The sequence below is a fragment of the Rhodococcus sp. BP22 genome (assembly GCF_014281965.1).
Taxonomy (GTDB): domain Bacteria; phylum Actinomycetota; class Actinomycetes; order Mycobacteriales; family Mycobacteriaceae; genus Rhodococcoides.
The window spans coordinates 57,672-288,357 of record NZ_JACFTB010000007.1 but is presented as its reverse complement, the minus strand read 5'-3'; the positions used below and the strand labels follow the sequence as shown (position 1 = coordinate 288,357).

General features: G+C 61.0%; 189 protein-coding genes and 3 pseudogenes (2 of these 192 only partly in view). 93 read left to right on the top strand and 99 right to left on the bottom strand.

The annotated features are described in order from the left end of the window. Positions 1–987: the 3' portion of an MmgE/PrpD family protein gene (locus H2510_RS17150; RefSeq protein ID WP_186629495.1), read on the top strand. The gene continues 438 nt to the left of window position 1, outside the view; the window shows 987 of its 1,425 coding nt (coding positions 439–1,425); its start codon lies beyond the left edge, outside the window; the stop codon is at positions 985–987. Between the two features lie 3 nt (positions 988–990). Here the strand turns inward: H2510_RS17150 and H2510_RS17145 are convergent, their stop codons facing one another. Then, the gene (locus H2510_RS17145; protein WP_186629494.1) at positions 991–1,830 is read right to left on the bottom strand and encodes a CoA ester lyase; all 840 of its coding nucleotides are present in this window, start codon (positions 1,828–1,830) and stop codon (positions 991–993) included. After that, positions 1,827–2,627 (bottom strand): IclR family transcriptional regulator, encoded by an 801-nt coding sequence (locus H2510_RS17140; protein WP_186629493.1) that lies wholly within the window; start codon positions 2,625–2,627, stop codon positions 1,827–1,829. The genes H2510_RS17145 and H2510_RS17140 overlap by 4 nt, the downstream gene beginning before the upstream one ends. 241 nt (positions 2,628–2,868) lie before the next feature. On the opposite strand from H2510_RS17140, the gene H2510_RS17135 reads away from it, so the two are divergent. The 10 genes from H2510_RS17135 (at position 2,869) to H2510_RS17090 (ending at position 13,899) form a co-directional block, all read left to right on the top strand. Continuing rightward, entirely contained in the window at positions 2,869–4,089 is a 1,221-nt protein-coding gene (locus H2510_RS17135) for an ABC transporter substrate-binding protein (protein WP_186629492.1), read from the top strand. Continuing rightward, the gene (locus tag H2510_RS17130) at positions 4,086–5,075 is read left to right on the top strand and encodes a branched-chain amino acid ABC transporter permease (RefSeq protein WP_186629491.1); all 990 of its coding nucleotides are present in this window, start codon (positions 4,086–4,088) and stop codon (positions 5,073–5,075) included. Before H2510_RS17135 ends, H2510_RS17130 begins: the two co-directional genes overlap by 4 nt. Beyond that, positions 5,072–6,115: a branched-chain amino acid ABC transporter permease gene (locus H2510_RS17125; protein WP_186629490.1), complete on the top strand. Its 1,044-nt coding sequence runs from the start codon at positions 5,072–5,074 to the stop codon at positions 6,113–6,115. Before H2510_RS17130 ends, H2510_RS17125 begins: the two co-directional genes overlap by 4 nt. Then, on the top strand, positions 6,112–6,834 hold the full coding sequence (locus H2510_RS17120; RefSeq protein WP_186629489.1) for an ABC transporter ATP-binding protein: 723 nt from the start codon (positions 6,112–6,114) through the stop codon (positions 6,832–6,834). The genes H2510_RS17125 and H2510_RS17120 overlap by 4 nt, the downstream gene beginning before the upstream one ends. Then, positions 6,831–7,535, top strand: coding sequence for an ABC transporter ATP-binding protein (locus H2510_RS17115; protein ID WP_222438832.1), 705 nt, complete (start codon positions 6,831–6,833; stop codon positions 7,533–7,535). Before H2510_RS17120 ends, H2510_RS17115 begins: the two co-directional genes overlap by 4 nt. Before the next feature lie 13 nt (positions 7,536–7,548). After that, positions 7,549–8,181: a hydantoin racemase gene (locus H2510_RS17110; protein WP_186629488.1), complete on the top strand. Its 633-nt coding sequence runs from the start codon at positions 7,549–7,551 to the stop codon at positions 8,179–8,181. Then, a complete protein-coding gene (locus H2510_RS17105) occupies positions 8,178–9,533 on the top strand; it encodes an FAD-binding protein (protein WP_186629487.1) in 1,356 nt (451 codons plus the stop codon). The genes H2510_RS17110 and H2510_RS17105 overlap by 4 nt, the downstream gene beginning before the upstream one ends. A 30-nt stretch (positions 9,534–9,563) precedes the next feature. Continuing rightward, on the top strand, positions 9,564–11,027 hold the full coding sequence (locus H2510_RS17100; protein WP_186629486.1) for a dihydroorotase family protein: 1,464 nt from the start codon (positions 9,564–9,566) through the stop codon (positions 11,025–11,027). Next, positions 11,024–12,214: a CaiB/BaiF CoA-transferase family protein gene (locus H2510_RS17095; protein WP_186629485.1), complete on the top strand. Its 1,191-nt coding sequence runs from the start codon at positions 11,024–11,026 to the stop codon at positions 12,212–12,214. Before H2510_RS17100 ends, H2510_RS17095 begins: the two co-directional genes overlap by 4 nt. Positions 12,215–12,291: 77 nt before the next feature. Continuing rightward, positions 12,292–13,899 carry an MFS transporter gene (locus H2510_RS17090; protein ID WP_186629484.1) on the top strand — a complete coding sequence of 536 codons (1,608 nt, stop codon included), beginning with the start codon at positions 12,292–12,294 and terminating at the stop codon, positions 13,897–13,899. A gap of 24 nt (positions 13,900–13,923) precedes the next feature. On the opposite strand, the gene H2510_RS17085 is transcribed toward H2510_RS17090, so the two are convergent. The 3 genes from H2510_RS17085 to H2510_RS17075 form a co-directional block, all read right to left on the bottom strand. Continuing rightward, positions 13,924–14,874 carry an ABC transporter substrate-binding protein gene (locus H2510_RS17085; RefSeq protein WP_186629483.1) on the bottom strand — a complete coding sequence of 317 codons (951 nt, stop codon included), beginning with the start codon at positions 14,872–14,874 and terminating at the stop codon, positions 13,924–13,926. Between the two features lie 35 nt (positions 14,875–14,909). Beyond that, positions 14,910–17,144, bottom strand: a complete 2,235-nt coding sequence (locus H2510_RS17080) for an excinuclease ABC subunit UvrA (protein WP_315901404.1) — start codon at positions 17,142–17,144, stop codon at positions 14,910–14,912. A 151-nt stretch (positions 17,145–17,295) separates the two neighbouring features. Then, on the bottom strand, positions 17,296–17,673 hold the full coding sequence (locus H2510_RS17075; RefSeq protein WP_186629482.1) for a PLD nuclease N-terminal domain-containing protein: 378 nt from the start codon (positions 17,671–17,673) through the stop codon (positions 17,296–17,298). Positions 17,674–17,964: 291 nt separating this feature from the next. Between H2510_RS17075 and H2510_RS17070 the strand changes: the two genes are divergently transcribed. From H2510_RS17070 to H2510_RS17050, 5 genes are all read left to right on the top strand, one after another. Then, positions 17,965–19,185: an IS110 family transposase gene (locus H2510_RS17070; protein WP_186629481.1), complete on the top strand. Its 1,221-nt coding sequence runs from the start codon at positions 17,965–17,967 to the stop codon at positions 19,183–19,185. Positions 19,186–19,932: 747 nt separating this feature from the next. Then, positions 19,933–20,937, top strand: coding sequence for a hypothetical protein (locus tag H2510_RS17065; protein WP_186629480.1), 1,005 nt, complete (start codon positions 19,933–19,935; stop codon positions 20,935–20,937). Between the two features lie 27 nt (positions 20,938–20,964). Continuing rightward, entirely contained in the window at positions 20,965–21,345 is a 381-nt protein-coding gene (locus H2510_RS21255) for a transposase (RefSeq protein ID WP_186629534.1), read from the top strand. Between the two features lie 52 nt (positions 21,346–21,397). Continuing rightward, entirely contained in the window at positions 21,398–21,805 is a 408-nt protein-coding gene (locus H2510_RS17055; protein ID WP_186629479.1) for a hypothetical protein, read from the top strand. Positions 21,806–22,034: 229 nt separating this feature from the next. Beyond that, entirely contained in the window at positions 22,035–23,294 is a 1,260-nt protein-coding gene (locus tag H2510_RS17050; protein ID WP_186629478.1) for a DUF4185 domain-containing protein, read from the top strand. A 10-nt stretch (positions 23,295–23,304) separates the two neighbouring features. Here the strand turns inward: H2510_RS17050 and H2510_RS17045 are convergent, their stop codons facing one another. The 4 genes and pseudogenes from H2510_RS17045 to H2510_RS17035 form a co-directional block, all read right to left on the bottom strand. Beyond that, positions 23,305–23,556, bottom strand: a complete 252-nt coding sequence (locus H2510_RS17045) for a DUF3253 domain-containing protein (RefSeq protein WP_254900315.1) — start codon at positions 23,554–23,556, stop codon at positions 23,305–23,307. Positions 23,557–23,574: 18 nt separating this feature from the next. Next, a pseudogene (locus H2510_RS20895) lies at positions 23,575–23,649 on the bottom strand (DUF2256 domain-containing protein); the annotation flags it as partial. Positions 23,650–23,727: 78 nt separating this feature from the next. Continuing rightward, positions 23,728–25,263: a glycerol-3-phosphate dehydrogenase/oxidase gene (locus H2510_RS17040; RefSeq protein ID WP_186629532.1), complete on the bottom strand. Its 1,536-nt coding sequence runs from the start codon at positions 25,261–25,263 to the stop codon at positions 23,728–23,730. Beyond that, on the bottom strand, positions 25,263–25,844 hold the full coding sequence (locus tag H2510_RS17035; RefSeq protein ID WP_186629477.1) for a TetR/AcrR family transcriptional regulator: 582 nt from the start codon (positions 25,842–25,844) through the stop codon (positions 25,263–25,265). The genes H2510_RS17040 and H2510_RS17035 overlap by 1 nt, the downstream gene beginning before the upstream one ends. Before the next feature lie 62 nt (positions 25,845–25,906). Between H2510_RS17035 and H2510_RS17030 the strand changes: the two genes are divergently transcribed. Next, positions 25,907–27,487 carry an FAD-binding oxidoreductase gene (locus tag H2510_RS17030; RefSeq protein WP_186629531.1) on the top strand — a complete coding sequence of 527 codons (1,581 nt, stop codon included), beginning with the start codon at positions 25,907–25,909 and terminating at the stop codon, positions 27,485–27,487. After that, complete coding sequence (locus H2510_RS17025) at positions 27,484–28,416, top strand: diacylglycerol kinase (protein WP_315901403.1); 933 nt, start codon at positions 27,484–27,486, stop codon at positions 28,414–28,416. The genes H2510_RS17030 and H2510_RS17025 overlap by 4 nt, the downstream gene beginning before the upstream one ends. Positions 28,417–28,418: 2 nt before the next feature. Here the strand turns inward: H2510_RS17025 and H2510_RS17020 are convergent, their stop codons facing one another. Next, positions 28,419–29,369: a hypothetical protein gene (locus H2510_RS17020; RefSeq protein ID WP_222438830.1), complete on the bottom strand. Its 951-nt coding sequence runs from the start codon at positions 29,367–29,369 to the stop codon at positions 28,419–28,421. Between the two features lie 132 nt (positions 29,370–29,501). On the opposite strand from H2510_RS17020, the gene H2510_RS17015 reads away from it, so the two are divergent. The 3 genes from H2510_RS17015 (at position 29,502) to H2510_RS17005 (ending at position 32,257) form a co-directional block, all read left to right on the top strand. Beyond that, positions 29,502–31,013: a fatty acyl-CoA synthetase gene (locus H2510_RS17015; protein WP_186629476.1), complete on the top strand. Its 1,512-nt coding sequence runs from the start codon at positions 29,502–29,504 to the stop codon at positions 31,011–31,013. 73 nt (positions 31,014–31,086) lie between these two features. After that, positions 31,087–31,548 (top strand): hypothetical protein, encoded by a 462-nt coding sequence (locus H2510_RS17010; protein WP_186629475.1) that lies wholly within the window; start codon positions 31,087–31,089, stop codon positions 31,546–31,548. A gap of 244 nt (positions 31,549–31,792) precedes the next feature. After that, positions 31,793–32,257, top strand: coding sequence for a hypothetical protein (locus H2510_RS17005; RefSeq protein WP_186629474.1), 465 nt, complete (start codon positions 31,793–31,795; stop codon positions 32,255–32,257). Positions 32,258–32,289: 32 nt separating this feature from the next. On the opposite strand, the gene H2510_RS17000 is transcribed toward H2510_RS17005, so the two are convergent. The 7 genes from H2510_RS17000 to H2510_RS16970 all read right to left on the bottom strand — a co-directional run bounded on the left by H2510_RS17000 (position 32,290) and on the right by H2510_RS16970 (position 41,890). Beyond that, positions 32,290–32,976, bottom strand: a complete 687-nt coding sequence (locus H2510_RS17000) for a tellurium resistance protein (RefSeq protein ID WP_186629473.1) — start codon at positions 32,974–32,976, stop codon at positions 32,290–32,292. A 57-nt stretch (positions 32,977–33,033) separates the two neighbouring features. Beyond that, positions 33,034–34,278 carry a T3SS (YopN, CesT) and YbjN peptide-binding chaperone 1 gene (locus H2510_RS16995; protein ID WP_186629472.1) on the bottom strand — a complete coding sequence of 415 codons (1,245 nt, stop codon included), beginning with the start codon at positions 34,276–34,278 and terminating at the stop codon, positions 33,034–33,036. A gap of 337 nt (positions 34,279–34,615) precedes the next feature. Next, positions 34,616–35,992, bottom strand: coding sequence for an NAD-dependent succinate-semialdehyde dehydrogenase (locus H2510_RS16990; protein WP_186629471.1), 1,377 nt, complete (start codon positions 35,990–35,992; stop codon positions 34,616–34,618). Positions 35,993–36,087: 95 nt separating this feature from the next. Continuing rightward, complete coding sequence (locus H2510_RS16985; RefSeq protein ID WP_397517378.1) at positions 36,088–37,536, bottom strand: hypothetical protein; 1,449 nt, start codon at positions 37,534–37,536, stop codon at positions 36,088–36,090. Positions 37,537–37,562: 26 nt separating this feature from the next. Continuing rightward, positions 37,563–38,150 (bottom strand): TetR/AcrR family transcriptional regulator, encoded by a 588-nt coding sequence (locus H2510_RS16980; protein ID WP_186629469.1) that lies wholly within the window; start codon positions 38,148–38,150, stop codon positions 37,563–37,565. Continuing rightward, the gene (locus tag H2510_RS16975) at positions 38,150–39,382 is read right to left on the bottom strand and encodes a cytochrome P450 (RefSeq protein WP_186629468.1); all 1,233 of its coding nucleotides are present in this window, start codon (positions 39,380–39,382) and stop codon (positions 38,150–38,152) included. Before H2510_RS16975 ends, H2510_RS16980 begins: the two co-directional genes overlap by 1 nt. A 96-nt stretch (positions 39,383–39,478) precedes the next feature. Beyond that, positions 39,479–41,890, bottom strand: a complete 2,412-nt coding sequence (locus H2510_RS16970; RefSeq protein ID WP_186629467.1) for an ATP-dependent Clp protease ATP-binding subunit — start codon at positions 41,888–41,890, stop codon at positions 39,479–39,481. 121 nt (positions 41,891–42,011) lie between these two features. Here H2510_RS16970 and H2510_RS16965 point away from each other — a divergent pair, with 121 nt between their 5' ends. Further along, entirely contained in the window at positions 42,012–42,341 is a 330-nt protein-coding gene (locus tag H2510_RS16965) for a ribosomal protein L7/L12 (RefSeq protein WP_186629466.1), read from the top strand. Positions 42,342–42,354: 13 nt separating this feature from the next. Here H2510_RS16965 and H2510_RS16960 read toward each other — a convergent pair whose 3' ends face one another. From H2510_RS16960 to H2510_RS16920, 9 genes are all read right to left on the bottom strand, one after another. After that, a complete protein-coding gene (locus H2510_RS16960) occupies positions 42,355–43,242 on the bottom strand; it encodes an SCO6745 family protein (RefSeq protein ID WP_186629465.1) in 888 nt (295 codons plus the stop codon). 41 nt (positions 43,243–43,283) lie between these two features. After that, the gene (locus H2510_RS16955) at positions 43,284–44,756 is read right to left on the bottom strand and encodes a DUF1254 domain-containing protein (RefSeq protein ID WP_186629464.1); all 1,473 of its coding nucleotides are present in this window, start codon (positions 44,754–44,756) and stop codon (positions 43,284–43,286) included. A gap of 108 nt (positions 44,757–44,864) precedes the next feature. After that, the gene (gene ehuA, locus H2510_RS16950; RefSeq protein ID WP_186629528.1) at positions 44,865–45,626 is read right to left on the bottom strand and encodes an ectoine/hydroxyectoine ABC transporter ATP-binding protein EhuA; all 762 of its coding nucleotides are present in this window, start codon (positions 45,624–45,626) and stop codon (positions 44,865–44,867) included. A 13-nt stretch (positions 45,627–45,639) separates the two neighbouring features. Beyond that, entirely contained in the window at positions 45,640–46,284 is a 645-nt protein-coding gene (gene ehuD, locus H2510_RS16945; RefSeq protein ID WP_186629463.1) for an ectoine/hydroxyectoine ABC transporter permease subunit EhuD, read from the bottom strand. Continuing rightward, the gene (ehuC, locus tag H2510_RS16940) at positions 46,281–47,012 is read right to left on the bottom strand and encodes an ectoine/hydroxyectoine ABC transporter permease subunit EhuC (protein WP_186629462.1); all 732 of its coding nucleotides are present in this window, start codon (positions 47,010–47,012) and stop codon (positions 46,281–46,283) included. The genes ehuD and ehuC overlap by 4 nt, the downstream gene beginning before the upstream one ends. A gap of 22 nt (positions 47,013–47,034) precedes the next feature. Next, entirely contained in the window at positions 47,035–47,931 is an 897-nt protein-coding gene (locus tag H2510_RS16935; RefSeq protein WP_186629461.1) for an ectoine/hydroxyectoine ABC transporter substrate-binding protein EhuB, read from the bottom strand. 338 nt (positions 47,932–48,269) lie between these two features. Further along, complete coding sequence (locus H2510_RS16930) at positions 48,270–48,965, bottom strand: cation diffusion facilitator family transporter (RefSeq protein WP_186629460.1); 696 nt, start codon at positions 48,963–48,965, stop codon at positions 48,270–48,272. Then, on the bottom strand, positions 48,965–49,309 hold the full coding sequence (locus H2510_RS16925) for a helix-turn-helix transcriptional regulator (protein WP_186629459.1): 345 nt from the start codon (positions 49,307–49,309) through the stop codon (positions 48,965–48,967). Before H2510_RS16925 ends, H2510_RS16930 begins: the two co-directional genes overlap by 1 nt. A gap of 54 nt (positions 49,310–49,363) precedes the next feature. Next, positions 49,364–49,840: an ArsI/CadI family heavy metal resistance metalloenzyme gene (locus tag H2510_RS16920; RefSeq protein ID WP_186629458.1), complete on the bottom strand. Its 477-nt coding sequence runs from the start codon at positions 49,838–49,840 to the stop codon at positions 49,364–49,366. 98 nt (positions 49,841–49,938) lie between these two features. On the opposite strand from H2510_RS16920, the gene H2510_RS16915 reads away from it, so the two are divergent. Further along, positions 49,939–50,298: an Rv2640c family ArsR-like transcriptional regulator gene (locus H2510_RS16915; protein ID WP_186629457.1), complete on the top strand. Its 360-nt coding sequence runs from the start codon at positions 49,939–49,941 to the stop codon at positions 50,296–50,298. Positions 50,299–50,451: 153 nt separating this feature from the next. Further along, the gene (locus H2510_RS16910) at positions 50,452–52,686 is read left to right on the top strand and encodes an NADP-dependent isocitrate dehydrogenase (protein WP_186629456.1); all 2,235 of its coding nucleotides are present in this window, start codon (positions 50,452–50,454) and stop codon (positions 52,684–52,686) included. Positions 52,687–52,793: 107 nt separating this feature from the next. On the opposite strand, the gene H2510_RS16905 is transcribed toward H2510_RS16910, so the two are convergent. The 7 genes from H2510_RS16905 to H2510_RS16875 form a co-directional block, all read right to left on the bottom strand. Further along, positions 52,794–53,600, bottom strand: coding sequence for an urease accessory protein UreD (locus tag H2510_RS16905; protein WP_315901402.1), 807 nt, complete (start codon positions 53,598–53,600; stop codon positions 52,794–52,796). Beyond that, entirely contained in the window at positions 53,597–54,325 is a 729-nt protein-coding gene (gene ureG, locus H2510_RS16900; RefSeq protein WP_186629455.1) for an urease accessory protein UreG, read from the bottom strand. The genes H2510_RS16905 and ureG overlap by 4 nt, the downstream gene beginning before the upstream one ends. Further along, entirely contained in the window at positions 54,318–54,989 is a 672-nt protein-coding gene (locus H2510_RS16895) for an urease accessory protein UreF (protein WP_186629454.1), read from the bottom strand. Before H2510_RS16895 ends, ureG begins: the two co-directional genes overlap by 8 nt. An 8-nt stretch (positions 54,990–54,997) precedes the next feature. Continuing rightward, complete coding sequence (locus H2510_RS16890) at positions 54,998–56,707, bottom strand: urease subunit alpha (RefSeq protein ID WP_186629453.1); 1,710 nt, start codon at positions 56,705–56,707, stop codon at positions 54,998–55,000. Next, on the bottom strand, positions 56,704–57,030 hold the full coding sequence (locus tag H2510_RS16885) for an urease subunit beta (RefSeq protein ID WP_186629452.1): 327 nt from the start codon (positions 57,028–57,030) through the stop codon (positions 56,704–56,706). Before H2510_RS16885 ends, H2510_RS16890 begins: the two co-directional genes overlap by 4 nt. Continuing rightward, positions 57,027–57,329 carry an urease subunit gamma gene (locus H2510_RS16880; protein WP_088942134.1) on the bottom strand — a complete coding sequence of 101 codons (303 nt, stop codon included), beginning with the start codon at positions 57,327–57,329 and terminating at the stop codon, positions 57,027–57,029. The genes H2510_RS16885 and H2510_RS16880 overlap by 4 nt, the downstream gene beginning before the upstream one ends. A gap of 91 nt (positions 57,330–57,420) precedes the next feature. Continuing rightward, complete coding sequence (locus H2510_RS16875) at positions 57,421–57,564, bottom strand: hypothetical protein (RefSeq protein WP_186629451.1); 144 nt, start codon at positions 57,562–57,564, stop codon at positions 57,421–57,423. A 219-nt stretch (positions 57,565–57,783) separates the two neighbouring features. On the opposite strand from H2510_RS16875, the gene H2510_RS16870 reads away from it, so the two are divergent. Next, the gene (locus tag H2510_RS16870; protein WP_186629450.1) at positions 57,784–58,806 is read left to right on the top strand and encodes a hypothetical protein; all 1,023 of its coding nucleotides are present in this window, start codon (positions 57,784–57,786) and stop codon (positions 58,804–58,806) included. A 41-nt stretch (positions 58,807–58,847) separates the two neighbouring features. Here H2510_RS16870 and H2510_RS16865 read toward each other — a convergent pair whose 3' ends face one another. Next, entirely contained in the window at positions 58,848–59,693 is an 846-nt protein-coding gene (locus H2510_RS16865; RefSeq protein WP_186629449.1) for an adenylate/guanylate cyclase domain-containing protein, read from the bottom strand. Between the two features lie 146 nt (positions 59,694–59,839). On the opposite strand from H2510_RS16865, the gene H2510_RS16860 reads away from it, so the two are divergent. Further along, positions 59,840–60,496 carry a nitroreductase family protein gene (locus H2510_RS16860; RefSeq protein WP_186629448.1) on the top strand — a complete coding sequence of 219 codons (657 nt, stop codon included), beginning with the start codon at positions 59,840–59,842 and terminating at the stop codon, positions 60,494–60,496. Between the two features lie 42 nt (positions 60,497–60,538). Here H2510_RS16860 and H2510_RS16855 read toward each other — a convergent pair whose 3' ends face one another. The 10 genes from H2510_RS16855 to H2510_RS16810 all read right to left on the bottom strand — a co-directional run bounded on the left by H2510_RS16855 (position 60,539) and on the right by H2510_RS16810 (position 65,845). Then, positions 60,539–60,916, bottom strand: coding sequence for a hypothetical protein (locus H2510_RS16855; protein ID WP_186629447.1), 378 nt, complete (start codon positions 60,914–60,916; stop codon positions 60,539–60,541). 15 nt (positions 60,917–60,931) lie between these two features. After that, entirely contained in the window at positions 60,932–61,465 is a 534-nt protein-coding gene (locus tag H2510_RS16850; protein ID WP_186629446.1) for a DUF3558 domain-containing protein, read from the bottom strand. Positions 61,466–61,624: 159 nt separating this feature from the next. After that, entirely contained in the window at positions 61,625–62,002 is a 378-nt protein-coding gene (locus H2510_RS16845; RefSeq protein WP_186629445.1) for a hypothetical protein, read from the bottom strand. Between the two features lie 15 nt (positions 62,003–62,017). Next, positions 62,018–62,551, bottom strand: a complete 534-nt coding sequence (locus H2510_RS16840; RefSeq protein WP_186629444.1) for a DUF3558 domain-containing protein — start codon at positions 62,549–62,551, stop codon at positions 62,018–62,020. A gap of 111 nt (positions 62,552–62,662) precedes the next feature. Next, positions 62,663–63,040: a hypothetical protein gene (locus H2510_RS16835; protein ID WP_186629443.1), complete on the bottom strand. Its 378-nt coding sequence runs from the start codon at positions 63,038–63,040 to the stop codon at positions 62,663–62,665. A 15-nt stretch (positions 63,041–63,055) separates the two neighbouring features. After that, positions 63,056–63,589 carry a DUF3558 domain-containing protein gene (locus tag H2510_RS16830; protein ID WP_186629442.1) on the bottom strand — a complete coding sequence of 178 codons (534 nt, stop codon included), beginning with the start codon at positions 63,587–63,589 and terminating at the stop codon, positions 63,056–63,058. Between the two features lie 124 nt (positions 63,590–63,713). Next, positions 63,714–64,487, bottom strand: coding sequence for a hypothetical protein (locus tag H2510_RS16825; protein WP_186629441.1), 774 nt, complete (start codon positions 64,485–64,487; stop codon positions 63,714–63,716). A gap of 310 nt (positions 64,488–64,797) precedes the next feature. After that, a complete protein-coding gene (locus tag H2510_RS16820) occupies positions 64,798–64,953 on the bottom strand; it encodes a hypothetical protein (protein ID WP_186629440.1) in 156 nt (51 codons plus the stop codon). Beyond that, on the bottom strand, positions 64,919–65,296 hold the full coding sequence (locus H2510_RS16815) for a hypothetical protein (protein ID WP_186629439.1): 378 nt from the start codon (positions 65,294–65,296) through the stop codon (positions 64,919–64,921). The genes H2510_RS16820 and H2510_RS16815 overlap by 35 nt, the downstream gene beginning before the upstream one ends. 12 nt (positions 65,297–65,308) lie before the next feature. Then, entirely contained in the window at positions 65,309–65,845 is a 537-nt protein-coding gene (locus H2510_RS16810; RefSeq protein ID WP_186629438.1) for a DUF3558 domain-containing protein, read from the bottom strand. Between the two features lie 159 nt (positions 65,846–66,004). On the opposite strand from H2510_RS16810, the gene H2510_RS16805 reads away from it, so the two are divergent. The 4 genes from H2510_RS16805 (at position 66,005) to H2510_RS16790 (ending at position 71,006) form a co-directional block, all read left to right on the top strand. Further along, positions 66,005–67,435 carry a coniferyl aldehyde dehydrogenase gene (locus H2510_RS16805; RefSeq protein ID WP_186629437.1) on the top strand — a complete coding sequence of 477 codons (1,431 nt, stop codon included), beginning with the start codon at positions 66,005–66,007 and terminating at the stop codon, positions 67,433–67,435. A 43-nt stretch (positions 67,436–67,478) separates the two neighbouring features. Then, positions 67,479–68,597, top strand: a complete 1,119-nt coding sequence (locus H2510_RS16800; RefSeq protein WP_186629436.1) for an NDMA-dependent alcohol dehydrogenase — start codon at positions 67,479–67,481, stop codon at positions 68,595–68,597. Between the two features lie 494 nt (positions 68,598–69,091). Then, positions 69,092–70,093, top strand: coding sequence for a hypothetical protein (locus H2510_RS16795; RefSeq protein WP_186629435.1), 1,002 nt, complete (start codon positions 69,092–69,094; stop codon positions 70,091–70,093). Positions 70,094–70,505: 412 nt separating this feature from the next. Further along, positions 70,506–71,006 carry a hypothetical protein gene (locus tag H2510_RS16790; protein WP_125458690.1) on the top strand — a complete coding sequence of 167 codons (501 nt, stop codon included), beginning with the start codon at positions 70,506–70,508 and terminating at the stop codon, positions 71,004–71,006. A gap of 65 nt (positions 71,007–71,071) precedes the next feature. Here H2510_RS16790 and H2510_RS16785 read toward each other — a convergent pair whose 3' ends face one another. Then, a complete protein-coding gene (locus H2510_RS16785) occupies positions 71,072–72,181 on the bottom strand; it encodes an NAD(P)/FAD-dependent oxidoreductase (RefSeq protein WP_186629434.1) in 1,110 nt (369 codons plus the stop codon). A gap of 1,149 nt (positions 72,182–73,330) precedes the next feature. Between H2510_RS16785 and H2510_RS16780 the strand changes: the two genes are divergently transcribed. Then, positions 73,331–73,774, top strand: coding sequence for a hypothetical protein (locus H2510_RS16780; RefSeq protein WP_315901401.1), 444 nt, complete (start codon positions 73,331–73,333; stop codon positions 73,772–73,774). Positions 73,775–73,810: 36 nt separating this feature from the next. Here H2510_RS16780 and H2510_RS16775 read toward each other — a convergent pair whose 3' ends face one another. Further along, a complete protein-coding gene (locus H2510_RS16775) occupies positions 73,811–74,575 on the bottom strand; it encodes an HD domain-containing protein (RefSeq protein ID WP_186629433.1) in 765 nt (254 codons plus the stop codon). A gap of 375 nt (positions 74,576–74,950) precedes the next feature. Next, positions 74,951–75,313, bottom strand: coding sequence for a hypothetical protein (locus H2510_RS16770; RefSeq protein WP_261392991.1), 363 nt, complete (start codon positions 75,311–75,313; stop codon positions 74,951–74,953). Between the two features lie 218 nt (positions 75,314–75,531). Between H2510_RS16770 and H2510_RS16765 the strand changes: the two genes are divergently transcribed. The 13 genes from H2510_RS16765 to H2510_RS16705 all read left to right on the top strand — a co-directional run bounded on the left by H2510_RS16765 (position 75,532) and on the right by H2510_RS16705 (position 88,612). Next, entirely contained in the window at positions 75,532–75,996 is a 465-nt protein-coding gene (locus tag H2510_RS16765) for a 5' nucleotidase, NT5C type (protein ID WP_186629432.1), read from the top strand. 102 nt (positions 75,997–76,098) lie between these two features. Then, a complete protein-coding gene (locus H2510_RS16760; protein ID WP_315901400.1) occupies positions 76,099–76,743 on the top strand; it encodes a VWA domain-containing protein in 645 nt (214 codons plus the stop codon). A 266-nt stretch (positions 76,744–77,009) separates the two neighbouring features. Beyond that, positions 77,010–77,177, top strand: coding sequence for a hypothetical protein (locus tag H2510_RS16755; protein WP_186629431.1), 168 nt, complete (start codon positions 77,010–77,012; stop codon positions 77,175–77,177). 540 nt (positions 77,178–77,717) lie between these two features. Next, positions 77,718–80,162, top strand: a complete 2,445-nt coding sequence (locus H2510_RS16750; protein WP_186629430.1) for an AAA family ATPase — start codon at positions 77,718–77,720, stop codon at positions 80,160–80,162. After that, entirely contained in the window at positions 80,159–80,515 is a 357-nt protein-coding gene (locus H2510_RS16745) for a hypothetical protein (RefSeq protein ID WP_186629429.1), read from the top strand. The genes H2510_RS16750 and H2510_RS16745 overlap by 4 nt, the downstream gene beginning before the upstream one ends. 207 nt (positions 80,516–80,722) lie before the next feature. Then, on the top strand, positions 80,723–81,034 hold the full coding sequence (locus H2510_RS16740; RefSeq protein ID WP_186629428.1) for a hypothetical protein: 312 nt from the start codon (positions 80,723–80,725) through the stop codon (positions 81,032–81,034). Next, on the top strand, positions 81,031–83,586 hold the full coding sequence (locus H2510_RS16735; RefSeq protein WP_186629427.1) for a hypothetical protein: 2,556 nt from the start codon (positions 81,031–81,033) through the stop codon (positions 83,584–83,586). Before H2510_RS16740 ends, H2510_RS16735 begins: the two co-directional genes overlap by 4 nt. Next, entirely contained in the window at positions 83,583–84,401 is an 819-nt protein-coding gene (locus tag H2510_RS16730) for a hypothetical protein (protein WP_125458694.1), read from the top strand. The genes H2510_RS16735 and H2510_RS16730 overlap by 4 nt, the downstream gene beginning before the upstream one ends. Before the next feature lie 43 nt (positions 84,402–84,444). Beyond that, positions 84,445–84,933, top strand: coding sequence for a hypothetical protein (locus tag H2510_RS16725; protein WP_186629426.1), 489 nt, complete (start codon positions 84,445–84,447; stop codon positions 84,931–84,933). 23 nt (positions 84,934–84,956) lie between these two features. Beyond that, the gene (locus H2510_RS16720; protein ID WP_186629425.1) at positions 84,957–85,802 is read left to right on the top strand and encodes a hypothetical protein; all 846 of its coding nucleotides are present in this window, start codon (positions 84,957–84,959) and stop codon (positions 85,800–85,802) included. A gap of 379 nt (positions 85,803–86,181) precedes the next feature. Then, entirely contained in the window at positions 86,182–87,006 is an 825-nt protein-coding gene (locus H2510_RS16715) for a hypothetical protein (protein WP_186629424.1), read from the top strand. Positions 87,007–87,256: 250 nt separating this feature from the next. Further along, positions 87,257–88,081 carry a hypothetical protein gene (locus tag H2510_RS16710; protein ID WP_186629423.1) on the top strand — a complete coding sequence of 275 codons (825 nt, stop codon included), beginning with the start codon at positions 87,257–87,259 and terminating at the stop codon, positions 88,079–88,081. Between the two features lie 42 nt (positions 88,082–88,123). Then, on the top strand, positions 88,124–88,612 hold the full coding sequence (locus H2510_RS16705; protein ID WP_186629422.1) for a hypothetical protein: 489 nt from the start codon (positions 88,124–88,126) through the stop codon (positions 88,610–88,612). Positions 88,613–88,937: 325 nt separating this feature from the next. Here the strand turns inward: H2510_RS16705 and H2510_RS20890 are convergent, their stop codons facing one another. Continuing rightward, positions 88,938–89,060, bottom strand: a complete 123-nt coding sequence (locus H2510_RS20890; protein ID WP_261392990.1) for a hypothetical protein — start codon at positions 89,058–89,060, stop codon at positions 88,938–88,940. Between the two features lie 861 nt (positions 89,061–89,921). Between H2510_RS20890 and H2510_RS16700 the strand changes: the two genes are divergently transcribed. The 5 genes from H2510_RS16700 (at position 89,922) to H2510_RS16680 (ending at position 96,999) form a co-directional block, all read left to right on the top strand. Further along, a complete protein-coding gene (locus H2510_RS16700; protein ID WP_186629421.1) occupies positions 89,922–90,587 on the top strand; it encodes a hypothetical protein in 666 nt (221 codons plus the stop codon). A gap of 176 nt (positions 90,588–90,763) precedes the next feature. Next, complete coding sequence (locus H2510_RS20885; protein WP_261392989.1) at positions 90,764–91,045, top strand: hypothetical protein; 282 nt, start codon at positions 90,764–90,766, stop codon at positions 91,043–91,045. Positions 91,046–91,277: 232 nt separating this feature from the next. Further along, positions 91,278–91,448 carry a hypothetical protein gene (locus tag H2510_RS16690; RefSeq protein ID WP_186629419.1) on the top strand — a complete coding sequence of 57 codons (171 nt, stop codon included), beginning with the start codon at positions 91,278–91,280 and terminating at the stop codon, positions 91,446–91,448. 91 nt (positions 91,449–91,539) lie between these two features. Further along, positions 91,540–95,376, top strand: a complete 3,837-nt coding sequence (locus H2510_RS16685) for a GTPase (RefSeq protein WP_186629418.1) — start codon at positions 91,540–91,542, stop codon at positions 95,374–95,376. Next, positions 95,377–96,999, top strand: coding sequence for a GTPase domain-containing protein (locus H2510_RS16680; protein WP_186629417.1), 1,623 nt, complete (start codon positions 95,377–95,379; stop codon positions 96,997–96,999). A gap of 162 nt (positions 97,000–97,161) precedes the next feature. Here H2510_RS16680 and H2510_RS21250 read toward each other — a convergent pair. Both H2510_RS21250 and H2510_RS16670 read right to left on the bottom strand, forming a co-directional pair. Then, positions 97,162–97,527 (bottom strand): annotated as a pseudogene (locus H2510_RS21250) (transposase); the annotation flags it as partial. A gap of 369 nt (positions 97,528–97,896) precedes the next feature. Beyond that, entirely contained in the window at positions 97,897–100,038 is a 2,142-nt protein-coding gene (locus H2510_RS16670; RefSeq protein WP_186629416.1) for a DUF262 domain-containing protein, read from the bottom strand. A gap of 289 nt (positions 100,039–100,327) precedes the next feature. Between H2510_RS16670 and H2510_RS16665 the strand changes: the two genes are divergently transcribed. From H2510_RS16665 to H2510_RS16645, 6 genes are all read left to right on the top strand, one after another. After that, a complete protein-coding gene (locus H2510_RS16665) occupies positions 100,328–101,977 on the top strand; it encodes a GIY-YIG nuclease family protein (protein ID WP_186629415.1) in 1,650 nt (549 codons plus the stop codon). A gap of 129 nt (positions 101,978–102,106) precedes the next feature. Then, positions 102,107–103,105, top strand: coding sequence for a hypothetical protein (locus H2510_RS16660; protein WP_261392988.1), 999 nt, complete (start codon positions 102,107–102,109; stop codon positions 103,103–103,105). A 28-nt stretch (positions 103,106–103,133) separates the two neighbouring features. Beyond that, the gene (locus tag H2510_RS20880) at positions 103,134–103,424 is read left to right on the top strand and encodes a hypothetical protein (RefSeq protein ID WP_261392987.1); all 291 of its coding nucleotides are present in this window, start codon (positions 103,134–103,136) and stop codon (positions 103,422–103,424) included. Positions 103,425–103,488: 64 nt separating this feature from the next. Continuing rightward, the gene (locus H2510_RS16655; RefSeq protein ID WP_186629414.1) at positions 103,489–104,493 is read left to right on the top strand and encodes an HNH endonuclease; all 1,005 of its coding nucleotides are present in this window, start codon (positions 103,489–103,491) and stop codon (positions 104,491–104,493) included. Positions 104,494–104,744: 251 nt separating this feature from the next. Then, the gene (locus H2510_RS16650; RefSeq protein ID WP_186629413.1) at positions 104,745–109,673 is read left to right on the top strand and encodes an AAA domain-containing protein; all 4,929 of its coding nucleotides are present in this window, start codon (positions 104,745–104,747) and stop codon (positions 109,671–109,673) included. Continuing rightward, positions 109,670–111,361 (top strand): DEAD/DEAH box helicase, encoded by a 1,692-nt coding sequence (locus H2510_RS16645; RefSeq protein WP_186629412.1) that lies wholly within the window; start codon positions 109,670–109,672, stop codon positions 111,359–111,361. Before H2510_RS16650 ends, H2510_RS16645 begins: the two co-directional genes overlap by 4 nt. A gap of 55 nt (positions 111,362–111,416) precedes the next feature. Here H2510_RS16645 and H2510_RS16640 read toward each other — a convergent pair whose 3' ends face one another. Next, positions 111,417–111,725: a hypothetical protein gene (locus H2510_RS16640; protein WP_186629411.1), complete on the bottom strand. Its 309-nt coding sequence runs from the start codon at positions 111,723–111,725 to the stop codon at positions 111,417–111,419. 908 nt (positions 111,726–112,633) lie between these two features. On the opposite strand from H2510_RS16640, the gene H2510_RS16635 reads away from it, so the two are divergent. The 6 genes from H2510_RS16635 to H2510_RS20645 all read left to right on the top strand — a co-directional run bounded on the left by H2510_RS16635 (position 112,634) and on the right by H2510_RS20645 (position 128,829). Further along, positions 112,634–117,808: a DEAD/DEAH box helicase gene (locus tag H2510_RS16635; protein WP_186629410.1), complete on the top strand. Its 5,175-nt coding sequence runs from the start codon at positions 112,634–112,636 to the stop codon at positions 117,806–117,808. A 5-nt stretch (positions 117,809–117,813) separates the two neighbouring features. Then, the gene (locus tag H2510_RS16630; protein ID WP_186629409.1) at positions 117,814–120,630 is read left to right on the top strand and encodes a helicase-related protein; all 2,817 of its coding nucleotides are present in this window, start codon (positions 117,814–117,816) and stop codon (positions 120,628–120,630) included. Continuing rightward, positions 120,627–124,586, top strand: a complete 3,960-nt coding sequence (locus tag H2510_RS16625) for an Eco57I restriction-modification methylase domain-containing protein (protein ID WP_186629408.1) — start codon at positions 120,627–120,629, stop codon at positions 124,584–124,586. The genes H2510_RS16630 and H2510_RS16625 overlap by 4 nt, the downstream gene beginning before the upstream one ends. Before the next feature lie 69 nt (positions 124,587–124,655). After that, positions 124,656–126,908, top strand: a complete 2,253-nt coding sequence (locus H2510_RS16620) for an McrB family protein (RefSeq protein WP_186629407.1) — start codon at positions 124,656–124,658, stop codon at positions 126,906–126,908. Next, complete coding sequence (locus H2510_RS16615) at positions 126,883–128,088, top strand: McrC family protein (RefSeq protein WP_186629406.1); 1,206 nt, start codon at positions 126,883–126,885, stop codon at positions 128,086–128,088. The genes H2510_RS16620 and H2510_RS16615 overlap by 26 nt, the downstream gene beginning before the upstream one ends. Before the next feature lie 3 nt (positions 128,089–128,091). Further along, on the top strand, positions 128,092–128,829 hold the full coding sequence (locus tag H2510_RS20645) for a hypothetical protein (RefSeq protein WP_222438827.1): 738 nt from the start codon (positions 128,092–128,094) through the stop codon (positions 128,827–128,829). A 108-nt stretch (positions 128,830–128,937) separates the two neighbouring features. Here H2510_RS20645 and H2510_RS16605 read toward each other — a convergent pair whose 3' ends face one another. Then, positions 128,938–130,074, bottom strand: coding sequence for an HNH endonuclease (locus H2510_RS16605; protein WP_186629405.1), 1,137 nt, complete (start codon positions 130,072–130,074; stop codon positions 128,938–128,940). A gap of 385 nt (positions 130,075–130,459) precedes the next feature. Between H2510_RS16605 and H2510_RS21105 the strand changes: the two genes are divergently transcribed. Further along, on the top strand, positions 130,460–133,273 hold the full coding sequence (locus tag H2510_RS21105) for a PD-(D/E)XK nuclease family protein (RefSeq protein ID WP_186629404.1): 2,814 nt from the start codon (positions 130,460–130,462) through the stop codon (positions 133,271–133,273). 1 nt (position 133,274) lies between these two features. Continuing rightward, complete coding sequence (locus H2510_RS16595) at positions 133,275–136,532, top strand: exodeoxyribonuclease V subunit beta (protein WP_186629403.1); 3,258 nt, start codon at positions 133,275–133,277, stop codon at positions 136,530–136,532. Positions 136,533–136,611: 79 nt separating this feature from the next. Here the strand turns inward: H2510_RS16595 and H2510_RS16590 are convergent, their stop codons facing one another. The 7 genes from H2510_RS16590 to H2510_RS16560 form a co-directional block, all read right to left on the bottom strand. After that, entirely contained in the window at positions 136,612–137,376 is a 765-nt protein-coding gene (locus tag H2510_RS16590; protein ID WP_186629402.1) for a GIY-YIG nuclease family protein, read from the bottom strand. Positions 137,377–137,388: 12 nt separating this feature from the next. Then, positions 137,389–138,075, bottom strand: coding sequence for a hypothetical protein (locus H2510_RS16585; protein ID WP_186629401.1), 687 nt, complete (start codon positions 138,073–138,075; stop codon positions 137,389–137,391). A 702-nt stretch (positions 138,076–138,777) separates the two neighbouring features. Beyond that, entirely contained in the window at positions 138,778–140,937 is a 2,160-nt protein-coding gene (locus H2510_RS16580) for an RNA-binding domain-containing protein (RefSeq protein WP_186629400.1), read from the bottom strand. A gap of 192 nt (positions 140,938–141,129) precedes the next feature. Continuing rightward, positions 141,130–141,867: an HD domain-containing protein gene (locus H2510_RS16575; protein ID WP_186629399.1), complete on the bottom strand. Its 738-nt coding sequence runs from the start codon at positions 141,865–141,867 to the stop codon at positions 141,130–141,132. 48 nt (positions 141,868–141,915) lie between these two features. Then, entirely contained in the window at positions 141,916–143,286 is a 1,371-nt protein-coding gene (locus H2510_RS20870; protein WP_261392986.1) for a hypothetical protein, read from the bottom strand. Positions 143,287–145,401: 2,115 nt separating this feature from the next. Further along, the gene (locus H2510_RS16565) at positions 145,402–146,055 is read right to left on the bottom strand and encodes a response regulator transcription factor (RefSeq protein ID WP_088943640.1); all 654 of its coding nucleotides are present in this window, start codon (positions 146,053–146,055) and stop codon (positions 145,402–145,404) included. A 38-nt stretch (positions 146,056–146,093) separates the two neighbouring features. Next, the gene (locus H2510_RS16560) at positions 146,094–147,299 is read right to left on the bottom strand and encodes a histidine kinase (RefSeq protein ID WP_315901399.1); all 1,206 of its coding nucleotides are present in this window, start codon (positions 147,297–147,299) and stop codon (positions 146,094–146,096) included. 165 nt (positions 147,300–147,464) lie between these two features. Between H2510_RS16560 and H2510_RS16555 the strand changes: the two genes are divergently transcribed. Together H2510_RS16555 and H2510_RS16550 are read left to right on the top strand one after the other, a co-directional pair. After that, positions 147,465–148,088, top strand: coding sequence for a DUF4352 domain-containing protein (locus tag H2510_RS16555; protein WP_186629397.1), 624 nt, complete (start codon positions 147,465–147,467; stop codon positions 148,086–148,088). A 130-nt stretch (positions 148,089–148,218) separates the two neighbouring features. Next, entirely contained in the window at positions 148,219–148,824 is a 606-nt protein-coding gene (locus H2510_RS16550) for a VWA domain-containing protein (RefSeq protein WP_261392985.1), read from the top strand. A gap of 150 nt (positions 148,825–148,974) precedes the next feature. Here the strand turns inward: H2510_RS16550 and H2510_RS20865 are convergent. Together H2510_RS20865 and H2510_RS16545 are read right to left on the bottom strand one after the other, a co-directional pair. Beyond that, a pseudogene (locus H2510_RS20865) lies at positions 148,975–149,162 on the bottom strand (integrase core domain-containing protein); the annotation flags it as partial. Positions 149,163–149,185: 23 nt separating this feature from the next. Continuing rightward, positions 149,186–151,315, bottom strand: coding sequence for a hypothetical protein (locus tag H2510_RS16545; protein WP_186629396.1), 2,130 nt, complete (start codon positions 151,313–151,315; stop codon positions 149,186–149,188). A 947-nt stretch (positions 151,316–152,262) separates the two neighbouring features. On the opposite strand from H2510_RS16545, the gene H2510_RS16540 reads away from it, so the two are divergent. From H2510_RS16540 to H2510_RS16490, 11 genes are all read left to right on the top strand, one after another. Next, a complete protein-coding gene (locus tag H2510_RS16540; protein ID WP_186629395.1) occupies positions 152,263–153,084 on the top strand; it encodes a hypothetical protein in 822 nt (273 codons plus the stop codon). Positions 153,085–153,217: 133 nt separating this feature from the next. Then, on the top strand, positions 153,218–153,793 hold the full coding sequence (locus H2510_RS16535; RefSeq protein ID WP_136171558.1) for a TerD family protein: 576 nt from the start codon (positions 153,218–153,220) through the stop codon (positions 153,791–153,793). Between the two features lie 177 nt (positions 153,794–153,970). After that, positions 153,971–154,381 (top strand): hypothetical protein, encoded by a 411-nt coding sequence (locus tag H2510_RS16530; RefSeq protein ID WP_186629394.1) that lies wholly within the window; start codon positions 153,971–153,973, stop codon positions 154,379–154,381. Beyond that, a complete protein-coding gene (locus tag H2510_RS16525; RefSeq protein ID WP_186629393.1) occupies positions 154,378–157,164 on the top strand; it encodes a VWA domain-containing protein in 2,787 nt (928 codons plus the stop codon). The genes H2510_RS16530 and H2510_RS16525 overlap by 4 nt, the downstream gene beginning before the upstream one ends. Before the next feature lie 55 nt (positions 157,165–157,219). Then, complete coding sequence (locus tag H2510_RS16520; protein WP_186629392.1) at positions 157,220–160,825, top strand: tubulin-like doman-containing protein; 3,606 nt, start codon at positions 157,220–157,222, stop codon at positions 160,823–160,825. Further along, complete coding sequence (locus tag H2510_RS16515) at positions 160,825–163,533, top strand: hypothetical protein (protein WP_186629391.1); 2,709 nt, start codon at positions 160,825–160,827, stop codon at positions 163,531–163,533. Before H2510_RS16520 ends, H2510_RS16515 begins: the two co-directional genes overlap by 1 nt. A 1-nt stretch (position 163,534) precedes the next feature. After that, on the top strand, positions 163,535–165,946 hold the full coding sequence (locus H2510_RS16510; protein ID WP_186629390.1) for a hypothetical protein: 2,412 nt from the start codon (positions 163,535–163,537) through the stop codon (positions 165,944–165,946). Continuing rightward, positions 165,943–168,663 carry a hypothetical protein gene (locus H2510_RS16505; protein WP_186629389.1) on the top strand — a complete coding sequence of 907 codons (2,721 nt, stop codon included), beginning with the start codon at positions 165,943–165,945 and terminating at the stop codon, positions 168,661–168,663. Before H2510_RS16510 ends, H2510_RS16505 begins: the two co-directional genes overlap by 4 nt. 40 nt (positions 168,664–168,703) lie before the next feature. After that, positions 168,704–169,738, top strand: coding sequence for a hypothetical protein (locus tag H2510_RS16500; protein ID WP_186629388.1), 1,035 nt, complete (start codon positions 168,704–168,706; stop codon positions 169,736–169,738). Beyond that, positions 169,735–170,892: a TRAFAC clade GTPase domain-containing protein gene (locus tag H2510_RS16495; protein WP_186629387.1), complete on the top strand. Its 1,158-nt coding sequence runs from the start codon at positions 169,735–169,737 to the stop codon at positions 170,890–170,892. The genes H2510_RS16500 and H2510_RS16495 overlap by 4 nt, the downstream gene beginning before the upstream one ends. Before the next feature lie 15 nt (positions 170,893–170,907). Next, complete coding sequence (locus H2510_RS16490) at positions 170,908–171,501, top strand: hypothetical protein (RefSeq protein ID WP_186629386.1); 594 nt, start codon at positions 170,908–170,910, stop codon at positions 171,499–171,501. A 58-nt stretch (positions 171,502–171,559) separates the two neighbouring features. Here the strand turns inward: H2510_RS16490 and H2510_RS16485 are convergent, their stop codons facing one another. From H2510_RS16485 to H2510_RS16480, 3 genes are all read right to left on the bottom strand, one after another. Then, positions 171,560–172,186, bottom strand: a complete 627-nt coding sequence (locus tag H2510_RS16485; RefSeq protein ID WP_261392984.1) for an SMI1/KNR4 family protein — start codon at positions 172,184–172,186, stop codon at positions 171,560–171,562. Positions 172,187–172,344: 158 nt separating this feature from the next. After that, positions 172,345–172,554: a hypothetical protein gene (locus tag H2510_RS20860; RefSeq protein WP_261392983.1), complete on the bottom strand. Its 210-nt coding sequence runs from the start codon at positions 172,552–172,554 to the stop codon at positions 172,345–172,347. Between the two features lie 51 nt (positions 172,555–172,605). After that, positions 172,606–174,201 carry an SIR2 family protein gene (locus H2510_RS16480; protein WP_186629385.1) on the bottom strand — a complete coding sequence of 532 codons (1,596 nt, stop codon included), beginning with the start codon at positions 174,199–174,201 and terminating at the stop codon, positions 172,606–172,608. Positions 174,202–174,431: 230 nt separating this feature from the next. On the opposite strand from H2510_RS16480, the gene H2510_RS16475 reads away from it, so the two are divergent. Then, positions 174,432–179,279: an AAA domain-containing protein gene (locus tag H2510_RS16475; protein WP_186629384.1), complete on the top strand. Its 4,848-nt coding sequence runs from the start codon at positions 174,432–174,434 to the stop codon at positions 179,277–179,279. A 56-nt stretch (positions 179,280–179,335) separates the two neighbouring features. On the opposite strand, the gene H2510_RS16470 is transcribed toward H2510_RS16475, so the two are convergent. Beyond that, complete coding sequence (locus H2510_RS16470; RefSeq protein ID WP_186629383.1) at positions 179,336–179,626, bottom strand: hypothetical protein; 291 nt, start codon at positions 179,624–179,626, stop codon at positions 179,336–179,338. Positions 179,627–180,070: 444 nt separating this feature from the next. Between H2510_RS16470 and H2510_RS16465 the strand changes: the two genes are divergently transcribed. From H2510_RS16465 to H2510_RS16450, 4 genes are all read left to right on the top strand, one after another. Continuing rightward, a complete protein-coding gene (locus H2510_RS16465) occupies positions 180,071–180,379 on the top strand; it encodes a type VII secretion target (protein WP_186629382.1) in 309 nt (102 codons plus the stop codon). Beyond that, on the top strand, positions 180,376–181,107 hold the full coding sequence (locus H2510_RS16460; protein WP_186629381.1) for a hypothetical protein: 732 nt from the start codon (positions 180,376–180,378) through the stop codon (positions 181,105–181,107). The genes H2510_RS16465 and H2510_RS16460 overlap by 4 nt, the downstream gene beginning before the upstream one ends. A 3-nt stretch (positions 181,108–181,110) precedes the next feature. Beyond that, positions 181,111–181,509: a hypothetical protein gene (locus tag H2510_RS16455; protein WP_186629380.1), complete on the top strand. Its 399-nt coding sequence runs from the start codon at positions 181,111–181,113 to the stop codon at positions 181,507–181,509. A gap of 621 nt (positions 181,510–182,130) precedes the next feature. After that, complete coding sequence (locus H2510_RS16450) at positions 182,131–182,499, top strand: hypothetical protein (protein ID WP_186629379.1); 369 nt, start codon at positions 182,131–182,133, stop codon at positions 182,497–182,499. A gap of 28 nt (positions 182,500–182,527) precedes the next feature. Here H2510_RS16450 and H2510_RS16445 read toward each other — a convergent pair whose 3' ends face one another. The 5 genes from H2510_RS16445 to H2510_RS16430 form a co-directional block, all read right to left on the bottom strand. Beyond that, positions 182,528–183,103 (bottom strand): AAA family ATPase, encoded by a 576-nt coding sequence (locus tag H2510_RS16445; protein ID WP_186629378.1) that lies wholly within the window; start codon positions 183,101–183,103, stop codon positions 182,528–182,530. Then, on the bottom strand, positions 183,100–183,471 hold the full coding sequence (locus H2510_RS16440; RefSeq protein WP_186629377.1) for a TA system antitoxin ParD family protein: 372 nt from the start codon (positions 183,469–183,471) through the stop codon (positions 183,100–183,102). The genes H2510_RS16445 and H2510_RS16440 overlap by 4 nt, the downstream gene beginning before the upstream one ends. 345 nt (positions 183,472–183,816) lie before the next feature. Beyond that, the gene (locus H2510_RS21245) at positions 183,817–184,080 is read right to left on the bottom strand and encodes a hypothetical protein (protein ID WP_397517377.1); all 264 of its coding nucleotides are present in this window, start codon (positions 184,078–184,080) and stop codon (positions 183,817–183,819) included. Beyond that, positions 183,998–184,564: a HipA N-terminal domain-containing protein gene (locus H2510_RS21240; RefSeq protein WP_397517374.1), complete on the bottom strand. Its 567-nt coding sequence runs from the start codon at positions 184,562–184,564 to the stop codon at positions 183,998–184,000. Before H2510_RS21240 ends, H2510_RS21245 begins: the two co-directional genes overlap by 83 nt. Then, on the bottom strand, positions 184,504–184,764 hold the full coding sequence (locus tag H2510_RS16430; protein ID WP_186629376.1) for a helix-turn-helix domain-containing protein: 261 nt from the start codon (positions 184,762–184,764) through the stop codon (positions 184,504–184,506). The genes H2510_RS21240 and H2510_RS16430 overlap by 61 nt, the downstream gene beginning before the upstream one ends. 334 nt (positions 184,765–185,098) lie before the next feature. Here H2510_RS16430 and H2510_RS16425 point away from each other — a divergent pair, with 334 nt between their 5' ends. From H2510_RS16425 to H2510_RS16410, 4 genes are read left to right on the top strand one after another with little or no spacing between them, the layout of a single operon-like run. Next, positions 185,099–185,380 (top strand): SAV_915 family protein, encoded by a 282-nt coding sequence (locus H2510_RS16425; RefSeq protein ID WP_222438826.1) that lies wholly within the window; start codon positions 185,099–185,101, stop codon positions 185,378–185,380. Next, positions 185,377–185,661, top strand: coding sequence for a hypothetical protein (locus H2510_RS16420; protein ID WP_186629375.1), 285 nt, complete (start codon positions 185,377–185,379; stop codon positions 185,659–185,661). The genes H2510_RS16425 and H2510_RS16420 overlap by 4 nt, the downstream gene beginning before the upstream one ends. A 3-nt stretch (positions 185,662–185,664) precedes the next feature. Then, the gene (locus H2510_RS16415) at positions 185,665–186,738 is read left to right on the top strand and encodes a hypothetical protein (protein ID WP_186629374.1); all 1,074 of its coding nucleotides are present in this window, start codon (positions 185,665–185,667) and stop codon (positions 186,736–186,738) included. After that, a complete protein-coding gene (locus H2510_RS16410; protein ID WP_186629373.1) occupies positions 186,725–187,513 on the top strand; it encodes a hypothetical protein in 789 nt (262 codons plus the stop codon). The genes H2510_RS16415 and H2510_RS16410 overlap by 14 nt, the downstream gene beginning before the upstream one ends. Before the next feature lie 75 nt (positions 187,514–187,588). Here the strand turns inward: H2510_RS16410 and H2510_RS16405 are convergent, their stop codons facing one another. The 18 genes from H2510_RS16405 to H2510_RS16320 form a co-directional block, all read right to left on the bottom strand. Further along, entirely contained in the window at positions 187,589–187,969 is a 381-nt protein-coding gene (locus H2510_RS16405; RefSeq protein WP_222438825.1) for a hypothetical protein, read from the bottom strand. 10 nt (positions 187,970–187,979) lie between these two features. Further along, positions 187,980–188,396: a hypothetical protein gene (locus H2510_RS16400; RefSeq protein ID WP_186629372.1), complete on the bottom strand. Its 417-nt coding sequence runs from the start codon at positions 188,394–188,396 to the stop codon at positions 187,980–187,982. 87 nt (positions 188,397–188,483) lie between these two features. Next, complete coding sequence (locus tag H2510_RS16395) at positions 188,484–189,323, bottom strand: NmrA family NAD(P)-binding protein (RefSeq protein WP_186629371.1); 840 nt, start codon at positions 189,321–189,323, stop codon at positions 188,484–188,486. A 9-nt stretch (positions 189,324–189,332) separates the two neighbouring features. After that, positions 189,333–191,264 carry a hydantoinase B/oxoprolinase family protein gene (locus H2510_RS16390; protein WP_186629370.1) on the bottom strand — a complete coding sequence of 644 codons (1,932 nt, stop codon included), beginning with the start codon at positions 191,262–191,264 and terminating at the stop codon, positions 189,333–189,335. Then, positions 191,264–193,363, bottom strand: a complete 2,100-nt coding sequence (locus H2510_RS16385; protein WP_186629369.1) for a hydantoinase/oxoprolinase family protein — start codon at positions 193,361–193,363, stop codon at positions 191,264–191,266. Before H2510_RS16385 ends, H2510_RS16390 begins: the two co-directional genes overlap by 1 nt. Positions 193,364–193,635: 272 nt before the next feature. Beyond that, positions 193,636–194,295 (bottom strand): carbon monoxide dehydrogenase subunit G, encoded by a 660-nt coding sequence (locus tag H2510_RS16380; protein WP_186629368.1) that lies wholly within the window; start codon positions 194,293–194,295, stop codon positions 193,636–193,638. After that, entirely contained in the window at positions 194,292–196,796 is a 2,505-nt protein-coding gene (cutA, locus tag H2510_RS16375) for an aerobic carbon-monoxide dehydrogenase large subunit (RefSeq protein ID WP_186629367.1), read from the bottom strand. Before cutA ends, H2510_RS16380 begins: the two co-directional genes overlap by 4 nt. After that, positions 196,793–197,431, bottom strand: coding sequence for a (2Fe-2S)-binding protein (locus H2510_RS16370; protein ID WP_186629366.1), 639 nt, complete (start codon positions 197,429–197,431; stop codon positions 196,793–196,795). The genes cutA and H2510_RS16370 overlap by 4 nt, the downstream gene beginning before the upstream one ends. 2 nt (positions 197,432–197,433) lie before the next feature. Beyond that, complete coding sequence (locus H2510_RS16365; protein WP_186629365.1) at positions 197,434–198,351, bottom strand: xanthine dehydrogenase family protein subunit M; 918 nt, start codon at positions 198,349–198,351, stop codon at positions 197,434–197,436. Between the two features lie 80 nt (positions 198,352–198,431). Then, a complete protein-coding gene (locus H2510_RS16360; protein ID WP_261392982.1) occupies positions 198,432–199,907 on the bottom strand; it encodes a uracil-xanthine permease family protein in 1,476 nt (491 codons plus the stop codon). A gap of 142 nt (positions 199,908–200,049) precedes the next feature. Next, positions 200,050–201,702, bottom strand: a complete 1,653-nt coding sequence (locus tag H2510_RS16355; RefSeq protein WP_315901398.1) for a PucR family transcriptional regulator ligand-binding domain-containing protein — start codon at positions 201,700–201,702, stop codon at positions 200,050–200,052. Positions 201,703–201,728: 26 nt separating this feature from the next. After that, positions 201,729–202,901, bottom strand: a complete 1,173-nt coding sequence (locus H2510_RS16350; RefSeq protein WP_186629364.1) for an XdhC family protein — start codon at positions 202,899–202,901, stop codon at positions 201,729–201,731. A 149-nt stretch (positions 202,902–203,050) separates the two neighbouring features. Further along, the gene (locus tag H2510_RS16345) at positions 203,051–204,445 is read right to left on the bottom strand and encodes an amidase (protein WP_315901397.1); all 1,395 of its coding nucleotides are present in this window, start codon (positions 204,443–204,445) and stop codon (positions 203,051–203,053) included. Positions 204,446–204,492: 47 nt separating this feature from the next. Then, the gene (locus H2510_RS16340; protein WP_186629363.1) at positions 204,493–206,211 is read right to left on the bottom strand and encodes a PucR family transcriptional regulator; all 1,719 of its coding nucleotides are present in this window, start codon (positions 206,209–206,211) and stop codon (positions 204,493–204,495) included. A 41-nt stretch (positions 206,212–206,252) separates the two neighbouring features. Continuing rightward, positions 206,253–207,764, bottom strand: coding sequence for an amidase (locus H2510_RS16335; protein ID WP_186629362.1), 1,512 nt, complete (start codon positions 207,762–207,764; stop codon positions 206,253–206,255). Positions 207,765–207,865: 101 nt separating this feature from the next. Next, positions 207,866–208,975: a ring-opening amidohydrolase gene (locus H2510_RS16330; protein ID WP_186629361.1), complete on the bottom strand. Its 1,110-nt coding sequence runs from the start codon at positions 208,973–208,975 to the stop codon at positions 207,866–207,868. Positions 208,976–209,117: 142 nt separating this feature from the next. Next, positions 209,118–210,638, bottom strand: a complete 1,521-nt coding sequence (locus H2510_RS16325) for a carboxyl transferase domain-containing protein (protein ID WP_186629360.1) — start codon at positions 210,636–210,638, stop codon at positions 209,118–209,120. Further along, on the bottom strand, positions 210,635–211,837 hold the full coding sequence (locus tag H2510_RS16320; protein ID WP_186629359.1) for a CaiB/BaiF CoA-transferase family protein: 1,203 nt from the start codon (positions 211,835–211,837) through the stop codon (positions 210,635–210,637). The genes H2510_RS16325 and H2510_RS16320 overlap by 4 nt, the downstream gene beginning before the upstream one ends. 120 nt (positions 211,838–211,957) lie before the next feature. On the opposite strand from H2510_RS16320, the gene H2510_RS16315 reads away from it, so the two are divergent. Beyond that, positions 211,958–212,299 (top strand): uracil phosphoribosyltransferase, encoded by a 342-nt coding sequence (locus tag H2510_RS16315; protein ID WP_186629358.1) that lies wholly within the window; start codon positions 211,958–211,960, stop codon positions 212,297–212,299. A 73-nt stretch (positions 212,300–212,372) separates the two neighbouring features. Here the strand turns inward: H2510_RS16315 and H2510_RS16310 are convergent, their stop codons facing one another. Both H2510_RS16310 and H2510_RS16305 read right to left on the bottom strand, forming a co-directional pair. Further along, positions 212,373–213,599, bottom strand: coding sequence for a globin domain-containing protein (locus tag H2510_RS16310; RefSeq protein WP_186629357.1), 1,227 nt, complete (start codon positions 213,597–213,599; stop codon positions 212,373–212,375). A 2-nt stretch (positions 213,600–213,601) separates the two neighbouring features. Continuing rightward, positions 213,602–214,075: an Rrf2 family transcriptional regulator gene (locus H2510_RS16305; protein ID WP_186629356.1), complete on the bottom strand. Its 474-nt coding sequence runs from the start codon at positions 214,073–214,075 to the stop codon at positions 213,602–213,604. Positions 214,076–214,231: 156 nt separating this feature from the next. Here H2510_RS16305 and gdhA point away from each other — a divergent pair, with 156 nt between their 5' ends. Further along, positions 214,232–215,575, top strand: coding sequence for an NADP-specific glutamate dehydrogenase (gene gdhA, locus H2510_RS16300; RefSeq protein ID WP_186629355.1), 1,344 nt, complete (start codon positions 214,232–214,234; stop codon positions 215,573–215,575). A gap of 61 nt (positions 215,576–215,636) precedes the next feature. On the opposite strand, the gene H2510_RS16295 is transcribed toward gdhA, so the two are convergent. Together H2510_RS16295 and aztA are read right to left on the bottom strand one after the other, a co-directional pair. Then, positions 215,637–217,262, bottom strand: coding sequence for a long-chain fatty acid--CoA ligase (locus H2510_RS16295; RefSeq protein ID WP_186629517.1), 1,626 nt, complete (start codon positions 217,260–217,262; stop codon positions 215,637–215,639). A 92-nt stretch (positions 217,263–217,354) separates the two neighbouring features. Then, entirely contained in the window at positions 217,355–217,987 is a 633-nt protein-coding gene (aztA, locus tag H2510_RS16290) for a zinc ABC transporter ATP-binding protein AztA (RefSeq protein ID WP_261392980.1), read from the bottom strand. Positions 217,988–218,016: 29 nt separating this feature from the next. Between aztA and aztB the strand changes: the two genes are divergently transcribed. The 4 genes from aztB (at position 218,017) to aztD (ending at position 222,394) form a co-directional block, all read left to right on the top strand. Next, complete coding sequence (aztB, locus tag H2510_RS16285) at positions 218,017–218,919, top strand: zinc ABC transporter permease AztB (RefSeq protein WP_186629353.1); 903 nt, start codon at positions 218,017–218,019, stop codon at positions 218,917–218,919. Continuing rightward, positions 218,919–220,148, top strand: coding sequence for a hypothetical protein (locus H2510_RS16280; RefSeq protein WP_222438823.1), 1,230 nt, complete (start codon positions 218,919–218,921; stop codon positions 220,146–220,148). Before aztB ends, H2510_RS16280 begins: the two co-directional genes overlap by 1 nt. Next, positions 220,145–221,050 carry a zinc ABC transporter substrate-binding protein AztC gene (gene aztC, locus H2510_RS16275; protein WP_186629352.1) on the top strand — a complete coding sequence of 302 codons (906 nt, stop codon included), beginning with the start codon at positions 220,145–220,147 and terminating at the stop codon, positions 221,048–221,050. Before H2510_RS16280 ends, aztC begins: the two co-directional genes overlap by 4 nt. A 102-nt stretch (positions 221,051–221,152) precedes the next feature. Next, positions 221,153–222,394, top strand: coding sequence for a zinc metallochaperone AztD (gene aztD, locus H2510_RS16270; RefSeq protein WP_186629351.1), 1,242 nt, complete (start codon positions 221,153–221,155; stop codon positions 222,392–222,394). Positions 222,395–222,495: 101 nt separating this feature from the next. Here the strand turns inward: aztD and H2510_RS16265 are convergent, their stop codons facing one another. Continuing rightward, entirely contained in the window at positions 222,496–222,771 is a 276-nt protein-coding gene (locus H2510_RS16265) for a hypothetical protein (RefSeq protein WP_136171616.1), read from the bottom strand. Positions 222,772–222,951: 180 nt separating this feature from the next. On the opposite strand from H2510_RS16265, the gene H2510_RS16260 reads away from it, so the two are divergent. Continuing rightward, positions 222,952–223,587, top strand: coding sequence for a vancomycin high temperature exclusion protein (locus tag H2510_RS16260; protein WP_186629515.1), 636 nt, complete (start codon positions 222,952–222,954; stop codon positions 223,585–223,587). A gap of 16 nt (positions 223,588–223,603) precedes the next feature. Here the strand turns inward: H2510_RS16260 and H2510_RS16255 are convergent, their stop codons facing one another. The 6 genes from H2510_RS16255 to H2510_RS16230 all read right to left on the bottom strand — a co-directional run bounded on the left by H2510_RS16255 (position 223,604) and on the right by H2510_RS16230 (position 229,600). Continuing rightward, positions 223,604–224,422, bottom strand: a complete 819-nt coding sequence (locus H2510_RS16255; RefSeq protein WP_186629350.1) for a CoA ester lyase — start codon at positions 224,420–224,422, stop codon at positions 223,604–223,606. Further along, positions 224,419–225,582 carry an acyl-CoA dehydrogenase family protein gene (locus H2510_RS16250; protein ID WP_186629349.1) on the bottom strand — a complete coding sequence of 388 codons (1,164 nt, stop codon included), beginning with the start codon at positions 225,580–225,582 and terminating at the stop codon, positions 224,419–224,421. Before H2510_RS16250 ends, H2510_RS16255 begins: the two co-directional genes overlap by 4 nt. Before the next feature lie 19 nt (positions 225,583–225,601). Next, positions 225,602–226,969 (bottom strand): MmgE/PrpD family protein, encoded by a 1,368-nt coding sequence (locus H2510_RS16245; protein WP_186629348.1) that lies wholly within the window; start codon positions 226,967–226,969, stop codon positions 225,602–225,604. Next, positions 226,966–228,183 (bottom strand): CaiB/BaiF CoA-transferase family protein, encoded by a 1,218-nt coding sequence (locus H2510_RS16240; protein WP_186629347.1) that lies wholly within the window; start codon positions 228,181–228,183, stop codon positions 226,966–226,968. Before H2510_RS16240 ends, H2510_RS16245 begins: the two co-directional genes overlap by 4 nt. Continuing rightward, the gene (locus H2510_RS16235) at positions 228,180–228,728 is read right to left on the bottom strand and encodes a MaoC family dehydratase (RefSeq protein WP_136171621.1); all 549 of its coding nucleotides are present in this window, start codon (positions 228,726–228,728) and stop codon (positions 228,180–228,182) included. Before H2510_RS16235 ends, H2510_RS16240 begins: the two co-directional genes overlap by 4 nt. Before the next feature lie 137 nt (positions 228,729–228,865). Then, entirely contained in the window at positions 228,866–229,600 is a 735-nt protein-coding gene (locus tag H2510_RS16230) for a FadR/GntR family transcriptional regulator (RefSeq protein ID WP_186629346.1), read from the bottom strand. Between the two features lie 329 nt (positions 229,601–229,929). On the opposite strand from H2510_RS16230, the gene H2510_RS16225 reads away from it, so the two are divergent. Continuing rightward, positions 229,930–230,686, top strand: partial view of a hydantoinase/oxoprolinase family protein gene (locus H2510_RS16225; protein WP_186629345.1) — the 5' end (the start) only. Its footprint extends 1,325 nt past the window's final position; only the first 757 of its 2,082 coding nucleotides appear in the window; the start codon lies at positions 229,930–229,932; its stop codon lies beyond the right edge, outside the window.

Below are 230,686 nucleotides of genomic sequence, written 5' to 3'. Positions count from 1 at the left end.
CCCGAGACCCAGAACTCGGTGTTCTTCGAACACGGTCAACACGCGACGTCGATCTGCGGCGCCATGGGTGGAGCGGTAGCAGCTGCCGTCATCGGCGGCGCATCGGAAGCGAAGATCGTCGACACTCTCGGAATCGCTGCGTCGATGGCGTCGGGAATCATCGAGGCGAACCGCACCGGCGGCACCGTCAAGCGCATGCACTGCGGGTGGGCAGCACATTCGGCATTGGCTGCTGCGGGACTTGCGCGACACGGCATCACCGGCCCGCCGACCGTGCTCGAAGGCCGATTCGGCTTCTTCGAAGCGTGGTTGCATCAACCGGGCCGGGCGTCGGAGATCGTCGACGGCCTTGGAACGGAATGGGCTGTGCCCAACATCTTCTTCAAGCCTTACCCGGCGAATCACTTCACCCATGCTGCGGTCGACGCGGGTGCGGCGCTTCGCAATCGTGGTATTGCGCCGACCGATGTGGAGAAGTTGGTTCTCGGCGTGCCGGCGGCGAACCTGCGAACCATCGGTGAGCCGATCGAGGTCAAACGCACACCGACGACCGGTTACATGGCCCAGTTCAGCGGACCGTACGCACTTGCAGTGGGCATGTTCGGCGGCGGCGGACTCGGAGCAGCGTTGGAAGACTATTCGGACGAACTGGCCAATGCCGAGGATCGCCGAGCGCTGATGGCCAAGGTCGATGTGGTTCCGGATGCACGCTGCGACGCCATCTTTCCGCACCAGTTCCCGGCAGTGCTGACCGCAACGTTGACGGATGGAACCACGGTGGTGGAGGAAGTGCTCACCACCCGAGGTGGCCCCGAGCGACCGCTGTCCTTCGAGGAGGTCTCGGCGAAGTTCCGCGCGAACGCGGGGCCGTTCATGTCCGAATCGGATGTGGCCCAGCTGGCCGAGCGGTGCCATGGACTGCCCGATCTGACGGACATCGGCACCCTGCTCGCCCCGCTGAGGAGAATCGGTACTGCCACTCGGTAGTGATTACGCCCGAGCCAGGACTTCCCGCGCCCCGCGCATCACGGCTTCGTCGACGAAGCGGCCATGGTCGTCCACAGTCGGACCGCCGTCGGACAGTTCGTACAGTTCCACCAATCGGCGCGCCGAGGCGATTGTTTCGTCCGACGGCGTCAAAGCCGCGTTGATGATGGGAACCTGGCTCGGGTGCAGTGCTGTGCGGGCGCGGAAGCCCATGTCCACGAAGTGCTGGGTGGTGATCACGAAGCCGTCGAGGTCACGGAAGTTTGTCGACGTCGGGGCAATGGGAGCGGCCAGAGATGCTGCAGCGCAACCTATGACGACCTGCATGCGGATGGTGTCGATCACGGCTTCGGTATCCGGGGTGCGCGCGATGCGCAGGTCGGCGAGCAGGTCCACCTCGCCGATTCCGAAGGTGCGAACACGCGCGTATTTGGCCATCGCGGCAATGGAGCGTAAGGCGTCGGCAGTTTCGAGTAACCCGATCACGGCGAGGGTGTCCAGCTTGCGTGTCGACTCGAGTTCGGTGAGGAGCGCGTCCGCGCGGGCCAGCGTGGCGGTCGAGCATTTGGCGATCATTATGCCCGCGACACCGGACTGAGCGGCCGCGTCGAGGTCCTCTGCCAGAAATTCGGGAGTGACCCGGACCCATATCTCGGCGCCCGTAGGCTCGCGCGAATTCAACCATTCGCTGACGGCTTCTCGTGCACTTGCCTTCTGGGACAGGGGTACCGAATCTTCGAGGTCGATGATAACGGCGTCCGTGTCACCGCGGACAGCTTTGTCGAAGAGTGCGGGCTTGATTGCGGGGACATAGAGGAACGAGCGAGAATCTGTGCGAGTCATCGAGTAGCACGAGCTTCCAGAATCTGGGTGATCGACCGAGCTGCGGTGACCACCTGGCGGGCATGGATGGCATGTTGCTCGTCCGCGGTCGAGGCGTAGCGGAAAGCAGGGCCGGAGGAACTGACCGAGCCCAGAACATGATTGGACGCGTCGAAGAACGGTGCAGCGATGGAGGCCGCGCCCGTGTTTCTTTCGTTGATCGATGTCGCGTATCCGATGTCGCGGATCTCGGCGAGACGCTCACGAAAGGACACAGCGTCGACGTCGGGGGTGGTTCCCTGAAGTTCCTCGAGTGCTTCGACGGCGAAGTGGTCCGGAAGGAAGGCGAGGATTGCGCGGCTCGATGCCCCCGAGTGCAGCGGGAACTGGGGACCGATCTCGACGACCATCTTCACTTCCTGTGGACTTTCGTACTGATCCAGATAGACGCGCCGGTGGCCGACGAGAACGGACAGGGTCGCCGTTTCACGGGTTTCCGCGCGCAGTGTCCGAAGCACCGGGGCGGCGATCGATCGGACGTCGAGTTGGCTCCATGCCTTCATGCCGAGGCCTATTGCAGCTGGGCCGAGCGAGTACGTCGATTCGCCGGCCATCGGTTGCACGATCGAGCGTGAGGCCAGCGACTGCAGAATCCGATGCACGACGGCTTTGCTCAGGTGCAGGCGTCGGGCGATTTCGGATACTCCGAGCGCGCGGTCGGACTGTGCGAATGCGAGGAGCACATCTGCCACACGATCTGCTGACTCTGTGCCGGTGGATGTTTCGGCCAGTGATGTGGAGCTGGGCGGCGTGACCATTCGGCCATCCTTCCGGATTCAGGGGGAAATTGTGGTTCACCAAGCGGGTCGACTCTAGCGTTCCGCTGAGCGAACCGTACGCGTAACAAGAATTTCATCAAAGATGCTGTTCTATGGACGTGATGCGTGCCATACTCGGTTTCACGCGAATAGATCACCGATTCTCGGGTGCGCTGAGCGGAACGCTTGACGCAGTGAGAGACGGTTCGACTCGACGCCTCGTGGGCGCGAAAGGCAGACAATGAAGAAGCTTGTAGGCGTGCTGACAGCCGTCGCGGTAATGGGTGCAGCAGCGTGTGGATCCTCATCAGGGTCCGACGACTCGGGCTCCATCAAGATCGGCTCCGTTCATCCCACCACCGGTGCCCTCGCGGGGGTCGGTGGATTGATGAACGACGGGGCCGCATTGGCGGTTGCCGATATCAACGCCGCCGGCGGAATCTCCTCACTCGAAGGCCGTCAGTTGGAGCTCGTCTCCGGCGACAGTCAGGGCAAGGCCGAGGTCGGGCAGAGTGAGGCGCAGCGGTTGATCGACGACGGTGCCGTCGCACTCGTCGGCACCTATCAGAGTGACGTCACGCAGAATGTCGCCTCGGTAGCCGAACGGTCCCGCGTGCCTCTCGTCATCGATGTCGCCGTGGACGACAAGATTCTCGATCAGGGATACCAGTACTCGTTCCGTATGCAGCCCAACGCGTCCAGCATGGGAACCGACGGCGCCAAGGCATTGGCGGCTATCGAGCAGCAGACCGGACAGTCCATCGACAAGGTGTCCTACCTGCACATCGAAGGATCGTTCGGAGACAGCGTCTTCAACGCATTCGAAGCCGAGGCAGCCAACCAGGGCATCTCCTCGGTGCAGGAAATCACCTATCCAGCAACGAACTTCTCCGACGCAACCACTCAGGTTCGGGAAGCAGCCGTCAGTAACCCCGACGTCATCGTCGCGACCGGTTACTTCCCGGATGGTCTGCTCATCGCCAAGGCTGTGCAGCAGCTGAACTTGAAGGTCAAGGGCGTCTACGGAATTGCCAACGGCGCGTTCGACGACAGCTCTTTCCCCGCGGCGGCCGGAGCTGCCGGTGAGGGCGTGCTCAGCGCCAACTACCACTTCGACGCGACGAGCGAGCGCACCAACGAGATCCGAGGCCGCTTCCAGCAGCAGTTCGGACGCCCGATGGAGACCGCGGCGATGCTGTCCTACCAAGCCGTCGAGGTCATCGCGGCAGGTCTCGAGGATGGTAAGGACACCGATCCAGAAGCTTTGCGCGACGCCATTTCCGGTGTCTCCATCGAAGATCCACTGCTCGCGTTCAACGGACCCATCGAGTTCGACGAGACCGGTCAGAACAAGAACGCAACGGTCATCGTCATGCAGGTCCGCGATGGTGCAGTAGCGCAGGTCTTCCCAGAGGAATTCGCCACGGAAGCAATCGAGTTCCCGGTCGGGGCCGGACAGTGACCGACGCAGCGACTGCGACGGCACCGGTCAAGCGGCGCACGCTGACGGGGATGAACCCCGCAGTGGGCGTGGCAGCCGTCGTCGTGGTGATCATGGCGGTCATTTATCTCGTGGGTGGCAAGGATCAAGGGCTGGTGACCCAGTCACTGGTTTCAGGACTGCTTCTCGGTGGCGTGTACGCACTGATCTCGGTCGGTCTGACACTGATCTTCGGAGTACTGGGCATCGTGAACTTCGCCCAGGGCGCGATGCTGACGATGGCGATGTACATCGTGTACGCACTGTCCACCGCCGGGCTGCCGGTGTATCTCGCCACCGTCATCGCGGTGCCGCTGATGTTCGTGTTCGGCATGATCGTGCAGGCAACGCTGCTGACCAAGCTGACGATCAGCGGCAGCCACGACGGCCCACTACTGGTCACGCTCGGTCTGTCTCTGCTCATCATCAACGTCTTGCTGATGATTTTCGGAGGAAGGCCCAAATCGGTTCAAGCCCCGATCGACGGTTCGGTCTCGATTCTCGGAGCCGTGGCGTCGTGGCCGCGGGTTCTGGCCTTCGTCGGAGCGGCTCTCGTCGCCGTCGCATTGACTGCTGTGCTCAAGCGCACCCCGCTCGGGCTGTCCATCCGCGCAGTGGCGTCGAACTCCGAAGGAGCCAAACTCGTCGGAGTCGACATCGGCCGCGTCTACGCCCTGACCTTCGGCATCGGTGCGGCATGCGTCGCCGTAGCCGGGGGATTGATGACCCCGTTCACCAGTCTCACGCCGTCGGTGGGAGAGCAGTTCACCATCCTCGCGTTCGTCATCGTCGTGCTCGGCGGTCTCGGAAGCGTCGTCGGTGCCGTGATCGGTGGTTTGGTGATCGGCCTGGTGCAGACGGTCGGAGCTCTCTTCCTCCCCGGTACCGGATCACTCATCCTGGTGTTCGCGGTGTTCATCCTCGTCCTGTTTCTCAAGCCCGAAGGATTGTACGGAGCCCGCCGATGACCGCCACTGTGACAGCACCTACGTCGGTGCCAGAAGATTCTCGATTGAAAGACACCTGGCTGAAACGACAGCTCATCACGCTCGTCATCGGCTTCGTCGTCGTAGCGGCGCTGCCACTGATTCTCGGTGAACAAGCTCAGACCGTTGCCGTTCGGACGCTGATCTTCGCACTCATGGCAGTGGCGTGGAACATCATGAGCGGCTTCGGCGGGATGTTCAGCTTCGGCCACGCCGCGTTCTTCGGAATCGGTGCGTATACCGGGGCCTACCTGCTGGTGGATCACGGAATTTCGCCCTGGATCTCGATGGCGGTCGCCGCGGTGATCTCGGCCTCGGTCGGAACGCTGCTCGCCTATCTGTGTCTGCGCTATCGGCTCGCCGGTTCGTATTTTGCGTTGGCTACCTTCGCCTTTGCGCAGATGTTCCTGTTGCTGGTGCAGAACCTGGAGGTCTTCCACAAGACCGAAGGATTCAATGTGCCGCTCCTGCCTCGTGATTCGTGGTGGATGCTGCAGTTCGAGAAGGGCAGTCCCAACTACATCTGGATCCCGTTGGTGATTCTCGCGCTTGCCGTGCTCGGCACCATCTTCTACGTGCGGTCCCGAGCGGGCCAGTTCGTGCAAGCGGTGCGCGACGACGAGACCGCAGCCGCGTCGCTGGGCATCGATACGATGAAGTACCGCCTCATCGCGGTCGCAGCCAGCTGTGCACTTATCGCGGTCGCCGGCGTGTACTACACGCAGTACTACTTCTTCGTCGGTCCGGAACAGGCCTTCGGATCCGCGGTATCGGTGGAAGCCATCGTTCCTGCCGTCATCGGTGGAATCGGCACGATCTGGGGCCCGGTCCTCGGCGCCGCAGTAATCGGGCCGCTGTCCGAGATCATCAACGAATTGCTGCGCAACCCACCGGGATTCCTCGGATTCCTCGATGGCGCAATCGGTCTCGACGTAGCGGTCTACTCGGTGATTTTGATCCTGATCGTCATATTTCTACCCAAGGGAATCTTCGGCACTATCCGTGAGAGGTGGTTTCGATGAGCCTGCTGAGCATCGAAGGTCTGAGTAAATCCTTCTCCGGAATTCATGCCGTGCGAGACGTCACCCTGGACGTTTCCGAGCACGAATTTCTGGGCATCATCGGTCCCAACGGTGCGGGGAAGACCACACTGTTCTCGCTTCTGTCCGGTGAGCAATTACCCACCCAGGGCCGAATCATTTTCGACGGCAAAGACATCACCGGTTGGCCGGCCAACAAGATCGCACGCAGCGGACTCGTTCGAACCTTCCAGCTCATGCGACCGTTCGAATCCATGTCCGTGCTCGAGAACGTCACCGTTGCAGCGCTGAGCAAGCGTCGCTCGCGCAAGGACGCGCGCCGACATGCACTCGAGGTACTCGATCGAGTGCAACTCTCGGATCAGGTCGGCGGCAAAGTGTCGACCATGTCCACTGCCGGTCTCAAACGGCTAGAGCTGGCACGTGCCCTGGCCATGGAGCCACGTGTCGTGCTGCTCGACGAGGTACTCGCCGGATTGGTACCAGCCGAGCGGGCACCGATGATCGAGTTGCTGCGCACTCTGCACGACGAGGGCCAGACCGTGTTGTTCGTCGAACACATCATGGCGGCTGTCATGGCGCTTTCCGAGCGCCTCGTCGTCATGCACGAAGGTGCGGTGTTGACCTCGGGGGATCCACGCACGGTCATCGAGGACAGCCGCGTCGTCGAGGCATATCTCGGTGAGGAGAAGACGGCATGATGCTCGAGATCGACAACTTGCACGCCGGATATCGGCGTCTGGAAATTCTGCATGGACTGGATATGTCCATCGCAAAGAACGAAATCGTGTCGCTCATCGGCGCGAACGGCGCAGGCAAGACGACGACCTTGCGAGCATTGTCGGGGCTGGTCTCACCGACCGGTGGCCGAATCGTGTTGGACGGGGTTCCAATTCACGGGATGCGAGCCGACCGGATCGTCAAGGCGGGCTTGGTCCATGTCGCACAGGACCGTGCACTGTTCGGTGCCCTGCCGGTCTTCGAGAATCTCGAAATGGGTGCGTACACACAGAAGCGCACTACGGTCAAGGAGTCCCTGGACCAGGTATACGACTTGTTCCCCATCCTCGCCGAGCGTCGTGATCAGCTCGCCGCCACCATGTCCGGCGGACAGCAACAGATGCTTGCCATCGGTCGTGCGTTGATGGCGAAGCCCCGGCTTCTCACGCTCGACGAACCATCGGTGGGGTTGGCCCCCAAATTGGCCGCTCAGGTTCTGGACGCAATCGTGCGTATCCGCGATACCGGTGTGACAGTGCTCATCGTCGAACAGAACGCCGCTCAAGCGCTCGACATCTCCGATCGCGCCTACGTGATCGAGAGCGGCTCGATCGTGCTCACAGGCACAGGATCCGAGCTTGCTCACGACGATCGCGTCAAGGCCGCCTACCTCGGAATTTAGGAGTTACGCCCACATGCGCCTCTTGGCTTTCACTCCCATCGATGTCGACGACGCAGAACTGCGTCGTCGACAGGAACGCTACGATCAGCTCGCACCGGAGACCGTGTCCGTCGAACTACGCAACATCGGCGCAGTCGCACCTTCGGCACTCGACACCGAAGAGGAGATCCGAGCGTCGGAAAAGGTTCTTGCAGAGGCATTTCGGACAGTCGATCCGACCGGATTCGACGGATTTCTACCAGACTGCGTTCTCGATCCATGTGCGGAACAAGCGGATTCTTTCGCGCGTCCGCTGTACGGATTGTCACGACTGACGGCCTCGTTCTTCCTTTCGCAGGGTCTCCACGTCGGCGCACTGGCTCGAAACGAGGCCATCGCAGCAGAATTGGACTCCCGACTGGCGTCCTACGACATCATTGCCGACCCGACGAAAGTCCTCGGCCTCGATGTTGCCGATATCGCCGACTCGCAGGCCTGGGGCCGCGCGGTGGCCGGGCGTGCGGCATCGATGACCTGCGACGTCGCAATCAATGCCTGTTCGGCGGTGGAACTGACGGATCCCCCCGTACGACCACTGGTCGTTGACCCCACTGCGATTGCCTTACAACTTTTGGGGCTGCAGTCGAGATGGGTGACGTCGGGATGAGCGAGAACGGACCCGACCTCGTCGTGGCAGGAGCGGGCGGCGGTCTCGTCGCTGCGCTTCGGGCCGCCCAACGTGGGCTCGATGTCTTGGTCGTCGAGGCGAGCGAGCACTTCAAGCGTGGCAACAACACCGCGATGTCGACGGCCATGATTCCAGGGGCCGGATCGCGCTGGCAGCGTGAGTCCGGGATCGACGATTCGCCAGGACAATTTTTCGACGACATCCTCCGTAAAACCAAAGGTACGGCCGACGAAGGTCTTGCTCACACTTTGGCTAATGTCAGCGCGCCACTGGTGGAATGGTTGGCCGACTACCTGAAGATGCCGCTGGAACTCGTCACCGACTTTTCCTATCCAGGTCACTCGCAATTGCGTTGCCACACAGTCGAGGGCCGTCACGGTACCGCGATCGTCGATCATCTCGTCCGCGCAGTCGCCGACGAGCCGAGGATCGATCTGTTGGTGCCGGCTCGGCTCACCGAGGTCACGGTCGATGTCGAAGGCAGAGTCGACGGTGTGGTGATCGCACTGCCCGACGGCAGCACCGAATCGATACCGACGAGGTCTGTTTTGTTGGCCACCAACGGTTACGGTGCCGCTCCTGAACTGGTCGCCGACTACGTTCCGGAGATTGCTGCGGCTCGGTATCACGGCAGCGAATATTCGGTAGGCGATGCGCTGAGCATCGGCGCGCAACTGGGCGCCGAGTCGAGGTTCCTCGATTCCTACCAAGGGCATGCGGCGCTGTCGAAGAAAGCAGGAACGCTCGTCGGTTGGGCAACGGTGATGCACGGTGGTGTCGTACTCGATCTGGAAGGCCGACGGTTCGGTGACGAGACCACCGGCTACTCCGAGTACGCAGCCGCTCTCGCTGCCCGACCACACTCCGAGGGCTGGATCGTCATCGACCGCTCGATCTACGAAAAGTGCTTGTCCTTCACAGACTTTCGACAGACTGTACAGTCGGGTGCGGTTCTCTGGGCGGACGGTGCCGCGGAGCTTGCCGAGGCGACGGGTCTACCGTCGGACGCAGTCGTAGAAGAACTTTCAACTCTCGACAGCGTTGCCCGGGGCATAGTCGCAGATCCGTACGGTCGCACCTCTTTCGAGCACACGCTGGCGGCGCCGTATGCAGCGATCAAGATCGTGCCAGCGTTGTTCCACACCCAAGGTGGACTCGTCGTCGACGAGAACGCTCGGGTGCTGCGCCCGTCGGGCACGGCTATCGACGGGTTGTTCGCGTCGGGCGGTGCGGCGATGGGAATCTCCGGTCACGGTGCCGCGGGCTACCTTGCGGGTAACGGACTGCTACCTGCTCTCGGCCTGGCGTACCTCGCCGCCGGGTACATCTAATTTTCTCCCCATTTCGAAAGGATCCACCAGATGTCTACGTTGATCACCAATGCACGTGTAGTCCGTCCAGGCTCGGATGCTCCCGAAGACGGTGAACTCCTCGACCTGCTCATCGAAGACGGCAAGTTCACCCGAATCGAAGCAGGTATTCCTGCCGACGCGGCGGACACCGTGATCGATGCTGCAGGCAAGATCGCCTTCCCCGGAGTGGTCGACGCACACCAACACTGGGGTATCTACAACCCGCTCGGTGAAGACGCCGAAACCGAGTCCCGTGCCTGTGTGCAGGGCGGTGTGACGACGTCGTTGTCCTACATGCGCACCGGGCAGTACTACATGAACACCGGTGGGTCCTATGCGGATGTGTTCCCGAAGGTCCTCGAAGCAACCGAGGGACGCCCGTACGTCGACTACGCGTACCACCTGGCACCGATGTCGAAAGAGCACATCGCGGAGATCCCGTCACTCATCGCCGACCACGGCGTGACCTCGTTCAAGATCTTCATGTTCTACGGCAGCCATGGCTTGCACGGGCGCAGCGTCGATCAGAGCGAGTTCCTTATGACGCCGGAAGGTGAGCGTTACGACCTGGCGCATTTCGAATTCGTCATGCGTGGAATCCAAGCAGCTCGTGAACAGTTGGGCGACAAGGCCGAGCACATCTCGCTGTCGCTGCACTGTGAGACCGCCGAGATCATGAGTGCCTACACCAAGATCGTCGAAGAAGAAGGAACCCTGCAGGGCCTCGCCGCCTACAGCGCGTCCCGCCCACCGCATTCCGAGGGACTTGCGGTCACCATCGCGGCGTTCCTCGCAGACGAGACGCAGTTGCCGAACATCAACTTGCTGCACCTGTCTTCGCGTAAGGCAATGACGGCCGCGATGCGGATGGCAAAAGCGTTCCCGCACGTCAATTTCCGTCGTGAGGTCACCATCGGACACCTGTTGGCCGATATCGAGACCGCCTACGGACTCGGCGGCAAGGTCAACCCGCCACTTCGCCCCCGGGACGACGTCGAAGCACTGTGGGAGCACCTGCTCGCCGGTGACATCGACTGGGTCGTCAGCGATCACGCGTGCTGCAAGGACGAGAAGAAGTTCGCCGAAGATCGTGGTGACATCTTCGCCGCGAAATCCGGATTCGGTGGTGCCGAGTACCTGCTTCCCGGTTTGGTCTCCGAAGGCCGCAAACGTGGACTCAGCTGGCGTCGTATCGCCGAGCTCACTTCGCTCAATCCAGCTTCGCGCTACGGACTTCCGGGTAAGGGCGACATCGCCGTCGGCATGGACGCGGACATCGCACTCGTGGACCCGGATCACACCTGGACCGTGCGTCCGGAAGACTCGGAGTCGACTCAGGAGTACACCCCGTTCGAGGGCTTCGAGCTGGGAGCGAAGGTGACCGACACCTTCGTCCGGGGACAGCGTGTGCTGGCCGACGGCTCGATATCCGGCAGCCCGGCCGGCCGCTACCTGCATCGCCCGTACAAGTGACCGGCCCACTCGAGGGCATCAAAGTCCTCGACATCTCCACGATTCTCGCCGGACCCTTGGTAGCGCAGATCCTCGGTGATTTCGGTGCCGAGGTCATCAAGATCGAACATCCGACCCGGCCCGACGGCATGCGCGGGCACGGGTTGGACAAGGACGGTCACCCGCTGTGGTGGACGATGGTGAGCCGCAACAAGCGAACCATGACGTTGAACCTGGGTGAGGAGAAGGGTGCAGAGATCTTTCGCCGTCTCGTCGCCGAGGCCGACGTCGTGGTCGAGAACTTCCGGCCTGGCACGTTGGAGCGCTGGGGTCTCGGGTACGACGTGTTGTCGGCGGACAACCCTGGGTTGATCCTGTTGCGCGTGACAGGCTTCGGCCAAACCGGGCCCTACTCGAAGCGCCCCGCGTTCGGAACGCTTGTCGAATCGATGAGTGGATTCGCGCACCTGACCGGTCCTGCCGACGGGCCGCCGACGTTGCCGGCCTTCGGCCTCGCCGATTCGCTGGCCGGAATCGCAGGCTCGTCCGCGGTGTCCATGGCACTACTGCATCGAACGAACAACGGCGGTAAAGGCCAGGTCATCGACTTGGATTTGCTGAGTCCGATCATGACTGCGGTGGGGCCGGGGATCATCTACGCCGATCAGCTCGGGATCGATCTCGAGCGCACAGGCAATCGATCGAGCAACAATGCACCGCGAAATCTCTACAAGACCTCCGATGGTTTCTGGCTGGCCATCTCCACGAGCGCGAACTCGATCGCCGAGCGGGTGTTGCGGTTGGTCGGTCACGCGGAGGTCATCGACGAACCGTGGTTCGCGACGGGGCGTGAGCGTGCCGCGCACGCCGATCTACTCGACGGATACGTGGGTGGTTGGATCGGAGATCGAACCCGTGACGAAGTCGTTGCCGAGTTCGAAAAGGCCGGTGCTGCTGTGGCTCCGGTGTACAAGCCGAGTGAACTACTCGATGACCCGCAGGTGAACGCGATCGAGATGGTGACCACCGTCGAGGATGAGGATTTGGGTCCTGTCCGCATGCAGAACGTCATGTGGCGCATGGGCGACAGTCCCGGCAGCATCCGGCACACCGGGCGTGCACACGGCGCCGACACCGACGAGGTCCTCGCGGAGTTGGGTTGCAGTGCGGATTCGATCGAGGAACTGCACAGGTCGGGCGTCGTCTAGCCGCAGTAGTCACCCAGAACGGGTGATCTCCGGCGGATCGAGCTGCGCAATACTGGCTCCCTACAACAGGGGTGTCCATGACTGCCACAACGAAGACTGGCTCGGGTCTGGTGCTGACGGTGCTGGCCTCGAGCCAGTTCCTGATGACTCTGGACAGTTCGGTCATGAACGTGTCGATGGCTACGGTGGCCGAGGATCTCGACACCACGATTACGGGCATTCAAACCGCGATCACCCTGTACACGCTCGTCATGGCGACGCTGATGATCACCGGCGGCAAGATCGGCACCATTGTGGGAAGGCGTAGAGCTTTCGCACTCGGACTCGTGATCTACGGGGTCGGGACGTTGACCACTGCAGCGGCTCCCAATCTTACGGTGCTGTTGATCGGGTGGTCTTTCCTCGAAGGCGTGGGCGCGGCGCTGATCATGCCGGCGATCGTCGCTTTGGTCGCGGCTAATTTTCCGCCCGAAAAGCGAGCTGCCGCATACGGTTTGGTTGCCGCCGCAGGTGCAATGGCCGTGGCAGCGGGCCCGCTTATCGGGGGTGCGGTCACCACGTTCGCTTCGTGGCGGTACGTCTTCGTCGGCGAGGCTTTTCTCGTCGTGGCGATCGTACTGGTGCTGCGCCGCATCAATGACGTCCCGCCGGTCCGCGTCCGACTCGATCTGGTCGGCTCCGCACTGTCGGTGGTAAGCCTGGGAATGATCGTCTATGGAGTTCTTCGATCGGGGGAGTGGGGATGGATTCGTCCCACCCCGGGCGGTGCCGAGATAGCAGGACTGTCCCCGGTGATCTGGCTGCTGTTGACCGGCGCGTTGCTCCTGTACGTGTTCATGAGATGGCAGACGCACCTTGCCGAGACCGGACGGGAGCCGCTGATCGATCCCAAGGTGCTCCGCAACCGGCAACTTTCCGGCGGCCTCACGATGTTCTTTGCGCAGTTCACCGTCCAAGCCGGCGTCTTCTTCACGGTGCCGTTGTTCCTGTCCGTGGTCCTGGAATTGAGTGCACTGCAGACCGGGCTTCGAATCCTCCCACTCTCGGTCGCACTCCTCCTCGCGGCCGCAGGGATTCCCAAGCTCTGGCCCCGCGCCAACCCTCGTCGCGTAGTCCGATTGGGTTGGGGGGCGATGATCGTCGGCATTCTCGTACTGGTCACCGGATTGGATCCCGGAGCCAATGCGAGCATCGTGGCGGTGCCGATGGTCCTGCTGGGACTGGGACTCGGGGCGTTGGCATCGCAGCTCGGTGCCATTACCGTCTCCGCAGTGCCGGATTCGCAGAGCGCGGAAGTCGGCGGGCTACAGAACACCGCCACCAACCTTGGAGCATCGCTCGGAACCGCACTGATCGGGTCGGTACTCATTGCCACCCTGAGCGCGGCGATCGTTGCCGGCGTGCAGATGAACCCCGACGTGCCAGAGTCTGTGAAAGCGCAGGCGACCACCGAACTCGCGAGCGGCGTTCCATTTCTCTCGGACACGCAGCTCGCGGCGGCACTGGCCGACGCGGCGGTCCCGCAGTCGAGTGCCGCGCAGATCGTCGACGTCAATTCCGATGCTCGCCTCGAGGCCCTACGTGTGGCCTTGTCCATTGCCGCATTGATCGGCGTGTGCGCCCTGTTCTTCACCGGTAGCGTCCCGCGCGAGGCGCCTTCCGCTTCGGTGACCGCAGATCGGTGAGCAGATCTGGCAAGAGCGTCGGGGTTACTTGTTGCCGGTAAGCACCGCGGCGATTGCCTCGACCTGGTCGGCGATACGTGGGCTCCAGCGGCTCGAGAGATCCTCGTCCATCGTGTAGATGCGTCCATCACGGACAGCGCGCATCGAACTCCACCCAGGCCGTGCTGCAACCGATTCCGCGGTGACGCCGCAGCACTGCGAATCCGCCAGGAAGATGATGTCGGGATCATCGGTCACCACCGACTCGGCGGCGAGTTGTGGGTAGTTGCTTGCCGCGCCGTCGGCGATGCTCGTGAGTCCGAACAGTCCGTAGAGCTGGCCGACGAAACTCTGGCTCGTCACGGTGTACAGCTCGGAATCGAGTTCGTGAAAATAGGTCTGCTCGCCGGCGGGGACACTGGCGACCGCGTCGTCGATGCGGGTACGAGTCTGCTCGACCACCGCATCCGCTTCGGTCTCACGGCCGGTGGCGTCACCGATTCGCTCGATCTGGGCGTAGGCGTCGTCGATGCTCGTTGCGGCGGGCAGCAGCAGCGTCGGAATGTTTGCAGTTACGAGGCCGGACACCAATCCGCCGATATCGTCCGAGGCGATGACGAGGTCGGGTTCGTAGCCCACGATCGCTTCGAGACTGGGGGTGTAGGCCGACAGGTCGGTCTTCGGCGCGTCGGTCGGGTAGTCCGATTGGCTGTCGACGGCAACCACCTGATCGCCCGCACCGATGGCGAACAACGTTTCGGTTGCAGTCGGGCTCAGGGAAACGATCGACTGCGGGCGGGACTCGATGGTGATGTCGACCCCGGAATCGGCGGGACCGGAAACCACCGTCTTGGGGAACGCACCATCGGCCGAAGACGGCGACGCATCCTGCGTCGCCGTGTCCGGCGAGTCACCGGCTGTCCCTGCGCATCCGCCCACCACGAGGGCGAGCACTGCCGTACCGAGAATGACCTTGAACGATTGCCGCAAGTGCACGAAAAATTAACCTCCAACTCGTCGGACGAGATGAATTATCGTCCGAGACTACGAGCCAAGTATGTCCCCGTGTGAGTCTCGGTCTGCACCAGGTCTGCCACAGTCCCGGTGAAAGTGATCAGCCCACCGTTGTGGCCGCCATCCGGGCCCAGGTCGATGACCCAGTCCGCAGCCGCAACGACGTCGAGGTTGTGTTCGATGACGATGACAGTGCGTCCCTCGTCGACCATGCCGGACAGCAGTTCGATCAGGTTGGCCACATCCGACGGATGCAAGCCCGTCGTCGGCTCGTCCAACACCAGAATCGGCGACGATCCGACCAGCTCGGCCGCTAGTTTGAGGCGCTGGCGTTCGCCACCGGACAACGACGACAGGTTCTGGCCGAGCGATAAATAGCCGAGGCCGACGTCCACGCATCGACGAAGAATGTCGCGAATCTTCTTGACGTCGAAGAAGTCCTGGGCATCTTCGACGGACATCTCGAAAATGTCGGCGATGCTGACGCCGTCGACGCTGTGCCGGATGGCTCCGGGGCGGAAACGTCTGCCCTGACACGTTTCACACGTGCTCGAAACAGGATCGGTGAATCCGAGGTCGGTGAAGATGACGCCGCTTCCCTGACAATCGGAGCATGCGCCATCGGAGTTGGGGGAGAACAGTGACGCCGGTTGGCCGGTCCTCTTCGCGAAGTACGCGCGAATGGGATCGAGCAGACCCGTGTACGTGGCAGGGGAGGATCTTCTGGATCCGCGAATCGGGGCCTGGTCGATGATGACGGCATCGGGTGCAACCTCGCGAAGATGCCCGTGAACGAGACTCGACTTGCCGGAGCCTGCGACGCCGGTGACGGCAGTCATGACACCGAGAGGTATACCGACGCTGACGTTCTGCAGATTGTGGGTGTTCGCCCCAACGATGTGCAGGTGCCCGGTCGCTAGCCTGGGTGTGCGGAGCGTGGCATTCTCGCGTCGCAGGGCGACGCCCGTACGTGTGTCGGCCTTGGTGAGCTCTTCGTACGTGCCTTCGAATACGACCGTCCCGCCGGCTTTACCTGCACCGGGACCGATTTCGACGATGCGATCTGCAATCGACATGACCTCGGGATCGTGTTCGACCACCAAGACGGTATTTCCCTTGTCTCGCAATGCAAGCAGCATCTCGTCGAGTCGATGCACGTCGCGTGGATGCAAGCCCGTGGTGGGCTCATCGAAGACATAGAGCATGTCGTTGAGGGTGGCGCCGAGATGCCGGACCATCTTGATGCGCTGCGACTCGCCACCGGAGAGCGAGGCCGTGGCCCTGTCGAGGCTGAGGTAGCCCAGACCGAGGTCGACGAGTCTGCGCAGCTGAGTCACGATCTCTGTACGTGGACCATCGAGATTTTTGAGCCTCCACGTGTCGATACGGTCCGCGAGATCGGAGACCTGCATGGCAAACGCGTCGGGCAGGGAGAGGCCTTCCAATGTCGCATTGCGGATGGTCTCGTTGTATCGAGTGCCGCCGCAGTCCGTGCAGGTTCCCCGAGTGACGATGCGATCGTAGGCGAGCTTCGCTTTGCCCTTGAGCGCGTCGGCATCCTTGGACAGATAGCTGCGCCGAAAGCGAGAGAGGATCCCCTCGTAGCTCTTCATCACGGCATCGGGGTTGAGCACGTCGATCTCACCTGGTTTGGCGTCGAAGAAGATGTGGCGTTCGCGGGCGGAGTATTGCTCCACGGGCACATCGAGATCGAACAATCCGGAATCTGCGAAAACTCGGTACGGCCATTTGCCGGGTTCGAAATCCGGATGTTTGAAAGGTCCCTCGCGCAGCGACTTCGACTCGTCGACCAGTTCGTCGCGATCGACGATTTTGGCCTCGCCGAGCCCGTCGCATTCCTGGCACATACCCGCAGGGTCGTTGAAGGAGAAGGCGTTGGCGTACCCGATGGACGGCGTGACTCCCCGCGACCACAGCATGCGTAGCCAGTCGCCGATGTCGGTGATCGTGCCGACCGTGGAGCGTGGCCCACCGAAAAGCCGCTTCTGGTCGACGATGATGACCGCCGAGAGATTGGCGATGAGGTCCGCGTCGGGCCGTCCGTAAGACGGGAGGAACGTCTGCGCGAAAGCGGTGAACGTCGAGTTGATCTGCCGTTGCGCTTCGGCGGCAATGGTGTCGAACACGAGGGAGGACTTGCCCGATCCGGAAACTCCCGCGAAGACTACGAGCTTTCGCTTCGGAAGGTCCAGATCGACCTCGCGGAGATTGTTCTCGCGTGCTCCGCGCACAAGGATGGTGGACAGCGGGTCGGCCGAGGTTGTGATGGGAGTGTCACCTTTCGCGGAGCCGGATGGTCTCGCACTCGAAGCGTGCAGCTCGCCACCCTACCGTACGCTGTACGGTTGCGGCTAGTGCGACGCTCCCGGGCTTAGCGGTTGTTCAGCCGCCGGCCTCTCGTTGACGCCGCTCGCGCTCGGTGCGGCGCTGACTCTCGGCTCTCTCGCGGCACTGGCGCAGAAACTCTTCATCTGCTTCCTGGTCTTGCGCGAGTTGACGACCCGGGCGGGTTTCGTACTCCGGGAACGCGGACGAGCTCTGACGCCGCCCGGCACTTCCGCCGCCGGATCCGCCCCAGATGCCGCCGCCACTGGGTCGCCCCGCCACCAGCCACACCAAGGACCCTGCCAACGGCACGAATATCACCAACAACAACCACGCCAACTTGGGTAAGTAGCGCACCCCACCGTCATCTGCAGTGACCACGTCGATGAGGCAGAACACCCACAGCAGCGTCACCATCAACCCTAGATACGGCACCCCGATACCCTCCTGCATCCAAGACCGTGCGGTCTTTTATCGAAGGGATCGTAACAATCACCTTCTAATATTGTCCCCACCTGGAGGTGATCACTTCAGGTGCCCAACGACGTTCGAGGCGAGGCTGACAATCACCAGCCGCAAGTGTGGCTTCGGCGGGATGGCCACCTCGTCCGTCGCGGACACTCCGGCCGCTGATTGAGACACGTTCATCTGCGAAAGAGTCGCTATTTAGAGGAATGTCGGCGGAGCCGTCCACCCAGCGGGCCGACTACCGACGGAAGGAACTCTGTGACAGAACAATCGGATGCAGTGTGGATCGGCATCGACATCGGCAAAACCGCCCACCACGCCGCTGCGATCGACAACACCGGGCGGCAACTGTGGTCGATCCGCGTCCACAACGACCAACACAGCATCGAACAACTCCTCACCAAAGCCCAGGCCACGGGGGATACATCACCACCTACGCTGCGGTGGGCGGTGGACCTGACATCACCGGAATCTGCACTGCTGCTCGCCGTCCTCACCGCCGCCGAACAGACCGTGACCTACATACCCGGACGCGTCGTCAACCGGATGACCGGCGCCTTCCCCGGGGAAGGCAAAACCGACGCCAAAGACGCCGTGATCATCGCCGAAACCGCACGCCTACGCCGGGACCTGTCCACCATCACGACACCGGACGACGTCGTCACCGAGCTCGGCTTGCTAACCGGCTACCGGGCGGACCTGATGGGGGAGTGGGTCTCCCGCATCAATCGACTCCGGGCGTTGCTGCTGCGGATATTCCCGGAACTGGAAGGCGCTTTCGACTACACCACCCGCACCGGACTGTCCCTGCTCACCCGCTACTGCACACCGGCCGCAATCCGCGATGCAGGAGTCGACGAACTCAGCACGCACCTGCGCGCCGCCGGGGTCCGTCGCCCCACCATCCCCGGCATGGTCACCAAGGCCATCGCCGTCGCAGAGGCGCAAACCGTTGCCGTGCACGCGGAATCGACGACCGAACAACTCGTCACCCGCCTCGCCCAGCAACTCCTCGATCTCGATCACGAGATCAAAGCCCTCGACAAACAGATCACCGAACGCTTCCGCAGCCACCATCAGGCCCATATCATCGAAAGTGTCCCTGGTATCGGTGCCCGCCTGGGAGCGGAATTCCTGGCCATCACTGCCGGCGATCTCGCCGCGTTCGGCACCGCTGCCAAACTTGCCGCCTACGCCGGGCTCGCACCCGTCCCCAACGACTCAGGTACCCGCACCGGAGTCCTGCACCGCCCCAAGCGCTACCACCGCCGACTGCGGCATGTCTTCTTCATGGCCGCATTCAGCAGCGCACAACGAGAAGGGCCGTCCAGAGAGTTCTACCAGCGCAAACGCGCAGAACACCAACGCCACGTCCAAGCTAATATTGCCCTCGCTCGCAGGCTAGTCGACGTGCTCTGGGCTCTGCTCCGAGACCAGCGCGAGTGGCAGCCTACGGGCCCCACCACCGTGGCGGCGTAGACGCCGACAATCTGGATCCAGCAGCTCGCTAGTACACGTCGGGCTGGTGGTGTTTCTCCGCGTTGTCTTGAGGTGGCACCCGTCTTACAAACATCGCACGTTTCGAATACTGCACATCCGCCAGCCAATGTGGGAGACCCTAAATGGATGCAACATAAAACTCTGCTTCATGCCAGTGAAGAATTGTCGAAAACGTTCCGGCCCTACGGTTGAGTTCGCAGATTGCCGTTGTGCAGCACAGTCACTATCAGACTCGGTAAGCCGTTGACCAGCAGTAGAACTGCTACTACTACGCCCATGGCCAACCACGGCTCGGTCAGCCACAAACGATCGCCCAGCTGAAGCGCACCGACAATACTTAGTATCCATCCCCCAGCCTGGGCACGTCGGGCTCTTAGGCCAGGTCTGACCGGATTCGAACCGTTAACGGTTGGCAGCCTGCGGCCGTCGTTCTCGCGAGACGCGATTCGAGCTGCCACGACGTGGAGCAGAACAGCGAGCGTAATGGCACACACTGCAAGCAACATGTATCCGCCACCCTCTTTCGTTCCGGTTCCTGTTATCGAGTCTCCCAGGCCAAGTAGCAATACGCCAGCGACCATAAGCAAAGGAATACGGCACGTTTCGATTACTGCACATCCGCCGGTCGAGTGAGCATCAATCGAGAAGATGCGAGAGAGCGCCGAAGAAATCGTGACGTTCGAAAGCATGCCGCGCCGGGAGCGCTTCAGTGGATAGGCTGCGGCCATGACTCCTTGGATCGAGGTCCTGACCGCCCTGACCGAGGGACCTGAGCTCTCAATTCGCGGGACGGTGCGGGAGATGCGAGCCGAGGGGTCGCCCGAGTCGTTCCGTCAAGGTTTCGCTTACAGTGGCCCGAGTCCGATGCTGGTCACAGTTGGACACGGGTGCCGGGTGTGGCGTGAGAGCAATCGAATACGCATCGAAGACGTGGACGGCAACCCGATCTACATCAGCGATGGCACGCAGGCGTGGGACTTCTCCGGGCGTTTGGACCGGCCTCGAGTCGGCTCTCCCGATCGGGTGATCTACCTCGGACGTAGCCAGTTCTTGTTGAAGCGCCGAAGCGCGGCTGAGTGGGCCGGCAACGAGTTCGCTCAACCCGTTGGCCCAGTCGAAACTGCCACGTTCGCCGGTCGCCCTTGCTGGTCGGCGCGGCTAGCACCGCCAGAGGGGAAGCCCTATCCACTCCGAATCTGGGTCGACATCGAGTCCGGTCATATGCTGGGCAACCGTGTCGAAGAGGTTGGGTATGGCGAGGAATTCGTCGACCTGTGTGTCGGTGAACCTATGGATGACGACTTGTTCGTCTGGACCGGACCGACGTACACATCCGAGGAGATCCAACAGCTGTACCGCGAGGAGCGTCTCGCTGAACAACGGCAGCAAGCGCAGTGGTTCGCCGACAACGTGACCTCAGCTCCTATGACGATCCGGGCACCTATCAACTTCAAGCCCGAGCAGGTTCGCGACATCGAATCTGGCGGGTTCGATGCTTCCAACGACAAGACGATGGTTTCACGGCGTCCACGCAACGCTGAGGGCTGGGCGCCGAGGTGGGGTGTCCTGCACTACGTGTGGTCCACCCCGCAGTGGGATTGGGCGGCGGGTGCAATTGACGTTGATCTCGACGACATAGCAGTCCGAGAGCTTCAACGGGATCTACATCCAGAGGACCCGGTCGACCGTAGTCGTAGAATCGACCCGCCGGGGAGAGGTCGCGTCGGTTGACGGCGTGAATGCTGTTCAGAGCCCGGGATCTCGAAAACGAACAATAGGACCATACTCGTCTGGTGCGCGTCATCCCGGGACTCACTTCGGCGGAAGGGACTCTGTGACAGCGGAATCGGCATCGCCAAAGCCGCTCATCACGCCGCCGCGATCGACAACACCGGCCGACAACTCTGGTCGTTCCGCGTCTGCAACGACCAACACAACATCGAACGCCTCCTCGCCAAGGCGCGCGCGACCGGAGACTCTCCGACGATCGGGTGGGCGGTCGATCTGACCTCACCCGAATCTGCGCTGCTTCTTGCTGTGCTCATCGCTGCCGGTCAGACGGTCACATACGTCCCGGGCCGGGAATACCATGCAACTGTTCGTCGCAACGCCACTCGTGATCGGTTGATTCTCGAATGAGGTCGTGATGCGAAGCCTGGTCCCGGTAAACGGAGTGGTGTTGACTGGATAGATGAGTGATGTGAGCGAATCGGACGACGACGAGGTTACGTACAGCGGCGTCTACGAACCACTCCCGGACTGGCTCGACGTTTCAGATCTTGTCCCTGGTCAGTACGTTGCATACGCGGGGCCGGATGAATCCAGAGGAATCTACAACCCCGACAGCCCCATAAAGGTCCTCAGACGCGGTCATCCAGGGAAAATCTACGATGCGACGCCGCAACACGTCAGAGTCGAGTGGGTTGGCCTCGAAGATGAGCCAGCTAGTTTCGCGGACGGGTTTTGTTGCGGTCCCTTGCAGCATGGGGCCAAGACCGACGCAGGAGTTCCTGGTCTGATCAAGATCTCGCGAGACAATTACGCGGAGCTGGCTGCCGTCTCTACCGCAGGTCCGCCAACACCGCAGCAGCCCTCTTAACCCATAGACGGTGTCGGTTGCGTTCCCGCATTGAGATCCCGGGTCGGGCATCCTCGCGCTAGGACATGCCGAATTCCACGGTTGTAATTCTGCAGATCATCAATTTGTCAAGTATCGACACGTCTTGATTTGTTGCGTGATCAAGGGATTTGAGTAACACTCTCCCCAACAGTCTCAGGGGTAACACCAGTAACACCAATGAAGTGCACACCAACGAGTGGGAGCGTTTATGCGCGCACGTAGTCGGCAGATCGCGGTGGGGGCAGTGATGACCCTGCTGGCCAGTGGGCTCAGCATTCTCTCCTCACCTATCGCGACCGCCGAACCGTGTGGTGGCGCGGGCGGTTCAGGATCTTCACCGCTATTCGGCTCTTCGGGCAGTTCGCGCGGCGGACCGGGCAAAGAGCCCGCAGGCCCTCAAGGTCCACTGCCGGCGATCTCGGGGAACACCTCCTCCGTAGCGTGGGTGACCGGCCCGGTCAGCGCCAACAACACCTACGAACGATTCGGCATCTCCGGGACAGACCTCGGCATCAGCTGGGACAACGGCGCTGGGCAGACATTGATGGCCTTCGGTGACACGTTCGGCAACTGCTCGCTGCCAGGATCGGAGTGGCGCAGCAACATACTGATGCGGTCCAACGACACGAACCTGTCCGACGGCATCACCATCACCGACGGAGTACCACTCGACACGAGTTCCGGTGCCGTCGTCGAGCCCGGCGCGCCAAGATTTGCAAGTGAGGTCGTGCCGAGCCTCGGAGTGGCAGGCGTCGAGGACACGGTCATTCCCACCGCGGCCATCTCCATCGAGGGCGTGCAGTACATGAACTACATGTCGGTGCGGGAATGGGGTGCACCGGGACGGTGGGTCACCAACTTCTCGGCGATCGCGACCTCCACCGACAACGGGCAGACCTGGACGACGTCACTGCCCACCATTCGAGCCAATGCGGGCGTCACGGTGCCGGGACTTGCGCAGGTCGAGGAGAGCAACGGCAAGTATCAGATGAATGCGTACGCGAAGGGCCAGGATGGGTACATCTACCAATTCGGTACGCCCAACGGACGTTTCGGCGCAGCCTTCGTGGCACGCGTGATGCCCGACAAAATTTTGAATCTTGGTGCATACGAATATTCGACACAGGATCCGGCCAAGCCGTGGTCGAAGAATGTCGCTGACTCCGTTTCCACCGTCAAAGAGCCGGTCAGTGAGATGTCCGTTGCGTGGAACGATCACTTGCAGCGGTACGTGATGATGTACGGCAACGAAATCGATCGAACTCTGTTGGCGCGCACCGCCGAGAAGCCCGAAGGTCCGTGGAGCGCACCGACCACTTTGCTGGACTCGCGGCAGACGGCAGGCGGCATCTACGCACCCTTCATTCATCCAGTAACGAGCGGCAACAAGCTCTACTTCACGGCCTCGAGATGGTCGGACTACAACGTACTGTTGCTCGAGACCAACCTCGATGCACTCGCTCGCTGACAGTCCTTAGCTAACGAGCCCAACGAATTCGAATTGGTCCCTTTGCCGTCGACGGGTCCACCACCGAGCCCTTCTGAGTGATCTCCACCTCGCCGGCGTCGACCATTCGTCTGGCGGCTTTCCGCACCGGTTCCATCAGATCCCGCCAGTCGTTGTCGGACATCGCCCGGGCAACATCGGACGGACAGATCGTCGCATCCCGCGCCCGCGCGTCGAGCAGCTCTCTGATCTTCTGCTCGATCCGAAGGTCGGTGCCGCTCACCTTGGACTTTCGGCAAGCGGCGCTGCAGTATTCGACGTCATCGAAGTTGTTCGCCCACTTCTTGCGCCACTCGATGCGCCGCCCGCAGGACATGCAAGTCTTGTCCTCGGGTGAGGGCTGCGCGCGCTTCTTGTGGGCCACCTCATCCACTGTAGGTCGGCCGCGCGCCGGCTAGTGGACGAACGTTGCAGCGACGTCGACTACAGCCGCACGATCCTTGGCGACCAGACCGATTCGGGTGCGACGGTCGACGATGTCGGAAACATCGAGTGCACCCTCGTGCCGAACCGCGAACTCGAACTCGGCGCGGGTGACGTCGATCCCGTCGGCAACCCGCTCGAGTGGACGTTCGCACGTTGCATTTTCGATGACTGTCGAGGCCTCGCCTCCGTACCGTGCGACTGCGGATGTTGGCACACTGTCCCGCGGGGGAGCGAGTGGCGTCGCCGGATTTCCGGGAGCACCTACCAGTGGCAACGAACGAGTCCGGCACGGCGCGAGCTCGAGACCCCGCGCACGCCCGGCGCGGTCGAGGACGTCCTGCGCCATATGTCGGAACTCGGTGAGCTTCCCGCCGACCACGCTGAAGACGCCGTTCGGGGACTCGATCACCGCATGATTGCGAGACACATCCGAAGTTCGACCCTCACCGGCATCGATCAACGGCCGCAGGCCTGCGAAACTTCCCAGCACGTCCTCGCGGGTGACTGCGGTGCCGAGTGCGGTGTTCACAGTAGCGAGCAGAAAGTCGATCTCCCCGTCCGTCGCTGTCGGTTCATCGGGAATCGGGCCTGGGGCCTCTTCGTCGGTGAGGCCCAGGTAAACCCGGCCCAACTGCTCCGGCATGGCGAAGATGAATCGGTTCGTTTCGCCGGGTATCGGGACCGTCAGTGCTGCGGTCGGGTACCCGAATGCCTTCGCGTCGAACACCAGATGTGTTCCGCGACTGGGGCGTAGACGGATCGAGGTGTCGACCTCGCTAGCCCATACGCCGGTCGCGTTGATGACGAGACGAGCCGCAAGATCGAAGCTCTCCCCGGTCAGTTGGTCGGTCAATCGCACCGATGAACCAGTGGCCTGCGACGCAGCGACTTTGGTGAGAATTCGCGCACCGTGCTGAGCTGCTGTGCGGGCAACCGCCACGACGAGGCGGGCGTCGTCGATCAGCTGTCCATCGTATGCGAGCAGACCACCGGTAAGCCCGTCCCTTTCGATGGCAGGCACCAGCTCGATTGCCCGCGCGGTGCTCACTTTGCGCGAGCGAGGCAGCGTCGAGGACGGTGTACCTGCCGCGAATCGCAGCGCGTCTCCAGCGAGAAATCCCGTACGCACCAGCGCTTTCGATCCTGTCGACATCGATGGCAGCAGCGGCACGAGCTGTGGCATTGCCGTCACCAGATGAGGTGCATTGCGGGTCATCAGCAAGCCGCGTTCGACGGAGCTGCGTCGTGCGATCCCGAGGTTGCCGGTGGCGAGATACCGCAGTCCCCCGTGGACAAGTTTGGAGCTCCACCGGCTGGTGCCGAAAGCCAGATCGTGCTTCTCCACGAGAACCACGCTGAGTCCGCGAGATGCTGCGTCGAGCGCAACTCCGGCGCCGGTAATGCCGCCGCCGATGACGACGACGTCGACAGGATCGGAGGAGTTGCCGAGTACGGACAGGTCGTTCGTGCGCCGCGCGCGATCGAGCGATGCGGACAAAGTAATCACGAGGTGAGGTATCCGTTCAACATGTAGGCGAGTTCTGTTGCGAGTGAATCGCCGTCGAGAATCGACTCGACGAGCTGTCCTGACTGGAGGACGGACTGCACGGTGAGCAGCACCATAGCGGCCAGTTCACGGGTAATGCCGCTGCGGATGCTGCCGTGGGCCTGTCCCCGCGCTATCTCGCCTTCCAGTGCTGCGATAGCGAACTGCTGACTGGCGCCGAGTCTTCCGGTGATGTAGACCATCATGAATTCGGGTGCAGTGTGCAGCACCGACATCACCACTGCGTCGTTGCGCAGCAGGCCTGCGATGGCGACAATATTTTCCACCAACTGTTCACGCGAAGGACCGTGATCAGGAACCTGACCGATGGCTCCGGTGATTCGGTCGGTCAGAACCGCGGCCAACACAGAGTCCGTGTCCGGCCACCTTCGGTAGATCGTCGGTCGGCTCACTTCGGCACGACGGGCGATTTCGGCGAGAGTGACCCGCGCGAAGCCGTAGTCGACGACACACTGTGCCGCAGCTTCGAGCACCTGAGCCTCGACCGTATCGACGGTATCGTTACAGGTTGACAACATGTGTAACAATGTAACACATGACTACCTCGGACTCTCGTACGGGCGGACTGCCGCTACCCCCGATGAAGTGGAATGCATGGGGAAGCGCGGATGCCGCAAAGCCTCTCTCCGCAAACATCGCCACCTTGCTCGAGCAGGTGCTAGGCGTGCACAAGCTGGACGACAACGGTCCCGGTGTGGAGCAGGTACGGCTACGGCCGTCCGCAATCACCGAGACCGATCGCGCGGCACTGGCCGAGATCGTCGGCGAAGAGCACGTCGGTACGGCCGACGCCGACCGCCTGTACCGAGCGGGCGGGAAGTCCACGTTGGATCTACTGCGCCGTAAGAGCACCGACGAGCAGGATGCACCGGACGCGGTTCTAGCGCCTTCCACCGAGGACGAGATCGCTGCCGTTCTTGCCTACTGCTCGTCCGCGCGTGTGGCGGTCGTTCCCTTCGGTGGGGGCACCAGCGTCGTCGGCGGTCTCGATCCCGAACGCGGACAGTGCAACGCAGTCGTGTCCATGGATCTGCGACGCTTCGACGAACTCCACTCGCTCGACGAGGTGTCCGGAGAGGCCGTGCTCGGCGCTGGTGTGACCGGGCCGAACGCCGAAGAGATGTTGCGGAGCAAAGGCTTTTCGCTAGGGCACTTCCCGCAGAGCTTCGAGTTCGCGACCATCGGGGGATTCGCGGCGACGCGATCCTCTGGGCAGAACTCAGCTGGGTACGGCCGGTTCGACGACATGATTCTAGGTCTGCGGATGGTTAGTCCCGCCGGAGTTCTCGATGTCGGCCGGGCGCCTGCGTCGGCGGCGGGTCCCGATCTGCGTCAGCTTCTCGTCGGCTCGGAGGGCATCTTCGGGATCATCACCCAGGTTCGCGTGCGGGTGCATCCTGTTCCCGACACCACGCGGTACGAGGCTTGGTCCTTCCCTGATTTTGCAACTGGAGCTGCAGCGTTGCGCGCGGTCGAGCAGACTGACGCCGGGCCCACTGTCATTCGGCTGTCCGACGAGGCAGAAACCGGCGTCAATCTCGCCACCTCGGACAAGATCGGTGGGGAACAGGTCGCCGGTGGATGTCTGGCGATCACCCTGTTCGAAGGTACCGAGGCGCACTCTGCCAGCCGGCACGCGGAGACTCGCGACCTGCTCGAGGCTCACGGTGGAACATCTCTCGGTGAGGATATTGCGCGAGATTGGCAGCACGGTCGGTTCGGGGCGCCCTACCTGCGGGATGCGCTTCTCGACTCGGGCGCACTCTGCGAGACCCTCGAAACCGCCACGACCTGGTCCAATCTGCTTCACCTCAAGTCGACCGTCACCGAGGTCTTGACCTCCGCATTGAGTGAAACCGGTACCCCCGCTCTGGTCCTGTGCCACATCTCCCATGTGTACCGAACCGGCGCGTCGCTGTACTTCACGGTCGTCGCAGGTCAGCGTGGAGATGCCATCGCGCAGTGGCAGACAGTGAAAGCTGTTGTGTCGCAATCGATCGTGGACAACGGCGGCACCATCACTCATCATCACGCTGTCGGTGCCGACCACCGGGCATGGATGACCGAGGAGATCGGCGACCTCGGCATCGAGGTGCTGCGCGCGGTGAAGAGAACACTGGACCCCGCGAGCATTCTTAACCCGGGTAAGTTGATTCCGTGACCCACGAAGGTGAACGACGCCAGCGCGAAATTCGCCGTATCACGCTGCTGGCCAACCCCGCAGCGGGTCACGGTAATGCGCCGCACGCGGCCAGTCGCGCCGTGACTCGGTTTCAGCAGTTGGGGATCGACGTGCGTGCCATCGTCGGAATCGACAGCACCCATGCACTGGCCCTGGCGCGTGAGGCACTCGAGCTCGGTACCGACGCGTTCGTCGTCGTGGGTGGCGACGGCGTCATCTCCATCGCCTTGCAGGTGCTGGCCGGCACCGACGTTCCGCTGGGGATCATTCCAGCCGGAACCGGGAATGATCATGCCCGCGAATACCATTTGCCCACAAATGATCCCGAGGCAGCGGCAGGCATCGTTGCCGATGGTTGGACCGAACATGTCGACCTCGGTCGTATTCGCACGCAGGACGGTACCGAACGCTGGTTCGGCACCGTCATGGCGTCCGGATTCGATTCGCTCGTGAGTGATCGAACCAATCGGATGCGCTGGCCGCACGGGCGGATGCGCTACAACGTTGCCATTGTGGCCGAGTTCCTCAACTTGAAGCCGCTGCCGTTTCGTCTGGTCCTCGACGGCGCAGAAGTGATCGAACAAGACGTGACCCTGGTGGCGGTCGGCAACACCCGCTCCTACGGCGGCGGCATGCTCATCTGTCCCGATGCCGACCGAACCGATGGGCTGCTCGACATCACTGTTGTCGCATCAGGTTCGCGCGCGCGGCTGATTCGGTTCTTTCCGAGCGTATTTCGCGGTACTCACGTCGAGCGGGAAGAGGTGAGCACCTACCGAGCCCGATCCATCACCGTCGACTCGCCCGGAATCAACGCATACGCAGATGGTGAACGCGTCGGCCGGTTGCCCGCCGAAGTCGAGTCGGTACCCCGGGCGTTACACGTACTCGTGCCTCGCAGCCGCTAGAGCTACTCGGCGTCGAGGAGCTGTCGATACGCCTCGGCAACAAGATCGTTCGCGAGATCGTTGTTGTGATAGCGGGCGTACGGCGAGCCCTTCTGGTTCATCAGGCGGGTGTTGAGGCTGTACGCGAGATCGTCGAATACATCATCGGCTACCCCGAAGTCGACCTCGGCGTCGTCTGACAACAGTGCGCCGAGGTCGATCTGCCATGACCACACATCGTGGCTCTTGTATTCCCCACGCGCTGCCGTGACTACATCGTTCGCGAACTCGAGTTGAGTGTCGGAGTAGCCGGCCGGAATATCGGTATTGACGGTCATGACCAGCTCGATCGAATCGTCGTCGTCATTGGTGTATTCGGTGACGAACAACGTCTCCAGGCTGCCGCAATTCAATGTCAGAAGTCGCCGTCGGCCTTTGGCTTTCGAGGTCGAGGGTAGCGCCGTCACATTCCAGAGGTAGCGCGCAGTGTTCGCGGGATCGGAGATCGACGCGTTGATGTAGTCCGCGACTATGCTCCGAATGTCCTGGTACGCAATATGATCGGACAGCTCCCAGAAGCGTGACCGAGAGGTGGTCGTTGCGCCGTCGGTGATGGTGATGCGCTCACTGCGATCGGACGGGAACGGTGTCGGACCGGCAACTGCGTCCGACGTCTGCGCCGTTCGCGCCCTGAGCACTGTGGTCCTAGTGAGAAGCTCCTGCAACTCGGCGAGCGCACGTTCGGCATCGTCGGCGGGCCAGGACGCAAACTCGAGAAACTCGATATCGGACCACTCACGACGGTCATCGAGGAAACGTGCAGCGACGTCGAGAGATCGGCCCGCGTAGGCCTCGTTGTTCGCGAAGTGCAGTACGTACAGACCGCTGGTGAATCCCTTCGCTGCGAAGAGGGCCGAGATCGAACCCAACTCCGATACGTCGAAACGGGTGAGATCGAACGAAGGAGAGTTCATGGTTCTGATCTAACTACAGTCCGTGTCCTGGCTGTAGGTCAGATGCCCGTCGATGGAGCTGAAGCACCGACGCATCCAGGCGAGCGGTTCACAGACCTACTAAATTGCTTGGACGTCCTATAACCTTGCGTGATGAGCACCGGTACGCGCGTCAACACTGTCGATGGCATCCTGCGGCGATCGGCCGCACGGTTCCCGAACCGCCAAGCCGTAGTCTTCGACGGCCGTAGCCATACCTACCGTCATCTCGACGAGACCGTCAGTCGGGTGGCCCGGTACCTACTCTCTCTAGGACTGGTGAAGGGCGATCGCGTTGCAGCCTACGGAGTCAACTCGGACGCGTATGTCGTCGGTTTCTTGGCGTGTGCAAGGGCGGGACTGATTCACGTACCGGTGAACTATGCGTTGGTAGGGGACGAGCTCGGCTACCTCATTGCTCAGTCGGGGGCGCGCGCCGCACTGGTCGATCCCGATCTCGCCGACGTCTTGCAGTCGGTTCGGCGTGAACACGATATCGATGTCGTTCTTTCCCTTGCCGACTTGATGGATCTGGCGTTCGACGAAGATGCGTCCGAACTCGACTCGGCTGTCGAATCCGGCGATCTCGCACAGCTCCTCTACACCTCTGGAACGACGTCGAAGCCCAAGGGCGCCATGATGTCTCATGGCGCGCTCGTCGCCGAGTACGTGTCCTCGGTGATTGCTCTCGGTCTCGGCCGAGACGACAATCCGCTCGTGGTGATGCCGCTCTACCACTCGGCGGGAATGCATGTATTCACGCTGCCGTACCTGTCGGTCGGCGCAACGATACATCTGATGAGTAAGCCCGTCGTGCCGGAAATCTTGCGGAGGATCGAAGCTGATCGGATCGGCTCGTTGTTCTTGGCGCCCACGGTATGGGTCCCGCTCGCCAATCATCCAGATCTCGAGACCCGTGACCTGTCCACCTTGACCAAAGCGCAATACGGGGCGTCGATCATGCCGGTGACGGTCCTCAATCGATTACGCGCGAAGTACCCGAACATCGAGTTCTACAACTGCTTCGGTCAGTCCGAAATCGGGCCGCTGGCAACGGTATTGCAACCCGGGGAGCACGAGGACCGGCCGGCTTCCTGTGGGAGGGCCGTGTTCTTCGTCGAGACTCGTGTCGTCGACGCCGAAGGTAACGACGTTCCCGACGGCGAACCAGGCGAGGTGCTGTATCGATCGCCGCAGCTGTGCGACGGCTACTGGGACAACCCGGATGCGACGGCAGATGCATTCCGCGACGGGTGGTTTCACTCCGGGGACCTGGTGACGCGCGACTCGGAGGGCTTCATCACCGTCGTCGATCGCATCAAAGACGTCATCAACACCGGCGGTATCCTCGTCGCGTCGCGCGAAGTCGAGGACGCGATCTACACGCACCCAGCCGTCGCCGAGGTCGCCGTCATCGGTACCCCCGACGACAAGTGGATCGAGGCTGTCACCGCTGTCGTCGTGCTCAAGGACGGCTACGACGCCACCGCCGATGCACTCATCGCCCATGTAAAAGGATCGATCGCGCCGTTCAAGGTTCCCAAGAACGTGGTGTTCGTCGACGAGTTGCCGCGCAACCAAAGTGGCAAGTTGCTCAAGCGCGAACTGAGGTCGCCGGCGAAGTGACGATCGATACGTAACGCGACCGACGCGGCGGTCGATATCTCTCCCGACACGAATCATCTACTTCGGGGGAGCCATGAACAAACGCACAGGTATTACCGGTGGAACTTCGCGAGTTGGCAGGGCCATCGCCGTTGCGTTCGCGGCATTGGCGGTCATGTTCGTGGTGACACCGTCTGCGGGGGCTCAGCCGGGTGTCGGTTCGACCAACTTCTCGTCACCCGTTCTCGGACTCAATATTCAGAGTGACGGCTATGTGGGCGGCGAAAGCCTCTTCGTCAATTCGACAATCGTCGCGCACACCGATCCGAGCCGGCCGGGTACGACGTACTTCGGTCGGAACGGAAGCCACTGCGGGTGCACCGTGAACTGGCGCAATCTCGACACCGGCGCCACCGGGGCGTGGCGGATGCCGCCGGTGGCGGAAATTGTACCGTGGCAGCAGACCGGTGTCGGGCGTATCGAAGCGACTGCCCGAATTGATGGCAACTTCAGCCTGACGATCATCACCGGCCGCGGATCCTGGGTCGTTCCCTGACTCAGAGAATTCGTAAAGGGGCAGTGGGATAGCTACTTTCGTCCTGCTGCCCACTTCATGCCCCACCCGTACTTCTTGTCCAGTGCGCAATGATGTTTCACCTCGCCCTCCACATCTATGAGTAAGCCCGTCGCGCCGGAAATCCTCATCCCCGACGGCAAGTGGATCGAGGCTACGGTTTGTAACGCGACAAATGCGGCGGTCGATATCTCTCCCGACACGAATCTTCTACTTCGGGGGAGCCATGAACAAACGCACAGGTATTACCGGTGGAACGTCGATGATCGGCAGGTTCATTGGAATTGCGTTCGCGGCTTTGGCAGTGATGTTCGTGGTGACACCGTCTGCGGGGGCTCAGCCGAGTGCCGGTTCGACGAATTTCTCGTCACCCGTTCTCGGTCTCAACATTCAAAGTGACGGCTATGCGGGCAGCGAAAACCCTCTCGTCTACTCGACAATCGTCGCGCACACCGATGCCAGCCAGCCGGGCAAGACGATCTTTCTTCACAACGGCAGCCATTGCGGTTGCACCGTGAACTGGCGCAACCTCGACACCGGCGCCACCGGGTCGTGGTCGATGCCGGCTGGGGTGGCGGAATGGGATCCGTGGAAGCCGACCGGTGTCGGGCGGATCGAAGCGACTGCCCGAATCGATGGCAACTTCAGCCTGACGATCATCACCGGCCGCGGATCCTGGGTCGTTCCCTGACTCAGAGAATTCGTAAAGGGGCAGTGGGATAGCTACTTTCGTCCTGCTGCCCACTTCATGCCCCACCCGTACTTCTTGTCCAGGTCCGACTGGCTGCCCTCGATGTACTCGACCTCGCGGGTGACGGTAATGCCCTGCTTGGTGTTCTCCAGTAGAGCGATCGAGCAGATGCGGGCTGAGTTGTTGTCGGAGTCGAGCCGAACCTCTACCTGGGGTCCGGTAGTGGGGAAGAGGGTGACGACGCCGTCTACTGCGGCCCAGTTGGGTGCGCCGTCGTAGATCATGGCGAAAATCAGTATCCGCTTGAAGTTCTCCGGCCGCGCGAGGTTGATATGCATGTTCTCGCCGCCAGCCACCGTGCCTGAGCGGTCATCGCCGTCGAGCGCGATGTAGGGAGCTGTCTCGAGGGAACCGAAGCTTTTTCCGAGTGCTTGGATGACACCCTTGGTGCCGTCGGCCAGCTCGTACAAGCATCCGAGGTCGAGGTCGACTCCGCCACTGCCGTACGAGGCGGCAGCGAGCTTGGCGAGGAAACCCTTCTTCTTCGGCTGCGGTGCTGCCGCGCCGGTCGACCAGTTGAGATTGACGCGCATCGCGCCTTGTTTTTCGCCGGACTTCGTCAGGCTGATCGTGGGTGCGGCCTTGGACAAGGTCACCTTGCTCAGGCTCACTGCCGCCGCGGGCGGCGTTGTGGGCTTGCGGGTGTAGTCGATGGCCATGGATAGATCCCTTTCACGCTGCGTCGTGCCTGTCCGGTTTGCGTATTTCCACCCAGACTAGTCGCGTATTGGATCATCTTGCGACCGGGAGTGCGCAGGAAACGCCCGCGATTGTCGTCCCGATGCAGTGGTCCGGTGGCCGGGACCATCGACGACGAAGCGCAGCGCAGCCCGCATCGATTCTTCGGCTCGACGCCATGCTTCGGCTTTACGGCGGAGCACTGAATCGGCACTGCCCTCCGCGATGGCATTATCCGCACGTTGGACCCAGCTGAAGTGCTCGCTCCCGCATGCCCGTAGAAGTTCCAGGATGGCGAGTCGATCATGCCCGCAGACCGAGGCCACGTGGCGCGAGTCCGGCACCGTGCCCGGTAGGTCCGAATAGATCAGCGACCGCAGCTCGTCGGGCAGGATCGTCTCATCGATGGACCGCTGTAGCTGGGCTGCCAACGCGTCGCCACACTCGGTGATGAAACGAACGAACATTCCGAGACCACGCCCGAGGTGCTCTTCGGCCAATGGTGAGCAGTCGATTCTCGTAGTCGCGACCACTGTGTCGTCGGTGAATCGGAAATTGATGTCGGGCCAGGAGGGTGCGAGGCGCTGAGTACTCGACACTGCTGCTCGGCACTGCGGATCGACGTCGAAGGCAATGAACAGCTCCACGACGGGTTCGGCTTCCAACACTCGTAAATAGGCAGTCCCGCAGTCGAATGGGAAAGCGATGTTTCCGTCCACGTCCTTGGTCGGCTCGGCGAACATGATCGAGTCGAGTATCGCGTCGACCTGTGACGAAAGTTGTTCGTAGGGACTCGGCGCATCCCAGCCTTCCAAGGCGGACTCGGTGTCGAAAACTGAGGACGGCGGACTGCCGTCGGCCCAGGCAGCGAGAAGAGATGGATGCTTGACGCCGCGGATCTCGCGCAACAGGGTGGTGATAGCGGCCGATGCAAATTCGGTGTCCTCGGCTGCGGCAAGGACGTACAAGTCGAGTGAGTGGTGCGCGGAGAGGGAGCCGCTGTCGACTCCGTCCCACCCTGCGTGCGCCAACATGATGCGATCTTCAGTCGTCATTACTCGAACGATCGCGTGCTGAATCGTCACGTCGACGCGAACGGACCCATCCATACGTCCGGTGACCGTCAGGAACAGGTCGTTCTCGCTCAACCTGTCGCGTGTGGTCGTGGTGCAGATCGAAAGTGTGTCGCCGCATCGCATCGCGGCAAAGTAGCAACCTAGGCGAACAGTGAATCGGATCCATGCCGCGTCGAGTCCGGAATCGAAATCAAGTTCCTCGGACACGAGGTACCTCCTTGATCGCACGCGGATCCGTGGATGTAGATGGTTACCGCCATCGGGAGGTGCCCGATGTGGGTTCGTTTTTGCCTTGCGAATTCACCTTAGTAGTGTGCTCCGACATTGCAGACCGTCGAACTAATCGAATCATGCGCGATGGCAGCCGCGAAATGCATCGGAAGCGAAAAATCCGGCGCTGCAATCTAATTGGTCATGTCATTCAATTGAATGACATGACTTTCGGGGACGGTTCTACTGCGGCGTGTCGAACACTGATGTGTGCCTGCCAACGCGAAAGGCCGTGCCGGAAATGAATTCCGGCACGGCCCGTCAGATCGAAAGTTTACTTCTTGGAGACACGAACCAGCTTCTTGTTCACGAACTCGTCCATGCCCCACGGGCCCAGTTCGCGGCCGACGCCAGAGCGCTTGACTCCACCGAACGGTAGGCCGGGGAGCGTGGTGCCATGCTCGTTGACGAAGGCCATTCCCACGTCGAGTTGGTTTGCCACTGTCCGCGCGTTGTCGAGGTCGGTGCTCCACACCGAGCCACTCAACCCATATGCGGACGAGTTGGCCAACTCGATCGCTTCCTCGGCATCCTTCACCTTGTAGATCACCCCTGCCGGACCGAACAGCTCTTCGCTGTACGCGCGCATATCCGGGGTGACATCGGTCAACAGTGTCGGCTCGACGTACGCGCCTGGTCCGTCGATTTTCTTACCGCCGGTGAGCAATGTTGCTCCCTTGGCGACGGCATCCTCGATCTGCTCGATGAGTGTGTCTGCAGCCGTTTGCGAGGACAACGGTCCGAGGACAGTGTTCTCATCCAGCGGATCACCTGTGGTGGTTTCGCCGAAAGACGCGGTCAGCTTGGTGACGAACTCGTCGAAGTACTGCTCGGTGACGATGAGACGCTTGGCGGAGTTGCACGCCTGACCGGCGTTGGACAGCCGCGCACGCGTTGCCGATTGGACGGTGGCATCCATGTCGTCAGTGTCGAGGAGGATGAATGCATCCGAACCTCCCAGTTCCAGCACGACCTTCTTGAGGTTACGTCCGGCTGTCTCGCCCACCGAAGTGCCGGCGCGCTCGCTACCGGTGAGTGATACGCCCTGGACCCGCGGATCGGCAATCATGTCTGCGATCTGCTCGTTGCTCGCGAAGATGTTGATGTACGCATCTGCGGGCAGACCCGCCTGCTGGAAGATTTCTTCCATGAGCAGAGCCGACTGCGGACAGTTCGGCGCGTGCTTGAGCAGGATCGTGTTACCGAGCATCAGATTCGGGCCGGCGAAACGAGCAACTTGGTAATACGGGAAGTTCCACGGCATGACGCCGATGAGCGCACCGATCGGCTTGCGCTGAAGCACGGACTCCTCGGCCCCGGGGACGTCGAGTTTCTCGTCCTCGAGCAACTTCGGGCCGTTGTCGGCGTAGTACTGGTAGATGGCCGAGGACAACTGAACCTCGCCCTTCGCTTGGGCGAGCGGCTTGCCCATCTCGACGGCGATGCTTCGAGCCAACTCGTCGGCTCGTTCGACATAGAGGTCGGCAACTTTGTGCAGGATCTCTGCACGATGCTTCGGCGACGTCTTGCTCCACGTCAGGTAGCCGGAGTGTGCAGCGGCGAGCACACGCTCGACACCGGCAGTGTCGAGGGTCTCGAATTCCTTCACGGTTGTGCCGTTGGCAGGATTGACAGTTTTGTAGGTTGTCATTTCTGTTTCAACAGGATGAGGGTGCCTCGTTGTTCCAATTCGAGCGCATCAATTGCCGCACAGCTGGTCGGTAGGGGTGATCGGGACGTGAAGTTTCACAGGGAACGCACCCGGTTGATCCCACTGAGAGTGCCCTGTAGGTACTCGCCCCTCGAAGTGATGAGTCCTGACGTCTGCAGTGTGTCGTTTGCTATCGAGCCCGGCAACTGCGCAGTGGCCAGCACCGAACCGGTATTCGGATCGATCACCGTGTACTCGAATCCGTCCAAAGCCGAGGTAGCGGCGGAGGACAGGGGAAGCTCCTGACGGACCACGGTGTACAGGTGTCCGTCCGCTGTGGAGAGGCGCGGCACGGCGGCGCTACGCACCTTGTTGTCCCACACTGTGTGGCAGTCGGAGCCGTCGAGGTCGACCCTGGTCATCCCTCCGGCGAAGGGTGCCGTGGCCGGCATCGCGGGGCCTGCGTCCTCGGGCACCCTGGGGTACGGGTATCCATATGTGCTCGCCACGAATACCGAGTTACCGACGCCGATCGGTGAGTTCTCGCTAGCAGGGCCTCCGGTGGTGAGGACGGGTTGCGAGCACACGAGTTCTCCGGTCGAAGCGCGATATACCTGCAGCGCTACCTGAGCGTCGGCATTGTCGACGATGGTCAGGTAGTCGGCTCCGGTGGTCGGGCCGAAGTAGGTCGGTGTGGAGCCGGTACCCCAGCTCAGTTGGCCGGGCTTGCGAGCGCTGCCGCGATCGTAGGAGGCACGCCAATCGATCTTCGGAGAGCCGTCGTCTGCGCTGAGTTGGTAGAGCGCGTGGGTGGTGGCTACCGCAACCCCGCTGGTGGAGCTGGAGATGCTGTTTGCGACGTGCTCGCCCGGGGGGAGCTGCAGGCTTCGAACGGTGCCGGCGTCGCCCACGATCCCGACTCGGCCGTCGCCGGTGGCGAACCAAATGTTGCCCTGCCAATCCGGTACGAGCCCGGTAACGTTGTCGCCGTTGGGGATTGCCGCGGTCAAGTCGACGGACTGATCGATGGTCAGCGTCCATGCGCCCAGTGGCGTCCGGTGGTGCCCCACTCGGACGAGCATGCGGTCACCGCCCACAGCGACGAGTCGATCGGCGTTGTCCAGGAAGGCATATACGCCCCCGAGGAGGCTGCCCTTCGGAAGTGCGAGGTTCGCGACCGAGGCCGCTACACCGCTGCCGAGCACCGAGGTGTCGATCAGGTGCACGATCGGTGTCTGGTCGAGGATTGCGGTGCACAGAGCGAGCACCATCCCGTCGGAACCTTCCAACAGGGTTGGGCAGGCGGCAGCCAACGGCAGCGAGTCCACTGTGAGTGGTCCGCTGGGACCGGCGAGATGTGTCGCGTCGGATGAGCCGGCATCGCCATGCATCGTGGATGTGCCGACGGGCCCGAGGAATGGGTTGGCAGGGGCGAGGGGACCCCAAGTGGTCTGCGCCGAAGCGACACCGCCACCGACGGTGGCTATCAGGACGAAGGTGAGTGCGAAAAGGAACAGAGCCTGATGGGACTGCCGGTTCACGATTGCTCCCTCGATGCGATGCGATGCGGTCAGAACGGTGCCAGCAAGGCCGGCACCACGAACTGTTCGATCATGGCGCGCTCGTCGGCCTCGTCGGCGCCGGGGACGGTGAGCAGCGAAACGATCACCCGAACCAGCCACCGGGCGCGCCGGGAAAGCTCCTGCTGGTCAATGGTTCCGGCGTCGGCGAGCAATTCTGCGCCCAGCACCTCGATAACCTCCGAGGTGTTGGCGATTTCGGAGGCGATGGCTGCATCGCCGAGTCCGAACCAGGCGGCCAGGATCGGTGTCGCGCGTACCTCTCTTAACGCACCGAGTGTTGCCTCGACGACGCGTCGTCGAGGGTCGTCGATATCGGCGACCTGCTCCGCCAGCTGCTCGCCGAGCCGTCGGGCCTCCCGGTGTACGAACGCCAGGTGCAGTGCTCGACGGTTCTCGAAGTACCGGTACAGCGTTGCCCGCGAACATCCTGCCGCCTTGGCGATCTCGGCCATGCCGGTGGTCGCCACGCCGCGCACCACGAAAAGCTCCGCGGCAGCGTCCAGGATTCGTTCTGCCGCGATCTCGGTGCGCTCGTCACGCAGCCAGGGTGAGGTCGCTGCGTCTGTGCCTGCCATCAGTGGACCGCGAACGGTACGTGGGTGGGCCGACGCACGTAGTTGCCGGGCGCGTACTCCACGGCGTCGATGTCTACGGTGAAGTCCGGATATCTCAGCAGTAGTTCCTCGAGCGCGACGCGAGCCTGCATTCGGGCGGCGGCTGCGCCGAGGCAGTGGTGGGCTCCGTGGCTGAAGGTCAAAATCTGGCGTGGAGCACGCAGCACGTCGAACTCCTCCGCGTCGGGGCCGTAGACACGCGAGTCGCGATTGGCGGACCCATAGACCAGCAGAACCTTGCGTCCCGCTGGGATGGTGACGCCCTCGATGGTGACGTCACGGGTGGTGGTGCGGGCCAGGCCCTGCACCGGTGAGGTCAGGCGCAGCAGTTCCTCGACGGCGTCAGGAATCCGCGACGGGTCCTCGATCAGCAGCGCACGCTGGTCGAGTCGCTGGGTCAGCAGTTGCACAGCGCCGCCGAGCATCCCGGTTGTGGTGTCGTTGCCGCCGGTGACCATGGTGAAGGCGAAGCCGAGAATGGACAGCAGTCCGGAGATGTCTCCGTCTGCGCCGACCCCCGCGCTGACCAGGTGCGAGATGGTGTCGTCACCGGCTTTTCCGGCTGCGACCTCTGCTCGACGGCGTTCGATCAAGCCACCGAAGTAACCCATCAGGTCACCCACGGCGGCCGCTGCGTCGAGGGTGTCACCGGTTGCCGTAGCCGCCACGATCGAGTCGGTCCAGCCGTCGAATCTGTCACGGTCCTCGGCCGGGACGCCCAGGTAGTGCGCGACGACCATGCTCGGCAGAGGTTTGAACAGCGCCGTGACGATGTCTCCGCTGCCGGCGGAGCGTAATCCTTCCAGTCGCTCGATGACGAACTCGCGGACTGCCGGCTCGACGGAGTTGACCTGCCGGGGGGTGAAACCGCGGGCGACGAGACGCCGAAACTCGGTGTGCTGCGGTGGGTCCTGCATCACCATCGGAGGGTTGTCGCGCATGCCGATCTTGTCCAGCTCGCCGTACTGGGTGGTCAGACCCTCCGCGGAGGAGAAGCTCTCGTGATCGCGGGCTGCGGCGTACACATCGGCGTGGCGGGTGAGTACCCAGTAGTCGTTTTCGGGCGATCCCGTCGGCACAACATGGTGCACGGGATCGTGATCGCGCAATGCCGAGTACATGCCGAACGGGTTGCGCCAAGTCTCGCCGGAGGGCGGTATGTATGAGGCCTTCGGGGACAATACGGTCGCCATGTATCGAGAATGAGACAAACGGACACATATGTCAATAGTAAAAACCCGCCGGTGTTCGTGTAGACCGACTACGCGAACACCGGCGGGGGAGCGGAATCAACCTACGGTCAGGGCCAATTCGTCATCTGCGACGTCGACCGACACCGAGCCACCCTCGGCAAGAACGTCGTCGAGCAGCAGGTCGGCGATACGGTCGTCGAGCGAGCGTTGGATCGACCGACGCAACGGACGTGCACCGAACTCGGGTTGATGCCCGTTCGAGGCGAGCCAATCGACGGCCGCGTCGCTGAACTTGATCTCGATACCCCGGGCAGACAGACGCTCTCGGCTCTCCTGAAGCATCAGATCGGTGATCGTATGCAGCTGTTCGGTGTCGAGCTTGCGGAAGACGACGATTTCGTCGATCCGGTTGAGGAACTCGGGCCGCATTGCTTCCCGTAGCCGTCCCATCACCCGATCGCGAATCGGCTTCTCGTCCTGAGCTCCGGTGGTGAAGCCCAGTCCGCCCGACTTGCTCGAGATGAATTCCGACCCCAAGTTGCTGGTCATGATCACCACAGTGTTGCGGAAGTTGACCGTGCGGCCCTGGCCATCGGTCAGACGGCCGTCGTCGAGCACCTGGAGCAGTGTGTCGAACACATCCGGGTGTGCCTTCTCGATCTCATCGAGAAGAATTACCGAATACGGATTGCGCCGAACCTGCTCGGTCAGCTGTCCCGCCTCGCCGTAACCGACGTATCCGGGAGGGGCCCCGACGAGTCGGCTGACGGTGTGGCGTTCGCCGAATTCGCTCATGTCCAGACGCACCATCTTCTTCTCGTCACCGAACAATGATGCGGCCAATGCCTTTGCGAGCTCGGTCTTTCCGACTCCGGTCGGACCGAGGAACAAGAAGCTGCCGACGGGTCGGTTCGGGTCGCTCATGCCGGTTCGGCTGCGGCGCACCGCACGTGAGATCGCCTTGACGGCCTCATCTTGTCCGACGACGCGCTCGTGCAATTCCGATTCGAGCAACCGCAGCCGGTCCTTTTCTGCCTGCGTCATCTGGCTCGCGGGGATACCCGTCGCACGGGAGACCACGAACGCGATATCGGTCGCCGTCACCTCGGGCACGTCTTCGTCGGATTTGGTGCCGTTCAGACGCCCCTGGAGTTTCACGGCTTCGTCGCGGATGTGCGACGCGCGTTCGTAGTCCTCGTCGGAGATCGCCTTTGCCTTCTCGACTTCCAAAGCGGCGAGCTGCTCTTCGATCGCTTCCTTGTCGATGCTCGGCGTGCTCAACTGCTTGCGCGCACCGGCTTGGTCGATCAGATCGATCGCCTTGTCCGGCAGGAACCGGTCGCCGATGTAGCGATCGGACAATTCGACGGCAGCAGTGATCGCGTCGTCGGTGTAGCGGACGCCGTGGTGTTCTTCGTAGCGGGTCCGTAGGCCGGTCAGAATCGCAACAGCGTCCTCGACGCTCGGTTCGGGAACCGTGACGGGTTGGAATCGGCGTTCCAGAGCCGGATCCTTCTCGATGTGGGTGCGGTACTCGTCGAGTGTGGTTGCACCGACGATGTGCAGCTCACCGCGAGCGAGCTTGGGCTTGAGGATGTTTCCGGCATCCATGGCACCTTCTGCGCCACCGCCTGCCCCGGCGATCGTGTGGACCTCGTCGATGAAGACGATGAGTTCGTCTTTGTGCGCGACGATTTCGTCTATCACCTTGGTGAGGCGTTCCTCGAAGTCACCGCGGTACCGAGTGCCCGCCACCATGGATGACAGGTCGAGTTGCACGATTCGCTTGCCGCTCAGGCGATCCGGGACGTCGCCGTCGACGATGCGTTGGGCAAGCCCTTCGACGACGGCTGTCTTGCCGACGCCTGCTTCGCCGACGAGAACAGGATTGTTCTTGGTACGGCGTGAGAGGATCTCGATGGTTTGTTGGATCTCGTCGGTGCGTCCGATGACGGGGTCGATCCCGCCGTCGCGAGCGCGTTGGGTGAGGTCGACGCCGTACTTGTCCAGGGTCGGGGTGTCGGAGTTCGAATCGGAAGCCACCGAGCCACCCTTGAGTGCAGTCTGCAGCCCTTCGGGTGTGATGCCCTCCGAGGCGAGCAGTCGACCGGCGATCTGCTCTAGGTCGGCTGCGAAGGACACGAAGAGATGCTCGGGGTCGATGTACGTCGAGCCCAGTGTCTGGGCAATGTGATGGGCCTCGAGGATGGCGGTCTTGAGGGTGCTGCTCAGGCCGGTGGCATTGGCAGGGGATTGAGCGCGCGACTGCGGTAGACGGAGTTCGACGGCGTCGACGACGGCGTCGGGCTGGGCACCTGCGCGCTGCATCAGGCTGCGGATGGGGTCGTTCTGCGCCATGACGTGCAGAACGTGTAGCGCATCGAGCGCAGCGTCGCCGCGACCTGCAGCGAACGTGGCTGCCTCGCCGATGAGGGACTGGGTGGACCTGCTCATCAGACGGCTGATATCGATGCGACGAGGACCTTCTGGTCCCAGGTAAGCCGGCATTGAGTTCCTCCTACAAAGGGTGAGCGTCTTCGACTCAACTAACGTGCGTAGGAGTGATTCAATTCCCGAGTGCAATTTTTTGGGTCGCCAACGCCACCTGACCGCTTGCTAAGGTCGATCGATGTCCAGCCCTCAGCGCAAGATCATCAAGCGCATCGTCGTGGTTGTAGTCGCGGCCTGTGCAGCGTTCTTGGCCTTCGACGGGCTGACGAACGGCAACTGGTATGCAGTCGCGTTCGCCGTTTTCGCAGCGGTCATGCTGCTCGACTGGCTCCGGCCGACCTCGGAAGCGGTCGAGTCCGTCGACCCGTCGATGGTGCCCGCGGATGATGTCCTCGCTGCGATCAGCGCGACGGACAGTCGGATCCCGGCCATCAAACTACTCCGCGAGCACCATCCCGGTCTCGGCCTGAAGGACGCGAAAGACCTGGTCGACGATCGACTCGGCTGATGATCGATTCGCGCTACTTTTCGCGTTTCTTCGTTCCCGGCAGAATCCCGGCGACGATCACTGCTTTGACGTAGGGCCGCACTCGGGAGATCAGCTCCTCGGCATCGGGAACGTTGTGCCAGATGGCCGAGGCCATGGCGTCGGTGCGGGCTTCGATGTGAGCATCGAGTGCAACTCCGTTATCGGTGAGCGCCTCGTTCTTCTCTGCTCGCGTGATCAGGCCTCGGGACGCGAGGCGGTCGGCGGCCGCGGACCAATCGTCGTCCGACCATTGCCGGGTGAGCTGAGTAATGCGCTTCCCGAGTACTTTGCGAGCATTCGGGTCGGGGTGGACGGCTTCATGGAAGACCACGGCTTCGGCCGGATCCAACTCGGCGTCGACGAGCGCTGCGAGGTGCCCGTCGCCCCGCCACTCGCGGATGACGGCGATGGCGTGCCAGAGCTCGAGATGTGGAACATCCGGGGCTGCAGCCGAGTGCCATGCTGCCGAGAGAGTGCGTCCGGCGAAGACTGCGGTGTCTCCGACATCGTGTAGTCGCTTCGCCAGCTCGACGAGTTCGGCATCGGTGGCCAGCGAACCGAGGGCGTCGCCGAGAACCGAGTCGAGCATCGACCACCGCCGATCCGACACCGTCTCCAAACCCGCTGCGACCGCAAGTGGCCACACCCGTTCGATCAGCGCGGGATTGAAGTTGTAGAACGCTGCCGCTACGACGCTTGCCGTTGTTTCACCCAGCGGCGCCGCCCGTGCGCCGACATACCAGGCGTGGCCGTCGAGGCCGGTGTCCTCACCGGCCGACTTCAGCTGCGGATTGAAGTACGAGGCGAGGTGGTACGGCTCGAACGTCGTGTACGCGGCGCGGGCAATCGCGGACAGCGAGTTGTCGGTGTGGCTGCTCATGGTGCTCGAACCTACCTATCCGCGAGCGAGCCCGTCACCGATCAAAGGCGCTCGATATCGCTTGGGACCCAGGTCTTGTCGAACCACGGCTCGAGGGGACCGTACAAACGAAGGATGGCGTACCAGCTTTTGCCGGGCACCGTCTCGATCCAGTTGCCCCGGCGCTCACTCGGTTGCTGGGAACCGAAGGTCAGATCGATCGAGCCGTCGCTGTTGTACGTGAGCTCATCCTTGTTCTTCTCACTGCTCCGGCTCGGAAATGGCTGGCCGGTCTGCAGCTCCGAGCGGGTCTGGGGGTCGTAGACGATCAGCGACCAGAAATCTTTGGCTGGAATGCCCGCCGGAAGCGTGAGCCGGTAGGTGTTGCTCCCGCTCAGGTACTCACCCGATGCATCGTGCTCGGAGATCGCGTATTGAGAACCGACACCGACCATCTCCAGCGCCATCGCCGGCGTATTCAGCGTCGCCTGGTAGAAGAAGAGCGTCCGTGCGTCGAAGTTGCGTCCCCCTCTGCCATCGCCGTCGAGCCACCGATAGTCGCCGCCCACGAAGCCCGTCTTCCACTTCCTATCCGCGTAGTAGTACGCGCGAGGATCCCTCGTCTTGAAGCAGATCGCGCGAGCAGTGGCATTGCCGACCGCAGCGCCGTCGCGAAGTATGCCCCGCATCCGCTCGTCGGGATCGTAGGGCAGGTCCTTGTGGATGCCGATCGAAGCGAGCAGGCCCCTGGTCTCGGGGTCGATCACCTCGATCGGCTCGCGCGTGATCACGGCTGCAAGTTCTTCGTAGAAGTCACTGTCGTTGGCGTGGATCGTGTTGAACGACTTGCCGGATATCGAGAAGAACTCCATTGTCGGCTGCTCGCCGAGAGAGGACAACGGATAGATCTTGACCCCGTCCTCGAACATCGATTTCGCCGCGTCGGTTTTGCCGTCGACCAAAAATCCGCGCAGTGCAAGCAAGTTGACGCCGCTCGGGGACTCGGCCACGTAGTAGCCGTTCGGAATTTCACCGGCGTACCCGGTAGGTACCAGCAGATAGTTGCCGCCGGCCCCGCGGTCGGGACCGGGCGCGCCCATATCCGTCACGAACCGGAACCAGGCGTCGTTGACGGTGCCCGGCCCGCAACCTGGCGGAATCTCGACGACGGTCGGGCCGTCGCGATCGAGATCGATCATCGCCAACGCGTAGACGGTGTCGGTGTTGCCGGTCAAAAACAGCGGGCTGGAATCCAACAACTGGTCTGCGAGCGCGACCTTGTGGGCCGCAACGCAACCCACTTCGTTCAAACCCCGGCGGAGACCCTCCATCGAGGCCGCCGGGATGCACTGCAAAAACACCTCCACCGCACGGGAAAAGTCGAGATGATCGAATACCTTTGCCGCAGTCTCCTCACTGGGGAAGCCGTCGGTGAACTCGAGAGTCCCTAGCCGTGTCTCGACGCTGTCGGGCGTCATGATCTGGTCAGGGACGGGAGTGTTGTAACCGGCAGGAACTTCCGCGGAGGAATTCATGTTTCGAGGGTAGGCGTGTCGGTGGAACCACCAGGGCGCCTTGGTCGATTATGTACTCGGCGTTGATGATTCCCCGGTGCGCGCGGGCACCTCGAGAGCCCTGCTGTGTCAGTTGGAAAGCACTGCCTTGAGAAATGCCTTTGTTCGGTCCTGCTTCGGGTTAGTGAAGATGTCCTCGGGGGTGCCTTCTTCGAGGATTCTTCCGTTGTCGAAGACGAGCACCCGATCTGCGACGTCACGTGCAAAGCCCATCTCGTGGGTCACAATGAGCATCGTGATGTCCGTTGTTTCGGCGATGGTGCGCAGCACGTCGAGTACGTCGGCTACCAGCTCGGGATCGAGCGCCGACGTCACCTCGTCGAGGAGAAGAATGTCAGGATCCATCGCGAGTGCACGGGCGATGGCGACGCGCTGTTGCTGACCGCCCGACAGCTTGGTGGGATGACTGTTTTCCTTGTCCGCGAGGCCCACTGTTTCGAGAAGTTCCCGGGCCCGGGCGATCGCGTCGGCTTTGCTCTTCCCGAGAACGTGAATCGGTGCTTCGGTTATGTTCTCCAGCACCGTCATGTTGGGGAAGAGATTGAATTGCTGGAACACCATGCCGATCTTGGTGCGCACGGATCGGAGGTGCTTTTCGGAGGCGACGACGAGCTTGTCACCTTTGTATTGGTGACTCAGCGGTTGATCCTCGATCCAGATGACGCCTTCGTTGACTTTCTCGATAGTCATGAGTAGGCGGAGGATCGTGGTCTTTCCGGATCCGCTGGGACCGATCAGTGCGACGCGCTCGCCACGTGCGACGCGAAAGTCCAAGTGGTCCAACACGACGTGACTGCCGAATTGTTTGACGACCTTGTCGAACGAGATCATGGTCTGCGTGCCGTCAGTAGGCAAGTCTCTTCTCCAGTCTTCTGATGAGGATCGACGTCGGGTAGCTCGCGATCAGGAAGATGACACCGGCCATCGTGATCGGCTCCAGATACTGGAAGGTTCGCGCTCCGTATTGTTGAGCAGCTGTGACCATTTCGACGACGGTGATCGCGAACAAGAACGGCGTGTCCTTGAACATCGAGATTGCGTAATTGCCAAGGGCCGGGATTGTGATGCGAATTGCTTGGGGGAGCACAACGCCGCGCCACGTGCGTGTGGTCGGCAGCGACAATGCGCGCGCTGCTTCCCATTGGCCCGGTGGCACTGCGTCGATGCCGGCTCGATAGACCTCGGCCATGTAGGTCGAGTAGTGGATGCCGAGCACGGCGATACCGATCTGCAAGGCAGAGAATTGCGGTAGCAGGTAGTAGGCGAACAGCAGCTGCACCACCAAGGGCGTGAGGCGGATGAATTCCGACATCATGCGTAGCGGCACCGTCACGAACTTGGGTGCCGCGTGGCGGACGACAGCAATGAGTAGTCCGAGGGTAGCCGCCACGAAAAAGCCGATCACGGTAGCGAGGACCGTGATTTTGAATCCTTCGAGCAGATAGGGGATCGAGTCCCATGCTCGTTCCCAACTCCATTCCACGCTCATCGGCCCACCCCCACATTCTCGTTGATGTTCTCTGGCCTCAGGCTCAGCACTTCACGCAGCGAAGGTCCGGTGCCGAGCTTTCCCTTTGCGCGCACTTCGAGAACGTTCATCAGCAAGGTCAGGATGTAGGCGATGATGAAGTACAGAACGAGCCCGATTCCGAAGGCGAAAAGGGTGTCGCCGGTGCCTCGTCTGAGTTGTTCGATCTGGTACGTGAGATCCTGCAGGAGAACGAAGCTCGCGAGAGCACTGCCTTTGAGTAGTTGAATCAGAAGGTTCGTCAGCGGCGGGAGCATCTGTACCCACGCCTGTGGAAAGACAACTCTGCGAAGCCGTTGGGTCGAGGAGAAGTTCAGCGCGAGCGCGGCTTCCCATTGCGGTGCCGGAACGGCTGCGATCGAACCCCGGACGACTTCAGCGCCGTAGGCGCCGTAGTTGAGACCGAGTGCCAGGATCGCACAGAATGTCGCTTCCAGCTGGTAGCCGAACAGCGGTAGTACATAGAAGAGCCAGAACAACTGGACCAGTAGCGATGTGCCACGGAAGAATTCGACGATCACACGTGCGGGAGCTCGAACCGACTTGAGTCGACTGCCTGCTGCAAGTCCGAGAATCAAGGCAAGAACGAAGGCCAATGCCGCCCCGCCGAGCGTCAGGAGAACGGTGGTGGTTATGCCTTCCTGGATTCGTGGCCACGAATCCAGGAAGGTCTCGATGTTGTCTTTCACGATCGGATTACTCGGCCTGCGATCAGGAGTCCGCCTCGCAGAGTTGCGCGGTGGTCAGCGACGGGTCAGGCAATTCTTCCGCCGTGAATCCGTAATCGCCGACAATGGAGAGGTACTTGGCGGGGTCGGAGGTAATCTTCGCGAGCTCCTCGTTGTAAGCGGCGAGGAGCTCGGCGTCATCGGTGCGGAATACCGTTGCGCCCGCGCCGACCTGAGGCTTGCCATCTATAACGGCGACGAAGGACTCGGTGACGTCAACGGGAGCGTCTGGATTGTTCGTCTTCATCCAGTTCAGTGAGATTGCGGTGAGCGCGAAGACATCTGCGCGGCCGGAAGTCACAGCATCCATCCCGTCCTGCGGGGTAGCGACCTGTGTGGACGGGATATCGAGAGCCGCCGCGTAATCGGACTCGACTGCACCGGTCATCGTCGAGAGCTTCAGGCCGCTGTCCTTGACCGACTGCATGTCCGTCAGCTTGGCCGGGTTTCCGGCAGGGACCATCAGTGCCGTCGTGTAATTGAATTCGGGGTCTCCGAATGCTGCCTGCTCGCAGCGCTGGGGGAGGATCGACATTCCGGCGCTGACCACATCGAATCTGTTGGCCTGCAGGCCTGGAATGAGTGCGCCGAAGTCGGCGTTGACGCCTTCGACGTTGTCGATACCGAGGTTGCCGAAGATCTCGCGGTGCAGAGCGACAGTTGCGCCCGTCAGCTGCCCGTTCTCTTCGAAGCTGTACGGGGCTTCGCCCGCGAATCCGACTGTGATCGTTCCCTTGTCCTGCAGGGACTGGAGGCGGTCTTCGCTGCTGGTGGAGTCGGTCGACGTGCAGCCGACGAGCGAGGCGGCGGCCAGTGAGACTCCGGCGAGCGTTGCGACGAGCCTTTTGTTCGAGATGTCGTGAAGCACTGTTCGTGCCATGTGGCGAGACCTTCCGATCACCGTTCGGCAACGACACGGATACAGCGGCCACCACCGCCGATGAGTTCCCCGGCGGGAAGCGGCGCGGCTGATTTCGCGCATTTTTGCCGACTCTTTGAATGTTCTTCGGTTGACGAAACTTAACACGCTCACAGGTTGCACATCGGGTCATTGGGGTCGCTTCTTCGGGTTCCACGACCGCTGGCGTGCGTCGAAATGCCTGACCAATGCATGTATTTACTGGTCTCGACACGAACGGGTAACGATCGGCATGTCCTGGTCAGAAATCCTGACACGGATAGGCATTTCGGCTTTCGAGCATCTCGGCACGAACCGAGTCAGTCGCAGCACTCGCAGTCGGTCTCGTCAGTGGTGAGTCGGCAAGAGATAGGTGTTGCGCAGCAGGTATCGCCCTTCCACGCGCCGAGGCCTTCCTTGACTGCGAGACCGGCGACGACGAGGGCCGCAATGGGGTCGGCCCACGACCAGCCGAAGAAACTGTTGAAGAGTAGGCCGACGAGCACGACGGCCGAGAGGTACGTGCACAGGAGAGTCTGTTTCGAATCGGCGACAGCAGTTGCCGATCCCAACTCACGGCCGGCCCGACGCTGTGCCCAAGACAGCACGGGCATGACGGCCACACTGACGGCGGTCAGAGTGATACCGACCGTCGAGTGTGTCGCCTCTTCGGATCCGAACAGTGCGCGCAACGCGTCCACCGCCACGTAGGCGGCGAGTGCGAAGAACGAGAAAGCGATGATGCGGAGCGCGATTTTCTCCCGGGACTGCGGGTTCGTGGCCGAGAATTGCCATGCCACTGCTGCGGCGGACGAGACCTCGATGATCGAGTCCAAGCCGAAACCGATCAACGCGGTGGAGGACACTCGCGCGCCCTCGATCAGGGCGATCGCAGCTTCGATCACGTTGTAGGTAATCGTCGCAGCGACGAAATATCGGATGCGACGGCCCAGCACTGCGCGGCGCTGGGCCGTCGGAGAAGTTGTGGGAAAAGGCATTCCCAGTTCTGCGGACATCAGCAGCATCCGTCGACGTCGGAGTTGGGACAACTCGTCGGATCCACGGCGAGTACGACGGCGAGCAAGTCGTCGAGGGCACGGCCGATGTTGGCGTCTGCCAACTCGTATCGAGTCCTTCGGCCGTCGGGAACTGCCACTACCAGGCCGCATCCGCGAAGGCAGGCGAGGTGGTTGGACAGTTTTTGGCGGGTCACGCCCAGTGAATCGGCAAGTTCGGCTGGATATCGCGGCTCGGTCTTGAGCGCGAGCAACACTCGCGTGCGCGTCTCGTCGGAGAGGGCGTGCCCGAAGCGTGACAGCACGGAAATATGGGTCAGTAGGTCCACGCCGTCACAGTACATCCAAATCTGTATTCAGAAAAGGCTGAATCATCCTGGGTCGAGATCGGTTCGCGGTCAGCAGCAGGCGGGTGTCGATGCCGTCGCGCCCGCCGATGAGTCTCCGCCGCAACACGTGGGCCCATCGGTGTTCGATTCGTTCGGCAACGACGGACTGGTTCCGAAAGTGTCCGAGTCGGCAAGGACGGTATAGACCTCCCAGCGTTCACCGGCGGGACCGCTGACCCAGACTTTGTCCTGTGTCGCGAAACAGCACGTGGTGCCGATCTCTTCGTCGGTGAACAGTCCTTCGCCGGTCAACCGGGCAATCTCGTCGTGAACCTGAGTCGAGGACTCGACTTCGATGCCCAGGTGGTTCAAAGTTCCTCCCTGTCCGACGTTTTCGATGAGAACAAGTTTGAGTGGTGGGTCTGCGATGGCGAAGTTGGCATAACCCGGCTTGACCTTCGCCGGGGTGGTTCCGAAGAGTTTGGTGTAGAACGTGACCGCCTGATCGAGATCGTCGACGTTGAGGGCGAGTTGGGCGCGTGACATTTGGAGTACCTCCACCTGTGTGACGTATGTCGAATTGCTTGCTTAGCCACAATGCGCGCGGATTCGACATAAGTCAAGAAGGTAGTAGTCTGGGGTGCATGCCCAAGACGTTGCCGCTGATCGATGCCACGGCCCCACTCTGTTGTGCGCCAGTCTCTGCACGGCCGATGGCCGACGACGAGGCCCTCGAATTGGCCGTGCGGTTGAAGGCGCTCGCGGATCCTGCGCGCCTGAAGTTGCTCTCGGTTTTACTGACCGACGCTGCGGGGGAGATCTGCACGTGCGATCTCGCGGCAACGATAGGACTGGCCGAGTCCACGGTCAGCCATCATCTCGGCCAGCTCAAGAAGGCAGGCATGGTCGTTGCTGTCCGTCGGGGCATGAATGTCTACTACTCCGCGCGTACCGAGGCGCTCGACGCGCTGCGTGTGGTGCTCGACCCCCATTGCTGCACCTGATCGGCGGTGCCGGCATTTGGGCTGTGGCGGCGTGATGCTACCGGTCAGTAGGAGGCGTATCCCGCTACTGCTCCGCACGGCGCCGGATCGAAAGCTTAAAGTTGGGGGGACGTATCCAAAAGACGACGTTGAAAACTGAGGCAAAGGCGAAACATGACTGCGAAACAGCCGACCATCATATACACCCTGACCGACGAGGCGCCGATGCTTGCGACGCATGCGTTTCTGCCGGTCGTGCGTGCGTTTGCCAGTGCGGCCGACATCGACGTTGCATCGAGCGATATCTCCGTGGCCAACCGCATCCTTGCCGAGTTCCCCGATTACCTCTCCGAGGATCAGAAGGTGCCGGACAACCTGGCCGAACTGGGTCGCCTGACGCAACTGCCCGACACCAACATCATCAAGCTGCCGAATATCAGCGCTTCGGTGCCACAGCTGATCGCGGCCGTGAAAGAGCTTCAGGACAAGGGTTTCGCGATCCCGGACTTTCCGGGAAATCCGAAGACCGACGAAGAGAAGATCATTCGTGATCGCTACACGAAGTGCCTCGGCAGTGCGGTCAACCCCGTTCTCCGCGAAGGTAACTCCGACCGCCGCGCGCCGAAGGCAGTGAAGGAATATGCCCGCAAGCACCCGCACAGCATGACCGAATGGTCGATGGCATCGCGCACCCACGTGGCGCACATGCGCAGCGGCGATTTCTACCATGGCGAAAAGTCCACGGTCGTCGACGGCGATCGCGAAGTGAAGATGGAACTGCTGACCGCCGACGGCGAGTCGATCGTCCTCAAGCCGAAGGTGTCGCTCAAAGACGGCGACGTCATCGACTCCATGTTCATGAGCAAGAAGGCATTGCTCGACTTCTACGAAGAGCAGATGCAGGACGCCTACGAAACCGGCGTCATGCTGTCGTTGCATGTGAAGGCCACCATGATGAGGGTCTCGCACCCCATCGTGTTCGGGCACGCTGTCCGCGTCTTCTACAAAGACGCATTCGCCAAGCATGGCGACCTGTTCGAAGAGCTCGGTGTCAACGTCAACAACGGCCTGTCCGATCTGTACAGCAAGATCGAGACGCTTCCCGCCTCCACGCGTGACGAGATCATCGAGGATCTGCACAAGTGCCATGAGCATCGGCCGGAACTGGCCATGGTGGATTCGGCACGCGGAATCTCGAACTTCCACTCTCCCAGTGACGTCATCGTCGACGCATCCATGCCTGCGATGATCCGGGCCGGCGGCAAGATGTGGGGCGCCGATGGTCGTCCCAAGGACACCAAGGCCGTAAACCCCGAGTCCACGTTCGCGCGTATCTACCAGGAGATGGTGAACTTCTGTAAGACGAACGGCGCGTTCGATCCGACGACGATGGGCACCGTCCCCAACGTCGGACTGATGGCGCAGCAGGCCGAGGAATACGGCTCGCACGACAAGACTTTCGAGGCACCGAAGGCCGGCATCGCCAACATCACCGATACCGCTACCGGTGAGGTACTGCTGACCCAGACAGTGGAAGAGGGCGACATCTGGCGCCTGTGCATCGTCAAGGACGCACCGATCCAGGACTGGGTCGCGCTGGCTGTGCGACGCGCCCGCGAATCGGGAATGCCGGTGGTCTTCTGGCTCGATCCGTACCGCCCGCACGAGAACGAACTGATCGCCAAGGTGCGCACGTACCTGAAGGACCATGACACCGAGGGTCTGGACATCCAGATCATGTCGCAGGTTCGCGCGATCCGCTACACGATGGAGCGTCTGGTCCGCGGGCTCGACACCATCTCCGCGACGGGCAACATTCTGCGTGACTACCTCACCGACCTGTTCCCGATCCTCGAATTGGGCACCAGCGCAAAAATGCTCTCCATCGTTCCACTGATGGCAGGTGGCGGATTGTACGAAACCGGTGCAGGCGGCTCGGCGCCGAAGCACGTCAAGCAGCTCCTCGAAGAGAACCACCTGCGGTGGGACTCACTCGGCGAGTACCTGGCCTTGGCTGTCAGCCTGGAAGATCTGGGTAGCAAGACCGGCGGCAAGGCAACGGTCCTGGGCAAGGCCCTGGATGCGGCGACGGGCAAGTTGCTCGAGAACAGCAAGGGACCGTCGCGTAAGACCGGCGAACTCGACAACCGCGGCAGCCAGTTCTATCTCGCGCTGTACTGGGCGCAGGAGCTCGCCGAGCAGACCGAGGATGCAGAACTGGCGAAGCACTTCGCCGGATTGGCAAAGACGTTGGCCGACAACGAAGAAACGATCGTCAAGGAATTGAACGACGCGCAGGGCAAGGCCGTCGAGATCGGTGGTTACTACTACCCGGATCCCGAAGCCACCGCTGCCGTCATGCGGCCGAGCAAGACGTTCAACGACGCGTTGGCGGCTGCGCAGCAGTAGTTTTTTTCGCTTCAATGGTCCATTCATACGACGCAATCGTATGAATGGACCCCTGTATCGATCAGATCGGACCTGTATCGATCAGTTTTGACCCATGGCCGGCACACTCACTCTGAATGAGCAGAGTGTGTCGGCGAAACGGTCTGCGGGGCAATGATTTCCGATGTCCGACGGTAGTCCGCCGGATCGAGGTACTCCTTCGACCAGCGGTCCCACGAGAGGTCGACTGCGGCCTGAGCTTCGTGCGCTTGCGGAGCCAATGCACGCGCAAGAGCGCCGGCGCCTGCCAGTCGAGTCTCGTGTACACCTTCCGCTGTTGCCGGCCGTGCTCCGACAAGTAGCACCGACGCCATCGTGCGATTGCTACCGAGCACCCCAGGCAGGTCGCGATGCGCAGTGTCACGCAGATCGAGGTCCTCGACCAACAGGGGCTTGCCTACGTGATCGACCCGCATCGTCGAACGTAGGGGCCCGCCCCCGTCCTCGTAGGTGCGTCCGAGGACGAGTGTTTCCGAGATCAGGGCGCGGGCGCCGTCGCCGAGGCCGATCCGGGTGTCCCTTCGCACGTTGGCTCCGGCGGTCACGACGAACGGCGCAGATCGCCAAACCAACTGCGCATCATCGTCGACCCGGATCGACGCCGACCAGGACGCCGAACCACCTTGTGCGTGATAGGCCACAGTGCCGGACGGTTCGACGAGTTCGAGCCACACTCCAGGTCCGACGTGGATGTCGAGTCGGAGGTCGTCTCCGGCCAGGAGCATCGCGTAGCTCCCGATCAGCGCCAGTCGCGCAACCGGTCCGTCGACGTGCAACGGTTGCGGGCGAAGGAATGTGCCGGAGCGCATTTCGGTGAATCGCACACGGCCGCGCACCAACTCCGCATGGACCTTTGTCGTAACCTTTTCGGTCACGTATGACTGTGCTGGGTGCCGTCGGAGTGACTGTGCGGGGCCATCGGACCCGGATCGCGGGGCACGTGACGGCCGTTCCTGTGATCGTCGAGAATCTGTCGGACCCACTGCGCGAGTCTGGCGATCGCGTCGTTGTCGTCCCAGCTCAACGCCAACACTGGAAGCCCATCCCGAGCTTCCTTGGCGTCGGCCACCATCTGCTCGACGTCGACGCGCACGTACGGGGCGAGGTCCACTTTGTTCACGAGCAGCAGGTCTGCGCGTTCGATGCCTGGGCCACCCTTGCGGGCAACGTCGCCACCTCCTGCGACGTCGAGGCAGAAGATCTGGGCGTCCACGAGAGCGGGGCTGAACGTCGCGGTGAGGTTGTCACCGCCACTCTCGACGATCACCAGATCGAGTGGTGCGAACTCGGCTTCGAGATCCTCGACCGCAAGGAGGTTGGGGGTGATGTCGTCGCGGATCGCAGTGTGCGGACATGCACCGGTCTCGACGGCGTGGATGCGTTCGACGGGAAGCACTCCGGCCGAGCGGAGCAGTCGGGCGTCCTCGTCGGTGTAGATGTCGTTGGTGACGACGGCGATTTCCATCTCGTCGGCGAGAGCACGGCAGATAGTGGCGATCAATGTGCTCTTGCCGGTGCCGACGGGGCCTGCGATGCCGAGTCGCAAAGCACGCCGCGGTGGAGCACCGGCGCTGTTGGTCTGTTCGGTCTTGTCAGGCAATGAAAATTCTCCTTGTTCTACCAGCGTGGTTCAGTGACCACTGCTCGGCTTCCGGTGCGGTGGCGGCAAGCATGTCGTCGACGGATTCGACGGCGAGCACGTTCTCCACCAATGTGTCGATCAGTGGTTCGAGAGAAAGTACCCACGCCACCGGGTCGACGGGATCGATGGGCGCAAGTTTCAGGGTTGCCGAGGCAACCGTTTGGATGTCGTCGTAGAAACAGACGCGAGCAACGGCCGCCTCGCCGATACCCATGACCGCTGCGACGGTGCCCAGGGCGACGGGACGCATCGGTGCGCGATCGATAGCCACGAGCGCAGTGACCGCGGGATGATCGGGCCACAGTCTCAGTGCCATCCGGACCAGTCCACGCCCGAGCATTCCCGAAACGTTGCGCAGCGGTTCGCTCGTGGTCCGGGCGAGAAGAGCATCGTGAACCGATTCGATTCTCGACGGGTCGTCGGATTGTGCTGCACGATAAGCCAATACGGCAGCCGACGCCTCGACTGTCGCGACCGTCCGGCACCGCGCTCGTATATAGTCCGGAACCCGCTCGGACGGCATGCCCGCCGCTAGAGCTGGCTCCAAACCACCCGAATAGATGTGTCCGCCGGTGGGCAACCGCGCGTCGCCGAGGAGGAGCGCTCCGATATGACCGGTCATCGATTCTTCTAGAACATCGTGTAACGCTGCGCGAGCGGCACGACATCCACCGGCTTCGGTCGAACCAGTTCGCCGTCGATGGAAATCGCGAACGTCTCCGGGTCGATGTCGAGTTTCGGCAGCGTCGTGTTGTTGGGCATGGACGCTTTGCCGATATCGCGAGTCGGGCGGACAGCGGCCAACTTTCGGGTCAGTCCCAGCCGGTCGGCCAGTCCGTCGTCGAGTGCTGCCTGCGAGACGAATGTCGTTGCCAGGTGTGCGGCGGAGGCAGCCTCAGCCGGCAACGTCGGGCGAGTCAGGACCGGCTGCGGATTCGGTACGGCACCGTTCGGGTCGCCGAGCGGCGCTGCGACGATCGCCCCGGATTTGATGACCGCCCATGGGCGAATCCCGAAGAACGCCGGATCCCACAGCACGAGGTCCGCCATCTTGCCGCTCTCCACCGATCCGATCTCGTGATCTATGCCGTGCGCGACGGCGGGGCAGATCGTGTACTTCGCTACATAGCGGCGTGCCCGCTCGTTGTCGGCAGGTTCGGAGGAACCCAGTGAACCGCGACGGTTCTTCATCACGTGCGCCACTTGCCAAGTGCGGCAGATCACTTCGCCGATCCGACCCATTGCCTGCGCGTCGGACGAGGTGATCGACATCGCGCCCATGTCCTGCAAAATGTCTTCTGCAGCCATCGTCGAGGCCCGAATTCGAGACTCCGCAAATGCCAGGTCCTCGGGCACCTTCGGATTGAGATGGTGAACGACCATGAGCATGTCGAGGTGCTCGTCGACGGTATTGACGGTGTACGGGAGCGTCGGGTTGGTCGACGCGGGAATCACATTCGGCTCGCTGACCACAGTGATGATGTCGGGGGCGTGGCCACCGCCGGCGCCTTCGGAATGGAACGCGTGGATGCCGCGTCCGGCGATAGCGTCGAGAGTGCTTTGGACATACCCGGTCTCGTTGAGGCTGTCGGCGTGCAGTGCGACCTGGAGACCGAACTCCTCGGCGGCGCGCAGTGATGCGTCGATCGCGGCCGGAGTTGCGCCCCAATCCTCGTGGATCTTGTATCCGCCGGCACCTGCCAGCGCGTCTTCACGCAATGCTCCGTGCGACACAGTGCTGCCCTTGCCGAAGAGGATGACGTTGAGCGGGATGTGGTCGAGCGCTCGATGCATCATCGTGAGCGCCCACGCCCCGCCGGTGACAGTGGTCGCCTTCGATCCCTCGGTGGGCCCGGTACCGCCGCCGATGACCGTTGTCGTTCCGGTCGCCAGCGCCTCACGCATCTCGATTTCACTGAGAAAGTGCACGTGCGTGTCGACGGCTCCCGCGGTGAGTATTTTTCCTTCTCCTGAGATGACATCGGTAGCGGGACCGATCTGCATGTCGGGGCGGATCCCATCCATGATGTCGGAGTTGCCTGCCTTGGCGACGGCGACTATTCGACCGTCGCGGATTCCGACGTCGGCACGGACTATGCCCCAGTGATCGAGAACGATCGCGTTCGTGATCACGACGTCGAGCGCACCCTCGGAACGCATCGAAGAGCCTTGGCCCATGGATTCGCGGATGGTCTTGCCTCCGCCGAACGTAGCTTCGTCGCCTCCGACGGTGCGATCCTCAGCAACTTCGATCCACAGGTCGGTGTCGGCCAACCGGATCTGGTCACCCGTCGTCGGACCGTACAGCTGGACGTACTTGAGGCGATCGATCCAACTCATGACTTCTCTTTCGGCGACGGAGCGTTGGTATCGGTCTTGATCTGGAGGCCCGGTACGCGTTTGCGGCCGCCCAAGGCTACGAGGTCGACCATCCGGCTCACCCCCGGTTCGAGTCGTACCGACGTGCCTGCCGGCAGGTCGAGACGGAAACCCTCGGCTTGGTCACGGTCGAACTGTAAGGCCGAGTTGGCATCGGGTAGATGCAAATGCGAGCCGACCTGTATCGGCCGGTCTCCGGCGTTGACCACCAGGAGTGTGCGGCGCTCCCGGCCGGCATTGAGTTCCACGGCCTCGGGGCGTAAGCGAAATTCGCCGGGGATCATTGGATCGGATCCGTGATGGTGACCAGCTTGCGACCGTCGGGAAAAGTCGCTTCTACCTGAATGGCACCGATCATCTCCGGGACGCCTTCCATGACCTCTTCCCGGCTGAGCACGTTCCTGCCCTCGGTCATCAGTTCGGCGACGCGTTTACCCTCGCGGGCTCGCTCCATTACCCAGCAGGACAGCAGTGCTGTCGCCTCCGGGTAGTTCAGGACGACGCCTCGTTCACGTCGGTCGCGGGCCACCATCCCCGCCACACTGAGGAGCAACTTCTCCGTGTCCGATGGAACCAGTTGCATTGATCAACCTCGTGTTTCTTTGCAGGAACTTTCGACCCTAGCCATTGAGACCAAGGATTCGACCGACCGCTCGGTTACGTTCTCTTTACATTTATCGAGTGCCGGGATCTCTCGGTGGCTCAGGCGGAAGCGCTCCACCCTCGTCGGCCCAACGATCGAGCTGCTTGGGCGCGGGATCGGGAATGGCCTTCTTCCGCTTGAATAGTCCTTCTACTGCATCCTTGAACTTACCCATGGCCGAAGCATAGCGTGACTGGCCGAGCGCATCGGGGTATGAGAGCTCTTCGACTTCGGCTGGGCAGTGTGCCGAGAACGTTAGATTTTTGCTGAATCTTTTTTCCGCGGTGAATGCTTGACGCTCAAAGTTTTTTGGCGACGCGTGATTTTCGACCGCGGTCGGCATCCGTTGTCGATCGCCCCGTCCAGCCGGAATCGGTCCGATACTTTGGACACCATGGATGTGGTCGAATCTGTTCTCGCGTCACCTCGGGGCCGCTTCTTCTGCGCGAATGTCGCCTACAAGTGCAGTACCGACGATCCCGAGGGTTACTACTACAGGCCATCGTCACCCGAGGACGTTTCTGAGGTGATCGAAGCGGTAGATGTTCGACTGATCGCGCAACTGTCCGAGTTGGATTTACTCGACGCGCTCTCCTTCGCGACGGATTGGGCCCGTTACTGGCAACCGCCGGACGAGGAGGACGTGATGTTCGCCCGGCCGCACATAGTGAACGCTCTGCGGCCGATCGCCGTCGCAGTGCTGAATTCGCCGCATGCCCACTGGTGGTCCGATCCGATGGATCTCGACAATCAGCGCTTGGTGGTCCATCCGTGGTCGAATGACGGGTGGCCCGAGTCGACGTTGCCTTATCGGCCGCTGTCCACCGGCCTCGACGTGTGGCGTGAACACGTGGTGGCGATGGAAGAACGATACCGCCTGGATCGTGTCGAACGCCCGGACTCTCGGGTTGGTGGGGAGTGGTGGTCGATTCCGTCACCGAGCAGTGCGTTGTCGACTACCCGCGCCAGGGAGGGGTTGGGTGCGTTGGAATTGATGTTGGAAGAGGATTCGTCCGGTGGGGGAGAAGCGCGAGTGTGGCCGGTTCACGTTGTCGGCGAACCACGGGTGTACGAGATCAGCAACCCGACGGACTGGGCGCGACTGGTCGACTCGTATCCGTTGGCAGTGCCGGAATCCAAACGATCGGATTGGTTCGAAACCACAGGTGAGTATCGCCAGTGGGTCATCCCGGATTGGGTTGCTGTGGCCGGAGACTACGACGCTGTTCATCTCAGCATCCACGGCTATCTCACTACTCCCGGACTCGCAATTCCATTGTCGGACAGTGATGGTGCCACCGTCCTCGGTGGTTGGGATCCAGATGCAACATGGTGGCTCGATCGCACTGTCACCACTATCGAGGACAAGCCGACACTATGGCGACGTGAGGACGGGCGATGGACGCGGTCGCAGTAGCGCAGCGCGAATTTCAGGACAAAGCAGGCAGGCGATATCGGTCAATTCACTTGTTGGACAGAATCAGCCGTCGAGGGCTGTGTGGGTAGCTCGACCGGGTACAGCTGAAAGGCGCCCTTCATGCCCTTGAGTTCGACCTCGCGCGGTGTGCCGAGCGAAATATCGTGCACCGTGTCGATTGCTTCTCGAACCGTCTCGCTGACAAGTATTTCGCCGCCTTCGGCCTGGCCCGCCACCCGTGCGGCCATGGCCACATTGAGACCGAAGAGGTCGTCACCGCGCCGTACCGAGCTGCCGACATGTATCCCCATGCGTACCCGGATGTTGTCCCAGCGCTCTGGGTTTCTTTGCAGAACCTGTTGCACTCGAATTCCACATCGCACGGCCTGGGCCGGGTCGGAGAACGCAATCATGTAACCGTCGCCCTGGCTCTTCACCACGTGGCCGCCGTGGTCTTCCACCTGCTTGCGGATGAGCTTGTTGTGTTTCTCGAGCAGCTTCACCCAGCCTCGATCACCCAACTCCTCGTTGCGCGCGGTGGATCCTTCGATGTCGGAGAAGAGGACGACGATATCGCCGTCGGCAGTCATTCTGGCAAGTTCGGGGCGTTCGACTTTGGCCCAGCCCGCGAGGTCTTCGACGGAGTTGCGCACGGTCGCGCCGATGCCCTTGTTGATCAGCGAGTCCGCCGTGTGGAAGGCCCTCCTGATCGCGAACGGGGCAACGCCACGTCGCCGCCGGCGAGGCGACACCTCACGCTGGGCACGTTCGAGTGCGCATCGCGTTTCCTGGTGCTCTCGACGCGAGACGATGAGAAGGACACCGAGCGCGATGATCGCGGCAAGCTCGACTCCGGCTGCAATTATCCACAGGGTCACCTCGCTCATCTTTGCCTTCGGCTGCCCATGGGTGTGAACGGCCCCGGTACTGGGGCGGATACGAGCCCCGCGACGGTGGTGACTGCAGCCTCCGGTGGTCCGGCTCACCGGTTGTGCGAATGCTGGACACCCAGGCTCTGGGGCATGATCGATGGATGACTTCGTACCCGACTCTCGACCTGACACCTGACGAACTGCTGACCACGACGCGTACCGTCCGCAAGCGCCTGGACCTGACGCGGCCGGTGCCGTTGGACTTGATCAAGGAGTGTCTAGAGATTGCGTTGCAAGGTCCGTCCGGATCGAACCAGCAGGGCTGGCAGTGGGTGGTGGTCACCGATCCAGACCTGCGTTCACAGATCGGCGCGATCTACGGAGAACTGTTCGCCGAATATCAGGCGTCCAAACACTCGGCGAATGCTCTTTTCGCCGATGACCCAGAACGAGGTCCGATCCAGAAGCGTGTCGGAGACAGTGCCGGGTGGCTCGGTGAGCACATGGGTGAAGTGCCTGTGCTGTTGATCCCCTGCATCAAGGCAGGTAAGAATCTCCCCAGCGGCAATCAGGCCGGACTATGGGGTTCATTGTTGCCGGCCGTGTGGAACTATGCCCTGGCTGCGCGTGCGCGTGGACTCGGAACTGCTTGGACCACAATACATCTCGCGCGTGAAGCAGAGGTAGCCGAGATTCTCGGAATTCCGGAGGGATTTCATCAAGGTGCGCTGATTCCGACGGCCTACTACACGGGTGAGACCTTCAAGGTTGCACCGCGCGATCCTATCGAGACTGTTCTGCACGTAAACACCTGGTAGCCAGCGATTCCCAGCGTAGTGAGGCGGGAACGAGGGTGTCTGCTACCTCGGTCCGTCTTGGCCGATCGATGCCGCGTTCTGCTGGTCGATGTCCTCGGCGGCTACGAAGAATTTTCGGAACACCGCTTGCATCGCGGTGACGACGTTGATATGGCTTTGCAGGACGTCCACTAGATTGTTCGGGCCGCCCACGGCCTTCTGCGAGAATTTGCGGGCAAGTGCGATTCCGGAATCGAAGGGACCGAACCCCTCGACCTTTTCCAAGGCACGGGCGTCGATCTTGTTTTTTTCGAGTGTCCATAAATATTCGCTGCATGCCTTGTCGCACTGTCGTGCGGCTGTGGGATCGAGGAACAGATGCCCCTCGTCGGCTGCGGTGGCGAGACCGTTCCAGTATTCGATCGGAGAATTTGAAGCCATTTCGATTCCGTTCAGCTAGATCGACGGCGGGAAGTATTGCGAAAGTTCGATGGTGTGTCGCCGAACTAATTCACACGGGTCACTCTGGGGCGGGCCGGTTCCGAGAGCCTCGACCGTGAGCATCACAACTCCTTCGGTGGTGTCGAAGCTGGTTCCACAGCCTTCGTCTGGATCCATAGATGTGAGTCCGAATTCGAGGGCCGTCCTGCCCCCTAAGCTGACGTCTTTGAAATCCTGAAATGCGATGTTGTGCCGAACTTCGTCGAGGGTGAATCGAATCGAAAACAGCACGCCGAAGTGGTACCAGGAATTCTGTGTGGGACCGTTCCAGCCGCAGGTTGTCCAGGCTTTGACGCTGATTCCTTCCATCCATCCGGACCCGGTTTCCGGATTGAGCCCGGTCGCGGCGATGGCGTCGTCCGGGATGCTGCAGGGTTCGAATTGCTCGGCCTGCCCTGGCACCCCTGCGACAGCGACTCCCTCGACCGGTTGGCTGCAGGCTGTGAGGATTGCGGCCACCGCGAAAAGTGGTAGCCATCGGCGCTGCATCGGACCCCCATCCGTTGGACTCGTCGTTAGGTTAGACGCATGGATTCCGAATTCGGTTCCGTCACTTGAGCAAGGGTTGCGGCGACGGTCATCCGGATTTCGTCGCAACGTGGTTCGAGTCAGCAGGGAAGCCAGCGGGCGAAACTTACATGAGCTCGGTTACCGCGGTCCGTTCTGACCGATCGATGTCGCGTTCTGCTGGTCGATGTCCTCGGCGGCTACGAAGAATTTTCGGAACACCGCTTGCATCGCGGTGACGACGTCGATATGGCTTTGCAGGACGTCCACTAGATTGTTCGGGCCGCCCACGGCCTTCTGGGAGAACCTGCGGGCCAGCGCGATTCCGGAATCGAAGGTACCCATGCCCCGGACATCTCCCAGTTTGCGCGCTGCATTTTGGTTGGTCTGGAGGTTAGACAGGTACTCGCTGCATGCCTGGTCGCACTGTCGTGCAGCCGCGGGGTCCAGCAGCAGATGCCCATCGTCGGCTGCGGTGGCGAGACCGTTCCAGTATTCGATCGGAGAATTTGGAGTCATTTCGATTCCGTTCAGCTAGATCGAGGGCGGAAAGTATTGACTGAGCTCGACGGTGTGTCGGCGGATGAGCTCGCACGGGTCACCGTGCGGGGAGGCTGTTCCGGAGGTCCTGAGCGTAAACATCACGACACCTTCTGTGGTGTCGAAGCTGGTGCCGCAGCCTTCATCTAGGGGCATATCTTCGAGTCCGAATTCGAGGGCAGGCCTGCCGCCCAAGTTGACGTCTTTGAAATTCTGAAACGCGGGGTTTTGTCGAACCTCGTCGAGGGTGAACCGAATCGAGAACAAGACGTCGAAGTGGTACCAGGAATTCGTTGTTGGGCCGTCCCAGCCACAAGTCGTCCAGGCTTTGACCCTTATTCCTTCCATCCATCCTGACCCAGTTTCCGGGTCAAGCCCCGTCGCGGTGATTGCGTCGTCAGGGATGCTGCAGGGTTCGAATTGCTTGGCCTGCCCTGGCACCCCTGCGACGGCGACTCCCTCGACGGGTTGGCTGCAGGCCGTGAGGACGAAGGCCACCGCTAGAAGTGACAGCCATCGGCGTTGCATCGGACCTCCATCCGTTGGACTCGTTAGATTAGACGCACGGATGCCAGCTTCGGTTCCGTCGATTGACCGAGTGCTGTGCGACGGTCAACTGGATTTTGTACATCAGCTCGGCTACCGCGGTCCGTTCTGATCGATCGATGTCGCGTTCTGCTGATCGATGTCTTCTGTGGCTACGAAGAATTTTCGGAACACTGCCCGCATCGCGGTGACGACGTCGATATGGCTTTGCAGGACGTCCACTAGATTGTTCGGGCCGCCCACGGCCTTCTGGGAGAACTTGTGGGCCAGCGCGATTCCGGAATCGAAGGGACCGAAACCCTCGACGTTTCCCAGTTCGCGTGCCGCCGCCTTGCTGTATTCGAGAGTCGTTAGATATTCGCTGCATGCTTTGTCACAATGCCGTGCGGCCGTCGGATCGAGTTGCAGTTGCCCGTCGGTTGCTGCGATTGCGAGGCCGTTCCAGTAGTCGATCGGAGATTGCACAGCCATGGGGTTCCTTCTCGGTTATTTCGACGGAGGAAAGTACTGCTGAAGTTCGATGGTGTGTCGGCGGACCAGCTCACATGGGTCACCCTGGGGTGGGGCCGTTCCTAGTACGTCGACCGAGATCATTGCGACACCCTCGGCGGTATCGAAGCTCGTACCGCAGCTTTCTTCTGAGGGCCGGCCCTCAAACCGGTACTCGACGGCCGGTCTACTGCTTAATCTGATTTCCTTGAAGTCCCGAAACGCAGTGTTGTGCCGAACCTCGTCGAGGGTGAACTGAATTGAGAACAAGACATCGAAGCGATACCAGGAACTTTTTGCCGGGCCTTCCCATCCGCAGTTCGTCCAGGCCTTGACGCTCATCCCTTCCAACCATCCTGACTCAGTCTCCGGGTTCAGCCCTGTCGCGGCGATGGCGTCGTCCGGGATGCTGCAGGGGTCGAATTGCTCGGCGAGCCCTGGCACCCCTGCGACGGCGACTCCCTCGACGGGTTGGCTGCAGGCTGTGAGGACGGCGGCCACCACTGCAAGTGATAGCCATCGGCGCTGCATCGGACCCCCATCCGTTGGACTCGTCGTTAGGTTAGACGCAGAGACCCGAGCTTTGGTTCCACCCTGGCCGGCAATCCTCCGCGGGCCGTGGTGCAGCAAGTTTCATCGTGTGGCAGTGCGTGGATCAGAACAGAGTCGGTTGCGCGTTGCTGCCGAAGCGGGCTTCGGACTTTCGAGCGCTCCACCGTTGCACGAGCCACATTTCGATCAGTTCTGGGCTGGTGCCGATATCGGTAGCCCAGTTGGAAAGTAGTTGGACGTAGCGGTCGTAGCGGCGTCGCGTAAAACCGGTGACCGCGGGATCCTCCAACCATCCCTCGTGAATGAGGGTGGACACCCCGTACTGGTCGATCAACTGGGCGCGCCCACCGTCTACAGATGCTTTGGCTGCCCAGAGGAATGTGGCCATAAGAGATGTTCCGACACCGGGGGTGTCTGGCCATCCGGACCAGGATCCGCTCGGGAGTTCGGGTACCGCCTTGTCACGGATGCACCGTTGGAGCACAGTCATCGTTTTTGTAACTGGATTCTCGTCCGGACGGGTCAAGTGCGGGTTGAGGACGTCGGGGAATCGCCGTATCGCTTTGCGGTTCTTGTGGCTGCCCTGCCAGGCGGCACAGAGAAAGAGGAGGCCCAGCGAATCGTGTTCGCCGTCAGCAAGATCAGTGTCGATTCGAAGATCGTTGCGCTGTACTGTCGCCACTCCGTCGGAGACGATGTGCCCGTCGAGGTCGCGCCCGCGAAGTCGAATATCGTGACCTGCGCGGTCGAGGTGCTTGTTCCACCAGTCGAGGTCGATCTCGACACCGTCGTCCAGAACGTGCAAGTCGTACGTGCGCAGCTGGCACCACTGCACACAGGCGGGTGGTGGTGCGAAGCCTTCGTCGAATCGTGACATGCAGACATCTTGGCATCCCGTACCGACAGGCAGGCGCAGCGAAACTCGATCCGTTTACTCTCCCGTGCCCCGTGACGCGAGATTGTGTCGAGTAATTTTGTGCTGCAACGCTTTCCATCCCAGTTTTCCCGTGGGAACAACTGCAGCTCGACTGAGCTATGGCTGGGCAATCGAATACGGAGCACGGCAACCCTGCCTGGTGACAGTCAATGGTCCGTGATCCGGTAAGCAACAGGGCATGCATCAGGGCGCAAAATTCGGTCCCGAAGGCGTCGAGATCGCGCCACACGCCGGCCACCCGGTCGCGCTCCTATGACGCGAGCGCGGACACCACGAAGCGCGCGGCCAGCGCAACCCGGGCAGGGCGGTCTCCGGCGGGCAGATGCGTGAGTTCGGTGGCGATGGCGGGGCGATACGGATAGAGAACTCGGTTACCGCGGGCCGTTCCGACCGATCGATGTTGCATTTTGCTGGTCGACGTCCTTCGCTGCATCGAAGAACTTTCGGAACACTGCTTGCATCGCCGTGACGACGTCGATATGGCTTTGGAGGACGTCGACGAGGTTGTTCGGGCCATCGACCGCCTTTAGTGAAAATTTGCGGGCGAGCGCGATTCCAGAATCGAAAGTACCCATGCCCTTGACGTTTCCCAACTTGAACGCGAGGTCTTTGTTGGTCTCAAGAATCGCCAGGTACTCGGTGCATGCCTTGTCGCAATGCTGCGCGGAAGCGGGATCGAGAAACAACTGCCCATCGTCAGCCGCGGTGGCGAGGTCGTTCCAGTATGCGATTGGGGATTCCAAAGCCATTGCGGTTCCTTTTCACCTAGAGGGCGGGAAGTACCGTCCGAGATCGGTTGTGTGTCGGCGGATGAGGTCACACGGGTCACCCTGTGGCGAGGCTGTTCCGAGGGTCGCGAGAGTGAACATCACGACGCCTTCGGTGGTGTCGAAGCTCGTGCCGCATCCTTCGTCACGGTCCATTGACGAAAGTCCGAACTCGACGGCTGGTCTGCCGTCTAAGTTGACGTCCTTGTAATTCTCGAACGCGGGGTTCTGTCGAACCTCGTCGAGGGTGAATTGAATTGAGAAGTACACATCGAACTGGTACCAAGAATTCTGTGTCGGACCCCTCCACCCACATGTGGTCCAGGCCTTGACGCTGATTCCCTCACCCCAGCCCGCCAACCTTGCCTCGGGATTGAGCCCGGTCGCGGCGATGGCGTCGTCCGGGATGCTGCAGGGTTCGAATTGCTCGGCCTGCCCGGGCACCCCTGCGACGGCTGTTCCCTCGACCGGCTGGCTGCAGGATGTGAGGACAGCGACAACCGCTAGAAGTGACAGCCATCGGCGTTGCATCGGACCCCCATCCGTTGGACTCGTCGTTAGGTTAGACGCACAGACGCCTGCTTCGGTTCCGTCGAGAGTGGTCCGTTCCGACGTCGGCACAGTCAGTTTCGAGTTCCACTCACCGGGACCTGGGCGCGGGTGGTGTGAGCCAGCTCATAACGTTCGGACATGGACCAGAACAGCTCGGAGCGAGCGCGCATCACCGACATCCTTAGCCGTCAGCGCGCGGCAATGAACACCGAAGGCCAGCCCTCCGCCGAGCTGCGGCGACAGCGCATACAAGCTGTAATCGACATGCTCGTCGCGCGTCACGAAGATCTCGCAACTGCAATGGATGCGGACTTCGGTGGACGTCCACGTGGATACTCTTTGATGAACGACGTGCTGGGCTCCATCAGCAGCCTGAAGCATTCACGCGACAACCTCGAGACGTGGATGGCGCAGCAGGACCGCGCAGTGTTCTCGCCATACGATCAGCTCGGCGCCAGCGCCCATGTCCGTTATCAGCCAAAGGGTTCTGTCGGCATCGTCGGCACCTGGAATGCGCCTCTGTTCACCCTGCTCAGCCCGCTGGCAGGCGTCCTTGCAGCCGGTAACCGTGCCGTACTCAAACCGTCCGAAGTGGTTCCCCGCACCGCCGCACTTCTCGCTGAAATCGTCGAGGCAGCCCTGGATCCAGAGGTTGTCGCGATCGTCACCGGTGGACCTGATGTGGCTGAGGCTCTGACCTCGCTTCCCTTCGATCACCTGGTGTTCACCGGCAGCTCGGCGGTCGGCAAATTGGTGATGGCGAACGCCGCAAAGAATCTGGTGCCCGTAACGCTGGAACTGGGTGGCAAGTCGCCGACTGTGATCGGCCGTAGCGCCGACATGGACGTCGCAGCCTTCCGAATTGCGGTCGGCAAGACCAGCAACGGCGGCCAGCTGTGCGTCAACCCGGATACGACCTATGTGCCTCGCGAACTGCTCGAGCAGTTCGTCGCATCGACCGCGAAGGTATACGCGGAGCTGCTGCCGACGATCGAGGGCAACCCCGACGCCGTCTCCGTGGTCAACGACCGCCATGCTGCCCGCGTCGACAGTTACATCGATGACGCCGTTGCCCGCGGTGCCCGTGTCGAGACTGCTCCGGCCGGCGCGCTCCCCAGCGAGGGTGGACGTCGTCCGCTTCGGATGGTTGTCGACCCACCGTCCGACTCGGTCATCCGTAGTGAAGAGATCTTCGGTCCCGCCATGGTGGTTCTCGGCTACGAGAATCTCGACGATGTCCTCGCCGAAATCAACTCGGGCCCCCGGCCGTTGGCTCTGTACTACTTCGGCACCGATGCAGCAGAACAGTCATATGTGTTGGACCACACGCTCTCCGGCGGCGTCACCGTCAACGACGTGATGATGCACCCGGGTCTGCAGGACGCACCGTTCGGCGGCGTCGGGGCCTCCGGTATGGGCCACTACAACGGCCGTGAGGGCTTCGAGGAATTCAGCCATGCACGGGCGGTCTTCCAGGCTTCCGAGGTCGACATGCGTCGCGAATGGGGTCTGCTGCCCCCGTATTCGGACGGTTTCCACGATGGGATGGCCTCCCAGGTCACCCCGTAATACGTCCTGCACCGATCTCTCAGACCCCCTCAAGGAGAACACCGTGAAGACCCGTGGCGCGATCATTCGCAGCACCCCCGGCACATACGAGGTCGTCGAGCTCGACCTCGACGCACCCCGCAGAAACGAGATCACCGTCAAGATGGTGGCCTCTGGCATCTGTCACTCCGACGATCACATAGCGAAAGGTGATCATGCCGTCGGCGTTTACCCGATCTGTGGTGGGCACGAGGGCGCCGGCGTGATCGTCGAGGTCGGTCCGGAGACCATCGGCTTCGAAGAGGGCGACCACGTGCTGTTCTCTTTCATCGCGGGTTGCGGAAAGTGTCGCTGGTGCGCAAAGGGCATGCAGAACCTGTGCGATCGAGGTGCCGCCATCATGACCGGCGGTCGCCCCGACGATCCGAACAGTTTCCGGTTGAGCCTCGACGGAGAGGTCGTGGCACAGACCTGCGGTTTGTCTACCTTCAGCGAATACACCACTGTCAGTACTGATTCCGTCATCAAGGTGGCCGACAAGAGTCTGCCGCTGGAGTCGCTGTGTCTACTGGGTTGCGGCGTCGGAACCGGCTGGGGAGCTGCCGTCAACTCTGCCCAGGTCTACCCGGGCCAGACCGTGATTGTCATTGGCATCGGCGGGATCGGTATCAATGCAGTCCAGGGTGCTGCACACGCCGGAGCTGCGCACATCTTGGCGGTCGACCCGGTTGCCTTCAAACGGGACAGCGCTCTGAAGTTCGGCGCCACACAAGCATTCTCGACCCTCGAGGAGGCGGCTGACGTTGCACGCACGCTGACCAACGGGCAGGGTGCCGACGCAGCCATCGTCACCATCGGTGTGACGACAGGCGAGCACATTGCGCAGGCATTCTCATCGATCCGCAAGGCCGGCGTGTGCGTAGTGACGGGACTCGGCAAGATGACCGACGTCGGGATCCCCATCAGCCCAATGGAACTGACGTTATACCAAAAGCGCTTGGTGGGATCACTTTTCGGAGCATCAGCACCGAGCGCTGACATCCCCTGGATGATCGACCTCTACAAGGCTGGAAAGCTCGAACTCGACAGCCTGATCACTCAGACCTACACCCTCGACGACGTCGCCCGCGGCTTCGAGGACCTGCACGCAGGCCTCAACCTGAGAGGCGTCATCAGGTTCTGACGTCGTCGCCACCCCGCCCTCGGACCATCGGATCCGAGGGCGAGGGCGGGCTGCGTGACGGCTTTCGTCAACTGTGCCCCGGTCAGAATCACGTGGACCACTGCTTCGCCCCGTCATCGTGCTTTCAAAGACAGCACCTGGAACCAGATGCTCCTTCGCTGCGTCCAAAGGGTAAGTGACGTAGATCCGACGATGGGTGTGGTGATGGAAGTAGATCCAGAAATTTTGAGGCGTTTCGCTTCCGCAGCCCAGGACGCGAGCGACACCCTGGGAAGTATTGACGTTTTTGGACCGTTCTGGTCAGCGCAGAATGCGCTGCCCGGGACAGATCTACAAATGCTGTGCGCCGAGGGCGAGCGTGTCTCTTCGACAGCGCTCCATGGAATGTCACAGCGTATGGACACAATTGCACGGTCTGCACGAGGAGCTTCTGAGGACTATCGCGTCGCCGATGATGAGTTCGCAGTTCAGCTTCGCTCAATGAATAGTCGCGAATGACGCTAAGCATTGGGGATGTTCGCGCCTGGAACAGTCAGTCTTTGCTCGCTGGTTCAAATGGGCTCCGCGGTATTTCCAGGGTGATCGACGGGCGGTGTGGAAGCATCGCGGCAGAGCAGAACGTCCTTGCAGAGTCGTGGCACGGTGACGCCGCCGTTGCCGCAGCTGAGCGCGTTGTATCCGAGTGTTCGACCTTGTCGGCTCTCGCTGATGCCTTTTCTTCGTTGGCTGCGGAGTTCTCGGCCTCGGCATCGATAGTCGACTCCGTGCGCTCGAACTTGGCGGCCGTCATCGATGAACTTGTCGACCGTGGTTTCGAAGTCGCTGACAACGGCGTTGTGACGGCCGACCGAGCAATTGCCTCCCTGGATCAGATTGCAGGGCCACTGGGGGAGGACGCGGTCCTCGCTCTGCAGATCAGAACGCAGGAAGCGACGCTCTCCGTACTAGATGCTCTTCAGCAAGCAAACCACGCTGCACTCGGAGCATGTGACCGAGTGCGCGGCCGAATCTTCGATTTGCGGGATAGTTCGTCAGAGTTGATCGTTGGCCACTTGACGCCGAGCGAAGACGATGGATTTTCGTGGCGCCCCGATATTCAAGCTATGACCGCAGGTGTCACGATCGGGACGCTTTCTGACGCGACCGGGCACGCCTTGAAGACCGCCGCTGCAGCCTCGTCCGACGATCTGGCACTGGGGCTCGGTCGTCGACTGGGACCAGTGGGAGCAGCGTTGGGTACCATCCCTGCAATTTCGAATGACATCGAGGGCGGTATGGATCCGACCAAGGCTATCGTCACGGAGGGTGCGGGAGCGGTGACCGGAGTCGTTGTAGGGGGAGCGTTGGGCCAAATCGCTGCAGCTGGGATCGCCGGCTCAGCTGTCGGTTCCGTGATCCCCGGCGCAGGCACCGCGGCCGGATTGGTGGTAGGAGTGGCGATGGGGGCAGTTCTGGCCTACGGCGTTCCCAAATTCGGTCAATGGATCTGGGAGTAACGCAGTGGAAGAAATGGATACAACACCAGCTGGCATTGTACGAACAGTCGAATGGTTACCAGTGTGGCCGCAGACGTTGAGGCCGATGCAGATACTCGCTTCGCTCGTGATCTTGCTGGGTGTGGCAGTGGGGTGCGTTCTGGCGTGGAAGGCGGAGTCAGTAGTCGGTCTGATCGGATTCGCAGGTATCGGGGTTCTATGTGGGTGTGGTGGGTGGCTGACGCTCCGTGGGTCGGGTTTCAGATGGATCAGGCTATCTCGTCGATTGACCGGTTGCGAAAGTAAGTTGTACGGGAAAGGAATTCGAGTAGGCCCGGAAGCTTTGACAATGAGAGTGCTGATCATTTCAATGCTTTGCGCGAGCGTGTATTACGCGGCTGTTGCGCTGACTTTTTGGAGCGGGATCGAAGTAATGCTGCCGGATTCCCGCAACAGCTCCCCACATGCGATATTCGCTACGGTCTGCGGCGTTGTTCTTGCGGTTCTTGCCATGCTGTTCAGCCTCTTTCGGCCAGCTACCGGCATCGAGATCTACCGTGATGTGGTGATACGAACGGTAGGTAGGCAGCCTTTCGTCCGAATCGGTGCCGACCTGGTGGTGCCCTGGGCCGCGATCGTGGATGTGGCGGACGCAGTCCGGCTCAATACGACTGGACTGTGGACATCCCGTGACCCTCTGATTCGGCTCGTGGTTCGTGAACCTCTCGATAAGGATGGCAGGCTCGGATGGGATACAGACCACTATCTCCAATTACCCGCCAGTTGGATGGCGGCAGAGCCCAATACGCTCATTGCTGTGCTGAGGGCTATGGCCGTGAGCGATGAGAGCCGACGGGAAATTTTGGAGATCAGGCCTGAGACGATATTCATGCCGCCGCCGTTGCGTGAACGAATTCGGAGGGGCATCATCTAGCTTTGAATGGTCCGTCGGCGACGCCGGGTTCACCTCCCGATTCACGAGTTCAAATTTGTTGCCACCTACGACCAGCTGTAACTGAATGGACCGCGGTGGCCGAACCACATCGTGGATGAGCATATTTGCTCTTTGATCAGCGCGGCTTGACGCCCGGTGAGCATTGCGCGTGATCGTGGAACATCGGCAGAGTTGGTCAGCTGAAGCAATCCGTCGCGCCTCCCCAGACTGATGCATTGGCCGACGAACTTGGGACGCAGCTGTTTCGGTGTGGTGCCAGCTGCCAGGCGCAGAACGGTCTCCGCAGCGTGGACGCCGGTTGGGATTGCAGCTTGGCAGCTCATCCGAAGTGGGGAACTACTGATTGCTGCGGCATCTCCGGCGCCGATCACCGTCGAACTGCTGGCGCTGATGAGGTTGTCGTCGACGGTCAGGGCTCCGCGCGAGTCCGTGTTCAGTCCACTGCGCTGAGCGAGGTCGGGGACACCGAATGCGGCCACGTCTACGGTGAGATCGCTAGTCAAGTGTGTCCCGTCCGACAATTCCACGCTACCGGCGCCGATACCGACCACTGCCGTGTTGTCGATGATCTCGACGCCTGCGTCGATGAGATGGGTATACAGACGGCGTCGCCCGCGTTCGCTGACGGTGGGGGCCAGTTGCTGGTCGGAAATCAACCGAATGTTGTGGCCGGTGCTCTCGGCGAGCTCGGCTGCTGTTTCGATTCCTGTGAGTCCGCCGCCGATGATCGTGACCGTCGAGCGAGGCGGGAGCTGTTGGAGGCGCGAGCGTGCGCGTTGTGCGGGTTCGAACGTTCCGATCGTGACTGCGTTGGTCGCCGAGCCCGGAATTGCCTCGGTACGGCTGTGGCTGCCGACCGCATAGATGAGGTAGTCGTAGTCGAGAGCACCACCGGCCAGTCGAATTCGTTGGTTATGGAAGTCGATCGACTCGGCCGCGTCGACCTTCAGTTCGGTCGAGGCGGGAAGGATCGACCCGAGTCGCGTTGCCGCGGTATAGGTACCGGACATGTACTGATGCAAGCGGATTCGTTCGATGAACTGGTCTCGCGGATTGACCATCGTGACATCCGCATCGGCGCCGCGGCGGGAAAGCCGTTGCGCTGCACTGATACCTGCATAGCCTGCGCCGAGAATGACAATCTTCAATGCCATGGTGCGATTTACCTCCGATGCCAGGACTCCTGCTCACCATAGTCGGATCGGTGCCGACTGTATCGGTGACTTGGATCTCAGAGTGCAACATCGGATTCGGTAGATGGGAGGCGCCGGTTGATGGGGTGGGCACGACCCAACCCTGCGGCCGCTCGGCTGCAGGGAGGTCGGGTTGGTCTATGGGCTAGGAGCTGCCGAAAAAGGGAGTTCCACCGCGTGGTGGCGGCGGGGTCTGGTGCCCGTTGTTGTGGTGGTCCCAATTGTTGTATTGCCATCGCCACGCGTCGTGATGGTGGTGGTCGTAGTCTCTGACCCACACCCAGTGGCCCCGGCTGTAGTTGCAGTTGTTCCATTCCCACTGATCGCGGTTCTGCTGCCATTGCCACGGCCCGCTGTGGTCGCAATCGTGACTCCACCCTTGGCTGGCTGGGACTGGGACTGGGGCTGGGTGCGCGGTAGCCGGGACGGCCACGAGGCCGGCGGGCATGACCGCCAGCGATGCTGCGATCGTAATCTTTGCGAATAGGTGGCGCGCGTGTGTACGCCCTGTCGTTCTCGGCATTGGAGATCCCTCCTGTAGCACTGAAGCACCGACAGGTGCGAGAGCTCCACTATCCATTGATCCTGCGGCAGGGCAATCTCACAAGTCCAGCCCTTCAGCTGTACTCGTATGTCCGACCTCTTTTGTCGATATGGCCGGTTGTTGTGTGCGGCAGGGTCGATGGCGGTCGATTACTCAGGCGTCGGCTCGGAAACGAGCGATGCGCACCAACTCGATTTTACGCGGGGTGCGCCGGGGTCGCAGGATTCGATTCCGATGCTTTACTCACTATCCACGGGATCGTGACCGAGCTGGATTTGGTCACGGAGTGGACACATGAGCTCACAATCGTGTCTGCATTGGCGTGGCGGGACAACTGACTGCGAATTCGTTGGGCTCGGAATCGAGTGTGCACATGGTCGGAGATCGAAGGCGCCCTGGGTTCTCGGCCAAGGGTGACGGTCGGTTCGGTGTAACGATGAGGAGCAAACTGCGATCTATCTCGCGTCACTCCGCTGCGATAACGTGCGGACATCAGAAAGGCGTCGAGAATGACGAAGTTCAGCCACAGTTCGAGTTCTGCTGCTAGTCGGACCCGGAATCGCGTGGTGAGGTCAATCGGCGTCGCTGCCGCAGTAGGACTTGTAGGAATAGTCTCTGCCTGCAGTTCCGCCGAAGATACGACGGCAGCCTCGGACACCACCAGTGTCGCTTCAACCACCGTCGCGCCTACTACGACAACTACGACGCGTCCCGTTGTTGTCGCTCCTGAGCCAGCGCAGGCGCCACCGGCAGTCGTGACCCCCGAGGCGGTGGCAGTCCCGGTTCTGATGCCTCCGGTGGTGTGCATGAATCTTCAAGCCGCCCAAAACTTGATCCAGGATGCAGGGGTCTTCTTTTCCCGGAGTGAGGACGCATCCGGTGCCGGCCGCATGCAGGTCAACGACTCGAATTGGATCGTCGTCGACCAGACCCCGGCTGTTGGGATGCCGATCGAAGAAGGCGATGCGGTCCTATCTGTCGTGAAACTTAGCGAGCCCAACAACTGCTGATCCCACACTGGGCGGGGTCGATTCGTCGGCGAGGGGTCAGTCGGCTTGGGATCCCTGGGCCGATTCGGATTCGTCCCGCAGCGATTCGGACAGCATGTCCAGGCATCTGGTCAGCCGCTCGAGCCCTTCGGGATGCAGCCCAAGCTCGGTTCCGTGCCTTAATGCCATTTGCTGGAAGATCGGCACCAGCGGTGCGTATTTGGCGCGCAATCGATTTCGCTTGTCGAGATCGGTGAGAGCGCTCAGGCTACCGGCGTTGTCGATGAAGTCCGTGACTTTCACCAGAAAGACTCGTGGATCGGCGATGACGGCTTTCACGTGCTCGACGTAAGCCGTGTTTTTCTGTTCCTTGGAGAGCCCAGCCGGACGCGGCGGGTTGGTGACGGCCCAGACGGTGTCCGACACTGTCGTGTTGAAAAGAGTTGCAAGTAACCGTGTGGCTTCGGCTGGCGGACTCGCGCTGTGGTCGCCATCCATGAGTTCGACAAGTCGCACGGGTTGGTCTTCGACGGTGTCGTGCAAGACTGCTGCGGCGAGGACCTCTTCGTCGCGGCAGTTGAATCTTATGAGCCGCAGGGTATTTCGTAGTGGGTGGGCAATGTACGGTTCGGCGGTACCGTTCTGCCCGGGTCGAGTTTGGTCACGATGAGCCTGGGATGCGAGACCCATCGCGCTCTGTACGAGGGGTTGATCGCCGACCTCGTAGTTGATCGATAGCGTGAGCATCGCGGCATCCATGTCGTGAAGTCGCAATTTCCGAAAATTGTTTCCGACGACGTCGGCGGTTCTTGATTCAGTCATAGGTGTCCTTGCAGAATTGGTGCGGGGAATGTGGGCGGCCTGGTGGCTCGACCCGATATCTTCACTGTAGCGGGTAGCTCCGACAAGACGGCAGCCACGTTCCTACAGTCTCGGTTACGCGCAATCACCGGTCGCGCAACGCAAAACGCGCCTGCGACGGAGAATGCTGAGGCTGAACCCGGACGCAACATGCCAGATTCACCTCCACGCTGTACTCGATCGAGTACAGCGTGGAGTGTTCGACCGGGGCTGCAGACCGGATTCGGTCAATCGACTGAACGACCCATGACGGAAGTTCAGCACATCACAGGCCGGCTCGTGCCCCGGCTATGAGCGCAATGCCACCGCCTTGAAATCCACTGCTACTGCATGCGATCAGAATGGGTTGTAGATGGCAATCGTGCGAAAACTACCTGCAGACGAACCCGTCGGGATCTGGACCGACCCCAGGGTGTGGTCGACGCCCGACGGATCAGTCTGCCAGCACGAACCCTGTCCGTGGAAACTGAAGCACCAGATCGGCTGGCTGGTTCCGAAGGGGCTGATGATCATGGAGTCCCCGCTGCGTGAGCCGTAGGCGGCCGGATCGAACGCACTGACGTAGTGCTCCGTCACCTCTGTTGTGAAGATGTTGTCGTAGGGCCTCTCGGCAGCGGCCGGCGTCGCGACCAGTGCGGCAAACCCTACTGCGAGTGCAGATGCGGCGAGAATCTTCTTCAACATTCGTGCTCCGATCATCGAGGGCCTCGGCCCAGTAAAGGATTAATCGGTGACGGTCGAAGCCGCGTTACCAACCAGCTGGCCACGTGCATAAGCCTACCCACGGAGGTTGTCGGACCCGTGTGTCATGATTGAAATACAGAACAGGTTCAGGTTCTGCATTCCGGCGGTGATGTTCCCGCCATTCCTCCCCTCCCGATGTGCCTCGTTCGGTGCGTCGACGAAAGGTGCCTTCCATGGCCAAGAAAATTCTCTACATCGATCTCGATAACACGCTGGTGAACTTCCAGTCCGGCATCGACCGGACCGACCCAGCTGACCTCGTCAAATACGAGGGCGACCTCGACGAGGTACCAGACATCTTCTCGAAGATGGATCCCATTGAGGGCGCACTCGACGCATACCGCACGCTCGCAGCGGTTTTCGACACCTACATCCTGTCCACGGCGCCGTGGAAGAACCCGAGCGCCTGGCACGACAAGGTGCTGTGGGTTCAGAAGCATCTTGGACTCGAGGACGGATCGGTTGCGTACAAGCGACTCATTCTTTCGCACCACAAAAACCTGAACCGCGGGGACTTTCTGGTCGACGACCGAGATAAGAACGGCGCCAGCGCATTCGAAGGCGAATGGCTTCAGTACGGGGAGGAACCGTACAAGACCTGGGACGACGTGACGGCCTATTTGCTCGACCGTGCCTGATAGGGCAGACGTTACGAGCTCCGATTCTTGTCGGTACCCGTCGGTATCGTTTTCAACATCACTTCATCGCGTCGCTTCGACGCATTTCTTCAGGAGGCTTATGTGACCAATCCACAGCTCTCTCTCGTTGCTGCTCTGCTCGACCGTTCGGGTTCGATGCATTCCATTGCCGACGACACCCGCGGCGGTTTCGATTCGTTCATCGGAAAAGAGCGTGAGCAGGACGGGAATACCGTCGTGACGCTGGCGCAATTCGATCAGCAGTACGAGCTGGTCTACAGTTCGCAGCCGATCCGGACAGTGCCGCCGCTGGTGCTGCAGCCCCGCGGCTCAACCGCGCTGTACGACGCCATCGGCCGGCTCATCACCGACGTCGGCGTCGAGCTCGCTGCATTGCCCGAGAACGAACGGCCCGGCTCGGTCACCGTTGTGGTGATGACGGACGGTCACGAGAACGCGAGCAAGGAGTGGACCAATACCGCTGTGCGCGCACTGATCGCGCAGCAGGAGAAGGACTACCAGTGGGACTTCGTGTTCCTCGGGTCCAACATCGATGCCGTCGATGTCGGCACCGATCTGGGCTTTGCACGGGACAAGTCGATGACTTACGTGTCGACGACCGTCGGCGTCACTGCGGCCTTCGATTCGGTGGCGAGCTATCAGGACCGCAAGCGGGCACAGGTCTTCGGTTCCCCGCCGGCGCGGGGCTTCTCCGAGGCCGATCGCCGTCGGGCGCGCGGGGAGTGAGCAAGAAGGGCAGCAGCGGTGCGGGGGAGGCGATCATCGAGGTGATCTTCTTCCTGTGCATGGTTGCGGTGGTAGTGGGCTGGGTGTTCAGCTGAGGTACTAGCGTCGCCCATCTTTTCCATCGTGAGTGAACTGCTTCCGATACGCCGCCGGCATGAAAACCACCCAGAATTGGGAGCCATGGGGGTCTCCGACGAGGTTGCTATCAGCCGAATCGCCAACGGGTTCGAGGGCAGTCCCGGTGCGTTGAACGCAACAGACAGGAGTTGGCGAACACCGAAGTCTGTCATGCCGATATCACCGATGCCGGTCTCGCACGCTTGGCTGAGCTGGGGAATCCGTACGAGATCTATGGGGACCCGTGGGAGGGTCACCGGCTGATGGCGGCGGAGGGCGACTTCACGCGATGGGACCATGATCTAGGTCAGGGCTGACTGAAGTCCGTGTCTTAGCGGCCAGATTGAATCACTCCGGCGTGTCCGGAGACTGTGACAACACCGAGGGTTTGGCGAAGTTGCTTTTGCACAGTCCTGTTCGCCGGCATCCTCTATCACCCTGAACGACTGCAGTTTCACGAAGTACCGGCGGTCAGAACGGATTGAAGACGGAGATCATCCGACTGTCTGCGCGAATGAGAGTGGGTCGCGCGCTCGGATAACTCTTATTGGGGAGCACCCAGCAGATAGCGCGTCTTCCGGTTCACCGGGAACACGCCATCCCACCGTGCCCCCACATCGTCGGTCCTTATTGGTTCGACGACGACGAGCGACGATCGGTTCCACTTTTACAAGACCGATTTCTCCCAGCACAGGATGCACCTGCGCCGGGATGATCAGCCCCACTGTTGGACTGGTGTTCGCTCCGACGTTCGAGGTGTCGCGGCGCGGAGAATCGTGGACACTGTGCGAACTGTCGGTGCGATATGGAACTGTGTGGTCTGGTTGGGGAACCGTTCTAAACGACAGGGGAGTGCCGTGACCGGAACCGATGAGGCCGTGGATAGACCGCTCATGGAGGTCGTGTTCGACGCCATCGACGCAGACAACGAGCTCGCCGACGACGCGAAGTACTTGGTGCTGGCGGCACTCGAAGGAGCCGACCAGCTCAACGACCAGCTCGACGGCGTGGCGCTGTTGCAGACTCGGCGCGCGGCGCAGGCAGTCATCGAGAAGCCCGTCGGAGCATTCTTGACGTCTATCGAGGTGGCAGGCTTCCGAGGCATCGGCCCGAAGTCCGAACTGAAACTGCATCCCGCACCTGGCATCACCATCGTCAGCGGACGCAACGGATCCGGCAAGTCCAGCTTCGCCGAGGCACTCGAGTTCGCGGTCACCGGCAAGAGCTACCGGTGGGAGAACAAGGCGAAGCTGTGGAAGGACACCTGGCGGAACCTGCACGAGTCGTCGCAGTGCCAGATCCGCGTCGGCCTGACCATCGAGGGCTCAGAACCCGCCGTCGTCGGCGTCGATTGGTCTGCGGACGCATTGCTCCCCGACAACTCGACGTGGACTCAGATCGGCAAGGCCAAACGATCACCCGGCACCGACGGGCTCGGGTGGAAGTCGGCGATCGAGCTGCACCGCCCGATCCTGTCGTACGACGAGATCGGCGGTCTCATCGAGGACAGTCCCTCCACGTTGTACGACGCGCTTGCCAAACTGCTCGGGCTCGACGAGATCGCTGACGCCGAGAAGCGGCTCGCATCGGCGTTGAAGGACGCCAAAGTGCCGCGCGGACAAGCGAAAGAAGCGCTGGCGCAACTCAAGCACATTGTCGGAGAATCGGCGGATGACCGGGCCCAGTCGGCCGCAACCCTGTTAAAGAAGCGAGCTCCGGACGTCGATGCGGTTCAGGCGCTCGCGACCGGTTCCGCACCGACGCAGTCCTCTGCGCTGTCTGGCCTCCGAGCCATCGTCGGCCTGGCAATCCCGTTGAAGGAGCAGGTCGACACTGTCGTCGTAGCGCTCCGGGAGGCGATAGCTGGCACCGTCGACCTGGCTTCCGACGCGCTCGCCATCGTCGAACGACGTAACGCGCTGCTGACGTCCGCCCTCGAATTGCACGCCGACACCGGCACCACCGACTGCCCGGTCTGCGAAACCGGGACTCTCGACGACGCGTGGGCCGAACACGCCCGGACGCGTATGTCCGACGAAGAAGACAAGCTCACGCTCTTCAAGAAGGCTCGACGCGACTTCGAGGACGCTCGCCGTGCAGCGACCGCACTGATCGACGACCTGACCGACGCGACTGCGGTCGACGGCGTCGAACTCCCATCGCTGGAGTTGTACCAAGAGGCCGTCCTGAAGGTCCGGTCTGCGCCTGACGAAGTCACGGAGCTTGCAGAGCACCTCAGCGCGACGTTGCATGCCGTTGTCGAGTCCGGCGGGCTGCTGCGTCATGAGGCAGCAGCGGCTATCAAAGCTCGGGAAGACACTTGGGCGCCCATCGCGTCACGGTTGGCGTCCTGGGTGCAGATGGAGCAGATAGCAGCGAAGACCGACGCATCCGTCACCAGCCTGGAAGCAGCCAAGAAGTGGATGACGTCGCACGTCATCGACTTACGCAACCAGCGGCTCGAACCGATTGCCGACCAGGCGCGGGACATCTGGAGCGAACTCCGCCAGGAGAGCAACGTGGATATCGGCGCGATCAGCCTGGAGGGAACCAATACTCGGCGTAAAGCTGTTTTGAAGGGAACGGTCGACGGTGAACCGTCGGAGGCATTGTCGGTGATGAGTCAGGGCGAGCTGCACGCCTTGGCGTTGGCGCTGTTCATCCCTCGCGCGACGACGCCGAACAGTCCGTTCCGGTTCATCGTTTTCGACGATCCGATCCAGGCCATGGACCCAGCCAAGATCGATGGATTTATCCGGGTGCTGTCGATGCTGGCCAAGACTCGGCAAGTCGTCGTCTTCTCGCACGACGACCGATTAGCCACTGCCATAAGGCAACTCGCCGTCGATGCGCGGTTGCTCGAGGTCACCCGCGAGACCGGGTCGAAGATCTATGTCAAGGAGACGCTCAATCAAGCGACGAGGTACGTCGACGACGTGCGTGCACTGGTGAGGGACGAGGGCGTGCCTGACGAGGTCAAGCGGCGAGTAGCCCCAGGTCTGTTCCGGCTCGCCATCGAATCCGCAGCGCAGCAGGTGTTCTACGCCAAGGAGCACCGTGCTGGTATGGGGCGACAGGACGCGGAGCAGCGCTGGGCGGCAGCGAACAAGACGACGAACAGGCTGAAGTTGGCAGTGCTCGACGATCCCGATGGGAGCTTGGGCGGGTGGCTGAGTTATCGAGCCGAGCGAGGCCCGACGCTCAAGCTCGCCAACGCCGGCACACACGGTGAGGTGGTGACGGTCGATGCCCACGCTGTGAACGATCTGAAAAAAATGATCGACGGGATTCTGGCGTCATGACGACCGCGATTTCACCTGCAGTCGGGCTTCGAAACGCGGAGCGATTGCTCGACGGAACTGTCGGTGCTGCAGGCAGTTCGGCGCGCCTCGCCGCATTCCTCGCCCGGCAAACGCTCGAAGAGCTGGTCGACGAACGGTGCCGAGCCCTGGGTGTGGATGCTCCCGGCGCGAACATGCGCTCGAAGCTAGTAATCCTGCGGTCACTGGACACGACAGAACGAGCCGACGCGGCTGCCGTCGCGTGGAACAGACTGAGCAACGTGTGCCACCACCATGCGTACGAGTTGTCGCCGACCGTGGCGGAGGTGCGTGACCTGTGCAAAGTCGTTGCTGTTCTGCTGGATCCAAGCTGAAGGTACGTCCAGTGACCAGGGCCCTCAATGGGACCGGCTGTTACTCCGGCGGGGGTGGTCACCACGTCCATGAAGAACTGAAACTGCTCACCGGCTCGTAGTTGTGGCAGACTGCTGCCTTGGCAAAGCCACCGCCGGGGTGCTTTCGTCGAACTCTGGCGAACGTGGCGGCCACACTGTGAAGTTACTCTTGGGGGAGAGAATCTGTTGGGGGAATTGCTGGGAGCGGATCTCGGTGAGATCAGGTCGTTGGGGGCACAGCTGAGTGTCAAGGCGAACGCGGTCGCTGACATCGCTGGGCCTGCCAACGCGAGCGTTGGAGCGGTGGTGATGCCCGATGCGGGTATCGATGATCTTCTGGTGCGGATAGTGACGACGTTGGAGACCACTGTGGCCAAACACCGCAGCGCTGTGCAGGCTCTGGCAGATGGGGCGACCTCGTCCGCGGCCACTTACGAAGCGGTCGAAGAAGCGTTCAGTAGACAGCTCGGCTCGTTGACCGAAGGCCTCGGACAGTGACGACGCCGACGATCCCTCAGGTCGAATCGTGGAAACCGCTGACGTTGGTCACGGCAGGAGAGGCGATGAAGTCGGCGGGGATCGCTCTCACGGATTGCCTGGCGGAAGTGGACCTCGCAGTCGACAAGAGTGCGAGTACTTGGCGAGGGGATGCCAGCGCGGCCGCGTCGATGCGTGCGGTATCGGAAGTTCTCACTGCGTCGGCGTCGAAACGCGCCACGGACATCGTCGGGGACGCTCTGATCAGCCAGGGACAGACGATCGACGCGTCCCGTTCGGTGATAGTCAACACCCGGGACGCCGCCGTCGATCGCCACGGCATGTCTGTTGGACCTGATGGAACGGTCTCCAGCCCAACCGTGCCCGGTACAGACGGTGACGTCCTCCGCCTGGTGCTGCAGGGCCGACTCGACCGGCAAGCAGCAGACTTCCAGGTCAGCCTGAAGGAGAATTTGGCTTACTGCGGATCTGCTCTGACGGCATTGAAATCGGCGGTGGACGGCGGTCTGGCCGACCTCGAACAACACGGTGGTCCCGGCGGGGACAGCCTAGGTTCGGTGGTGCTGTCGGGTGAAGACGGCAAGGAGATCGGCACCCAGATTCGAAACGCGGTGGACGACGGTGAGCCGATAACCGCGGACGTCCTCGCGGAACTCACCGAAGACCTGCGTGCCACAGGTGTGGAGCCTGCGCAGCTTCAGGCATACCTCAACGGTGATACGGCGACGATCCCGGCGAGCACCCAGCAATATTTGAAAGAGTTCTACAACACCGCCGGCGTCGACGGCTTCACGGCTGCAAGCCAGCAGCTGCAATCGCAAGGCCCGGCGGGCCAACAAGCGGCGGCCTCGCTGGCCAATGGCGTCCTGGTGTTGTCCAACGAGAAGGTCGGCACCGGCCGCGATGCCGACGGCAATCTGACGGGTGCAGGTAGTTACGAAAACTTGCCGCAGGACATGCGCGACCTCATTTCGACTCGTCCAAGTCGCGGTATCGACGGACTGGACAGCAATGCGATGACGTATCCCGGTGACGGTCCGATCGTGGACGACCAGAAGAACTTCGTCGAGGGCCAGACGAAATTGTTCGACGCTTTGGCGTTAGCTGAAGCGGGCAATGAGCCCGGGACGAAGATGTCGACCGAACTGATTCGACAGGGCATGCACGCGGCGTCGATCGATGCCCATGGCGGAGCCCTGCCCTTCAGCAACGAGCCCGTGGACAATCCTGGTCATGCGGAAACCCTCGAGAAGGCGATCGAGCTTGGTTCCCGTAATACGGACGGCGTGCGCGCGATTCTCACCGGCGAAGGAGGACCAGACATCCTCGGATCTGAATACCACGCTGATACTGCAGTGATGCCGTTGCTTCAACGCGACGACGGAACGGCCATGGCTTCACTCACCGATTGGATTCCGCGCGATGCACACTCGACCGCGCCCGAAGGGACACCGGAGTACGAGAACTCGGTGCGCGCAGGGTCCGCCGCCCGAGGCTTGGCAGAGATTCTGGCCAGTACCGAATCATCTGATGGAACAAACAATTACACGACACTTTTATCCGGTGAAGGGAAGATCGGGGAGGGGACTGCAGGGCAGGTCGCCGAAGCCCTTGCCCCCTTCGTCGGTGACATGACCGGTATGACCAGCGACCTCACACAGACGCATGGATTCGGTGACTTCGGTGGGAGTGAAGATTTCGGAGGTGGCCCTGTCGAACCGCTACGTGTCTTCACCATTCTGGACTCCGAAGATCAGTCCAGTCAGATCATCAACGGCACTGCACTTGCCGAGAGCCTGCGGATGGATCGGATGTTTGCGACAACCGGATACAGCAACCTCGGTGACCAAGCCTACCGCTTGCAGTGGCTCGTCGATCACGGTCTCAGTACCGAAATGGACCAACGCGTGCAAGAGGGTCTCGACAAGCAGGAAGCAGCCGAAGCACGGAACTCGAAGTTCACCGCGGCGTGGACGGCGGGGCAAATCGTCGCCGGGGGGATGGGGCCAGGCGGGATTGCCGTCGCAGCCGGGTCCGAGTTCTTGAAGCCCTATGTACTGTCTGTAGATGACCTCGACTCGCCATTGGCACGCGAGATTGCCTTTGATTCATCGCAATTCGGCTTCGACGGCGAGGGTGGTAAGTACGTGGCCAGCGACTGGGGTAGTGCAGATTACAGAAGGTTCAACATCCTCGATGCCCTTGTTCATAGCGGCGCGATCGATATCAACGACGTTCCTGACGTGTACAAGAGCGAGAGCGGCGAATCGTTGCTTTCCTACTCCGATGTGGCAAAGGCGTTCTCGGAGTCAGGGGGGACGGATGGATTTCTCGCCAACCAAAGCGCCATGCGGTTGATCGCCGATGGCGGGGTCTCCGATCTCGATGAGTACACGCGCAATGCGACGGGTGACGGCCAACAACATGCTCTCGAGTTGACAGTCCGGCCACTCGGAAACAACCCGAGCAGCGCAGAAATTCTGCAGTGGTTGGCTAGCGACGATTCGTCGAGTGACCCAAAGAACAAGTGGCCGTGGAAGATCCTCGGATGAAAACGACTCGACTCATTCCCCTACTTTGCGCCGTACTGACCACGTTGATTGTGGTCGCAGCGTGCGGTTCTGTCGCAGACGACGGCCCAGTAACAGTGACAACGTCCGTGTCGCCTCAGCCGTCATCCGACGGTTACGAGGTTTCCGATCGCCTTCGCGACGCGACAATGGTGTGGTCGGCGGAGCCGGGCGTAGACCTCCTCTCTTTGGAAGGGACGTTAATCCGCGCATCGGAAGAGTCGTTCGTAATCGGACTGATGCTCGGTCTCGATTACGCCTATTTGGGGTTCGCGAAGAGCTCGGGCAGCCTGGGTGGTGGCGGCATCTTGGGCGGGTTCCGGGACGACACTGGACAGGGCCCGTTCGCAGGAACGATTCACGGACGTATCCAACAGATCATCCCAATCAACGGTGGTTTCGACGTCCTGTCATGTGTTCTAGCGGTCGGCCTCGACAGACAGCTCGACGGAAAGTACGTCCCGTCCCGACTTACCGGCGGGGAGGGCAGTGAGCAGCGCTCTCGCTTCGTTCGCACTGGCGAGTCCTCAACAGCAACTTCGCCTACACCTCCACCTTCGGTGTCGTCTCCCGACTTGTTGCATTGGCAGGCGCCGTCAGGCAACGAATTCGTGGGGTGGGAGATTGATGGTTTCATCGATCAAGACCCAGTCACATCGAGGAACGGTCGTTGTGCGCCGTGGGCTCGATCACTGTACCCGGATGCGCCAGTGAATATTCCGCCTGACGCGTACGCCCACGACAACCCACCTCCGGTGGAGCCTGCGTACCCAGGATGGCCCGGCAATCGCAATTAATTACGCTCAGAACAACATTCGTGCGAGGTAGGGGGTAACCGCTTTGATTCGAGAGGAACTAGGCGCCAAAGTCCGTCGGCTTCAAGCGGCTGTTGCTGAGGTTCACGGCCACACGCACCTCGACGGTGTCACCATTCGGACCGACGCCAACGGTCGACTCACCGAACTCACCTTCGGCCATGATGCTTGGGGCCGTGGACCAGAGGTGCTGGCCGACACGATCATGCGCGCGTACCGACAGACTGCCGACGATGTCCGACAACGTTCGACGACGATCATGGCTGAACTGCGGGACGACCCAATCGTGGCTCGAATCGTAGACGTGACTATCGGCAACAGCCCAGCGGCTGAAACCCGCGCTGATCAAAGACCCGCGTATGTGACGCGTGAATCGCTATCTGGAGAGCTGTGTCAGTCCGACATGGCCATCCTGGAAAGTCAGAGTTTCTCAGGGCACTCTACCGGCCACCGCATTACTGATGAGCGGGACGATGTTGACGGTTACTTCGGGCGTAAGTCGTGGTTGGAATAGTCCCAAAGCCTGTCAAACAACCAGTGGCCGTGGGAGATTTACAGATGAAACAGCGAAGTCGACGCGTGCGGATGGTAGTAGCCGTTCTGCTGACGATCCAGATTGCGGTGACAGCTTGCGGGTCTCCTGTCGAGGACAGTTCTATCCAACAGACGTCGTCGACGTCGCATTCGTCCGGCTCCGACGTCTATGAAGTTCCAGATCAACTGGGTGATGCCACTATGGTGTGGTCCGCAGAGCCGGAGGTCGACCTCTTTTCTGCCGAGGGTACTTTGATCCGTGCCGCCCAGGAATCGATAGCTATTGGAGCTACGGTTGGCTTGGACTACACATATCGAGGCTTCGCGGCCAGCGGTAACTACAAAGGCGGGGATTCGATATACTCAATCTTCCAATCCGCGACCGGCGACGGTCCGTTCGCAGGAACGATTCATAGTCGTATTCAAAAAGTCAATCCAAGTGATAACGGATTCGAGGCGTTGACGTGCGTGCTGTCGATCGGGCTCGACGTCCTCGAAAACGGCAAGTACTCGCCGTCGCTCCTGACCAATATAGCGGGAGAAGAACTGCGCATACGCTTCATCCGCACCGGCGACAAGACAACGACAGCACGTGAATCCATGCCGTCGTCCATTCAGGAGTCCGAGAATTTGCATTGGCAGGCGCCTACCGATAACAGGTTTGCCGGGTGGGAAATCGACGGATTTGCTGATGTTGAACCTGGCACGGCGGAAAGTGGTCGTTGCGTTCCATGGGCGAGATCACTGTATCCGGACGTAGAGCCCATCGTCTCTCGTGAGGCATACGCCCGAGACAACCCGCCCCCCGTTCAGCCGGCCTACCCGGGATGGCCGGATAGTGCCAGTTAACGACGTTAAAAACAAGATTCATGCATGTTGGGAGCGGATCTCGGTGCGATCAGGTCGCTGGGGGAATGGCGCCGGGGAGGAATCGCCGTCGCAGCTGCTTCTGAGTTCATGAAGCCCTACGTACTGTCGGTGGATGATCGCGAAGCGCCTATGAGCCGCGAGATCACGCTTGACGCATCGACATTCGGATTCGATGCAAGGAACGCGGAATTCCGAAGCTCGACGAGTACACACGCAACGCGACGGGGGACGAGCAGTGGGATCAGCTGGCAATGGTGAGTCGGCCCGAAGGGAAGAGCCCAGCCAGTGGGGAGATCCTGGCTTGGCTAGCAAGTGATGAATCGTGTCATGACTCGAGAAGCAGAGTGAGGATTCACGGATGAGCGAAGGAGGGCGAATCATGCGTTTGGCCGCCGCTGTTCTGTTGGCAATGCTGGGTGTTGTCGCAGCGTGCGATTCAACCACCGAGCACGGTGGGGCGCCAGCGACGACGTCAGCCTCACATCGGCCGGCCACAGATGTCTATGAAGTTCCTGACCAGATCCGTGACGCAACGATGGTCTGGTCTGCTGAACCGGGTATCGATCTCCTTGCAACCGAGGGAACACTGATTCGCGCTGCTCTAGAGTCCTTCGCTATCGGGTCTTTGGCCGGGCTCGACTACACGTATTTAGGTTTTGCAGACAGTTCGAACAGCGTGGCCGGCGGCCCGCTGTATTCACTGTTCCGAGCCGACACCGGACAAGGTCCGTTCGCGGGGACGCTTCACGGTCACCTCCAGCAGATCGTTCCCACTGAGGCCGGCTTTGATGTCATCTCGTGCGTGCTTTCCGTCGGCCTCGATGTGAAAGTCGACGGCAAATACAGCCCGTCGGGGCTCGCGGGCGGTGAGGGAGGTGAACTACGTTCACGGTTCATCCGCACCGGTGAGGCAGCGAAATCACCAGTGGTGACACAACCATCGTCTTCAACAGGTCCGGATAATCGCCACTGGCAGGCGCCCACGGGCAATCAGTTCATCGGCTGGGAAATCGACGGTTTCACCGACAGGGATCCGACCACTTCGGGGAACGGTCGATGCGCCCGGTGGGCGCGATCGCTATACCCGCACACGACTCCCGCGATCGCCCGTGATGCTTACGCCAGAGACAATCCACCCCCGGTGCAACCGGCATACCCCGGTTGGCCCGACAGCAGCCACTGAATTGGCTCAGAACAACACGGTGCTCGGTAGGAGTTATGGCTTTGACTCATAAAGAACTCGATATGAAAGTTCGACGACTTCAACTGGACGAGTGCGCACGCAATGCTACACGGGGTGAGCAGCGGTATCAGTTGGCCGCGGCGATTCGACTCGAAGGAAACAATCCGAATAGTGGAGTAATTGTGGATTGGCCGGCAAGCGGTGAATCATCTCGTGACTCGAAAAATACTTGGCGAGCGGAGATCTACGGATGAAACAGCGTAGCCGGCGGGCGAGCATGATAACCGCAGTCCTGCTGACGATGCTGACCGCGGTTGCAGCGTGCGATTCCGTCGACGACGACGGCTCCGCGCCAGAGACGACGTCGTTGTCGCGTTGGCCGGCGATCAATGTCTACGAGGTTCCTGATCGCGTGCGTGACGCCACGATGGTGTGGTCTGCGGAACCTGGTATCGACCTGTTCTCGGCTGAGGGAACCGCTATCCGCGCCGCCGGAGAGTCACTCGTCATTGGGCTGATGGTTGGTCTTGACTATGCGTATGTAGGGTTTGCGGCCAGTTCGAACAGCGAGGCAGGCGGCCCGCTGTACTCGCTTTTTCAGGCCGACACAGGACAGGGTCCGTTTGTCGGTACAGTCCACGGTCACATCCAACAGGTCATCCCGACGGACGCTGGCTTCGACGTACTGTCATGTGCGCTTTCCATCGGCCTCGACGTACTCGTAGACGGAAAGTACTCTCCATCGCGGCTCACCGACGGTGACGGACAGGAGCTTCGCTCAAGTTTTATTCGCACCGGCGACCCCTTGACGGCACCTGCGGTGCCCCAACCAACGTCTTCACCGGTAGGCGATAAACTGCAATGGCAAGCGCCTGTCGGCAACGAATTCGGCGGTTGGGAAATCGACGGCTTCATAGATATCGATCCGGTCACGTCTGGCAAAGGTCGTTGCGCCCCATGGGCGCAATCGCTCTACCCGGACGCACCACGAATCATCACTCGCAATGCCTACGCCAGGAGCACCCCGCCACCAGTGCAGCCGGCCTACCCAGGATGGCCCGACGGTAGCAACTGACCACGCCCCAAACGACTTACGTGTCCCTAGGAGACGATCGCTATGACCCGCGAAGAACTTGGTGCCAAAGTTCGACGACTTCAACGGGCTGTGGCCGAAGTCCATGGAAACACGCACCTCGACGGTGTCACCATTCGGACAGACGCAAACGGTCGACTCACCGAACTCTCGATCGCTCACGACGCGTGGGCACGCGGGCCCGAAGCGCTGGCCGATCTGATCACGCGCGTGTATCGGCTTACCTCGCAGGAAGTCCAGATGCGTTCGACCGCGATCATGGCCGAACTCCGCGACGACCCAGTCGTGGCTCGAATCGCAGATGCGACTATCGGCAATAGCCCAGCGACTGAAACCGGCGCTGATCAAAGAACCGAGCCTGTGACGCAAGAATCGCTATCTGGAGAGCTGAGTCAGCCCAACCCGGACAACCTGGAATATCAGAGTTTCTCAGCGCATTTTTCCGACCACCGCATGATTGATGAGCGAGACGATGTTGACGGTTACTTCGGGCGTATGTCGTGGTTGGAATAGTCTCAGTGCTAGCAGCGAAGAAGCCTTCCTCACTGGCGGAGTCGAAGCATCCGACACTTTTGAGCTCGACGCATAGTTGAAGACCGGGATCTCAACTTGTTGCGGTTCGAGATGGCGGACGACTGTACACCGGAACAGGAGCTACAGAATGGCTTTCGGCGGCATGTAGTTCGTCTATCGCTCGTTCCCGCTCGTTGGACGCCGTTGAACTCTCGTCGGTGATACCAGACGCGTCGTCACTCGTCGGGCATCTTTGCTCGTCTCGAGCGCCGCTGGTGGTCGTTCGTGAAGGGCGCCTTACGAAGTCATCGGCGCTGCAGCACGATCAGTTCGGAGAGTGCGTCTTGTGCGCACAGTGAAGTTGCTGCTCGCCGAGATCGTCGGAGCCGCGCAGGGCAGCGTCCGACACGAACGCGTCGACTTCGGTGAACAATCGATTGACGGTCACTGATACAACCGGATCCACTCTTACCGGCCAGTCCTTCTCTTCAACAACGGATGATCGACGTGCCGGGCGGCTATACCTGTCCCGACACTAAGGATTCCCGTTGGGCTTTGAATGACAAAACCCGCACCGGATGCAACCAAACGTGGTCGACGTGCGTCGAAACCTACTGGAGCGAGTATCGCTCGTGCGCGCTGAAACTGACGTACCAAATCGGGAGAATGCAATGGTGAGGGACGTAGGCGGAGGAACTGCTATCCCCTTGGAGGCAGATTCAGCAGCGATGCGTTCGACGTCGAGTGAGCTCCAGACCTATGTCTACTCATTGACCGACTCGGCCTCGACAGTGAACTTCGATGTGCAGTCGGTTGCAGGCTCTTAGCTGGCATCCGTGCTGGCGCAGGTTCGCCTGGTTGTAACGGCCAGCGTCGAAGCACCGTCGAAACGATTGAAGCAGTTGTCCGAGAGTATCGACGACTGTGCATCCGGGTATGAACAGACCGACAATGAGTTCGCGAGTTCGTTGATTGGACTACTCCCTGGTGGAGAAGTTGGTAGACCAAGCTTGTGAGAAGCGCTCCAGGGAAGACCACCGTTCTCGGTTGGGGCCCAGATAACGTCCTTGCAGAAGCATCTGAACTTCGTCGCCTCGCGGAGGTTTTGGACGACCTAGCACCCCGCCCGAGCAAAGTTATGGAATCGTTCCGCGTATCGCATACCTGGAGCGGCAATGCACAATCAGCTGCTGAGGATTGGGCAATAGCTGAGTCGGACCGCATTCAACTGGTCGCGCACGCGACGCGATTCTTGGAGTCAGCGGTAGTTGAGGGAGTGACGCGATTCGCGAATGCCCGTCAGCAGGTGGTGACGGCGATCGAGTCCATTGAGATAGCGGGGTGGGTGGTTACAGAGGATTGGGCGATCTCGGGCGACGGCACAGATCCAGCTTTGCGGGAAGAACACCAGCGCAACCTCCGTCGATGCCTGAGCGAATTGCACAGAAGCGATGCGGAGGCCGCGCGGTCGATCGATCACGCTTTGAAAAAATTCGGAGCTGGGCCGGATCTGCTCGGATTTGTGCCTGTCGTAATCGGACTTGCTTTCGTTATCGACGCCGCGGTCGCGGCCTTGATCTCGGCTGGGCTCGTGTCGGCGGGCGCGATCTTGTTTGCCCTGGTCGATGAGTTCGGGGTCGATGCGTGGGACACGATTGAAAGTGCTGTCCCAAGTTCGTTTTTCGAAGACGCTGGCCCGGTTGGTGCTGATGGCGTAAGGGACCAAATTTTGGACGGGACGGTGCCCGGGCGGAATCAGCCGGTAAGGCAGGTGGACACCGACCAGCAACTGAGGGATCTATGGGATTCACTGACTACCGAGGCGCGACTTGCGGACGGCGACAAGTATCCAGGAAAAGTGATGGAATTGCCTGACGGCACTAAAGTCAGGTTGCGCGAGTCCAGCAGATCGGGCGGTGCCACAATGGATATCACGTATCCAGACGGAGGAATAGCGAAGGTGCACATCGCATGATAGATAAACGACTCGAGCACTTTCTGCTGTTCGAGATGTCGGATGACTGGATGCCTGTTGGCGCGTTCGCCTCATTGATACGTCGAATCACACCGGCCGGCTACTCGAGACAAAGAATTCTCGAAGTAATCGCTGAAATCGCAGCGAAGGGGCACCTCCGTTTTGGTGGCTGGGCAATGAAAACCACTCAGACTTGGGAGCCATGGGGGGTCTCCGACGAGGTTGCTATCAGTCGAATCGCCAACGGGTTCGAGGGCAGTCCCGGTGTGTTGAACGCAACTGACAAGGAGTTGGCGAACACCGAAGTCTTTCGTGCCGATATCACCGATGCCGGTCTCGCTCGCTTGGCCGAGCTGGGGAATCCGTACGAGATCTATGGGGATCCGTGGGAGGGTCACCGGCTGATGGCGGCGGAAGGTGACTTTCCGCGATGGGACCATGAGCAAGGTCAGGGCTGACTGAAGTCCGTGCCCCATTAGTTGGACGGCAACGAGCAGCGATCGGTTCCATCGTTACTGGACCACTTCTCATAGCGCTGAATGCACCTGCGCATCTGCGCCACTGTTGGCCTGGCGGTCTCCGACGTTAGAGGTGTCGCAGCCCATGGATCGTGGACACTGTGCGAACTGTCGGTGCGATGTGGAACTGTGTGGTCTGGTTGAGTCCGTTCTAGTCGACAGGGGAGTGCCGGTGACCGCAGCCGATGAAGCCGTGGACAGACCGCTTATGGAGGTCGTGTTGGATGCCATCGACGCAGACAACGAGTTGGCCGACGACGCGAAGTACTTGATGCTGGCGGCGCTTGAAGGAACTGTCCAGGTCAAAGACCAGCTCGACGACGTCGGGCTGTCGCAGCGATAGCTGGACAATCGTCGAAAACTTCGTCATGAATCGATTGGCGATTCAAATCCCGCCTTCTGTGGTGCAGTAGCGCGGCCTTAGAAAGGCAAATATGGAAGAGACTGGACCGGCGTTGCAGTATGCCGTCGAGCAGGCCGTGCGTAGTGGTGAGCGAGAGTTGGATCGTCTCGATTTATTGGCCGACTCACTGATCGGTCAGTTTGCCGCAGTGTCTGATCCTGCTACGGTCGCTCCGGTTAGTGCAGGACTGACGGTTGAGCTTGCTGAAGCTGCCGACGGTTTCGCAAGTAGCATTCGAAATCACCTCATTGAGCAGCGCCGGGCCCTGTCGACGTTCAATGTCGCCTTCTTCGGCAGAACAGGTGCGGGCAAGAGTACGTTGCTTTCTGCGTTCGGTGGGCTTGACGGTGGCTACGTATCGCCTGGTGAAAGCGATTGGACCACAGACGTAACGGAAATCGCATGGCATGGATGTCGGCTCTGGGATACGCCGGGAATCAACGGCTGGGGTCGTACTCAGACGCGGGTTGACCTCGAGGAAACTGCACGGCGCGCGGTCGAAATTGCCGATGTAGTTTTGCTGTGCTTCGACAGCCAGAGCCAGCAGGCATCAGAGTTCGCGAAAGTAGCTCAGTGGGTGCGTGCCTACGGAAAGCCGGCAGTAGCCGTTCTGAATGTGCGTAATCTGCGATGGCGTCACCCGGATAAAGTGGCCAGTCATGCCGCACGGCAATCTTTGTCTCGCGGCGTCGGTGAACATGTAGACAACATTCGGACTGAATTATCCAAGATCGACCTTCCACGTACACCGGTCGTTGCTGTCCAGAGTCGCCGTGCCCTGTTCGCTCGCGCAAGTACACCGTTCAAAGGCCCGGCGGAAGCGAACTTCTTGTCGGATCGCAAAAAATTTGGCACTGAGTACTTGTCTCGTTGGTCCAACTTCGGCGTACTCGAGGAGTTGCTCATTGCGTCGATAGTTGAAGGAGGGTCCGACCTCCGGCAAACATCCTTGCGGGAGGGGTTGCGCGAGATGCTCGATGCAAAGGCTAGCGAACTCGATCAACTAGGACAGGCGATCGATCCGCGGATCGACGCTGTGGAACGTCGGATTGCGCAGCTTCTGGATGTCTTGGGGTACGTCGAAGGGGACGAACGCGCACAATATCTCGGTGGTGACAGCCCGGATCTGCTGTCTGCCCTGGAAGGAGCTCGGGGTCGGCCATTTACGGCGAGCGCCGAAGGTTCGCTGGATCGGCAGATGAATCGTCTGATCACTTTTCATCTGTCGGGACTCCGTGAAGACTCCATCACTAGGGCCAAAGGACTTGTGGAAGCTGTCTTCGACGAAGACAAGCAGTTTAACCAGGAAACCTTTCAAGAGGTAGTCTTCACGATGTCTGCCATTCAGACCGCGGTGGAGAGCATGTGGAATTCCAAGGCTTCGTTCCTCTTGCGGGAATTGCAATTGGCCAGTGCTGATGAGGCGCCCGATATCACCGGGACTGCGACCGACTCGGCGAATCTGGATAGCAAAGCGGGTGGGTTGACATCAAACCTCGCACGGTCGATGCAAATTGCCGGCATGGCCGCCGGCGCCGCTTCAGGCGTTGTCTTTCTACCCGCTGTGGCCAACTTTTGGAATCCTGTGGGGTGGGTGGGTGTAACCACATCCGTCGGCCTCGGGGCAGTGTCCTTTGTCAGTCGTTTTGCTGGAGATCGTATTGCAGCCAGTACTGAAAAGCAGGGTGCAGAAGCCAAATCAAAGGCAATAGGTGAATCTTTGGCCGCAGTGCATAAAACTTATGATCGAATTGAGCAAGACTTGCTGGTCGAGGGCCGTAGCCTGTCCTGGCAGATGGCTGAACCGATTTTGACGGAGCTACTCAAAGAATCGCTGTCTTTGCGTGGCGAAAAGGCTGCTGCGGGACAGCTGACTGCGAATCTTCGTGAAGTATCGGCGACCTTGCCGGTAACGGTGGACGTTGGAACGGTTATGGCGCGCGCGCAAGATCGCGTTCTGGCTGATCGGTTGGGGGTCATGCTGCAGGACAACGGTTCTAGACATTCGGAAGTCGAAAGATCGGCGTGTGGTCGCAAGGTCTGGTTGGGTGAAGATTGGTTCGAATACGACAGCGGAAACATGGATGAGGACTCGTTGGAAGCTTCGCGTTTGCCTGTGTTTGTCGAGCAAGACAATTCTGATCGCACGGATCTAAGTCAGGCCTTGACGGATGCCTGGGACATGCCATCGAGTGACTCTGTTGCCGAGTTGATTCGGGAGATCGAAGTTGCTTCCAGGACCGATGCACAGCCCGTCAAAGTTGCGTCGGTTCAGGTGGTCACAAAACCGACAGTTGTGGTGCTCGGAGACTACAGTTCCGGCAAGTCGAGCTTGATCAAACGCCTTCTGGTGGAGATGAGCGGCAAAGTTCCTGAGAACTTACATGTGAGAGGTAGCGCGACAACGAGTTCGGTTGAGCGCTACGACCTTGGACATGTGCAGTTACTCGATACCCCCGGGTTCCAGAGCGGTAATCATAACCACGACGCACTAGCTCTTGCGTCGGCCGGCGACGCTTCGCTGATTCTTGTTGTGCTGCACGTCAATCTCCTTATCGGGGATATGGTTCTGCTTCAGGACATTGTTCAAGGGACGCGAAGTACCATCGCCAAGAGCAGCCGAATGATCTATCTGATCAATCGTTCCGACGAATTAGGCGTCGATCCCACCGCAGCACCCGACGACTTCCTGCTGCTGAAACGACGTAAGGAATCGGAACTCATAGCGGCATTGGCCTCGCGTGGTATCGAGGTCGATCCGACTCACGTGCACACGCTATCCGGTGACCCGTTCGGGGAAGTAGGCGCGCGCACGGATATCAGTCGCACAGACTATGCCCACCACAGTGATTGGGATGGCGTTGCTCCGCTTGTTCGTATGCTTGATTCGTTCTCGGGCAAGTTGGGGCGTGCGGGGGTAATCGGCGCTCAGCTTGATGCAGCATTGAATGCAATGTTGAACGAACGCAGTCGAATTGAACAAAAGATCATGGATCTCGAGTGCGAGACTACAGCTCGCGGTTCGGTACAGCAGTCAATCAAGAACAGTTTGCAGGATTCCGAACTCTTGGAAGCGTCGGTGAGGGAGCGGGCACACCGCATCGTTGCTCCGCATGCGAATGCGGCTAGGGCGAAGGTACAAGCCGCAGGCTCGGACGAGATCGACAAACTTGGTTCCACGATAAATTCCTGGAAGTTCAACAGTGAACTCGAATCTGATATAGGACAGTTCTGGATCAAGGCGCAGGCAGAGATCGAAGACTGGTTGCGTATTCATGCCTCGACGATTGGCCGTGAGATAGCCTCTGTTGATTTCGTATCAGCGTTACGCCTCGACGACGGCCTCGACGGAATACACTCACCGGCCCTGGGCGGAACCGTACTCGCGGCCAACATCGCCAAGGGAGGCGCGAATTTAGCGAAGGTACTGGGAAACCGTGATGCTATCTACGCGATTGGCAAGAGCGTCGGTGTCAAATTTAAGCCCTGGGGAGCTGTGAACGCCGCCAGTAAGGTCGCCAAGGCTGCGCCGATCCTGGCCGCAGTAGGTGTGGCAATAGACGCGACCACGATGATCAAAGGTGAAGTTGCTCAGAAAAGCAGGGAGTCAAAGCGTCGGGAACTAGACGGAGACATCGCACATGCGGCAGACGAACACGTCAAGTTGATATTGCACGGGGCGGCAGAGGACGGGTTGATACCGATCCTTCATGGGTGCACACGTTCACTTTCTGATTACGGCGAACTGCTCGAGGCCGAGCAGGCAGTGACGAACGCTGAGAGGGCGGCGTTGACGGCATCACATTCGGAGATCGAACAGTTGCTTGCCCGAACTGAAAATTTGCGCCAACACGAACGGAGAGCATGAGTGAACGATATCGAAATCCTGAAGGCTAAAGCATGGCTGGCGAACGTGCCAGGAGGGTCACTCGCAGATGGCTATCTCGAGCGCTGGCAGCAGTTCGCATCGACTGAGCTACCAGTCGTCACGGTATTCGGCTCTTACGACACGGGAAAAAGCTCGCTGATCAGGCGACTACTGGTCGATAATGGTGTACCGGTGCCGGAATGGCTGACAATCAGTGCTCGGCATGAAACCTTCGGCGTGAACAGTGTTGAGTGCGCCGGTGCACTGTTGCGTGACACCCCAGGCTTGGCAGTCGGGGCGGACGACGTCCGCGGGACATTGAACACCGAACTTGCAAGTGCGGCCATAAGCACAACTGATATTGCGATCGTCACCGTCACACCACAATTGGCAACCGGGGAATACGAGTTTCTACGTCAGATCGTGGAGAATGGGTGGACTCCGGAGAACCTGTGGTTTGCCATCTCCCGATTCGACGAAGCCGGTATCGACCCGGACGACGACCTTGACGGATATCGACAACTGGCAGCACGGAAATCGTCGGAATTGGCGAGTTCACTGAAGCTCTCGTCAGCGCATCCAGTTCATGTCGTATCGCAGGACTTCGCTCAGATGGCTGGGGGCACGCGAGAGGTCGGTGCCGAGGTGTGGGACGACTCGCGTGCGTGGGACGGTATGGACGCACTCGGAGAAGCGATCAATGAAGTCGTGTCCGGTGATGTGGTTGCCCTCAGGGTTTCCACCGAGCAGCGATATTGGAGGCAGGCTGTCCTGCTCACGGTGAACGAGCTGAAGGACCAGCTTGCAGCGTCTGCACCGCTGCTCGTTCAGGCTGATATTGCGTCCACTCGCCGCGAGCAGTGGAAAATTTCACTCGACGATGTGGACAATGACGCGAGAGCCGATTTAAAGGGGACGCTGGGCCAGGCTGTCCGTTTGGCGTACGCGGGAGGGGAACACAACTCGGCGAATGTCGTAAAGGACTTGCAGTCGGCGCTCGACGGTTGGTTCAGGAAGCACGAGCGAGAACTTGATCGGCTCCTCCAGGATGTGGTGAGAACCGACGTGCGGCAGCGAAATGAGCCCTCGTGGAAGAACTTGGAGGAACTCACAGCACGCGTCACCGCGGACATCAACGAGGAACCGGAAGCGCAAATCGAGGCGTTGGCCCCGCATCTCAGAAAGTTCGGACCATTGCTCATCGATGGTCTCCGCGAATTCGAAAAGAGCCAAGCAGGCGGTTCATTGAAGAAAGTTCAGGCCCGAGGTGTTGCTACGCAGGTGGCCAGCAACTTCGGGTCTCTCGGCAAGGGTTTGGCTTTAGCTTCCGCACTGTTGCCGCTCGCTGTACAGATTGTCGATGCGATCGATGATGCCCGGGCTCATCAAGCCGTAGCAGTTCAAGGGCGCCGATCACTGAACAGTCACACTGACAAACTGACTCAGGAAGTGAGCGCACTAGCTCTTAATTCATGGGCGGAAGTACTTGCCGAAGCACGCAACGAAATCGGTCAAGCGGCAGCACAAGCAGAGCTATCTGACACCCTGCATGATTCGGCCGAGAGGTTGCGCGCTGCGATCGCGGAGGTCGAAGGGATTCTGAATCCTCGAAAAGAAGCTTGACGATCCACGATGGACGGCAGATGCTGTACTGATTCCTTGGCTAGAGGGCGGAACCCGTGCGGGGGAGCGGATAACCTGCACGGGTTCGGGCTTGAAAATATTTGAACGGTATTGGACGAGCTAACCTCAATCTTTCAGGTCCTTGTGCCGGATGCGTGGGTGTTATCGGCTACCTGGTAGTGACGGTCGGTGTCCTCCGAGAGAGAGCATGGCCGAGGAGATGAGCGCTTCGGTATGGACGAAGCCGAAGGCGATACGAGTGAGGAGTCGGATCTTGGTGTTCATGGATTCGACGAGTCTGTTGGACACTCCATGTTCGATGGCAGCGAAGATTCGTTCGCGGTGCCCGACGATGCGACGTTGCAGCATGACGAACGATTCGATACGGCTGCGTCGTGCCCACTTAATCCAATGTTCGAGTGCATTGGCGGCCTCGTCGGCGTGGGGTTTTGAAGACGGTGCGTAGGCCTGTTTGATCAGTTAGGCGCGGTATAGGCCAGGATCGGCTGTGGCGATCCACTGCAGCTTCACGCGTTTGTGGTCTGTCGTCGGCCCTGCCCTTGGTCGTACCAGGAGGCCCTCGATCCGCAGACTCCACATCGGCATGGTTCGCCCGTGTGGGTCTGATATGGGGACGATCGCCTGTGTGTGGTCAAGGAATTCAACGTCCTCGACGACTGTATTTTCGACGCCCAACGCAGTGCGCCATAAGCTAGCGTTCTGCACGCCGTTCTCCGTTCTTCAGTTTTTACCTTCGACAAGCCAAAACCTAGACGGGGAAAGGTGTGTGGCCGTTCAGGCGCGATCAGCAAACCATAAATGTGTCACAAGAGCCGGAAACTTTGACTAGAGAGCTTTGGTGCCGGCGGTCGCCAGTTAGCGTAGTCGGTTGCCATGTCAAGCATCGAGACTTACATTCGGTCTTTGACGGCCGAGCAGGAATTCGTCGCGTAAGACTGACAACCTTTGACCGTCCGGTAATAGCCAGAAATGCCAACCGTTGGTCGCACCCTTTCGCAGGTAGTGACCGGCGCCGGACGGCGTCGTGAACCGTTGCCCGTCCAATGAGAGGCTGGCATCGTTATTCACGATAGCGGGAATATCCTTCCAATTTCCCGAGCGACTCCGCAGCTCTGTACCAGGGATGAGGAACCCCGCGGAGACAAGCTGCTTGAGTGTGACTGACGCGGTGGGGCCGGCCGGCTGGTCTTTGACCTCGCCGACATGTCCCTCAGGAACCGGCCACGTCAAGAGTAGACATTCGATGAGCGCATGGGTGCGGTCGTCGATCTGCTGCTCGGTCCAGCCCTGTCCTGAGATATCTCTTAAGCGTCGGTTCAGAAGAAATACGTCATGGGTGTCTATCAGAGCTCGTTTACCGTTGTCGCCAAGCCAAGGTCCGTTGGAAACTTTGCCGTTCAATGCATGTGTCAGCAGGGTGAGGTTGCCCAAGCGATGTATGTGATCTCGGCGGTTTTCCTGCTCCAGTGGGTTCTCCACCGGCCAGTTGGCCTCCCACTTCTGGGGCATCAGGTGTTCGATTGGATAGCCGATGCGCGATACCCGCTCATTGCCCAGGGGCTTCGCGCCTGTGAAGCCCCGCAGGTGGTCTTCGATCGCTTCGAGAAAGACCCGCAGGCGGCCCCGCTTGAAGCGTCGATAAACAGGTTGAGTCTTGATCTCTTCTATTACCTGTTCGTCACCGGGCCAATACGTACTGGTCGCGTTGAGGCGGGTCAGATAGGAGCGGACGGCTTCGGTCAGGTTTTCAGATGCGATTTGACGATGGCTTTTAATAAGATCGGCAACCACTCGTCCGAGGTCGCTGGTCCCCAAGCGGGTGAGCACACGACGCATGACCCAGCTTTCGCAAGCATTCACAACCCTGTCGATCACCGTCTGGTGATGGTTCGAACCCGGTTCGTGGAGCCAGATCAGCACTGGCTTGAGTACTTCGAGTTCACTCGCGTGTAACCGATAGACATTCAATTCCACTGTGTTCAAGGGCGAATTAGGCTCGCCAGCGCGCTCAGTCCAACGCTGGTACTGATCTGCCTGTTGCTTGATAATGGGTAAGAGCGACGTCATCGACTGCGCCGCTTCATGTTCTGTAAAGTGCTTGAACCTAGCGAAGGTTTGACGTGGACTGATCTCCTCGCCCACCCGCGATACCAGCCACTGATTTAGGAACAGGGAACTCCTGCTGATTAGATAGCGCCCAGCGCTGACTCCGCGTTCCCAGAAGACAGAGTCGAATGGCCAGTCGTCCCTGTAGGACTTCGCAGTGTCAGTTCCATCCGCGTCTAGTCTTTGGAATACGAAATTCTTGATGAGATCTGCCGCGGTCAAGGGTGTGCCACGCGCATTGAGCGTCTCAAAGATTTCCTGTGAGTTCTCATCTGACTGTAGGTCGATGACTACGAGCTGCAGACCCCTTGTCAGTACCCCCGTCAGAGCCTCAGCCCGAAGATGGGATTCGGCCCCCGGCATAGCCCCCAGCCAATTGTCTACCTCTGTGCAGAAGTACTCGTGTCCTTGGGTCAGGAGGCTGGCCGTATGCGTCAGGGCTTCGTAGTCAACGGGAGGATCTGCCTGCATGACTTCGTCGAACGCTGCACGGTCTCGGTTTGTGTGTCGAAGCTTGAGTCGGTCGTTCTCGTGCTCGACGTAATGTGCCGGGTTGTGCGTGAGCTCTTCGAGTCGTCGAGCTAAGTTGTCCTCGTCCCGCGCTTCGAGGACCGATGCTGTGGCGTCCATGACGAGCTGCAGGGTCGTCAGCCGCTGCTGACCGTCGATGATAAGCCGAGGCTGGAAGGTTCCCGTCTGGTTCTCCTGGGCCTGAAGGACAACGGCGCCGAAGAAGTGGGTTGCATTGGCGGAAGGTTCTTGAAGCCGCAGTTCCGCCAACCGACGGATGTCATCCCACAGCGGGACCCACTGATTTTCCAGGTTCCAGACGTAGGGCCGCTGGAAAAGCGGGATGACCAGGTGCTGCGGGAGATTGAAAATATCCAGCGGCGAGCGCACTTCGGTCTTCACTTCACTCCTCAGTTGGGGACCCAGTCAAACAACACCGTACCTATCAATCATGGATGCCAAGGTAGATCTTGCGCCGCACGCAAGGGCGGCATGCGAATGAATTCCTACAATACTTTTCTGCTTTGAATTGATGTAGTGGACCCGTTCGTGTCGAAGCCGAACCATTCCCGTGTAGCGTTCCCACGTGCACTTGTAGACAGCGACGTTGAATGTCGTTGGCAGTGTATTCCGGCCGAGCCTGCGATTCAGGACTCAGCGACCAGGTAGCACAGCGGAGGAGTTCCCCTCAATGTCGGCTCAGGACAAACCATCGATTGCCGCGTGGGCCGAACGTAACAAGTACGGCGAAGTCACGCCGTACAGTGAACGCGAGTTGAAAGCACTCGCGCCCAGGACGTGCGGGTTGTATCTTCTCGAGTTCGACGACGGGCAGTTTTACATTGGCATCTCGGTCGATATCAGAGCCCGGTTGCGGCAGCATCGGGTGAATCATAACGACATCGCCACGTTCAGGGTCCGCGCGTTCGATACGTCGTCGATCGAGTTGCGACGGGTGGAGCGCAAGTTGGTGCACTCAGCCGAGACCGCCGGATTCGTTTTACGGAATCGCGAACATGCTGCCGTCATCGTCGGAGAATCCAGTCTGGATGCGATAATCACACCTGCAGAGCAGGATTCTTGGTCTCGCAACCCATCGCTGATCAATCGCACAGATGGATGGGTGGGTGTCGAATATCTCGAATCCCAGCTCGCTGCTCACGCGGGTTCCTACAAGCGTTTGCAGACTCATCCGCGCTACGTCGAGATCGTGCGATCCTTGGGCGCATATTTGGACGCCTGCGTGCCGTTTCCTGCGAGATCAGAGGGCACCTTTTGGACTGTGAGTTGCTTCCCCGGGTCATCGAAGACGCTGTTGCTTCGAGTTTCCATGGGCATGCTCGAAACGTTCTATGTATGGGAGAACGTCAAGACCGGCGATCTCGAGGTCCACATGTTCGTCGACGGGTCCCACCTTCCTCGCCCGAGATTGTTGTCGCGGTTGCAGCTTTCGCAAAAGCTATCGAAAACCACAGAGGTAGGCCCGCGCGGCCACAAATCAGCGGGGGTGTTTGAGCGAACCGTAGTCGTTCGGGATATCAAATTCCTCGAGGACACTCTAAATATTCCTGGTGTGGCTCGATCGGCCGCGAGTCATGCCCTCTCGGTCATGCGAAAAAGGCAGTCCGGGTATAAGTCGTCCCACTGCCCTCAACTGGCTTCGGCCGGAATCGCTGCTCTCGGCTTGGAGTCCTCATCCGCGTTGCCCGCCGATTCGCCAGAGGGCGCCTTGTCGGAGGAAGTCGAAGTGGAGCTCGAATCGCCCAACAATGTCCCTATTTCGCCGGACAAGGCATCCAAAGACGCCGACAAGTTGGAGGCGTTCCTTCTCCAGGATCCTTCAGGGGAGGTCCGAGGCTCGATTTCGGAGTTGATCACGACGGCTTTGCCCGATCACGACTTTGATGTCGCGGTCAACTGGGGTCTGACATGCATGCCGAGCACCAATGCTGGGCGTGGCCGGAAGCGGTTATTCACCTTGAACATCGGTAGAATGGAAGTAGGATTTGTCGTTGCTTCGGTGCGCCCCGAGGATCCATCGTTGTTCGGTGTCGCAGTTGTGTCTTCGTCGGAGCTCGAGGCGCGGACGGGCCGTACGATCGCGCAGCTCCGTGAGGAGCACGATCAACTGGAGCTTTGGCAACACGGGTACTCCGCAGCTAGAGGCGACGATGTCAATATTGCATGGGAGTACACCCAGGAGTCGCTGGCGCAGTTGCGCAGCATTCCTTGGCTCGAAGCGAGCGCTGTACTAGCTGACGCACTTCGCATGACTAGATGCCCGTACGCGAAGTTTCACAGCCCATCGCTGATGGGCGAGCTGCTCGGACACGGACATTGAAAACTAGTGGCAGTCGCCCCAGCCGATGAAGCGATATTTTGGTGGCGGACTCTTTGCGCTCTGTGCAGCGGAAGTTGTCGACGGCCTATATTCGTGCGGACAGCGTTGGTTCATCACCGGACGGATTCCATGTCAGACAACTCGCTCGACCTAAGCCTCACAGCCGAAGACGAGGGCTTTCTAGCTAGCAACGGCATCGCGGTTTCGGTGCAGCCGGAGGGCGTTTTGGTGGCCGGCGATGTCGATGCCGTCGACGGCTATCTTGCCCGCATCAGAGACCTCGCCGGTGACGCAGTTCAGGTGTCCGACATCGACAAAACCTCCCTGACGTCCGCCGCTGCAGTCGCCGGTGGGTTAGCGACCAATGCAGTACAACACGGTCAGTTCGTTCGACTGTCGCCGGAAAGCGTAAAGATGCTGCAGTCGTACAAGGTGCTTCCCGGCGTGGGTGGCTACAACCGCATGACGGTGGTCGACGCGTCGCACAAGTTCCGTGGGCAGATGCAGTGGAAGAGCGTATCGATGGCTCCGACACGAGCGTTGGGACTGCAGCTGTTAGCGGTGCAGATTGCTTTGCAGACGGCGGTTCAGTCTGTGGCCGATGCCGTCGAGAGGGTGCAGGGCACCGTCGACAAGATCTTGGTGCTTGCCCAAGCGTCCCTCGTAGGCGACGTGGTCGGCAATCACGCCGCGCTGTCGCGGATAGCGAAAACCCACGCGGAGACGGGGGCTTTGCCGACGGCCGATTGGGAGTCGATTGCGTCTTTGGGCCCAGCGTTGGAGGTCGGCATCGAGCGGCTACGCGAGCACGCGAAACGCACGGTAGCGGGGTTCGATGCGTTGAAGCCTGTCCAAGACCGAGCCAGTGACCTCAAGAATGCAGTGCAGGACAAACGGCTGGGCGAGACGTTGCAGCTGTTGGTAATTGCGGAACAGTCGCTCTACCTGTGGCAGAAGATGCGTATCGAACGTGTCAGGGCTACAGAGCCCGAACACATTCAAACTGTTATGGATTCCGCTCGTGCCCTTTTGCTCGAACACTTCGAGCGTGATGGCGAATTGCTCCGTCATGCTCGAGGTGAGCTTGCCAGCTATGCGGCGATCAAGCCCCTGACAATCGTGCGTTGAATGTCAAGCAACGACCTCAAAGCGGGACATGACCTCACTGCGCCAGGACCTGGACGAGTTCGCGAACGCTCGGGGTAGCCAGGTCGCAGGCTGGATTGAACACGAAGATCCCTCCATCTCCGACGCGCTGGCGGAGGTCGGCAATCGGGCCAAGGCTGTCGGGGGCGCTGCCGTTGCGATCGGCAGTAAGGCCGCCGACATCGGTGCCGGTGGTCTCGGGTGGCTGGGCCGAAGTCTCCAGAACGTAGCGGCGAGTCGTGGAAAGAACGACGAGCCGGGGGACAACCAGGCCAGCAAGTCCATCGATAGCCAGACGTAGCTGGTACGACACGACCGGACACTTCGGGGCGAGTGCAGGACGGGCAAGATGTGAACGGAGGCGAATGGCTGACAAGCTGATGGGCGTTGGTATCGCCGCGTTCATCGACCCCACGTCGGACAATCTGCGCCAGCAGTGGCTTTCGGTCCTTGCGCGGGTCGTACCGGAGGCTGGAAAGCGACAGGTCAACTTCGTGCCTTGTGAAGTGGTGCTGTCGCACTGCGCATCTTTGTTGGTGGATCACAGTAAGTACGGAAGTTCGTCCGCGCGCCGCGCGGAGTATCCGGTGCAACCTTTGGCGCGGTTGTTCAAGCGACCTCCGAGTTCCATTCTTGCGAAGATGGCCAATCTGGATGGAACTCGAAGCAACGGCGGCAGATTCGAGCTGGAAGTGGCTGCGCGGCTGGGCGATGTCGAGCTGCTGCAGGGCATCTACCTCCGGATTATAGATATGGCGAGGAGTTCGGGTATCGATCGCGAGGACTTGCCTGACTTCCTCGGAATCGAGGGCGGGGTCGGCTTCGAACTCGAAGGTCAGCACGAGTTGAACACAAGCGACATCGAGACAGCGTTGACGACGCAGCTCGCGAAGTGGGAGCAGGAGCGCGCCGATGTACCGGCCGAGACCACCGAAAAGCTGCTCGTCTCTGCGGTGAGAGTGGGTCAGCACCGATTTGCGCGGGGAGTCCTCGAGAACCATCGATATCGTTGTGTTTTCTGTGGTTTGAGCGGGCTGATCGGCGGCAAACGAAGGCCTAGAATGCTGACCGCCAGTCACATAAAACCGTGGCGGGACAGCAACAACAAGGAGCGGCTCGACCAAAAGAACGGATTCACTGCCTGCCCCACTCATGACGTCGCATTCGATACCGGCCTCATCACGGTGAACCCAGACTTGAGTGTCAGTTACGCACCGGGCATCGAGGATGACATGACAGTGTCGCTGCCGTTGCGTCAGGCGCTGGGTAAACCACCGCTGCATGAAAGACTCCTGCTCACCGAGAAGTCTGTCCGACCGGACATCTCGTATCTGGCTTGGCATCGAGAGAAAATTTTCGTCAGCGTGTGAGGGCCAACGGGAATTTCGTGCTTCGGCTCTAGGAGCTTCTCAGTCATTCGGATGAATGAACTTTCCGTGGGTGCGTTCGACGCCCGGCACGCTCCTAGATCGAGATTGATCGCAAACTACGCAGCTGAGACGGTCTGCGCCCCGGTTTGGGTAGCTACGAGAATCCGGCGCGGTCCTTAGCTGCCCAAAACTTGTCACCCGGCACCTATAAGTTGAGTGCTGTTCGAGTTTGGCCGAAATGTGAGGATCCGATGTCGGTTACTGATGACCCCGAGCTCCGGGGACGGGTTCGTCGTCTGCTCGAGTTCCTTCGCGAGACTGTGGGTGCTCAGTCGAAGCCGATTCGCCGGTACGGCGTTGATGCGCGGGTCGAGTGGTTGTTCGACGATGCCCGACCTCTCGACGTCAATACCGACGTCGCGCCCGGTGACGTGGCAGTTCGTATCCCGCGCACCAGCATCGAGCAGCCTCCCGGTCTCCCTGTGGAGCTCGAGCCGTGGGTCGACGAAACCACCACACCGCCGACCGTCAAAGCTGGAGCTCCAGCTGAGGCGCAGCGGTGGCACCACGACTGGACCACGTGGTCTCTGGATGACCGCGAGCGCCGACCCTTCGCCGAGCTGTTCCGTTCCGTCGACCTCATGCTCCACGACCTTGGCACTCAACCTGAGTCGCTCGAACTTGTCATCGCCTCTGGGTATCTCGACGCCACTGTCGGGGACCAGCGGATCTCGACGCATCTGATCACTCAGCAGGCCAGTATCAGTCGCGAGGATTCCACCGGCGACTTGCTTATCACTGTTGCGCCCGCCAGCTCCCCGCGGCTGGAGGACGTCCAGGTCCTGCTCGACTTGCAGGGTTTCGACCGCGCCGGCTCGAAGGTGCTGCACCGCAGCTTGTCCGAACTGGTGTCCTCGTCGCTGTCCGCGGATATCCCGCGGTTGCTCGGCCAGTGGGCCACGTCGGCCCTGGCGCAGCCGCTGACCGTCATCGCCGATCATGACAAGCCCGTCGATTCCACCGCGGACACTCTGCGGATGTCACCGGCACTGGTTCTCCGCAAACGTGGCGCCTATGCCCTCGCGTCCTACTACGAAGCAATGCTCGCTGCGCTCGATGACGGTGCACCCGTTCCGGTCGGACTTTCGCAGCTCGTCGAGACTTACGACGACAACACCCGTCGCGACTGGCTCGAGTCTCACGTCAGTGACACCCCCAGCGCCGAGCCGCTCTTCCCACTGCCGGCCAACCGCGCCCAGGCCGGTATCTACAACCGCGTCATGAACGACACCGGCGTCGTCGTTGAAGGCCCTCCCGGCACCGGCAAGACCCACACGATCGCAAATCTGATGTCCGCGTTGATGGCTCAGGGGCAGCGCATCCTCGTCACCAGCGAGAAAGCTCAGGCGCTGCGCGTCCTCAAGGACAAGCTTCCTGCCGAACTGCAAGACCTGTGCGTCTCCGTCACCGACATGGCACGCGGGGGATCAGCCGAACTCGACGAGAGCGTCTCGACCATCGCCGCTCGTAAAGCTGCGTTCGACGCGACCGAGTCCGCCCGAAAGATCCGTTCCCTCGCCGCCAAGCGGATGGGCACCAAAGAGCGCCGTTACAAGCTCACCAAGCAGATCGGCCTTGCGCGGTCCTCCGAAGCAGAGATTCACACCTTCTCACCGAAGTATTCAGGAACTCTTGCCTCGATCGTCACCAAGCTCAACGCGCAGGAGAGCGACCTCGGGTGGATACCAGGTCCGCTCCACACCGAGACCGCGCCGTTCGACGACGCAGCCTTCGCTTCGCTGTTCACCGAGCAGTCCGACGAGGTCAGCCTTCCGACGGCCGACGAGGTCCGCAGCTTGTGTGCCCGAGCCTCCGGGAGCGCGTCCGACTCGATTTTCGATGCCATCGATCCGGTTCAACTGCAGTACATCCTGCCGTCTGCGCAGGCCCTGATCGACCGCGCACGGGCCATCGACTCGTTCGGTCCGGCCTATGCGGCTCTGGCCGACGGGATCCTGTCCGGTGCGCTCGGTACGTTATGGTCGCGTGCTCAGACGGTCACGGCGATGCTGTCGGTCGCCGTGAGCGCCGATACCGCAGTCGGCTCACATCAGGTGACGACGCAGGTTTCCACGAGGCAGGCACTCAACGCGTTCGATGCCCTCGCCAAGCTCTACGAGAGCGGCCCGTTCGATACGATGCGCTGGCTCCGCACGCCCCACGAACACGGCGTCGTCGACAAGCTCGATGCACACGCGACAGTTGATGGCACCGACGCGACGCAGGCCACCGAACTGCGGCTCGTCACCAACCACATCCGGGCTCTCGTTGCCGTCGACGATGCCGCACACCTGTTGCGCGGTATCGGAATCGAACTGCCCGTTGACCCCTCCGACAGTCGGGAGCAGCAGGTCAACACCCTCCACCTCGTGTGGAACCAGGTGCTGGCGACGGGCAGCATCGCGACTGCTCGCGACGAAATCGTCGGCGCCCTGGGTGCAGTCGTTCCATCCGTGCCGTCGGTGACGACGCTTGCCGAGGCAGTGGCCCTCGCAGGCGAGGTCTCCGCTCTCACCGACCGCTCCGACGCGTCCACCGCACGTGACGAGCTCGAGCGAGTGGCCGATCGATTGTCCTCCGATCCGACGCTGCCCGATGGGCTCGCGGACGCAGTCAGAACCGGCGATGTCGAGAGCTACGAGCGGCTCGCCTCGTACGTTCAGCCGGGCAGCACCGATACCACCGCGCTCGACGCCTTGGCCGAACACGCACCCACCCTCGCCCGTAGCCTGTCCGAGGGCACTGATTGGGCCGCTCACGCCGGCACGTTCACTCGTGCGTGGGCGTGGCGCTGGACCATGCAGTCGATCGTGGCCATGCAGCAGCCCGACCAGAACGACAACCTCGACGCGGAACTCGACGCCCTCGATGAGGAGATATCGTCCCTGACTGCGCAACTCGCGGCTGAGCAGGCATGGCAAGAATGCTTGCAGCGCATGACCAGTCGCGAGGTCACCGCGCTGCGCGCATACCAGGAGAACATGTCCAACGCCGGTCTCGGCACCAGCAGTCTCGCGCAGCGCTACCGTGTCGCGGCCCGTGCGGCGATGCAGGATGCGCAGACGGTCGTGCCGGCATGGGTCATGCCGATTGCGCAGGTGTTGTCGTCGATTCCGCCGCAGCAGAACGCTTTCGACGTCGTTATTGTCGACGAGGCCAGTCAGGCCGAGATCACCAGCATGTTCCTGATGTGGTTGGCGCCGCGGGTTATCGTGGTCGGTGACGACAGGCAGTGCGCGCCGGCCTCGATTCAGAATTACACCGTCGAGTCCGTCATGAATCGTCTCGATCACTACCTTCCTGAGGTTCCGGTCAGTACACGTTTGACGCTGACGCCGCGGTCGAGCTTGTTTTCGATGCTGCGCACCCGGTTCGGTGACGCGGTGAGGTTGCGTGAGCACTACCGATCCATGCCGGAGATCATTCAATGGTCCTCGACTCAGTTCTACGGGGATCAGCCGTTGGTGCCGGTGCGTCAGTTCGGAGCGGATCGGCTTGCACCGCTGCGCAGTACGTTCGTCGAGGATGCACTCACGTCCGGTTCGAGTACGCGGTTGTCCAATGCTGCCGAAGCAAACGCACTCGTCGACCAGCTCGCCCTCTGCCTTGCGGAGCCCGATTACGGGGATAAAACCTTCGGTGTCGTTGTCCTTCAGGGCGCAGCACAGGCGGATCTGATCAGGTCGCTGATCTTCGAGCGGGTCCCGTCCGAGCAGATCGATGAGCGACGCATCCGTGTCGGCACGCCGCCGGATTTCCAGGGCGACGAGCGTGACGTGATGTTCCTGTCGATGGTCATCGCACCCGGCTCGTCGTCGAAGGCATTGACGAACGACATGTTCAAGCGCCGCTTCAACGTCGCTGCCACTCGTGCGCGAGATCAGTTGTGGCTGTTCCACTCCGTGACAGCTGACAGCCTGTCGGCCACCGATCTACGACGGTCACTGCTGTCTTACGTCGAGGCTGCGCCGACGGTTCCTGTTCCCGCGATGCCCGACGCCGTGTCGCCGAACAACCCTCATCCTGACTTCGGATCACTGTTCGAGCAGCAGGTGTTCCTGGCACTGCGGGAGCGCGGCTATCACGTCAACCCGCGGGTCGACGTCAACGAGATGACGATCGATCTGGTGGTCACAGGTGCGGCTGTGCGGGTGGCGATCGAATGCGACGACGACACTGAAGTCGACGCCTACGAGCTGTTGAACCGTATGGAGCGCGAGTTCGAACTGCGGCGCTGTGGCTGGCTGTTCCAGCGGATTCGGGCGTCGGACTTCGTCCTCCACCGTGAACGAGCCCTCGACACCATCACCGAACTACTCGATTCGGTCGGCATCCTCCCCGACGAGGTTGCCGTAGTCATCGAGGGATCGGGCGCCTCCACCTGGATGCCGATCGCGCTGGAACGTGACCCCGACGACGCCGAAGCCGACGAGGAAGCAGTCGAACTCGTCACCGACGAGGCGCCGGCGCCGTCACGCACCGTCGACGTCGAACTCGCACCCCTGCCTGAGGTCATCGAGACGGTCGATGAATCGGAGGATCCCGACGAGGCCGGTGACCAGGAAGAATCCGAGGACGAGTTCGAGGACACAGACGACGTTGATCCGGTACCGAAGCCGGTTCGGACGATGCCGCTCGAGGATCTCATTGCGGCCATTCGGTATTCGCTGCGGCGCAACAAGTTTTCGATTGCGCAGACCGTGCAGGATTGCGAGGTCACGCCCGAGGCGGTTCAGCACGCGGTGAAGGAGATCAAGTCCCGGGACGACGCGCTGAAAGCGTCGAAGAGGAGACCGCCCGCTCCAACCCCGGATGCGATGCCACGACGGCAACGTTCGTCTGAAGTCGCGAGCGATCCCGTCGTGGTGACCGGAAGTCGTTCACTACAAGCCGAATTGGATGCTCTGCCGGTGGCGTCGTGGGCGGGTGCGCGTGAGATCGCGGTCGCAGCGGCGAGGCCGAATGCGCCGCTGACGTTGGAGCGTTGCCAGCGGGTGACAGGGTTGTCGCGGACGAAGGCGGATTTGTTGTTGTCGGATCTGGTGTTGTTGAAGAAGTTAGTCACACGTAAACGTGAGGGTGTCGAGGAATGGGTTCGGCCACAGGGGTTGACACTATGACGCAGGTAGTGAACCGGTCCGAGGGGTTGCGGGACTGGCAGAAGGAAGCGTTCGAGAAGTGGGTTGCGTCCGGCTATCGCGCGATTGTGGAGGCGGTCACGGGGACCGGGAAGACGCATGTCGGGTTGGCGGCGACGTTGGATTCGGTCAGCCGTGGCCGTCAGGTCCTGGTGGTGGTACCGAGTATCGATCTACTCGAGCAGTGGTACACGGCGATGGTGAAGGCGTTGCCGAGTGTGCGGATCGGGCGTCGGGGAAACGGGCACAACGATACGTTTCGGCAGTACGACGTTCTGATCACGACGATTCAATCGGCTATCCGGCCGGGTGCGCCGATGCCGCGGACCGGCGCGTTGCTCGTTGCGGATGAAGTACATCGTTACGGGGCGGGTTCATTCGCGAAGGTGCTGGTCAACCGGTTCGAGGAACGGCTCGGGTTGACGGCGACATTGGAGCGTCAGGATGACGGCGTCGATACCCACCTGATGCCGTACTTCGAGAACCTGGTCAAGGGTTGCGATGCGGCGCGGGGGAGACGTGACGGGATCCTGGCGCCGGTTCGGGTCATGACGGTGGCGGTGCCGTTCTCGGCGGAGGAGGCTGCGAAGTTCGCGGACCTGGACGAGAAGGCGAAGTCGCTCCGCAACACCCTGATCTTCGACTATGGCTGTGCTGCTGAGCCGTTCGGTGAGTTCATGAAGAACGCGGTAGACCTGAGTAAGGACAGGTATTTACCGGCGAGCAAGGTTGCGAGTAGGTACCTGTCGGCATTCAGCAAGCGGCGAGCACTGTTGGCCGACTGTGAGGGCAAGTTGCAGGCGCTCGAGGCGATCACTCCAGGGTTGGCGAAGTCGGAGCGGTCGATCGTGTTTTCGGAGACGAAGGAGTCCGCGACCAGGGGTGCAGAAGTGCTCCAGGCTGGTGGTATTGCGGCGCATCAGTATTCGAGTCAGCTTGATCGCGTAGGACGTACGCGGATTCTGAAGCAGTTCCGTAGTGGTGAGTTGCGAAGTTTGGTGGCGCCGCGGGTGCTCGACGAGGGCATCGATGTGCCGGCAGTGGATGTCGGGGTGATCATCGCGAGTAGTTCGTCGAAGCGGCAGATGATTCAGCGGATGGGTCGGATTCTGCGTCTGAAGCCTGATGGCCGGCCCGCGGCGTTCGTGATCATGTATGTGGCAGGGACGAACGAGGATCCGAGCCTCGGTGCGCATGAGGCGTTTCTCGATGAGCTGACGGGTGTGGCCGAGGAGGTCGTGGACGTCGATCTCGCTGATGCGGGTGCCGTGTTGGCGAGTTGGTTGGACCAGTCGGCTCCGATCATGCCGAAGCCGGTGTTCAGTGAGCAGCCGATCGAGCCGATAGTGATTCCGCAGTCGAAGATGATGCCGACCACGGTGTCTGCGGCCCGAACGCGGACGGTGAAAGAGATTCTGTCGGAAGCGCAGTACGGGACACCGGATCAGCTCGACGGGATCTTGCGGTGCATGGCTGCGATCGACGTACGGGAGGCTTCGGTGTTGATCCGGCGCTACGGCATCGACGGTGCGAAGCCTCGGACGTTGTCACAGGTGGCGGCGGAGATGAATCTCAAGCGCATGGTCATCGAAAGCCTCGAGAAGCGGGGGTTGAAGTCTTTGGAGAGGGAGGCTGGGTGGCTGCTGAGCGGTGTGTTATCAGGCAGTTAGGCGCTGCTTTATAGTGGTAATCGCATCGATATAAGCATTCATTCTGTAAGGTTTTCTATTTGCGGTTGAAAATACCGAAAAGCATTTCTGCTCCATTTATATTTGCGAAATCATGATTGGATATGGAGATATACCCGAACCGGATTTTTACGAGCTCGATGTCGAGGCGTTCGACTGCGCAGCGTGCATGAAACCAGCCCGTGAAACCGCCGTGCAAGGATACGTCGCGACGCTGAACCGTTTCACCGAGGGCAAGGCGACGCAGGAGGAACTTGACGCTGCATCGAATATTGAGGCGCGAGCCGAAGCAATTATGTTTGATGAACACCACACCAGTCGCTGCCCTGAGCATGATTTCGAGCACCAGCTCGCGATATGGGATGAACAGCGATCGAGTTGCGTTAGGTGTCGTACCTACGCGTCAGATCGCGAGATGGAGATTTTCAGGCTCGAAAACGGCTACGCTGCTTCCACTCTCGACGACTTAATCGATGTCTTTCACGCTATAGAAGATTCACTCACTTCAGGCTACGGGACCTTTTGTGAGGAACACTCCACGTAGTTTGCCGAGATCTACCAATGTTGTCGGTAGATCTAGATCTTGTGGGTATGGACGTTGCTGACGCGGGATCAAAGTGGACGGGGCTGGTCCTCCGCAGCAGGATTGGGATTGTGAAACAGACCATCAACAGTAAAGGGACCAGCCCCTTGTGACACACCGTGATGCTATTTACTGACTTTCGAAGGAGTACGACGCTTGATCGAGCGCTCCAGAGTCGTCTGATCTCCTACCGGCGCTACCGCATCAAGCCGCACACACTTCAAACCCAACGGGAAAGTCGAACGCTACAATCGCATCCGTCCCGAAGGACTGCACTAATCCCGTGAGTACGCCAGCGAACAGCACTGACGCACCGCCGTCGAGGTCTGGAACGTTCACTACAATTGCCACAGACCGCATTTGGTACGCGGAGGACGACCGCCCGCCGCTTACCGCCGGCGCCGCGTCACTAGGGTCCGCATACCCCATACACCTAGTTGTCGGTGTTTGCGGCATGCGCGTGTTTTCTTGGCTAGGCGGTGGAAAAATGAGTCGCGCGCGTTCACGGTTCGAACGACTAAATGGGGAGCTTAGAGCCGGATAACCTGATGGACCAGTACGCTGCTTAATGTAAGTAACTTGGATCACAGGCCATAGTTTGGTGTTTGGATGGCCGGTTTTGCAGGATCGCTACGAGTGCGTCAAGCACGAGACTTTGCAGATGAGGATTCATGGACGTTTTTGATGTGCACAGTCAGATGGTGGACGACTATCGCTCGTTCACCACCGCTGCGGTCGATGTGCGTAGCCCCCGGATCAAACAGCATGTCGATGAGCTGATCGAGCGCGGTGAGCAGTGGCCGGCTCCGTGGCTGTCGCTGAATCCCTTGTTTGCCTCTGGCGGTTCGATCAAAGAGCTCGTGGACGGCGGACTTCTGCATCCTGAGTGTGAACCCATCTTCCGACCGAAGGCTGACGCTGACGATCGGGGCAGCCGGGCGATCACACTGCACCGCCACCAACGTGAGGCAATCGAAGTCGCCCACACGGGAAAGTCGTATGTCCTGACTACCGGAACCGGTTCGGGCAAGTCCCTCGCCTACATCATTCCGATTGTCGACCGGGTGCTGCGGATGCCCGAGCGCACGCCCGGAGTCAAGGCGATCATCGTTTATCCGATGAATGCCCTGGCGAACAGCCAGGTTGGCGAGTTGGAGAAGTTCCTTCGCCACGGCTACGGCCCTGGGCAGGAACCGGTCACATTTGCCCGCTATACGGGCCAGGAGCAGGGGGAGATGCGCGAGCAGATTCTTCGAAATCCGCCAGACATTCTGCTAACCAACTATGTGATGCTTGAGTTGGTCTTGACACGGCCTGAGGAACGGCGACGTCTGGTGCATGCTGCGCAGGGACTACAGTTCCTTGTCTTGGACGAGCTACACACGTACCGAGGAAGACAGGGCGCAGACGTAGCGATGCTTGTGCGCCGAGTGCGAGATGCGTGCCAGTCCCCAAACCTGCAATGCGTGGGTACGTCGGCGACGATGGCCAGCGCGGGCACCATCGACGACCAACGTGCTGTGGTCGCCCAAGTTGCCACCCAAATGTTCGGCACCGAGGTCACCTCGGACTGCGTGATCGGCGAGACCCTCGACCACGCTACGTCAGGAGATCCCGAGGATGTGGAGGCTCTCACGGCGGAGGTTCGCGGTGGGGTCGCGCGCAGCGGCTATGACGCGCTTGCAACCTCGTCGCTGGCGTCGTGGATCGAGACAACCTTTGGACTGGACACCGAGCCGGACACCAGTCGGATTGTCCGACAGCGCCCGGCTCGGGTCCGCGAGTCCGCTGCGCGGTTGGCCGATCTCACCGGGTGCACGGTCGATGAGTGCGAGCGGGCAATTCGGGCGATGCTTCTAGCGGGGTCCAGTCGGCCGCACCCAGTCACGAAACGGCCATTGTTCGCATTTCGTCTACACCAGTTCCTGTCGAAAGGCGACACGGTCTACGTTTCGATCGAGGCTGAGGACCGCCGCCATGTCACGTCGACCTATCAGGTCTCAGTGCCGGGGGAACCGCATAAGTCCCTGATCCCGCTCGCGTTTTGTCGAGAGTGTGGGCAAGAGTATTTGGTGGTCTCCCGTACCGATGAGCGCGGTGTTATCCAGTACCGCTCCCGCCGCGATCGGGATGCCAGCGGCGGCGACGAGGCCAACGGCTACCTGTATGTCTCATCGGATCAACCGTGGCCGTTCGACCCACTGGCTGAAGGTCGCTATCCCGATTCATGGGTCGCCGACGGCGACGTGGTCGACCGACTGCGCAAGCATCAGCCCCGGATTGTGCGGGTCGACGTCGACGGCACCGAGTCTCGCGACGGCATGCGCGTGGCATACGTGCCCTCTCCATTCCGGTTCTGCTTGCGCTGCAAGGTTTCCTACGAGCAAGCGCGCGGCAGCGACTTTGCCAAGCTGGCGACTCTTGACGCCGAGGGCCGCAGTTCAGCGGTGTCGGTGATCAGCGCATCCGTGGTGCGGGCACTCAAGCAACTCCCACCCGAGGAACTCGGCAAGGATGCGCGGAAGCTGCTGACTTTCGTCGACAACCGCCAAGATGCCAGTCTGCAAGCTGGTCATTTCAACGACTTCGTACAGGTAACCCAGCTTCGCGGCGCCCTCTATCGTGCTGCGACAGGATCCTCGCTACGCCACGACAATGTCGCCGAGCATGTCGTAGAGGCTTTGAGCCTCCCTTTCGAGGACTACGCGTCCAACCCCGACGCCGTCTACGGTGCTCGTTCCGCGACACAGCGCGCCTTCAAAGAATTCGTGGAGTTCCGTTTATACGCGGACCTGCAGCGCGGCTGGCGCGTGACGATGCCGAACTTGGAACAGACCGGTCTGCTGCGTATCTCTTACGAATCGCTGCCCGAGATCGCAGCCGATGACCCGCTCTGGGCGGCGGCGGCCGCACCCTTGCAGGGTGCGCAACCCGGTGAACGTGAAGAGTTGTGTCACATCGTGCTAGACGAATTCCGACGCGAGCTCGCCGTAGATGTCAGTTGTCTAAGCGAGGATGGTTACGACCGCATCCGACGCCAGTCTGAACAGCACCTGACGGGTCTCTGGTCGATCTCCCCGCGCGAGGCCCCGCCGGTAGTGGCCACCGTGTCAACCGGAACCGGAGCACCGGGACGGCCCCGCGCAGAGGTGCGGATGACCGGGAAGTCGGCGTTGGGTCGATACATCAAGGACCGCAGTGGTTTACGTAATCTCGACGGCAGCCCACTAGATACTGCAGATGCCCAACAGGTGATCGAGAATTTGCTGGCGGTCTTAGAAAGGGCCGGCCTACTCACCAAAGTGACACTGCCGAAGCAGGATGGGTCCGCATACCGTCTCAAGGCCTCGGCGGTTATATGGCACGCTGGCGACGGGAAAACTGGTGCGCCGGATCCGGTGCGCCGCACCGCGAGCGCCGAACAGGGGCTGCGCATCAACCCGTTCTTCCGGGATCTCTACAAAACCAACGCGCTCAAGCTCACGGGTCTGCACGCACGGGAACACACAGCCCAGGTGTCCTCCGAAGTTCGCGCGGACCGAGAGGAGAAGTTCCGGACCGGCGCGCTGCCGCTGATGTATTGCTCCCCAACAATGGAGTTGGGCGTGGACATCGCCAGCCTGAATGCGGTGGGGCTACGGAATGTGCCGCCGACCCCAGCGAATTACGCTCAACGATCGGGCCGGGCGGGGCGGTCAGGACAGCCAGCATTGGTCGTGACCTACTGCGCCACCGGAAACTCCCATGACCAGTACTACTTCCGGCGCTCACAGGACATGGTCGCCGGATCGGTCGCCGCGCCCCGACTTGACCTGACCAACGAATCGCTACTTGCCTCGCACCTGCACGCGCTGTGGCTCGCAGAGACTGGGGCCGACCTTCGCTCCCGCGTGCCGCAACTACTGGCCGCAGACGAGCCGGGCATGCCGCTGGTAGAGGAACTCACGCAGATCCTCGCCGAGCCTGATGCGATCAGGCGGGCCACCGCCCGGGTCGAGGATGTCATCGCACCGCTGCGATCTGATCTGCAGGACACAGCCTGGTGGCACGAGGGGTGGGCTGCTGACGTTATCGCGGACTCTCCAGCAGCGTTCGATCGCGCTTGCGACCGCTGGCGCGAGCTTTATCAGGCCGCGTTGGCCGACCAGCGAGAGCAGAACCGCATCATCCTCGATACATCCGCCTCGCCAGGATCTCGCAGGGCCGCAGAGGCGCGACGTCGCGAGTCTGAGAGTCAACTGCGGCTCTTGCGGAATGAGGATTCGAATCGCGGGCACTCCGACTTCTACACTTATCGATATTTCGCGTCCGAGGGATTTCTCCCCGGTTACAGCTTCCCGCGGCTCCCATTGGCCGCCTACATCCCCGGAGTTCGCACGGCAGCCGGCGGCCAGGATGGCGGGGACTACCTACAGCGACCGCGGTTCCTGGCGATCAACGAGTTCGGGCCGGGCGCGCTTATCTACCACGAGGGTGCCCGCTACGAGGTACGCCGGGTGCAGGTGCCGATGGCGAGCGGCGGGGCCGGAACGATCGAGTTGCAGGACGCGCGCCGCTGCGAGTCCTGCGGCTACCATCACGTGCGTCAGGCGGGCGTGGATGTTTGCGAGCACTGCAAGGTTCCGCTCGGCGCGCCCCGCTACAGCCTGATGCGTATGCAGACAGTGTTCACCCGACGTCGTGAGCGGATCTCCTCCGATGAGGAGGAACGCCGCCGCGCTGGCTTTGAGCTGGAGACTTCCTTCCGTTTCAGCCAGCACGGGCCCCGCTCGGGACGGCTCGACGCGCGCGTCCAGGGCGATGACGCTCCCTTGGCTGAGCTAACGTATGGCGACACCGCGCTTGTGCGGGTTACGAACCTTGGCCGCCGGCGGCGTAAGAACCCTAACGAGCTCGGTTATTGGCTCGACACCGTCAAGGGAAACTGGCTCAGCGAGAAGGACGCCTCCGACGCGACCCCCCAGGACGAGGGGTTGGAGGACGCGGCCGATGCCCCAACAAAGCACAAGGTGATCCCCTACGTCGAGGACACTCGCAACCTCGCGGTGCTGCGATTGACGGAGCCAGTCGACGAGGTAGTAGCGACTACGCTGCGCTACGCGCTCGAGCGTGGTGTGGAAGCCGAGTTTCAGCTGGAGGACTCGGAGCTCTCTAGTGAGGCGCTCCCTGATACGGAGGAGCGCGCGCGGATGCTGTTTACCGAGTCCTCAGAGGGTGGGGCGGGCATCCTGCGTCGACTGATCGGCGAACCCGACGCGTTGGCTCGCGCGGCTTTGCGGGCGCTGCGCATCGCGCACTTTTCTGACGACGGTGAGGACCTGGGACAGGCGGACGGGGCCGGCGAGCGGTGTGAAAAGGCCTGCTACGACTGCCTTCTCGCTTATAGCAACCAAATCGACCATAAACGGATCGACCGGCACGCCGTACGTGACCTCCTATTAGCTCTGGCACGCTCGCAGACTGCGCCTGACCAACCCGCGTCTGTGCATAAAGCAACAGCATCCAACGCATCCGGGGCTGACGGTTCCCCTGGTATCCGCGACCGCTGCCGGTCCGACATCGAACGCAGACTCGTGGACCTGCTGATCGAGCATGATTTCGTCCTGCCCGATGGTGTCCATGAGACCATAGGCACCGCCTCGGCGGACTTCGTCTACCGAGGCGATAGCGGCGTCACAGTTGTTTTTGTCGACCCCATCGGGAGCGATCCCGCGCCTGGTCGCGACGAGGACGCGGAGGACGAGCTGTTGGATCGGGGCTGGTCCGTGCTGCGCCTCCGTGAGGGCGATGACTGGCTGACTGAACTGCGAGCGAATGCCTACGTGTTCGGCAAGGGAAGGAAGTAGACGAGATGGGGTTCGCTCCAGGTAATTTGGTCACTGCACGCGGTCGCGAGTGGGTTGTGTTGCCGGACAGCACAGACGATTTTCTCGTGCTGAGGCCGCTTGGTGGCCTTGATGACGACATCGCGGGGGTTCTCGTGAGCGAGGGTGTTACGCCGGCCACCTTCCCTGCGCCAAGCCCGGACGATCTCGGCGATCACTTCAGCGCCCAGCTCCTCACCAATGCTCTGCGGATCGGTTTCCGCTCCACGGCTGGCCCTTTCCGGTCGTTGGCTTCGATCGCGGTCCAGCCCAGGGCGTATCAGTTGGTTCCGCTCATGATGGCGCTGCGCCAGGATGTGGTCCGCCTGCTTATCGCTGACGATGTCGGTATCGGCAAGACCATCGAGGCCGGTCTGATCGCAACGGAATTGCTCGCCGTTGGCGATGCCCGTGGCCTGTCGGTGCTGTGTAGCCCGGCGCTCGCCGAGCAGTGGCAGTCCGAGTTGCGCGAGAAGTTCGGGATGGAGGCCGAGCTAGTGCTGCCCTCGACCGTGCGTCGGCTCGAGCGCGGTCGGATCGGCGGCGAGTCGATATTCGAGCGCTACCCGATCACGGTGGTTTCAACCGACTTCATCAAAAACTCACGGCGCCGCCACGAGTTTCTTCGTACTTGCCCCGATCTGGTCATTGTCGATGAGGTCCACACCTGTGTGGCGGCGTCCGGACTGGGTGGCGCAGGGCGCACCCAGCGTTACGACTTGATGCGCGACTTGTCACGGGATCCGCGGCGCCACCTGGTCCTTGTGAGCGCCACCCCACACTCCGGAAAGGAGGAGGCGTTCAGGAATCTGCTGGGTCTGCTGGACCCTTCCCTCGAAACTGTCAGTCTGGAGCACCGCACGGGCCGCGAACTGCTCGCGAAACATTTTGTGCAGCGTCGCCGCGGTGATATTCGCCGCTACCTCGACGAGGACACCCCTTTCCCGAAGGACCGCCTCACCAAGGAGGTTCCCTACGCGTTATCGCCGGAGTATCACGCTCTGTTTGCCAAGGTCCTCGACTATGCACGCGAGACAGTGCTGGCCGGTGACGGCGACCTGAGCAAACGGGTGAACTGGTGGTCTGCGCTTGCGCTTCTTCGCGCGCTCGCGTCTTCTCCACGCGCTGCGGCGCAGACGCTTCAGACTCGGGCGGCCTCTGCGGCGGCCCAGTCTCCGGCCGAGGCCGACGCGATCGGGCGAGCCATTGTGCTGGACCAATCCGACGACGAAGCGATCGAAGCGGCCGACACCACGCCGGGTGCCGGGACAGGCGACACCGCGGGTTCGGCTTCGCGGCGGCTACGGGGCTTTCTGGCCGACGCTAAGAAGTTGGAGGGCAAGGCGGACAAGAAGGTCGCTGCGCTGACCAATGAGGTCAAGGAGCTGCTCGCTGCCGGTTGCGATCCGATTGTATTCTGCCGCTTCATCGACACTGCCGATTATGTGGCTGAGCAGTTGTCCAAGGCACTTGGCAAGAATGTGACGGTGCATGCGGTGACCGGCACACTGCCTCCGAGCGAGCGGATCGCGCGGATCGACGAGCTAACCGCCACCGCTGGCCGGCATGTACTGGTGGCGACTGACTGTCTATCTGAGGGCGTGAACCTGCAGGAGAGCTTTCAGGCTGTGGTGCACTACGACCTGGCTTGGAACCCGACGCGCCATGAGCAGCGGGAGGGCCGGGTGGACCGGTTTGGGCAGCGTGCCAATGAGGTCCGCGCCATCACGATCTACGGCCGCGACAATCAGATCGACGGCATTGTGCTGGATGTCCTGCTGCGCAAGCACGAGGCGATTCGTAAGGCGACGGGCGTGTCGGTCCCAGTGCCGGACAACAACTCCGCCGTGTTGGAGGCCCTGATGGAAGGGCTACTGCTACGCGGCCAAGATGCCGAGCAGCTGGCCCTCGACCTGGGGGTGCAGGAGAAGCAGACCAGTCTCTATCAGGAATGGGAGTCCACCGCCGAGCGGGAGCGTCTCGCGCAAACCAAGTACGCACAGCACGCGATCAAGCCGGAGGAGGTGGCCGCCGAGGTCGAGGCTGTGCGAGCGTCGCTCGGCACCCACGATGAGGTGGCCGCCTGCGTCGAACATGCGCTGCGGGCGCTGCGCTCTACTGTCTCGGAAACGGAGGATGGCTTCACGGCCACGCTCAGCCCGCTGCCGCTGGGCCTGCGCGACGCCATTCCGCCGGGCCGCAACGATCCGCTGCTGTTCGCCAATGACCTGCCGGTCCGGCGCGGCAACGCCGTGCTCACCCGCACCGACTCCACTGTGGAGGCGATCGCGCACTACACCCTCGAGTCCGCATTGGACGCCAAGCTCGACCCGGCGCTGCGCCCCGCGCGGCGCTGCGCTGTGGTGCGCACCGACGCGGTTTCCACCCGCACCACTCTCCTGGTGGCGCGCTACCGATTCCATTTGGAGTTGCCGTCGCGGTCCGGGATCCGGCAACTGGTTGCCGAGGATGTGGCCGTGCTGGCATTCGAGGGAGCACCGGGGCAGGCTCGCTGGCTCGACGCCGACGCGACCTCAGTATTGCTGTCTGCGGGGCCAATCGGGAATGTCCCCACCCCACAAGCCGAGCAGTTCGCTTCCCGCGCACTGGGTGGTCTCGATGCTCTACGCCCGCACCTCGACCAGCATGGCCGGCAGCTCGCCGAGGGCCTGCTGGCCGCGCACCGACGGGTGCGTCAGGCATCCGCGGAGATAGTCCGGGGTCTCAAGGTCCGCCCCGAGCCGGGCGCCGACCTACTGGGTGTGTTCGTGTTCGTCCCGCAGACCGGAGAGGTAGCCAAGTGAGCGGCGAGTCGTTTGTCGGAGTTCGAATTCAGGGTGGGCTATTGCCTGCTGACCTTCCCTCGCAGCTGGGCGCCGGTCGCGACCCATCTGGGAACACGCTCTCACCCAAGGACTATCACCTCGCAGCTGGCGAAACGGTGCGTGATGCCGGCAACCGCGTGTGGGCGTACCTGCGAGGCGCCTGGGCCAGTTACCAGGACGCACTGGAACAGATTCCCGAGGGTTCGCCGACGACGGCGCTGACCCGCGAACGATTTTTGCTGGTACTGCTCGATCAACTGGGCTACGGACGAGTGCCAACTACCGGCAAGGGCGGCATCGAGGTCGGCGGCCAGCATTTTTCTGTTTCGCACCTGTGGGGCGCAACGCCCGTCCACCTACTCGGTGCCCGCACTGAGCTCGACTCTCGGACCAAGGGCCTCGCGGGCGCAGCTGGCTCGTCACCGCAGTCGATGGTGCAGGAACTGCTGAACCGCAGCGACCAGCATCTGTGGGCGATCTTGTCCAACGGCCAAGTTTTACGGCTGTTGCGTGACTCCACCTCGCTGGTTGGCTCGGCGTATGTCGAATTTGATCTCGAAGCGATCTTCGATGGCGACCTGTTCGCCGACTTCATGCTGCTTTACACGCTCTGCCAGGTTTCGCGCGTGGAGGTGCGCGATGACGAGCTCGGCCCGTCTTCGTGCCGACTCGAACAGTGGCGCACAGAGGCGGTGGAGGCCGGGTCTCGGGCCCTGAACCTGCTGCGCGACGGGGTGGTCGAGGCGTTGCGCACACTCGGCACCGGTTTCTTGACCGATGCGGCCAATTCGGCGCTGCGCGATGATCTCTCGGCGGGCCGTATCTCGGTTGCCGATGTCAACCACGCGCTGCTGCGAGTGGTGTATCGGTTGTTGTTCACGTTCGTCGCGGAGGACCGTGGTGCCCTCCTCGATCCTTCCGCTACCACTGAGGCCCGCCAGCGTTACCTCGACTATTTTTCCACGGCCAGGCTCCGCCGCACCGCCTTGCGACGGCGCGGCGGCCGCTACGGCGACCGCTGGCAGGCGTTGACGCTGGTGTGGCGAGGTCTGGGTAGCGAGGATGGTCGACCAGAGCTTGGCCTACCCGGTATCGGCGGGCTGTACGAGGCAGGGGAGCTGGACTTCCTCACCGACTGCGCGCTGTCCAACGCGGCACTGATGTCAGCAGTGCGGTCATTGTCGCTGGTGCGCGAACCAAAATCTGGCGTACTGCGGGTAGTGGACTACCGCAACCTCGGCGCGGAAGAATTGGGCAGCATCTATGAGGCCCTCCTCGAGTTTGTCCCACAGTGGGATCCGGCGACCAAGGTCTACACACTCGATATCGCTTCGGGGAACCAGCGCAAGGACACTGGCTCTTACTACACGCCGACCTCGCTGGTCGAATCTCTCTTGGATACCGCGCTCGACCCGATCCTCGACGATGCGGTCAAGACCGCCTCCGATGCAGACGGGCAAGAGCGGGCGCTGCTAAAGGTCACCGTCTGCGACCCGGCATGTGGCAGCGGTCATTTCCTTGTCGGCGCAGCGCGCCGGATCGCCAAGCGTGTCGCTGCGATCCGTACCGGGGACCCAGAGCCTGCCCCCGCGCAGGTGCGCTCCGCGATGCGGGATGTGGTGGCCAATTGTGTCTACGGCGTCGACGTCAATGAGCTGGCCGCGGAGTTGGCGAAGGTATCGCTGTGGATGGAGGCTCTGGAGCCGGGCCGTCCGCTGGCGTACCTGGACGCGCAGATCAAGGTTGGCAACGCGTTGATCGGAGCGACGCCGGCCGTATTGGCCGACGGTGTGCCCGATGCGGCATTCAAGGCCATCGAAGGCGATGAGAAAACGGTGGCCACCGAGACCACGCGGGCGAACAAGGCCGAGCGCAGAGATCAGGGGAGCCTATTCGATCTCGGTGAGTCCATCGCCGCCAACACTGGGCTGGCGAGGCAATTGCAAAAGGTTATCGGCGTCGATGCCGTCTCGCTCAGCGACGTGCACGTGCAGCGGCAGCGAATGCGCGCCTACAGCGACTCTATGGAATATCAGCAGGCTCGGCTGACGGCAGACGCTTGGTGTGCCGCCTTCGTGTGGCCACTCAAATTCGGTGCACCTAATCCGCTGACCGAATCGGTCGTCGCAGGATTGGCCAGTGGAACCGCCGTCCTAGACGATCAACAAGCCGAGGAGTTGAGCCGTCTTACCGCGGAGTACCGCTTCTTCCATTGGCACCTGGAGTTCCCCCACCTGTTCCCCACGGTCGCTGAAGCCGGTGACACGATCAACGAAGCAACAGGTTGGGCGGGCGGTTTCTCGGTGGTGCTCGGCAACCCGCCATGGGAACGCGTCAAGCTCCAGGAACAAGAGTTCTTCGCCGCCCGCGATCCGCAGATCGCCACAGCACCCAATGCCGCTGCCCGCAAGCAGCTGATCGATAAACTTCCGAACACCAACCCGGCACTTTATCGAACATTTACAGCGGAAAAGCGGCGTGCGGAGGGCATCTCGCACCTGCTGCGGAACTCCGGCCGTTACCCGCTGACCGGCCGCGGCGATATCAACACTTATGCAGTATTCGCCGAAGCGGACCAAAACCTGCTTTCCGGCGACGGCAGGCTCGGAGTGATCCTGCCCACTGGCATCGCTACAGATGCTACGACGCAGTACTTCTTCAAAGATCTGGTCGAACATGGGGCGATCGCGAGTCTGTATGACTTTGAGAACCGCAAACCACTCTTCGAGGCTGTGGACAGCCGTTTCAAGTTCTGCTTGCTCACACTTGCGGGCCGCCACAGCCGTGAACCACGCGCAGATTTTGCCTTCTTCGCACACGATCCGACGGACCTACTCAAACCAGACACCCGGTTCACGCTGAGCCCGGAGGAGATCCTCCTGCTGAACCCAAATACCGGTACTTGCCCGGTGTTCCGGTCGCGCCGCGACGCAGAGATCACCCTCGCCATCTACCGACGCGTGCCGATCCTGATCCGCGAAGGGGACCCGAAAGGCAACCCGTGGGGCATCAAGTTCATGACCATGTTCCACATGTCCAACGACTCGCACCTCTTCCACACCCGCAAGGAACTCGAAACCGGGGGGTGGACGCTCAACGGAAACGTGTTCGAGAAAGAGAGAGGCAGTCAGCTCGATCGGATGCTCCCTTTATACGAGGCCAAGATGCTTGCTGCTTACGACCATCGAGCAGCGGATGTCATCAAGAGTAAAACAGCGGAGAAGCGCCAGAACCAGCCGAGGTATCTGACGATTGGAGAACACGCGGATCCACGCAGAAGCCCGCTACCTCTGGCGTGGGTTAGAGCGAAAGAGTTACCGTCACTAGGAACAGAGTGGTTAACAGGATTCTCAGACGTAACCAGTCCAACCAATGAGAGAACGATGATATCGGCTGTGCTTCCATGCGTCGGTGTCGGTCATACATACCCTCTTTACTTCACACAAAACCCTATTGACCGCGCACTGCTTCTGGCTGCGTTCAACTCGTTCTGCTTCGACTACTGCGCGAGGCAGAAGGTAGCGGGCCTCCATCTGACATACACGTATCTGCGTCAGATCCCCGTACCTCATCCAACATTGTTACGGAAGCCATCACGTTGGACCGGGGCTGAGTCTGTTAGCAATTGGATTCAAAGACGTGTACTGCACCTTTCGTATACTGGTTTAGATTTGCAATCATTTGCCTTAGACCTCGGGACGGATACAGAGCCAGTAATTTGGGAACCGGAAGTGCGGGAGATTCTTCAGCGCGAACTCGACGCTGCCTTCTTTCACCTATATGGCATCGAGCGTGACGACGTCGACTACATCATGGATACATTCCCCATCGTCAAACGTAAGGATGAAGCCGCATTCGGGGAGTACCGGACCAAGCGGCTGATCCTTGAGTATTATGATGCCATGTCCGCCATAGTCGTAGAAAGTCGCCTTTAGTCAGCAATCATTTTCAATTCTAACCCGGCCTCTTTGCACCGTGTCACCAACCTGACGACAGGACCCAGTATGATTGCCGACCAAGCATCGATGAACCGTCCCAGTGCGATCACCGTCGAGCACCTCGGGCGTCGACTGGTTGAAGTGGGCCTCGGTCAAGGCGCCTCGTTACTGACGCCGGGGAAAAGAATTTGGACTAAAGAAAACCTTGCCGAACTCGAACGTGATTATGTCGCGCGACCAGACCTCGGAGAAAGGAACTTCTTCGACAAGTTAGCGTCCCAGTTGAGCACCACATCCGCCGGGGCAGTTCAGCTATTTGCCGAATTGTTCATCATGAATGTCCTCCCGATCGTCAATTTGGGCGGCCCGCTCAAGGTTCAGCAACTCAAGACGATTCTCAGAATCAGCGATCACCCCGTTGACATCCCAGATGACGTCACAACAGCACTCATGAAGGGCGGCGTTTACCACGGTGGCCAGGCCTTCAACAACTATCGCTGGCAGCAGCTCGTCTATCTGATCCAGTTTTCACAAGCATTCTTCGAACTACCCGAAGCGAAGCGTGCCGACGCCCTCAACGAGCCGCTAGAACTTCGTACGGTTGCGCAGTCTGTCAAGACTGGGCAGTCGGCGCAACGGCAGTCACTCCTGTACCTGGCGTTCCCTGACTTCTATCTGCCGATCGTCAGCTCCGCCCACCGTCGCCAAATCCGGGACGCGTTCGCACCAGAATTTCTCCACCGCCCCCCGAGCGCTGATGTCGATGTAGATCTCCATGAGATCTACATAAATGTGGTGAGCATCGAAGATGGACCAATCGATTTTTACCTTCCGCCGTGGGCTGCCATGTGGCGACCGTCGGCTCCCAGCCCGACCCCGACACCCACCGACCAGGTTCAACACGCGTGGAAGGTATACGGCTCCAACGTCGCTGGCACCGACATGGTGCCGATCTGGCGCGCCAAAGGCACAGTATCCCTGGCCGCGAAGTTTCTCCGCCCCATTGACGCGGACATCTCCCGCGAAGATCTGAAGGGCTTCGTCGAGGAGGACTACCGGGCCTCCGGCTACGCCACCCGGCAAGAGAAGGCAGACGAGTTTTACTCGTTCGTTGCACGAATGCACCCAGGCGATCTAGTAGTCACCGTGAGCCAAGGAAAGGTGCACTTCGGCACCGTCACCGGCGATGCCGAGTACGTGCAGAGCAGCGACGGTAGATCCAATCTGCGTCGGCCGATCAAATGGGAGTCACGGACCCAATCCAATATCGACCTACCTCTCGAGGTGGTGTCGCGCCTCAACGCTCAAAGCGAGGTCGCAGACCTGACTGGGCAGATCGACACCCTTCGCGAGCTCATGGGCCAACGACGTGTCAGCGTCCCCGCCACAGGCCTGAATATTCCCGATGCCGACGCCGAGCTGGCACGTCGCCTTCATGTGCCCCAGGAGTGGTTACAGGAGTGTGTCGAACTGCTCCGGGATCGACCTCAACTGATCTTCTACGGCCCACCCGGAACAGGGAAGACGTACATCGCCAAGGAACTTGCCCGGTACCTCGCCGGGGAGTCCAATGTGAAAATCGTCCAGTTCCACCCGGCCTATTCCTACGAGGATTTTTTCGAGGGCTACCGACCCGCACAGCAGGTCGGCGGCCAAATCGGATTTGAATTGCGACCAGGGCCGCTGCGCACCCTTGTTGACCGTGCAGTCGACAACCCGGAAGCCGTCTACGTGCTGATCATCGACGAGATCAACCGCGGCAACCTCGCCAAAATCTTCGGTGAGCTGTACTTCCTGCTGGAGTACCGCGACGAGAGTATCGATCTGCTGTACGGGTCCGATAATTCCGACCCATTCATGCTGCCGCGCAACGTTATCGTCATTGGCACCATGAACACGGCCGATAGGTCCATTGCGCTCGTGGACTCAGCCATGCGGAGGCGCTTCGCCTTCCTGCCGCTGCACCCATCCGAATCTCCGACCAATGAGATCCTCCGCAGTTGGCTTCGGGCCCAAAATCGTCCGCTCGAAGTCGCGGACATCATCGACGAACTCAACACGAGGATCGACGACGAGGACTTCAAAATTGGCCCTTCCTATGTGATGCGGCCAGCCGTGTTCGAGCCGAACGGGCTCGAACGGGTGTGGCGGACCGCGATCCTGCCAGTGCTCGAGGAACTGCACTACGGCGAGCGCGGAGTCGACGTCCACGGCAGGTACGGACTCCAGGCCATTCGTAGACGGCTAAGCGCGAAAGCCAATGCAATTGATCCCGCCAGTGATTCTGATACCGATGACGACATCGCTGACGCTGACTGAGGGCGGCGAGTCGCGACTCGTCAACCTCAGCCTCCCTGAGTACGAGGCGCTCCGGGGCCTCGCCATCGTCGATATCAACCCCACCCTCGGCGCAGGAACATACGAGGTGTCCGCTGGGCGCAAGATCGGTGCTGTCTCGATCGGCGAGCTCCAGGTACTGGTGCGCCCCAAAGTCGCCGACCTGAACCGGCTCCTATTCCTTCTCGGCTACAGCGGGAAAAGGCCCATCTGGCGTGATGACCGTGTCCAGCTTGCAGAGGCTGATGAATTGCTGCCTGCCCTAGCCGAGACGTTCGTCCGGCTCGCTGCGCGCGCGACCGAGCAAGGCCTGCTACAGGGCTACCAGACCGTCACCGACACCCTCCCGGTCCTGCGAGGGAGGATCCTCGCCGGAGAGCAGATGACCCGCCGTTACGGGTTACCGGTGCCGCTGGCGGTCGAGTACGACGACTTCACCGTCGACACCGCGGAGAACCGGATTCTGTTAGCAGCCGCCCTACGACTGCTCACCGTGCCCAGGCTCAGCGCCGACGCGCGCCGACGCCTTCAACGGCTTCGTATTACCCTGGCTGATGTCACGACGCCGACTCGCGGCTCCGCGTTGCCCACATGGCAGACCAGCAGACTCAATACTCACTACCACGACGCCTTGCGTCTCTCCAAGATCGTGCTGGCGGCACAGTCTTTCGAACATCGGGCCGGTGACCTCGCTGTCACCGGATTCATGTTCGACATGTGGCAAATTTACGAGGACTTCGTTGGTACCGCGCTGGGAGAGGCCCTCATTGCCCATGGCGGGCGATATGTCACCCAGCTTCCGATGCACCTCGACAATGCGGAGGAGGTCCGCATGCAACCCGATTTGGTGTGGCTTTCGCCCGACGGCACCCCAGGCGCAGTCGTGGATGCCAAATACAAGGCCGAGCGTCCCGCCGGTTTTCCGAATGCCGATCTCTACCAGATGCTCGCGTATTGCACAGTCCTCGCAATGCCCGAAGGCCACTTGGTCTACGCCAAAGGTAATGAGGCAGTCCGGTCACATGCAGTCCGTCACTGCGGGGTGGTGATCCATTGCCACACGCTGGATCTGGGGCTTGATCCAGCGGCACTGCTCAGACAGGTCGACCATCTGGCCGACCGCATCGCACGGCGAAAACCTCTTTTAAATCCACTGGAGTGACCTGTGAAGGACATCTCGTCCGTGTTGTCGGGCATCGAGAGCGACATCAGCAATTCAGTCGAGCCCTCTGGCCTCAACGCACGGTGGTTTGGTGAACAAGTCGTGGCGTCGCGGACTAACCCGGCCGAGATGGCGAACTGGGCCTCGTCCACCGTTATCGAAGACAACGTGCAAGCGCCAGTGTTCGACGAGTGCGTGTTCTCGTGGCTGCACAGTGGCGTGCCCGGCGCATTCGAGTTTCCCATCGGGCATGCGGGCCTCATGCACGTCTACGGCTATTTGCTGTCCTCGGTCGAAACTCCGTACGGCTTGAAGCGGGGGAGGTGGTTGACCGATGATTTGGCGAAAGCGTTCGGGCTGAAACCGTCGTTTTTCTTTCCGACCGCTTCGACGGTGCCGTTGATGGAACGTGTTGCGTCAGTTGCATTACCGACCTTGACCGATCCGACTGCAGACAGTCGGACGATTTTGACAGTCGACGAGGTCGTCGATCGTCGTCGGTGTATGCGGACCGTGTACATCCGCGACCCCATGAGCAATTCGACTGCGCTACTGTATGGCTCGGTATCCGGTGACGACGTCCAGATTGTGACCGCGTTCCCGATCGGGCCTATGACTGCGCAGTCGGTGCAGGATCGTCTTGCCGAGCCGACACGCCATCGCTACAACTACGCTCCGGTCGATGCGCAGCCGGGTAGCCACTTCGATGGAACGGTCCAAGTGCTGACGTCCGCGTTCTGAGAATTGTCGTGTGACCAGCTGTTCGTTCGCGTGTTCGTCGGCGCATCGAATGCCGGTAGCGGTCGAGAATGGACATAGTCGAATGAAGTGGCGCGGACGACTTCAGAATCAACTTTTTGTGTTCGTCGACGGTAGGTGCTCGGCGACGCTTGACAGGTCGATGCGGTATCCCTGCAGCCAAGCGAAATCGACTTGTAAAGCCGTGATCTTGTTCCGGCCCCACCATATTGGGGAGCCTGCCGGCTGGCTGGCATACAGTCCCCGTGCGGACGTGACCACTCGATCGAACTGCACCGGCCAGTCGATGCTTGTCGCCAAGTCGGTAATGGATTGACGACCGCGGTCCAGGGCTCGTACGACGTGTGACCGCGCGGGCAGCAGCTGAGACTTGCTGGTATTGCACGATGGGCATGCCAACACCAAGTTCGCGAGCCCGTCAATCCCCACCCTCGACCACGGGAGTACATGATCGACATGTGCCTCCGGCCCCACGCGCGTCGAACAGTAGAAGCACGACGGACCGAAGGCCTCGATCAGCGCGGCTCGGGGACGTGCGAGCGCGACGCGGTCGCTGCCGAACAGGTGGCCTTCCAGATCCGGCACGTCGTCGTCGAGGAAGCTGTTCTTTCGCCGGACATCGTCCACCCATGCGAGCATCAACGCGGGTTTAAGTAGCGCGGACATTCGTGCCAGAGCGAAGCACACTCCGGGGTACAGCGTGATGCGGTTGCCGTGGGCCAGGACGGTCGTGATGCCCATCTTGTCGCTCATCCAGCCGTCGTCGTACAGAAATGGCTCACTCGCGTATCCGCCGGGCACCCGCTGCAGGCGATAGAGCGGCTGTGTGGCGAGAACGCGCTTCACCGTCTTGATCATCTCGCGGAACAGATCAGGGTTTCTCAGTGCAGCGATGTCCAACGGTGTTTCTCGGCCGGCCGTTCTAGTAGCTCGAGCGAACTCCCGGACCGCGTCCGGAATCGTTGCTCTGGCCTGCGTGGATTGGCGTAGGTAGTGACCGTCGAAGTCACGCACCTGCCGCCAGTAGAGACCGACGACCCGCTGGGCCAAGTCGTCGAGATCGACATCCACGGCGGAGCTGTGGTCGTCGGGAACGTTCTCGACCGAAAATTCGAGTAGCGCTACCAACACGGCCGATTTGTAGGTGGCGACGCGTGCGCCGGTGTCGAGAACGCTGACCAAATGCTGGCCCAGTGTCAGCGGATCAGCGGGCGAGGGATTCGACATACCTGCACACTACTGAGCATGGGAAAACTTGTTTGTGATGTGATTCCGTCGATCATCGAAGTGTTGGGTCGCGTCCCGAAGTAATGAACCCTCGACATTGAAGAGTACGGAAAGGCGTGGATCGACCAACTGTTTGAACAAGCCCACGAGTGGCGTGATGCAACGCTAGAGAACAAGCCAGCGGAGCTAGCAGACGTCCCGTAGGTCGTCCGTGCACTGGCCGCGCACCTTGGCTTGACCGACGCGGCTCTCGACGCAGTGGCTTCGGACAGACGGTCTGAGCGAGGTGGTTTCGAGCAGCGGATCTGGCCCGAATAGTGACTGCTCGCAGCCTGCCTTGGCCAAGCTGCCGACGCGGAAGGTGACTGTCGGCCATGATGTAAGCGTGGGAAATGATCTGTATCAACGCCTCGTCGACGCCGTCACTCGAGCGAAAGGGGACCGAGTACTTCGGCTCGTCACGGTGATCGTGCCCAGCCGAGGTGCTATCCGAGACGTTCTGCAGTACCTCGCCCGGCACGGCGGGGTCGCCAACACCCAAATCCTGACGCTCGATCTGGCCGTCGCCACACTGGCTGTCCCGGCACTGGCACCCCGCGTGCCTTTGCCGTTTCCGTATCTCGACGCGTCCGTGCAAAAGGTGCTCGCTGACGAGCCCGGAGTTTTCGCCGACGTCGCAGATCAGCCCATCACCGCCGAAGCGTTGGCGGCTGCCTCACGCACGCTCGGTGCCGTGGCTGATCCATCACCCACGGACGCGACTCCTCTGGTGCGCAACATGCTGCGCGTACACACTGCCGCCTCCGCCAGACACACTGATACGCAATATCTTCCGCACGAGGCATACGCCGCCGCCACATCTCGAATAGGCGAGTTGGGTGCGGTGGTGATGTTTCTCCCAACGGCTGCGGACGTGGGTGCATCGCAGTTTCTCGACGCTCTCGCGAACCGCAGTCAGATGATCGAGACCGAGGTGGAACCGCTGGGCACCATGGTGATTCACGCCTCTGACGCTGATGACGAAATCCGATCAGTCGCCAGACTCGTACGAAAGCATCTGGCCAGCGGAACACCGGGCCATCGCATCGGCGTGTACTACGCCAATGCCGACCCGTACCTGCGCTTGATCCACGAGCATTTCGGTGGTAGCCAAATCGAGTTCGCCGGCGAGCAATGCCATACTCTCAAGCACCGACCAGTCGCGCGGTCTTTGCAACGACTGCTCAGCATCGACACCGCCACGCTGCCCCGACGTGAGCTGCTGTCGATCCTGTCCGAACGTGCCGTCCGTTGGATCGACGACGCAGGAACAGCCCTGCCATTGCGGCGCGCGGAACGACTGACCCGGTCCAGCATCAAGATCGTCGGAGGCGTCGATTGGGAACGGCTCGCCGCGATCGCGCCGGAGCATTGCGACGGGGAAGTTGCAGGATCGCTGTACGCACTGGTGACTGCCCTACGTGCCGACCTCACCGCGATCGCCGAATCCGACTCGTGGTCTGCAGCATCCGACAACCTGATCGCACTGCTCAAGCGCTATTTCACTGCATCATCGACTCGTAGCGACGATCCCGCGTCCGCAGACACCAACGCCCTCACCACAATTTGCCGAGAGCTCGGTGTCATGGATGGCATCGCACCGCAGCCGACCGCGTCGGGAATCGTCAACGCCATCTCGGTACGGATCGATGCGTTGCCGGAGACCGTCGGAACCACTACGTCGGCCGTTACCGTAGGCCCTCTCGCAGCCGGAGCGGGACGCGACTTCGACGTCTGCGTCGTCGTCGGAGCGGCCGAGGGCATTCTCCCGGCCACGCGACGCGAGGATCCGCTGCTGCCTAGCGAATTGGTGGGTCGCACGCTCGCAGAAGAGATCCAGCACCAGAAGGCGCAATTCCTGGCCACGCTGGCGTCGGGTCAGCAGCACCGCATCGTGTCCTTCCCACGCGGGAGTATGCGCGGGGGAGCGGAGAAGGTGCCATCGCGCTGGCTCATGCCCACACTCGATGCGTTGTCCGGAAGCAAGATCGGCGTCGTCGACTGGCAGAAGCAGACCGCAGACGTCGAGGCCATCGTCACGGTCGAATCGTTCGACGTCTCGACGCAAACTGTAGATCGTCGCATCGGCGATAGCGCCGCATCGGAAACTGAATGGCGACTCCGTGCATTGGCCGAGGTTTCAGCACGTGATCGGCGGGGCGCACTCGAAGACCCCATTGTCGCTGCAGGAATGGAACTTCGAAGCGACAGGCTGCACGGCCGATTCACTCGCTTCAACGGCAACGTCTCTGACATCGAGAACGCTGTGAAGTTCTTCGATGCACCGGTGTCGACGAGCAGGCTCGAAGAGTGGGTGGCCAGTCCTTACCGCTTCTTCGTCAAGACGGTTCTTGGCGTCGACACGCTCGATGACCCTGACGACGCTGCGCAGCTCGATCCGCTGACCCGTGGCAATTTGATTCACCTTTCCCTCGAACGTTACGTGCAGGGGACGATCGGCGGCCTCGACGCCACACTCGATCGCCTCATCGAGGTCTCCGAAGAAGTGCTTGCCGACGCCCGCATCGACGCACCGGGATGGCTGCCGCAACTGTGGGAAAAGGACAGCAGCATCATTCGTCGCGAACTCGTGGAGTGGTTCGAACTCGACCGGGCCGATCGTGCCGACGGGTGGACGCCGGTGCACGTCGAGCGGGATTTCGGTGTCGAGCCTGACGTGGTTTTGCTCAATGTGATGGGCGAGCAAGTTGCGTTCGCAGGCAAGATCGACCGCATTGATCGGCACACCGATGGACGAATTCGGGTTACCGACTACAAGTCCGGCCAGGCGACGTCGTACAAAAAGCTCTCGGAATCCGAACCGACCGACGGCGGCACCAAGTTCCAGCTCCCCGTGTACGGACTACTGGCCCTGACGATGGGGAACAACGTCACGACGCGATATTGGTTCGTCAACCACAAGGCGAACTACGAGACGATCGGATACCAACTGACCGATGCCGCGGTCGACGTTTTGAAAGCCGATATCTTCCGAGTACACAGGTTGATTCGAGCCGGGTACTTCCCGCCGCGCCCACCTGCCAGCCACTGGGCGAATCCGCTGGTCGATCTTCTCGGCAAACCAGGTCTCGAACGGGCGTGGTCGAGCCTGCGGGACGTGCCGGAGCTGGCCGACTACCGCGCGAAGTACGGAGACTGAGATGTCCAGTGAGAACACCCTTCTGGTCGACCACGGCGATCGAGCGCGAATCGGAACCGATACATCCGCAACGCTGTTCGTCGAAGCCGGCGCGGGAAGCGGAAAGACGCATTCGCTCGTCCAGCGCATCTGTCACCTCGTACTAGAGGACGGAATCGCACTCGATCGCATCGCGGCCATCACGTTCACCGAGAAGGCCGCAGCCGAACTCCGTGAACGAGTCCGAACGCACCTTGCAGCCTTCGACGGCGATGCGGCTGCAAAGGCGATGGAACAGATCGACACCGCCGCGATCGGAACGCTGCACTCCTTCGCAGCACGCATCGTCAGCGAACATCCGTTGGAGGCGGGTGTGCCGCCGCGCGTCGCCGTCGTCGACGCGATGGGCTCGCAATTGTCGTTCGAACGTCGTTGGCGGCGCATGCGAGCTGCACTCTTCGCCGACGAACTCACCGCTCCCAATGGACTCACCGACGCGATGCGCATCGTCTTGGGCGCGGGAGCGTCGCTCGATCAGGTGCGAACTCTCGCGGACGCGCTCGACCGAAGCTGGGACCGTTTGATCCTGGCCGACGTTGCCCCGACGATGGCCGTCGCGGATATCGATGCCCTCCTGCGTCTTGCCGACGAGATTGTCGATTTTGGTGTGGACTGCAGCGACGAGTCGGACGGTTTGGCAGTGCGGCTGTCGTTGCTCGCGCAATGGCGATCGGACATGGCCGCGGCCAAGACGACGAGTATGTGGATCGCACTGGCGGGTGAAGACGGGTTCCCGAAGCCAGGTAGGGCCAAAGGCCGGGGCGCGAATTGGGTCGGTGGTACCGCCCGCGTGGACGAAATACGTTCAGCATTAGATGAGTTGAAGGACGTCGTTCTGGCCGAGCGGACACGCTATGTCGCGTCGGCGTTGGCGATCGTCGTACATCATCTATCTCGCGTGATTGTCGACGAGGCCGCCGAACGTCGTCGACGAGGTGAGCTCGAGTTTCATGATCTTCTTGTCTACGCCCGAAACGTGTTGCGTGACGGGGACGTCCGTGGGCTCGTGCACGACTCCTACCAGCGGATCATGCTGGACGAGTTCCAGGACACCGATCCTCTGCAGCTCGAGATCGCACGGTTGATCGTCGACGGTCCGGACGAGTCGGGCCGGTTGTTCACAGTGGGGGACCCGAAGCAGTCGATCTATCGATTCCGTCGAGCCGATATTGCTTCATACATGGCGGCGCGGGATGCTACCGATACCGCTGATGTGGTTCGACTCACCACGAACTTCCGATCCACGAAACCTGTTTTGGATTGGGTGAACTCGGTGTTCGGATCATTGGTCGTCCCTGACGGATATGTCCAACCTGAGTACACGCCGCTCGACCCCGCTCCGGGCCGACCCGAGTGGTCGGATAGAACGGGTTGGGGTCCGGCTCCCTTCGTGTTCGAAGACACCGATGACGCAGTAGAAGACGAGCACTTGTTGACTGCGTCGGAAGTGCTACGCGCCCGCGAGTCACGAGACGTCGCGCGCATCATCGCGACCGCGCTAGACCAGGGATGGGGGAAGGAGAAGGGCGGGTTTGGCGAGTACACCCACCGGCCAATCACGTTGAGCGATATCTGTATTCTCATCCCCTCGCGCGCAGTCCTGCCGTTCCTCGAACGATCTCTCGACGACGCCGGAATCGAGTTCCGTTCCGAAGCATCATCGTTGGTTTATTCGACACAGGAGGTCCATGATCTGCTCGTCACCTGCCGCGCCCTGGCCGATACGGCCAACGAGGCTGCGGTCGTCGCCGCACTGCGGACGCCGCTGTTCGGCTGCGGGGACGATGACTTGCTGCGGTGGAAGGCAGCGGAAGGGCGATGGGACTTCTTCTCCGACCCACCTGCGGGTTTGGAAGATTCACCGGTCGCGGCGGGGCGTGTGTATCTGAAATCGGTGTGGTTCGAGCTGGGGTTGCTCAGTCCTGGTGCGCTGCTGAGTCGGTTGGCGGCCGACCGTCGAGTGTTCGAGGTGTCCATGGATTCGCCGCGCCATCGGGACGTGTGGCGCCGGCTGCGGTTTGTGATCGATCAGGCGCATGCCTGGTACGGCGAGGACGGCGGCGACCTCCGGGACTATCTCGATTGGGCCCAGACTCAACAGGACGATAATGCGCGTGTCACCGAAGCGGTGTTGCCTGAAGTTGGGGTCAATGCCGTGCGAATCATGACCATGCACGCCGCCAAGGGACTGCAGTTTCCGATGGTCATCGTTGCGGGCATGAGCGGCGGATTCCGGACGGCATCCGATCCCGTGGTGTGGGGTGACGACGGGACCATGCATCTCAATGTCTCTGCGGCAGTGCAATCCGTCGACTACAAGACAGTCTCGGCCAACGAGAAGGCACACACGCTGGCCGAACGAGTGCGGCTGCTGTACGTGGCATGTACGCGGGCGGAAAGCTTCCTCGCGGTCTCGGGTTACGCGGGTACCCGAGACAGTTGGGGAAAGACCCTGGCTGCCGGCACCGCTGGCGTCCCCAATGTGATTCCCGATCTGATCGATCCAGTGCGGGTCGAGGAGAGTGGCGAGTCGAGTTCGGTTGCGTTGCAGAGCTGGGCCGAGTGGCAGGCCGAGGCAGCTCGGGTGGCGGAGATCTCCTCGCTGCCATCGGCGGCGTCCGCGACGCAGGTCGCGCATCCGGTGCTGCCTGTGCATTATGCCGTGATGTCGGAGTATCGATCGGCGGGTCTTGTATTCCGGTCGAAGTCGATCGAGGTGGTCGCACCATCGATCGGATCCGTCGAGAGCGGAACAAATCTCGGTGTCGCGCTGCACGCGTTGTTAGAAGTTGTGCCGCTCGATACGCCATTGGACGCTGTATTTGACGAGAACGCCCGAAGTGCAGGTGCTTTGGCAGGTCTGGTCGATCTTGATCGCTTCGTACACTTGGCGAAGTCCGTGTTCAGCTCCGAGCCTGTGATGCGAGCTTCGGCGCGCGAGCATTGGCAGGAAATGCAGCTCGCCGGAATGTCGCCGGGCGAGACCATCGTCGTCGAAGGGATTGCGGATCTGGTGTACCGCGAGGACGACAGGTCGCTGGTGATCGTCGATTACAAGACCGACGTCGGGGTTACGGCTGAGACGATTGAGGCTTACTGGACTCAGTTGGCGGTGTATGCGGATCTGCTGGAGCGGGCGACTGGGGAGCTCGTGCGTGCAATGGCATTGGTTTTCGCACGACCTGTTTCAGCAGCAGTGCTTCGACGGACTCGGGCGTGACGGAGAATATCCGTGTTCGTCGGTGCTGCTACCAATGACGCTGTGCTGCCATGCGAGAGATCGCATTAGCCGACTACGTCTACGTCTCCGCGTCGTAGAGGGTTACCTCGATGACAGACAGGCCTAAAGAAGCTGCGATCCGGTCGAGGAATTTTGGTGATGTCAAGAACCACTCCGATCCGCCCCGGGTGGTCCGGGAGCGTGAGTGGTCGGCGTCCTCGAGCCATGAATGGAAGAGACGTTCCATATTGGCAGACTCATCGGCCGGATAGATCCTAAGGAGAATCGGATCCTCGGGCAGCGCAGTCAACCTACCCTGCGACCGCGCCCGGTAGAACGCGTCACGCGCCGAGTGTCCAACCTTCAGGAACGTCCGTCCGCTTTCTTCGTCCGCGCGATGCTTGATGTAGTGGGGGAGCGTGTACACGTAGATCCCGGAGGTGTTCGCTTTCTCAGCAGCCACCGAATCGGCGACAGCGACATCGATTTCAGCATCTTGTGCTTTGCTGTCGGCCGCCCGTGCACTGAGCTGCTTCTCTTGCTCGACCAATGCATCTCGGAGGTCAGGGGACAGCTCCAGCCTTGTTAACCACGCACGGACTTTTCGGGCCGCCTGCTCGGCCATAGTGGGGGCCGACGGTACATGACCGTCTCGCAACACCCGAATGAGGTTCCTGCCGTTGTAAACCCAGCCGGTGGTGTTCAATCCCTCGCGCTCCGCCATTTGCTGCGGGCTCAGGCCTTCGAGTTCGTAACCCCACAATCGGCCCAGCACAGTCTCGTCCTGGGCGAGTAAGGACGCGACCTCGTCTTTTCTGCTCCACATGGCTTCTGAATCGCTCATCAGTACTTCCTGTCAGGTGTCGGTTGACCCGTTCGCGTGCCAGAGGAGCTGGTCGAGCATCAAAAGATCGATGCCGATCGCTTCCCCGGCGACACGGGCGACAACCATGGTGGCGTGATCTGAATCTGGAACCCTGAATCCCAAAGACCGCAAACTTTTCCGTACACGAATATTGACTTTTATCGCACTCGAACCGGACCGCATCCGCATGTAGGCAAAAAGCGCTGGACCTATGCCCTTCACACTGCCGACCACGGGGTCGAGACTCGGGGCGTGCTCTACTCCTCCGCATTGGTCGGCCCAGGTCTTGCATGCCTCATTATCGTTCAAACCCATCGTAGAGCCGAACCCCGACAGGTTTGTTGCTACGGCTCTGATCGTCGTGGCTTCGGCATCTTGAAGGCCATATGTCCGAGCGTCGATCCCAGACTCCGCAAGTGTCAGAAGTGTGGTGTCAGGGGAGGCTGCTTCCCACCGGTCGACAATTTTCAAGACTCGCCCAATATACTTTCGTTGCCGAGACGCGACAACGTCTATGACCATCGAGCCGCGACGACCGGCATACACCTCGGCATAATCGGAGGCCCGTCCACGGGCGGTTTCCCCGTGGACGGCAAACAACTCGGCCAAATTGGCAATTGCGCTTGTCCAGTAGGCATTCTGCTGAAGGACTAATAGCGCTGCGCTGGGATGGTCCATCCGTCATGTGTATCAGAGCTGATGTTGGTTTCGGCAGCTTTCGACAGCAGGTGCATAGTGATGCGTTCGGTGTACATCGGCCACGGCCGCGCCTAAACGCATTCTCCGCGCTCAAATCTCGTCCGCTCGGTCCAAGTCACACTGCTGTCCGACTATCGCGGCCGCCAAGCCGGGAACTGTCGTCGATTCCGGTGGCTGTCTTGACAACACTGCTGTCCATCGCGGCCGATTTCTACTCGGCCGGGACGCTCTCCACGCGGCCACTGCCAAGTTGGTCTACTGTTTGTTGCTGATGTGGCGAAGGAGGTATGTCGCCAGTAACGCGGACGTACGCTGAATTCGTGAGGTCGACATGGAGGTCGTCAGTCTTGGCTCGATTGGCGGCAAGACGTGGCAAGCCTGCACCGTGTCACAGTCTTGATCGGACAACGACATGAAAAGTAGAAATACACAGCCAGCATGCCTATAAATGTGCCAACCATTAGGGACGGCTCGCATTGCCAGGCAGCCCGACCTGTTTCTGACGGAATGTAATTTTTTGGTGATCGAATAGAAATTTCAGAACTTCCGTGAATACACACTAGCGGACGGTCGCGAATGTGATCAATCCGCCAAATCGTAAGATCTCTAGCTAAGGCCAGCGGGAAATCTGCTCTCCTTATTCTCTGAGCCTTGTGTGGCTCTTCTGGAGAAGCTTGTGCTTCAACGGCTAGCCAGAAATCCAGCGAGGTCCCGGCCCTTCAGTTCCCTTGTTTGATTGCCAATTCTTACAAATAGCTTTTCGTCGTCAAGCCAGACGGGTGTACCGCTACTTTGTACTTCAAATACCGCAACTAGTGCACCGCGGACCTTCAGCCACGTGATTTCCACAAGTTGCGATATTGCATTAGAGTCTATTCTTCGCCCGAGCAAGTCGCCAAGAATCCATCGTTCAAATGGATCTAGGTCGTTTCCGTATAATTTCAGATCGGCGCTCAGCCCCTTAATTTCACCCGAATCGTGTACTCCCACGGCTAAGGTACCGCCAGCCGAATTCAGAAGACTGGCTACCGTCCTTGCAACTTCGGTCTCCATCTCCTTGTCTTTAGTTCGGGTTCGTGTATTGATTCTGAATGACTCTTTCAACTCGAAAGTGTGAGACTCTCCTGTCTCGATCCGTTGGAGAAGACCTAGCTCAGTGTTCGGTGCTGCAAAATCACTGGTTGGGCCTACGGTCGACGGTCTGCGTTGCAAGGCCTGCATAGCGCGCAGTGCACCTGTTCGCACGTAGCGACCTGACACCTCCTCAAGTAAGCCAAGACTCGTCAAATCCTCAGCTGCATCTTGAGTCGCCGTGTCTGACTTTATCCATTGATTTACTTCAGATTCTGTGAGTGCGGGATCAAGTAGATTAGCTGCTTCTGGATAGTGCAGCTCCATTGCATCGACCAGGGCGTTCCAGTCGCTACCAGCGGTCGACCGCCATTTATTCAAGGCTGTCGCAACGTCGGTGCTCTGGATTGTGTAGACATCGAACTCGTCAACTCTTCCTCTTGAAACTATCTCGCGGGTGACGGAGGCAAGATTTCTGACGAAGTATGGCATGCCGCCGGTAGCCTGTTGCACGTCCGACACTGCTTCAGTTGTCCAGTCCAGAAACATCGGCCGGCCAAGTTTTTTAAGTAATCGTCTTGTTTCTTCAAGGTGAAAAGCGGTAATGTACATGCTGTTGACCTGCCCAAACATCGGATTGTCGACTTGGTCATCGCCTGTCCCAAGTGTGGAAGATCGAAACATTCTGTTGGCTACACCTGAAAATGCTAGCGACACGTTCTCGCAAGCTTGAGCTGCGGCCCTTAGGGCGCCCAGCAGACTTCTTATCTGTGCGGGATTGCTCCTCGCGAAGCGGGCCGCGCTTTCGATTTCGTCGACGGCTATAACAAATCTGATCGAAGAATTTCTTGCTGCTGACCGCTTTATTCGATCTGATAATTCTGGAGGTGTAATTTCGTCAATTTTTTGCTCTTTATGATCCCCTATCCATACATTGTGTCCATATTCCCTCGCTATTCGTAAATCGTCGATCAGGTTCTTTGCGATCGATGTGGCCAGACTGGATATGCTGTCTTCTTCAAGAGCCTGAAAGTCGCCGAGAGTAAAGATTACCTGTTTAGCTAGTAATTGGCGCTTCAATTCCCTGAGTACGGAGGTCTTACCTGACCGTCTGAGTCCCAATATGGCGATATTTTGATCGCTCAGAATCGCGGCTGCAGCTTCTTTCAGCATTAAATGTCGACCAAAAAAATCATCACCAGTGACGGGATTTTGAGTCTTATAAAGGTCTCGTTCACCTAGGCTTGAGCGCAATTGCATCAAAAGATTTTGCAAAGTCTTTTTTGAATCGGTCTCCGAAATTTGCACAGTTATCACAGTTGTTGGCGATGCGCTAGAGCTTTGCCATTCGTCGATTTTCGCTTGCGCATCCGGATCGTCGGTAATTAACAGCACGATCTTAGAAGATGGTGTAAATCTTACATTTGTTTGCCCAACTGCAGTTTGAGCAGAATCGGAAAGGGCCGAAAGGCCGTTTGTCATCACATTGAACGATCTTCGTTGAAAGTCTTTCCATGGAGCGAAGAACGCTGCGACCTCGCCGTTTATCAGAAATTGTCGTTCTCGATCTTTTCCAAGTCTGCATATAGCGAATCCGACATTTCGGAGGTCGACATGGTTTACATCGGTAACGAGAAAGAATAGAGGGGTTAGATTTTCAGCAGTGCGCAAAGCCAAATCCAAATCCCTGGCCTTGCTGAACCGCGCGAAGAAGTCCTCCCGTCTGGAATTTAGGTCAGACTGGGTGCTGTCTACGCCGCGCGATGTCATAGCAGCACAATAGCTGAGGACCGATCAACATGGCGCTTGTTCCTGTTGAATGTCGCCGTCGCCGTCGCCGCGTCCATCGACGGAGGCAAGGCGATCGGTGACGGCGGTGGCTTCTTGGTATCGACGATAGTATCTTGTCAACGGTCGTCGCTTTCATGCTCGATGCAGTTGCGACCCTGTTTGAACCGACCGTTAGAACGGTGTCAACGACTGGGACAGTGCGGTCAACCTGGCATCAATGGCATCGATACCGCTTTGAGTCAGGCCGAGCAGTCCTCGGTTGACGTTCAAGGCCGAGACGAAAACCTCGACCACCGGCGCGTATTTGGCTGCGAGTTTCGTTCGCTTGACCTCGTCGTCGAGGTACTGCACGCTGCCGGCGTTGTCGACGAAGTCGGTGAACTTCACCAGGAACACCTTGGGATCTTGGATGACTTCGGCAACGTGCGCGGTGTAGGCCGCGTTGTTCTCCGCCTTGGAAATCTCAGTATCTGTGGGCGGATTAGTCACCGCAGCAACGAGTCTGGACGTCTCAGCGCCGAATCTGTCGGCGATGAGCTCAAGGGCCGCTTGTTGATTGGATCCCTCCGAGAGCCGTGACTCGTCCAGAATCGACACGATCTCCTGGGGTTGATCCTCGACGGTGTCGTGCAAAGCAGTCGCGCTGAGAACGTCGATGTCGGTGCAGCCGAGGCGGATCAGCCGCAAGACGTTCCTGAGCGGGTGCACGATGTAGGGGTCGGCAGGGTATGCGGAACGCCCAATCCGCTTTTGGGACAGATGAGCGGCCGTCGCCAACTCCATTGCATTGCCAAGCTGCGTTCGATCGACACGGTGGGCGTCAATCTCGTGCAGGATGGCGAACACCAGAGCAGCAGAGTCCATATCCTTCAGCTTGGTTGCGCGGTAGATCGATCCAAGATCTTTCATTTTTCTATCTCCTGTCGGTTGGGGGCAAAGTAGCTTCTCGGTGGTGCGTCAAGAGGATCGGGGGAGCTCGTCGGCGAATCGGTAGGAACAACCGATGTTGCCTGTCGTGTTCACGCCGGCATTGACTCGGATCCACGCGATGCATGACCGCGCGACCAGACGAATGTCCTTGGTGAACAGATATCCGTCGGTGCAGTCCTCGAAATGGCCGTCGTTCTGCCACTCGTCGAGAGGCAGGCCTGAGGACGAATAGTCCGCAAGAAGTAGGTGGCCGAGTTCGGTGCGGGAGCGTCGGAGCATAAACACACCGTCGGTCAGGACGACCACCTGTGAGCACACTACCGGGGCGTCATCGGTGGAGTCGGCGACATAGTCGCTGGGGCCAACCTCGACGATGAATCCGACTGGCTTGTCGTACAGCGACTCGATCATCCAGGCGGCCAAAGAGTCCCATTGATCGACTTCTAACCGTCGACCATCGACGATGAACGCACGGACGAGTGAACCGGGTTCGACCGGCGCTTCCCATGCATCCTTAGCCCAGCCGTCGTCGGTGCTGTTCATGCGTCCACTTTGGTCGGCCCAGATGGCACCGAAGGTGAAGTCACTTCGCGTAACGGTCTCGTCGGCATCCACACTTTCGACACTCCAGCCCTCCAGCCGCACTCGGAGGTCGGTCACCACGACGTATCGGTAGCCCTCGTCGTCGAGGTTGTAATGCCACTCCGGGATGTGAGGCATGGCCGAAAGACTGTCGGTCGTAACGCGATGCGCAATCTCGGCACGATAGACGTCGGATCGCACGGATCGAATCCGAGTGATCGATCGATTCTTACCGATCGCATACGCGGACTTAGCCGTCGACATCGCGGCGCTGGCGGGGTGGAAGTGCTGCTCGACGATCATCTGTGACCGGCCGATAGAGGAACGACTCGTTCGTGCGTCACGCCTCGTGTACATGACGCTCACCAGGTCGGAGTCCCGGAGGCGTGGAGGTACCTCGCCTTCAGGTTCGACTTCCACGATCACCGTCGAGTTGCGTCGCGGATCGCTCCGAAGGCACCACTCGGGTAACTCGCCAAGACCGTAAGGCTCGTGATCGAAGAACGGTTCATCGCTCCACACGTCGGCGCGGCAGATTTCGATTCCGACGGTAGGCCACGTCAGGCGGACGTTTTCTTCTGTTCGGAGGGCGAGACGTCCTGCGTCCCACCATCCGCAGTGGGCGGTGTGGAAGACAACCCGGGCATTCCCGAACGCGGACTCCTCCACGTGTGCCGACTCCATGTCGACGCTCCGACGCAGTTCGGTACGCCGTTGGGGCGTGAGGTCCGAAAGCGGATGGTCGACCTCGATAACGACCATGAATCCGGGATCTCCAGCGGGTATGTCGTTGGGCCCGAGGCGTGTTGGTTCCATAGTTCTCCTCTGTGTCGAGCGAAGGTGTTGCCGAGAAAGTCGGCGAAAGCGGAGCCCGGACTACCGGACTGCCTGCAACTTCATTTGTACACGAGGGTGCCGACAGGTTTGTCGATGACGCACGAGCGGAAACGGTTCCGGCAGATCGGGCGATAGGTAGTCGAATGTGCCGATGGTCGAGAACGGGCTGGGGTGCGCACCCGTTTCCAGGCTCGGAGGCTCTAGTGCTCAAGAGATCGCACATCATCATCGCGGTTATGGCCATGGCGTGCTTCGGCTGTTCCTCTGCCGATCCTGTGGTCACCACGCCAGCAGAGACCGGTTCGGTCACGACAACGTCGGCTACACCGGCCGTAACGACTTCGACGGAGCCGACGTCGGCACCCGCCGTGCAGCCGGTACCCCCAGCGCAGCCAATCACGTTCGAGTGCGGCGACCCCTCTGTGTACCAGGCCGGGACGGCATTGTATTCCGATGGAACCACGGGGTACGAAGCTGACTGCGACACGTACGTCACTCCTACAGCCCCGGAGTTCAGCTACTGCGATTACGGCGGCACTTCTGTCAACACCGATGGTTCCTACACGGTCAATGATCCGCGGTGTGCAGCCCCGGCACCTCCAGCTGACTCGGGGTATCCGTACAACGAATCGGAAGATTACAATGGGGACGGCGTCGTCAACGGGTACGAGCGCTGCGGTGTTCTGTGTGGAGACGAGCCCACTAGCGGGGACATCCAGACGCAGTACGGCTGCGAGCAGGGGTATATCACCGGGCCGCAATGTGACGAATGAATCCTGTTCGAGGCGAATATGGTCTCGAAAAGTTTTCGCCTGCCGAAACGCGAGAGCCCGGATCCTCCGACGTCATCAGCATCCGCGAATTGCGAACCTTCGCAGTCGGGAGACCTAACGGCTGCCTGGATCCTGAGCAGCGCACGATCGTCCGGTCGGTGGCCGCTATGAATCATCGAACTCGTCCTGTTTTGCAATTGCGCTGACATGAGGCAGTGCTCGAACGTGCTGTTGGAGACGCTGAGATCGCCGGCAGACTGCGTCTGCCGACCTATGGAGGGGATGTTTGCACTTGGTCGTCCCAGCAGCGCTACAAAGACTTTCGGAGAGCGGTCAGCGCATGACACAGGTTGTATAGCAGTCGATTTCATCAAACTGATGAGCGGTGAAATCGCTGAACAGCAAACTTGTTCGGAAGTGGTTCCGACTCGAGCCGCAGAATTAAAAGATTCGGGGCAGTAACGCTAGAAGTGGTTTCACGATTGACAGTTATGCGAAGTCTGAGGCTGTTGTCGACCGTCGGTGTGCTTGCGTGCCTTGTCGCGTGTGGCGGATCGCCTGATGAATCAGAACCAGGCATTGCTACGAGCTCCGTCAGCTTATCGACCACGTCCCAAACGCCGACTCCAACTTCGGCCCCACCTTCGCCAGTCGTTCCAGCAGCACCGCCAGTAGCCGAACCGATCTACACGGAACCTCCGGCACCCGAACCTGTGATCGTCGATTGTCAGCCGGGATTGGGCCCAATCACGACGTACTGGTCGGACGGCACCGTCACCGGATACACCGCCTATTGCCAGTCCGTACACGACGAAGCACTCCAAGGTGAGATCGACGCAAACACCTCAGTGTGTGATGGGACCGTATGCACGTATCCGAACGGCGCGACCATTCCGGATCCGAACGCAGTGCCGGACGATCGATGCACGAACCAAATCGACTATGCCGGTGATCCCCGGTCCAACGCCGAGATCAATTCGATCGGCGCATCGACCGGACAGTGCCCAGCGCCCATTGAATGACGGTCGGGTGCCTGTCGACCAGCCAACGTCCTGTGGATCTGTAATTTCGGTAGCTTCGCATTGACGCGCGCGGGGACCTTGCTTCGTCCGCTTGATGGGACCAAGCGGATCATCAGATGTAGTGGTCCTCGTCGCTGATCGCTGGGTGCCCCAGTTCAAAGATACCGAGCGTAGTGCCGTCCAACGGTTCTTCTTCTCTTCGAGAGTCCGCTGACTGCACCGGCGACTTCCCTCAGTGTGCTGGCGAGCCGCTGCGGAAGCGAATCTGATTGGCAATCAGTGGTTCCGGCCTGGCCCGCTCACGTGACCATGCCTGCCCGAAAGGCAGCCAGTGCAGCCTCGACTCGATTGCGCACACCGAGTTTCACGAATATCCCGGAAATATGGGTCTTCACCGTCGTCTCGCTGAGGTAGAGCTCGGAGGAGATGTCCGCATTGGTCGAACCAGTAGCCAAGATGCGCAGTACATCTCGCTCCCGCGGGCTCAGCACGTCCATCGACATCGAATTCGGGGCCGTCGGCAACACCGATGTTGCGACGATTTTCCGCAGCGAATCTTCACTGAACAACGTGTTGCCGGATGCCACTGCTCGAACCGACTGATGAAACGTTTCGGGTGCCTCGCTTTTGCTCAGAAAGCTGTGCGCCCCGGCCTCGATGGCGCGTATCACCAGATCGTCCACATCCATCGCCGTCATTGCAATGACTTTCGGGGGATGGGTCAGCGTCATCAATTCGCGGGTGGAGTCCAGCCCGCCGACCCGTCGCATCTGAAGATCCATCAGCACCACGTGCGGCCGGAACGCCGTCACTGCAGCGGGAACCTGGTCGCCGTCCTCCACGTCGGCCACCACCGAAATGTCCGGGGTCTTCGCGAAGATGTCCGTCACTCCACGACGAACGAAGGGGTCGTCGTCGACGATCAGAACTGTAATCACGGCTGGCGCTGTCATGGTGCCCTGAGCTTAGAACGCGTCTCCGACACCGTCCGTCAGGAGTACCACGGCAGCCAGCACGAGACCATAAATTCACCCGGCTGCACGCCGGCACTGAACGTCCCGCCCACCCCGCGGACCTGTTCGGCCAATCCCGCCAACCCCGTACCCGACCCATGCTCAAACGGCGGTTGCCGCAACAGCTGATTGCGCACATCGACGCGAACACCCGTCTGATCGGACCCGTGCACCGCCACCCGAACGGTCGATCCGGCGGCATGCTTGTGCGCATTGGTAAGCGATTCCTGCACCACCCGGTACGCCACATGACTGCTCGCAGCACCGATCTCACCGGGTGTCACGTCGAGCATCAGCGACGTGTGCAAACCCGCGCCCCGCGCCGAGTGCACCAGATCGGAGATGCCCTCGACGCTCTGCCGGCCACCGCCTGAGGCATCGGCCGATCCGCGCAGCACACCGATGATGCGCTTGAGCTCATCTAGCGCATCGTGCGCAGTCTGCCGAATCATCGACGCTGTCTGGGCTACCTTCTCGGGCCCATCGGCACTGTTGACTTGCATTCCGCCTGCAAACAACGAGATGCGGCTGAGGCTGGCGGCGAGGGTGTCGTGCATGTCGCGGGCGATGCGGGCGCGTTCCGCATTGAGCAGCATCTCCTCACGAAGTGCGTTGGACTCCACCGTCACCTTGTCCCGCGTGACCACGGCCGCCGTCAGGTCGGATCGTGTGCGGCGCAGCATTGCTCCACCCACGACCAACCCGACGAGTACAGCTGCGACCACCCACGGAATCCACGCCGCGACGTCCCACTCGACCGGCGTCGACCCATCTTTGGTCTTGGTCGAGCCGAGGGTCAGCACGGAGTAGTACCGACTGCGATGCGCGTCGTACGTCAACGACACCCCGCACGCGACGAACACCGCGACGGCAGCAATCACCAGCGGCCTGGTTCGCGCGAACGCACCGACAGCAAACAGGGCGATCAACGCTGCCGTCGCATCGGTGGCGAAGAACAGCGGCCCGGCCAGCGCCAGTCCCAGAACGATCCATGGCCGCTCGTGTCGCCAGATCAACGCGATGCCCGCGACGAGGTTGAGCGCGACGCCGATGCCTAGATTCCACCCCGGTGTGCCGGACGATCCCGCCAACCCGGCGGTCATGATCGAGCAGAACAGGCTGAAGGCCACCGCTGCTGTGGTCCAGGCTTTTCGGCGCAGGGTGCCTGTCCGGTGGGTGATCACGAACGCAAGCGTACGGCCGAGCACCGACACGGCGGATCGTCCGATCGGCCCGCATCACCAACCGGATGCGACCGAAAGGAGGAGGGGCACCAACCGGTCAGCCGAGGCGCGGACAGGGCCGACTGCGGTGTGGTTGATGCATCGCCAACCGAGAGGAATTTCGACATGACCACCAACAGCCCGAACCCCCAGCAGCAGTACGCCCCGCCCGCTCCGGAGCAGAAGAAGAGTTGGTTTGCGCGACACAAGATCCTGACCGTCATCTTGGCGATCGTCGTGCTGGGTGTCCTCATCCGGCTCATCGGCGGCGGTTCATCCGAGACCCCGACGGCTCCCGCGCCGGCCGGGTCCTCGCCGTCAGAGGAAGCGGCTCCTGCGGCCCCGGCCGAGCCGACTCAGCCGGGAATCGGCGTCCCGGTGCGCGACGGCAAGTTCGAGTTCGTCGTCACGGCCGTCGCGCCACCCGTCTCGACGGTCGGCTCGGAGTATCTGACGCAGACCGCTCAGGGCGAGTTCGTTCAGGTCAAGATCTCCGCGCGCAACATCGGCGACCGAGCACAGAGCTTGGACGCGTCGTCGCAGAAGTTGCTCGACGCCGACGGCAAGCAGTACTCGGTCGACAGCCTCGCGACTGCCTACCTCGACGAGGGCATCGGCTACGAACAGATCAACCCGGGCAACGCGCTGGACACAACGGTCGTGTTCGACGTTCCCGTCGGGACCGTCCCTGCTGAGATCGAGCTGCATGATTCCGCCTTCTCGGGCGGTACGACGGTTGGGCTGCGGTAGCGGTCGTCAACCGCTCTTCCGTTATCTCTCAATCCATTCATTCGACGCAGTTTCGGCTGCGTCCTACGGAAGGAAATCATGACCAACCCGACACTCTCTCGTTGCAGCTTTGCTCGACCGGTCCGGTTCGATGCATTCCATCGCCGACGACACCCGCGGCGGATTCGACTCGTTCATCGCCAAGGAGCGTGAGGCCGACGGCCGGACCGTGGTCACGCTGGCGCAGTTCGACAACCGGTACGAGCTGGTCTACGACAATGTACCCATCGAGAAGGTCGACCCGCTGGTGCTCGAGCCACGGGGCGGCACCGCGTTGTACGACGCGATCGGCTGGCTTGTGAGCGAGGTCGGTGCCGGGCTGGCCGCGATACCGGAGGACGAGCGTCCCGGCTCGGTGACCGTTCTCGTGATGACCGACGGTCACGAGAACGCAAGCCGGGAGTGGACGAATACTGCTGTGCGGGAATTGATCGAGCGGCAGGAAGCCGAGTACAGCTGGGACTTCGTGTTCTTGGGATCGAACATCGACGCCGTCAAGGTGGGTGCCGATCTGGGCTTTCAGCGCGACAAGTCGATGACGTATGTTTCGACGTCGGTCGGCCGTACTCGGTGCGCCTGCGGTGTTGGCTTTCTCCACCGAGGACCCCAGGCGCGCGCCAGGGGAGTAGGCGAGATGGGCGATAAGGAAGCAGTGCGGCTCGTAATCATTCAGTCGAATGATTACGAGCTGCGATGAAGCATTGCGACCCTCCGGTCCTATGCCTACTCAGTATCACTTCGACCGAAGATCAGGACTTCATGAAATTTCCATTCGATCGGTAGATCGCGGCTAGATGTATGAGGCACGGACGTTAGTGACGCGGTGCAGGCGGTAAGCGGCGGGCGGTCATCCTCCGCGTGCTGAATGCGGTCGGTGGTAATTGTAGTGAACATTCCAGACGTCGACGGCGGCGCGCCCCTCGGCTTCGTTGGTGTACTTACGGAGTACAACAGTTCTTCGGCGAGAATTCGGTTGTAGCGCTCGACCTTCCCATTGTGTTTCGGCGTATACGGTTTGATGCGGTAGTGCCGAGATTCGCGGAGAGACAGTCCCAGACCTACACCAGGTGGACACCGCACTCGGCGGCGGCTTCTTCCAACGATGCAATGACTATGTGTAGAAATGTGCTCGGATCCGAGCTCGACAAATCCTCAGGGACAGTGACGTTCTTGCCGAAAATGCTATCGGAAATGTGCTGAGCACGTTTGCCGGTCGACCCATTGCCGCTATACGCGTAGCTGATCTGCCAGTCGGAACGCGGCACTTCGGACAGTCGTTCGCGTATCGGCTGTTCGAGCCGCTTAGCGATCTCGTTCGAGAACTGGTCGATAATCACAGTCTGATCTTCCAAGCTCTCGGGCGGCGTGCCGATCCACTTCTCGGGGCGCTCCAGAGCCTTGTAGATGTCTTCTTTCAGCATCTCGCGCAGCTCGGCATTAGGCCTCAGTGTGTCGTATTGGTCTGCGATTCCCTCGGCAAAGCGTTTTGTCAAAGCCTTGATGCGACTCCAATGTTCCTTTTCGACATCCTCGGCTTCGGCTGTCCCCAACAAGCCACCCCAGCGGTGATGAAACTGCCTTGTGCCGGTCTCGATGGCCGCTGACAGAAATGCCTTGTCGTACACGGGCTTTGCGGGTCCGAGGTCGGGTCTTTCTGCACTTCGTTCGATGATGACAAGCAGCTTCTGGAACTGGCTGATCGACCACCGCCCGTTGTCAGTGGCGGCTTTGAGCGGCTGGTCGATGCTGGATAGAAGCACCCGATCGTGGTCCAAACGATCGCGCACGCTCTGCTCGGCACGCGGTCCGAAATCCTTGCGGATCGTGCTGAGCACATTTTCGACGCTTGCCAGCACGTGATGCGCACGATCGCGGATGTTCGTCAGGTTGTCGCCCTGCACCTCCTCGAAGTGGGTGAAGCAAAAGATAAGCTTTTCCACGTTCCCAGAGGTCAAGATCGAACGGATTGCGGCAGCAGGCGCGGCCTGCATCGGCTGTTGTGCGTTGTCTACCAGTAGAACTGCGTCGACTTCATTGATCGTAGCTGCGACATTGGTAGGTAGTGCCGCTGACGATTTCGCAGTATGTCCGAGACCCTCTCCATCGATCAGTACTAGTTTCGGGAGTTGGCCGTCAGCCCAGGTCGGTAAGAAGGGGCCGGAAACGCGGATGCCGTCGACGAGCGGGGTAAGCAGATGCCCGAAGAGGGGCGCGTAGTTCGACGTGAATCGATTGACTGCTTGCAAAAAGGCGGCCCTGTCAGCTTTCTCGAACTGCCAACTTTCCGGCCAACCTTCAGCGTTACGCTTGAAGTCTCCGGTCATTTGCGCGGCGAATCGTTTCTCGATTTCCTCCAACAGGCTGTCGATAATCGAATGAAACGTGTCATCGTCGCGAAGCGAGATGTCTAGATCTTCGTCCTCGACTGGAGTTGAGCCTTCGGACAAGCCGTGCCGTGTGACGAGAAATTTGAGGGTGGAGATTGCAGCGTCGATCAGGCGTGAGCTCTCGTCAAGGTCGATGCCGTCGAGCCGTTCCGGCTCCGCGTCGAACCGAGGTGGCTCAGTTGCAATCGCAGGTAACTCGAACTCGTCGAACTCATCCAAGTTCCGTTTCGTCGCGGGCGATGGCTTCGGATTCTGTTTGCGACCTAGGATGTAGCTGAAACGGAATCGCTGATTCTCGTGGTCGAGCAGCGCCGACCTTACGTCCTGGTCGGTCACGCCGCGTCTGATCGCCAGCGCAGCCTTCACCGCGCACTCGATGAGATGGTCTGTCACTTCCTCAGAAGAAAAGAAAGTCACAACAGCTTTATACGTTCCCTCGGCGACAATGATCTCAGTATCCGCGACAGTAGTTTTGGCCGTCGATGTCGACGGGAATCGGTCTCGATCCGGATCAGTCCCCAAAATCTGGCGAATTACTGTTGTTTTCCCAGCGCCGGTTGTCCCGATCATCAGAACGCGTCGATAGTCATCTTCGAGAGTGGGCAACGGCATGTGAACCTCGCGAAGGTCCCGCGAAGCTCCTGGAGCTGGTGGTTCTGCGCTGTCATAGAAAGCAGATATGACGGCCGGATCGAAGGTCCCCTCCGCGTATTCACGTGCAGCGGGATCCCACCAGTCCTCGTCGGACAGCAGCTTGTTGAGCTGTTCCTCCATGCGCTCAGCATGGTGCGCCTCGAGCACTCCAAGAGTCCGCCGCACTCGCCTGCCAGGTAGTCCGGTCGACGGATCCACACGTGCTGGATGCCTGAACGACGCCGAAAATGGCTCGCGTGCGCTGTTTCTGGAGATCGATGCGGTATAGATGGTTATTCTGCCTTTGCCCGAAGTGATGCTGCTCGAGCATTACTATCTCTTGACCGTGCGACCCCGGTCAATTGCACCCTGTAGTCAGCTGCTCTTCCAGCGCAGGCGCCCATCCTTCGCTGTGCCGCACACCATGGCGGTACCGGCCTTGGTTACTCCTGGGGCACCCGGCACATCACAGAATGACCCGGGGTGAACGACACCAGGAAGTGATTCGGACGGGTCTGGCACTGGTACAGCCGGCGGCGTGTATGCAGGCGGAGGTGGCGTGTATGCCGGTGGTGGTGGCGTGTATGCAGGCGGAGGAGGCGTGTATGTCGGTGGCGCCGGCACATACACCGGCGGTTCTGTGGTGACCATCGGCGGGATCGTGGTAGCTGTCGTTGTGGTCGCCGGAGCGGAAGTGCGCGTTGTTGTCGTTGTCGTTGTCGGTCGGGTAGTTATGTCGACTTGGGGGAGGGGCGGCACGGTGACTTGTACGGGGTCGCCTGTTTCGACGTTCGAGTCTTCCGCTGAGCATCCCCCCAGCACAAGCGCGCTCAGCGACAAACAGACTGCAGTGGCAGTCACGCGTTGATGAAGCGAGGTTTTACGAGATACTGTACGGAACTTCAAGTAATCGCCTGCATTCGATTTGGGCGGGGCTGAGTGCGCCCACGTTCAGAAGGAGACTTCGGCTGAACATTACTATGCGTTACATCGCTACCCGATGAAACACATTGCCGCAGTTCCCCGATGCCCTGACGGATGACCTCTGACTGAACAGGACCACGATGCTGCCACCGTTTTCGCCCAGCTTGAAGGAAAAGGACGCTACCAAGTGGATGGAGTCGCTTAGTGGTGTCATCGGCGAGGGAGAAAAAATACGGGCGCTGGCACGGATCAGCACGTTCAGACCGCTGACAGATGGACTGGCGGTAACAAATCGTCGTTTGATCCTCTTCCTGAGCACAAGCCTGGATTCCAAGGGGCCGCTGGTTGAGATAAGTGCACTCGAGATCGGTGCCTGCGAGATCAAGATGCGTGCCGCAGGTCGCACTCTGGTGATATACGCCGATGGAAGAGAGCCACGGAACGTCGCAACGGTGAAGGCTTCGGATGCAGACTTCGTCGTCGCTCGAGTGAACTCCATAGCCGACGCGCGGACAATCGAACGTCCAACAGTCGACGTTTACGACCCATTCACCACACCGTGGGTAGAGCCAACGGCTGCCCAAGGGTTCGGGCCGCCGGGACCGACCTCCCAGCCACCGCTTACATCGGAGCTCTCAGAGAACGTCGAAACCACTGAATGCTCGGTGAAAACCCCGTCAGCGGACGTAATCGTCGAGGGTCAGGCCCCTTCGCGGAAGCGTCTGGTGCCACTCTGGAAGACGATTCCAGCCTGGGCTTTCATCGCGTTCTTTTCACTCGGGGTGGTGGCGGGTGCTTTTGCTGAGAGTGACAACTTATCGCTGGTGGCGCTCTATCTGTCCCTGCTTCTGATTCCACTCCTCGCCTTGTCGAGGGCACGACGCAACTCGATCCGGCGGCGAGCGAAGTCGTTAGGTACGGCTCCCGAGTTCGGTTTCGCGGAGAAGAACTGGCTTCCGGTTGGGATCGCTCTCGGTGCCGTCTTGTTTATCGTGTTCGGCGTGACATCTTAGGGTCATTCAAACGGATTAAATGTGACTGTTCACAGTGTTCGCAAAGCATTTATCTGCTAAAAGTAAAGAGCTGTGCTCACATGTAGTACAAAATGATCGATCTCGATCTCTGCGTCGAAGAAGGAGTCGGATCATGAGCGTGACCTTGGCCAAGGGTGGAAACGTCTCCCTGAGCAAGCAGGCACCGAGTCTCACTGCCGTTACTATCGGACTTGGCTGGGATGTCAGGTCGACCACCGGTGGTGACTACGATCTCGACGCAAGCGCCATTGCTCTAGGGAGCAACAAGAAGGTCCTCAACGAGCTCTTCTTCGTCTTCTACAACAATCTGAAGTCGCCTGACGAGGCCATCGTGCACACCGGCGACAACAGAACCGGTGAGGGCGAGGGCGACGACGAAAGCATCGACATCGACCTCGTCGCTTTGTCTCCCGAGATCGCATCCATTGTGTTCCCCGTTTCGATTCATGCTGCCGAAGAACTCGGACAGAACTTCGGTCAGGTCGTCAACGCGTTCATTCGCGTCGTGGACAAGTCAGACGGACGCGAACTGGCTCGATTCGATCTGAGCGAAGATGCCTCCACCGAAACAGCAATGGTGTTCGGTGAGCTGTATCGGCATGCTGAGGAATGGAAGTTCCGAGCCGTCGGCCAAGGTTACGCTTCGGGTCTGGCCGGAATCGCCCGTGACTTCGGAATCAACGTCTGAGGTAGGCCATAGGTCGTCGATGCGGTCGGCCGGGACTTGAAGCGCCCGCCACCGCCGATGAATTCATTACGAATGAGTCTCAGTAGTAACGCAATAGGTAGAATCGTCGATTCCTCAGGAAACGGTTCGCGTTGCGTCATCGTCTGCGAACCCGAGTCAGTCTGAGGAGACCACGCATTGGCTTCATCACCGGATCCGTTCGGTTACGGCAACGACAGAGGATTCGGTTCACCACCACCTCTGCCGTCTCATCAGCCGGCTGGCGTCCAACCGAGCTCCTCTCTATCCGTCGCAGGTCCACCCTTGGCCTACCTCTTCGCTTCCGGTGCACTTGCGTTAATCGGTCTTGTCGTGGGAGTCGCGCTCGGAGCCTCCGGCCCGCTGGCGGTAATCGGATGGGTGCTTGCCGGGCCAATAGCGATAGGGGTGCTGTCGGCATTCACTCTGTTGGACACCAATCGGAGAGCACGTCCTGTCTACGCCGAACCAACGTGGACCCGGCCGGCGTACTGGGCCGTCCTGGTTATCGCGGCAATCGGAATAATTGTCTGCGCGCTGCGCATCGCTGACTGGATTGGTCGACTGTGAACAAAGCGAAAGCCAGCGCATTACTCACCGCTGCATTGGTAGGGCTCGGCGGCACGGTGGCGATCGCATTGGCTCCAGTGGTGGCTGCCGCTCCCGGCGGTGCCGCGGTATCGGACTTCGGCGCATGCCTCGCAGCGCAGCGCAGCGGCGACTTGCTACTCATGATCGATGAATCTTCGAGCCTCCAAATATCCGATCCGGACGGAGCGCGAATCACCTCAGCCAACTATCTGCTGGATCAACTCGCGAAATTCAAAGACTCGTCAGGGATCGAACTCGATGTCGCGATAGCGGGGTTCGCCGATACCTACTCTGTCGAATCCAACTGGACACCCCTGGACTCGGGAACGCTTCCGGCGCTCAAAGGTTCGGTCGACGAGTTTCGTGGTCGGACAAATGGAATCGACACCGACTACTGGTTAGCACTGGATGGCGCTCGAGCCTCGCTCGCGGACCAGACCCAGGCCGCAGACGGGGTAGACCCTTGTCAAGCAGTTGCGTGGTTCTCGGATGGCAAGATCGACTTCACTTCGCGCAGCGATACACGCAAGCCATACGCTCCCGATCAGCCGCTCGACACTGCTGAAGACGTGACGCGCGTGGTGGGAGCAGCCACTGAGTCCATCTGTCGCCCCGGTGGTGTCGCCGATCAGCTGCGTTCGTCAGGCGTTGTACTGTTCGGTATCGGCCTCGCTGCGGGTACCGCATCTCCAGCGGACTTCGATGTGATGCGATCGATCGCGACCGGTGAGCGCACCGGCTCGGCGTCATGCGGCAACATCACGACACCCAGCCCTGGTGACTTCTATCTGGCTCAGAACATCGACGACCTGCTCTTTGCGTTCGATGCCTTCTCCACGCCCGGTCAAGCACCGCTCACTCGCGAATCCGGGGTTTGTGCCCTCACCGTGTGTGAGGACGGGAAACATCGGTTCGTGCTCGACGATTCGATCGATTCCGTATCCGTACTGGCGTCGACAGATGTCCCAGGGTTGATACCGACACTGGTTGCGCCGGATGGCTCCGAGTTGCCTCTTCCGACATCCGAGGCAGATGTGACTGCAAACGTCGCGGGTGTGGACGTCGCCTACCGCTGGCAGTCGGCAAGAACGCTGTCCTTCGACATGGCCAATCCAGGTGCCGCACAGTGGCAAGGTGTGTGGGCTTTGGCTTTCGTCGATCCGACGGGCGATGCTGCAGGAGCTCGTTCCAAATCGAATATCCATATCTCAGGAAATCTGTTCCCCGAATGGAAAGGGCAACGCACGAGCGCTATTCACAGTGGCGAATCGGATGTGCCCGTCGATCTCGGTATCGTCGATGCGGCTCGAAACGAGGTGGATCCAAATGCGTTGCTCGGAACTGCCACCCTGTCAGCCACTCTGATCGAGAGCGACGGACAACAGACAGTCGTCGGTGCGAGCATCCCGAAGGAGCAGATCTCCGAGCCCCTGCGACTGGACTTGACCGACGTCGCCCCAGGGCAAGCAACCGTGCGCCTTACTCTAGATGTGACGACAGCGGACGCTACGACACCGAGTGGCGACATCGAACCCGGGACTGCTCTAGCACCACAGTCCGTCGATATCCCGTTGGCCGTTGCACCACCGATCGGCTTTCCGGCATTACCGCGGACCGTCGACTTCGGCACTCTCGAAGGCGCAGGGACGTTCTCGGCTGACCTGCCGGTCACCGGTCCAGGGTGTGTCTGGCTGCCGCAAGAGACGACGGCGGCAATACTCGGGTCGCCGGACGGTGTGGGGAGTGTCGGTGTGTCGACCTCGGGAGCTGCAACCGTCGACTCTTGCCAGGAGCTCGGTGATGGCCAGGACGGTACCTTCCCACTCGCACTGCAGGTGGAGAACGCAGCCAACGGTCCGATCAACGGGACCGTTCAGCTGATGGTCGCCCCCAACGGTGAGGCAGACCGTGCGTTGTCTATCGACGTCGAATTCCGGGCGGAACTGGAAAAGCCCCTCGATACCAGCAATGCGCTACTTGCCCTGCTCGTTGCACTCCTGCTCGGCCCGGGAATCCCACTGCTGCTGCTGTACGGCGGAAAGTGGTACACGGCGAAAATTCCTGCTCGCACGCTCAAAGGACAGCAGTTCCCCGTCACCATCGCGGGTAGCACAGTCCTTCGCAACGGCTCACCTTTTGCATTGACCGATCGCGACCTGATCGAGGTCGTCCGTGGTCTCGATTCGCCGGCACGATCGCTCGATGTCGCCGGCGTCCAGCTGCGTACACATGTCGGATGGTCACCTGTCGGAGCGGGATTCGTGACGGTATCGTCGCCGGGGCGTGTAGGCGCCTCGTCCGTGTTGCCGGCAACACACGGCAAGAATTTCGAGGCACGACTGCCTTTGGCGGTCCACAACACCTGGGTTGTACTTCATGATCCGCAAGGCCCCGCAGACTCGGCCACGGTCGTGTTGTTGATCGGTGACGACGCAGGCCCCACCGTTCGGCGGTCGGTCGTCGACGACATGACGAACCGATTGCCCAATGTGCTGGCGACGCTTCGTTCTTCCATCAACCCTGATTCGAATCCTTCGGCACCGACGCCGCCGGCCGCCGGCCCGTCCGGATTCGATCCCTTCGGGGGCGGCAGCATCTCCCCGTCCAGCGCCGGTAACAATGACCCATTCGGTGGCGGCCCCAACAGGATGATGCCCACCCCCCGAACCCAGGAACCGTTCGGTGGACCTTCCAGAGGCCAGGGTCCGACGCAATCGGGCCCATCCGGTAAACCATTCGACCCTTTCGGCGACGGTCGATGACAGCACGTTCAAGAGCACCGAAAATGCGCAAATCAGCTAATGGAGAGGTAGACGAATGAGGCGTTTTCTCGTCGTCGGATGCGGCGGTTCCGGTGGAGCCACGCTGGCGTACATGATGGATCAGCTTCGCTCCGACCTCGCCTCTCACGGCATCGAAGGCATTCCAGCCGGATGGCAGTTCATCCATCTCGATGTTCCGACGGCTCCGTCGCCCGGGCCCGACGGGATGGGGCATGTTCGTGATCAAGGCGGCACATACGTCGGAACGGGTCCACAGAGCGACAGCTACAGCGTTCTCGACAATGCGATGAGCCAACAGTTCATCGGCAAGCAGCGCCTCGACACCATCGCGACTTGGGCACCTCGTGATCCGTCTGCAGTACACACTCCGCTGAGCACCGGAGCCGGGCAATTCCGCGCTCTCGGCCGCATGATCACCCTGAGTCGTGCGGCTTCGGTCCGCGAACGGCTCGAAACTGCCTGGGGCAAGCTCAATCTCGTAGAGACCGATACCGAGATGCGAAACCTCGATATTCCGGGCGCCGGCAAATACGACCCAGGCGAGCGGCCTGTCGTTCTGGTCGTCTCGTCGATGGCCGGTGGTGCTGGGGCATCGATGGCATTGGACATATGTCGACTGCTCACTTTGATCACTGGAGTCGATCCGCGACTCATGGGGGTGTTCATGGTCGCTCCGGATATCTTCGACGGTCTCGACGCCTCCGCCACCACCGGAGTCCGCGCCAATGCACTCGCCATGCTCGGTGAAATCGTGGCCAGCCAGACGGGATCCGCACGAGATCACGATGTCTCGATTCTTCGTGCACTAGGACAGCAGAACGGTGAAGGGGAACTGATTCCCTTCGCCCGCGTGTTCCCAGTGGGCCGTTACGTCGGTGCCGAACAGACGCTGTTCGGCGACGGTACCCCCAACGCGATCTACCGTGGTCTCGGCCGAGGACTGTCGGCGCTGATGATGAGTCAATCGGCCACTCAGCAATTCGTCGAGTGGGACCTGACCAACGGTGGTGGAATCGCCGGCAGCCGTGAGTACCTAGGCTGGGGAAACAAGACCTGGAACACCTTGCCGTGGGGATCGTTCGGATTCGCCAGTTTGAGCATGGGCCGCGATCGATACGCCGAGTATTCATCCCAGCGACTCGCGAGAGCGAGCGCGGACAAGCTGCTCCGTGGACATGTGCAGCCGGGGAATCGCGCATCGGAGGATGAGCAGGCCGCGGCAGTTCTGGACAACCAGTGGGGCAACATCTGTGCTGCACTGGGACTTCCGACCGGACACACAGACGCGAACGCTCTTCCCCAAGACATTGGAATGTGGATCACGACGACGGTCCTACCCAGGTCCGAGGTGTCGACGCTCGCAACTCACGTGATCGACGACTCGCTTCGCGACTACATTCCGTCTGGCAACGGTCTCAATGCTGCTGCTTGGGTACCGGAGGTCCATCGAAACCTCAATGGCCGGCGATCGGCGTTGCTCTCCGGGGCCCAAAACGCTGCCTACTCGGCCGCATTCCGGTGGCACCTCGACTTTGCGGACAAACTCGAGCAGGTCGTTGGCGACGCTGTAGCCGAACTCGGCCTTCCTTATGCGACGGCTCTCGTCAAGCGGGTGTCGAAGTACATGCAGAACGTGGTTTTGCCGACGGCACAGGACCTCGCGAAGCAGGCACCGGGAGACATCGCCGAACCACCAGAAGACGTACGTGCAACCTTGGCTGCGCTCAAGGGCACTTTGTCGAACGCACAAGAAGTCGTCGTGAGCGTGCTCGACGGCACCCGCCGTATCGTAGAGCGTCAGATCTACGCGACGCTTTCGTCGCATCTGAGCGCAGCGTCGGGCGCGATGGTCGCCGAGGTGTTCGACCCCTTGGTAGCTGCGCTGAACGAATCTCACACACTGCTTCGGCAAGCATCGGTGGAACAACCGCGGGATCTCGGTCTGGCTCGATTACAGACCGATCAATATGCGGCGTGGCCGTCCGATTCGGACGAAAAGGTTCCGTCTCGGTTCGCCGAGGCGAACAACGAAGTGATGCTGACCAGTTCGAGCGACTTCAAGATGCGATACGAGCTGGATCTTCCTGCCGCGACCGGAAGCAGTGCAACGGATCGGCGAGCGTTCGGTGACTCCGTCGCTCGGGCGGCGGCTCAGGTCATCACAGGCCTGTGGCCCACCATCGACGGCAGTCGTGCACCGGGGGAGACAGTTCGGCTCGTCGAACGCACCGCGTCGTGGCGCTCACGGGTCTTTCCGACGAACCCCGCAAGCGGAGAGTCCATCATCTCCTCACCCGCGGCATACAACGTGCACACCCGGCCTCACGAGCTGCTCGCCAGAGCCCGCAAGTTCGTCAGCCGCACCGGAGAATCATTCGACAAATTCTGCTCGGTTTCCTTGCACGACTTCGTCACCGGGGGAGGTGCCGCCGAATCGGAACTGGCAGGCCGACGTCGAGACCTGGTGTCGAAGTTCGGCGAAGCCATCGCCCTCGCAAGACCTCTGGCCAGTGTCAACGAGACTGCGATGCAAGCGATTCACAACGACCAGCAGATGAAGTACCGCTTCAAGTTCTCAGCGATCCCGTTCGACGGACAGAGTATTGCCGACGACCTCTCCGCCGAACTCGAACGAAGTGTGCGGATAGACCAGACGACCAAGGACGTTCTGGTCAACGCACTGACCGATGAGAAGCAGATCAAGCGGATCGACATCTTCGGTTCGTACCCCAACTACTCTCCGCTCGCATACAACTCGGTAATCGGTCCGGCCTCCCGACAGTGGCTGGAGTCTTCACCGTCGCAGCGTAAGGCGTTCTGGCACTTGCGTCGTGCACGTCCGTTGGCTGCCTCGTTGCCGATGCACCAGTCCGAGCGTCAAGCGATGGTCGGAGGCTGGCTGCTCGGGCAGATCCTCGGACGAATCTTCCTCCCGAAATCGCCGTTCATCGAACCGGCACGGATCTGGGACGGTGAGGCTGGGAGATGGCTCAACTTTCCGAACCCGTTGCTGACTCCGCCATCGGAGTTCGCTGCCGACTACGATTGGCTGCCGGCTGTGATCGAGTCGGTTTTGTTGGCGATGGCTCAGTCGCACGAACCGCCGGTGATGTCGTCGATGCAGCCCTACCGTGCGCTCAGAAGACTCTACGACTCCTCGACCGAGGATGAGGTCAGCGGCATCTTCGCTTTGTCAGCAGCTGCACACCTGACCGACTGGCTCCGGACCGGAAACACCGGAACCGGGTTGGCCTCGGCAGTTGCCGATACCGGTGAATCTGTTACTCCACAGGATCGCGCCGCCAGAACGAAGGCCTGGCTCGAGGAGGAGCGTGCCTTCGTAGGTAAGCACTACATGCCTCCTGGCTCTGGCGGGGCAGTCGGCGAGGCAGGCGCCGTCGGTGGCGGAGTCTTCTCCAACATCACCGTTCGGGCGCAAGCAACGAAAACTCCTATCTACAGGGATCTGGCGCCAGACGTGTTCTGGGGCACCGGTAAGTTGATTTCGCTGATCGACGAATGCCTCGCCGCTGCACTCGAACCGTCTCGAAGTACCGACACACCGCCTCCCGCGCCTCCGGTCGGATCGTGGTCGACCGGTGCGGACTCGTTCGAGATCCCACAACGAGGAACGAACTGATGGCTGCACTTACTGTTTTTCTTGCGACCCCCGGTGTTGCCGGTGGGATCAAAGATGTTCTGAAGGATCTCTCTGCAGTCGGGTTGATACGCCCGTTCCTATGGGTGGACGGTTCGGAGGCGGATCGTTCGCCAGTGGCCGCAACCAGGGTCGAGCACGGTAGCGAGTACGACACCACGATCGAGGAAGTCGTTGCTTCGCAACGGATTCTCACGCTCCGACTGTCCGTGCTCGTGCCTCTTACCGGACAGTCTCCGGCATTGAGCATCGATACAGAGCGCCGAGTAGCCGAGTTGTTGGCCTCGACCTCGGGTGGAGCTCGCGTCGTGCGGTTGCGGTTGCTCCTCGGCCGACCAGGTTGTGTACCGCCCACCAACACGGTTTTGGCGCTCGACGGTTGGCACAACATCCTGATCGCTCCAGAAGATGCACGCGGCCCGGGTATGGGGCACATCGCACTCTCCGCCGAGGACAACGGTCTCGAAATCGGACGCCATGCGGCGCCGGTTGTGGCGGCTGTGTCCGGGTTATGGGCCGACGTCGAACATGCCCCCTTCGATGACAAGCCCGTCCTTCCCGGCAGCTTGCTCAGCCTTACGCGCTCGTTCTACCGACGTTTGGACACTTCGGAGGTCGAAAATTCGCTGCGCAGACAGATTTTCGAACAAGACGGTCAATTGCCTCTACCCCGCGAAGGTGGCGCGCCCGTCACGTACATCGATGATGTACAGCTGGCGACGCACACGATGGCCCGCAATCTGTGGGACAAGCATCGCGCAGTACTGATGGGTGACCGCGTCCCCTATGCCGTCGAGCAGACCCAGATCATCGGATTCTGGGCTGCTTTGAAGATGTTCTTTTCGTTTCTCGGTGCAGCGCTCCGCAATGCACCTGCGGCTTGGTATGCGCGTGTAGTCGACAGCGTCTCTTCCTCCGTCGCCGGAGCCGTTCACTCAACGGTGTTCGGCGAGAATCCGTCTGCCTACGAGGTGGTGGCCAACGGTCGCACAACACAGGGGCGGTCGGCCAGCTGGTTCCAGGTAGGTTCGGCCACGCACCAACTGCGCAGTTCGATAGAGTCGATGGACGACGAACGACACCATGCTGCGCGCGCGGACCTCTCCGACCTTTGGCAGGACTACTCACGTGCTGCGATGACTCTTGCAGATGGAGGTGCGAGGTCCGCCGAGTTGCCGCCAGTGCAGATCGGCGCGAGCCGAGGTGTCCTACGACGGGCATCGGACGTAGTACCGGGGCCGGCTGAACAATTCGATCGCATCCCTGGTGTCGTTGCCGCAACGGTCGAAGTCGACAGCGTCGACGCGACCGACGTGATCGGTGCGAGCCAGCTTCGAAGCCGGTTGAGCGAATTCGACCAGGACGCGTCGTTGGGTATCGAAGCGCGCCGGACCGGCTCAGCACTCGACGAGTGGCGCTCGCGGACGGGCAATAGTTTCGCTGTTGCTGTGGGCACCACACTCGCGCGCAACTTCGACGACCGCCATCGTGAAGTCAAGGACTTGCTGGCGAGGCTCCGGGCGCACGCAGACAGACCGGCACCCGCAGAGAGTAAGGGACACAACAAACTTGCGCGGTGGATTCAGATCACGTCGGTGATCCTCGTGTTGGTGATCGCGGCGTCGGCGGTCGGGATCGCGCAAGCATGGTTCGACTGGTGGATCGGCGCCCTCGTCATCGTGGGATCGATCGTTCTGTGGATTGTCGTACTCGTGTCCGTGTTCCTGCGAGGGCAACGCGACCTGTTCCAGGACCTGAACAGACGTAAAACTGCAGCAGCGAACGAGCAGGCGGACGAGGCGAATCTCAGAACTGCACTACGCGATTTGGATCGGTTGGGCGACGCTTACTCTCAGTACCTCTCATGGAGTCGAGCGCTGGGCGCGTTCCTCGCTGAACCATTGGGGCCGAACACCTTTCAGCGGTCGCATGAGGGCAGAATTGCGTGGGGTCTACCCAAGAACACAGCCATCGGGTATGCGAATCCACACCCAGATCAGCTGGCGAGCACCGCGGAATACCTTCGGCAGGATCTGTTCGGTCTGGGCTGGCTCAGTACGCCCTGGGAGCGGGCAATGGTCAACGCCGGAGAGTCCTTGGGTAGCGATGGTCGAGATATCAAAGCCGATCCGACGCTGTTGTGGCGAGCTCCGGGAAGCGGATCTGCGTCCTCATTGGACCGTTGGTCGAGAGACTTCTTTCGAGGATCGTTCGCCTCTACCGGTGCCGCATTGATGTGGGACAAGGCGCGGACGAACCTGATGGGTCCGAAGTCGGAACTCGTGCAGTCGCTTACCGGACAAATCGAAGTTCTTCTCGACGGCACCAAAACATTCGTGCCATTGAACGACTTCCTGGCAGGGGTCGCGGACGCACCTGGCCAGGGACGAGTCGATCATTTCGATCGCGGAATGGTCACCGACCTTGCAACCACACAAGGTATGACTGCAGTCAAGGACGATGTCCGGCAGCGTGGTTGGGCCGGTATCGGGACGGTCAGCGTTGCAACGCAGATCAGCGACGGACTGTCCGTCGACCAGTTGACCGTCGGATCGGACGACACAACGGTTGTGGCCGCACAGGACTGGACGGTCCCGGAGATGCCCGACCGTCACAGCGTCGCAGAGTCGAGGCCGGTTGACGCTCCCGAAAGCTACGACCCACCGCAGAACAGAGAGTTCAGATTCTGACATGGCGACAGATAAGCAGGCTCGACGCTCCACGGCGTTGACCCAGTGGGCACAGGCCGCAGCAGGCGTGGGTTTCGGTGTTCCGACTGCCCGCGACATACAGACGATCTCGAGCGATCCCGACGGGTGGTCGAAGTCAGGAGTGTCACCCGCGGCGTCCGACTGGGCCGACACGATCACTCATATCAATCACCAGATCAAGTTCGGGATGGACCCGTTGGAGGTGCTCCGCCACCTCCCGGAGGAGCTACGAACTCCGCGAAGCGGTCCGGCCAAGCCCCCGATCGCCACCTCCAGCTCCACGTCCCCGGACATCGAGAAGCCGACTCCGAAAGCGCCGGACACCAAAGCAGGGGAGCGGATACCTATCGACGCGTTGTTGGCGTGGCGAGCGGATCGGATTGCAGCAGGCGATACCGCTGCAGCGTCGATCAAGGACGTCACGTTTCACAACCTGATCAAGTACGGCCATACCTCAGCGACGCAGATTCGCAAGCAGTTGCGAGGACCATCGGTGTCCTTGGCGGGGAGTATCGCCGAGGTCTTCTCGAACGCAGGTGCAAATGATACGAAAGCGGAAGCCGAAGTGCAGAGTGCTGTTGCCCCGGTCGAGGAAAGCACCAGGGTGGATCCCGCCCCAACTTTTGTCGTCCCGCCGGGGACCGCGCGCCACGGAAGAAAGGACGAGCCGCAAGCGTCGACACCGTCGCCCGCTCTTCCAGACAAGTCCGAGTTCAAAGGTCTCGAGTCCTCGGACTTCTGCGAGTACAACTTCGAGAGCACGTTCCAACCCGAGCCACTGAAGGTATCCAACGCCGGTGACGGGCGCCGGTTGTCATGGTCACCGCACCCCGATGCCGACGGCTCGATCGCCATCTATCGTGTGATCTCGGGTGAGATCAACGCACCGTACAAGCCTGAAGCAGGTGAGCTCCTGGGCGTGACATCACTTACGACGTGGGTCGACGACCGACCGCCGACGTCTGCAGTCCGCAACTATCAGGTGTGGTGCCATCGCGGACATGATGCTGCGGACGCGACGATGCAACAGCCCGACAAGATTGCGTACGGCGAAGCGGTAAGTCCTGTGACGGGATTCGAGCTCACCGAGGACGTGGGCCGGGTGATCGGCCGATGGTCGGCTTTCCAGGGGACCAGAGCTGTGCGTATCTATCGAATTCCCCTGGACGGTATGTCCCCGGTATCCAACGATCCCCGATACCAGATCGAACAACACGCCGACAACCTCACCGGCTTCGTCGACGAAGATGTGGTGCGTGGCCAAAGGTACTTGTATCGGGCAATCTCCGAGGTATCGGTCGCTGATGGCGTGCGACAATCCGCGCCGTCGCAGGGCGAGATTCTGGTTTCCGTCGTTCTTGAACCAGTAGAAGACCTCACAGTCCACCCGGACCCGGATCCGAACAAGCCCTCCTTCGAACTGGTTTGGACGACACCCGAATCCGGCCATGTTCTCGTTTATCGCACCGAGACTCCACCCGACGCTGGACTGCGTTTCGCAGTCCTGGCGGAAGGTGCAATCGAAGTAGAGGGCTTGTCTCGCCAAACCCAACTCGCTCAACCTATCGAGGCTGGTGAGGGTGGTACGTCGCGGATGCGGAGAATTCCCTGGCCTGCGGGCTGGGACCGCGCGTATCTCACACCGGTCACCCTTCTCAACGGTTCGGCTCGCGTCGGGAAGACGACCGTGCAGACCCGCCCGATCTCGCCGGTGACCGACGCGCGGATAGTGGAGCGTTGCGCAAACCAGCTGGTGACCTTTGGCTGGCCGAAGGCAGCAGCGAGTGTGTACGCGTACTACGGGCCTAGAAATCATGTGCCCGAAAATCTGCTGGAAAGTCAACCGAATCTGGAGATTTCGGCGACCCAGTACAAGCGCGACGGGGGTTTGTCCTTCAAGCGGCTACCACCCGGAGGTTGTTCTGTACATCTCGTTCCGATCGCGTACTCGCGCGGTGAACGGGTGGCCGGCACGGTAACCACTTTGGACTACAAAGGTCTCGCAAGTATTTGGTATCTGCTCAATCGAATTGTGACGCCGAACGGTGGAACCCGTCTGGAGATCACAATGGGCGCCGATGGCGACCTGGAGCCCCCTGCCCCGTTCACGTTGGTCTATAACCACGAAAGGCTGCCCCTCAGCGCACGAGACGGTGAGGCTCTGCTGTTGAGCGATCAGAGCGATCATTCCGGTCGCGAGATGCGGCAGTTTCTTCCCCCACGCTTGGTCCCACAGTGGACTCCGACCGGCTGGAGTGCAGACGCAACCAACCGCCGCGGATACGTCAGATTGTTCTTGGACATAGATTCGGCGCGAGCGAAGTCGTATGCGTTGCTGGACCCGCCTGTCGCACAGCTTCTCTTGGAGCCCGATGCGAGACCGGACCGGTGACACCGTCGGCTCCGACACGTTTCGCACACCTGATCTACACGTCGTTCGACGACGGCTCGGGTAGTGGAGGCGGATGGCAAGTCAAGGATGTCTCAGGAGACCTGGATCCGGCCGAGCGTGACGCTCTGACAGCCTGGGTGTCGACTCGATTCGATCTGCAGCCGGTGTTGGAACGGTATCCGACGCCGGAAGCAATCGAAGGCCGCGAGCGTCGGTTGATGTACGCCGCGGTACCGGGTGGTGCGGCCTACTGGCATACCGCCGAAGCAGGCACCGATGGATCTGGTCGTCCGGGAAACATCTTCGCGCACGTTGTGTTGGACCGTGCCATCGACGAACCGCTCCCAGCCTTTCGGCCTATTCAACTGTGGTTGTCGCCCTCCTGGTCGATGCCGTACGGGCCGGCAGCCACGAGATCCGCAGTTGTGTCTTCGACGTCGCTTCCGGAACCCGGCAGTGCAATTACCCGCGAGAAGGTGCTTGCATTCTTGACAGACGTCAGCGTGTTTCGCCTCGGGGTGCTTCAGGTTCTGCTCGATGCCGTGGCACACGCGTGGGAAGGTGGACCACCTGTGGTGCTGCTGACCGAGAACTCGGAATCGGGCACCCTGTGGATCGGCGCTGTCAGCTTTTTCATGTCGCCGGCGACGAGCAGGCGATTCAACTGGAGCACTCACGATCGAGCGGGCGCGGTGGTTGAAAATATCGGGAGAAGAGTTCATCTCACCGTCGCCCCTGATTCCGAGAAGGAGTCCCTCCAAGCTCTCAGCGGCATAGTTGTCCTCGACTCACAGGACGATCCGATTTTGGGAGTGCTCGACGGAGTCCCGCATCGGACGCACCACGGGGTCTCGGTCGAGGTCACGCCGTGGTCGATGCTGGCACAAGCGTCGCTGAGCGACTACGCGACCGCTCTGTCCGTCGTCGAACTTCAGGACGCTATAGCGGAGGAGGCGGGTGGTGAAGGGTTGTCGCCGATGTGGCCATTGGCGATCGCAGTGCTGTCGTTCCCAAGCTTGGAAGACGTCAAGCGCGAGGCATCGAGAATAGTCTCCGAGCATCGACCGGGATCGCTTCTTCCCGAGTCACGACTCGCGGAAGTGTCCGACGAGATCGATGCCGAATTCGCGCCGCAGTCCGCGGTCGAGGCCATGGCCGCACTTGTTCGCTCGAAGTCGCACGGCCGCAATACAACCGGCGCTCTCAGCAGCCTGATCAGACTTGCAGTGCGCGACGACGAGTGGATGAGCCTGCATCCCGCCGGCGAGATCGGAGCAGAGTTCGCAGGTTTGGCTCCGTCTGTCTTTTCGACCGATATCAGTGCGCTACTTGGCGAACTCTCAGACATGACCGGTGATTATTTCGCCAAGAAAGCAGATTTGGCCGTACGCATTCTGCGCGTCGCCGACGTACTCATAGCGACCAACGCCCCTGCGGCACTTAGTTTCGACCTCGTCGAGCAGTTGTGCCAGGTATTCGAAAATGTCGCAGCTGAATTGATGGATCCAGCAGCTGGACCGAGGATCGTCGCAACAGTAGGTCGTCGACTGGACGAGCGTACTTTGCGCTTAGTCGTCCGTCGGACTCTTGCGACCATGCCGCGGCTAAGGGAGGTTCGGTTCGGTCACCGATTTTCGGCGGAAGTCATCCGATGGGTCGCTCCATCGAAGTTGGACGTTCCAGCACTGTGTCAGATCGCCGATGAGAAGAATCAGCTCGAGTATCCCTACGACGTCGCGTTGTTCCTGGAGTATGTGTACAGCACGTTGATGCTTGATTGGGCCTCGCCTCCTGAACGGGCTCACGTGCGGGAATATGCCGGCCTTGCCGTGTGGGGAATCCTCGATGACCAACGGGAAAGGGCCGACCCGAGTGACCGATCCGAGGATCTTCGTGCGCTGTGTCGACTGAATACGTTGTCGCCGAGTGACGTCGGTGCCCTGTTCAAAACATTCGGCGAATTCGTTCCGCCCGAAGCCGCGCGTCAAGTGGTTCTGTACGCGGAGGACACTGCTCACTTGGCCACGGTCCTGGCGCACCTCATTGCGGCGGGCCACCGGCCGAAACTTGATGGTCGGCGGGTGAAGTCCGACCAGGTGACCATAGCGTGGGGCGCGTTACGTGGACTGGCAGATTGGGGTGACTTGACTCGCTCCGCTGTCGTGAATTTCATCGACACTTACTTCGATCCGATCATGAACGACTACAACGAACTCTTCGGTCGCAGTATTGCGGCATCAGAACTAGCGCAGGATCTTTCGCAGAAACTCGGACTTCTTTTCTATGTAGCACAGTCGATGGGGCATGATGTTTCGGCTTATACGGCCGAATGCCGTTCGCATCTGATCGCGACTGCCGAGTCCCAGTCCGGTCAGCTTCGTGCCTTGATGGCACGGAGTGTCGTCGATGTGTCTCGCATGGCAGGTAAGTCGTTCATCGATTTCGTTGAGCAGCGCTATCAGCGACCATCGGCACGTCCCTCCAGGGAGGACGATTTCTTGTCCGAACTTGTCCGGAAACAGTTGTATTCGGGACCGTCGGACTCGGATTCACTGCGCGATGCAATGTGGCCTCTCGTTCGTGACATGGCCGCACACGATGCCGAGAGAATCTTTGCGAACTACCCGCGTTGTGTAGGGGAGTGGTTGGAGGCACACGGTATTCGTCGATACAACTCGGATATCAGGCCAAGCGAAGATAGAGGGGCACAGTGGTAGACAATGCAACAATGCAGGATCATCGAAAGGACACCATCTGATGGTTACCTACGTGCTGGACGGCAAGAGTAAAGCCCACCTGCCGAAACGGCCACTGATGGTGTCCATGTCGGTGGTAGGTGTCGCAGGCGCCGCTGCACTCGACGTCCGTCACAGCGGCGTCTCTGATCCCACTGTGATTGCGCACAGCCCCGGGATGCTCATCCTGCCCAGGGTGGAGTACGAGATGCTGCTTGTAGCCATTCCCGCGCAGGGCAATTCGACCTTCCCGAGTGGGACGACGATTCACGTTTCGGTCGCGGTCGATAGTTCGAACGAATCAGACCCTGATCGTGCGCAGCTCACCCCGCGCGATGTGTCAGGTTTGAGTTATCTCGAGCTCGCCACGATCGGTCCCGACGGTGATCGCATTGCCGTAGTCACCCGCTTGGAGGAGCCTGAGATCGAACTCGGGCCCTTGGCGTCGTCAGCGCGGGCCGCGGCCAGGTCGGTGCTCCGCGTCGACCAATTGTCCGATAGTCAGCAGACCATGCTCGACATTCGGGTGGACACCAGTGCGTCCATGTTGCCCGCGATTGCGGATGGCAGTGTGCGCGCGATCATGGAGATACTCGCGGGAGTGTCCACCGTGATTTCGTACGATCGAAATCCCGAAGTAACGATCGTCGGAAACACGTCGGCCGGTCTTCCGTACAGTGGACCCGGTGATTTGGGATCGACGGTCCATACGCATCTCGAAACAACGAAGCCAGGCATCGGCTTTGGAAATGGCGACCAATTCGACGCCGTGAGACCGGACTCTATGGTCGTCCTCGTTACTGATTCCCCATCAGACTTCGTCGCGAGTGGACGCGAGTCGGCTGATTCGCGATTCGCCTCGATGATCGCGTCGTCATCGCGAGCAGCGCAACGTTGCCGCGCTTTCGCAGGCGCGGTCGTAGTCCCCGCGCCGGACGGCTCCGACACTGCACACTATCTGGTCTCTCGACCATCAGAGGTCGAGGAAATTGTTCGGTCGTTCCTCCGGCCATTGAACGATCGTATCGCCAACGATGCACGAGGATCCTCGATATGACCAAGTGCCCCAGGTGCTTCAATCATCTTTCCCCCGAGTGGTTTGCGTGGACGGCCGAGACACCGACGGAAACAGAATCGAATAAGCGCGCATCAGCGTACAGCGGCGTCCCCGTGGTTATGGGTACGACGATAGAGCTACGCAAGCCGGAAAACGGGCCTCCTGATTGGACTCCCACTCCTAACTACGCTGAGGAACAGCTCGGCCGGCCTGCTGTGGATTTGTGTCCGATCTGCCATTTCAAGTTACCGGCGTACTGGCGTTGGGGAAACGCCACCTGCATCACGATGGCCGGAGCTCGCGCAACGGGAAAGACTGTCTATATCGCTGTCATGATCAAACAACTGCAGCGTCTCGTGGAGCGGCAAGGGCAATCGGTCGATCCAGCCAACCAAGAGACCGAGCGTAACTATCGCGAGTTCTACGAACGCCCCCTCTATGAGGAACGGGGCCTTCTCGAGCCCACTCCCACCGTCAACACAGCGAGTTCCTACCAGCGGGATCCGCTGATCTTCAGCTTGGGAATCTGGCAAGGAGTCAAGCAGTACTTGGTGATTCGCGACGTAGCTGGTGAGGATCTGGAGAACGCGAATACCGAAGGACATGCCTGGCACTTCTTCGGTCTGGCCGATGCCGTCCTGTTTCTGTTCGACCCGCTGCGCGTCGAGGAGATTGCGCACCAGTTGATGGATCTCATTCCCATGCAAGGCTACCGAGGCGGCGATCCCAGGGTAGTTTTTCGCACGGTCACCGACCTGATCAACCGCCAGACTCCGCGCATTGCAATGATCTTGTCGAAGTTCGATGCATTGCAAGCTCTCCAGAACGTCAACGGCAGCCAATGGAGTGAGATCATGTCCAATCCGGGTGCAGCATTCTCGCGCGACCCGGGCATGGACAGCCCGACATACAACGAAGACGATGGTCGGTTGTTGCACGAAGAAGTCAGTAGCTTGCTTCAGCGACTCGATGCGGGCCCTGTGATCCGATCAGTCACGAACACACAGACGGGGCAGGCATACCCTCATCGCTTCTTTGCCGTATCGGCGCTCGGAGACTCACCGGTCGGAAGTCGGCTCCACGACAACGGAATCTCGCCCTTTCGGTGCCTCGACCCCATTCGTTGGGTTCTCTCGGCTAACGGTGTGCTCTAGAACGGAGACGGTTTCATGACGCAGAACGACAATCCTTGGTTCGGCGGGAATGCGGCTTCCAGGCCGCTGCCGAGCACAGATCCCTTCGGTCTCGCTGGGCCGGCCGAGTCGGTGCTCGCTTCGCGCAACTCTTCTGCGGGCCGGACGCCGCGGGGATCTGGTGCGCCGTTGGTTGCAAGACCGATACCCATGCATGTTGCTTTCGGTGTGTTGGCTCTGGCTGCCGTGTTGTCGTTGTTGACCGCGCTTTTAGGTGTGCTGACCATTTTGGATCTGCAGGGTCGCGTTCAAAACCTGGTAGGTATGGAGCCCTCGGGGGCGGCAACCTTGTACACGGACGACTACATCGACGGAGCCACCATTGCTTTGGTCTTCGCAATGGTCGCAGTTGCCGCTGCCTTCGCGTTCGGATATGTCACGTTCGCGCGCGGCGTGTACCAGGGGAAGCACTGGCCACGTGTGTGGGCGTCGGGACTTGCGGTGATCTCGCTGTTCGGATTGCTCGGTGGGCCCTTGGTCGTAACAATTGTCTTACTCGGCCTCGTTGCCGTCGCACTACTTTGGTTGCCCGTGTCGCGTAGGTATTGCGACTACGCTTCCACGCGCTGAGCTGGTTGAGAACACGATTGAGGTAAGCGCCTTAGAAATGCCGTTGGTAATACGCCGGCTACGTGTCGTACAACCACTCCAACTGTCCGTCGACCACCGATGGTGTCCACGCACCGGCGAACGGGCGGCCCGACTCGAGAGCATCAGCGACGTCGGTGAGCAATGCGCTGATCGAGATCCACTGCGGGCCGCCGTCGTCCGCGCTGACCTTGTCGAATTCGGTCACGCATCCGTACAGTGGACCGGGCCTGGTGTCGACGAACAGTAGGTTCCCGTCGACGCCCGCGAACGGCACGAACTCTGGGAGCCACGTGCCCGCCGAGTCCCCGGCCATCGACGTGCTCAACTCGTCCTCGTCCATGTCCTCGGCGAATTCGCCCCAGACCTCGAGCTCCACTTGACGCTCGTCGATCACGCGCTCGAGATCGAACAACTCGTGCGACGGCAGCAGCGGCACCCACGCATCATGTGGATATCCGTTGACCGACCTGAAAAGCGCCTGCAGTTCCTCGGGCCAGCTAACGCCGGTGCGTGCGATGGCGTCGTCGATGGCGATCTGCTCAGCGGGGACCACAGGTGCGGTGTCGAGATAGGTGCTGAGCCACAGCGCAATTCGGTCCCATTGATCGGTGATTACACCGGTTGGGGTGGAGAACTTCGTGGGACCCTCCTGTGCACTCGGCATCGTCTGAATAGGCTGGTACGCGGGTTCGCTCCGTCCCATCGTGTACTCGATGGCGGCATGCACCCGGCGACGGAGTTCGTCGTCACTCAGGTCCTGGTCGCCGAATGGGACCGAGTTGCCAGGCTCGTCGTCGACGACGACATTGCCGAATTTGCCGATCAGCGTGCCGTCCTCGGTGTGCGTGAGCGAACGCCCATCGCGACGAGCTGCACGATCGCAGTCTCACGATCATGCGCCTCGCCACCCCGGGTGACGATTCGTTTCGTCTCGCTGTTCCAGATCGACACATACCATTCCATTGCGTTCTCCTCGGTTGTGGTGGCTCGGCCGTCTGCGGTGAACGCCAGGTCCAGGCAACGGCTACGCACGATTTGGTGTCGAAGACGCATCTGGAGCGGCGCATCTCGCGCGATTGTCGATCACCTTCTGAAAAGCCCACGATCCCGAATTACTTTTACGGGCCGCTCAGGCTGAGTACCAGCGTGGTTCTGGGATAGTTCGCTGTCGCCCATAGCCGTCAGAACTGTCTCCAGTGACTTCCATCTGCTGCGTTGGACAGGGGTGAGTGAGCGGATTCGATGAGCAGCCTCACGAAGGTGGTCGGCTAATTGCGCCTCTTCTGGACTCAACAGCTCGGCATACCGATTGTCGAGTAGGTACGGGGATCTGTCGCTGGAGTACATCGCGGTTCCGTCGAGCAAGATTTCCAGGTCTCGCGCCGCTACTTTCATATTGGATGAGTCGGACGCTGCAAGGTAATCGAAATCGCCTTCCCAGAGTGCACTTCGTACGGGATCGTTCTGCAGGGTGACCACCGTGCCCAACGGGCGTTGATGATTGTTGGTGGCATTCATTGCGAGAACCTCATGCGCTAGCCGTAGTACATTGTCATCGGTCATCGAGGCGCCTATGACAATGAGATGGCCTGTTGCCATGATGGATTGCACGATGGACCCGAGAGGGCGTCGCTCGGCGTCGTAGCGAACGAAGTCTCGACGACTCAGCACGATGCTTTCAGGTGCCGCGACGTCACCGTGCATCTTGAGTAGCCATGCGCGATCACCAACGGCGTTCTCGCGCGGCAATACCGAGATCGAATCTGGGCCGTTCGCTGCTTTGAATGCGTCCTCGTACAAGGAGTCGTAGTTGGTGGTGACAACTTTTTCGACTGACAACGACGCCAGAAGACAGTGCGCAAGGGTGGGTACCTTTTTCGCATCCGCTCCCGTTGCTCCCGCTGCGCGTTCTCCGAGGGTTTGCCCCTGAACAGACTTCGACAGCAATTGGGCTCTGTCGAGGACACCCAGCGTTGCAAATTGATCCGGATCCAGGTCTGGAAGTGTGTCCTTTTTGATGGTTGCGAGTAGCTCGTCCCAGGTGGGGAGGCCTGCCGATATGCTGACGCCGGCGCCGAGCAGGAGAGCGGTGTCCCCACCTCGAATTTTGGAAGCCAAGTGGGCGCCCGCCTCGCGCTGCCGAGTGGGCGCGGATCGTTCTCGCCGAATCGCCTGGAACGCAGCATAATCCGCTGCATTCTCCACGACGAAAACGACATCGAAGTCGGAACTGGCGACGAACTCGAGTGTTGTCGCATAAAGCGCTTCGATCACTTTTCCGCGTACGCCTGCGTACCCTCCTCGTCCTACCCCAATGGTTGGGAGTGCGATCAGCGGTCTTACTCGACCGTCGCTCACGAACTTCGGCCGGTCTGCGTCGATTAGTCGTAAAAGATGTTCGAGGCCGTCGATCAGCCACGTGACGGATGGATGGCCGCCGTGGGCGACGTGCAACAGCCAGGCGGATCGGCTCTGAGTACTGTGCGGTCGAAATCGCCGAGCCCTGTGATCTCGGTCGAGCGGCGGCGGGGGCTTCTGATCGATGTCGAGGGCCGGCCACCATGTTCGACGAGGTACGAATGTTCCATCCGTCGGTACGATCACGACATCCGATGCCACTGCTTCGAGTCTGCCCCGGACGACGAAAACGTGCCCCTCGATCCCTGTTTCCGTTGACATCTCACGTTCGTTCATAGCGCATGCCCGGAAGGCCGTCGTTCGATCACACCGCCCATGCTAGATCGTTCGGTCGGGCTGGTCCGATGGCCGGCAGTGATCGCTGCACACATCCGTAAGTCGATGGGCCATCGTGCACTTTGCTCTTGCTAACGGATTACGTGTCGGAGGCAACCGATAGATTGTCCGCGGGAGCGAAGACGTCGCCTCCGGGGGCGAATTTGGAGTTGGCAGTGGCTAGTCGAGAACACGACGCAGAACTCAAGGGGCGGGTAAAGCGCCTCATGCAGTTCCTCCGCGAGATCGTAAAGTCTCGCACCAGTCCGGTGTTGCAGGTTCAGCAGCATGCGCAGGTCGAATGGCTGTTCCGTGATGACAGGGTCACCCAGGTCGACCCGTCGGTCGTGCAAGGCGGCATCGCTGTCCGTGCCCCACGAGTCAGCATCGAAGATCCGCCGCCGGTCCCGAAGGTTCTCACGGGATGGCTTGACGCGAAGCTGGTTACCGATAGTCGATCGAAGTCTCCGCAGCTGTCGGAAACCTGTTCGCTGACCGGTCTCGGCGCCATCCAGCGAGACTCACCAGAAGCCGAGACAGTGCGCAGCGCATTCGCTGAGTGGTTGCCGACGTGGCAGACCTGGGCTGCGTCCGATCGCATCAGGCGACCGCAGGCAGAGTTTTATCAGGCGCTGCAGCGCATGATGCAGGAGCTGTCTGCCCGTCCGGAATCCGTCGAACTGGTTCTGGCATCAGGGCTGCTTTCTCTTGCGTCGTTCGATACCGAAGACGCGGTGCAGACCCACCTGATCACTCAGAGCGCGTCCGTTGACCGTGACGAAGCCACCGGTGATCTCGTTGTACGCCTGACCCCGATGAGCTCGCCACGACTCGAGGACACCCAGCTCCTCACGGGTAGATCAGATTTCGATTCTTCGGGTTCGCTCGGTTTGCAGAAGCAGCTACAACAGCAGGCCGCATCGCCGCTGAGTGATGGCGTTCTGCTGTTCCTCAAAGACTGGGCACCGCGGGCCCTGACGCAGACCATCGAGGTCAACGAACTACTGGAACAACCCGCTGCCAAAGCGGACAAGATGCTAACGCCGTCACCAGCATTGGTGCTTCGTAAGCGCGGGGCGTTTGCACTGGTCGAGTACTACGAGAAGATGATCGCCGACGTCGAGGCGGACGATTCCCCAGTGCCTCTGGGATTGGCTCAGCTGGTGGAAGCGATCGAGCCCGACGACCGTCTTCATTGGCTCCAGAGCGTCGGCGCTGCCGCTTCTGCGACACTCGCCGACGATCCACTTTTCCCGCTTCCTGCCAATGCCGAGCAGTCACAGATCCTGGAACGGTTGGGTAAGGATAGCGGCGTTGTCGTCGAAGGTCCGCCTGGAACAGGCAAGACCCACACCATCGCCAACCTCGTCTCGGCGCTGTTGGCTCGCGGTCAACGAGTCCTCGTCACGAGCGAGAAATCGCAGGCACTCCGCGTACTGCGGGACAAACTGCCGGTCGAGATGCAAGAACTCTGTGTCTCCATCACCGATCTTGCACGCGGTGGCTCGCACGAGCTGAACAAAAGTGTCGCGACGATCGCCGAGCGCAAATCCTCGTTCAACGAACGCCTCGAAGATCAACGAATCAAAGATTTTGCTGCCCGACGGCAGGCCGCCCGGCAGAATCGCTCAGTCATCCTCGAACGCATTCGCTCGCTGCGGGAAGCCGAAACCTACCAGCATCCTTCTGTTTCCGACGGATACGAAGGTAGCGCAGCGTCGATCGTCAAGCAGGTCAAGGCAAACGAGGCGGCGTATTCGTGGCTTCCCGGGCCACTGCACGCGAAGCAACCTTCCCTGTCCGGCACAGAGATCGGTGAGCTACGCAAGCTCATCAGTACTGCGTCACCGACTCAGAGTGCTCGGCCGGCCAAACTACTTACTCCTATCGAATTCTTGCTGCCAGATCGGCCGGCACTGGAAGAGCTTTTCACCCGAGCTACTACTCGCGTTTCGACCGATACCGCCGAGTCCGCGCAGCTCATCGAGATTCTCGGGGGCGTCGACCTGTCTACTGCGCAACAGGTTCGGTCGCTGTGCGAGAGCTTGCATGGTCTCGTCGACGACGTGCAGCAACTCTCGCCCCAATTCCAGCAACTGGCCGACCGCGTCCTGTCCGGCGATGCCGACTACCTCTGGGCGCGTGTTGATTCTCTGCCCGCGATTCTCGATATCGCGGTGCGAGCAGACTCCGCGGTGGGCCCGCGAGATGCCTACAGCTCGGACACCACATCTCAGGGCCTGACTGTCCTCAACGCGTTGGCCGTCGCTCTGGAGACAGGTGCCAAATGGAAGTCGGGTCGATTCTTCAAGAGCGTTCAGCAGCGAGCCTACGAACAGTCAGGCATTGTCGCCACCGTGGATGGTGCTCCCGCGGCCGACGCCAGTGCACTCCGTGCAGTGGCGGAGCATGTGAGGGCTTTGGACGCTATCCGTTCAGCGGGGATGCTCCTCGCTGACCTGCGCATTTCGGTAGTCGTCGACGGATCGCGAGGCCTGCAGATCAATAGCTTGCAAGGAACGTTCCGATCCTTGGACGTTATTCGAAACGTTGTGGCAACTCGTGACCAGCTGGTCTCTCAGCTCAGGTCTATTTCGCATTCGCACCCGAGAGTTCGTTCCCTGGCCGAAGCGTCATCGATCGCCGGCGCGGCCGGTGCTATAGCCACGAGGTCGGATGTGGAAAGCGCACGCGCGGAGTTGGATCAGCTGGTCCGATCCGTGTCGCTCGAGGTGGACAAAGCTCCCTCACCCGAGGGAGAGGTGTTGATCCACATGCTCGATTCGGCTGACTTCAGCGCGTTGGAAGACTCAGTCGATCAGTATGTCTCGGCGTGCAGTGAAACATTGAACCAACTGCGGTTGACCGAATTGGAGTCTCTTTTAGCCGAGGCGGCGCCCGCCCTTGCGAAGCTCGTTCGAACCACGGCCGGCGACGAGGAATGGGACCGTATCGGTTGGGAACTCGACAAAGCCTGGGCGTGGCGACGTGCGCAGGAGTGGATTGTCGAGCAGCACCGAACCGGTAGGGAGCAGGAGCTCGATGCGGAACTCGACGCCGTCGACGCCGATATTGCGCAACTGACATCTCAGCTCGCCGCAGCGAGTGCGTGGCGCGACTCGCTCAAGCGGATGACCGCGACAGAAGTTCAAGCACTTCAGACATACCGCGACCATGTCGCCAACATTGGTATGGGCACTGGCAAGTATGCGGAGAAGTACAGCAGCGCAGCTCGTTCGGCGATGCTCGAAGCGCAGAGCGCGGTCCCGGCCTGGGTGATGCCGCTTCAGCAAGTTCTCTCGTCCATTCCAGCAAAACCCAATACGTTCGACGTCGTCATCGTCGACGAGGCCAGCCAAGCGGACATCACGAGTCTGTTCCTACTCTGGTTGGCGCCACGCGTAATCGTCGTGGGCGATGACAAGCAGTGCACACCGAGTGAAGTGTCGAGCGGCGCGCTCGACACGATTTTCGATCGACTCGATCTCTACCTGGGTGACCTGCCGGAACATGTACGCACAACGCTTACTCCGCGGTCGAGTCTGTTCTCGATGCTGCGGACTCGGTTCGGTCAGGTGGTCCGGCTACGTGAGCACTTCCGGTGCATGCCGGAAATCATCAACTGGTCGAGCAACCAGTTCTACCGTGATTCGCCGTTGATTCCGGTCCGACAGTTCGGTGCAGATCGGCTCCCACCGCTGGCCCACACGTATGTCGAAGGCGCCGTTCATTTCGGCAAGGGCGCAACGCTCAGAAACGAACTCGAAGCAGCCGCCATCGTCGACCAGCTGATCGAGTGCTTCGACAACCCGGCCTACGACGGCAAGACCTTCGGAGTCGTGGTGCTTCAGGGCCGCTCACAGGTCGACGTCATCGAGAACCTCCTGATGCGCCGGGTGTCCGCCGAAGTGTACGAAGAGCGGAAGCTGAGAGTCGGTACACCACCCGACTTTCAGGGCGACGAACGTCATGTGGTGATGCTGTCACTGGTCGTCGCCCCAGAACAGAAGTTCATCTCCTTGACTCAAAGCGAGTACCAACGCCGCTTCAACGTGGCTGCCTCACGCGCGCAGGATCAGCTGTGGCTGTTCCACTCCGTGACGGCGGATCGACTGAAAGCAGGTGACCTCAGGAAGTCATTGCTGACCTATATCAGCTCGACCTCGCCGGTTCCGGCGGAAGCCATGCCGGAGAATGTCAGTCGTGACGTTCGCCAGTCACCGTTCGACAGTCTCTTCGAGCAGCGAGTGTTCAACGATATTGTCGCTCGCGGCTATCACGTCAACCCCCAGGTCGAGGTCAACAGTCGCCGAATCGATCTGGTTGTCACCGGCGGCGCGTCGAGGCTAGCCGTCGAGTGCGACGGCGACGCGTTTCATTCGACTCCCGAACAGCGGAACGCCGACCTGGAGCGCGAACAAGAGATCAAACGCGTCGGCTGGACATTCTGGCGGTTACGCGAGTCCGAGTACTACTTGGACCAGGAGGCTGCGCTTTCGTCTCTATGGGACACGCTCGACACACTCGGCATCTCCCCGTACTCGGTGAACGCCTCCGCAGGACAGGAGGCGCCGACGACATGGGCCCCGATAATACTGACCGCTGACGAATCGGTCGTGGAAGACATTGCAGAAGAGGAGGCCCTTGCTGGTGCCCCCGTATTGTCTGGCGTGGCGGCAACTCGGGCGCGCAGGACAGCACCGATCGCTCAGGCTTCCGGGGTTTCTTCGGCGCAGGTTGTGCGTGAATCAAAAATTCCAATAAGTGAATCAACCGAATCATCACGCCATCTCGATGGTGCGGTACCAGCGCAGCCGAAGCGAGGAATTCTATCTCGCAAAGATATCCGCGAGCACTTACTCCAGCGATCTGCTGCATCGGACGTGTCAGCCGACGAGATCGCAACTGACCTGGGAGTCGACGAGGCGATCGTGCGCGCCGTGGGTAGGGGACTGGTGGTCGAAGGCGCCCTGGAAGAGATCGCCGGGCAGTACCGCTCTGCGCAGCAGGTAGAGGCAAAATGATGACCGCACTCGAAATCCTCCCGTCTCTGGAGAGCTGACTCGGCAGGCCGCAGCGGTTACTGCGGCTTCGCCGGAGTGGCCTCGGGCAAATATCGATTCGCCCCCAACGTGATTGCCTCCTGGACGAATGCAGGATGCGGGTTCCGAATCACCAGTTCGGTTCCGTCCTCGGAGGTGAGTGCTCGGGTGATCTCTTGAAAAATGCTCAGGCTTCGGATGGTTGGGATGGCCAGGGCAATACCAACAATGAGCAGCAAGGAGCGAGGGCCTTCGGGGATCCATTCCATCAGGGGGGAGATAGGCGCGGTGATGATGACGGCGGTCAGGGCAACCAGTACAAGACTCATTACTCGCCGCCCGAAGACGTACCAGCGGCAGGTTGGGCAGACTGACCAGTGGGTCTCTGCGCGTATTGTGCGCGACCTTCGCGCCGCGATGCGGTCACGCCCTGCCCAAGGACCGATGCTACTGAGGATCTTTCGTGGTATCGAGAGGTCGTCCCAGGGGATGCTTGGGTGTGAGGGCACAAACGCCCTGAACGACCAAGTCCCTAGGTTGCCGTGCCGAACGCAGACCGACGGCAGGGTGGCATCGAGCTTTCGCATGTTTTTGTGATCTCGCTTGGGACTCTCGGTAGCGAGGAGGTGACGTAGCGAGAAGGCGATGGATGGCTCGGGCACGTAGTGATAGTGCGACATGTGTCGTCACTGAGCAAATCATGCCGACGCCGGTCGTCGAACTCTGCGGCTGGAATGGTAGTTTCACCCGAATTGCGAACGGGGGTGGGTGGAATGAATGTAGACCCAGCGGAGCTGGAACGTTTTGGGCATAGAATAAGCGACTTATCGGGTCAGTGTGTTATAGCCGCGGACTACGAGGAGAAGTACTTGTCGATTGGTGTATCCGATGTAGGTAGCATATTTTTACCGGTGCTACAGCAGCTTGATGAAATGCGGGATGTGATTGTGGCCAATATTGATTCGATCCGGCATCTGACTGAAACATCGGCGCAGAGCCTTGTCGATGCCGCCAAGCAATACCGTGCGCAGGAAGCAACCAATGTCGGTCAACTCGACGGCGTGGGGAGCTGGTTTCCGTGACCGAACCTGTTTCGCACCTTGTGGCGCCCGTTGCGGACGATCCAGTACCAGATATCCTCGAGAACGCGTTGGACGGTTCTCTGACAAGCCCGGCATACATCGTCGGTGAGGCTATGGTCTTTTGCGGGATGGTTGGTTCGAACGATCCGTGGGCCTTCATCACTGAGAAGCTGTCCGGCAATTGGCAGGCTGTTCAGACTGCAGGTAAATCGCTGGAAGGCTTGGCCAAGTTCAACGCCGCTATGGCTGAAGAGCTGGCGTCGAGCACATCTGCTGTGATGAAGTCGTGGGAGGGTGATGCGGCAGACCATGCTGAGCGTTACTTTTCGGAGTTGGGTGATGTGATTGCCCGTCAGAGTCATTCCATCCAGAATATGGCGGATCAGCTTGATCAGACGTCGATCGGATTGTACGAGGTTTCAGAAGCGATCAAAGACTTGCTCAGTAGCCTCGTGGACTACTTAATCATGATTGGCGTCTCGCTATCGGCTTCCGTTGTAGCAGCGGCTACTGGACTAGGCGCCCCCGCTGCTGCTGGCTTCCTTGCGACAGCCTTACTTACGGCGAAGATTGCATGGACCTTTGTCACTGAAATTCAGAAGTGGCTTGGCCGTGCCTGGATGGGCGCTCAGGCCGCAATTGGGTTGATTGCGGGTGAAGTCGCGGCCGTTCGAGACACGCCGTTACCTCAGCTTCCGACTTCCGGTTACCAGTTCGGAGGTGCCTGACGCATGGAGCCGCCGAAAGAGCCACTGTTGGATATTTTTCTCGATGATCCATCGCTGGCTGCCCAACTGAGAAAGTCGGTCGAACTGCTGGCCAATAATGCACCGGACCCTGCAATGGGTGAGATATTAAAGCAGGTGCTCCATGGGGAGAAAAGCTTGCGCGACGTCGTTGCGGCTACAGACTTCTCCGAAATGTTTCGTCCCTATGCCGAATCAGCGGTAACCGATGCTGCTCACATGACGGACGACGAGAAGGAAACGATGGCGAAGCAAGGTCGCCTCCAGATCGATGCGGAGTACGAGGCGCAGGTTCAAGCGACGTCAAGTCGTCCAGCATCGGTTCCAGAAGACAGTGACGTTTATTTTCGGAACCGCGGCTCGATTATGGAATCGGGTTGGTAGACCGCTATTTCTGACGTTCAACCAACGAGAGTGTTTCCGTCTTATCCGGCGAATCAAACAAAGCGACGCGGAAATGGCGGGGTTGAATCGATCGTCGTGAACCCCGAGGACTTCGCGGAATGGCCGTGGCTCTACGAGGCAGGCTACCGGGCGAGCGAAGCGCCGTGGAAGTCGTTACGGAGCCCTGTAGATGCGTCCCTGCGTGAGTGAATTGCTCGCGCGAGTGGACACGACTATCAGTTGTGTGCGTTCTTTCACCGGGTAACACTCGGCTCGAACGGGCCGATGCGAGGGGAGGGTAGGGGACACGCTCGATCAACGGAGGCAATTATGCGTCACCTGTCGAAGTCCCCTAGCACGACCCATGCGCTAGTGGCTGCCGCCGCGGCCTGTCTTGCGATGTTCGCGGCGGGATGCGGCAGCGAATCTGCCGATTCCCCTCAGGACGCGACAATCAGTTCGACAACTATCGAGGTGACTCCTACGACCTCTACGCCTCCGGCTCCGCCGCCTGTCGAGGTCGCACCCCCCGAACCTCTGCCCGAATCTGTATTGAGCGAACCTGATGCTGTCGATTGCAGCCAGCCGATGCAGGCTCCGACGGACCAGTTCGGTGCTCCGATGTCCAACGGCACGAGCATCTGCGCGACGGTTGTGGAGTGCGCTGATATCAGCGAACATTACGAGTTCGGGACCGCCCACATGTCCGACGGCTCGTTGATGTACACGTCCGATTGCAATGCGTACAACCAACAGCAGAAGGCGGAACAGCAGGAAACGCCTGCCGATCCAGGTACGACTGCGGGTCGCGGCTACACGTGCGACGATTCGGGATGCACCTACCCTGACGGGTTGACGGTGCCTGGCTACCAACGCTGCGGTGTGGGTTGTGGCGAGGCGCCGACCTCAGGTGACGTGCAAGGGGGATGGGTCGCCTGTCTCGACACCGGCGCGACCATGGACCAGTGCAGGGAACAACTGGGCAACTGACGGCGTCTCGGGCCGTGTAGTCCAAGTGTTATTCGCGAAGCGTGACCGGCAGCCACTTCGGCCACTCGGCCTGCCCGATCAGTTGACCTCGATCGAATGTCGCGATGGTGCGAAAAGGGTTGCGCGCTGACGAGTTGTCATACACCCGTGCGTGATCCACCACTTCGATTGCGGAGCGAACGAGCGTCCACAGTCGGTCGTACCGCTCGCGCACCTTCACTTCTGGAACTGAATGGCCGCCCAGTTGTACTCGATTGGCTACTCGCGCCACGGCGAGTTCGACTGGTATCGCGACGATGTGCAAAGTGACGAGAAAGCCCGCGCCGACAGCAGACTCGACGAAATCCAACTTGGACTCGTGTGAGAATACGGTTTCGGTCGCGAACGACGTTCGATCGGCAACATGGCGTGTGCGCTCAGCAGCAGCGGCGCGGGAAGCATCATAGGCATGCGCCGCCTCGTCGCCGGGCCAACGTGCGTGCGCAATCTCGTCGGCGTTCACGAATGGCAGATGGGTTGCAGGCAGCAGTACCCGCGTATAGAAGGTGCTCTTTCCAGCGCCGTTGGGGCCGGCGAGTAGGTGGACTACCGGGTCCGGGCTCATGCTCGAGGTAGGCCCCGCTCCGATTGTTCGGCTAGCACATTTCCATCTTCGTCGGCCTCGACGAAGGGCCGCCCCTCGGCGCTGAACTCACTCTCGAAGTTGAGTGACTCCGTCACGGATTCCATTCGCTCGGACCACGCTGCTCGGGTCACAGCCTGCTCTCGCACAGACAGAGTGTCGTAGCTTTTTCTACCAGCGAGAACGGCGGAGATTTCACGAGTGGACACCTGATGTGAGGTTTCTATCTCGCGGCCGACGAGCGCCCAGTGTGCGACCTGCTGGGCGGCGCTTCGACTGGCTGCCGATCCCGCGATTTTGGCGGCGGCGTAGAGGTCGTCGTCAATACGCAGGGACGAGGTGGTGCCCATGGTGATCTCCAATCGATACCGGATGGAACTCCACTGTAGCAATCTGCCACAGATGCTGCTTGGGCGCTTCGAAAGCACGTGAGCGGTCTCGTGACCATCATGGAACTCGGTCATCTCCGTCGAGTCGTTCTGCGGGTGGAACCGGGCGACAATCATCTGCGTCTGAACCTGTAGAACCGGCGTCTCTACTAGTGAGGGCGGGTCTACGCGAATCTTCCGGCAGATTTTCCAGCGGTGCTCTACTTGCCATGCATGGAGGAAACGCTGGACCCCGCCGACGCGACCGTAAGGCTGCGGACCGCACGCGACGGAGGCACCGCTTTGCTTGACCACACCTGGACTGTTCTACGAAAGATCCTCGCACCTCGTTTCCAGGAACTTAGCGAGCCGCCGGGTCGCCTTCTCGTCGAAACCAATGGCGCCGACGTCGCCGATTGCCTCCCGCACGCCAGAGCACACGTCGTCGAGTATTCGATGAGTTGCTCTCTCCGGCAGCCCGAGTCGTAGAGCGGATTCGACCAGAAAGCTACGAGTCCATCGATTCGCCCGACCGTAGAGTTTCAATGCCATCGGATCGTCCCGCGATGCATACGGCTGAGTACAGAGCAGATCGTATGCCGGCGTGATCGACCAAATTCCCCGTTCGTCTTGGTGGATCGAATGCGGTTGAGGCAGTAGATAGTTCGGTGCCCTGTGGCACGACGCGGACGTCACCTATGGTGTCGGAACCTACCGCGAGCAGAATCGTAAGGTGATCATCCGCGGACGTCTTGGTGGATGTGACCGCGCCGGCCAATCGAATACCCTCAGGTAACAGACCTGCGAAAAATGGTGGAACGCTTCCGCTCGTCGCCGACGTCTCGATCCTGGTTTTCGGGATGGACCAAGCCACGTCCGGAACCGATGTATCGGACAGGTAGCAAGTGTCGTAGGTGAACTCGATGTTGTCGCCGTGTCGAGTGAGCCTTCCCGCCAACAAGTCACCCTTGTAGACGTCCGCGGTCTCGACGTCGCGAAGATCTGAAGGCGCACTCACGAAAGATCCAAGGGTGGAATGACTGCACCGGATTTGGTGACCAGTTCGAGTGCACATCCGAGTGCATCGGCCACTGCTGTAGCACTGTCGAGCTGAACCGACTCCTTGCCACCTTCGAGCGATTGAACTGTGGAACGACCCACGCCCGCCAGAAGCGCCAGATCACTTTGGGTGAGGCGGAGCTGATGTCGGCGTGCGACAAACGTATCGGCGAGGGCACTCGTCGGTACTCGCCTGCTCTTACGCGGTTGCACCATAGGTTGTTCCTAAGCGTGTTTTGACATGCTTTACGTGAATATAGGCCCATTTCGACCGTCTTTGACTGATTGAACTTGCGCTGCCATGCGTAAGTTGTCCCCGAAGGACTGACAGTCTTCGCAGGGCTCGTACACGGTGCTACAGCATGCCTAGCGTGCACGACCCACCTAACGTTCGGCGACGAACAAGACCCACAAGAAGGCGGAGTGCCGGGTCAATACAGAAAGATGCGAATCCGCGGTCAGGTTGAAATCGAACGCAGGGAACCGAATGCGTCCGGACCGCGTCTGATCCAATGAGCGGCCTTCTCAGCCGCCCAGGGGAGGGGATCAGATGAATATTCCGGCAGATTTTCCACCAGTGCTGTATGTGCCGTGTGTACAGCAGACACACGATGCGACCGAAGCTTCGGTGAGGATGCGGACCACGCGTGACGGGCGTTCGGCTGTGCTCGTTTACTCGGCGTTGGACCGGTTACACACGTGCGTCGGTACCGACGTGCCGTGGATGGTCCTGCCCACCGAGCGACTCGCCGAGGTTCGGGACGCGGCGCCATTCGACCTGGTACTTCTCGATGTGGTTGTACCCAAACACGAACGGGCGGTCGGCCGATGAGCCTGCACGTCGACCAAGCTGCTCTCCGTGCCGAGGCCGGAAAGCTTGCCGACGCGTCGAGCCGGTTGGACGAGCTTTCCGTTTCGCTCCCCACCGACGTCGATGGGGGTATCGGAAGTGCGGCAATTCTCGGGATCGTGTCCATCTTGGTCGAGTCGGGTGGTGAGTTGACGTCGGCGCTGGCCGGTTTCGGCGATGTCTTGTCGGAGTGCCTCGATCGATACTCCGAACAGGACATGGTTGCGGCTGAGGAGATCAACTCTACGGCGTGGGTGCAATAGCCGATGACAATCGACACACACATAGATGGCAATCCAGAATCGATCCGTGTGAGCGCTGCTTGGCTTCGTGATCACTTCGCTTCATGCCTCGACACCACCACTGACACACTATATTCCGCACGCAACAACTCCGATGCCGCGTGGGATGGCCCGACGTCGGAAGCCGCATGTCAGAAGATGGACTTCGGAGCTCGAAGGACCGACGACATGGCCGCCGCTGCTCGCCGTTGCGCTACGGCGGTCGAAGAGTTCGCCTCTGCGCTGCAATCTGCCCAGAACCAGATGGTGGCCATCCGAAACGACGCCATCTCCGCGGGTCTCGTACTGGCTGGCAACATGATTCGAGATGTCGATCCAGACTCGGAAGCTCTGCGGTACGCCTACGAGGCTGCCGCGCATGCGGCCGATGCGGCCCGTGAAGCCGAAAGGCTGGCGGGTGAAACTCTCGCGAACGTATGGGCCGGCATCACCGGTGAATGGTTCTTCTCGGTGGCTGACCTTCTGGGGGCGGCCGGCCGCGCAATGGCAGACAAGCACGTCTCCCTGCTGACCAATCAAGCCAGGTTTCTGATGGAAGAATCCAGACGCTACCTCGATCTCGCACGATCGGCCCCACCTGGCACGCCGGCGTCTCAGATCTATCGCGATTTCGACTGGTCCAGGACGGTCGCACGCAATGCAGATGATCTACTCGAAACAGCGAAGAATCTCGAAGCGAAAGCGGGCAAGTTAAGCGGCCGGTTCGGAGGAGCGTTGGCCGTCATCGGCATCGGTTACGACATCTACACCGGAAAGCCCGTCGATCAGGCGCTGGTTTCGGGTGGGCTCGGATTCGGTGCGGCCGTTGCAGCCGGTGCACTGATAGGGAGTGCCATTCCGGCACCTATTGTCGGCACCGCTGTTGGGGCCGCCGGCGGAGCTGTCGTCGGTATCTTCACTTCCGGCACAGTCGACACTCTCTACACCGAAGGATTAGGAAGCGTCGGCGAGGCAATCGGTGACGGTGCCGCGGCAATTGCGGACACTGGGTATGCGATAGGCGAACTTGCAGCAGGAGCGTGGGATGCAATTTTCTGAGCTGAGTTCGGGTGAGCTTCCCGACTTTCCCGTTCCACGGGTGCAACTGATGATCGGTAGCGTATTTGCAGGGTTTCTAGCGTTCATCGCGTTTGTCATCTCGGCATCGAGTCTTGTGACCGGTCACCTGGCGTCGGCCGTCGCAGCTTTCGCTTTTGCGGTGTTCGTCTTGGCCACAGCATCTTTCGCGCGGAGAAATCAGACCTCGCACACCTCGGGTACCCCTGCGGGTCGTCTGGTGCAGGGTTCGACGGTCCGATACGAGCCTTCGGGGTTGATCAGACTCGCGCTTGTTACCGCATCCATGGCGTTGTGTGCCATTGCGTTCGGTGTGGCAGCGGGTGGTGCGGTGGCCTGGATCTTCGTAACTATGGGTGCGCTCCTCGCGACATTCTTCGTCCCGCTGCTGATCACCAGATCTATTCGGCATGGCCGACTCGAACTGACAGCGGACGGTATCCGGCATAGGGGTTGGGCGTTCGAAGCCGAAATCGCATGGGACGGAATAGGTGGCGTTGCATTCGCACAACGCGACTACCCTGCGATCTATGTTCTGGTCGAACCGACGGCACAAATTGTGCGGCACTACACGACACAGTTTTGGAAAATCGAGGCTCTGCATCCCGGCCACGTGATCGAACTGGACTGCCGACGGTTCGATATTCACCCGATGCTGTTGGCGCAGTGGATCCGCTTCTACATCGAACACCCGGATTCCCGAATCGAACTCGGTACCACTGCCGCGGCGGACCGGTTGATTTACGCGCGGTTTTGAGAGCCTGAGCAGGAAACATGAAGGGGTCCGAGATCACGACCACGAGATCGTAGGCTCGAATTCAGACTTGGCGGCTCAAGGTCCTTGGAGGCGGAACCGTGGCCGCTTGGATGAGAGCACTTCGACCTCACCCCAGTCACCGGTAATCGTGTACCGATTCCCATTGGAGGTCAGAGTGTCGATATTACCGAGATCCACCGATCCGGTGGCATCTCGCGATTCGCTGAATACCATTCGTAGCCAGCATATTGCGGTGACTTCCTCGAAATCCAAGTGCGCTTGCTCGTAGCAGTACTGTTCACCCGGTCTGGGCGGTCGGTACTGCGAGTGCTCGGGGGTCAGCACGGCGTCGAGGACGAAAACGAATCGACCCGGCGTTTCGAGGATCGACAGGACATAGCTGTCTTCCAGGTACACGCCCTCGAGACCGTAGATGCTCGAGTAGTCGATGATCAAGATGTGCGCTCTACTGAATCGGGTACGGCTGATTCGGGTTCGGCTGGGCCTGAAACCCCTGACCCGGAAACCCCTGACCCGGGAAGCCCTGTGTAGGGAAGTGCCCCTGCGTCCCGAACTGGTGACCGTTGAGGTATGCCTGGTTCTGGGCGTCCGCGCTGGCGATGAGCCGCTGCTGCTCCTGGCGTGCGAGGTCCTGCCGAGCCTCGCGCGAGCGGTATGCGCGGACGCCGAGCCAGACTGCGCCGACTACGAAGAGGATCCACCAGTTGTTGGCCAGGAATCCGAGCCCGAACAGCACCAGGATGGTGGTGAGTATCGGATGGCGGCGAGGCCAGGAGCGGCGCGGCACGACGTATCCGACGTTGGTCGTCTGGTGAATATTGATGGTTCCGTAGTTCGGGCTGTTGTGGAACTGGTTGCTCATGGCGGGCTCTTCTCACAGGCGATGGTCAAGTGCCGCGAACTATGCCAGAGGGGTACGACACGATCGGTCGGTTTTTCGAACCAGCTGTCACAACCCGCGAATCAGAGCTCGCAAAGGTGTCGGGTCCCGTCCGAGCAACGCCTTGGTCACCATTCCGCCGGCGAGGAAGTCTCGATCGTCGTAGAACTCGAACATCGCCCCGAGCCTGGCGCGGCCATCGACGCCGAGACTCTGCCCAAAAGTGCGCATCCATTGCTCGACATCGAGTTGTTCCACCGCCACCGACCGTGACGTCATCTCCTCGATGAGTCGAACCACGTCGCCGACGCTCATTGCCTCGGGCCCGCCGAGTTCGTATGTGGCCCCGTGATGCTCCTCGGCTGCCAGGAGAATTCGTGCGGCAATCTCGGCGACGTCGCCCAGGCTTACGAAGGAAAACTTCGATTCGGTGCTGTACGGCACCACGAGGTCAGTGGATTCTCCGGTGAGGATCGATTCGAAATTCTGGGTATAGGCGCAGGGCTGCAGGATGGTCCAACGCATTGAATGACGTGAGGCGAACGCCCGCAGGTCGTCCTCACATCGGGCTTTGTCCATGTGGTGCGGCATCCGCGGACTGTAGGGCCACGCGACCGAATGATAGAGAACATGGTGCACCCCGGCCTCACTCGCAGCTTCCAGGGCTCGCCGAAGTGCGGCGGGCTCGTCCGGATGCAGATTGGGTGCGATGAAGTACACCCCGGCGCAGCCGGTAAGTGCTGTTGTCAGGCCCCTGCCGGTTTCCAGATCGATCGGATGATCCAGCGCGGTGCGGCTCAGCTGCCGGACCGTGGCCCGCCCATCGAGAGCGGCGACCACGGCCTTTCCGGTCTTGCCTGTGGCACCGACGACGGCAATGTCGGTGCCACAGGCGGTTTCACTGTTCACGGGCGAACGTCAGCTGTCGAGGAAGTCGTACTTGGCGAACTTCGCACCGCCGGAGAGCCGTTCGTAACCGGGCCCCCGATCGAAGAAAGGCTCGTTGTCCGCGCGTGCGCCGCGCATCTCGCCGCGGAGCTTCTCCGACGCCGACGCATCTGCATTCGCCTCGCCCTCGGCGATGACCACACCATAGTCCGTGGCAGCAGCTTCGCGAGATACTTTGTTCCACAACACATCGCGCTCCACCTCGTCGATGGGACGCTCGAGCGGATCGCCCCAGCCTCCACCGCCCGTGGTACGGATCCGGAACGTCTCCCCGGCACGGATCGGCTCCGCGTCGGTGAGCGCGTCGAAGAGCCGCTCGTTGGGCTCACCCGGGTTTATCACCACGGAGAACGGCGACCCGGCCTTGCCACCCTTGACGCCCCAGCAGGCGAGGATGGAGCGGTCGGCGATGGACATGAAGTGCGCATCCTTGAGCATGCGAATGTGCTTCTCGTAGCCGAGGCCACCGCGGTAGCGTCCGGCGCCGCCTGAATCTTTTGCCAGGCCGAGCTTTTCGACGATGAAGGGGAACCGGCTCTCGGTGAATTCGGTGGGCAGATTTCGCGAGTCCGGCACCACGTGAATGGTGTCCTCACCGTCCGCGTAGTAGCGACCGCCCGAGCCACCGCCGAGCACCTCACGCATGAGGTAGGACTGGCCCTCGAAATCCTCACCGTAGACGCCGGTGTAGCGGATGGTCTCCTGGTCGGCGGGCATATTGCCGTCGACGGCCTTCGCGATGGCACCGGTGAGCACGCCGAGCAGCCGCAGAATCACGAACGTGCGGGCGTTGGTGGGCGCCGGGAAGATCGGAGTGATCAGCGTGCCCGGCTCCGGGAACTTCATCTCGATCAGAGGGATGATGCCCTCGTTGACGTCGAGCTCGGCCATCCGCTCCGGGGTGTCGGCGAGGCTGCGAAGCACCGGGGCCAGCCACTTCGCCAGGAAGTTGCCGTCGGAGTAGTCGCCGCAGTGGTTGATCGGGCCCTTCGCCTGCGGACCGGTGCCGGTGAAGTCGAGGATCAGCCGCTCTCCGCCCTCGTCCTCGGGCGCGGTCTTGGTCATCGTGATTCGCTGCACGTGCAGCATCGGCTCGTCTACGCCATCATGTTCGGCGTAGTCCTCCCAGGTGTACTCCCCAACAGGGATCTTGGACAGGATCTCGCGCCGATAGGTCTCGGTGCAGGCATCCATCGAAGCGTCGAAGCAGCCCTCGATGGTCTCGACGCCGTAGCGCGCGAACAGTTCCGTCAGCCGGCGCGCGCCCATCAGGCAAGCCGAGCACTCGGCGTCCAGGTCGGCGGCCAACGCGTCGGGCATCCGGGAGTTGCGGGTCATGATCCGCAGCGCAGCCTCGTTGGGCACGCCCTGGTCCCACAGCTTGATCGGCGGGACCATCAGTCCCTCCTCGTAGACCGAGGTGGCGCCGGACGGCATGGAGCCGGGGCAGCAGCCGCCGATGTCGTCGTGGTGGCCGAAGGCCTGCACGAACGCGACGACCGAGGGCTCGTCCGCACCGGGAAGCGTCGCGAAGACGGGGACCGTGACGCAGAGGTCGGGAAGGTGGCCGATGCCGCCTTCGGAGAGGTAGACGTCGTTGTGGAAGAAGACGTCCCCGGGCTTCATCGTGTCGATGGGGAAGTCGCGGACCACTGGCTGCACCAGCGCGGAGTAGGAGCGGCCGGTGAGCTTGCGCATGTTCCGGTCGTAGATGCCTGCGCGGAAATCATGCGCATCGCGGATCATCGGGGAACGGGACGTCCGTGCGATGGCCGTCTCGACCTCCATTTCGACGCTCGCGAGGTAACCGGCCACGATCTCGACGAGAACGGGGTCGGGCGCGGGTGCGTCGACGGGAGTCAATCGGTAGGGCTTGTTGTTCACCATGTCGATGACAGTCATCAGTGCGCTCCGTTCGAGTCGAGATTCCTGGTGATGCGAATGTTGCCGAAATTGTCGATGCGGGCGGAGAATCCGGGATCCACCGGCACCGTGGAGCTGAACTCTTCGATGACGGCGGGGCCGTCGATGGTGTCGCCGGCGCCGAGAGCCGTGCGATCGTAGATAGCGGTCTCGTGCCACCCGTCGAAGTACGCCTGACGCGTTCCCGTGCGGGCTACTTCTGCGCCGGTGCCGTCGCCGATCTCGGAGAGCACCGGGCGCTTGATCGGGCCGATACCACTGACGCGTAGGTTGACCCACTCAACGAATTGGCTTTTGTCGCCGCGGAAGTCGTAACCGTAGAGCTCGCGGTGGGCCTCGTGGAAGGCCTCCGCTGCTTGATCCATCGTCTCCTGAGTGATGTCGCCGTCTACGATCGGCACGCGCACCTCGAAGGCCTGACCGAAGTAGCGCAGATCCGCGGTGCGTGCGTATTGGCGATCTTCGGGCGCGAAGCCCTCTCCTGCCAGTGCTGCGTCCGCACGCTCGGCGAGAACTTCGAGTTCGGACTGCAGGTCTTCGGCACGCAGACGGTCGTGCCGACTGACGTGAGTCTGGACGTAATCGTTGCGCACATCCACTGTCAGCAGACCGAAGGCCGATACGTTACCTGGATTGAGCGGTACCAGAACATCTTTGAGTCCCAGGATGTCCATCAGTCGGCAGGCGAGCAGTGATCCGGATCCACCGAACGTGACGAGGGTGAAGTCGCGTACATCGAGTCCACGCTTGACGGAGATCTGACGAAGCGCGTTGGCCTGATTCCAGGCGGACACCTCGAGAATTCCGGTGCCGCACGCTTCGATTTCCAACGACAACTCGTGAGCCAGCTCTTCGATACCCTTGCGCGCCAGATCCGTATCCAGGGGAATCTCGCCGCCGAGCAGGTGGGGAGGTATCCGGCCCAGGAGCACATGCGCGTCGGTGATGGTCGGTGCGGAACCGCCGTTGCCGTAACACATCGGGCCGGGATCGGCACCGGCAGACTGCGGGCCGACACGCAGTGTTCCCTCGGGCGTCATCCAGGCAATCGAACCGCCGCCGGCACCGACGGTGACCACATCGATCATCGGGATCTTCGACGGGTAGTTTCCGACGCGTCCCTCGGTGGTCAACGCAGGCTCGCCGTGGACGACGACCGTCACGTCAGTGGAGGTGCCGCCGCCGTCGCAGGTGAGAACGTGGTCGACGCCGGCTGCGCTGGCCACCAGGGCAGCGCCGAGAGCGCCTGCTGCGGGTCCGGACAGAACGGTCGTGATCGGCTGATTGACAACCTCTTTGGCGGAGAGGACGCCGCCGTTGGACTTCATCACATAGAACGGGACGTCGCGTGCCTCGCCGGACTCGGTAGCGAACTCACGCAACCGGGTGGCGATGTTGTTGACGTAGTTGCGAATGTTGGGCTTGACCGCCGCATCCACGAGCGTGGTGATGGACCGCTCGAACTCGCGGTATTCGCGCAGAACCTCGGTGGAGATGCTGACGGTGGCCTCGGGGTACTCCTCGAGGAGTATGTCCCGAACACGCTGCTCGTGAGCAGGATTGGCGTAGGAGTGCACGAGGCACACGCCCAGGGTCTTGACTCCTTCGGCTTTGAAGAACCGTGCAGCTTCGCGCACATCGTCGTCGTTGAGCGGGCGAATTTCGGTGCCGTCGAAGTACAACCGACCACGAATGGTGCGGACGCGATGTGCCGGAACGATGCGCTCGGGCTTGACCCAGAAGTACGAGTTGCCGTAGCCGTCGGGAACCGACTGGCGAGCAATCTCGAGAACATGCTCGTAACCCTCGGTGGTGATGAACCCGAGGTTCTCGACCTTGCCTTCGAGCAGCTTGTTGGTAGCAACGGTAGTGCCGTGACTGACTGCGCTGAGCGAGTCGCCTGTGACCCCGAGCTGCTGCAGGACCTTGTCGATCCCGGCGAGGAATCCTTCGGCTGGATCGGCCGGAGTGGAGGGAGTCTTCGTGGTGGCCATTTCACCGGACTCTTCGTCCACTGCCACCACATCGGTGAATGTTCCACCGGTGTCGATTCCGACCCGAATCTTTCTTGGCTCCACGCTTCCTCCTTGATTTGGTTCGTAGACAGCACGACCGCCGATCGGGGTCTGTGCGTGCCTGACGTCTAGTGATATTGGACTCCTTCCGAGCGCCAGTATCTTTGGCACAAGGTGCCAAACCGGCACGGCGAATTTGTGTTTTCTCAGGCGATGACCGGGTGGGGGACTGTCACACATTGCGATGGCAACGCGAAAGGCCGCTCTCCCTGACACGGGAGAGCGGCCTTTCGCAATCGAGCAAGCGGTGGGAGTTGCAGCCCAGCAGCGATGACCTACCGTTCTTTTCGAACCAGGATGCCGCCCACGAGAACTCCGGCCAAAGCGATGGCCGCCCCGGCCGCAGCGGCAACCAAGACACTCTGCGCCGACGCACCTGCCGGCGCCGGACCTGCGGCGATGCGTCCGCCGGTAGCGGCAGCGATCTGCGGGAGAGCACCAGCGGCGACCTCGGAGACACCGGCCTCCACAGCGACCACGGTGGCCTCCGGAATGCCGTTCGCGATGACGCCGTCGAGTCCGTTGAAGAACACGCCCGCCATCTTCTTGGCGACACCGGTGATCATCCGCTGACCGACACCGCCGACCATCCCGCCGACGACGGCATCGGCGTCGTAACTCAGGAGGGTTCCGCCATTTTCCGTCGGCTCCAACCGGATGGTGACATCGGCGCGCACCGTGCCCGGCGCTCCCGCCCCGGAAGCGGTCATCACGAAGGACTCGGGCCGGTTCTGCTGCGAGAGCCGGACCTCGCCGTCGTACGTGCCCTTGATTGCTGCCACACCGGCGATCAACGAGAGCTTGTAATGGTCGTCGCTCAATTGATCGAGTGACTGGACGCCGGGGATGGTCGCCGCCAGAACTCGGCCGTCCTGCATGCTGTCGTACACCTCGGCGGGAGGTGCTGTCAGCTGCGCGGTGCCTGCGATTCTCATGAGTTCTCCTTGGGTGATTCATCTTCCGACTCGGCACTTGCGTGTAAGAGTCGGAGCTCGAACAGGTCTGATGGGGAAATGGGCATCGAGGTGATTGCGAAGCCCTCGGCGTCTTCAATTGCTGCTGCAATGACCGCCGTGGTCGGAATGACTCCGGCCTCACCGGCGCCCTTCATGCCGAGCGGATTGAGCCCGGAGGGGGTTACGGTGTGGTCGATCTCGATCGTGTCGGGTACTTCGGTGACGAAGGGCAGCAGAAAGTCCATGAAGGATGCGTTGAGCAACTGTCCGTGCTCGTCGTAGACGATCTTCTCGTAGAGCGCCCCGCCGATTCCCTGTGCGACGCCGCCGTGAATCTGGCCCTCGACGATCCTCGGGTTGATCACATTGCCGCAGTCGTGCACGACGGCATACCGCTCGACGTGGATCTCGGCCGTCACCGGGTCTGTTTCCACGATGGCGGCATGGATACCGGATGCGAAGGTAGACCTCGGGGGAGAGTAGTACCCGGTGGCCTCCAACCCCGGTTGCTCGCCTTCCGGGATCGGCGGAATCGTCATGTCGGTGTCCACGTTGGCGAACTGTGTCGCAAGCCGGGACTCCGCATCGAATGCGTACCGAAGCGGATTCGACAGTACAGCCACAATTCCGAGCGCGATGGACGTGCCGTCGGCGCCCGGTTCGGTGCCGATTTTGCAGACGTGTCCGCCGCGCAGTTCGAGGTCCAACGGATCGATCTCGAGTGCGTTGCCGGCGACCTTCTTCGCTTTCTCCGCCACCATCTGCGCTGCCACATGAAAGGCCGAACCCGCCATGACCGCGCCCCGGGAAGCAAAAGTGCCTACTGCATAACCGAATCGACGAGTATCGCCGGTCACGATCTCGATGTCGGACATGTCCACGCCCAAATCGTCGGCGACGATCTGCGCGAAGGTCGTCTGATGACCTTGGCCCTGGGTAGTGAGCCCGGTGGCTCCCTTGATCTTGCCGGAGGTTTCGATCAGGACATGGGCGCCCTCGTACGGTCCGGGTCCGGTGCCCTCGACATATGCGCCGACCCCGATGCCGACCGAACGACCCTCTGCCGCAGCCTGTTTCTTGTACTCGGGGAAAGTATCCCAGTCGATCAGTGCCTTGAGCTTGTCGATCCCGGCCTGGTAGTTGCCGGTGTCGTAGATCAGCGGACGGCCGTCCTGGAACATCAGGCCGAAGTCGTACGGCATTTCCTCGGGTCTGATGATGTTCTTCTCGCGAACCTCGATTCGGTCCTTACCGAGATACTTGGCGATCGCGTCCATCGACCGCTCCATCGCGAAGACACCTTGCGGCCTGCCGGCACCGCGATACGGGATGACGATCACGGTGTTGGTGTAGAGCGAATAACCGTTGACGCGGAAGGACACCGGCTTGTACGGGCCGAGCACCTGCGTCGCAGTGTTGATGAGAACGATGATTCCGTACGGCAGGTAGGCGCCGTTGTCGTGCCAGAGCGTGAAGTCGAATGCGAGCAGGCGGCCGTCGTCGTCGAACCCAACCGTCACTTCCTGTACCTGACCGCGTTCGTGGGCGCTCGAAATGAAGTGTTCGCGGCGGTCTTCCACCCATTTGACCTCGTTCGAGATGCCGGCTTTGCCCAGTTGGCGGGCAGCCCAGGTCACCATGACTTCCTCGGGCCAGGGGTGCATGATCTTGACGCCGAACCCGCCGCCGACGTCGGGAGCGATGCAGTGCACCTTGTTCATTGCCATGCCGAGTCGTGCTGCGACGGCTGCTCGAACGGAAGTCGAGGTCTGCGTCGACGACCAGAACGTCAGTGTTTCCTCGTCGCTGTCCCAGCGTGCGTAGACACCCTTACCTTCCATAGGCATCGATGCGGACCGCTCCACCTCGAGATTCAAGGTGATCCGATGCGGTGCCCGTGCCAACTCTGCATCGATGTCACCGAAGCCGTGGTGCAGGTGTGCAGCGACGTTGTCCAGCACATCGTGGTGAACCTGGCGATCGGCGCGGCGAGCTGTATCGATGCCCACCACCGGATCGAGGATCTCGTACGTGACGTCGATCTTCGCGCACGCATCCTCGGCGACATACCGATTGCGTGCCACCACCATGACGATGGCCTCGCCGACATGATTGACCTCGTCTTTGGCCAACGGAAAGCCGTTGCGGGGAGCGATGATTGCGGGGTGCGGAATCAGAAGCGGGAGCCCTTCGGCCATCGCTTCGGAATCCTCGGCCAAATCCTCGTACGTGTAGACGGCATGGACACCCGGCATTTCCAGTGCGGCGTCCACTTCGATGTCGGTGATCCGCGCATGGGCGTGCGGTGAGCGAACGAACGCGGCGATCAACGCCCCGTGCCCAAGATCGTCGAGATATTTGCCTTTTCCGCTGAGCAACCGAGTATCCTCGGAACGGGCCAATGGCTGGCCGAACAGGGGCTCTGTGCGGGTGGTTGTCTCCGCCGCCGTCTCGGCAGCTGTGGTGCGTGCCCCGCTCATGCTCGGCCTGCCCGTCCGCCTACAGGGCTGGTCTTGCCTCGCACCTTGCGGTCGAGTGCTGCGCGGCTCGACTCGTCGTCTTTACCGAGAGGGAACTCGCCCGCCCGCTCGCGTTTGATCTCGGCAGCCCGCAAGACCGAGGCCTTGATGTTCTGATATCCGGTACACCGACAAATGTTGCCTGCAATCGCCTCGGTCGCTTCTTCCTGCGTCGGAGCGTCGTTCTCCTCGAGAAACGCCGCGATGGTGGTGACGAAGCCCGGGGTGCAGAATCCGCACTGGAGTCCGTGGCAATCCATGAACGCTTGCTGCACAGGATGCAAGGTGCCGTCCGGCTCGACGAGGCCCTCCACGGTGGTGACGGACTGTCCTTCGAGGCTGGCGGCGAGCATCAAGCAGGCACGAACGGGCTTGCCGTCCAACAAGATCGTGCATGCGCCACAGACTCCGTGTTCGCATCCCACGTGTGTTCCGGTCTGCCGAAGATTGTGGCGGATGGCGTCCGAAGCGATAGTTCGTGCGGGAACGATGATCGTCTGCTTCGTGCCGTTGAGCGTGAACGACACGACCACGTGTTGTTCGCCGGTCTCGGCCATCAAATCGGAAAGCTGTGTTTCGACGTCTCGGTTTGTCATCGTTATTTCTCTCCGGCGTCGACACGTAGCGTCGACGGCCTGGTTGCCAAAGAAAGTGCTCCATCACGCGCGGCCGCCATGACCACCCTCGCAGTCAATGCCGCGACGAGCTGGGAGCGATACCGCGCAGTGGCATGAATATCGGCCTCGGTTTCGACGCGCTTGCGCGCGGCCTCCGACAGCACGTTCCACAAAGGATCCCGGTCGTCGGACACCGAGGCGCCGCCGATGACGTCCGTATAGTCGATCACTTCGCCGAATTCACCGGCAGAGACATAGGTGACGCGAGCGTTCGTCACCACGCCGTCTGCCACCTCGACGCGTGCTGCAACACCGACGAGCGCGTAATCGCCATGCCGGCGGGCGATTTCGTCGATCGCCGTTCCAACGCCCCTTCGGGCCGCCGGCACGGTTGCACTGATCGCTATCTCGTCTGGTTCGAGTGAAGACTCCAGCGGCCCCAGGAACAGATCACGAGCGGCGATATCGCGACGGCCCCGCACCGACTGCACGGTCACCGAACCGTCGAGCAGGACCAGTACTGCAGGAACTTCCGCCGACGGGTCGGCGTGGACGATCGATCCCACGGTGGTTCCGCGATTTCTGATCGTCGCGTGAGCGACCAACTGCAGCGTGCGGCCGAGCAGTGGTTGCACGTCGTTGGCTCCGGGGTTCGAAGCCAACGACGCATGCGTTGCCAGCGCCTGAAAGGTCACACCTGATTCTGCGGATGCGGTGATGGAGTCGAGCCGATCGATCCCGGTGATGTCGACGAGAGTTCCAGGCGCAGCCAAACGCATCGACAGCATCGGAATGAGCGATTGCCCACCTGCGAGGACCTTGCCATCGACCCCCGCAAGGACCTCGCACGCTTCCTCGATCGACCGAGGCCGATGATATTTCAGTGGCGAAGGTTTCATAGTCCGATCCTGCCTGCCTGTGCTGATAAGTGTCTCGTCTAAAAGTGACAAAGGCCACTGCGTGAAGTTGCAATCTCTAGCTATCGCACCGGATCGAGGGTGTCGACCTCTCCGTTGTCGTCGACATCTCTAGTGTGTCGTGGTCCCATGGTGTCCCCGAGCTTGCGCTGGTCAGGGCCGGTGCCGTCGGGGCCCGAGGCATATCCGGGCCTCATGTGCTGGGGAGCGATGCGTGCACACAGGTGGTAGAGGGCGATCACGACGATCGTGCCCAGCGAGATCCCGGTCAGGGAGAACGAGTCGGTGAAGACCAGGGCGGTATCGCCGATGGCAAGAATCAGGCCGGCTGCGACGGGCATCATGTTCAATGGATTGCCGAAGTCGACACCGTTCTCCTTCCAGATCTTGGCGCCGAGCAGGCCGATCATCCCGTAGAGAACCACGGTGATTCCGCCCAACACACCACCCGGTGTTGCTGAAATGATGGCACCGAACTTCGGCGAGAATCCCAGGATCATCGCAATGATGCCGGCCGCGGTGTAAGCAGCTGTCGAATACACCTTGGTTGCCGCCATGACACCGATGTTTTCGGCGTAGGTGGTCGTGGGCGAGCCTCCGACCGCGCTGGCCATGACGGTGGCGATACCGTCGGCGGCCAGTGCGCGGCCCATCAGTGGGTCGAGGTCGTCGCCGGTCATTTCGGCGACGGCTTTGACGTGCCCGGCGTTTTCCGCGATGAGTGCGATGACGCCCGGGAGCACGAGGATGATGAACGCCAGAGAGAACGAGGGTGCGTGGATACCGACAATGCCGTTGGCCTCATCGGAGAACGGCGGTAGGCCGAACCACTGTGAGGACTCGACGCCTGCCCAGCTGACACGGAAGTGTTCGGTCACCGCGTCGGCCGTGGCGTCGTACGAGGTGATCGGTCCCAGTGCGAGGTCGAGAATCCAGGACAGTGCGTATCCGAATATCAGCGACAGCAGAATCGCGATGCGTCCGAGGAACCCCCGGAGTGCAACGCTCATGACGATCAGGACGAACATCACGATCAGTGCGACCCACTGGTCCTGTGGCCAGTAGAGACTCGCTACCACCGGTGCGAGGTTGAATCCGATCAACATCACTACCGCGCCTGTGACGACCGGGGGCAGGATCTTGACCACCACTCCGCCGCCCATGAAGTGAATGGCGACACCGATGACCGCCAACACCAACCCGGACACCAGGATGGCGCCGGTGACTTCCGCCGACGTTCCGCCCTGCGCTCGAATCGCGGCGACACCGCCGACGAAGACCGCCGAGGTTCCCAGGTAGCTGGGGATCCTTCCCTTGACGACCAGCAGGAAGAAGATCGTGCAGAACCCCGACATGAGAATGGCGAGTTGGGGATTGAGGCCCATGATGATCGGGAAGACGAAAGTTGCCCCGAACATGGAGACGACGTGTTGTCCTCCGAGGCTGACAGTGCGCCCCCAGTTCAACCGCTCGTTCGGTGCGACGACTTCGCCCGGAAGGATATTCTTTCCGTCCCCGTGAATCTTCCAGATCGGCATTGTGAAGCCTTTCTATCTCGTTGTAGACGCAGCAGTTTCACGAATTGATGTGCATTTCTATATCGCTATAGAAAGAGAACGGTATTGCGGTCTTTTCGAACGACCATGAGCGTAATCTGCCAATATTTCGATTGGATGACCGTCACATGTAGTGATCGATACCGCGCATGGCCATTATTTTGAGAGCCAAAGACAGGTCCAAACGTAAATCAGGGCGTTCGGTGAAAGGGCCGAGTATTTTCTCCAACTTGACGACGCGATATCTAAGAGTGTTGTAGTGGAAGTGTAGATTTCGGGCAGTTTCGGCAATATTGATATTGGTGGCGAGCAACATTTCGAGTGTCTTTCGCATATCTCGAGCTTCCACTGTCTGCTCAGTCAGTTCGTGCAGAGTTTCTTTGGTGAACGACGTGAGTTCATCGTCGTTCTCGACCAAGCTGAGTAGACGAAATACGCCCAGATCGTCGAATGTGGTGACAGCCCAGGTCCCGTATATCTGGCGGCCTACTTTCAGTGCGGTTCGGGCTTGACCGTAAATCCCCGGAATGTCCTCCACTGAAGTGCAGGGGCGTGAGATACCGACGGCGAATGGCTGTCGGCCGCCTCCGCCGTCGCCGCGCACACTGTCGATGATGTCGCGGATCGCGTTCACCGTGTTCGGCCCGGCCCCCATCATGATGACGGTTTCGGTACCGAGGGCTGCAATGGCAGCGTGCGGGTCCCGCTGCGCCAGCGCACCCGAGAACGCCATCATCTGCCGGTCGACGAGCGGCATGCGGTCGGGTGCTTGCCGCGTGGCATCGACTCCAGGGGTGGGTTCGATGACGACCACGACGACCGGTCTGCCGATGTTCCAGCCGAAGCGTTGCGCGTGCGCCACCGCGTGTGGATGTTCCCCACCCCTGCCCAGCAGGAGGTCACGTAAGAAATTGGCGCGGTGCTTTTCTTCTATCTTCGACAGCGCAAGGTCGCGGGTCACGGCGAGCGCGAACACTGCGGCCGCCGCATCCACCACGTGCAGATCCTGCGTCGAGAGCGTTCGATGTCGACTGAAGGCGGCGACCCGTCCGTGGTCGATGCTGTTCGCCGAGATCGCGCACACCGCGATCGCACCCTCGTCCGTGGTGCGCAACCCCAGGCCGCCGTCGGTCGAATCTGTCTTCAACCTTCCGGTGGCATCGAGCGCCGAGCTGCGGCAGAGCGCCCGAACTTCCTCCTCGTCGGCGCCGGCCGTCGCCAATCTTCTTCCGTCCGATGTGGTCATCAAGACCGCGACATCGAGCTCCGCGGCCGCCGCCGACGCCAGCTCGGCCACGCCGCCTCCGGCAACCATCCTCGCCACCAACAGTTTTCGCAACCGCTCCGACCGGTACATCGCTCGCACCTGCTGCTTCGCCCGATCGCGCACGCCTCGCGCCAGTACGTGATCGAGTGCGAACGATTCCGACACTGCGATCAACGGCAATTCCAGTTCATCGGCAACGGCGCGGGTGTCGTCGTCGATCGTGGTGATGTCTTCGTCGAAGTGAATGACGATGCCGGCGACCCCGGCAGAATGTGCGGCCGACACGAACGAAGAAAGCGGCTCGGTGGACTGAGCGAGCGCGAATCCCGTTGTGAGAACCAGGTCTTGCGCACCGATCCAGAACCGGATGCTTTCGGGGTTCTCGATGAGGGTGAGGCGATCGACGATCCGGCCGAGGCCCTCGCGCCCGGCGAGGACCACACCTTCGGACAGAAAGTCCGTGTCGAGAATGCTCTCCACCGTCGTACTCTCGGCTCCGCCGTCGGTCACCCGGGCAGCGATAGCGGTAGAGCGGGTCAGCAACGTGCGCTCGATCCGAGGTCTGCACGCTCGTCCACCGATGCCGACAGTGAGTTGCGTTCGCGATGAATCGGTCCGTGAAGCGTACGCAGTTCGAGGCCGGTGGCGTTGCGAGAGGTCTTGAGGACCTCCGCCATGATCGACACTGCGGTTTCGGCAGGGTTGCGGGCACCGAGATCGAGTCCGATGGGCGAGTGCAGCCGATTCAACTCGGCCTCGGTCACTCCCCGGCCACGGAGAAGGTCGACGCGGCGGTCGTGTGTGGCACGGCTTCCGAGTGCGCCGATGTAGACCGCAGTGGTTCGCAGCGCATGTTCGAGCAGCGGGATGTCGAACTTTTCGTCGTGGGTCAACACGGTGATCACGGTGCGCTCGTCCACGGGAGCGGTTTCGAGGAACGTGTGCGGCCACGCGACCACGACTTCGTCGGCATCCGGGAACCTCGTGCGCGTCGCGAACACTGCGCGGGCGTCGATGACCGTGACGTAGAAGCCGGCGAACTTCCCGAGTCGACACATCGCCGCGGCGAAGTCGATCGCTCCGAAGATGTACATCCGTGGGGGTGGTCCGAAGAGCTCGACCATTACCTCGAGCGGGCGATCCTGTTCGCTCTCGCCATGAGTGAGGACTGCGAGCCCGGACTCGCCTGTCTGCACGAGGTCACGGACTTTGTGCATGAACGACTCGTCACCGTCGAGAGCCTCGGCGAGGCCCGGTCCGGCACATTCGTCCCAGGTGCGGTCCTCGCTGACCACGGCATGCCGAGTCGGCTCACCGACATGAAGGTCGGTGAGCACCGCCACGGACGTACCCTCGGCGATCAATCGCGCCACTTCGGCGAACTCGGCACACGCGTGTCCGCCGATCAGCCGGAGAAATACTTCGATGGTGCCGCCACAGGTCAGGCCGACGCCGATCGCGTCGTCGTCGGCGACGTAGTAGGTCTCGGTTCTGGCGAGTCCATCGGCCAGCACTTCCTGGGCGAGTTCGTACAACGCGCCTTCGATGCAGCCGCCGGACACACTGCCGACGACGTCGCCGGACTTCGAGACGGCCATCGCAGCGCCCGCTGGTCTGGGGGAGGACTGCCAGGTGCGCACAACCGTCGCGAGAGCGAACGGCTCGTGGCGTTCGAGCCAAGGGGCCAGATCGTCGAGGAGATCCCGCATGTTGTCGCTCTCCTTTCGGGAGTGAAGTGATGGTGATCACGTTATCGTCCGGGCGTCCGGTTACCAGCGACAGAGTTCGCCCAAATAGTGTCGAAGTGATTGTCGGAACTCGCCATCGCGGCAGGATCCGCCCGGTGCCGAGGGTGGTGTTAGTGCGGAGGCTTACGCATGCACAGCGCGGCCGCAGCGAGAGCGTTGTGTTCCTGCCATGGCCGGGCCACGATCTGCACACCGATGGGAAGCCCGCATGCAGAGGTCGCAACTGGAACGACCACCGACGGCACGCCCAGAATGCTGATCGCGCGACTGCTGGCCAGTGCTTCGGACCACGACAGCACAGTGCCGTCGACGTCGAACCGCGTCTCACCGATGGGCGGTGCCACGATCGAGGCGACGGGAAGAATCAGTACATCGCCCATCGTGGACAGAAGTTCGTGCCGCAGGACACTGCGCTCCGCCCACAGCGACTCGGCGTCGGTGCGGGGGGTGGGCCGGACAGCTGCAAGAATTTCTCGAATGTTCTCGCCGAATCCAGTGGCAGGCCCGTACTGCAGGATGTCGGTTTGGGTTTCGGCGGCGCGCATTCGTGTGAACAGATCGTTCGCCTTCCGCAATGCCGTGCCCGAGTAGGGCTGCATCGAGTTCACCGACGGTGCCAACCGCTCCGCCGATTCCGTCACCGCAGCAACAATCTCCGCCGATACCGGGACGGTGCCTTCGCCTGCGGCCCAACGCACGTCGAGCTCGTCGAGACGCACGCCCGCCGGATCCACCCATCGATATTCGGGCGAGGACGTCACGCGCAGCATCAAAGCCAGATCGTCCAGATTTCTCGCCATCGGCCCGATCGTTTGCACGCTGCCGTGCATGGTGGCTGCGTTCGTCAGCACTCGCTCATCGAACATGACACCGGGATACTGGCCGTCGGGGGAGATGCGGCCACCCGTCGGCCGTACCGAACACAGGCCCGTGCAGTGCGCGGGCCATCGGACCGAGCCGCCGAAATCGGTGCCGAGCCCGACAACGCTCATGCCCGAGGCGATCGCCGACGCTTCACCACCACTGGACCCGCCGGGGGAGCGGTCGATTCCGTCTGGCGACAACGGATTCAAGGTGTATCCGAAGAGGTCGTTGTGGGTGAGTCCGCTGGCACCGAACTCCGGAGTGTTGGTCTTCCCGATCAGTATCGCGCCTTCGGCTCGCATCCGGGCGACTGCCGGTGCGTCGACGCGAGGTACGTTGTCCGCCAATACCGTCGAGCCTGCTGTTGTTCTGACTCCGGCCGTGGCGATCAAATCCTTGACGGTGAACGGGACTCCGGCCAGAGCTCCGACGGATTCACCGCGTGCCAGGCGCACATCGATCTCGTCCGCAGCCTCTCTCGCGGACTCGGCGGCTACCGTGACGATCGCGTTGAGTCGTGGGTTCGCTCGATCGATGTGAGCTAGGTGCTGCTCGATCACTTGGCGGGCGGACATCGAGCGAGAAGACACGGCCTCGGCGACCGAGTGGGCATCGGCACCGATCGAATTACCTTGTAACACAGGACAAACTCCTCAGTTGCTCGGTGGACTCGACAAACATCACCGCGTCACAAGCCCTTCATCTCCACTACCCGCAGCGCCAAGGCGACATCCAAACGCAGGATCGGGTCCGTCGTGAAATGACCGAGGATGCTTTCCAATTTTCCGATTCGGTAGCGCAGCGTGTTGTAGTGGAAATGCAGGACCCGCGCTGTTTCGGCGACGTTGCAATTCGTATCCAGCAACGCCTGCAGGGTCTGCCGCAGATCGACTGCGTCGGCATCCTCTCCCGCCAGTGAACCGAGCACCTCCGTCGCGAAGGCCTGCAGCTCGTCGCCGTCATCGACCAGGGACAGCAGCCGGTGCACCCCGAGGCTGTCGAAATGTGCCACCGAACCCGCACCGTTCATGCGGCGGCCGACCATGACAGCTTTGCGCGCTTGATCGTAGGCACGCGGAATGTCGGCCACGGAGTCGATGACGCGACTGACTCCGGTTCCGAACGAATTTCTGCCGCCACCACTGTCGCCCGCGACGGATGCGATCAGGTCCTCGACGACTGTGCGCGCATCCCCTTGCCCTGCCGGCATCAGCGTCACCACTTCGTGGCTGAATCCGACGACCGGAGCGAACCGGTCGCGGCGGCGCACGACCTGTTGCCACGCAGCGGTGAGCCGCTCGTGTGGCATCCGCCCGACGACGGGTGGTTGAACCGATTGTCCTGCACTCGCTTCGGCTACCTGGTCGAGCTGCGCCACGATGACGACCATGCTTCGGTTCACATCCCAATCGAGCTGGGAGCAGTACTCGATGATCTGATCGGTGGGCTCGGCTGCACCGTTGAGGACATCGCGCAGGAAGTCACCGCGAAACTTCGATTCCACCGCGGACACCGCGAGCTTCTTCGTCACTGCCAACGCAACGACGGTCGCAGCACGCTCGAGCGCCTGTATCGTCACCGGTCCGAGACCACCTGCCCGTGCAACGGCAACGATGAGGCCGTGGTCGGTGCCGCCGGCATTGATCGGTGCCACCGCGATCTGACCGGACGCCATTCCGGGTGCCGGTTGAAGACCCTCGTGGAGACGTTCGGTATGTAAGCGGCCCGAGGGATCGAACAACGGCAACTTCTCGAGGGCTTCGAGATCTGCGCTCGCTCCCGCTGTCGCCTGCACTCGTCCGTCGGGGGAGCAGATGACGACAGCAGCCTCGAACAGCGTCGCCACTTCGTCGGCGATCTGGGGAAGATCACCACCTTCGAGGACGATCGTGGTCAATGCGCGGTGCATGCGGTCGGCGACGTCGAGTGCCCATGCCTGGCTGTCGACCAGGTGGGTGTAGACCTCGGACATCACCTCGTCGAAGCCGATGTCTCGGGGGATGAGGAACAGCGGAAAGTCGAGTCGATCGGCCGCGTCGATCATCGCTGCGGGGACGTCGCCGAAGTATCTGCCCTCCTTGACACCGAGCGCCGCGGCGCCGCGTTCGGCGAGACCTTCGACGAGTTCGACCAGCGAATGAGCGTCGAACGGGCGACCGGAGTCCGCGTGTCGCAGGGGAAAGCCGGTGGTGACCAACAGTTCGTTCGGCTTGACCCACGGCAGGATGTCCGGCACCTCGATGACGTTGACCCGTCGAACGACCTTCTCGAGACCGCCCTTGCCCGCGATCAACTGCGAGCCGGTCAGGCTGGGAAGCGCAAGAAGTTCTTCCACCGTCAACGCGTAGCTTGCCGGAGTCGACAAAGCCCGTGTCCGCGGAGTGAGATCGCCGACAGTTTCTTTCATTGTTCGACTTTACCTGTCCGCCGTTAGGCCAGCAGTGGGGGTCAGTTCGCCCGAAGCGCGGGAGGAAGGACGCTCCGGACCCACTGAGTTGCCTGTTCGTAGGCATAGGCGAGCTGCAAGACCGCCCGGTCAGCGCCATGGCGTCCGATGATCTGGACTCCCATCGGAAGGCCACGCGGATCGAACCCGACCGGCATCGCGGCGACGGGAACGCCGGTCATCGTCCACGGAACGACGGTCTCCATCCACCGGTGGTAGGTATCCATCGGGCGTCCGGCGATGCTCTCCGGCCAATGCGTGTCCTTGTCGAACGGAAATACCTGTGCGCTCGGCGCAAGAATGAAGTCGTACGTTTCGAACATTTTCGTCAACGACGTCTGCCAGCTGTTGCGAGCCGCCGCCGCCTTCGTGACGTCCAATGCAGAGAGGGTGACGGCGTTCTCCATTTCCCACAGCATCTCGGGCTTCATCAGGGCACGAGTCCGTGGGTCGTCGTACAGATCGACCATTCCGAGCTGCGCCCACCACCGCCACTTCAGAAACAACTCCCAGATGTCCTCCGGCTTGTAGTCCGGCAGGGCGCTCTCCACCGTGCAGCCGATCTGCCGGAACGGCTCGAACGAGGATTCGCAGATGTCGAGGACACCGGGCTCGGTCGCCAGGTAGCCGTTCCAGTCTCCGACCCATGCAATGCGCGCCCCACGGAAGTTGCGTTCGAGACTACGAGTGAAGATCTCGGGATCCTCGTCGATTCCCAACGGAGCGTTGGCATCCGGTCCCGCCATCGTGGAAAGGAGGTGTGCGACATCGGCGACGGATCGTCCCATCGGTCCCGAAACTGCACCCTGAGCGATGAAGCCGGACTCTGGAATTCGTCCCCAGGACGGACGGAAGCCGACGACATTGTTGAAGGCGGCGGGATTGCGCAAGGAACCCATGTAGTCGGTGCCATCGGCCACGGGCAGCATACGAAGCGCCAACGATGCGGCCGCTCCACCGCTACTGCCACCGGCAGTACGCGAGGTGTCGTACGGCGACACGGTCGTACCCCATACCGGGTTGTACGTTTGCGAGCCGAATCCGAACTCGGGTGTATTGGTCTTGCCGACGATGATTGCCCCCGCCGACTTGATCCGCTTGACGAACAGGTCGTCGTTGTCGGCAACTCGGTCCGCGAAAATGGGTGACCCGGAGGTGAACGGCAAACCCTCGACCGCCGAAAGGTCCTTGACCGCATGCGGAAACCCGTGCATCCACCCGAGGTAGTGCCCGTCCGCCAGTTGACGGTCACGCACCCTCGCCTCGTCGAGCAGCTCCTCGCGGTCCCGCAACGCGATGATCGCGTTGACAGTTCCGTTGTGCAATTCGATGTGGTCGAGGTAGGTGGTCATGGTTTCGACACACGACACCTCGCGGCGCTTGATCATGCCACTGAGCTCGAGCGCATCGCGCATGACGAGGTCGCTCGGGGCGTCACTCGGTCCCGCGGCCGTGGGGTCGGCGTACGCGACGGTGGCATCGCCCTCGTCGACGGGTTCGATGGCGTGTGCCATGCGCGTTCCTTTCAACTGGACGAAGACTGTGGTGCGGGGGCGATGCCGCGCCGAAGCCTGGATGTGCGGCTTCGGCGCGGCGCCGATCGAACGGGGTTTTGCTACTCGCCGAGGTCGACGATGGCGGCAACGGGGCCGCCGCCCTCTGGACCCTGGTGTGCGGCCGACACCGATACGAACACAGCCGGGTCACCTGTCACGGACGCGGCGACGCCGCCGACGCAGGCCTTGATCTGACGATGCCAATGCACGTCCGAGTCGTCGAGCATTGCGTTGCGACGGCCACGGACCGTTCCGTCCTGGCTCGCTTCGCATTTGAGGAAGACGTTGACCAGCTTGCCGTCCAAGTCGCTGGTGCGGGGACGCTCGGGAAGTTCGAGACCGGCGTCGCGGATCGCATCCCAGATGCCGTCCTGATCGAGTGCATCTTTCATGACGCTGTGACCGATGCGGTAGCGGCCACCGACGCCGCGCGCGTTGCCGACTACGACGATCTGAGCGCGGTCCAGCTCGACGCCCGAAGAGCAGGAGGCCACAGCGGAGTACAGCTCCCGGCTGTGCATGACGTCCTCGTCGGTGGGCATGTCGATCTCACCGAGGGCGACGGCGATCCCCAGTGCCGTGCCGCCGTTCGACAGGTCCATCGACTCGTGGGTCTGTTCGGTCCAGACGGTCTTGCCGCGGCTCTTGGCGTCACGGATGGTGTGAATCGTCAGCAGAGGTGTCTTCGTCTGGACGTAGTGCACGTCGGCGGGATCGGTGATGCCGGCGTTGGCCATTGCATCCTTCACTGCTGCAGCAACCTTGGTGATCATCGCGGTGCGACCGATATCCTCGGGCATCAACTGCTCACTCATGGCGACGCCGACCGTCAGGCGCGGCTCGTCGGTCTTGACGGCCTTCTCTGCCGGCACAGTCGCGAAGATGGTCGCGTGCGGGCTGATGACACCATCGGTTCCACCGGACCAGACGATCGGCACCTCGCCGACGTCATGAGCGCTGCGGGTTCCCCTGGCGGACAGAACCTCTCGGAAAGCGCGATCGGCGATGATGCGGGTGTAGTCGTTGACACCGCCGTTGCCCTCGGTCTTACCGATGACCGCGATGACACGGTCGGCGTCGAGCACTCCGTCGTCGATGAGCTTGGCCAGCTCGCTTGCATCGGACACGTTGTGCAGCGGGACCTTGCGAACCTCGATTGCTTCGGGCACTGAAATCTCCTCTATTGGGGAACTGTGGGTACTGCAGAGTCAGCCGGTGACCACACGGTGCGGCACCCTCACTCCTGTGACGCTACTTACAGGGCGGGGTAGCAGCACTGGCAAGGATTGCCCAAACCGGCGGGGTTTTTCGTTATTGCGGTACACCCAGGCGGCGGTAGCGGTCCAGGCGGGAGGCCACCAAGTCTTTAGGATCGGCGGCCAGTAATTGCGCAAGCTCGTGTTCGAGCACTTCGCCGAGTCGCGACAGGAACTCTGCGGGCTCATCGGCGGCGTCCGGTCGCTCGGCCACGATGCGGTCGACGACCCCGTTTCGTAACAGGTCGAGGCTGCGAACGCCCTGCGCATCGGCCATCTCGGCGGCGCGATCGGTGGTGTGGAACCTGATGGCGGATGCTCCTTCCGGCGGCAGAGGGGAGAGCCAGGCGTGTTGCGCGCAGAGCACTCGGTCGGCGGGAAGCAACGCGAGCGCGCCCCCACCTCCGCCTTGGCCGAGAAGCAGGCAGATCGTCGGTGCCGTCAGCGTGGTCAGTTCGACCAGACAGCGCGCGATTTCACCGGCAAGACCGCCCTCCTCGGCCTCCTTGCTCAACGCGGCACCTGCGGTGTCGATGACGGTGACCAGCGGTAACCGAAGTTCCTCCGCCAGGCGCATCCCGCGACGCGCTTCCCGTAGGCCGGCGGGGCCGAGCGGCAGATCTGCGAAAGTGCGGTCCTGGCCTAACAGCACACAGGCCGAGGCACCGAATTTTGCCAATGCCAGGAACAATCCTGGTTCCCACTCGCCTGCACCGGTGCCCTGCAACGGCGTGACGGTGTTCGCTGCCGCCTTCACCAATCGACGGACGCCTGGCCTGTCCGAACGTCGCGACCGACCGATCGACTCCCACGCTGGAACATCGTCCAAGCTTTCGAGCGGCACATTCGGTACCGGCGGTGGCGGCTCATGGGGAGCGCACAGGACAGCGAGGGCGGCGATGGCGACGCCGCGTAATTCCGCCGGGGGCACCACTGCGTCGACGAGACCATGCGCGGCAAGGTTTTCCGCTGTCTGCACACCTGCCGGGAAGTCCTCGCCGTACAACGCCTTGTAGACGCGCGGGCCGAGGAAGCCGACCAGTGCACCCGGCTCGGCGGCAGTCACGTGCCCCAGCGAACCCCACGAGGCGAACGCTCCACCCGTCGTCGGATGGCGAAGGTAGACGGCATAGGCCAGGCCCGCGGACTTGTGCGCTGCGACTGCGGCCGAAATCTTGACCATCTGCATGAAGGCGACTGCGCCCTCCTGCATCCGAGTGCCACCGGAGGTAGGTACTGCAAGCAACGGCAAACTCTCCGCGGTGGCACGCTCGATCGCCAGCACCAATCGTTCCGCGGCCGCGACCCCAATCGAGCCGGCCAGAAACTTGAACTCGCACATGACGATTGCGACTCGACGGCCATCGAGCAACGCCTCACCGGTGAGGACGGCCTCGTCCAACCCGGTACTCGTCCGGGCTGCATCGAGTTCGTCGAGATAGCTCTGCTCCGGTGGTCCGTGCACCCCTATCGGGGCCAGAGGCTCGCTGTCCCATCGGACGAAGCTTTCGGCGTCGACGACCAGTTCGACGAGTTCGAGTGCCCCAAGCCTGGGAGGTGCACCCGCGCGAGTCATCTGGCAGCCTCGAGCCATGCGCGGATGGAGTCACCGTGTTGATCGAGGGTGGGCGGCGCGGCGTGAGTTGTCCGCATACCGGCACCGTCGCAATCTTCGTCGAACCGTAGTGGTGGCCCGGGCAGGCTGATCGTTCCCAGAGCAGAGTGGTCGACGTCGATCAACAGACCCTGGGAGCGGGTCTGATCCCAGGTGTAGACCTCGGCGAGATCGCGGACCTTTCCTGCCGGGATGCCCAGGTCGTCCAACACACCGAGGAGCTTGTCGCTCGGCCATTCACCGAACTTTTCCTCGACCGCGGCGATGACCGCATCTCGGTCGGCGACACGTTGTGGATTGGTAGCCCACTCCGGGCGGTCGAGTCCGAACTCGGGTGCGAAGCGGCGCCACAATCCTTCACTGCCCACGGCAATCTGGACCGGACCCTCGGCCGAGTGGAACAGCCCGTACGGGCAGATCGACGGATGATGGCCACCCGTCGGGCGGGGCACCTCACCGGCAACGGTGTAGCGCGTGCCCTGAAAAGCGTGGACTCCGACGATGGCGGCCAACAAGCTGGTGCGCACCACTCGACCGCGGCCCGTGGTGTTGCGCTCATGCAGTGCGGCGACTACGCCGTAGGCGCCGTTCATCCCCGCCAGGAGGTCTCCGATCGGGACGCCCACCCGTGTCGGTTCTTCCTGCGACGGCCCGGTCAACGACATAAGGCCGGCTTCGCCTTGTGCGATCTGGTCGTAGCCAGGGCGAGCGCCTTCGGGTCCGTCATGACCGAATCCGGTGATCGACAGGACCACCAGACGCGGATTGAGCTCATGTAGCTTCTCCATGCTGAAGCCGAGGCGATCCAAGACCCCTGGACGGAAGTTCTCGACAAGCACGTCCGCACGCCCGATCAACTCGGTCAGCGTGTTGCGGCCGTCGTCGCCCTTGAGGTCGAGGGCAATGGACTCCTTGTTGCGGTTGCACGACAAGAAGTACGTCGAGTGCCGTTCGCCGTCTTCGTCCGGAACGAACGGCGGACCCCAGCTTCGAGTGTCGTCACCTCCGATGGGGGACTCGACCTTGATCACACGCGCACCGAGATCGCCCAGCATCATCGCTGCATGCGGTCCGGCCAGCGCACGGGAAAGATCTACGACGAGACAATCGCTCAAGGGCCCGACGGTGTTCTCGGGTCCAACGGAATCAGGAGGTGTCATAGGTCACGAGTCAACGTGCACGCCGTGAGGAAGTCCCTGTCAAATGTTGCCGACGCTGACCGGGCGGCTCGGCACATTTTCGCCTGCAGACCAGCGGCAGGTACCCCTTAGTCTTCGGCCATGGACATGCATGTGGTCGACCATCCGCTCGCGGCAACACTTCTGACGACGATGCGTGACGCGCGCAGTGACAACGCGACCTGTACCCCGGTGTTCGTTCTCGATCCGATGGTGGCTACCGGTGGTTCGATGTTGCGCACGATCGAACTGTTGGTTGCGCGCGGAGCCACCGACGTGGCCGTCGTGTGCGTAGTGATCACTCCGGAAGGCGTTGCAGCATTGGAGAGTTCGACATTTCCGGTAAGGCTGGTGACGGCGAGCATCGACGAAGGGCTCGACGAGGATGCCATCGTCGTACCCGGACTCGGCGACGCGGGAGACCGTCAGTTCGGCCCGCGCTGAGATTGTGGGTGCATAGGTGAGCCGGTGAGGTCGGCTGTGGCGCCCGACCTCACCGGCGAGAAACTGCTACTGCTTACGCAGTGCGCTGAATTCCCATGCTGTCCGGACCGAAGACCTCGAAGTGAATGTTCTCGGTCGCCACGTTCTTGTCCATCAATGCGTTGCGAATTTCGAGCATGAAGGGCAGCGGTCCGCAGACGTACGCGTGCGCCTCGGGTGCGATCTCGATGTTGTTCAGCTGCGCGCGGCCCTTGCTGATCGAATCGTCCGAAGGACGCGCGCCGAGGTTCTCGTACCAGCGGTGCAGGGTCGCCGAGGGGATTCGATCGACGAGGTGACCCAATTCGGCGCGGTGAGCATGATCGCTCTGGGTGCGGTCGGCATGCAGCACCGAGATGGAGCGTGTGTCATTGCTTTCGGCCAAGTAGTTCAGCATGCCGATCATGGGAGTGCAGCCGATTCCCGCCGAGACGAGCAGCAGCGGTGCATCGTCGTCAGTGAGCATCAAGTCACCGAACGGTGTGGTCACATCGAGAATGTCACCCTCGAAGACGTTGTTGAACAGGTAGTTCGACACCTCACCGGCAGCTACTTCCGACCCGTCTGCGGACACCTTCGAAGGGATGCGCTTGACGGTGATCCGCCAGTCAGCGTCCATTGGAGCCGAGGACAGGCTGTACTGGCGAATCTGGCGCGCCCCGTCTTCGAGGTGAACCGCGACGGAAAGGTACTGGCCCGGAATGAAACTCGGTAGCGGCTCGCCATCGAGGGAGGCGAGCACGAAGGAAACGGTATCTGCCGATTCGAAACGTCGATCGAGCACGCGGACCTGTCGCCACACATCACCGATCTCGACGCCGGCGCTCTTGTACAGGCCGGCCTCCATCGAGATCAGCATGTCGGCCATCATCCAGTAGACCTCGGTCCATGCGGCCGCAACTTCTGGTGTGACAGCACTTCCCAGTTCGGTGGCGATCGCGCCGAACAAGTAGTCGTAAACAACCTGGTACTGCGCAGGTTCGATGCCCAGAGAAGCGTGCTTGTGGGCGATGCGGGTAAGGATCATGTCCACCCGGTCCTGGTCCTCTTCCAGCTGCAGGGACGCGAAGGCAGCGATGGCACCGGCCAACGCTTTCTGCTGCTCGCCCTGCTTCTGGTTGCCGCGGTTGAAGAGATTGCGTTCCAAGTCTGGGTGATCGATGAACATGGTGCGGTAGAACGTCGTCGTGATGTCACCGATGGCAGCACCGACTACAGGGAGCGTGGCCCGGATGACCTCTTTGGACTCTGTGGAAAGCATGTCTATTCCCCGATCATTGTTTTCACTGTTGGCAACCTGCTGGGCATCGCAGGAAGTGTGAGCAGGACCCCGCGCGTCGGTTGGTTGATGACATCTTCGATCAGGAGCTCGTCCAAAGAGGCGAAGAACGCCTCTCGTGCGCGCCGCAGTGCCGGCCGCAAAAGGCAGCCGGCTCGTAGCGGGCACGGGTTCGATCCATCACACTCGATGACCTCCGACTCGCCTTCCAGACGACGTGCGAGCCAGCCGATCGACGCAGTTCTACCGAGCTCGGTGATAGCCAAACCGCCACCGCGACCGCGACGAGCATCGACAATTCCGAGCTCCGACAGACGAGCGATCACCTTGGCAGCATGGGTGTACGAGATTGCCAATTGCTCGGCAATGTCCTTGCTGCCTGGGCGATCTCCAGGCTGTTCGACGGCCAGGCGCATGACGATTCTCAGGCCGAGATCGGTGAACCGGGTCAACTGCATGTCACGACAATATTTCAATATGCATTTCAGATACCAATTATGTGAGCCACGAGACAGCAACTGCCCGTCAGGACGTTGGAAGGCAACCGGGCTCACCACGAGGTAGGTCCAGTTGTTACCGTCATGTTTCGTATTTCTCACTCAGGAGGCAAGTGCGTGTCCACGCGTGACCAGATCGAAACGATTTACGAGCAAGTCCTGACGCGCAACGCCGGCGAGCCCGAGTTTCATCAGGCGGCCGCCGAGGTGTTCGACTCGCTCAAGGTTGTCATCGATCGACGCCCGGAATACGCCGAAGCCGGACTCATCGAGCGCCTGTGTGAGCCGGAACGGCAGATCATCTTCAGGGTGCCCTGGGTGGACGACTCCGGATCGGTACAGGTCAACCGCGGATTCAGGGTGCAGTACAACAGCGCGCTCGGACCCTACAAGGGCGGTTTGCGCTTCCACTCCACCGTCAACCTGGGGATCGTCAAGTTCCTGGGCTTCGAACAGATCTTCAAGAACGCCCTCACCGGCCTTCCTATCGGTGGCGGCAAAGGCGGTTCGGACTTCGACCCCAAGGGTCGATCCGAAGCCGAGGTGATGCGGTTCTGCCAGTCGTTCATGACCGAGTTGCATCGCCACATCGGCGAGTACACCGATGTTCCTGCCGGGGACATCGGCGTCGGAGGCCGAGAGATCGGTTACCTGTTCGGCCAGTACAAGCGTCTGACCAACTCGTACGAATCAGCGGTGCTCACCGGCAAGGGAACCTCCTGGGGCGGTTCGCAGGTTCGGCGTGAAGCTACCGGTTACGGCGTCGCATACTTCGTCGCCGACATGCTCGAAGCGCTCGGTACCTCCCTCGACGGCAAAACCGTGGTCGTGTCAGGTTCCGGGAACGTCGCGGTCTATGCAATCGAGAAGGTTCACCAGCTCGGCGGCAAAGTCGTCGCGTGTTCGGACTCCTCCGGCTACATCTTCGATCCCAACGGCATCGACCTCGATCTTCTGAAGGAGATCAAAGAGGTACGACGCGAACGTATCGGCACCTACTGCGACACCGTCGCGGGAGCGACGTTCACCGAGGCAGGGTCGATCTGGGACGTGCCCTGCGACGTCGCCATGCCGTCGGCAACTCAGAACGAACTCGACGGGGACGCAGCGAATACCCTCGTCGCGAACGGTGTCAAGGTCGTGGCCGAAGGCGCAAACATGCCCACCACCCCCGCAGCGGCTCAGGTGTTCCGCGACGCATCCGTCGCCTTCGCGCCGGGCAAGGCCGCCAATGCGGGCGGTGTCGCCACCTCCGCTCTCGAAATGCAACAGAACGCATCCCGCGACTCCTGGAGCTTCGAGTACACCGACGAGCGACTCGCGGCGATCATGCGCGGTATCCACCACCGGACGATCGAAACCGCGGAGGAGTACGGCAAGCCCGGCGACTACGTCCACGGTGCGAATATCGCAGGCTTCATCAAGGTCGCCGACGCGATGATCGCGCTCGGAATAGTCTGATCCGTTTCGAGGGTCGTAGAGCGATCTGCCGTCGATGACGAAAGATCGCTCTACGACAGCTCTATCGCAGCTCTACGACGTCGAGCTTTCCGTCGGCGTGGGTGCTGCGCAGCCGCTTCTTGTCGTACTTCCCGACGCTCGTCTTGGGTACTTCCTCGATGAATGTCCAGCGTTCAGGAAGCTGCCAGTGGGCGACCCGGCCGGCAAGGAACTCCCGTAGTTCCTCGGCCGAAACCTTTTCGCCGTCGCGCACGACGACAGCGACCAGTGGACGCTCGTCCCATTTCTGATCGGGAACTCCGATGACTGCTGCCTCGCGCACAGCGGGATGTTCCATCACCTGGTTCTCCAACTCGACCGAGGAGATCCATTCGCCACCGGACTTGATTATGTCCTTCGACCGGTCCGTAAGCCGCAGGAATCCGCCCGAAGAGATGGTGCCGACGTCGCCGGTCCTGAGCCAGCCGTCGTCGAACTTGTCGGCGGCATCGCCGCGGTAGTAACTGGCCGTGATCCATGGACCGCGAACCTCGAGTTCGCCGACCTGCTTGCCGTCCCACGGCAGTTCCTTACCGGCGTCGTCGACGAGTCGAGCGCGGACGGCGGCCACGAATCGACCTTGTGTGCAACGAAGATCGAACTCCTCTTCGGGTGAGAGTCCGGCGTCGGGCCGTCCGGAGGTGCCTAGCGGAGAGGTTTCGGTCATGCCCCAAGCCTGGGTGATGTGAACGCCGTACTCGTCGTGGAACGCGCGCATCAGGCTCGGCGGGCAGGCGCTCCCACCGACCACCACGTCGCGCAGGCTCGACAGATCGGCGGGGTGCTCGGTCAGGTAGGAGTGCAGTGCCTGCCAGATCGTCGGAACGGCGGCTGCGGCAGTGGGGCGCAGAGTGGAAATCATCTCGGCCAGAGGTGCGGGCTGTAGATACTTGTCCGGCATGATCAGTGAGGCGCCCACCATCAGTGCCGCGTAGGGGAGTCCCCAGGACATGGCGTGGAACATCGGGACGATCGCAAGTACCTTGTCGGACTGTGCAATTGCCATGGCGTCGGTCATACATGCCTGCATCGAATGCAGCCAAATCGAGCGATGCGAGTACACGACACCCTTGGGGTCTCCGGTGGTTCCAGAGGTGTAACACATTGCCGCAGCGGATCGTTCGTCGAGTTCGGGCCAGTCGAATTCTTCGGGGTGGCCGGACAGGAAGTCCTCGTAACCGTGCACTGTCATGCTCGCCGGCGCCTGCACGGCCGACGGGTCGGCGCCGACGACGATCAGATGGCGCACGGTCGACATCGTGGGAAGCAACGGCGTGAGCAGTGGTAGCAGGCTCGCGTCGGCGATGATGACCTGATCTTCAGCGTGGTCGGCGATGTAGGTGAGCTGCTCCGGGAACAGTCTGATGTTGAGCGTGTGCAGCACCGCGCCCATGGCGGGCACCGCCATGTACGCCTCCATGTGCGCGGCGTTGTTCCACATGAATGTCGCTACGCGCTGGTCACCGTCGATGCCGATGGAGCGCAGTGCATGTGCGAGTTGTGCTGCGCGCCTGCCCAAGTCACCAAAAGTAACCGTCGTCGGGCCGTTGTCACCCCAGGTAGTGACCTCGGCGGCAGAGTGAATCGTGGTGCCGAATCGAACGAGTTGACCGATCGACAGCGGCGTGTCCTGCATGGTGCTCTTCACGAAATTCTTCACTCCTCGGATTCGAACGACGACACCGCGGTATGTGCCGTGCATCACAGTATGCACAGTACCTACTTCGCCGGACGAACCACCTACGAGTTCAGGATCTCGCCCCGCCCGAGCGCGATTCTCGCGTGGGCGCGTCGGGCGTCGTCCGCGTCGTGCGTGGCCATCACCACGATGGCTCCCCGTGCTGCCTCGTCGTCGATGACGCTGTCGATGATCTCGCGGGCCTCCGCGTCGAGGCCGGTGGTGGGTTCGTCCAGGAGGACGAGATCGCCGCGCTCGACGAGTGCCTGGGCGAGGAGAGCGCGCTGACGCTGGCCACCGGAAAGTGTCGACAGTCTGCGCGAATGCAGTTCGGTGAGCTGCAACCGTGCGATGGCAGCGTCGACGGATTTCCTGTCATCCGAACCGGCTCGGCCGAGAATGCCGCGCCGCGGCCAGGTGCCCATCTCGATCACCTCACGCACACTGACGGGCATGCGATCGTTGACATCACTGCGTTGCGGGACGTAGCTGACGCACCGTCGGCCGAGGTTCACCGTTCCCGAGGTTGGGCGCACGATGCCGGCGAGTGCCTGCAGGAGCGTCGATTTTCCGGAGCCGTTGTGTCCGACGAGTGCGGTGACGGTGCCTGGCACGAAGCTTGCGCTTACATCTGTCAACGCAATGGTCGATCCATACGCAACGGACAAGGATTGCACCGACACCGATTCGCTCATGACAATCATTGTCACATAGTATCCTCGCCGTGGACTGGTTATTAGACCCCCTGGCGGTTTCTTTCGTGCAGCGTGCCCTTTTTGCCGGCATGCTTGTGTCGATCCTGTGCGCACTCGTCGGCACCTGGGTCGTGTTGCGCGGCATGGCATTTCTCAGCGATGCGATCTCGCATGGAATGTTGCCCGGTGTTGCAATCGCCTATTTGATGAGCGCCAATCTGATGGTCGGTGCCGCCGCGAGCGCGGTGGTGATGATCGGGGGAGTGGCATGGGTGTCGCGCAACTCGTCCCTTTCGGAGGACACCGGCATCGGACTGCTCTTCGTCGGCATGCTCGCACTCGGGGTCGTCATCGTCTCGCGGGCGCGGTCTTTCGCCGTCGATCTGACGGCCTTCCTATTCGGCGACGTGCTTTCCGCGACATATACGGACTTGGTGTTCCTCGCGTTCGCAGCCGCGTTCGCGTCGACGGTGTCCGTCGTCGCCTATCGACCCTTCGTCGCGCTCGTCTTCGACGAACGTAAAGCGCAGACGTTCGGCTTCAGGCCCCGCCTGACGCACGTGGTTTTGCTGGGGCTCGTCGTGCTGGCAGTCGTGGCATCGTTCCGCATCGTCGGGACGCTGCTCGTGTTCGGCTTGCTCGTCGCACCATCGGCAACCGCGTACCTGTTCGGCCGCTCGATCGTGCAGTCGATGATTATTGCCACGCTGCTCGGGTGGTCGGCCACAGTGATCGGTCTCGTTGTGTCGTGGAACGCGAACACCGCAGCGGGCGCCACCATTGCCGGTCTGGCGGTGCTGCAGTTCTTCGTGATCGCGGCCGTGAAATCGAGTCGGGAAGCTTCGAGAGCAAAGCAGGCGGAGAGGCAGCCGATAGGGCCGACCGACATCGCTCGACCCGAGAATCGTAAACGCTTCAGTGAGGAGTTTTGATGTCTGTACCTAAATTGATCATGACCGTTGGTGTACTCACAGTGACGATTGCAGGATGTAGCACCGAATCCTCGGGAGAAGTCCCCGCCGAATCGACGGCGGGTGCTGCACGCACCGGGAGTGACCTCGCCGCGGAGGCTGGATCGACGGAGGTCGAGGGCTCGGAACCGCGGCTGGTGATCGCGGACGCCGACTCGGGACGGATCGAGGTCATCGACCTGGCGACCGAGGAATCCGTCGGTTCTTTCGACGTCGGGAATCCAGCGCAGCTGACCACGGTGAACGGCCGCTACGTCGTCGCGGTCGACGGCGAAGGGGGACGCGTCGACTTCCTGGATCCGGGTTCGTGGACCATCGAGCACGGAGACCACTCCCACTCGTACGTCAAGGACCCGGCCGAGATCGGATCGCTCGACGGCGAGGATCCTGCCCACGTCTTAGTAGGTGACCGCAAGGTGGCAGTGTTCTACGACGGCACTGGAACGGCAGACGTCGTCGACTTCGACACGCTGAGCAAGGGCGAGGTCACCGTGGCCACCACGATCGATGCTCTCGCGCCCCACCATGGCATCGCCGTCCCAGTGTCCGACCAGTACGTCGTATCGAGCGGGGGTGACGAGGACGATCTGCCGAACGCACTCGAATTGCGCAACGAGGCAGGCGAACTGGTGCGTACTCTCGATGGGGCATGCCCCGAGATGCATGGCGCGGCTGTGTTCTCGCGCTACTTCGTCCTCGCATGCGAGGATGGCGTGCTGAAGGTCGAGGACGATTTCACTACGGCCAAGCTGCCCTACCCGACGGTCGGAAATCGGGCATGGTCGTTCGACCATCAAGGCAAGGGAGCGATCGTCTCCGCGGCCACCGCCGAGGGTGTACTCGCACTCGACACCCGCTCGGGCCGTTGGGTCGAGGCGAAAACCGCAGACAAGGCACTGGCATCCGGTGTGTCGGGTGACGGCAAGACCATTTTCTCACTGCAGACGGATGGCACCTTTCGCACGTTCGACTGGGCGACCGGCGCGGAACTGTCGTCGACGCCGGTGCTGTCCGCGCGGTACGACGGAGACGGCCCGGTGCCGTCGGTGCAGGTCGGCGGCAACAGGGTGTACGTCTCCGACCCAGTAGCAGACACCGTCGTCGAGATCGACTACCGCGACGCAGGGCGTATTTCCCGCACCCTCGATCTCGGCTTCTCGCCTGCATCGTTCGGCGTGGTCGGCGCATGAAAAGGATAGTGCTGCTGGTTCTTCTGCTCGTTGCTGTCTCGGCTGGATGCGTAGACTCGGGTGCTGCCGACAAGCCGACCGTGGTGGTCACCACGAACATCCTCGGTGACATCACGTCGAACATCGTCGGTGAGCAGGCCGACGTACTGGTATTGATGCCGCCCAATTCGGATCCGCACTCGTTCGAAATCTCGGCGTCGGAGGCCGCGCAGGTCGAGTCGGCTGAGCTGTTGATAGCCAATGGCCTCGGGTTGGAGGGCGGCGTTGCAAACACAATCGAGGCCGCACGCTCCGAGGGCGTGGACGTCGTCGAAGCAGGGCCGGCCGCCGACCCCATCGCGTACGTGACCGGGCAGTCGGCGGGAGTGCAGGACCCACATGTATGGACCGACCCGAACCGAATGCGTGCGGTGGTCGACTTGATCCGCGATGCGGTGAAGGATTCGGTAGAGGGGGTGGACAAGTCCGCAATCGATTCTGCTGCTGCGCAATACGGTGCGCAGCTCGTCGAACTCGACAAGCGTATGGGCGAACGATTCGGAATGATCGCACCGGACAAGCGCAGACTGGTGACCAACCATCACGTGTTCGGCTACCTCGCCGATCGCTACGACTTCGAGATCATCGGAGCGATCATTCCGAGTGGCACGACACTGGCCTCGCCCAGTGCATCGGACCTCTCCGACCTGGCGGGGACGGTGCGTGCAGCAGGGGTGAGAACGATATTCGTCGACTCCTCGCAGCCCGACCGGTTGGCGCAGGTCATGGCGTCGGAGGCCGGCGTGGACATCGGGGTGGTCGAGTTGTACACCGAATCGTTGGGTGACGAGAACTCCGCGGCGTCGACGTACCTGGACATGATGGAGTACAACTCGACGATGGTCGCGTCCGGCCTGTCCTAGCGCCCCCTGCGGAATCGAAGCAGACCAAAACTGTTGTCACACTTGAACTGTGTACTTAAATGGTTTTGACAATCATTTGCAACTAGCGGTACATTTCCGTTCATGAAAATTATTCGTTCGTATCGCAACCTCGGCGTGGTTGTCGCGCTGAGCACTTCGGTCGCGCTTCTCGCGGCCTGCTCGTCCGAAGCCGGCACGGAAGCGGAGTCTGCCGACGTCGCTACCGAAACGGCTGCTACACAGTCCAATTCGGAGCCGAAACCGCGGCTGGCCACCAGTTACGACGGCGGCGTACTGATCCTCGACGCCACAACGCTCGAGACTGTCGAGGACATCTCCGGTATCGAAGGTTTTACTCGGCTCAACCCGGCCGGCGACGGACGGCACCTTGTGGTCAGCGGTTCGGGGGCATTCACCGCCCTCGACGCCGGGACATGGACCGACCGTTCGCAGTCCTACACGTCCACGCCCGCACTGACCGACATCGAATTCGATGCAACCACCCCGGGACACGTCGTGCGGCACGACGGCAAGACGGTGCTCTTCGATGACGGCACCGGCAAGGTCGAGATGTTCGAGTCGGCCGCGCTGCTGAAAGGCAGCAAGCCCGAAGTCGAGAGCTACACGACGCCGGAGGCTCATCATGGTGTCGCCGTGGCGCTCTCGGATGGCTCACTGCTCACCACCATCGGAAATGAAGACGAGCGCACGGGCATCGTCGTGCTCGATGCCGATCGCAAGGAGATCGCCCGGAACGAGGAGTGCCCGGGCGTGCACGGTGAAGCTGTTGCCGCTGATGAGACCGTAGTCGTGGGATGCGAGGACGGCGTGCTCATCTACCGTGACGGCGAAATTCGCAAGGTACAGAGTCCGGACGCCTACGGCCGAATCGGAAATCAGGCCGGCGACGAGGACTCACCGATCCTGCTCGGTGACTACAAGAGCGATCCTGATGCCGAGCTGGAGCGTCCGACCCGCGTGTCGTTGACCGACACCGCCTCGGGTGAGCTCACGCTGGTAGACCTCGGCACCAGCTACACCTTCCGTTCTCTCGGCCGCGGACCGGACGGGGAAGCGATCGTGCTCGGCACCGACGGAGCGCTCCATATCATCGACGTCGACACGAAGGCCGTCGCCGAGACGATACCGGTCGTCGATGCCTGGGAAGAGCCCGTCAAGTGGCAGGAACCGCGTCCGGCGTTGTTCGTGCAGGACGGCATCGCATATGTGTCGGATCCGGCCGGCAACGCAGTCCACGCAGTGGATCTGGCAACCGGCGAAGTTTCGACTTCCGGCGAACTGGCCCACACGCCCAACGAGCTGACCGGGGTCACCGGGAGGTAGAAATCGCACCCGGATCCCGATGACTCCCGGCTCGTTCCTTCCCGGCGTCGGCCCGCTCGGAGTAGTGGGTGCTGACGGTCGAGCCGGGACTTGTCTCCGCGCTAGGGCCGATCGAGGTAGAACTCTGCGATCTCGGTCGCGACGGCTGCCACCGCCGACGCGAGACCGGGTTCCATATCGAGCGCGTTCGCCAGTTCTGCGCCTCTGAGATCGCGGGTTCGCAGGAGATCCCAGGCCTGTTCGACGGCACGTACCGATGTCGTAAAGTCGAGCTCCGGGCGGTTCGAGCGCAGCGCCGTTGCCGCCCAATCTGCGTCGAAGGTTCCGCGGGGTGGTCCGAACACTCGCTCGCCGGAGGTATAGCTCTTCGGTTCCATGTACGCCGATGGTAGCTACATTCGCCGCACGCTGGATCTACCACCTTTCGGACAGAAGCGTGCCGATCCTGGCAAGGTAGGTTGGCTTCGGTATACGTGAGACATCACGTGCGCGGTGACGATCGGAGTCTGGTGAGCAGGGCGAACAAAGAACGGCGATCGAAAACGTTTCGCCGCACGATGATTCGTGCGGTCATCGCGGCGATCGGAGTGGTCCTCGCTATCGTCCTGGCATCGGCCGCCTGGGTCGCTGCAGTGTCGTTCGGCCGTGTTCACGATGTCGCGGACGCACCGGATGCGCCGGTGGTCATCGTGCTCGGCTCGCAAGTCCGAGACGGCAAGCCGATGAAGTTTCTCGCCGGACGGCTCGATGCCGCCATCGAGATCTACGACTCCGGGAGAGCACGGGCGATTCTGGTTTCCGGCGACGCACATGGCCACTCGGGCAACGAGATCGCGGCGATGACAGAGTATCTCGTCGACGCCGGAATCGATCGCGACAAGATCGTCGGTGACGACTACGGTCTCGATACCTTCGACACCTGCGCCCGTGCGTCGGACACGTTCGGTGTCAGCCGGGCACTGATCGTCAGCCAGGGTCTGCACGTGTCACGTGCCGTCGCACTGTGCCGGGACGCAGGGATCGATGCGCACGGGATCGACGCCGACTGCGAATGCAACTGGCTGGCAGTCGTCCGGAACTATGCGCGCGAGTGGTTGGCCCGCCCCAAAGCGGTCCTCGACCTACTCTCCGGGCGCCCGCCCGCCGTCGTCACGCCCCCGGACGAATCGCTCACAGCGGCGTCCCGGGGCTGACGAAGCGGCAGTTCGCTCAGCTCCGTGCGCGTTCTACGATTCGGCGCGCACGCTTCGCGACGGCCTCATCGATGAGGAATCCACGTGCATCGGTGGCAACGCCGGAGGCCGCCGAGTCGAGTGTGCTCAATACTGCTTCGGCCTCCATGACGGCCTCAGCCGTGGGTGTGAAGATGCGCCGAGTAGGCGCGAGCTGAGCTGGGTGAATGCATGCTCGCCCGATGAAGCCGAGACCTGCCAATGTCGCGGTATCGGCCTCGAATGCTGCTTCGTCGCGGAAGTTTCTGGACACCGCTGCAGGTGGCGGGGAGATGCCGGCGGCAATGCTGGCCGCGACGATGTGGCTGCGCGCGACCAGCAGTGAGGAACCGTCGCCGACCTCGATGCCAAGTTCTGCTGCCAGATCGACTTCACCGATTTGCAAGAACTTCATTCGAGGCGCACGTGCAATCGCGAGAGCCTCGAACAATCCACCCGCGGTTTCGATCAAGGCCGACACAGCGGCGTGGGGAGCGATCCTCCTCAACAGCGCGTCTACAACCTCGACATCTGCCGCGGATTCGACTTTGGGTAGCCAGATTCCGGTCACATGTGGGTGGGCGACCGCACGAATATCGTCGAGAGATCCAGGATTGACCCGAACCCAGATCTCGACTCCGCCTGGATCGCACCCCGCAATCCATTCCGCCACCGTTGCACGTGCATAGTCTTTGTTCGCTACGGCAACCGCGTCCTCGAGATCCAGTACCACCGCATCCGCACCGGATGCGAGGGCCTTGTCGAAGCGACTCGGTACATCGCCAGGAACGTACAGGTACGTCAGCGCGGTGGTCACCCGATGACTCCCGTTCCGGCAACCAGGGACTTGGCGATGACTGTCCGCATGATGTCGTTGGTGCCTTCACCGATCGCCATCAGCGGTGCATCGCGGTACAAACGCTCGACGACGAATTCGGTGGAGTATCCGTATCCACCGTGTATGCGCATGGCCTCCAAGCTGGCAGTGATGGCTGTTTCGGACGCGAAGTACTTGGCCATGCCGGCCTCCATGTCGACTCGCTTGCCCGAATCGGCTTGTGATGCAGCCCAATACGTCATGAGCCTTGCAGCTTGTAGTTGTGTGGCGATATCGGCGATCTTGAGCTGAATGGCCTGGAACTCGGCAATGGGCTGACCGAAAGCGGTGCGTTCCTTGGCGTATGCAAGCGCTGCATCGTATGCGGCTTGCGCGATACCGACGCTTCGGCCGGCGATGTTGAGGCGCCCGATTTCCAGTCCGGACAATGCCTGCTGCAACCCACGGCCTTCGACGCCGCCGAGCAAGGCGTCGACCGGCACCCGTACGTCGGTCAGTGCAATCTCGCACGATTCGGTGCCCTTGTAGCCGAGTTTGCCCATATCCCGCTGGACCTCGAAACCATCGGTGTCCGTATCGATCAACAACAGGCTCATGCCCTTATGGGCAGGCGTGGTGCTCGTGTCGGTTTTGACGAGTACCGGCAGCACGTTGGCATGGCGAGCGTTGGTGATCCAGGTTTTGGCACCGTTGACGATGTAGTGGTCACCGTCGCGTTTGGCGGTGGTCTTGATTCCCTGTAGGTCGGTGCCTGCGCCGGGCTCGGTGAGGCCGACACCGGTGCGGTACTCACCGCTCGCCAGCTTGGGGAGCAACGCTCGCTTCTGCTCTTCGGTGCCGTGCTTGTTGATCATCCAGCACGAGAGATTATGGCTGCCGAGGATGCCTGCGACGCCCATCCAGCCGCGAGCAAGTTCCTCGTAGACGAGGGTGAACGACACCTTGTCGAGGTCGATACCACCGTATTCTTCGGGGGTCGTGATTCCGAACAGTCCCATTGCCTTCATGTGCTCGACGATTTCGGTGGGGTAGCGGCCGGTCTTCTCCCACTCGTTCGCGACGGGGATGATTTCTTTGTCGACGAAGTGGCGCAGTGCTTTACGGAAATCGAGCTGTTGTTCGTTGTACGTGAAATCCACGATGGCTCCTAAGGGGCTTTTAGTTCGGTTGTGCAACACGAGCGGCAAGGGCGAGCACGGTGGAGAGGTTCGGTTCGTCGGCGAGACCGAGGAGTCGGTCGGCAAGCTCCCGCGATTGCGGGTGTTCGCCGCAGTTGCCGGCGAACTTGGCGACAAGCTCGCTGTCGTCCAGGGGTAGCGCGATGGAACCTCGACTGCCGGCAACCTGGCCGTCGAGGACCCTGCCGTCTTCGAGCGTGATCACGGCACGACCTGGTGCCGACGCGGCGGGACCGTCGGACACGACTTCGGTGACACGCACGATGCGTGCGGTGTCCAGCACGGCAGGCCGGGCGATCGATTCGGGGGTGTATGTCTCCACGGTGACTGCGCCGTCGTGTATCAGAGCGGCGACGCTCCAGGGAAGATCGAACTTACCGTCGTAGGTGCTACGCGGAGCCGCGGTTCCAGCGTTCGGGCCGCACACGATCGGAATGGAATCCGGGTGCACGTACACCTCGATATCGCGGATGCGGGTCGGGTCTACCTTGGTACCGAGTGCTGCGGAGACGGCGTCGAGTGTCACGTGCATGAGCTGGCAACTGGGGTATGGCTTGATACCGATGCGTGTCGCTTCCCAGTGATCGCCGAGTTGATCGGTCAATGCTGTGAAATCGGCTGCGCGAGCAGACATTGCAGCATAGAGGCCACGTTTGCCTTCGAGTACCGAGGACGGACCGCTTGCGCCGGCCGCTGCTAGTCGCGCCGCGAGGATTCCGTTGAAGCTCGCCGATCCCGGATGCAATGCCTTGGTGTCTGCGTCGGTGTCGAGAAACTCGAGTAGTCCCGAACTGGACGACCCGGCGATCCCCAGAGCGTCGACCAATTGCGGAACGGGGAGTTTGTACAGGTATCCGGCGACCAGCGCAGAGGACAGTGGTCCCACGACACCAGTGGCGTGGAGCCCGCGTGCATGGAATCCATGTGGACTGACCGCGCCCAATCTGCATGCACTTTCCAGACCGATGGTGGCAGCGGTCAGTATCTCCGATCCCGAAGCACCCACCTGCTGACCGACTGCGAACGCCGCAGGCAACGACACGACGGTGGGGTGCACGAGGGCGCCGGCATGTGTGTCATCAAAGTCCAAGGCATGTACTCGCACCGCTGTCGCCATTGCAGCGGCAGGTGCGGACAAGCTGCGTGTTCCAGTCAACGGAATTGCTTCAGCGGGCCCGCCGAGCGAGTCGGCCACGGCCCAACCGGCGGCACCGGAGCCGAGTCGTCCTGCAGCCACTGCATTTCCGACGCCATCGAGGAGGTGGCGGGCAGTGGCGTGACGGACGGTCTCGGGGAGATCCGAGAAGGTGAGACCGTGCGCCCACGACGCCAGCACCGCCGAGGTCACGGGTGTACCGCCTGTTCGGCAGTGCCGAAAGCGCCCGAAGCGCTGAGTTCCGCGACACGGTCGTCGTCGTACCCGAGCTGTTCGCGGATGACCTCGTCGAAGTGCTCGTTGCGGGTGGGTGCACGACGATACTGGGGTGGTTCGGAGCCGAAGTTCACCGGTGAAGCGACCTGGCGAACCGTGTCGTAGACGGGATGGGTCGTCTCGACGATGAGATTTCTTGCGAGAGTGTGTGGTTCGGTGAGAGCCTGGGCGACGTCGTTGATCGGTCCCGATGGCACGCCTGCCGGTCCGAGCAAGGATAGCCAGTGATCGACTGTGCGGCTCACGAACACCTCCTCGAGTATCGGGAGCAATTCGGACTGGTTCGTGCCGCGTAGCGCGAAATTCGTGAACCGGGGGTCGGTGCCGAGTTCGGGCCGGCCGATTGCAACAACCAATCTCTCCCAGAACTTCTCCTTCGCGCATCCCACGACGAGCCACCCGTCGCTGGCCTGGAAAGCTTGGAACGGGACCAATGAGGGATGTGCGGAGTTCTTGGTACGCACGGGTTCGAATCCGGCGTTGAGATGCCATGTCGCCGGGTAGGTCAGCAGGGACATCGCGGTGTCGTACAGCGACACGTCGCAGTCTCCACCGACCCCGTCGCGCCGCGCTGCATGCAGGCCCGCCAACAATGAGATGGCCGCGACGAATCCGCCCGAGTAGTCCACGAGGGAAAGACCCGACTTCGTCGGAGGCCCATCCGGGTCGCCGGTGACACTCATCCATCCGGCAAGACCTTGCAGAATGTAGTCGTAGCCAGGCTCTTTCGCGCGCGGTCCGGTCATGCCGAAGCCAGTGAGGCTGCAGCATACGATGGCTGGGTTGAGATGTTTCAGATCGTCGTACGTGATGCCGATCTTTGCCGGAACATCTCCGCGGAGGTTGGAGTACACCGCGTCACTGGTTCGTACGAGATCCTCGAACACACTTCGACCGGACGGAGTCGAGAGGTCGAGGGAAAGGCTGCGCTTGTTCCGGTTGAAGGTCTCGAAGAACAACGAGTCCTCGCCTTCGTTGTACGGCGGGACATAGCGGCCGACGTCGCCACCGACTCTGGGGTCCTCGATCTTGATGACATCGGCACCCAGGTCCGCCAGATGCAGGCTTCCGAACGGGCCTGCGCCGTACTGCTCGAGCGAGATGATGCGTACGTCTTCGAGTGGTCTCATGCCTCGATGCCTTTCGTGGCCGGTAGTTCGAGCGGGCCGCTCGTCGCTTCGGGGAAGTAGTTCTGGCCGATGCCGCTGTCTCTGGTCGCGACCATCACCGAACGCTTCCACGAAATGACCTGAACGCCATCCTGATTCAGACCCCGTGTGATCATCGAGACGATGCCTGCGTACGGGCGTGATTTGGAAAGGCGAAGTGCGGTGCAGATGCTTTCCGCGTAGAGCGTGTCGCCCACATAGACAGGGTTCGACATCTCGATGTCGGTGAACGACAGATTCGAAATCGCATTCTGGCTCATGTCCAGAACCGAAATGCCGAGTATCACTGCGACGGTCAACCCGGAGTTCACGAGGATGCGGCCACCGGTTATCGGGTTCTGCGACGCGGCGTGCGCGTTGAAGTGATTCTGGTTCGTATTCATCGACAACAGCGTGATCCACGTGTTGTCGGCCTCGGAGATCGTGCGGCCGAGGGGATGCTGATACACGTCGCCCACGACGTAGTCCTCGAAAAAGCGCCCAAGAACGGCCGGATGGGTTGCCATCGCGTCTCCTCATGTTTGTTCGGCAATTGCCTGCACCTGAACTTAAACATCAGATGTTTCAGGAGTCAAGAGGCGAATTCTTGAGGTATAACAGCATGGCTATCGAAGTGAAGGGCTTAAAGAGCAGATGTTTAGGCTCAGTCGGTGCGCAGCCGGTCCATCTGGCGGTAGGAATCACCGAGATGGTCCAGGTGTGTGCGCATCAGGTCCATCGCGGTCATCGAATCACCTGCCGAAACGACGTCGAGAATCGCGCGATGGTCGTGGTCGACGCATTGCCAGAAGCCCTTCGGCGCGTGGTCACGTCCAAATCTGCTGGACAAGACGCGGAATACCGGAGCGGTGATGAGTTCGAGCAGTGGATTCTGGGTAGCGCGCAGTAGCACCAGGTGAAATTCTTGATTCTTCGTGTAGGTCTCGGGTCCCTCAGCGCCTTCGGGATCGAAGATCGCCGCTCGAAGTTGTTCGAGGTGCAGCTCGGTGCGCCGGTAGGCGGCAATACCGGCCGCCGGCACCTCCATCAAGTTGCGCACCTCCATCAATTGGTCGACTGTGACTGTCTCAGCCGCAGCCATCAACGCAACGCCTGTTTCGAGGTGTGCGCTGATGTGTCCGACGCTTGGGGTGGCCACGAAGCTTCCGCCGGTGACGCCCCGTGTTGTATTGATGAGGTTTTGGCTGGCCAGAGAGCGTAGAGCTTCGCGAATAGTGCTTCGGCCCACGCTGTACTCGGCGGTCAACTCCGCCTCCCCGGGGAGTCTCGTGCCGGGTTGGAGCTCGCCGGACAGGATTCGTCGGCGAAGGTTGGCTGCCAGTACCGCGTAGGCCGGCGAGCTCTTGTTGGAGGCGTCACTCGGCGTCGAATCGGTCACGGTTCGTCGTCCTTCGTCGTGCGTCGGTGGGGTGTTAGGAGACTGAGCCTAACGTGCCCCACGGCGAGCGGCCCGGATGCTCGAGTGGGAGCACTGGATCGGTATACATCCGCTCTTTAGGGTAAAAACCGCTCGGTCTCGTACGCCTGACGAAGCGATCGGGCCAATTTTGGCTTTAAACATCAGAGGTATTGCAATTCTGGCGGTCCTCAAGCACTATGACTCCTGTCACCTTGATCGGTTGGCTATTAGAACTTTTCGCAAGATGGCGATTCGCCCCGGTCGTCCCTTTCCGCTCCTTCGTGGGCGCCCACAGAAATGGAAGCTTGATGAAACGAATTGGAGTCGACGTCGGCGGTACGTTCACCGACCTGGTGTTGTGGGACGACGACGGCACGGTCGACGTGCACAAGACGCCGTCGACCAACCATGACCCGTCGATCGGAACGATGGCAGGCATCGAGGTGCTTGCCAAGCGCGCCGGCATCGACCCCGCCGAGATCGACATGTTCTTCCACGGAACCACGGTGGCGACGAACATCGTCCTCGAACACAACGGCTGCGACGTCGGCATGATCACCACCGAAGGTTTCCGCGACCTTCTGCACATTGCTCGCAAGAAGCGTCCGCTGAATTACTCGAACTACCAGGACCTTCCGTGGCAGAAGTGGCAGTTGGTGCCCCGACGGAACCGACGCGTAGTGCCCGAGCGTATCGATGCCGCAGGAAACGTCCTGACCCCACTCGACGAAGATGCGGTCCGTGAACAGGTTCGTCTGCTCAAGGAGCGCGGAGTGCAAGCAATCGCGGTCGCGTTCCTCCACTCGTATCGGAATCCGACACACGAGCGTCGTGTGAAGGCAATCATCCTCGAGGAGTTCCCCGAGGTCTTCATCTCCCTTTCGAGTGAAGTGGCTCCGCAATATCGCGAGTACGAGCGCTTCTCGACGGCTGCCCTCAACGCTTTCATCGGACCCAAGACATCGAAGTACATCGAGAACCTCGCGCAGAAGGCCAGTGCGGCACAGGTCGGCGAGGACGTTCATTTGATGACTTCGTCCGGCGGACTCGTCACTTCGCGCAGCG

Coding starts and splice junctions, on each gene's coding strand:
- H2510_RS17145 (WP_186629494.1), bottom strand. CDS start 1,830: ATGACTCGCACAGATTCTCGCTCGTTCCTCTATGTCCCCGCAATCAAG.
- H2510_RS17140 (WP_186629493.1), bottom strand. CDS start 2,627: ATGGTCACGCCGCCCAGCTCCACATCACTGGCCGAAACATCCACCGGC.
- H2510_RS17135 (WP_186629492.1), top strand. CDS start 2,869: ATGAAGAAGCTTGTAGGCGTGCTGACAGCCGTCGCGGTAATGGGTGCA.
- H2510_RS17125 (WP_186629490.1), top strand. CDS start 5,072: ATGACCGCCACTGTGACAGCACCTACGTCGGTGCCAGAAGATTCTCGA.
- H2510_RS17120 (WP_186629489.1), top strand. CDS start 6,112: ATGAGCCTGCTGAGCATCGAAGGTCTGAGTAAATCCTTCTCCGGAATT.
- H2510_RS17115 (WP_222438832.1), top strand. CDS start 6,831: ATGATGCTCGAGATCGACAACTTGCACGCCGGATATCGGCGTCTGGAA.
- H2510_RS17110 (WP_186629488.1), top strand. CDS start 7,549: ATGCGCCTCTTGGCTTTCACTCCCATCGATGTCGACGACGCAGAACTG.
- H2510_RS17105 (WP_186629487.1), top strand. CDS start 8,178: ATGAGCGAGAACGGACCCGACCTCGTCGTGGCAGGAGCGGGCGGCGGT.
- H2510_RS17100 (WP_186629486.1), top strand. CDS start 9,564: ATGTCTACGTTGATCACCAATGCACGTGTAGTCCGTCCAGGCTCGGAT.
- H2510_RS17090 (WP_186629484.1), top strand. CDS start 12,292: ATGACTGCCACAACGAAGACTGGCTCGGGTCTGGTGCTGACGGTGCTG.
- H2510_RS17065 (WP_186629480.1), top strand. CDS start 19,933: ATGACTCCTTGGATCGAGGTCCTGACCGCCCTGACCGAGGGACCTGAG.
- H2510_RS17055 (WP_186629479.1), top strand. CDS start 21,398: ATGAGTGATGTGAGCGAATCGGACGACGACGAGGTTACGTACAGCGGC.
- H2510_RS17050 (WP_186629478.1), top strand. CDS start 22,035: ATGCGCGCACGTAGTCGGCAGATCGCGGTGGGGGCAGTGATGACCCTG.
- H2510_RS17035 (WP_186629477.1), bottom strand. CDS start 25,844: ATGTTGTCAACCTGTAACGATACCGTCGATACGGTCGAGGCTCAGGTG.
- H2510_RS17030 (WP_186629531.1), top strand. CDS start 25,907: ATGAAGTGGAATGCATGGGGAAGCGCGGATGCCGCAAAGCCTCTCTCC.
- H2510_RS17020 (WP_222438830.1), bottom strand. CDS start 29,369: ATGAACTCTCCTTCGTTCGATCTCACCCGTTTCGACGTATCGGAGTTG.
- H2510_RS17015 (WP_186629476.1), top strand. CDS start 29,502: ATGAGCACCGGTACGCGCGTCAACACTGTCGATGGCATCCTGCGGCGA.
- H2510_RS17010 (WP_186629475.1), top strand. CDS start 31,087: ATGAACAAACGCACAGGTATTACCGGTGGAACTTCGCGAGTTGGCAGG.
- H2510_RS17005 (WP_186629474.1), top strand. CDS start 31,793: ATGAACAAACGCACAGGTATTACCGGTGGAACGTCGATGATCGGCAGG.
- H2510_RS17000 (WP_186629473.1), bottom strand. CDS start 32,976: ATGGCCATCGACTACACCCGCAAGCCCACAACGCCGCCCGCGGCGGCA.
- H2510_RS16990 (WP_186629471.1), bottom strand. CDS start 35,992: ATGACAACCTACAAAACTGTCAATCCTGCCAACGGCACAACCGTGAAG.
- H2510_RS16980 (WP_186629469.1), bottom strand. CDS start 38,150: ATGGCAGGCACAGACGCAGCGACCTCACCCTGGCTGCGTGACGAGCGC.
- H2510_RS16975 (WP_186629468.1), bottom strand. CDS start 39,382: ATGGCGACCGTATTGTCCCCGAAGGCCTCATACATACCGCCCTCCGGC.
- H2510_RS16970 (WP_186629467.1), bottom strand. CDS start 41,890: ATGCCGGCTTACCTGGGACCAGAAGGTCCTCGTCGCATCGATATCAGC.
- H2510_RS16965 (WP_186629466.1), top strand. CDS start 42,012: ATGTCCAGCCCTCAGCGCAAGATCATCAAGCGCATCGTCGTGGTTGTA.
- H2510_RS16960 (WP_186629465.1), bottom strand. CDS start 43,242: ATGAGCAGCCACACCGACAACTCGCTGTCCGCGATTGCCCGCGCCGCG.
- H2510_RS16955 (WP_186629464.1), bottom strand. CDS start 44,756: ATGAATTCCTCCGCGGAAGTTCCTGCCGGTTACAACACTCCCGTCCCT.
- ehuA (WP_186629528.1), bottom strand. CDS start 45,626: ATGATCTCGTTCGACAAGGTCGTCAAACAATTCGGCAGTCACGTCGTG.
- ehuD (WP_186629463.1), bottom strand. CDS start 46,284: ATGAGCGTGGAATGGAGTTGGGAACGAGCATGGGACTCGATCCCCTAT.
- H2510_RS16935 (WP_186629461.1), bottom strand. CDS start 47,931: ATGGCACGAACAGTGCTTCACGACATCTCGAACAAAAGGCTCGTCGCA.
- H2510_RS16930 (WP_186629460.1), bottom strand. CDS start 48,965: ATGTCCGCAGAACTGGGAATGCCTTTTCCCACAACTTCTCCGACGGCC.
- H2510_RS16925 (WP_186629459.1), bottom strand. CDS start 49,309: ATGTACTGTGACGGCGTGGACCTACTGACCCATATTTCCGTGCTGTCA.
- H2510_RS16920 (WP_186629458.1), bottom strand. CDS start 49,840: ATGTCACGCGCCCAACTCGCCCTCAACGTCGACGATCTCGATCAGGCG.
- H2510_RS16915 (WP_186629457.1), top strand. CDS start 49,939: ATGCCCAAGACGTTGCCGCTGATCGATGCCACGGCCCCACTCTGTTGT.
- H2510_RS16910 (WP_186629456.1), top strand. CDS start 50,452: ATGACTGCGAAACAGCCGACCATCATATACACCCTGACCGACGAGGCG.
- H2510_RS16895 (WP_186629454.1), bottom strand. CDS start 54,989: ATGACCGGTCATATCGGAGCGCTCCTCCTCGGCGACGCGCGGTTGCCC.
- H2510_RS16890 (WP_186629453.1), bottom strand. CDS start 56,707: ATGAGTTGGATCGATCGCCTCAAGTACGTCCAGCTGTACGGTCCGACG.
- H2510_RS16885 (WP_186629452.1), bottom strand. CDS start 57,030: ATGATCCCCGGCGAATTTCGCTTACGCCCCGAGGCCGTGGAACTCAAT.
- H2510_RS16880 (WP_088942134.1), bottom strand. CDS start 57,329: ATGCAACTGGTTCCATCGGACACGGAGAAGTTGCTCCTCAGTGTGGCG.
- H2510_RS16875 (WP_186629451.1), bottom strand. CDS start 57,564: ATGGGTAAGTTCAAGGATGCAGTAGAAGGACTATTCAAGCGGAAGAAG.
- H2510_RS16870 (WP_186629450.1), top strand. CDS start 57,784: ATGGATGTGGTCGAATCTGTTCTCGCGTCACCTCGGGGCCGCTTCTTC.
- H2510_RS16865 (WP_186629449.1), bottom strand. CDS start 59,693: ATGAGCGAGGTGACCCTGTGGATAATTGCAGCCGGAGTCGAGCTTGCC.
- H2510_RS16860 (WP_186629448.1), top strand. CDS start 59,840: ATGACTTCGTACCCGACTCTCGACCTGACACCTGACGAACTGCTGACC.
- H2510_RS16855 (WP_186629447.1), bottom strand. CDS start 60,916: ATGGCTTCAAATTCTCCGATCGAATACTGGAACGGTCTCGCCACCGCA.
- H2510_RS16850 (WP_186629446.1), bottom strand. CDS start 61,465: ATGCAGCGCCGATGGCTACCACTTTTCGCGGTGGCCGCAATCCTCACA.
- H2510_RS16845 (WP_186629445.1), bottom strand. CDS start 62,002: ATGACTCCAAATTCTCCGATCGAATACTGGAACGGTCTCGCCACCGCA.
- H2510_RS16840 (WP_186629444.1), bottom strand. CDS start 62,551: ATGCAACGCCGATGGCTGTCACTTCTAGCGGTGGCCTTCGTCCTCACG.
- H2510_RS16835 (WP_186629443.1), bottom strand. CDS start 63,040: ATGGCTGTGCAATCTCCGATCGACTACTGGAACGGCCTCGCAATCGCA.
- H2510_RS16830 (WP_186629442.1), bottom strand. CDS start 63,589: ATGCAGCGCCGATGGCTATCACTTGCAGTGGTGGCCGCCGTCCTCACA.
- H2510_RS16825 (WP_186629441.1), bottom strand. CDS start 64,487: ATGTCACGATTCGACGAAGGCTTCGCACCACCACCCGCCTGTGTGCAG.
- H2510_RS16820 (WP_186629440.1), bottom strand. CDS start 64,953: ATGCAACATCGATCGGTCGGAACGGCCCGCGGTAACCGAGTTCTCTAT.
- H2510_RS16815 (WP_186629439.1), bottom strand. CDS start 65,296: ATGGCTTTGGAATCCCCAATCGCATACTGGAACGACCTCGCCACCGCG.
- H2510_RS16810 (WP_186629438.1), bottom strand. CDS start 65,845: ATGCAACGCCGATGGCTGTCACTTCTAGCGGTTGTCGCTGTCCTCACA.
- H2510_RS16805 (WP_186629437.1), top strand. CDS start 66,005: ATGGACCAGAACAGCTCGGAGCGAGCGCGCATCACCGACATCCTTAGC.
- H2510_RS16795 (WP_186629435.1), top strand. CDS start 69,092: ATGACGCTAAGCATTGGGGATGTTCGCGCCTGGAACAGTCAGTCTTTG.
- H2510_RS16790 (WP_125458690.1), top strand. CDS start 70,506: ATGCTGCCGGATTCCCGCAACAGCTCCCCACATGCGATATTCGCTACG.
- H2510_RS16785 (WP_186629434.1), bottom strand. CDS start 72,181: ATGGCATTGAAGATTGTCATTCTCGGCGCAGGCTATGCAGGTATCAGT.
- H2510_RS16775 (WP_186629433.1), bottom strand. CDS start 74,575: ATGACTGAATCAAGAACCGCCGACGTCGTCGGAAACAATTTTCGGAAA.
- H2510_RS16770 (WP_261392991.1), bottom strand. CDS start 75,313: ATGATCGGAGCACGAATGTTGAAGAAGATTCTCGCCGCATCTGCACTC.
- H2510_RS16765 (WP_186629432.1), top strand. CDS start 75,532: ATGGCCAAGAAAATTCTCTACATCGATCTCGATAACACGCTGGTGAAC.
- H2510_RS16745 (WP_186629429.1), top strand. CDS start 80,159: ATGACGACCGCGATTTCACCTGCAGTCGGGCTTCGAAACGCGGAGCGA.
- H2510_RS16730 (WP_125458694.1), top strand. CDS start 83,583: ATGAAAACGACTCGACTCATTCCCCTACTTTGCGCCGTACTGACCACG.
- H2510_RS16715 (WP_186629424.1), top strand. CDS start 86,182: ATGAGCGAAGGAGGGCGAATCATGCGTTTGGCCGCCGCTGTTCTGTTG.
- H2510_RS16710 (WP_186629423.1), top strand. CDS start 87,257: ATGAAACAGCGTAGCCGGCGGGCGAGCATGATAACCGCAGTCCTGCTG.
- H2510_RS16705 (WP_186629422.1), top strand. CDS start 88,124: ATGACCCGCGAAGAACTTGGTGCCAAAGTTCGACGACTTCAACGGGCT.
- H2510_RS20885 (WP_261392989.1), top strand. CDS start 90,764: ATGAAAACCACTCAGACTTGGGAGCCATGGGGGGTCTCCGACGAGGTT.
- H2510_RS16685 (WP_186629418.1), top strand. CDS start 91,540: ATGGAAGAGACTGGACCGGCGTTGCAGTATGCCGTCGAGCAGGCCGTG.
- H2510_RS16665 (WP_186629415.1), top strand. CDS start 100,328: ATGTCGGCTCAGGACAAACCATCGATTGCCGCGTGGGCCGAACGTAAC.
- H2510_RS16660 (WP_261392988.1), top strand. CDS start 102,107: ATGTCAGACAACTCGCTCGACCTAAGCCTCACAGCCGAAGACGAGGGC.
- H2510_RS20880 (WP_261392987.1), top strand. CDS start 103,134: ATGACCTCACTGCGCCAGGACCTGGACGAGTTCGCGAACGCTCGGGGT.
- H2510_RS16655 (WP_186629414.1), top strand. CDS start 103,489: ATGGCTGACAAGCTGATGGGCGTTGGTATCGCCGCGTTCATCGACCCC.
- H2510_RS16650 (WP_186629413.1), top strand. CDS start 104,745: ATGTCGGTTACTGATGACCCCGAGCTCCGGGGACGGGTTCGTCGTCTG.
- H2510_RS16645 (WP_186629412.1), top strand. CDS start 109,670: ATGACGCAGGTAGTGAACCGGTCCGAGGGGTTGCGGGACTGGCAGAAG.
- H2510_RS16635 (WP_186629410.1), top strand. CDS start 112,634: ATGGACGTTTTTGATGTGCACAGTCAGATGGTGGACGACTATCGCTCG.
- H2510_RS16630 (WP_186629409.1), top strand. CDS start 117,814: ATGGGGTTCGCTCCAGGTAATTTGGTCACTGCACGCGGTCGCGAGTGG.
- H2510_RS16620 (WP_186629407.1), top strand. CDS start 124,656: ATGATTGCCGACCAAGCATCGATGAACCGTCCCAGTGCGATCACCGTC.
- H2510_RS16615 (WP_186629406.1), top strand. CDS start 126,883: ATGACGACATCGCTGACGCTGACTGAGGGCGGCGAGTCGCGACTCGTC.
- H2510_RS16605 (WP_186629405.1), bottom strand. CDS start 130,074: ATGTCGAATCCCTCGCCCGCTGATCCGCTGACACTGGGCCAGCATTTG.
- H2510_RS16595 (WP_186629403.1), top strand. CDS start 133,275: ATGTCCAGTGAGAACACCCTTCTGGTCGACCACGGCGATCGAGCGCGA.
- H2510_RS16590 (WP_186629402.1), bottom strand. CDS start 137,376: ATGAGCGATTCAGAAGCCATGTGGAGCAGAAAAGACGAGGTCGCGTCC.
- H2510_RS16585 (WP_186629401.1), bottom strand. CDS start 138,075: ATGGACCATCCCAGCGCAGCGCTATTAGTCCTTCAGCAGAATGCCTAC.
- H2510_RS16580 (WP_186629400.1), bottom strand. CDS start 140,937: ATGACATCGCGCGGCGTAGACAGCACCCAGTCTGACCTAAATTCCAGA.
- H2510_RS16575 (WP_186629399.1), bottom strand. CDS start 141,867: ATGAAAGATCTTGGATCGATCTACCGCGCAACCAAGCTGAAGGATATG.
- H2510_RS20870 (WP_261392986.1), bottom strand. CDS start 143,286: ATGGAACCAACACGCCTCGGGCCCAACGACATACCCGCTGGAGATCCC.
- H2510_RS16565 (WP_088943640.1), bottom strand. CDS start 146,055: ATGACAGCGCCAGCCGTGATTACAGTTCTGATCGTCGACGACGACCCC.
- H2510_RS16555 (WP_186629397.1), top strand. CDS start 147,465: ATGACCACCAACAGCCCGAACCCCCAGCAGCAGTACGCCCCGCCCGCT.
- H2510_RS16550 (WP_261392985.1), top strand. CDS start 148,219: ATGCATTCCATCGCCGACGACACCCGCGGCGGATTCGACTCGTTCATC.
- H2510_RS16540 (WP_186629395.1), top strand. CDS start 152,263: ATGGAGTCGCTTAGTGGTGTCATCGGCGAGGGAGAAAAAATACGGGCG.
- H2510_RS16535 (WP_136171558.1), top strand. CDS start 153,218: ATGAGCGTGACCTTGGCCAAGGGTGGAAACGTCTCCCTGAGCAAGCAG.
- H2510_RS16520 (WP_186629392.1), top strand. CDS start 157,220: ATGAGGCGTTTTCTCGTCGTCGGATGCGGCGGTTCCGGTGGAGCCACG.
- H2510_RS16515 (WP_186629391.1), top strand. CDS start 160,825: ATGGCTGCACTTACTGTTTTTCTTGCGACCCCCGGTGTTGCCGGTGGG.
- H2510_RS16510 (WP_186629390.1), top strand. CDS start 163,535: ATGGCGACAGATAAGCAGGCTCGACGCTCCACGGCGTTGACCCAGTGG.
- H2510_RS16500 (WP_186629388.1), top strand. CDS start 168,704: ATGGTTACCTACGTGCTGGACGGCAAGAGTAAAGCCCACCTGCCGAAA.
- H2510_RS16495 (WP_186629387.1), top strand. CDS start 169,735: ATGACCAAGTGCCCCAGGTGCTTCAATCATCTTTCCCCCGAGTGGTTT.
- H2510_RS16490 (WP_186629386.1), top strand. CDS start 170,908: ATGACGCAGAACGACAATCCTTGGTTCGGCGGGAATGCGGCTTCCAGG.
- H2510_RS16485 (WP_261392984.1), bottom strand. CDS start 172,186: ATGCCGAGTGCACAGGAGGGTCCCACGAAGTTCTCCACCCCAACCGGT.
- H2510_RS16480 (WP_186629385.1), bottom strand. CDS start 174,201: ATGTCAACGGAAACAGGGATCGAGGGGCACGTTTTCGTCGTCCGGGGC.
- H2510_RS16470 (WP_186629383.1), bottom strand. CDS start 179,626: ATGAGTCTTGTACTGGTTGCCCTGACCGCCGTCATCATCACCGCGCCT.
- H2510_RS16465 (WP_186629382.1), top strand. CDS start 180,071: ATGAATGTAGACCCAGCGGAGCTGGAACGTTTTGGGCATAGAATAAGC.
- H2510_RS16455 (WP_186629380.1), top strand. CDS start 181,111: ATGGAGCCGCCGAAAGAGCCACTGTTGGATATTTTTCTCGATGATCCA.
- H2510_RS16450 (WP_186629379.1), top strand. CDS start 182,131: ATGTCCAACGGCACGAGCATCTGCGCGACGGTTGTGGAGTGCGCTGAT.
- H2510_RS16445 (WP_186629378.1), bottom strand. CDS start 183,103: ATGAGCCCGGACCCGGTAGTCCACCTACTCGCCGGCCCCAACGGCGCT.
- H2510_RS16440 (WP_186629377.1), bottom strand. CDS start 183,471: ATGGGCACCACCTCGTCCCTGCGTATTGACGACGACCTCTACGCCGCC.
- H2510_RS21240 (WP_397517374.1), bottom strand. CDS start 184,564: ATGTGCACTCGAACTGGTCACCAAATCCGGTGCAGTCATTCCACCCTT.
- H2510_RS16430 (WP_186629376.1), bottom strand. CDS start 184,764: ATGGTGCAACCGCGTAAGAGCAGGCGAGTACCGACGAGTGCCCTCGCC.
- H2510_RS16425 (WP_222438826.1), top strand. CDS start 185,099: ATGAATATTCCGGCAGATTTTCCACCAGTGCTGTATGTGCCGTGTGTA.
- H2510_RS16420 (WP_186629375.1), top strand. CDS start 185,377: ATGAGCCTGCACGTCGACCAAGCTGCTCTCCGTGCCGAGGCCGGAAAG.
- H2510_RS16415 (WP_186629374.1), top strand. CDS start 185,665: ATGACAATCGACACACACATAGATGGCAATCCAGAATCGATCCGTGTG.
- H2510_RS16410 (WP_186629373.1), top strand. CDS start 186,725: ATGCAATTTTCTGAGCTGAGTTCGGGTGAGCTTCCCGACTTTCCCGTT.
- H2510_RS16400 (WP_186629372.1), bottom strand. CDS start 188,396: ATGAGCAACCAGTTCCACAACAGCCCGAACTACGGAACCATCAATATT.
- H2510_RS16390 (WP_186629370.1), bottom strand. CDS start 191,264: ATGACTGTCATCGACATGGTGAACAACAAGCCCTACCGATTGACTCCC.
- H2510_RS16380 (WP_186629368.1), bottom strand. CDS start 194,295: ATGAGAATCGCAGGCACCGCGCAGCTGACAGCACCTCCCGCCGAGGTG.
- cutA (WP_186629367.1), bottom strand. CDS start 196,796: ATGAGCGGGGCACGCACCACAGCTGCCGAGACGGCGGCGGAGACAACC.
- H2510_RS16370 (WP_186629366.1), bottom strand. CDS start 197,431: ATGACAAACCGAGACGTCGAAACACAGCTTTCCGATTTGATGGCCGAG.
- H2510_RS16365 (WP_186629365.1), bottom strand. CDS start 198,351: ATGAAACCTTCGCCACTGAAATATCATCGGCCTCGGTCGATCGAGGAA.
- H2510_RS16360 (WP_261392982.1), bottom strand. CDS start 199,907: ATGCCGATCTGGAAGATTCACGGGGACGGAAAGAATATCCTTCCGGGC.
- H2510_RS16350 (WP_186629364.1), bottom strand. CDS start 202,901: ATGCGGGATCTCCTCGACGATCTGGCCCCTTGGCTCGAACGCCACGAG.
- H2510_RS16340 (WP_186629363.1), bottom strand. CDS start 206,211: ATGAAAGAAACTGTCGGCGATCTCACTCCGCGGACACGGGCTTTGTCG.
- H2510_RS16335 (WP_186629362.1), bottom strand. CDS start 207,764: ATGGCACACGCCATCGAACCCGTCGACGAGGGCGATGCCACCGTCGCG.
- H2510_RS16325 (WP_186629360.1), bottom strand. CDS start 210,638: ATGACTCGCGCGGGTGCACCTCCCAGGCTTGGGGCACTCGAACTCGTC.
- H2510_RS16320 (WP_186629359.1), bottom strand. CDS start 211,837: ATGACACCTCCTGATTCCGTTGGACCCGAGAACACCGTCGGGCCCTTG.
- H2510_RS16315 (WP_186629358.1), top strand. CDS start 211,958: ATGGACATGCATGTGGTCGACCATCCGCTCGCGGCAACACTTCTGACG.
- H2510_RS16310 (WP_186629357.1), bottom strand. CDS start 213,599: ATGCTTTCCACAGAGTCCAAAGAGGTCATCCGGGCCACGCTCCCTGTA.
- H2510_RS16305 (WP_186629356.1), bottom strand. CDS start 214,075: ATGCAGTTGACCCGGTTCACCGATCTCGGCCTGAGAATCGTCATGCGC.
- aztA (WP_261392980.1), bottom strand. CDS start 217,987: ATGAGCGAATCGGTGTCGGTGCAATCCTTGTCCGTTGCGTATGGATCG.
- H2510_RS16280 (WP_222438823.1), top strand. CDS start 218,919: ATGTCTGTACCTAAATTGATCATGACCGTTGGTGTACTCACAGTGACG.
- aztC (WP_186629352.1), top strand. CDS start 220,145: ATGAAAAGGATAGTGCTGCTGGTTCTTCTGCTCGTTGCTGTCTCGGCT.
- aztD (WP_186629351.1), top strand. CDS start 221,153: ATGAAAATTATTCGTTCGTATCGCAACCTCGGCGTGGTTGTCGCGCTG.
- H2510_RS16265 (WP_136171616.1), bottom strand. CDS start 222,771: ATGGAACCGAAGAGCTATACCTCCGGCGAGCGAGTGTTCGGACCACCC.
- H2510_RS16260 (WP_186629515.1), top strand. CDS start 222,952: ATGATTCGTGCGGTCATCGCGGCGATCGGAGTGGTCCTCGCTATCGTC.
- H2510_RS16240 (WP_186629347.1), bottom strand. CDS start 228,183: ATGAGACCACTCGAAGACGTACGCATCATCTCGCTCGAGCAGTACGGC.
- H2510_RS16235 (WP_136171621.1), bottom strand. CDS start 228,728: ATGGCAACCCATCCGGCCGTTCTTGGGCGCTTTTTCGAGGACTACGTC.